This window comes from Halorarius halobius, assembly GCF_024298865.1.
GTDB classification, from domain to species: Archaea; Halobacteriota; Halobacteria; order Halobacteriales; family Haloarculaceae; genus Halorarius; species Halorarius halobius.
This window is the reverse complement of sequence record NZ_CP101161.1, coordinates 1,931,348-2,147,201: the sequence shown is the minus strand read 5'-3', so window position 1 is coordinate 2,147,201 and position 215,854 is coordinate 1,931,348. Positions and strand designations below refer to the sequence as shown.

The following is a 215,854-nucleotide window of genomic DNA, read 5'->3' as shown; positions in this document are numbered from 1 at the left end:
ACAGGCGACCTGCCGGCCGGCAGAGGGCGGTGACACGCTGTATCTCACACAGCTGTACGTCCACCCGGAGCGATGGGGCGAGGGCGTCGGTACTCGCCTGCTCGACCGGGTCGAACGGGAGGCCCGGGACCGTGACCGCGAGTGCGTCGCACTCGTCGTGCTCGACGGCAACGAACGCGCCCGTGGCTTCTACGAGGCGCGGGGGTACGAACAGGTCGGCGTGCGCGAGGAGAGCATCACCGAGGACGTCGAGGAACTGCGCTACGAGAAGCGCCTCGACGGCTGAGGGCGGAATCACTTTGGCCGCGGACGGGCTTGCTACCAACATGGAGGTGCGCGAGGCCGACGCGGACGACATCGAGCCGATTCGTGCGGTTGCGACGGCCGCGTGGCACGCCGCCTACGACGACATCCTCGGCGAGACGACCGTGGCGGAGCGAACCGACGAGTGGTACGCCCCGGAGCTATTACGCGAGTATCTCGGCGACGGCGACGTCTCGGTGTTCGTCGCCGGCGACCCGGTCGTGGGCTACGCCATCTGTCGACGGGGGGACGACAGCCTCCACCTGGCGGCGATATACGTCGACCCCGACCGCTGGGGCGAGGGCGTCGGCTCCCGACTGCTCGACCGCGTCGAGCGGGAGGGACGGGCCTCGGGCACCGACCGGGTCGACCTCGTCGTGCTCGCCGAGAACGACGTCGGTCGCGGCTTCTACGAGGCACGGGGGTACGAACAGGTCGGCGAGCGAGACGACACCGTCGACGACGCGCGGGAACTCGTCTACGAGAAACCGCTGGCGTGACGGCGCGGTGGGCGAACACTCATGCACACGGCGACCCGAAGCCCGCCGTGTCCAGCGACGACGCCACGCTGGGGTTCCGGTCCCAGACGGCGGAGTTCGTCGACGAACCGCTCCCGGTCGAGGGGGAGATACCGTCGTGGCTCGACGGCCGTCTCGTCCGCAACGGCCCGGGCCGATTCGAGGCCGGCGGCGAGCGGTTCACCCACTGGTTCGACGGACTCGCCATGCTCCGGGCGTTCGACTTCGCCGACGGGCGCGTCCGGCTGACGACCGCGTTCCCCCGGACCGAGGCCTACCGGGACGCGCTCGACGGGGACGCCAGCGGCCAGTTCGCCACCGACGAGACGGGGCTGTCGAAGACGCTGGGGTGGCTCCGCCGACTCGGCCCGCCCGAGCCGACCGACAACGCGAACGTCCACGTCGCCCGCATCGACGGGACGCTCACCGCGCTGACGGAGGTGCCCCGGTGGGTGACGCTCGACGACGACCTGACGGCGACGGGCGAACTCGCGTTCGAGGACGACCTCGACACGACGACGGCCCACCTGACCCGCGACGACCACCGCGACGAGCTAGTCGGGTTCGGCACCTCGTTCGGACGGACGCACAGCTACGAGCTCTTCCGCATCCCCGACGGCCAGCACCGCCGCGAACCAATCGCCAGCGTCGCGGTCGACACGCCCCGCTACGTCCACGACTGCGTCACGACCCGCGAGCACGTCGTCGTGGTCGCGCCGCCGCTGGAGATCGACCTCCTGCGGGCGCTGTCGCCGTTCACGGAGGGGTTCTTCGAGATGCTGTCGTGGAACCCGGACGCCGGGACGCGGCTGTTCGTCGTCGACCGCGACTCCGGGGCCCTCATCGCCTCCCCCACGGTCGACCCGTTCTTCACGTTCCACAGCGTGAACGCGCATCTCGACGGCCGGGCGGTCGTGCTCGACCTAGTCGCGTTCGAGGACGCCGCCATCGTCGCGGACCTGTCGCTCGACGCGCTGGAGCGGGGCGGCTACGACGACGCCCCACAGGGTCGGCTGGTCCGGCTCCGGGTTCCCCTCGACGGCGGCGACGTGACCCGGAGCCGGCGCTACGACGGCGGGCTGGAACTGCCGACGGTGCCCCGGCCGGTTCGCGGCCGCCCGTACAGGTACGCCTACGCGCAGGCGACCGACCGCACCGGCGCGAACGGTCTCGTCAAGGTCGACGTCCGGCGCGGGCGGGCCCGCGAGTGGTGGGAGCGCGGACTCTACGTCGAGGAACCGCGGATGGTCCAGCGGCCGGGCGCGACCCGCGAGGACGACGGCGTCGTGCTCGCGCCCGCGCTCGACACCACCCAGTCACGGACCGTCCTGCTCGTGCTCGACGCGAGGACGCTGGAGGAACTGGCGCGCGCGCCGCTTCCCCACCACCTCCCGTTCGGGTTCCACGGCCGGTTCTTCGACCGGTCCTGAACTCAGGCGACGACGAGCCACGCGCCGAACACCGCGAGCGCCCCCAGCGCCGTCGAGACGACCGCGTGAACGCGGAGGCGGTCGAGCAGGGCGTGCGCGTCGCCCGACAGCTCTGCCACCTCGCCCACCTCGCTTCCCGTCTCACACTCCGGCAGGAAGTCCATGGCGACGTGGAGGAACACGCCGGCGGCGAAGCCGAACACGGCGGCCTTCGTCGCACCGGTGAACGCCGGGTCGACGATGGCCGCGGGGATGGCCGTCAGCCCGACGCCCGCCGCCGGGAGCAACAGCACCGACACCGGCTTGCCGCCCTTGCGGAGGCGACGCGCGGCCGCGTAGCCGGCCGGGCCCTTGTGGGAGACGATGGCCAAGCCCAGAAGCAGACCCAACTCGGGAAGCGCGGCGTAGATGACGCCGATGATGATCCCCGCCGACAGCGCGTGTGCCGATATCTGGAGCGCGGTGTCGTCGAACGGCGCGTCGACGTGGCTGAGTCGGTGCCCGACCGTGTGAGCGCCGTACCCAACGAGCAGGCCGGCGGCGACGCCGAACCCGCCGACCTTCCCGTCGAGGCCGAACGCCTGCGGCAACAGGAACACCGCCGCCGAGGTGACCATCGCGCCCGCGGCCAGCCCGTAGCCCCACACGAGACGGCGGGCATCCTGGGTGCCCGCCGCCCGCGCGCCCGGCACCGCGAACAGCGCCATCGCGGCGAACGCCACCCACGATACCACCAGCACCTTCGTCTGTCCGGCCTCCACTGCGAGCGCGGACAGCGCGACGAACAGCACCGTCGCCGCCACGCCAACGAGGGAGAGCCGACCGAGTCCCGACACACCGAGGGTTCGCGTCGACATTACTAACTCAATTTTCGAAGTTAACAATAAGTGCTCCGATTCACAACTCCCGCGAGTCGGTTAACAACTCACCGAGTCGCCCGCTTCCAGTCGCCCAGCGTCACCACGTCGCCGTCGAGTTCGTCGGCGGGCGCGTCGGTGACGGCCCAGTGGAACATCTCGGCCACCTCGTCGGGGTCCCGACCGCCCCCGCCCGTCAGGTCGGTCGCCACCTGGCCGGGGTCGACGACGCCGACCGTCCGGTCCAGTTCTGCGGCGAACTGACGGGCGACGGCCTCGGCAGCGGCCTTCGAGACGGCGTAGGAGCCGAACCCCGGGAGCGCATCGCGGGCGATGCCGCCCGAGGGGACGACCACGCGGGCGTCCTCTGCGAGGTGGGGCACGGCCTCGCGGATGGCGGTGAACGCGCCGCGGGCGTTCGTCCGCAGGTGGTCGTCGAACGCGGTGTACGACTCCTCCGCGAGCGGCGTCTCGCCCGGGTCGCCGTGGTAGACGCCCGCGTTGGCGAACAGCGCGTCGATTGGGCCGCCCTCCCGCGCCGCGGTCTCCATCAGCCGCTCGAGGTCGAACTCGTCGCGCACGTCCGCGCGCTGGGTCGTGACCGACGCGCCGGCGTCGATGAGTTCCGCGGCGAGTTCGTGCAGCGGCTCCTCGTCGCGGGCACACAGCGTCAGATGTGCGTCCTCGCGGGCGAACCGGCGGGCGACGGCGGCGCCGATGCCGCGGCTCGCACCCGTGATGACGACGTTCATACCCCATCGACGCCGCCGCGACCCAAGGACGTTTCCGTCGCGGCCGACGCCGCCGTCACCGACCGGTCGTCACTCCGCGTCGACGACGGTGACGGTGCCAGTCATCCCGACCGACTCGTGGGGCACACAGACGTACTCGTAGCGGCCGGCCACGTCGAACGTGTGCTCGTACACGTGGTCGTCGTCGTACGTGGTCGTGCGGTCGCCGTCGGTCCCCTGCCAGTCGGCACCGTCGGGCTGTGAGTCGACGGCGACGTTGTGGGAATCCGACTCCCAGCGCCAGGTGACGGTCGTGCCCGTCTCGACGGTGACGTGTGCGGGCGAGAACACCAGATCGCCGCCGGGACCGACGGTGACGGTGGGGTCCTCGACCGGCGTCGGCGAGGGGTCGGGCGTCGGCGTCTGCCCGACGACGAGGGTGCCGACCATCCCGGCCGTCTCGTGGGGCGCACAGACGTACTCGTAGCGGCCCGGGACGTCGAACGTGTGGACGTAGCGGTAGCCCGCGTCGTACAGGTCGCCGGCGCCGCCGGGCGTCCCGCCCCAGTCGGCGCCGTCGGGCTTGGAGTCGACCACGATGTTGTGGGCGTCGGAGCCCCACTGGAACGCGACGGTCGCGCCCGTCTCCACGCGTAGGGGCTCGTCGGTACCTGGCGTGAACACGAGGTCGCCGCCCGGCCCCACGGAGACGGTCGCGTCGGGGTCCGGTGGCGAGTCGGTCGGCGAGTCGGTCGGCGAGTCGGTCGGCGGGGTAGTGTCGGAGCGGGTTCCGAGGGCGGTACAGCCGGCGAGGCCGCCGACGAGGGCGACCCCGGTGGCCTGGAGGGCAGTGCGTCGGTTCATTGGCGACGCTCCGAACGTGTTCGCGGCAGGGAAAAAGGGGCGGGGCGGATTCCCAGTGACTGGGAACCCCGCTTTCCGTGGACTTTTCGAGGTGGCGCCCCTGCGTCCGGGTATGTCGCTGTCCGGAACGTCGATAGCCGTGGTGGGCGGCGGGTTCGGCGGCCTGTCGACGGCCTGCTATCTGGCCGACGCCGGTGCCGACGTGACCGTCCTCGAGAAGAACGAGCAGTTGGGGGGCCGGGCCTCCCGCCTCGAAGCCGACGGGTTCGAGTTCGACATGGGCCCGTCGTGGTATCTGATGCCCGACGTGTTCGAGCGGTTCTTCGGCCACTTCGACCGGGAGCCGTCCGACTACTACGAACTCCAGCGGCTCGACCCCCACTACCGCATCTTCTTCAAGGACGGCGACCGCGTCGACATGAAGCCGGACGTCGAGGCGAACGTCGAGACGTTCGAGTCGTACGAGGAGGGGGCGGGCCAGCGCCTGCGGGAGTATCTCGACACCTCCGAGACCCACTACGAGGTGGCGATGAACCAGTTCGTCTACGAGGACCGCCCCCGCCTGCGCGACTGGGTCGACCTCGACGTGATGCGGGCGGCACCCATCGGCCTCCAACTGCTGGGGACGATGGACGACTACGTCGCGGACTACTTCGAGAACCCGAAGCTCCAGCAGATAATGCAGTACACGCTCGTGTTCCTCGGCGGGTCGCCGAAGAACACGCCCGCGCTGTACAACATGATGAGCCACGTCGACTTCAACCTCGGCGTCTACTACCCCGAGGGCGGCATCGGCGCCGTCGTCGACGGCGTCGTCGCGCTGGGCGAGGAACTCGGCGTCGACTACGAGACGGACGCCGCGGTGAGCGAGATAATCAGCCGACGCGAGGGGTTCGAACTAGAACTCCCGGGTGGGCGCCGCGACCGGTTCGACCTCGTCGTCTCGGATGCGGACTACGCCCACACCGAGCAGGACCTCCTCCCCGAGCACGAACGGGGCTACGATGCCGACTACTGGGAGTCGCGCACCTACGCGCCGTCGGCGTTCCTCATGTATCTCGGCGTCGAGGGCGACGTCGACCCGCTGGAACACCACACGCTCGTGCTCCCCGAAGACTGGGACCCCCACTTCGAGCAGATATTCGACGACCCGGCGTGGCCCGACGACCCCGCCTACTACGTCTGTGTCCCGTCGGCAACCGACGACAGCGTCGCGCCCGACGGCCACTCGAACCTGTTCGTGCTCGTGCCTATCGCCCCCGGCCTGGACGACGACGACGCGACCCGCGAGCGCTACCGCGAGCGCGTCCTCGACGACCTCGCTGACAACACCGGCGTCGAGTTGCGCGACCGCATCGTCTTCGAGGAGCAGTTCTCCGTCTCCGAGTTCGCCGACCGCTACAACTCCATGAAGGGGACCGCACTCGGGATGGCCCACACGCTCCGACAGACCGCCATCCTGCGGCCGGACCGCCGCTCGAAGCAGGTCGACGGCCTCTACTTCACGGGGTCGTACACCACGCCCGGCATCGGCGTCCCGATGTGTCTCATCGCCGGCCAGCACACCGCGGACGCGGTCGTCGACGACCACGAATGACCGACGACGCCCCGGCGCTGGACCGCCTGCTTCCCGCCCGCGACACCCGCTCGGGCTACCTGCTCCGGATGTCGCGTCCGCGCTTCTGGCTGTATCTCGCCGGGCCGGTCGTCGTCGGGGTGGCGTACGCCGCCCGCGCGCCCGCCGACCTGTTTTCGCCGCTCGCAGTCGCGCTGTTCGCCTACTTCCTCGTCCCGGCGAACGTGTTTCTCTACGGCGTCAACGACTACTTCGACCGCGACGTGGACGCAGACAACCCGAAGAAAGACGACCGGGAGGTGCGCTACCGCGGCGACCGCACGGTGCCGGCCGCGGTCGTCCTCTCGGCGTTGCTGGGGCTGGCGTTCCTGCCCGTCCTCCCGCCGACCGGGGCCGTCGCGATGGTCGGGTTCCTCCTGCTCGGTGCCGAGTACTCCGCGCCCCCGCTCCGGTTCAAGACGACGCCCCTGCTGGATTCGGCTTCGAACGGGCTGTACGTCCTCCCGGGCGTCGTCGCCTACACCGCGGTCGCGGGGCGACTCCCGCCGACGCTCGCCGTCGCCGGCGCGTGGCTGTGGGCGATGGCGATGCACACGTTCTCCGCCATCCCCGACATCCACCCGGACCGCGAGGCGGGCATCCGGACGACGGCGACCCTGCTGGGCGAGCGCCGGACGTACCTCTACTGCGGGCTCGTATGGCTCCTCGCCGCGGCGGCGTTCGCGCTGGTCCACCCCTTCCTCGGCGCGGTGCTCGCCGTCTACCCCGTCTTCGTCGCCGGGGTCGCGCTCTCCGATGTGACCGTCGACCGGGCGTACTGGTGGTTCCCCGCCCTCAACACGCTCGCCGGGATGGCCCTGACGCTGGGGGCGCTGTGGGTGATGCTGTATGGCTGAGGTCGCACTTCCGGCACGGAGCCGAGTGGAGGCGCGCCTCGACCGGCTGGTCGCGGAGAACCGCTTCACCATCGCGGTCGTGTTCCCGGCGTTCGGCGCGGTGCTTCTCACGGCGAGCGCCGAGTCGCTGCTGCCGGCGCCGCTGAACTTCAACCCGTATCTCGTGCTGTTCGGGACGCTCGTGATGCGCCTGCCGCTGATAGCCGGCCTCGTGCCGCTGGTCGGCCGGAAGGCGGCCGCGGGGCTCGGACTCCTGACGGGGTACGCCTACGCCATCGAGTACGTCGGGACGACGACCGGCCTCCCCTATGGCCCCTTCGAGTACGGGGTCGACCTCGGACCGATGCTACTCGGGCAGGTACCGCTCGGTCTCCCCGTGTTCTTCATCCCGCTGGTGGTGAACGCCTACCTGCTGTGTCTGCTGTTGCTCGGCGACCGCGCGGAGACGGCGGCGGTCCGCCTCCCTGCCGTCGTCGGTACCGTCCTGTTGATGGACCTGGTGCTCGACCCCGGGGCCGTCGCGCTCGGGTTCTGGAACTACGAACTCGGCACCGCGGCCCTCGATGTCTGGCCGTACGACGCCGCCGGAGCGTTCTACGGCGTGCCCTACTCGAACTTCGCGGGGTGGGTGCTGTCCGCGACGGTGGCCGTCGCCTGTCTCGACTGGGCGTTCTCGTGGGCGGGGCTCCGAGGACGGCTCGACGCCTGCGAGTTCATGCTCGACGACATGGTGTCGTTCGTGGTGCTGTGGGGCGCCGTCAACGCCTACTTCGGCCAGTGGGTGCCGGTTGCGCTGGCGGCCCTGCTCGGACTGGGGCTGTGGCAGACCGACCGGTTCGACGTGCCGCCGCCGCCGTGGCTGGAGCGGGCGGCCCGGTGACGCGGTGCCGGACGGGACGGCCGGCGCTCGAGGAAGACGACCCCGCGTGGCCCATCAGCCACGTCGGCCGCGGGCGTACACCGCCGAGACGGCGCTTCCGAGACCGAGATACGCGACACCCAGCCAGGTGAACGCGTCGAGTCCGAACGCCAGCGGCGCGTCGACGCGTGCGCCCGCCGCGACGTGGACGAGCGCGGCGCCCACGAACACCAGCGCCGTCGCCGGCAGGAGCAGTTCGTCGATGGGGTCCATACGCGACCCGACGCCGAACGAGGGGGAAAGTATCCGCTCGCTACCGTGAGAGCGACGGTCAGTACGCGTCCGCTACCCCGAGGCGAGTCACCGTGCGGGTGACGGTGCCCCCGGCTCCGCACCGGACAGCGAGGCGTCGCCGTACGGGATGGCCGACACCTTCGCGAAGACGGCCTCGGGGTCCTTGTTCCAGGCCCAGTGCCACCGGGTCCGAACGACGAGCGACAGTTTGCGCCGGCGCGACAGCTCCGGGGTCGCCGTCACGGTGTCGTAGTCGCGTTCGCGGAACAGCCGGTGGTGGTCGGCGTACAGCACCGCCGCGACAAGCACCGCGAACTGGCAGTCCTCGGGTAGGTACTCGATGCCGGCCACCCCCTCGCGGTAGAGCCGCTCGGTGCGGCGCAGTTCCGACTCGATGGCGCGGCGAACCCCCTCGGTCGGCTCCCGGTTCTCGATGTCGGCGGCGGTGGCACCGAACGACTCGACGGTGTCCAGCGGGAGGTAGATGCGGTCCCGCTCCGCGATGTCCTCCCCCACGTCGCGGATGAAGTTCGTCATCTGGAACGCCTCGCCGAGCCGGCGGGCCCGCGGCAACGCCGCCTCGATGTCGTCCGGCTCCATCACGTACGTCATCATCACGCCCACCGCGGCCGCCGACCCCCGCATGTACGCCTCCAGTTCCTCGTAGCTGTGATAGCGGCTCTTCTCGATGTCGGTCGCCATCGCGTCGAGGAACGTCTCCACCTCCTCGTCGGGAATACCGTACCGTTCGCGCAGTTCGGAGAACGCCGCCAGCACCGGGTCGTCGGTGTCGGTTCGCCCGAGCACCGCCTCCCGTATGCTGTCGAGTTCCTCCCGCTGGACCGCTGGCTCGACCCCCGCGGCGTCGTCGACGACCTCGTCGGCGACCCGGAAGAACGCGTACAGCACGTAGGTCGCCTCGCGCACCCGAGTCGGAAGCACCCGCGTCCCGTAGTAGAACGTCTTCCCGGTCTGTTTGTGGATGGACTTGCTACGAGCAAGCTGGGAATCGTCGACCATTCAGTCGCCTGAACGTACGGTTCGTGAGTTCTTAATTCTTCGCGGGAGAACCGGTAAGAACACCCGTAAAGCGGTCGAGAGCGAACGGCACCGGAGCGGGACACTGGCTCGCCCGAGCGACTCGACGTCGGAGACATCCTTCGGCGAGCAGGCGGTCGCCCGCCGACCGCTCCACCGCGTGCCGTTCTCGTCACGGTAGTGCGTGTCCGGGATAGTGCGTGTCCGGGAGGACGGTGAGGCCGGTGCAGTCGTCCGGTTCCGGGGTCGAGTTTAGCTATCGGCGGGGCCGAGATACCCCCACGCCTGCAGGCGGTCCCCGTCCCCGTCGATCCACCGCTCGCCGATGTCGTCACGGTAGTACATGTTCGGCATCACGATGTCGTCGATGCGGCCGTACGCCTGCTCACGCGCGGCGTGCATGGTGTCGCCCTTGCCGGTCACGACGATGGGCATCCCGTTGTCGCCAGCGGCGCGCCACTGCCCGTCGACCTTCTTCGCGTCTTCGAGGTGGATTCCCTCCCGGCTCTCGGTCTGAAACACCACGGCGGCGTTCCGGGAGTTCTCGTCGTACGTCCTCTCGTCGTCGAACGGGAACGGCGGCAGGACGACGCGGACGCCGACCTGATAGCCGTTGTGGACCTCCAGTTCCGGGTCGTTCCCGTGTGCGAGGTCGTAAAAGAACGCCGCCGTCGAGGACTCGATGGACTCCTCCTGGAGGGCGATGGTCGGGTAGCCGAACCGGGGCGTGAACTCCAGCGGGTAGATGCCGTTCTCGTTGACGATGCAGTTGATGTCGATACTCCCGACGTACCCCTCCTCGGCGAGCCAGTCTTCGAGTTTGCCGAGCGTCTCCTGGAACAGTTTGTTCTGCCCGGCCCAGAACATCGACGTCCCCATCTCGCCGGTCGAGGGGCCGATGTTTCCCGGGAACAACTTCTTGTGCTCGAAGTTGAAATTCACCTGGTCGATGAACGCCTCGCCGTCGAAGAACCCACAGACGGCGACCTCGACGCCCTCGACTTTCCGCTGTAGCTGGAACCCCTTCATCCGGTGGCCCCACGCTTTCTTGTACGCCTTCAGTACGTCCACGACGTCACTGCCGTCGTCTTCGTTCCCCACGTACAGCAGGCGCTTGACGTTCTGGACCTCCCCGAGCGGCTTGACGACGTACGGAGCCGGATGCTCCTTGACGTGCTGGATGCCGGCGTCGAAGTTCTCGAAGATGTGGTGCTCAATGGTGGTGACCCCGTGCTGTTCGAGGATTTCCATCGCGTAGCCACGGTCGTCCTCGAGGCGGTCGGTGTTCGGCGTGCCACCGACGACGGCTTTCCCGTGCTCGCGGAGTTCCCGGGCGAGTTGGCCCGTCCCGACGTCCGAACCGACCCAGATGTCGTCGAAGACGACGACGTCGGCCCACTCGACCTCCGCGCGCCAGTCGTCCGTTTTCGGGACGAAGCCGTCACCGATTTCGCGGTCGCCCTCGGCCTCGATGTAGTACTTCACGTCGTGTCCTTCCTGGTGGACGTGCCACGCGAGGTCCCCGACGAGCGCCGCGTCGAGCGAACAGAACAGGAAGTTTCTGGCGTCCATGCGACCAGTATGACGGTCGACGACAAAAGTGGTCGGCGCGGGCCGGAGGGACTCGCTCCGACGACGGCGGCGCCGGTTCCCAGACACCGGGAGCCGGGGGAGATACTTTTATCTCGCCGGAGCGACAGAACGACCCGTATGACGACGTACATCGTAGGAACCGACGGCGTGGAGACGAGCGAGAAACTGCTCGCGTACCTCGAGGGGCGCATCGAGGACGGCGACACCGTATACGCGGTGAACTCCCTGCGGGGCGGCGACAGTACCAGCGACGAGGACGTCCTGGAGGGGACGGAGGCGCTGGAGGTGCTCGAGGACGGCGTCGGCGCCGAGAGCCACCAGCTCGTCCGCGGGAACAGCCCCCAGGAGGACATGCTCACGTTCGCGGAGGAGCACGAGGCCGACGAACTCGTCATCGGCATCCGCAAGCGGTCGCCGACCGGCAAGATGCTGTTCGGGTCGACGGCCCAGGACCTGCTTTTGGAGACGCCCATCCCGGTCGTCACGGTGCCGCTGGTCGACTGACGGCGACCGAACTGTTTTGACGACGCCCGGTCAACGTGTCACCATGAGTCAGGACTGGTTGCGCGTGGCCGGCGACATGGCGGAGCGGGCCGCCGAGGAGGCGGACGACGGGGCGGCGGCCGAGCGACTCCGCGACCTCGCGGAGCAACTCCGGACGCTCGCGGAGCGGGACCGCGGTCCGGACCACGGCCGCCTGGCGCGCATCGAGAACATCCTCGACGAGGTAAACGAGCAGGTGAACGAGGCCGCCAGCGAGCAGATACAGCGCGCCCACGAGGAGGTCGTCCGCTACCGCGAGACCGTCGAGGGCGTGTAGCGCCACGCCGTGGACGCCCCGCGACGCGCGGCGGGCGGCGAACGCCGAGGCCACGCTTTTTCCGGAGGAGCCACGAGACAGAACATGGTCCGACGTGGCGCGGTCGCCGTCCTCGTGGCCCTCTCGCTCGGGGCAGGGGCCGGCCTGGTCCAGGTGCTCGGTCCCGCTCCGGGCGCGGCAGTCGCGGTGCTCGTGCTCGTCGCCGCCGGCCTCCTCGTGCAGTGGCGCGGCAGTTCCGGCGAGGGCGACGTGTGGGGGTTCACCTCGTCGGGCGAACGCACCGGCCGCTACGCGGAGTCGGGCGGCATCGCCCGCGAGGAGCAGGCGAAGGCGGTCGAGGAGATACAGGAACAGGCCGAACGCACCGACCGGGAGTAGCTACTCGTCGAGCAGGTTCTCCGCCAGCGACGGCACGAACGTCCCGATGTCGGTCACCATCCCGACGGCCTGCGCGCTCCCGCGGTCCAGCAGTTGCGTGACCGTCGCCGGGTTGATGTCGACACAGACCACACGCGTCGTCGACGGGAGGCAGTTGCCGACCGCGACCGAGTGGAGAAGCGTCGACAGCATCAGCACCATGTCGGCCTCGTGGGCCTGCTCGCGGATGGCGTTTTGCGCCTCGATGGCGTCGGTGATGGTGTCCGGCAGGGGGCCGTCGTCGCGGATGGAGCCGGCGAGCACGTACGGCACGTCGTTCGTCACGCACTCGTACATCACGCCCGACTCGACCAGCCCCTCGTCGACGGCGTCGGGGATGCTCCCGGCGCGGATTATCTCGGAGATGGTGTAGATGTGGTGTTTGTGGCCCTTTCGGGCGTGGTCGAGCGTCTCGGTGTCGACGCCCAGCGACGTGCCGTAGAGGTCGCGCTCGATGTCGTGGACGGCGAAGCCGTTGCCGGCCGAGAGCCCGTCGACGTACCCCTCGCGGACGAGGCGGGCGAGCGCCTCGCGTGCCCCGGAGTGGATGAGCGCCGGCCCCGCGACGACCAGCACGTTCCCGTCCTCGCGTTTCACCTCGTCGATGGCCTCCGCGACCTGCTTGATGGTCGTCTCCGAGGGTCGCTCGGCGGAAACGCCACCCTGCATGAACCCGAACGCGCCCTCGTCGTCGCGAGGTCGTTCGGGTGGTTTGACCCGAATGCCCGCCTCGCCCGTCACCACGAGGTCCCCTTCCTCGATGGCGTTGAGGACCTTCGTGTACGCGGTCGGCGACTCGCCGTCCTCGACGACGACCGCACAGTCCATCTCCATGTTCTGGACCTCGACCCACTCGCCGTCGTAGCGTATCTGCGTCGGGTGATTCGTCGTCGAGTAGAACCCGTCCGGGACGACCTGGTCGGCGGGCGCGGGCGTCAGTTCCGCGTCCGTCGGGTCGACCGGATTCGCGCCGTTCTGGTGGAGTTCGTGGACGATGCTCTGGAGCGTCGGTTCGTCCTCCGCGAACACCCGCATCCGCGCGTACGACTGCGCCTCTTTGTGTTTCCCCACGTCGAACTGCTCGACGTCGAAGTCGCCGCCCATGTCCATCACGATGCCGAACGCCGCCTGCATCATCCCCGAGTCGATGATGTGGCCCTCGAGTTCGACCACGCGGGAGACTGTCATACCGGCGAATGGCCGGCGCTCGGTAAGTCGGTTGCGGGACTGTAGGGAGGGAATGCGGTAACATTTGGGACAACGTTTACCACCGGACGACGGGCACCTGCGACCGGACCATGTCAGAGGCCACCGCAACGGCGACGGATTCGGGCGGTATGAGCAACATCCAGGTGACGGTCGCACTGCTGTTCGGCGCCGTGCTCGCGCTCGTGGGCGTGCTCGGGCCGGTGCTCGGCGGACAGAGCGGCGAACTCATCATCTTCGGCCGGAACTACCTGCACGACGCCATCCACCTCCTGTCGGGCGTCGCGGGCCTGGCGGCGGGCTACTACGCCGGCGGCGAGTTCGCCGAGGGGTACAACAAGACGCTGGGCGTCGTCTACCTGCTGGTGACGGTGCTCGGGTTCGTGCTGTTCGACCTGTTCGCCAACCTCATCGCGCTGAACATGGCGGACAACTTCCTCCATCTCGCGCTTGCGGTCGCGTTCCTCGCGGTCGGCTTCGCGCTCGGCGACAGCTAGAGCCGACGCGCCGCTCTTCTTCGGTACGGCGTCCCGACAGTGCCGTCGGCGGCGAAACGTGGTTTCCGGCGTGGGTCAGGCGTTCGTGCCGACGCCCACGACGACCTTCCGTTTGGTGCCGCCGAACGTCGTCTCCTCGCTACCGGTCAGGTCGACGCCCTCGGGCGTCGACGCCTTCGCCGACCCGAACGTGTAGCTCCCCGTCGCCTGCGGGCCCGACGGCGCTTCGACGAAGTAGCTCACGGAGTCGCCGACTGCGACCGAACCGGTGAAGTGGACCTCCTGGCCGGAGTCCGTCTCCTCGACCGTCTCGACGCCGTCGGAGAACTCCTCTTTGACGTCCCAGTCGCTCGGTATCCGGTCGATGACCTGCACCTCGGAGACGCCCTTCGTCGGGACGCTGTCGACGGTGAGTTTCACCTGGTCGGTCTGACCGCCGGTGAAGGTGGTGCCGTCGCTGGTTCGCGTCCCCTGCACCGAGAGGTCGACGACCGGCGGCGGCGTCGACTCGGAGGCGAGCGTCACGTCGTCGAACGACGAGAGCCCCTGCTTTGCCGCCTCGACGGCGGCCTCCGCGTCGACCCAGCCGGCGCCCGCATCGTGGGGCGTGTAGTCGGCGTCGGCGTTCGTCTCCGTCGTCGCCTCCAGCGTGTTGATGACCGACAGCGGCCCGAAGTCGGCCGTGTTCACCGTCGACTCCACCTCGGCCTGCCCGGCGTACTCAAGGCCCACGTCCTCGGCGGCCTGGACGACGAGCACCGCGATGCCGGCGGCGGCCGGGCACGCCATCGACGTGCCGGAGATGCGCCCGTAGAACGGCTCGGTCGACGTCGGTGGCCGGAGCGCGTCCTCGGGGTCGAACGTCGACATCACGCTGTTGCCGTGCGTGACGATGCCCGGCCGGAACAGCGACACCGGCCGACGTTCGTCGAGGTCCGCGTCGCCGTCGTCACGGGTCTCGAACAGCGTGTACGAGAACTCGTACTGTGCGGCGGCGGCGTTCTTCGGCGTGAACTCCACGCGGAGCGGCTCGCCGCCGTCGAGGTCCACGGCGATGTCCTTGTGGATGTAGACGGGCTCTTCGCCCATCCGCGCGACGAGTTCCTGCTCGCCGTCGCCGTCGCGGTCCTGGTAGAACGACACCTGCACCTGCTGGCCGCCCGGCTGAAGCGACAGCGACCCTTCGAGCAGGTCCGCGTTGTCCGGCACCCGTAGCTCGTGGGTGCTCGACCCGCTGGAGGCGCCCGGGCCGCCCACAGCCGAGCCGTCGACCCCCGGCCCCACCGTTCCCGAGAGCGTTCCGTCGCTCGTGATGACGCGCCCGGCGAACACCCGGTCCATGTACGACGAGAGATTGCCGTAGGCGGTCTTGCGGTCGTGATTGCCGTCCGGGCGGCCCCGCGAGGAGAACCCGGTCAGGCTCTTCTCCTTGGTGCCCGCACCGACTGCGAGCACGTGGGGCGCCTTCGCGTACCGCGAGATGGTGCCGTCGCCGGGGCCGTCGTTGCCCGCCGCGAACACCGGCAGGATGCCCGCGTTGAACGCCTCCCAGGTGGCGACGTTCAGCGGGTCCAGCGGGTTGTACGCGTTACCGCGGGCGACGCCGTAGGAGTTCGAACAGACGACGGGGTCGAAGTCGACGCTGTCGTCCTTCTTGCGGGCGATCATGTGGTCCCACGCGCCGACCGCATAGGGGAGGTAGATGGCCTGCGACACCGAGTAGACGGACAGCCGCGCCTTCGGCGCCATCCCCTGGTACTGGCCGCTGGACTGGGCACCGTCGCCCGCGACGATGCCACAGCAGTGCTGGCCGTGGCCGATTTCGTCCGAGTCGCCGGGGCCGATGTCGACCCACATCTCCGGGTCGCGGTCGCCCAGCGGTTCGTCGACGTACTCGTAGTTGGACTCGACCCGGCCCGAGAAGTCCGGATGCGAGCCGTCGATACCCGAGTCGATGACGACGGCGTCGTACCCCTCGCCCTGGTAGCCCAGCTCGTCGGCGTTCCACTCCTCGGTGACGCTCATCGCCTCGCGCGATTCGGCGTCGTTGTAGTAGTCGAGTTCGAACGCGTCGGAGACGTGGAGCACGCGGTCGTCCTCCGCGACCGTCGCTATCTGGTCGCCGTCGAGATGCGTCCACGTCACCGGCAGTTCCTCGTAGTCGTAGCGCCCTTCCAGGAGGTCGAACGCGTCGAGCAGGGAGCGGTCGTCCCGCTCGCGAAACACCACCAGCGTCTCCTGAAGCCCACCGTCGACGTCCAGAGCGTCGCTGATTCCGGGGACCGCACCGGCCGAGCCGGTGAACGCCGTCGCCGCGCCAGCGGCGCCGGCGGCTTTCACGAAACTGCGCCTGTTCAGACTCATTGCTCTACCCCATCGGGAGACACCTACACAAATGAACGTCGTGGCAAAACCGTCAAAACGTCAGGTTCGACGCTCGACGCGCCACTCCCCGTCGGTGGCGTCGACGAGCCGGTCGTAGAACTCCCGCAGACCCGCCGGTTCGGTCTCCGGGCGGACGTGCAGTTCCACCCGCCCGTCGCGGACGGCCACGCGGAACGTGTCGCCCGTCTCGTCGTCGTGGACGAGAAACAGCGGCATCGGCAAGTCGAACCAGTCGCCGTAGCGGTAGTCGCCGCCGTCGAGGACGGCTTCGACGAGCGACGCCAGCGACGCCTCGTCGCGCTCGCCCGCGGGCGACAACAGGAACACGGTCCCGCCCTCGTACTCGACGCCCCCCTCGCGGGGGTAGCGGCGCTCCGGATGCTCCGGGATGGAGAAGTCGGGCGTGGCGGCCCGCGTCTCCTCGCGGAGGTCCGCGGCGGTCCGGAACGCCGGCTCGTCGTCGTCCATCTGACACGCCGGCTACGCCCCCCTGTCGGTTAAACTCTCGCGCGCTACGGCTCCACCGGACAGCCGTTCACCTCGCCGCCGCGCATCCCGTCGGCCAGCCAGAACACCGACAGCAGGAGCACGACCACCGCGCCGAGCGCGAACTCCAGGCCGTCCAGCGGGAGCCACAGCAAGGAGGTGGAGACGCCGAGAAGCGACAGCAGGCCGACCAGTATCGCGGAGCCGCAGGCCGCACAGCCGGCGCCAAGCGTTCCGAGCAGGACGCCCGCCGCGCCGGTCCCGCCCTGCCGGACGGAGACGCCGTGCTCGCGGAAGTGGTAGACCGCCATCGCCACGTCGACGCCCGTCAGGGCGGCGACGCCCACGAGCAACAGCCCTTGAAGGGGGTCGAACGCCGGGCCCACGAACGGGAACTGCACGACGAGCAGTTCGACCCGCTGTATGAGCGCCAGGTCCGCCGAGAGCGCGTAGCCGAAAAGCGGCAGGTTCAGCGAGAACACGAACAGCGAGAGGGCGGCGACGGCCGCGACGGCCGAAAGTGCCGCGTACCGGGGGACCGAGACGACGAGCCGCGCGGTCCGGGCCATCAGCCGCCAGTCCCGGCGGCGGGTCGGGAGCCGCATCACCCCTCCAGCGCGGTGGCGAACACGCTGTACCCCTGTGCGCCCCGCACCGTCGTCTCGTAGCGCCCGTCGCGGAACAGGTAGAACACCGGCGTCTGCCCGACGTCGAGCGCACCGCCCGCATCGAGGTCCGCCTGCACCGCGGCGTCGGCCTCGCCGCCTTCCGCGGCCGAGACGACGGCGTCGGCGTCGACGCTCGTCTCGCCGTCGAGGAACGCCCGCGACCGCTCGTACACGTTCGACTCGTCGAACGCGCCCTGCTCGGCGTAGTAGTGGTCTTTCAGCGCCCAGAACGCGTCGGCGTCCGCGGCGAACGTCGCCTCCAAGACGTGTGCGGCGGGGTCGCCCCACGGGTAGATGATGGGCAGGCCGCGGTAGACGAACGACGCGGTCCCGGGCTCCACGAGGTCGGAGACGATTCGGGGGTACGTCTCCCGCTCGAACCGCCGGCAGAGCGTACACGACGGGTCCTCGAACGCGACGATGACCGTCTCTTCGGCGTCGCCCAGTCGTGGCTGGGCGTCGAGGTCCGCGCCCGCCGGGTGGCCGGCTATCGGCGTACCCGACGCGCCGTCGCCGCCCCCACCGCCCGTACAGCCAGCCAGCGCCGTCGTCCCGAGTGCCCCCGCCCCCGCGAGGAAGCGTCGTCGGTCCATGCCCACCGGTCGCGCCGGGGAGGGAAAACGGTTGTTCGGATTCCCACCAAAATCAGGCTAGAGGGCATCCACGGGATACTGTTTTCTCGCTCCCGCCCGTACGCCGGGTATGTGCGGACGCTACAGCGTCTTTCTGGAGCCGCGTGAGGTCGCCGAGCGGTTCGACGTGGCCGTCCCCGACGACCTCCAGCCCCACTACAACGCCGCCCCGAGCCAGTCGCTTCCCGTCGTGACGAACCACGACCCCGACCGCCTCTCTCACCAGCAGTGGGGGCTCATCCCGGCGTGGGCCGACGACGGCTTCCAGGGACTCATCAACGCGCGGGCGGAGACGGTGACCGAGAAGCCTGCCTTCGCGGACGCCTACGAGCGCCGACGCTGTCTCGTCGTCGCGGACGGTTACTACGAGTGGCAGGCCCGGGACGCGGGCAAACAGCCGTACCGCATCACCCTGCCGGACGAGGAACCGTTCGCTATGGCCGGCCTCTGGGAGCGATGGACGCCCGAGACGACCCAGACCGGCCTCTCGGAGTTCGGTACCGACGGCCCGGACGACGGCGACGACACCGTCGAGACGTTCACCGTCGTCACGACGGAGGCGAACGAGTTCCAGTCGGAGTACCACCACCGGATGCCCGTCGTCCTCGCTCCCGACGAGGAGCGCGAGTGGCTCGCGGACCCCTCGCCCGACCTGCTGGACCCGTACGACGGCGAGATGCGGGCGTACCCCGTCTCGGCGAAGGTGAACAGCCCCGCGAACGACTCCCCCGAGGTGATAGAGGAGGTCGACGCGTGACCGGCGCAACACCCGACGCCGCCTGAACTGTTTTGCCGCTGGCTGTCGAGGCCCCGAGCATGCAACGACGCACGCCCGGTGGGGACCGATGGTGAGGCTCCCGTTCGTGGGCGGCGACGACGAGGAACCGCCGTTCCTCGAACGCGCCGCCGCATGGGCGACCGACCTCGGCTACCGGGACGTGCCGCCGGCGGTCAGGCGGGCCGCCCGCGCGCAGGTGCACTCGACGGTCGGGGCGGCCGTCTGGTCGCTCGATTTGCCCGTGGCCGACGAGATAGCCGCCGCGGTCGAGCGCGACCACGGCGACGGCCCCGTCTCGTTTCTCGGGGGACCCGACTCCACCCTGAGAGGGGCGTGCTGGGGCCACGCCGCACTGTCGATGGCGCTCGACTTCGACGACACCGTCCTCGGGGGCCACACCGGCCACTCGTCTGTGTTCGTGCCGCTGGCGGCCGCGGAGGCGACGGGCGCGAGCGGCCGCCGGGCACTCACCGCCGTCGTCGCCGCCAACGAGGTGGCCGCCCGCGTCGCCTCGGCCGCGGCGGTCGGTCCGTTCCGCGGCCAGCAAACCGCCTACGTCCACGCCGTCGCCGCCGCCGTCGCCCGCGCCGTAATCGAAGGCGACGACGCCGACACGCTGGCGGACGCGCTCGGAGTGGCGCTCGGGCAACCGCCGTGGCCGCTCGACGCCGCGTTCCTCGGGAGCGACGCGAAACTGACCAGCGCCGCCGACCCCCTGCTCGTGGGGCTGACGGCCGTGACCCGCGCCCGCGAGGGGGCCCGCGGGGCGACCGACCTGCTGGAAGCCGAGGGCGGGTTCCTCGAGGCGTTCGCCAGCAAGCCACTCCCCGAGTTCCTGACCGGACTCGGGGAGCGCTGGCACACCCGCGCGCTGACGGTCAAGCCCGTCCCCGGCTGTGCGTACGTCACCGCGCCCGTCGAGGCGGCACTGGAACTGCGCCGCGAACTACCGGACCGCGAGGTGACCATCGGCCGCGTCACCGTCGAGGGGTCGCTGTTCTGCACGGAGGTGAACGACCGCGCGACCCCCCACGTCCGCGGCCCCGACTCGACGCTCGCCGCACTCTCCTTTTCGGTGCCGTACAACGTCGCCAGCGCGCTCCTGCGCGGCGAACACACCGCTCGGCAGTTCACGCCGGCCGCACTCGGGGAGTCGCGGGTGTGGAAACTCGCCGACAACGTCGCCGTCGAGCACGACCCCCAGTTCACGATGGCGGCGCTCGACTCGGAGGTGCCGCTGGGAGCGATGCTCCGGCGCGTCGGCCCCGGTGTGATACCGTACTCGATGTCGGCCGTCGGCCCCGCGACGACGCTTCGACATCTGCCGACGCTCGCGCGGTTCGTCCGCAAGCGACCGCTCCCGGACGACCTCTCGACGGCCGACAAGCGGATGGGCGCGCGGGTGACGGTCGAACTCGACGGCGGCGAGACGCTGTCGGCGACGGTCGACCACCCGACCGGGTTCGCGGGTCACACCCTGCCGGAGGTGCGGGCCGTCGCGCGCAACAAGCTCCGGGCGGCCCTGGAGGCCCGCGGCGCGAGCGACCCCGAGGCCCGGCGGGCCGCCGACGAACTGGACGCTATGTACGAGGCCGAGACGGTCGCGCTCGGTGAGTGGCTGTGACGCTCGACCGCGTCGCCTGCGTCGTCAACCCCGCCGCCGGCGACGGGGAAGGCCGCGAGATGCTGGCCGACCTCCGCGAGACCTTCGCATGTGAGGTGACCGCGACGGTCACCGACGGCCCCGGGGAGGTGCCCGCGGCGGCCCACGCGAGCGCGGACGCCGACCTGCTGGTCGTGGTCGGCGGCGACGGCACGCTGGGCGAGGTGGCCGGCGCGCTCGTCGACCGGTCGGCGCCGCCGCTGTTCGTCGTTCCCGCGGGCCGGGGCAACAGCGTCTACCGGCATCTGTACGGCGACGCCGACTGGCGGGCGCTCGCTCGGCGACTGGCCGGCGGCGTCGCCGCCCACCCGCTCGACGTGGGCGAGATACGCGCCGAACCGCCCGTCGACCGGCGCTACTTCGTGTTAGGGTTCACCGCAGGGCTGTTCCGGCGGGCGCTCGACGCCGCCGACTCCCTGCGGGCGCTTCCGGGGCCGCTGGCGTACCTGCTCGGCACCGCACGGGCCGCCGTCTCGGAGCCGCCGCTCACGGTGTCGGCGTCCGTCGACGACAGCGAGCGGTTCGCGGGCGAGGCGCGCCTCGTCGCCGTCGGCGGCGGCCGCTACCGCGGGAGCGCGTTCGAACTCCTGCCCGACGCACGGCCGGGCGACGGCCGCCTCCACCTGCTCGTCGTCGAGTCCACGTCGGCCCGCGAGTGGCTCCGACTCGCGCGCCTCGCCCGTCGCGGCGACCACGTCGACCACCCGGCGGTCCACTACCACACCGGGAAGTCGGTCGACCTCCGTGGCGAGGGGCTCCCCGTCGAGGCCGACGGGACGCCGCTCGGAGGGCTCCGGGACGTCCGTCTCGACGTGCGGCCCGGCGCGGTCAGGGTCGCCCGCCCGGTCGAGTGGCGCTGAGGGGGTGTTTTCAGCACGTGAGAACGCCCGGGTGGGTCTTTTTATACCCCACCCATGTTAGACGGTACCATGTCGGACGCAGCGCAGGACGGGGAGAGCCGCGAGGCGGTTCGTAGCGCCTACGAGGCGGCCGTCTCGAAACAGCGCGCGCGGTTCCAGGCGCTCGTCGAGCATCTCCCCTCGGCCATCGCGCTGCTGGACGCAAGCGGGGAGTTCCAGTTCCTCAGCCCCAGCGTCGAGGACGTGACCGGCCACCGACCGGAACAGCTCCTCGGGGAGAACGCCTTCGACTACATCCACCCCGACGACCGTGCACGGGTCGAGGAGGTGTTCGCCCGCGGGCTGGCGGAGCCGAACAGACTGCTCACCGCCGAGTACCGCTATCTGCACGCCGACGACCACTGGATACACGTCGAGTCGCGCGGCCACAACCGGCTCGACGACCCGGCCGTCGAGGGGTTCGTGGTCAACACCCGCGACGTGACGCGCGAGCGGAAGGCGCGCCAGCAGTTCCAGCAGGAGCGGGACCTCAACCGGGGGTTACTGGAGGTCGCGCCCCAGCCGATGGTGGTGGTCGACGGCGACGGCGTCGTGCGCCGCGCGAACGACGCCGCGCAGGACGCGTTCGACGTGGGCGCCGACGAGGTGGTGGGGTTGCACCCCGAGAACGACGCCCGGACGGCCGCGGGCCAGAACCTGATTCCACCGGGGCAGACGGTCAGTGCCCGCGTCCGCGAGACGGGCGAACCCGTCGAGGGCGCCGTCCACGAGTGGCTCGGCCCGGACGGCGACCGGTTCCGCGTCACCGTCGACGCCGCGCCGCTCGTGACCGACGGCGAGGTCCGTCGCGTCGTTCTCGCCTTCCAAGACGTCCAGCGGCTCTGACTCACTCGAACAGCGCTTCGTGGCGCGCCGCGAGGTCGCCGTACCGGCCCGAGTGGTACGTCTCGAACAGCTCCTCGACGTCGACGGTCGTCTCCGACAGCGGCGTGTAACTGCCGGGAACGCCACGCACGAACGACTCGTCGGGGACGCTCATCCCCTCCGGGACGACGGTGCCGGTGGCGACGACACACCGGGCGCCCACCTCGCTCTCGTCGACGGTGGCGTTGAACCCCACCAGCGAGTCGGCACCCACGACGCTGTCGTTGACGACGCTCCCGTGGCCGACCATCGCCCGGTCGCCGAGTCGGGAGGCGTGGACGGAGGCGTTGTCCCCGACGTGGGCCGACTCGCCCACGACGACCGCATCCACGTCGCCCCGGAGGACTGCGCCCGGCCAGACGGAGGCGTCGGGTCCGACGCTCACGTCCCCGACCAGCGTCGACTCGCGGCTGACGCGGGCCGTCTCGTGGACGGCCGGCTCGGTGCCTTCGAACGGGTACGCTCGTCTGTCCATGCGACCGACCACCACGCCCGGGCGCAAAGAGCTACCCCCGCTTGCGCGAACGGCAACCGTTTAGGCCGGCCGGCGACCCTCCTCGACCATGACGAAGTACGCACGCGCACGCACCGACGCCGGTGTCATCGAGGGCACGTACGCCGACGGCGTCGTCACCGCCGACGGCGAGGAGTACGTCGTCGGCGAGGACTGCGAGCTACTCGCCCCCTGCGAGCCGTCGGCGTTCTACTGCGTCGGCCGCAACTTCGGCGAGAAGGTCGACCAGATGGACTACGAGATACCCGACGAGCCGGACTTCTTCATCAAGGGACCCACCTCGCTCCACCACCCCGACGAGAAGGTCGACCAGATGGACTACGAGATACCCGACGAGCCGGACTTCTTCATCAAGGGACCCACCTCGCTCCACCACCCCGACGAGCCCATCCCGTACCCCTCGTTCACCGAGGAGCTGACGTACGCCGGGGAGCTGGCGGCCGTCGTCGGGAGGGAGTGTCACGACATCGCCGAGAGCGAGGTCGACGAGTACGTCCGCGGGTACACCATCCTGAACGACCTGGATTGTCTCGACCAGGAGCGCCGCACGGCGCGGAAGGCGTTCGACCACAGCGCGCCGCTGGGACCGGTCGTCGCGGACGTCGACCCCGTGGGATTGGACATGACGACCCACATCAACGGCGAGAAACGACAGGAGGACAACACCGAGAACATGTTCATCAAACCCCGCGAGGTCGTCTCGTTCCTCTCGGAGCGGTTCACGTTCCGGCCCGGCGACGTCATCTCGTTCGGCAGTCCGGCGAATCCGGGGCTGGTGGAGCCGGGCGACGAAATCGTCATCGAGTACGAGGACATCGGCCGCCTCCGCAACACGGTCGCCTGAACGGACCGCCGTCCGGACGGGCCACCGCGGAGCGTCGCGGTGTCCAGCGAGTCCGCCGTCGCCGGGCGAACGCGCCGTCGTGGGGAAACACATTTGGGCGAGACGGGCGACGTGAGAGCATCCGATGGACGACGAGTCCGACGAGGCGTCCGGGAACGGCGAGACCCCGGGCGGCGGCCGCGCGACCGACGCGCCCGAGGCCACCCAACCCGACCTCGGCGAACTGCTGTCCGACGTCGAGTCGGCCGACGGGACCGACACGCCGGGCGTCGCCGCCGCGGGCGATTCGGACGACGACGACCCCGGCGTCGACAGCTCTCGGGCGGTCCGGGTGCTCGGCGGCGACGACCCGGACGTCGACCTGGAGTCGCTCCCCGACCAGTCGACGATTCGCGAGGCCATCCTCTCTGACGTGCAGGCCCACTTCGCCGACCACGACGGGCGATTCGACGCGCCCGACGACTCGTTCCTCGAGGAGTCGTTCTTCGACTTCTCGTATCTCGACCGCTACGAGGAGGTCGAGCGGACGTGGGTCAACGAGCCGTTCGCGTACGTGAGCGTGCTGTACGACCCCGTCGAGCGGGAGTACCGCTACCGCGTCGGCGAACCCGAACTCGACGAGTTCGAGCAGTACGTGCGCCGCGACCTCGTCGAGTACCTGCGCAACTCGCTGATGTACCAGGACATCGGCGGCGAGCGGACGAAGGAGGAGGTGTTCGAGGAGGACGTGCTCGAACTCGTGGCGCGACACGCCCGCTCGGTCGAACCGGGGTCGATTCACAAACTCGCCTACTACCTCCGACGCGACTTCGTGGAGTTCGGCCCCATCGACCCCATCATGCGCGACCCCGCGGTCGAGGACGTCTCCTGTGACGGCGCGGACGTGCCCGTCTACGTCTACCACCGCGGCTATCGGGACCTGCGGACGAACGTCTCGTTCGACGCCGAACGGCTCTCGTCGTTCACCGTGCGACTGGCCCAGCGGGCCGGCAAGCAGATATCCGTCTCGGACCCGCTTCTGGACGCGACTCTGCCCGACGGCTCCCGACTGCAGTTGACGATGGGCGGGGAGGTCGCCACCCGCGGCTCTAACTTCACCATCCGGAAGTTCTCGGACGTGCCGTTCTCGCCGGTCGACCTTGTGAACTGGAACACGTTCTCCGTCGAGCAGATGGCGTACTTCTGGCTCGCCATCGAGTCGAACAAGTCGCTCGTGTTCGCCGGGGGAACGGGGTCGGGGAAGACGAGTTCGATGAACGCCGTCTCCTTTTTCATCCCGCCGTCCTCGAAGGTGGTCTCCATCGAAGACACCCGCGAAATCGACCTCCCGCACGACAACTGGATACAGTCGGTCACCCGGGACTCAGCGTCGGGCGAGGGTCGCGGCGAGGTGTCGATGTACGCCCTCCTCCAGTCGGCGCTCCGCCAGCGCCCCGAGTACATCCTCGTCGGGGAGATACGCACCGAGGAGCGGGTCGCCTTGACTTTCTTCCAGGCGATGGGGACGGGCCACACCGCCTACACGACGATGCACGCCGACTCCATCGACACCGTCCTGAACCGCCTGCAGAACCCGCCGCTGTCGGTGCCGCGTGCGATGATACAGGACCTCGACATCGTCTCCATCCAGCGGCAGACGTTCGTCGAGGACGGTCGGGTCCGCCGGAACCAGCAGGTGACGGAGATGCGCGACCCGCCCGAGGACGACCCGATGGCGCTCCGCACGCGGAACGTGTTCGAGCGGAACGCCCGCGAGGACGTCCACCAGCAGGTGAACGAGTCGACGGTGCTCGCGGACATCGCCGAGGAGCGGGGCTGGACCGGCGCGGAACTCGACGCCGAGATGGCGCGTCGTGAGGGCGTCCTCCGGTTCATGCTGGAGGAGGAGGTGCTCGACTACCGCGACGTGGCGGCCGTCCTCCAGTTGTACGCGAAGGACCCCGAGTACGTCGTCGAGCGGGTCCGGGCCCGCGGCTACGACCTCCCACAGCCATGAGCCCGGGCGACGGCGGGGGTGGCGAGACCGACGGCGGAGACGGCGACGACGGGCTCGGGCTCGGGGAGGTGGTCGACGACCACGGGGGCGACCCGCTGGCCGACGACCCGGCGTTCGACCGCTCGGAGGCCGACCTCGACGCGAACCCGCCCCCGGAGTACGCCATCGAGGGGCTGTCGGGCCAGCGCGACCCGACCAGCGACGAGCGGGCGGCGTACCGCGAGCGGTTCGGCTATCTCCGGACGTTCTTCCGGTCGCGCCCCGGCGAGTACGCGGGCTACCAGCAGACGCTCAACCAGGCGCGGGTCGGCGCCGCCTACGACGAGTATCTCGCTCGCGGCGTCCGGCTGGCGGCCGCCGTGGGGGTCGTCGGCCTGCTCGCCGGGGTGGCGGTGGCGACCCTGCTCGCGGAGGTGGGCGCGTTCGGCGCCGTCCGCAACGAAGTCGGCCTCGCGGCGGGCGTCGCGGCGTTTCTCCGCGCGAACCGCGTGCTCGTCGGCTCGGCAGTGGTGACGCTCGCGACGGGCACGCTGTTCGCGGCGGCGACGTGGCTGGGCTACCGCTACTACCCGCGGGCGCGGGTGGTCACCCGCACCCAGCAGGTGAACGTGACGCTCCCCCACGCTATCGTCTACATGTACGCACTCAGCCACGGCGGCGCCGACCTGACGACCGCGGTGCGGTCGGTCGCGGACGCCGAGGAAACGTACGGCGAGGTGGCCCGGGAGTTCGACCAGGTCGTCCGCGACGTCGACGTGTTCGGCAACGACCTCATCACCGCCCTGGAGAACGTTCGGAACCTGACGCCGTCGGACAGTCTGGAGTCGTTCCTCGACGACCTGCTGTCGGTGCTGGAGTCCGGCGGGCAGGTGACGCCGTTTCTCGAGACGCAGGCCCGCGAGAGCCTCGAGGAGGCGATGGACGAGCAGACGGAGTTCCTCGAGACGCTCGCACTGCTCAGCGAGGTGTTCATCGTCGGCTTCGTCGCCGCCCCCCTCTTTCTGGTGGTCATCCTCGTCGTCATCTCGCTGGTCGGCGGGCAGACGCTCACCCAGCTATCGGTGCTCGTCTACGGCGTCATGCCCATCGGGATGGCGATGTTCCTCGTGCTGGTGGACACGCTCTCGGAGCCGTTCAGGGAGTCGAGTCGCGTCGCGGCCCCCGACCGGACCGACCACCTGACGGCTTCGCCGCCCGAGGACGACGAGCGACTCGCCGCCTACCGGCGGGTCCAGCGCCGCGACCGTCTCCGCGACCGCCTCCGGGACCCGCTGGCCCCGTTCCGGCGCGACCCCCCGTACGTGCTCGCGCTGTCAGTGCCCGCCGCGGTGCTGGTCGCCGTCGGTGCAGTCGTCTCGGGCGCCGCCACCCCGAGCGTCGACGCGATGGTCGCGGCGCCGGTGGTGACGACGCTGTGGCTCGTCGTCGCGCCGCTCGTGGTGGCGACGCTCCCGCTGTCGTACTACCACGAGCGCCGGGCGCGCCGCGAGCGGCGCCTCGCCCGCCGGTTCCCCGACACGCTCAACATCCTCTCGAGCGCCAACAAGATGGGCATCGGCCTCACGTCGGGGCTCGCGCTCGTCGTGCGGTCGACCAGCGGCGTCGTCGCGGGCGAACTCCGGAAGGTGCGCAACGACATCCTCTGGAACCACTCGACGAGCGACGCGCTCCGGGCGTTCGGTGCCCGCAGTCGAGTGCCACAGCTCGCGCGGACGACCAACCTGCTCGCGGAGGGCGTCGAGTCGACGAGCGACCTCTCGCGGGTGCTGACCGTCGCCGCCGAGGACGCACGCGCCCGCTACAAACTGGAGCGGGCCCGGACCCGCGAGATGTCGTCGTACATCGCCATCGTCGTCATCGGCTACCTCGTCTACCTGCTGGTGGTCCTGCTTCTGGAAGCGAACTACCTCACGCCCATCGCGGATGCGGCCCGCCAGCAGGCCGAGTACGGCGGCGGCGTCGAGTCGCCGCTGACGTTCACGAACGTCCCCGTGGCGACCTACCGGGCCGTGTTCCTCCACTCCGCAGTGATACAGGGGTTCGGGAGCGGTCTGCTGGCCGGAAAGCTGTCCGACGACTCCGTCCGCTCGGGACTGAAATACGGGCTCGCGCTCGTCATCCTCGCGGCAATCGCTTTCACCGTCGTATGACTCTCACCACCGACGACCGCGCCGTCTCGGAACTGCTCGGGGCCATCCTCCTGTTCGGCCTGCTGACGGCCCTGCTCGTGCTGGTGCAGGCCAACGCCGTCCCGACGGCGAACCGCGAGGTGGAGTTCCAGCACAACCAGCGGCTCCAGACCGACTTCCAGGCGTTCGACGCCGACGTGGGGAGCGTCGCCGCGACCGGCCGCGACCGCACGACCCTGTTCGAACTCGGGACGACGTACCCCAACCGGTTCGTGCTGGTCAACCCCGGGCCGGTTGCGGGGTCGCTCACCACACGCGGGGGCGGGTTCGTCGTCGAGAACGCCGTCGCCGGCGGCGAGACCGGCGACTTCTGGAACGGCTCCGCCCGCGCGTACGACGGCGTCCGCCTCGCGTACGGCCCCTCGTACAACTACTACGACGCGCCCCGCACCGTCTACGAGCACGGCGTCGTCGTCAACGAGTTCGGCGACCGGACGCGGCAGGTCGACGCCGGGTCGTTCGTCGCCGGCCGGACGATAGACCTCGTGGCGCTGTCGGGCCGCCGCTCCGTCGCGCAGGCGTCGACGGCCTCCGTCCGGACGGTCGGCCTGTCGACCGCGACCCGGACCGTCCGGGTGACCGACGACGGCGACCCGGTCGTCGTTCGCCTCCGGACGGGGCTGTCCGCCGCGAACTGGAGTCGCATCCTCGACGAGCAGTTCGTCGACGCGGGGGGCCACGTCCAGGCGGTCCGTCCCGGCCCGGACGGCACCGTCGAAGTCGTGTTCGAACCCGGCGTCGACTACGACCTGCGGCTGGCCGCGGTCACTGTCGGCGGTAACGTCTCGCGACCTGACGCCCGCTACCTGACGACGACCGACGACGCACCCACGACGGAGGAGGGGACGGCGACGGCGGTGTCCGTCGAACTCCGGGACGCCTACAACGGCCCGGTCGCGGGCGTCGACGTGTCGTTCACCGCCTCGTCCGGGACGCTCTCGGCGTCGACGGTCCGGACCGACGCCGACGGCCGAGCGACCGTGACGGTCACGCCGACGGCCGCCGGACGGACGACGGTGACGGCGACCGTCGAACTGAACGGCGCGGCCGGTACACAGCCCGCGGAGCGGGTGACGGTACCGGTGACGGTCCGCGGGGGCGGGGGCGGCGGCGAGATAAACCCGGCCGACGGCGATGTGGTCCGCTACGTCGCCGCCAACGCCGTCGACTGTGTGGAGCCGTCCGCGGGGTCGTCCGACCGGGTCGCGTTGACCGAACCGGACTGCCGGGTCGACGCCGTCTTCGAGAACCGGGGCGGCGAAACGCGGACAGTGACGGCCGCACGGGTGAGCTTCTACGACCAGGAGGCGTTCCGCCTCGCCGGCGACGGGAGTCCTCGACCCCGCCCCGACACGGTCACCGTCGGCGGCGCGACGATGCGGGTCGGCGCGGGGTTCCAGCCGGTGTCGCTGTCGAGCGTCGGAGCGGGCGACAGCGCGACCTACGCGTTTGCGTTCGGCGTCGACGGCGACCCGGCCAACTACAACGTCGTCACCGGCGACTACTTCGTGACGACGCTCCGGTTCGCCGACGGCACCACCGCCACCTACTTCGTGGGTCCGGGCGCGACCGGCGACGGTGACGACGGAGCACCGGCCACCGGCACGATGGCCGACCGGACGACGGTCCGGAGCCCCCAGCGTGACGGCGACGGCGTGACGTTCACGCTGTCGCGGACGGGGAGCGCGGTGGGCGTCGACGCCCTCTCGTTCGTGAGCGCACCGGTCGGCATCGCGGCCGTCGACGCGCCCGGCAACAGCCCGACGGTCCGAACCGACGACGCCGGCACCGTCACGCGGGACGCCATCGCCGTCGGGGAGACGGGGACGTTCGACCCGGTCGCCGTCGACGACGCGACCCGGTTCCGGGTGACGGGGGTCGTCGACGACGACGGCGACGCGGTCGACCTCTCCGACTGGGAGGCCGGCGGGGAGTTGCGGTTCCGCGTCGTCTACACCGACGGGAGCGAGGACGTCGTCACCGTCCCGTTGCCGTCCGGCTGAGGTGGCGTCGAGCCGTCAAACGACAACAATCATAGAAATACTTAGTATCTAAGAGAACGTACATCTGTCCATATTCATCCGCCCGCAAGCAGTCACGCGTAGTCGCACCTGCGGCGGACGGCCGAATCTGGAGTATAAGATGAGCGATAATAACGAGACGACGGAGGCGGAACAGCAGGTCCGTGGTGCCGTCCGCCGCATCGACGCGGCGGAACGGGACGTCGACGCGACCCCGGGAGCGGGGAGCGACCGGTCGGTTCGACCGGCCATCCGCCGTATCGCCGGGGGCCGTTCGGCCCACGGGGACGACGAGACGGCGACCGACCCGTTCGCGGGCGAGGACACGCCGGCACGGGTGCGTCGGGAGGTCCGGGCGGCGTTCGAGGAGGACCACGTCCCGGGGCCGGTCGAGAGGCCCACCGACGAGTTCATCGCCGAGTCGTTCTTCGATTTCTCGTATCTCGACGACGGCACGGAGGTGACGCGCTACTGGGTGAACGAGCCGTTCGCGTACGTCAGCATCCTCTACGACGAGCAGGCCCGCGAGTACCGCTACCACATCTCGGAACCGACGCTCGACACGTTCGAGGAGTACGTCCGGCAGGACCTGCTGACCCTGCTTCGCAACTCGCTGATGTACTTCGAGTTCGACGAGGACGGCCCGGCCGAGCGGGAGCGCGCGTTCATCGAGAGCGCGACGGGACTCATCGAGGAGCACGCCGCCACCGTCGAGGCGGGCACGCTCCAGAAACTGCTGTACTACCTCCGGCGCGACTTCGTCCACTACGGCCCCATCGACCCCATCATGCGCGACCGGGACATCGAGGACGTCTCCTGTGACGGCATCGACGTGCCGGTGTACGTCTACCACCGCGAGTACCGCGACCTGCGGACGAACGTCTCGTTCGGGAAGCGACGGCTCAACTCCTTCACCGTCCGGCTGGCCCAGCAGGCCGGCAAACAGCTGTCGGTGTCGAACCCGCTGGTCGACGCCTCCCTGCCCGACGGCTCCCGCATCCAGTTGACCCAGGGCGGCGAGGTGTCGACCCGCGGGTCGAACTTCACCATCCGGAAGTTCGCCGACATCCCGTACACGCCGGTCGATTTGGTGAACTGGAACACGTTCTCCGTCGAGCAGATGGCGTACTTCTGGCTCGCCATCGAGAACAACAAGTCGCTGGTGTTCGCTGGCGGCACCGGCTCCGGTAAGACCACGTCGATGAACGCGGTGTCCTTCTTCATCCCGCCGGCCTCGAAGGTAGTCACCATCGAGGACACGCGCGAAATCGACCTCCCGCACGACAACTGGGTGCAGTCGGTGACGCGGTCGTCGGCCTCCGGCGAGGGCCGGGGCGAGGTGTCGATGTACAACCTCCTGCAGGCCGCGCTCCGCCAGCGCCCCGAGTATCTGCTGGTCGGGGAGATACGCACCGAACAGAACGTCGCCCTGACGTTCTTCCAGGCGATGGGGACGGGCCACACCGCCTACACGACCATCCACGCCGACTCCATCGAGACGGTGTTGAGCCGCCTGCAGAACCCGCCGCTGTCGGTGCCGACCCAGATGCTCCAGGACCTCGACATCGTCTCCATCCAGCGACAGACGTTCATCGGCGACCGTCGGGTCCGCCGGAACGCCGGCGTGTACGAACTGTCCGCGGACCCGACCGACCCGACCGACATCGGCGTGGCGCCGATATTCGAGTGGAACCCCGCGGCCGACCACCACGAGCGCGTCGGCGACTCGGCGGTGCTCGCGGAGATAGCCCACGACCGCGGCTGGTCCGAGGAGCGACTGCTGGTCGAACTCGCGCGCCGCGAGCGCGTGCTGGCGCATCTGGTCGAGGGCGACATAACCCGCTATGCGGACGTGGCGGGCACCGTCCACATGTACGCGAAGGACCCCGAGTACGTGCTGGGGGCCATCGAGAGTGGGAGCCTCGACGTGGACGACCTGCTCGCGGGAGACCACGCGAGCGACACCGAGGACGCGGACGTCGACACGCCCGCCGGCCGGCGAACCTGGGAACAGGTCGTCCGGGCGGCGGAGGCGGCGGCCGCGGACGACGGCCCGCCACAGCACGGGGTGAGCGACGCCTCCGGGGATGCCACCGCGGAGGGCGTCGATGACTGAGTTCGACGACGTCGTCGAGGGGCCGCCGACGGAGTACGGCATCGAGCACGTCGCCACCGAGCGCCCCATCGACGACGACGAGCGCCGGCGGCTCCACGAGGAGTACGGCCGGATACGCACGTACTTCAAACTGCGCCCGCGGAACTACCGGCGGGTCCAGCGGAGCCTCAACCAGGCCCGCATGGGGGCGACGTACGACGAGTATCTCGCTGACACCCTGCGGTACGCGCTGGTGGCCGCCCTCGTCGGCGGACTGGTGGGCCTGCTGGTCGCCTCACAGCTTGCGGCGCTGGGCGCCTTCGAAGCGCTCACCGCCCCCGTCTCGGGGCTCGGCGGTGGCGTCGTCACCGTCCTCGCGGCGAACAAGACGCTGGTGGGCGGCGGGGTGCTGACACTCCTGCTCGGTGGGTTGGCGGGGGCCGGCGCCTGGGTCGGCCGTTACTACTACCCGACGACGGTCGTCTCCGCCCGACGACAGAACATCGACATCGTCCTGCCGCACGCCATCGTCTACATGTACGCACTCAGTCACGGCGGGATGGGACTGGTGGAGATCATGCGCTCGCTCGCCGACGCCGACGACGTGTACGGCGAGGTGGCACACGAGTTCGAGATGATAGTCACCGACGTCGACCTGTTCGGGAGCGACATCTACACCGCCCTCCAGAACGCCCGGAACCTCACGCCCAGCGAGAACTTCGAGCAGTTCCTCGACGACCTCATCGGCGTGCTCGACTCGGGCGCGGACGTGACGGCGTTCTTCGAGACCGAGGCGGAGACGTATCTCAGGGAGGCCGAGGAGGAGCAGGAGGAGTTCCTCGAGACGCTGTCGCTTCTGGCCGAGGTGTTCATCGTCGGCTTCGTCGCCGCGCCGCTGTTTCTCATCGTGACGCTGGTCGTCATCAGCCTCATCGGTGGGGGCGTCGTCCCGCAGATAACCACGCTCGTCTACCTCGTCATCCCGCTGGCGATGGTCGCGTTCCTCGTGCTCGTCGACGTGCTCAGCCAGCCGTTCGAGCAGGTGCGGTCGGTGCCCGACGTCGTCGAGTACGACCGCCCGACGCCGCCCGAGCAGGACGACGACGACCCGGACGAGCGGCTGACCGCGTACGCGGGCCGTCAGCGCCGGCTCCGCGTACGGGACCTGCTGTCGGACCCCCTTCCGTCCATCGAGGCGAACCCCCTGCTGTCGCTAGTGGTGACGATGCCGCTGGCGCTCGTCACCGCGGCCGTGTTCGTGGCGACGGGCGCTGTCGTCCCTTCGCTGGCCGCGATGCTCGCGGACCCGGTGCGGACGACGGTCGGGCTCGCGGTGGTGCCGTTCCTCGTCGTCGCGGTGCCGTTGACCCTGTTCCACGAGATGAAGCGCCGCCGCGAGACCGAGATAGCCCGCCGGTTCCCCGACACGCTCAACGTTCTCTCGAGCGCCAACAAGATGGGCATCCCGCTGACCGACGCGCTCGGGCTCGTCGCTCGGTGGTCGGAGGGAGTCGTCGCCAGCGAAATCGAGACGGTTCGCAACGACATCACGTGGAATCACGATGTCACGGCCGCGTTGCTGGCCTTCGCCAACCGGCTCCACGTTCCGCAGTTGGCCCGGACGATGAAACTGCTCGCGGACGGCATCCGGTCGTCGGGCGACCTCTCGCGGGTGCTCGCTATCGCCGCCGAGGACACCCGCAACCGCGCGAAGATGGAGCGGGCGCGCCGCCGCGAACTGTCGTCGTACGTCGCGGTCGTGGTCATCGGCTTCCTCGTCTACCTGCTGGTGGTCGTGATGCTGGACGCGAGCTTTCTCGCGCCCGTCGGCGCGGTGAGCGGCGACCCCGCCGCGCCGGGCGACCCCGAACTACCGGTGTCGTTCGTCAGCGTCCCCGTCCCGGTGTACACGGCGGTGTTCTTCCACTCCGCGCTCATCATGGGCGTCGGCGCGGGCCTGCTCGCGGGAAAACTCGCGGACAACGACACCCTCTCGGGGCTGAAGTACGCGATTCTGATGGTGGTCGTCACGCTCGCGGCGTTTCTGGTGATATAGATGCCCCGCGACGACCCCGGTACGTCCACCTTACTCTCAGACGGGGTGAGAGAAACGCTTGATACCTCAGAGCACCTTTCAGACGGTATGAGTTTCATACCAGACACGAGAGGCCTCTCGGAGGTACTCGGGGCTATCCTCGTGTTCGGGCTGGTGATTTCGGTGGTGTCAGCCGTCCAGGTCGCGGGCGTGCCGGCCGCCAACCAGCAGGTCGAGTTCGAGCACAACGCCCGCGTCCAGGCCGACTTCCAGGCGTTCGACGGGAGCGTCGACCGCGCGGCGACGACCGGGGCGAGCGAGTCCGTCGCGTTCGAGACCGGCGTCCGCTACCCGCCGCGGCTGTTCCTGCTCAACCCCGGGCCGGCGGCCGGGACCGTTTCGACCGGCGCGACCGCCCCGGTCGAACTCCGAAACCTCGCGGCAGTGAACCCCGAGACGGGTGAGTTCCTCGACGGCACCTGGAGCGAGGAAACGACGACGCTGACGTACACCCCCAACTACAACGAGTACCGGGCCGCGCCGACGACCCACTACGAGCACGGCGTGCTGTACAACGCCGACGAGGACGCTACCGCGGTGTTCGACCGGGGCAACGTCGTCGCCGGCGACCGCATCTCGCTGACGCTACTCGCGGGGAGCGTCTCCGAGAGTTCGACGCGGAGCGTGACGATGACCGCGACGCCGCTCAGCTACCCGGCCCAGCGGGTCGCCGTCACGGGCGACGGGAGTGACATCGTCGTCAGCCTCCACACGAACCTCTCACAGGAGACGTGGGAACGGCACGTCCTCGCGGACGAACTCCAGTCGGCCGGCGGCAACGTCGTGAGCGTCGTCTGTACGACCGGCGGGCCGGCCGACGAGCCCTGCGACGGCCCGGTCGAAATCACGCTCGACGGCACCCGGACGTACGAGTTGTGGCTCTCGCAGGTGAGCGTGGACGGCGGCGACGCCACCGACGGGCCCGCCTATCTGACGAGGGTTGGTCCGGCCGCGCCCGCGATTCAGCCGGGCGGTACCGACGTCACCGTGGAACTGCGCGACGCGTTCAACGCCCCAGTAGCGGGCCGACCCGTCTCCTTCGAGATAACGAGCGGGGACGCGGTGTTCGTCGGGGACACCCCCGCCACAACCGACGAGGACGGCCGTGCGACTATCACCGTCGACCCCGTCGACAACGCCTCCATCAGCGTCCGGGCGTTCTACGACCCCGACGCCGACAACGTCCTCGACCCCGGGGAGGACAGCCCCGAGTTCGTGGTGACGTACGCGGCGCTCCCGGTGGCCGACAACGCCCGCCAGCCGACGGGCGACCTGAAGGACATCAACCCCAGGAACGGCAACCTCCGGTACGTCGGTGCCGAGGCCGAGACGAAGACGACGCTGACCGCAACCTTCCAGAACGAGGACGACACCGCGTGGACGATAGAGAAGATGCGGGTGTCGTTCGTGATGAACCCCGACAAGAACAGCGACCCCGAGTACGTGACAGTCAGCCGGACCGACGGCGGCGTGCTCGTGACCGACCTGCCGCTGGGCGACCCGCTGACGCCGGTCGCCAACGGTGAACTCGGGCCGGCCGGGTCCACCACGGATGAGGTCAGTCTGCGGTTCGCGTTCGACGACGACCTCTACAGTCAGGGGAACGCGTTCGAGGGGATGCTCGTCCTCACGTTCGAGGTGCGGAACACGGCCGGTGAGGTGACGTACCTCACCTACTTCGTGTCGGAGTGACGCCCGACCTGCTCCGGTGGCCGTCCGTCGGAGCAGAAAACGCTTTGAGCGACCACTCACATACCCCGGTGTGGACGACGAGCGCCCCATCGAGGAGGTACTGAACACCATCGGCGACGAGAGCGCCAGAACCGTGCTGGCCGCCATCTCGCGGGAGCCGCGCTCGGCGAAGGAGCTGGCCGAGGAGTGCGACATGTCGCTACCGACCATCTACCGGCGGCTGGAACTGCTCCAGGAACACGACCTCGTCAGCGAGCAGACCGCCGTCGCCGAGGACGGCAACCACTACAACGTGTACAAGTGCAACTTCGACTCGACGGTCATCACGCTGGAGGACGACGAGTACAAGGTCCGCATCTACCGGAAGGAGAACGTCCCCGACCGGTTCACCACGCTGTGGGACGAACTCGCGGGCGAGTGACGCCGCCGGTCGCTGGCGAATGAACTAAGCCCCTCGGACGGGGGCCATCCCGTATGGTATCCGTCTCCATCGCCGGGCTGTTTCTGGGTCTGATGCGGCTGGTCCTCTTCGGTCTCTCGCTCGGGCTGACGGTCATCAGTTTCCAGGCGTACCGGAAGAACGGGAGCGAACGCCTCCAGTACGCGTTCGTCGGGTTCGCGTTCATCAGCATGGGCGTCGCCGTGACGAACCTCAACACCCAACTGCTCGTCGCGGGCGGCGTCGAGCCCGGCGGCTCCTTCCTCTGGTTCCAGATCGCCGAGACCGTCCCCTTCTCCGTCGGCTTCGCGATGATATATCTCTCGCTGTACCGATAGGTTCTCCTGGAACGGGACCGACTCTCCGCCGATGACGTACGACGCTCTCCTGTTCGACCACGACGGCGTCCTGCTCAGGGTCGACCCCGGGGACCGCGAGCGGTTCCACGACGCCGTCCGCGAAGCCTTTGCCGCCGTCGGCGCCGACCCCGACGCCGAGGACGTGCGCGAGTTGGTGTACGGCGTGAGTCCCGAACAGGTGCAGGCGGTCGCGGACCGCTACGGCGTCGACCCGGAGGCGTTCTGGCGGGCCCGCGACGAACACTGCTCGCGGGTTCAGCGGCGGGCCATCGACGCCGGCGAGAAGCGCCTGTACGACGACGTCGACGCGCTCGCGGCGCTCGACCGGCCGCTGGGCGTCGTCTCGACGAACCAGCAGGCGACCCTCGAGCACGTCGTCGAGACGTTCGGCGACCGGCTCCCCGCCTTCGAGAGCGTCCACGGGCGACCGCCGACGATACGGAGTCTCCGCCGCAAGAAGCCGAACCCCCACTATCTCGAACGGGCGCTGGACGCTCTGGACGCGACGCGGGCGCTGTACGTCGGCGACAGCCCCCACGACGTCGAGGCGGCCCACGCCGCCGGGCTGGACGCGGCGTTCCTCCGGCGGGAGCACAACGCCGACGTGGAGCCGGACCGGAGCCCGGAGTACGAACTCCAGGGGTTAGAGGAGATACGGACGATAGCGGGCGAGAACTGAAGCCGGGTCAGCGACGGGACGAGACGACCAGAAGCGGGCCGACGAACAGCAGGGCGAGGCCGAGGAACTTGAAATGTATCGGCTGGACCTGCGACGGCGTCATCAGGAACAGCAGGCCGAAGGCGACGAGGTTCAGGCCCATCACCTTCATCGATTTCAGCGGCAACACTCCCAGCACCGAGACGATGAAGAGTGCGAAGATGACCTGCCCCGCGTTGAACTGGAGCAGGAAGTTGTCGATGACCTGGAGCGGTACGGCGAACATCCTTGTTCGAGATGGCGGCGTTCGGCTCTTAATGGTTCCGTTACCCGCCCGGCTCGAACTCCATGTCGCGGAGCCAGACGGCCCAGACGACGACCACCGCGCCGCCGTAGCCCGCCGCCCACGCCAGCGCCGCCAGCGCCTCGTAGCCCGCTCGCGTGAGCGCGAAGTCAGCGACGCCGGCGAGCGCGACCGTCGCCGCCAGCAGTCCGGCGGCCTTCGCCCAGTCGGGTACGTCTACGCCGCTCGCCAGTGACATACCGGTCGTTGGGAGCGAGCGACGGTGAATCCACCGGTCGCGGGATGCGAGCGAGTGAACGACTGGCACACCCTCGACGGGTCTTTTACCGCCGGGGCTGACCCGGGCGTATGGAGTACCGCCCCATCCCAGACGACGAGGCGGGCGAGGAACTGTTCGCCCGCTACGTCCAGTACGCCTTCCAGCCGACCGCCGGCCCGGGCGTCGAGGACACGCTGGCGGACGACGACCGCCCGGAGCCGCCGCGGGTCCAGCGTGGCCTCTACCCACCCGACGGCGACGACCCCGTCTCGCTGCTGTCTTCCTACGAGTTCACGACGCAGTTGCGCGGCGCCAGCCTGCCGATGGGCGGCGTGTCGACGGTCGCGACACTGCCGGAACACCGCCGGCAGGGGTACGTCGAGCAGTTGCTCCGCGAACTGTGCGGGGAGTACCGCGAGGAGGGGACGCCGCTGTCGGCGCTGTGGCCGTTCGCCGCCCCGTTCTACCGGCAGTTCGGCTGGGCGACCTGCAACCGATATCTGGAGTGGTCCGCGGCGCCGGCGGACCTCCGCGGTGCCGCGAGCGACCCAGCCGGTACGTGGCGACAACTGGACCGCGGCGACTGGGAGCCGCTGGATGCCGTCCACGAGGCCGCGGTCGCGGGCCACGAACTCGCGGTCGACCGCACCGAAGACTGGTGGACAGAGCGGGTGGTCCGCTCGTGGGACACCGACCCGTTCGTCTACGCCTGGTTCGACGACGACCGGCCCCGCGCGTACCTCGTCTACCGCGTCACCGGCGAGTGGGGCGACCGCACGCTCCGCGTCGAGGAGCTGGGCGCGGTCGACTTCGAGGCGTTCGGCCACGTCGTCCGCTTCCTCGCGGACCACGACTCGCAGGTCCACACCGTGGAGTTCACCACCGCGCCCGACCCCGGACTGCTGGACCGCGTCGACGACCCCGCCGAGGTCGACTGCGAACTGAAGGCCGGCCCGATGCTCCGTCTCGTGGACGTGCCCGCAACGCTGTCGGCGCTGTCGTACCCCGCCGACGGCCGCGTCGTCCTCGACGTGTCGGACCCGCTACTCGATTCGGTTGCGGGCCGCTACGTGCTGGCGGTGACCGACGGCACGGCGACCTGCGAGACGGCCGACGGCGCCGCCGACGCCGCGCTGGAGGTGGGCGCACTCTCGCAGTTGGTCTGTGGCTACCGGACGGCGTCGACGCTGGCACGGGCGGGCGAACTCGACGCCGACGCCGCCACCGTCGAGACGCTCGACGCGCTGTTCCCCGAGGCGTCGCCGTATCTCAAGGAGGGGTTCTGAGCGCTCGGGAGGCGTCAATAGAGTTCATAGCGAGGGTTTTCTGCACCGGGCCACCAGCCTCCGACGGCGTCCAGCCACCAGCGGACGGGCGGGGGCCTGTCCCTTCTGAACCGCTGTGTGTCGCCCCCGTCCGTCGCGCCGACGGGGGGGAACCCTGACAGTTCATCCACCACCGTTATGTGAGACGCCCCTGTCGCCCGTAACGTGTCAGCGAATCTGGAAGATTGCGACGGCTGTGGGAGCTCCGCCGTGCGGCGACTCGACGGCGGGACGCGGGTGTGTGACGGCTGTGGCGACCTGGAGTTCGGGACCTGCGTGAGATGTGGCGACCACGGCGCGGAGGTGTCCCGGGTCATCGACGGCGACCTGCGGCCGGTCTGTTATCTCTGCAAGTCGGTGTGACTACCCCCGCGTGAGCGCCCACGCCTGCCACAGGCCGACGGCGACCGTCACCACGAGCAGGGCGACGAGCGGCAGGGGGTGGAGCCCCGCGAGCGCGGACGGCACCAACAGGAAGTAGACGGCGAGTGCCGCCGCCGCCAGCGCGGCCGCCAGGAACGCACCGGCACGAAGGCGGGCGACCAGCGAAGTGGCCATACCGGCCGGTTCAACGAACGCGCCGAAAACTGTTCGGGCGTCGTCACTCCGGAGGTAGCGTCCGAGATGAAGTGGCTGGGGAGGTCGGTTGACCCCGGACGGCTACGAACCGTCCGAAGTTGGGATGGGCCAACTCGGATTTGAACCGAGGACCTCCCGGTTATCAGCCGAGCGCTCATACCTGGCTGAGCTATTGGCCCAGGTCAGCGCGTTTCATCGTACCGCGGTGGGTCGTTTAACGGTTTCGTTTCGGCAGACGCGAGGCTGGCGCGCCAGCGCCAGCCTCGGAAAACGCGAGCGGCGAAGCCGCGAGCACCGCGTCCATGCGAACGGTGGGCAGTTCCGCGAGCAGGGAGGCGGGTAGTCCCGGGTGGCCGCCAGTCAGGAGTCGCCCGGATTCGAGCGGTCGTCGGCGTCGTCGACGGTGCGGTACTCGTCGTCGTCGATGTCGACCGTGGTGCCGTCGTCCGGGTCCGAGGGGCCGGAACCGGGACCGGCCGCACCGCCGGGGGCGCCCGGGCCGGCGTCGTCGCCGGGGAAGCCGCCGACGTAGACGTTGCCCGTCGCGAACCCGCCCGTCTTCGAGTCGACGTACGGCGTGACGACGTACCGCTTGACGAGCACGCGCACCGGGTAGCGGGTCGGCGGCAACGTCAACAGCAACGCCGTGGCGTCGGTCACGATACCGGGCGTGAGGAACATCGCGCCCGCGGCGATGAGCAGGCCGCCGTCGACGAGTTCGTCCGTCGGGGCCTCGCCCGTGGCGAGTTTCTCCTGAATCTGTCGGAGCGTGTGGCGGCCCTCGGCGCGCACTAGCAGCATCCCGACCAGCGCCGTCAGGACGACGACGGCGACGACGGCCACCAGCGGGAACTGGGTCGCCAGCACGACCAGCAGCATGGCGTCGAGCAGCGGAATCAACAGCAGGACGCCGATGACCCGGAGGTCCATACCCGGAGTAGCGGCCCGGGCCGCATAACCCTTTTCGACCCGGTCAGGCGTCGTCGGAGGCGAACGGCGCGTGCCGCTCGGGCCGCGTGACGAGCCGCCGCAGGTACCGGTAGACGGGGAACAGGCGGTCCTCGAACCACTCGTGGACGCCCGAGGAACTGGCGTACACGACGACCGGGACGCCCTCGCCGGCCGCCAGCGAGACGACACGGTCGGGCGTCGACCCGAACACCCACTGGCGGAGCCGCCGGGTGCGCGAGGCGCCGACCACGAGGACGCCGCCGTGGTCGCTCGCGGCCGACACCAGCCCCTCGGCGACGGAGGCGGCCTGGACGCCGTGCGTGTGGACGTCCACGTCGCCCAGCGCGTCGACCGTCTCGCCGACCTGCTCGGGCGTGCCGCCCTCGCCGGCGGGGTTGACGCGGACGACGTGGACCTCGCTTCCGGCCTCGCCCAGCGACCGGACGAGAGGGAGCACCGCGTTGTGGTGCGGGCCGCCGCCCGCGCCGACGGTCACCGTCGAGAGGTCGACCGCCTCGACGCCGCTTGTGAACACCACGTCACAGGGGGCGTCGTACTCCACCTGTTCGGCGATGCCCTCGTTCGACTCGGGGTAGCCCATCACCACGAGGTCCGCGCCGTCGCGCCGGGCCGTCGCCACGATGTCGAACGCCACGTCCCGACAGGTGTGCGCCTCGACGGTGTAGTCGCCGTCGACGTCGGCCGCGTCGAGTCGGCCGCGTATCTCCTCGGCCCGCTCGTTTGCGCGGCCTTCGAGCATCTCGTGGGGCGTCTGCTCGGGGACGGGGACGACGTTGAGCACCTGCACTACCGGGTCCTCGCCGTGGGCGCGGCCGAACTCGCGGGCGAGTCGGACGTACGCCGGGGCGCGGTCGGGGCGAGCGATGGGCACCAGCACGCGCGGGCGTTCCTCGCTCGCCTCGGTCTCGGAGCCGTCGCCGGGTGCGGCGGCCGTCCCGCCGCCGTTGGGCGTCGCTTCGACCACCTCCCGGACCAGTTCGTCCGTCTCCGGCGCGCCGCCCCACCCGACGTAGGCGACCACGAGCAGGGCCGCGGTGAGCAGGCCAAGCAGGACGCCCACGGTCGGGAGGTTGTAGACGAGCGCGACGTTGGCGACGATGCCGAGCGCGGGGACGACCGGCACGCCGGGCACGCTGAACCCCCGCTCGATGTCGGGGAACCGGTCGCGCGACTTGATGAGCGCGTAGTTGACGACCGCCAGCGGCAACAGGAGGTTGAGGGTGGCGAAGCCGGTCAGCGGGTTCAACCCGAGGACGAACTCCTCAACCGCGACCGTGAACCCCGCGACCGTCGCCTCGAACCCGACGGGGAGGGGCGTGACGAGCCCGTGGTGGCCGAACAGCGTCATGAACACGACGACGAGCGTGACGATGACGCCCGTCGCCGAGGCGATGCTCCAGAACGGCGTCCCGTGTTCGGGGTGGATGCGGGAGAACCGTCGGGGCGCCTGCCCGTTCGACCCCATCAGCGAGCCGATACCCGACGCCGCGAGGATGGAGGCGTTCGACGCCGATATCATCGAGAAGATGGCGCCCGCGACGATGAGGTACTTGCCGACGGGGACGCCAGCGACCGTCACCGGGATGAACGCCTGCGCGACCGCGCCCATCGCCGTCTCCCCCAACTGGAGTATCTCCTCGGGCGAGCGGGCCAGCCGCCCGGCGACGTTCGTGATGTTGACCATCGCGACGATGACGAGCGCGTACAGCACGGTGACGGTGCCGATGGAGGCGGCGATGGCCCGCGGCACCGTCTTCCGCGGCTCGATTATCTCGCCGGCGCTCGCGGCGATGGCCGAGAAGCCGAAGAACGTGATGAACGCCAGCGCCGCCACCGACACCGTTCCGACCGGCTTCGTCTGGAAGCTTCCGGTGAACTCGCCGAGCGCGGGGCCGACCCCGACGCTGGCGAACATGCCGCCGACGAAGGCGAACAGGACGGCGACCTTCGCGCCGGTGACGATGACCTGGAACGACCCCGACTCCTCGGTGCCGCGGGCGTTCAGGAACCCCAGCAGGAGCGCCGCGGACACGCCGAACGTCCCGCGCGGCAGGACGTGGAACGACTCGGGGACGAGAAACCGGAAGAACCACTCGTCCATCGTCGCCAGGTAGAACGCCGTGGTGCCGGTGTAGCCGAGGAACAGCGACATGCCGACGGCGTACGTCAGCAGTTCGCGGTCCTCGAACGTGCGGGAGGTGAACAGGTAGCCGCCGCCGTTCTCGGAGTAGATGGACGCGAACTCCGAGTAGGAGGCGGCGGTGATGCCGGCGACGACCGCCGCCAGCACGAACGCGACGACGGCCGTCGACCCGATGCGCAGGACGGCGATGCCGGACAGCGAGAAGATACCCGCCGCTATCATCGTCCCCAGTCCGATGGCGAACGCGACGGTAAAGCCGAGCGTCCGCGTGTGCTCTGTCATCGGTCACGCTGACTCGCTCCGGTCGGAAAAAAGCCCCCGGCCCGACGGGCCGAACGCGCTATCGCTCGACCGTGACGGCCTCTATCTCCGCGTCCTCCCGAGGCTGGTCCTGCCGGTCGGTCTGTAGCGAGCCGATGGTCTCGACGACGTCCATCCCGCCGACGACCTGCCCGAAGACGGCGTGTTTCCCGTCGAGGTGGGGCTGGGCGTCCAGCGTGATGAAGAACTGCGAGCCGTTGGTGTTCGGCCCGGAGTTGGCCATCGACAGCACGCCCGGCCCGTCGTGGGTCAACTCGTCGTGGAACTCGTCGTCGAACTGGTAGCCGGGGCCGCCGCGGCCGGTTCCGGTCGGGTCGCCGCCCTGAATCATGAACCCCTCGATGATGCGGTGGAAGACGGCGCCCTCGTACAGCGAGTCGCCGCGCGTCTCGCCCGACTCGGGGTCCTCCCACGTCACCGTCTCGACGCCGGGGTCGGCGCTGGCGGCCGGGTCGTGTTCCGCGAGGTTGAGGAAGTTCTCGACGGTCCGGGGCGCCCGGTCCGCGAACAGTTCGATTTCGACGTCGCCGTGGGTCGTGTGGAGCGTCACGCGGGGGTTGTCCCGCCCAGTGGGTTCGCGGTCGTCTGCCATACCCGGCCATCGGGCAGGCCCGCCGAAAAGGGTGCCGGTCAGCCGACGACCCGGAGACCGACCAGCATCCCGACGGCCGCGGCCGGCGGGATGGTGAGGTTGTCGTCGATGACGTACCCCCGGACGACGGGTTTGACGCCGTCCGCGACCGTGGCGGCGGCGGCCCCGAGCGCCGCCGCGACCGGTGAGACGAACGGCACCGCCAGCAGGAAGCAGACGCCGAACATCCCGACGAGCACGCGCGGCCGCTTCATGGACCGGAGTTCGCCTGACGACAGCAGGCCGCTCACCGGGTCGCCGAGCGTCAGCATCAACACCGCGGGAACGCCCACCGCGGGGTCGGTCAGTAGCATGACCACGGTGCCGGAGATGGCGTACAGTGCGTAGCCCGCGAGGTTGTCCTGTTCGTACTCGCGGGTGAGACGGTCGTAGATGGCGTGGTCGAACCCCGCGAGCAGGCGGAGCGCCTCCAGCGCGAGCGCCAACAGCGTGCCCGCGATGGCGAGCAGTCGCACCTCCTCCCACGTCGCCACACCCGCGACGTACGCCAGGGGAACGGCAGAGCCACAGGCATGGACGAGGCGGCGAGCGAGTTCACTCATCGGGAAGTCGGATGCGTGTTCACCGCCCGGTGCCTTGGACGTGCCGGCCCGCGCCGGCCACAAGCCACTACACCGACCCCTCCGAATGGGCGGTCCATGAGCGACGAGTCGGGGCCGTCGCGGCGGACGCTGTTGAAGGCCGGGGGCGCAGTCGCCGGCGTCGGCGCGGTCGGACTCCTCGGCGCGGAGGTGTACGAGGAGGCGACCGCACCCCCGCCCGACACCGCCGCGGGCGAGTACGACCCCGCGGCACTGGCCGAGCAGTTCGCCCCCGACCTCCAGTTCGGCGCCTACGAGAAGTGGTTCCCGACCGACCCCCGTCCCTACGCCGAACAGCGCGACGGCGAGCGGGTCGTCGACGGGTTCGCCGCGCTGAACGGCTACTCGGGAGCGTATCTGGAGACGGGCGAGCCGCCGGCGCCGACGGTGTTCTACAACGTCGTCGAGGTGACGCCCGCGCTGGTGGCAGTCCAGTACTGGTTCTACTACGCGTTCGACCAGTTCACCGTCAACTTCCACTGGCACGACTGGGAGGTGTTGCAGGTGTTCGTCGACACCGACGACCGGACGCCCGTCCTGCTGTCGGCGAGTTCCCACTCGCGGAAGGTGCCGAACAACGAGTTCCTCGACCCCGGCGACGGCGACACCGTCGCGGTGCTGTCGGAGACGGGGTCGCACTCGTCGGCCACGAACGTCAACGAGGAGGAGCGGACGTTCCAGCGGCTGAGCGTCGACGGCGTGGATGCGGACGTGACGAACGACCTCGTCGAGGCCGCCTCGACCGTCGGGGAGTTCCCGCTCGCGTACGGCCTGCCGCGCGACGAGGGAGGACGGCTCCCGTTCGTGATGCCCGAACTCGACGGGATGCCGCTGTACGACCACCCCGACGTCGAGGTGGGCCGGGAGGCGTTCGTCGCGCCGGAGGCCACCGTCCGCTCGCTGACCGACCTCGCGCGACCGCCGGGCGACATCCCCGAGCGCGAACCGGGCGCGACGTGGGTGTTCGAGGGGAGCGACCGCACCGGCGACGTGGCGTACGCGCTCGAACCGACGACCGAGGTGGAGGACATCGACGCGTTCGCGGGGCCGCAGTTGAGCTTCGAGTTCGCCGTCCCCGGCTTCGTCGAGGACCGGGTCGCCAGCCACATCACCACCACGGAGACGCCGTGGACCCAGCCACGCTACGAGAACCCCCTCGCGGACGTGACCGACGCGAGCCACCGCGAGGCGCTCGCGGACCGGTACGGACTCGACATCTCCGGTGGGTTCGCCGACGCGGTCGTCGGCCGCGTCGAGGAACTCGTCGGCGGCACCGACGGCCGCCTCCGGGGTGCCGACGGCTCGGACGATACCGTCGCCGGGGCCGCGAGCGTCTCGCTGTCGGCCACCGAGACGGAGGCGCTCTGTCTGCTGGAGAGCCCCGACCCGACGGCCGTGCCGACGGCGCGTGGCGTGTTCGGGCTCGTCGACGTGGCCGAGCAGGACCACCGGCTGACGGTGAACGGCCCCGGCTACGCGCCGCGCTCCGAGCGGTTCCCGGTCGGCGGCGACGACCCCGTGCAGGCGGGCGTCGAGGGGAACGTCACGCTCGTCCGCAACGACGCGGCGGTGAAAGTGCGGGCTGACCCCGGCGACACCGAGGTGGCGCGGACGCGACTGACCGACGACTTCGCCGGCCGCATCTACGACGCGACACCGCCGACCGACGGCGAGTTCGCCGTCTACGTTCACCGAGAGGGGAGCTACAGCCTCGAACTCGAGGACGAGGCGGGCGACACGGGCGCGTACCGAGTCGATCCCGACGAGAGCGACGAGCAGGTGACCGTCGAGGTGGAGACGGGACAGGCGTCGCTGGCGTCGTATCTGGTCGACTATCTCGCGGAGTCGGCGCGGCTGGCACGCGAGTTCGAGTCCGAGGAGAGCGACGACGAAGACGAGGACGGGGACCGCGGGGGGCGGAGCCGCGAGAGCGTCGCGGCGAAGTTCGACTCCGCGAAGGGAGCCGCGGAACGGGCCGCCGAGTTCGCCAGCGAGGGGGACCGGAAGCAGGCGAACGAGCAGTTATCGACGGTCGTGGAGCGGTTGAACACGGTCGTCGAGTTCCTGCAGGACGACGCGACCTTCTCGGCGGCCGTCGTCGACCTCCTGACGGAGCGGGCCGAACACGCCCGCGAGAAGGCGCGGGCGGCGATGCGCTAGAACGCCCGCAGCGCCTCAAGCGCGTCGGCCGCGGCACCGCTCTCGATGGCCTCGCGGGCGCGTTCGAGGCCGGCGTCGAGCGTCTCGCAGTCCTCTCGGGCGTAGATGCGGAACGCGGCGTTGAGCGCGACGGCGTCGGCGAACTGGTCGTCGCGCTCGCCGGTCACCACCGCCTCGGTGATGTCGGCGGAGTCGGCGGCCACGTCCTCGACGGCGAGGTCGTCTTCCTCGAAGTCCATCCCGTAATCGGGCGTCTCGATGGTGAAGTCCTCGACCTCTCCACCCTGGTCCCACTCGGCGACGGTCGTGGAGCCGGGGCGGATGTCGTCGTACCCCTCCATCCCCTGGAACATGATGACGCGGTCGACCGCCGCGGTCTCGGCGTTCTGGAACGTCTCGATGACCCGCACCGCGTACGGCAGGTGGTAGAAGGAGCCGAGATGCGTCGACGCGTTCGCCGGGTTGGCGAGCGTCTCGATGGTGTTGACGAACGTGCGGACGCCCATCATGTCGCGGCGCTCGGCGAGCGCGTCGACCGCGGGCGCGAAGTTCGGCTGGTAGTAGAAGCCGAACCCGACCTCGTCGGTCATCGCCGCCGACTCCTCGGGGTGGAGGTCGGTCTCGACGCCGAGGTCGTCGAGGACGTGCTTGTAGGCGTCCTGTTTCTGGGTGGGGACCCGGTCACCCGAGTGGGCGACGACGGGCGTGCCCGCGGCGGCCGCGACGAGCCCCGCACCGACCCCGAGGATGGCCGTCCGGCCCTTGCCGTCGTAGTTGGCGCCGCAGTCGACCGGGTCACAGTCGGGGGCGTACGCCTCGACGCCCTCGGCGATGACGTCGACGTACGCGCCGAGTTCCTCGGGCGCGTTGCGCTTCCAGCGGTTCGCCAGCCAGAACGCGCCAAGCGTCGTGTGGTCGGGTTCGCCGTCGAGGATGCGACGCATGGCGTCGGTCGCCTGCTCGCGGGTCATGTCGTCCGCGGACTTGTGGCCGGAGCCGACCACCTCGGTCATCAGCCGCTTCAGCGGCCAGTCGCCGTGTTCGCTCATGTCCGAACGTGAGGCCGCGGGCGACTAAAACCGTCTCATTCCGGCCGACCACACCCGCCCTTCATCCGGCTGGCGGCCGACCCGCCGGGTATGGACCTTCTCCCGCTGGCGCCGGAGACGCCTCACTTCAGGGCGGCGACCGACCTCTACGGCGAGGTGCAGGGCGGCGACCCCGGAGCGTCCCGGGACCGGTTCGAGCGGGACGCCGGCCGGCGGGACTACCGCGGGTTCGTCGGCGTCGAGGACGGCCGTGTCGTCGGCTACGTCTACGGCCACGCCTCACAGGTGGGCCAACCGTACCACGACCAGCTCCGGGAGACGCTACCCGCGGACGTGTACGAGCAGTGGCTCCCCGGCGGGTTCGAACTCGCGGAGCTCGGGGTCGCGGACGACCGCCGCCGGGAGGGGCTGGGGAGCGAACTGCTCGGCGAACTGCTCGGCGGCGTCGACCGGGGGCGGGCCGTGCTCACGACCGCGGCGGACGCGACCGCCGCCCGCGCGTTCTACGAGCACCACGACTGGACGCAGGTCCACGGCCCGTTCGACGTCGACGACGCCGAGGTGACGCTGTACGGCCGCCGGCTTTAGGGCCAGTCCTCGTCCACGTCGACGAGGTCCGCCGACACCGACCACAGGCGTTCGGCGTTCGCGTCCGACCGAGCCTCCCGCGAAGGAGTGCGCCGCCGCTGTTTGTCGAAGTACGCGCCCGTCACCCCCTCGACGTCGTCGGAGGCCGCGAGGTACGCCAGCGCCGCGCCGCCGTCCTCGACGGTGTCGCTGACGCCGGGCACGAGGTCGAGACTCTCCCACGCCAGCGACGCGGGGAACGGCAACTCGCGGCCGACGCCGCTCCCGGGGACGATGCCCGGGTGGAAGCAGGTCGCCGTCGGGCCGTCGAGCCGGTCCGCGAGTTCCCGCGTGAACAGCACGTTCGCCAGTTTCGAGTCGGAGTAGGCCGCGAAGCCGGCCATCCCGGTCATCCCCGTGACGCCCGTCGCGGTCCCGAGTTTGTTGAGCGGCGCGAACTCGGTTCGGCCGACGATGCCGAACTCGCCGGTGCGTCCCGCCTCGGCCAGCAACTCGAAGTCGATGTCGCCGTTCCGGTGGGCGATGGAGGCGGTGGTGACGACGCGGCCGTCGTCGGCGAGCACGTCGACGAGTTCGTGGGTCAGCAGGTAGCCCGCGAGATGGTTGACCGCGATAGTGAGTTCGTACCCCTGCTCGCTCTCGCGGCGCTCCGAGACGGTCAGCCCCGCGTTGTTACAGAGCGCGTCGAGTCCGTCGGCCGTCTCCCGAACCTCGGCGGCCAGCGCCCGCACCGACTCGAGGTCCGCGAAGTCGGCGGCGTGAAACGACGCCTCGCCGCCCGCCCGTTCGACCTGTTCGACCGTCTCCGCGCCCGCCTCGGCGTCGCGGCCGTGGACGAGCACGCGCCAGCCACGCTCCCCGAGCCGGCGGGCCGCGTCCCGCCCGATGCCGCTCGTCGCGCCCGTGATGAGTGCCGTCTTCATGCCCGGTGACAGGTCGGGCGCGGGCTTGACCGTTGGGCCGTCAATGCGCGGGTCGAGGGGAGTCAGGGCCAGTCCGGGTCCACGCCGACGAGGTCGGCCGACACGTCCCACAGGCGCTCGCGGAGCGCCCTGTCCTCGGCCCGCGAGTCCGGAGTCGTCCGCTCGCGGCCCGCGAAGTACGCGCCCGTGACGCCGGCCACCTCGTCGCTGTCGGTGAGATACACCAGCCCGTCGGCCCCCTCGCTCGTCGAGGTGCCGACGAACGGGACGCGGGCGGCCAGCCACGTCCCCGCCCGCACGGGGAGCGACGCGTCGCGATAGAGCCCGGTGTCGGGGACGAACCCCGGGTGGTAGGCGGTGGCCGTCACCGCCTCGGGGTCGAGCCTGTCGGCGAGTTCGACCGCGAACAGCACGTTCGCCAGTTTCGACCGGGCGTACGCGTCGAGCGCGTCGTACTCATCGACCGAGAGGTCGTCGGGGTCGACGTCGCCCCGGTAGTGGACGCCGCTGGCGGTGACGACCACGCGGGCCGGCGCCGACTCGCGCAACAGGGGGAGCAACTCGTGGGTCAGCAGGTACGGCGCGAGGTGGTTGACCGCGAGCGTCGACTCGACGCCTTCGACCTCCCGGTACTCGCCCGCCGACAGCGCCGCGTTGTTGACGAGCGCGTCCAGCCGCGGCTCCTCGCGGACGCGGGCCGCGAGCCCACGCACCGCGTCGAAGTCGGCGAAGTCGGCGCGGTGGAACGCGGCCTCGCCGCCCGCCGACTCGATGGCGTCGACCACCTGCGCGCCGCGGTCGCGGTTCCGGCCGTGGACGAGCACGCGCCAGCCACGCGCGCCGAGGCGTTCGGCGGCGACGCGGCCGATGCCGCTGGTCGCGCCCGTGACGAGGACGGTTCGGGTCACGGGCCGACTGGGAGCGCCGACGGCAAGAAGCTACGCCAGCGTCGGCGGTTCGTACGGCGCGAGGCCGAAGTACGTCACGACCGTCGCACCGAGCCCCGCGACCGTGACCAGAAGCGCGAGCGTCCCCCCGACGACGGGGACGGCGTTCAGCGCCGCCAGGCCGCCGAGATACAGCAGGGTGCCCAGCGCCGCCGCGAGCGCGGGTCGGTCGCCCGGGAGCCACGGGCGGAGGCCCGCGCCGACGAGGTGACCGTACGCGACGGCGGTGTAGCCGACGACTGCCATCCCCGCCAGCAGACCGAGGAGGGCGACCGGCAGGAGGACGACGGTGAACGCCATCGCCACGAACACCGCCAGCAGGAGGCTGGTGGCGAGGCTCCCGACGGTCGCACAGACCACCGGGTGCGAGCGGGCGGCGTCACCGACCGTCGCCGGAAGCCGTGGTGCACGCCGGGCGAACAGCGCGGCGACGGCCGCCAACGCGAGCGCCACGAGACCGCCGCCGACCGGGTTCGAGGTACGCTGGACCTCCGGGACGCCCGTCGTCCGCCGACCGCGGACGGTCGCACCCTGCTCGACGACCGCCCCGTTCCCGAAGTCGTCGAGGTTCCCACCCACGACGGCCGTGGATTCGAGGACGGCGCGGCCGTCGAGCACCGACACGTCGCCGGTCACCGTGCCCGCGACCCGGACGGTGCCGCCGGCGACGAACACCGACGAGACGGTGCCGTCCGCGGGGACGGTCGCGGTGCCGCCGACCACGACGAGCGCGTCCGCCACCTCGTAGGAGTGGTCGCCGTCGAGGACCACGGACATCGTCGACACGTCAGCGCCCGACCCCGCCGCCAGCAGGAGCGCGGCGACGACCAGAAACAGGACGACGGGCGTCACCTCCATGCGACCACCTCCCCGCCGACGGCGCGGACCGCGTGACGGACGTACAGCATGACGAGCGCCGCGAGAAACAGCAACAGCGCCAGCGCGTTCACGTAATCGAAGTGCTCGGGGACGGAGACGCCCTGCCCCTTCAGATACAGCGCCGTGGCCGTCGAGAGGAAGGTGGCGAGCCACGCGGCGCCGACGCCGACGGCCGCGCGGGTGCCGACGCCGTCGGGCGTCGCGGTGTCGGGCCACAGCGCGAAGTTCAGCGTCGTGTAGACGGAGACGGCGACGGCGTAGAACAGCGGCCCCGCGAGGCCGTCGCCCGCCAGCGGCCCCTGGAGGAAACCGACGACGTACAGCAGATGCGTGACCGCGAACACGGCGAACGTCCAGACGAACAGCCACTCCTCGGTGAAGTTGCGGTACAGCACGCCGGCCATCCCCGCGCCGACGAGGTGGACGGCGGCGATGGTCGCGTGGACCGAGAGGTCCGGCGACTGCCAGGACGCCTCGACGAGCGCCGGCTCCTCGACGATGCGCAGGAAGCCGAAACTGTCGACGAAGAACACGCCGAACAGCAGGACGAGAAACGAGAGAAAGCGGACGCTCGTCAGGGGAAGCGATTCGCCGTCGCGGGTGAACCGCCCTTCGGCGTAGGGTTGGCCGCGGGCCGCGAGGTCGTTGACGAAGCCGAGTTTCCCGAACGCCGCGGCCCCGAGCAGGGGGAGCGCCGGGAGCATGGCGACGACCATCACCGTACTGAACGCCGCGATGCGCCACTCCAGCGGATAGAGCGCGGCGGCGAAAAACGCCGCGCCGGCGGCCGCCGCGGCCGCGTACCCCCGGTCGGGCACGGGGACGAAATCGACCATCAGGCTGAACGCCACCGGCACCGCGAGGCCGATGGTGACGCCACAGACCGCCAGCCACGCGAGGAAGGCGGGGACGGTGCGGATGTGTGGCGCGACCAGCGCGATGACGAACTGGACGGCCACGACCCCGAACGTGAGCCGAAGGCGGGCGAACAGGTCGCGGCTGGCGCCCGAGCGGTCCATCCAGACGCCGGCCGCGAGCGCGACGCCCGCGGTGGCGAGCGCGAGGCCGGCCATCGCCACCGACACCGCTGGCCGCGAGAGGCCGACCAGCCGCGTGCCCACGTCGAGGACGCCCAGCTGGACGAACGTGACGTTGTAGTAGTAGCCGCCGGCCATGAGACCGACGTAGAGGAGGTAGCCCGCGACGGCGGCCCAGTCGCCCTCGCGGCAGAACGCGACGAACTGCATCGGTCGACGTGTCGACGCACGGGCACAAAAAGCCACGCCGGGCGCCGTCGACCGCGAGCGAAAGCGATACCCCCCGGCGGTCCGTACTCCGGGTGATGACTGCCACGGGCGACTGGCGGACGGGGCTGGACGACGCCGACGCCGCGCTCATCGACGACTACCAGAGCGGCTTTCCGGTCGAGCGGCGGCCGTTCCGCGCCGTGGGGGAGGCGCTCGGCACCGACGAGCGGGAGGCGCTGGAGCGGGTCGAGCGGCTCCGCGACCGGGGCGTGTTCCGGCGGTTCGGGGCCGTCCTCAACCCGCCGGTCATCGGCTCCTCGACGCTGGCGGCCGTGCAGGCGCCCGACGACCGGTTCGACGAGATAGCCGACGTGATAAACGGCTACCGGCAGGTGAACCACAACTACCGGCGCGACCACCCGTGGAACATGTGGTTCGTCGTCACCGCCGCCAGCCGCGAGACGCGCGACCGCATCCTCGCGGACATCGAGGAGCGGACGGGCCGTGAGGTGCTGAACCTCCCGATGCTGACGGACTACTACATCGACCTGGAGTTCCCCGTCGTGAACGACGACCGGTTCGCGCGGGAGACGCGAGCGGAGCGAGCGTCTCCGAACGAGCGAGCGGGGAGTGAAACGACCCGCGAGCCGCGCGAGTCGGTCGCCGAGACGGCGGTGTCCGCGACCCGCATCTCGGAGACGGCGACGGCGGACCTCTCGGAGCTCGACCGCCGGCTGTTGCTCGAGATACAGGAAGGATTCCCGCTCACGCTCACGCCGTACGCGGACGTGGCCGACGCGGTAGATGCCCCCGTCGAGGAGGTGCTGGCGGCCGTCGAACGCCTGCTCGAGTCCGGCTGTATCAAGCGCGTCGGCTGTGTCGTCAACCACGTCGTCACCGGGTTCGACGCCAACTGCATGGTGGTGTGGGACGTGCCCGACGACGAACTCGACGCCCGCGGCGAACGGGTGGGAAGCCTCCCGTACGTCACGCTCTGTTACCACCGGCCCCGCCGCCCGGAGCAGGGCTGGGAGTACAACCTGTTCACGATGGTCCACGGCCGCGACCCCGACGCGGTCGATTCGGTGATAGACGAACTCGCCACCGACCACCTCCCCGTCGAGCACGAACGGCTCTACTCGACGGAGACGCTGAAGCAGACCGGCGCGCAGTACGAGGACCTGCTGTAACCCGGCCCCGGAACCCTTACGCCCGCGCCACCGCTTTCTCCGCACATGAAGTGGAAGCTGTTCGCCAACCTCGCCGAGACGGCGGGGACCAAGGAAGTCGAGGTGGAAGCCGGGCCGGGCGACACGTTCCGTGAGGCGTTCGACCAACTGCTCGATACCCACCCCGAACTCCAGTCCGAGGTGCTCGACGAGGAGGGCGAACTCCGGGACCACATCCGCGTGCTCCGCAACGACCACAACCCCTTCGTGACGGACGACGGCTACGACACTCGACTGGAGGACGGCGACGAACTCGCGCTGTTCCCGCCGGTCTCCGGCGGGTGAGAAAGCACTTGTAGGGCCGCCCGCAACGCCCGCCCGATGCCCTCCAGACGTAGACTCCTCGCCGCGACCGGCACGGTCGGTCTCGCGGGACTCGCAGGCTGTTCGGCGCTGGCCGGGATGCCCGACGGCATCCGGTTCGCCGTCGGGACGCCGGAACCGACGCCCGCGGCGACCGAGACCGCGACCGACACCCCCGCGACGGTCGGCGACGACTCGCCCGAGCGCGACCAGCAGGTCATCGCGTACACGGACCTCGCCGACCACGAGAAGCAACTGGTCGAGAAGGGACTCGACGGCGGCCACATTACCTGCGAGGATGTGCCCGAGTCGGCCAACGACTTCTCCGACCGGTTGGAGACGCAGTACGTCTACCTCGAGTACGAGGGCGACCGCTACGGCGTCTACCTCGCCATCACCGACGTGGTGTACGCGAGCACGACCGACCCGCCCGAAGGCGACTGCGGGTGGCTGTCGTAGTCAGTCCCCGGTGAGGTCACGCGCCAGCACGAAGTCCGGGTCGTCAGAGAAGCCGACGCGGGCGCGTGCCACGTCGGAGACGTGACGGACGGACTCCGGAATCAGCACGCGCGTCCCGACGGCATCAAGCGCCGCGGCGTCGCGTGCGATGGCCGCGAACAGCGAGCGTACGCTCTCCACGTCGGCCCACGCCCCGACGCCGTACTCGGCGTACGTCTCGTCGTCGTACGTCGCTGTCCGCGTCCGGTACGACATCGCCCGCGTCCCCTCGTCGGTGGTGACGGCGAAGACGCGTTCGTCGTCGGCCGCGCGCGCGAGCCGTTCGCGGGTCAACTCGGCGACGGCGTACGTCTCGTCGAGGTCGAGCGTCAGCCCGCGGAGCAGGCGGTTCGCCCGACTCGACTGGAAACAGGACCACGCGGCCGTCGGGTCGTCGGTGACCGACAGGTCGGGCTCGGCGTCGGGGTCCGGCTCCGGTTCGGCCCACCGGAACTCCGTGGCCGGCTGGAAGCCGACGGCTCGCGACTGACCGAGCCCAGCCTGATTCCACGAGAACACCATGTTCCGGCAGACGGTGGCGCCCTGCTCGCGGGCCCACTCGAAGACGGCCTTCGAGAGCCGCGGCGAGACGCGCTGACCCCGGTAGTCGGGGTTGACGCGCATCCCCTGGGCCCACGCCTCGTGGGGCGTCAGGTGGACGCCCTGGCAGATACCCGCGACGTCCTCGGCCACGTCGAGCACGAACGTCTCCGAATCGGGCGCATCTATCCAGTCGTGGTACACCCGGGGGATGTAGTCGGTGCCCTCGCGGTCGGGCCAGGTCCCCTCGGTGAACGCGGCGACCGCCTCGTAGTCGTCGTGGGTCGCGGGGCGGACGGTGAGGTCGCTCATCACTGCCAGGGGGTCGACCGCTCCTGTATCTCGCCCGCGAGGTCGGTCCGCATCGTCTCGGCGACCGACTCGCTGTTGGCAAGCGCCCACATCAGTTTGACGTAGGCCGTGCCCGGGAGGACGTCCTCGCCCTCGACGACGCCCGCGTCCAGCAGGTCTCGGCCCGTGTCGTACACGCGGTCACAGACCCGCCCCTCGAGACACTGCGAGGTCATCACGACCCGCGTGCCGTCGTCGACCATCGACTCGATGGTCGGAATCAGGTCGGTGTGGACGTGCCCGAGGCCGGTCCCCTCGAGGACGACGCCCGACTTCCCCGACAGGGCGTCGAGCATCGCGGGGTCCATGCCGGGCGTAAACTTCAGCAGCTCCACCTCGCTGTCGAGGTCGGGGTCAATGTCCAGTTCCGTTGCGTCCCGCTCGCGGTAGTCGCGGCGGAACTCGACGGTTTCGGCGTCGTAGTCGACGGTACCGAGCGGCTTCGCGCCGACCGTCTCGAAGGCGTCACGGCGGGAGGTGTGGTTCTTGCGGACGCGAGTGCCGCGGTGGAGCACACACCGGTCGTCGCTCTCGGAGGCGTGCATGCAGACCATGACCTCCGCACAGTCGCTCTTCGCGGCCTCGACGGCACACACCGCGTTCATGACGTTGTCCGAGGATGGGCGGTCCGCCGAGCGCTGGCTCCCCGTGAACACCACCGGCACCGGCAGGTCAAGCATGAACGCGAGCGCGCTCGCGGTGTACTGCATCGTGTCGGTGCCGTGCATCACGACGACGCCGTCGGCCCCGGCCTGAATCTCCTCGTGGACGGCCTCGGCTAGCTCTTGCCAGATGGAGGTGTCCATGTTCTCCGAGAGGATGTTGGCGACGACGCGGCCCCGGTAGTTCGCCCGGCCCGCGAGGTCCGGCACCGCCCGCAGGACGTCCTCGGCGGTGAACTGGGCGGTGACCGCACCCGTCCGGTAGTCGACGGTGGAGGCGATGGTGCCGCCGGTCGAGATGAGCGACACCGTCGGCAACTCATCGTCGAACTCGATTTCGGACGTCTCCTCCGTGTCGCTCGCGCTCTCGACGTCGTACACGTCCGACTCCAGTACGTCCACGTCGGCGTTCGCGCGGTCCACGCCGACGTTGTAGCCGCCGTCGAGTTTGACGACGAGGTGGTCGGCGCTCGTCGAGGGCATCAACACGCCCTCGTAGGTCACGTCGCCGCGCGCGACGCGCACCCGGTCTCCGGCATTCATGGCTAGCGATTCCGCGCGGCCGGACTTGAATCCACTCGTTCGTCCGGAATCGGCGCCCGGACGGCACGTTGCGCCCACCGTAGAGAGCCCATAACGATACCCATCCGGGCTGTCGGGTCAGCTACTGCTGTGGGCGGACGGCCCCGGAACTCCGGTCGGCCGGCCCGACCGCGGCAGGGACTGCCATCGTTCATCTGGTCGACCGGGGCGTCGCGCGCTCCTCGACGCGCGGCGGCCCGCGGCGACCTGTAGCGACGAAAGGCCGATAGTCCCGGCCACCGAAAGAGGCGTATGTCCTCCACCGACGAACTGCTCGCCGACCTCGACGGCGACGCCGACGCCGACGAGTCGGCCGCCCGCGAGTCGAGCGACGACTCCGGCGGCCGCATCCAGCGCGCCAAGGCACGCGTCGCGTCGCCGTTCGAGGGGCTGTTCTCCCTGCGTGGGTTCCTGCTGGCGCTCGCGCTGTCGGTGGTCGGGATGCTCGCGGCGGGCGTCGTCCCCCTGCTCCCGAGCGGCGTCGCGGCGCTCGTCGGCGTGTTCGCCGCCGGCTTCCTGCTGGGGCTGGTCCGGTCGCGCCGCTCGTATCTGGAGGTCGCACTCGCGGGCGCCGGAACCGCGGCGGTGGCGACGCTGGTCGACTACCTGTTGCTCGCCGCGCTCGGCGGGTTCGGCGTCCCGCTGGCGGCTATCACGGGCGGGGCCGGCCTGCTCGCAGGCGTCGGCGGCCACTACTTCGGCCGGGACCTCCGTGACGGGCTGACCCGCGACCTCTAGGCCTCGAGCGTCCAGTCGCCGTCCCGGTGGGTCACGACGCCGACCGCCTCCAGGCTACGGAGCGCCTCCGCGACCATCTCGGGGCTGGCGTCGACACGGCGGGCGATACGGCGCTCGTCGCTGGCGCCGTTGGCCAGCGCCGACAGCACCTCCGCGTAAAACCGGCCGTCGGCGTCGCCGAACTGCTCGGAGAGGCGGTCCATCACCTCGGTCAAGCGCCCTTGCACCCAGCGTTGCGCCATCGACAGTTCGTTCTCCAGCCCCTCCAGCCGTTCGAGTTCGGCCGTCAACTCGCCCAGCTCCTCGCCGTCGCCATCGCCGTCGGACTCGGTGCTCCGGTCGACGTCGATGGAGAGGTACCGACAGCCGGTGATGTCCAGCGACGGCGACGCCGAGTACGCCGACTTGGTGCCGAACTCGTACGGGGAGACGTTCACCTCCAGCCGGAGGTTGCGCGCGATGGAGAAGTACTTGCGCCGCTGGTCGTCGACCCGCGACTCCACGAGACCGGCGTCCTCCAGTTTCCGCAGATGGTCGATGACGGCTTTCGGGCTGACGCCGAGATACTCGGATATCTCCGTCACGTAGCAGGGCCGCCGGGCGAGCAACCGGAGGATGCGCCGCCGGTTCTCGTTTCCCAGCAGGTCCAGCAACGCGGCGGAGTCCATGTTCACCTTACGTTACCGGCCGAGACGTAAAAGCACACCCCCCACCGGAACGGTCGCCTCAGCCGTCGGTCGCGTCGCCGTCCTCGCTCGGGTCGTCGTCGCTCGGAGCGTCACCGTCGTCGGACCGTCCGGGGTCGTCCGGTCCACCGTCCCCCTGGTCCGCGTCGCCGCCGGAGCCGGCTCCACGGGCGCCGTCGTCAGCACCCTCGGAGCTGTCGGCACCGGGGCCACCGGTCGCGTTGCTCGCCGCTCCGCCGCTTGATCCCGGTGCGTCGGTGCCGTCCTCGCCGGCGTCGGTCTCGTTCCCGGCGCCGTCACCGTCCTCGGAGCCGGGCCGACCGCGGTCCTCGGGTGGGCCGCGGGCCGCGGCGCCGACGAGGCCGCCGGCGAGTTCGGCCACCTCCCGGCCGCCCAACTCAGAGGCGTTGCGCCGGAGCTCACCGAGGACACGGGCATCGACGCCGGCCTCGGCGGCGGCCTCGTCGGTCGTGTTGATGGACTCCCGGAGCGACTCGATGCGGGCGGTGAGCCGCGCGGCCTTCGCCTGCCGGGCCACGGGCGGGAGGTCGGAGTCGTTCAGCAGTTCCGCGCGCTGTTCGCGGAGGCTGTCGAGCCGCGTCTCCAGGGTGCCGGCCCGGCGCTGGACCAGCCTGTCGCGGCGCTCGGCGGAACTGTTCTCGAACGCCGCGGCGAACATCCCGTCGTCGACTTCGCCCTCGGCGTCGGCCGCGCTGGCCTGCATGAACGAGGAGATGGAGCCGCCGAGGCTACTGTTCGAGGCGTTCGTGCCGTTGGGAGGGGCGGCACTCGTGCCCGCCGTCGCCGGCACGGCCGCGGCCGGCACCGACGCGAGCACGACGGCCGCCGCCACGAGAAGCACGGCGGGTCCGAGTCGGTGGGTCATCAGCCGTCAGTAGCGCCCACCACCTCATAAACCGTCCTCGTCGTTCGGTCCGTTCACCACCTTTCAGACCGTTCAAACCGGTCTAAGCGGTGGTTAAACGCCGCCTACGCTCACAGCGACAGCGGCGTCCAACTGCCGCCGGCCGGGAGGCCGTTCGTCCGGAACTCCGGCCCCTCCACCGACTCCCGGAGTTGCACGCGGGCGTCGAACGCGTCCGCGAGCATCCCGACCGTCTGCTCGTTGCAGGCGGCCGTATCGAGCGTGCAGACGCCGAGGTAGCCGGCGTGCTCGATGCGGTCCATCAGCGTCCGGAGGAACTTGTAGACGCTCCCGCGGTCGAGGTGGTCGAGCAGTTCCGTCACCGACAGCAGACCGACGCGCAGGCCGGCGGTGTCCATCGTGACGTACTGCTCGACGCTCCGGCTGAACGCCGACCCGATGCCCGAGAGGTCGGTCGGCGAGTCGACCGCACGGACGCGCTCGCCGTCGCTCCCGAACCCGGTGGCGTCGACGACGCGGAGCCGCTCGTCGTCGGTGCCGCCGACGCCCTCGTAGGCGGCGGTCAGCGGCATCGCTCCCGTGTCGGTGCCGACGATGACCACCCCGTCGGTTCGGCGCTGGCCGGCCGCGAGGAACTCCAGCGCCACCTCCCGTTTGTTCGCGTCGGGCGGACCCGTCACCAGCAGACGCGTCCCCGCGTCGAGATACCGGACGTCGTCGAGTGGCACCGCTGGGCCGAGGTCGTACGTGTCAGCCATCCTCCTCGGGTGAGTCGGCTCCGGTCTCTATCTCGCGGAGCGTGGCGACGAAGCCGGCGTCCTCCTCGGCCGAGGCGTCGTCCAGCCTGTCGTCCAGTTCGTCGAGACGCTCCTGGAGACGCTGGAACTCCGCGCTGTCGGCCAGTTCCTCGTCGGATTTGTGGGCCTCCAGCGTCTCCTTCTTCTCCAAGAGCGTCGTGTACTCGTCGAGGACGTCCTCGTAGGTGGACTGCGACCGCAGGTCGGCCAGCGTCTCCCGGAGTTCTGCCTCCGCGACCGGCTTCGTCACGTACGCGTCGAACCCCATCTCGATGATGTCGAAGTCCGGTTCGACGGCCGTCACCATCGCGTACTGGCAGTCGAGGTCGCGGTCGCGCAGTTCCGCGAGCGTCTCCCTGCCCGACAGCCCCGGCATCATCCGGTCGAGCAGGGCGATGTCCGGCGACCCGTCCATCCCGTCGACCAGCGACAGCGCCTCCTCGCCGTCGGTCGCCGTCGACACCTCGTAGTCGCCGTAGAGCCACAGTTCGTACGTTTCGCGGATTTTCTCCTCGTCTTCCACCACCAGGACGTGCGGTTTCGCGCCCCCGTCTGCGGCCATACGCGCGTGTGCTCACCCGGCACGTAAATATCGGACGGCCCAGCGGTTCACGCCGGCGGACCGGCGTCGGGCCGACGGAACCGGAGCACGAACACCGCCCCCTCGGGGTGGTTGTCCTCGACCCAGACGCTCCCGCCGAACGCGTCGAGCATCGCGTCGACGAAGAACAGCCCGAACCCGGAGCCGGTGCCGTCCTCGTGGAGGCCGGTCTCGTCGCGCCGGAAGATGGTCTCCTTCAGGTCGTCGTCGACGCCGGGGCCGTTGTCCGCGATTCGGAGGTCGACGTACCGGTCGTGGCGCTCGGTCGTCACGTCGATTTCGGCCGTCTCCTCGTCGTTGTGCTCGACGGCGTTCGACAGCACGTTGCCGACCACGTCTCGGAGCGTGTCGTCGGCCAGTACCTCCATTTCGGGCACCGCGACCGAGAGGTCGACGCCCTCGTACGTCGTCCGGAGCGTCTCGGCGTTGACGGCGACGGCCTCGTCGAGACGCACGGGTTCGACGTCGCGTTCGCGGCCGCTGAGCGCGTCCAGCAGGGCGCGGGTCCGCTCGACCTGCTCGGAGATGTCGTCGCTCTGGGCGACGATGGTGTCGGCGAACTCCGCGGGACGGCCGTCGACGTTGTCGCCGATGAACTTTGCGCGCGAGCGGACGATCATCGTTCGGTTGAGGATGTCGTGCCGGAGGATGCTGTTCAGCAACTCGAACTGGTCGCGCGTGGAGGCGGCGGCCTCCGCGTCGCGTTGCGACCGGGCGTACAGCACGCCCATCAGCAGGCCCGCCAGCGCCCCCGCGCCGGCGATGGCGAACACCGCGTAGCGGGCCTCCCCGACGGTGCGCCCCTCCGCCCACCGGACGAACAGCGTGAGGACGGTGACGCTCCCGAACAGCGTCGTGCCGCCGACGGCCGCAAGCGAGACGCGCCAGCGTCCGGCGGCGTCGAACTCGCTGTCCAGGAGCCACGCCGCGGCCCACGCGACGATGAACGCCGGCACGTACCCCTGCGAGGCCGCGATTATCGGCGGGAGAGCGACCCGAAGGTTCGACAACTCGACGAGGAAGTTGTAGGTAGTGAACCCCGCCAGCGCGACGGCCACCCCCGCCAGCACGACCGACGGGAGCAGGTCGCTGGCCGCGACCCGTTCGGCGACGCCCCGGCCCGGCCACTCCTCGTCGGCGACCGCACCCTCCGTCTGGGTTCCCATCACCGCGAACGACTCGGGCCGAAGCCTTACCTCCTGTGGCCCCGGCCCCGCACGGCGGCCGGAGCCGGCACCTCCGGCGGTGGAACTGCCCGACGACATAAGGGTTGGCGGGAAAGCTTATGTGTGTTAACGTGTGACATCCGACTGTAGATGTTCGCACCGTTCTCGAAGGCGTACTACCTGGGTCGGCTGTACGTCGAACCGCACGATGGCGAGCAGGCCGCCATCCACAGCAGTCACCACGAAGAGGTCAACGAGCAGCTGTACGCCACCGGCGAGGGCGTAGAGCGGCTCGACCTCCCGCTCGTGATGAAGGTCGGCGCGACACACCTGTCGGTGACGGGCGACGAGGCGGTGCCCGAGCGGACGCTCGCAGTGCCCGAGGACCGGCTGGACGCGGCGGGCGTCGACAACCCGCCGACCCTGCGTGAGGTGCTCCTGGCCAAGCGGGACGTGGCCGCGGAGTTCCTGTCGGCCGAGGGGCCGCTCGCCTGACCTTTTTACCGTGGGCCGCCGTCGTTCGCGCCGATGCTCGACGACCTGCTGGGCCGCACCGAACTGAAGGAGCGCATCGAGGAACTCGAGGAGGAGAAGCGCCACCTCGAGCGCGAGCGCGACGCCGAGAGCGAGCGCCGCCGCGAAGCCGTCGCGGCCAGGCAGGAGGCCGAACAGCGGGTCAACCGGCTGGAGGACCGCATCGCGGACCTCGAAGGACAACTCGACGACGGCGACGACGGCGCTGACCTCCAGTTCCGCCGCCGGGAGCGGGTTCGTGGCGACCGACTCGACGAGGTGCTGGCGCGTCTCGACAGCGTCGCCACCGACGCCGAGGGCGCGCTCACCGCCGTCGTCACCGACGAGCGCGACCTGCCCGACGCCGTCGAGCGGGCGTTCGGCGACCGGGCGGCGCTCGTGCGCCGGGCCGCACCCTGTGTCGCGTACGCCGACGACGCGGGGCTGGTGAGCGTCGCGTGCCGGCCGCCGGTCGTCCCCGAGGCGTTCAGCGACTGGAGCGACGGGTTCCGCGTCGAGGCGTCGTGGTTCCGGCCCACCGGCCGGTTCGGGTTCGCGCTGGTGCGGTCGGACACGTTCGCGCTCGGCGTCTACGAGGGGCGCGAGCGCGAGTCCCTGCGGGGGTTTACGACCGACGTGAAGAGCAACCACTCGAAGGGCGGGTTCTCGCAGGGCCGATTCGAGCGCATCCGCGAGGGGCAGATACGCGACCACATGAAGCGGTGTCACGAAGCCATCGACGAGGCGGGCGTCGACCGCCTGTACGTGGCGGGGGAGTCCACGCTACTCGACGAGTTCGACGCGGACGCGACGGCCAGCGTCGACGCGACGGGCGACCCAGACGAGGCCATCGACGACGCGTTCCACGACTTCTGGACGACGCGGCTGTACGGCGTCTGAGTTTATGGGCCTCGGCGCCAACCACCGACCATGACCCGCCGCGTGGCCCTGCTCGCACACGAGGGGTTCCCGGACCGCGCGAAGACCGCCGTCGGCGTCCTCCGGTACGCCGACTACGAGACGGTGGCCGTCCTCGACCGCGAGATAGCCGAGGCCGACCCCGACGCCCGCGTGCGCGACTACCTCGACGACGTGCCCGACGCGCCCATCGTCGGGCGGGCCGCCGACGCGCCCGAGTTCGACGCGCTGGTCGTCGGCGTCGCTCCCATCGGGGGCGGCCTCGACGCCTCGTGGCGGCCGGACCTCCGGTACGCGCTGGAGTCGGGCGCGGACCTCGTCTCCGGGCTCCACTACTTCCTCTCCGAGGACGAGCAACTGGCCGCGCTCGCGGCCGAGCACGACTGCGACATCTGGGACGTGCGCCGGCCGCCCGACGACCTGACCGTCGCTGAGGGGGTGGCGCGTGACCTCGACAGTGAGGTCGTCCTCACGGTCGGCACCGACTGCTCGACTGGGAAGATGACGACGACGCGCGAACTGTACGAGGAAGCCGTCGACCGCGGGGTGGACGCCGCGTTCGTCCCGACGGGACAGACCGGCATCGTCATCGAGAACTGGGGCATCCCCGTCGACCGCACCGTCTCGGACTTCACGGCGGGCGCCGTCGAGCGGATGCTCCGCGAGCGGGCCGACCACGACTACCTGTTCGTCGAGGGGCAAGGCTCCATCACCCACCCCGCGTACTCGGCGGTGACGTGTGGCATCCTCCACGGCGCCGCGCCCGACGCGCTGGTGCTGTGTCACGCCGCGGGCCGCGAGTCCATCCACAGCTACGAGTCGTACGCGATTCCGCCGGCCTCGCGGGTCGCCAACCTCTACGAGGACCTCGCCGAGGCCGTGTCGCCGACGGAGGTGGTCGCGGGCGCGCTCAACACCCACGGGCTGGACGAGAGCGCCGCACGAGAGGCGCTCGACGACTACGAGGCGCAACTCCGCGTGCCGGTGGCCGACCCGATTCGGCAGGGGCCCGGGGACCTGCTGGAGGCGGTGCTGGAATGAACGCCAGCGTCGAGCGCGTCGAGATGCCGCTCGCGGAGCCGTTCGAGATAGCTCGCGGCGTCCAGACCGACGCGGAAAACGTCGTCGTCGAACTCGAGTACGACGGGACGACCGGCGTGGGCGCGGCGGCGCCATCGAGCCACTACGGCGAGACCGCCGCGACCGTCGAGGCGGTCCTCCCCGACCTGCTCGACGTGCTCCCGGAGGACCCCCACGCGCTCGATGCCGCCCACGCCGAGATGGACCGCGCAGTCGGGCGGAATCCGGCGGCGAAAGCCGCCGTCGACGTCGCGCTCCACGACCTCCTCGGGAAACTGCACGACCTCCCGCTGTACCGGTATCTCGGATTCGACGCGAGCGCGACGCCCGTCTCGTCGTTCACGGTCGGACTCGCGGAGACCGACGAGATGCGCCGGAAGGCCCGCGAGGCCGTCGCCGCCGGCCACGAGGTGCTGAAGGTGAAACTCGGCACCGACCGGGACCGCGAGATAGTCGGGGCGGTACGCGAGGCCGCGCCGGACGCGCGGCTCCGAGTCGATGCCAACGAGGCGTGGACGCCCAAACAGGCGGTCTCGATGTGTGAGTTCCTCGACGGCCGCGTCGAGTTCGTCGAGCAACCGGTGTCGGCCGAGAGCCCCGAAACGCTCCGGTACGTGTACGAGCGGTCGCCGGTCCCCATCGCGGTCGACGAGTCGCTGGTCGACCCGACGGACGTGCCGCAGGTCGCCGACCGGGCCGACATCGCCACGGTGAAACTGATGAAATGTGGGGGCGTCCGCCCGGCAATCGAGACGTTCCACGCCGCCCGCGCGCACGGCCTGGAGACGATGCTCGGCTGTATGATAGAGACGAACGCCGCCATCGCGGCGGCCGTCCACCTCGCGCCGCTGGTCGACTACGCGGACCTCGACGGCTCGCTGTTGCTGGCCGACGGTGCGGACCCGTTCGAGGGGCCGCCCGTCCCCTCGCTTGACCTCTCGGGCGTCGCTCGGGGCACCGGTGCGACCCGGCGCTGAGTCGGCGTACCCTCGACGGAACGGGTTATCCCCCTCGGATGCGAACTGTCCACATGGACGACACCGCGACCACGAGCCACGTGACCCCCGAGGCGGTGCTAGCGGCGTTCGACGACGCCGCGGTCGGCGAGCCGTTGACGTCACGCGAGGTGGCCGAGGCGGTCGGCTGTAGCCGGCGCACGGCGTACAACAAACTCCGGAGGCTGGCCTCGCGTGGCGACCTCGGGACGAAGAAGGTCGGGGCCCGGGCGCGCGTCTGGTGGCACGACCCCTCGATGTCGGGGGGTTCGCCCCGCTCGCGGGCCGACGACGTGGTGCCGGCGTCGGTGGACGCGCCGACGCACCGCGTCGAGGTGGACTTCAGTTCAGAGCGTCTCGGCGTGGTGTTCGGTCTCGGAACGCCGCCCCCGGCACGGATTCGCTTCGACGTGGCACAGGACGTTCCGCTCCCCGGCAGACGACGGCTCCAGTACTACACCGTGACCGGAATCGGTCCCCGAGAGCTGACTGCGGCGTTCGAGGCGTTCCCGTCCATCGAGAGCGTCCGCCTGCTGAGTACGGTGGGTGGGGTCAGCCGGGTGGAGATACTGGTCACGGCGGACTCGGTGACGGAAGCCATCAGGGGCTACGACGGCCGGATCACCGGCGGCGTCGTCGACGCCGACGAGTACCGCATCACCGCACGGTTCCCGGCGGGGACCGACACGGCCGCCGTAGCCGCGGCGTCCGGGGGGTGTACCCCGACATGGAACTGCTGTCGGCCCGGTCCGTTCCGGCGGCACACGACTTCTGGGCGGTCGTCGCCGAGAGCCTCACGGAGCGACAGCGGACCGTGGTCCAGCTTGCGTACCACGCCGGCTACTTCGAGTCCCCGCGAGAGAGCACCGGACCGGAACTCGCCGACCGGCTCGGCATCACGCGACAGACCCTCCACCACCACCTCCGACGGGCCCAGCGCGCCGTGTTCGAGTGGCTGTTCGAGGCGGCCTCGCCCCTGGAATCTGACCAGTAAGCCTCCATCTACATTCGTGGCGGTCCGTTAGGTGGTGACGATGATTCGGCCCGACGGGCCATCCGACGGCCCATCCCCGGACGAGACGCCCCCGCACGACGCCGCTGGACCCCACACCAGCCACCACGAGTGGGAGGGTCCCGCTCCCCTGTCGCATACGGTCGCCACCGGCGTCGCCGCCGCGACGGACACCGACGTGACCGCACTGCCGGCGCTGTACGACGCCGTCGACCCCGAGAGCCTCGACCGACTGTTCCGGTCGGTGCCGGCCGAGAAGCGCGAGCGGGTCGAAATCGCGTTCCTGTTCGCCGGCTGTGCGGTCCGCGTCAGCGGGACCGGCGAGGTGACCGTCGACCCGACGGGGGCGCCCGCCGGCGACGGCTGACGGGCAGTCGACGCGCCCCGGCCGTGTGGCCGCCCTAGCCAGCGCGGCGCAGAACTTATACGAAGATGCGTAGTGTCACCAGTACCCATGAAGTATTTTCAGGGCGAGCCCCTGCGACACGTCGGCGACCTGCCGGCGATGGGGGCCGAGCGCTACCGCGGGAAACTCGCCGTCGAGTACCGCGGCGAACAGCGCAGTTACGCGGACCTGGAGACGCGCGCGAACAAGGTGGCCAACGCGCTCGTCGCGCAGGGCGTCGACCCGGGCGACCGGGTGGCGCTGTATCTGGAGAACAGCCTCCAGTTTCCCGAGGCGCTGTTCGGGACCATCAAGGCGGGCGCCGTCGCCGTCCCGCTCAACCACCGGATGGACCTCGACAGCCTGCGATATATCATCGACGACGCCGGCGCGGACGTGCTCGTCGGGAGCGACGTGTTCCCCTCCGTCGTCGCTGACCTCGCCGAGCAGGTCCCGACGACGCTGTTCCCCGGCGGCGGTGACGGCTACGAGGACTACGACGCCGTAGTCGAGGCCGCCGACCCCGAGTTCGAGACGCGCGACCGGGCGTTCGACGACGTGGCGCTCCAGCCGTACACCTCGGGGACCACCGGCGACCCGAAAGGCGTCCTGACGACCCACGAGAACCTGCTGGCGACGGCCCAGTCGTACCAGTCGCGGTCGGGGACCGACCCCGAGACGGACGTGGCGTTGCTCGTGCTCCCCCTGTTTCACATGTACGGGCTCTCGACGGTGCTGTTGACGCAGTTGTACGGCGGCGGCACCGTCGTGCTCAAGACGCTCCCGGTGCCGTCCGCGCTGTTGCAGGCCATCACCGACCACGAGGTGACGCAGTTCGCCGGCATCCCCGCCATCTTCATCGAGATGCTCTCCGAGTACGAGTCGAACCCTGAGGCGTACGACCTCTCGTCGGTGGAGACGCTCGGCTCCGGGGCGGCGCCGCTGGCCGACGACACGCGCCGGCGCATCGAGCGGGCCTTCGGCTGTCAGTTGACCGAGGGCTGGGGGATGACCGAGACGTCGCCGGCGGGCACCACCGACTCGGTGTACGGCCCCGCGAAGGCGGCCGGCTGTATCGGCCAGCCACTCCCGGACGTGGAGATGCGGCTGGTCGACCCGGGGACGAGGGAGGTGCGCGTGAGCGAGGCGACGCTCGACCCGACGACTCCGCCGGACGTCGACCACCTCGATTTCGACGACGAGGAGCAGGTGACGGGCGAAATCGCCATCCGCGGCCCCAACGTGTTCGCCGGCTACCACGACTTGCCGGAGAAGACCGAGGAGGTGTTCGATTCGGAGGGGTGGTTCTACACCGGCGACATCGCCCGCGTCGACGCGGACCGCTATCTCTGGATGGTGGACCGCGCCGACGACATGCTCATCGTCGGCGGCGAGAACGTCTACCCCGCGGAGGTCGAGGACGCGCTGTTCGAGCATCCCGACGTGCAGGCGGCGGCCGTGGTCGCCGCGCCCCACGAAGTGAAGGGAGAAGCGCCGGTCGCGTTCGTCGTAACGGAGCCGGACGCCGAGGTGAGCGAGCGCGCCCTCCGGGAGTTCGCACTCCAGCACGTCCCCTCGTACGCCCACCCGCGACGGGTGTTCTTCGTCGACGAACTGCCGCGGTCGGGCACCCGGAAGGTCCAGCGGTACAAGCTTGAACAGCGGGCGGAGGAACGGCTCGACGGACCCCTTGCGTCGAGCGAGGAGCTGTAAGCCCGCCGGGAGCGGCCTCGACCGCCGAGGATACCGGCCCGTGCCGTCGGCTTACCCTCCGGGCTCCCGTGGCTCCTGCGAGCATACCGGCCGTACCGCGCTCATAACGAAGTCCGTGCGGCGCGGGGCTCCCGTGTCCGTCACCGACGGGCGTGAGAGCTATGGCACAGATGGAGTACCACGCGAAGGACAGTTATCAGGAGACGCGCGCGGACGTCGAGGCCACCCTCGGGTTCGTGCCGGGGTTCCTCGACGCGCTCCCGGAGGAGGACCTCGTCAACGAGTGGCCGACGTTCAAGAAGTACAACGTCGGCGAGACGCAGATTCCCGCGAAGTACCGCGAACTGATGGGGCTGGCGGTGGCCGCGAACATCAAATGTCCGTACTGCCAGTACTTCCACCGCGAGGCGGCGAAGATGCACGGCGCGAGCGAGGCGGAACTGGCCGAGGTCGACTTCCTCGCCAGCATCACCGCACGCTACAGCGCGATGCTACACGCACAGCATTACGACGAGGCGACGTTCACCGAGGAGTTCGACCGGATGGCGGCGCACCTCTCGAAGTGAGCGACGGACGGTCGCCTCGCGGCGACCACTGGACGGTGCATGCGACGCGTGGGCACCGTCTCTAAACACTTATCCCCGGGCCTCGACTGTTCTCCCCCATGAGCGACGTCACGGTCACGCTTCCCGACGGCTCCGAGCTATCGGTGCCGGAGGGCTCCTCCGTCGAGGACGTAGCCTACGAAATCGGGCCCGGTCTCGGCCGGGACACGGTCGCGGGAGTCGTCAACGGCGACCTCGTGGACAGGGTCCACCCCGTCGCGGACGGCGACCGAATCGTCATCGTCACCGACCAGAGCGACGAGTACCTGCAGGTGCTTCGCCACTCCGCCGCGCACGTGTTCGCGCAGGCGCTCCAGCGGCTCCACCCGGAGGCGGAACTCGCCATCGGCCCGCCGACTGACGAGGGGTTCTACTACGACGTGACGGGCGTCGACCTCGACGAGGACGACCTCGCGGACGTCGAAGACGAGATGCGCGACATCATCGCGGCCGACTACGACATCGAGCGCGTCGAGCGGTCCCGCGAGGAGGCGTTCGAGATATACGGGGACAACGAGTACAAACGCGACATCCTCGAGACGGAGGCCGCCGGCGAGGACCCCGTCTCCTTCTACGTGCAGGACGACTGGCAGGACCTCTGTCAGGGGCCACACGTCGAGTCGACGGGCGAAGTCGGGGCCGTCAAACTGCTGAACGTCTCGTCGTCGTACTGGCGTGGCGACGAGGAGAACGACACGCTGACCCGCGTCCACGGGACGGCCTTCGAGAGCGAGGCCGACCTCGAACAGTTCATCGAGATGCGCGAGGAGGCCAAGGAGCGTGACCACCGGAAGATAGGCCGCGAGATGGACCTGTTCACGGTGCCGGACCACTCGCCCGGCTGTGTCCACTTCCACCCCAACGGGATGGCGATTCGCCGCGAACTGGAGGAGTACATCCGCGACAAGAACGACGAACTCGGCTACGACGAGGTGTGGACGCCCGAATTGAACAAAGCGGAGCTGTGGAAGCCGACGGGCCACTACGACACGTTCACGGCCAACGGCGAGATGTTCAATTGGGAGCAGGACGACACCGAGTACGGCCTGAAGCCGATGAACTGCGCGAACCACGCGCACATCTACGACACCGGCAGTCACTCCTATCGGGACCTGCCCATCCGGCTCTCGGAGTTCGGCACCTGCTACCGCAACGAGCAGTCGGGCGAACTGTCGGGGATGCTCCGGGTCCGCGGGTTCACGCAGGACGACGGCCACGCGTTCATCCGCCCCGACCAGATAGAAGAGGAGATAAAGGGCACCCTCGGCGTCATCGAGGACATCTACGGCGACTTCGGGCTGGAGGTCATCTACAAGCTGGAGACGAAAGGCGACGACGCCGTCGGGAGCGACGAAATCTGGGCGGAGGCGACCGACGCGCTGAAGGGCGCACTCGAATCCGAGGGACTGGAGTACGAAATCGAGGACGGCGAAGCGGCGTTCTACGGCCCGAAGATAGCCATCGACGCCCGCGACGCCATCAACCGCGAGTGGACCGTCGGCACCGTCCAGCTGGACTTCAACATCCCCCAGCGGCTCGACCTGACGTACGTCGGCGAGGACAACGCCGAACACCACCCGGTGATGGTCCACCGCGCCCTCCTCGGAACGTTCGAGCGGTTCATGGGCGTCATCATCGAGCACTTCAAGGGGAACTTCCCGACGTGGCTCGCGCCCGAACAGGTGCGCGTGCTCCCCATCTCGGACGACAACCTCGGCTACGCCCACCGCGTGAAGAACGAACTCGGGGGGTTCCGCGTCGAGGTGGACGGCCGCGACGCCACCATCGGGCGGAAGATACGCGCGGCCCACGACGACCGCGTCCCGTACATGCTCATCGTCGGTGACAACGAGGAGGAAGCGGGGACCGTCTCGGTGCGCGACCGCTTCGAGAACGAGGGCGACGACGTAGCCGTCGACGCGTTCCGTTCCCACCTCGAATCGGAGGTCGACGAGCGGACGCTGGAGCCCGACTTCCTGGCTTAGTTCCACTCCACCTCCTCCACCTGGTCGGTGTCCCGCAGGATGAACGGCCCGATGGAGAGGGTGTGTTTCGTCACCGTGGCGATGCGCAACACGTACGCGAGCAGGATGATGAAGGGCATCATCGCCAGCGTCGACCCGGCCGAGAACGCGAGGATGATGTTCTTCATGCCGAGCGTCGTGCCGCCGAAGGTGGCGTCGTTGAAGAACGACACCATGAACACCGACACGAGCAGGGCGGGAATCGACGCGGTGAGGATGGCCCGCGAGAGGTTGATGAGTTCCCACTGGAAGTACAGCGTCTTGAAATGCTCGCGGGCAGGGCCGAACAGTTTCAGCACCTCGGACAGCCTGTCGAGCGCGTCGCTCCCGGCCTCGTCGAGTTCGTCGCCGTACTCGGCGTCGATGCGCTGGGCCGCGAACACCTTCCACGAGTAGTTGAAGTTGAGCGCGGCAGACACCACCTCGAACTCGCCGAACTGCGCGCCGTCGAGGTTGTCGGAGACGCGGTCGGCGTTCTCCGTGAGGCTGGCGACCAGGTCGTCGACGGCCGACGCGAGGTCGCCGTCGTCGGGGACGGCCTCACGGAGGTCACGGGCCCGCTCGCCGGCCACCTGCACGAGTGCCCGCAGGAACTGCGACGGGCGGGCCGGTGCGACCGGTGCCTCGACCATCGCGGCGGCGTCGTCGCGGAACGACAGCGCCTTCTCCATCCGCTCGCGCTGGTCGCCCGCGGCGCCCAGCTCCTGTGAGAGGACGAGTTGGTTCAGCGTCAACACGAGGGTGACGCCGGTGATGGTGGCCGTGAGAAAGCCCTGGAACACCGTGTCGACCGAGTCCGACGACCGTATCGCCCCCTCCGTGGTCGGGTACACCATCCCCGAGACCTGCAACACGACGAAGATGGTGCCGAGCAGAACGAGCGCGACGACGCGCCGGTCGGCCTCCAGCAGGAACCAGAGCTTCCAGCGGCTCTCCTCGGCTCGCTCACGGAGCCGGTCGCTCGGCTGGTCGCTGTCCTCGTCTGCCATACACCTCGTCACGCCGCGACGCGATGAAAAGCTCGGGGGTCAGTTCTCGGGCTCCGACTCCTCCTCCTGGAGCTCCTCGAGTTCGGCCTCGACGGCCTCGTCGTCCACGTCGGCGTCGACCGCGTCGGGCTCGGCGTCGGCATCGACCGGCTCGGGCTCGCTCTCGGGCGCTTTCCCCTCCTGCTGGCGGAGCGTCTCCAGTTCCGCCTCTATCTCGGTGTCCATCCGCCCCGACTGAAGCTCCCGGTCTATCTCGTCGCGGTCGTCCATCACGTTCTCCAGCTGGCCGCTCCCCTCGAGTTCGTCGAGCGCGGCGGCACGAGCCTCCATCTTCTCGGTGTTCTCGCGCGCCCGCTCGATGGCTCGCGAGGTGGATTCCATCTCGTCGCTGGCGCCCGTCATCGCCTCCGACACCCGCGCGGAGGCCTCGGCGGCCTCGTAGCGGGCCTTCATCGTCTCCTTCTCGGTGCGGAACCGCTCTATCTGGGACTGGAGTTCGTCCTTCTTCTCGACGAGGCTGTCCTGGGTGCTCTGGAGGTCGGCTATCTGCGTCTCCAGTTCCTCTATCTGGTTCATCTTCTGCTTCTTCCGTTCGAGCGCCTGCCGCGCGAGGTCCTCGCGGTCCTGCCGGACCGCCTCGCGCGCCTGCTCGTTGTGCTTCTCGACGTTCTCCTCGAGGCGGCGCTTCTGTATCTCCAGGCGCTTCTTCTGGGTCGTCAGGTCCGCGATGCCCTGCTTGACGTCCTGCAGTTCGTCGCGCATCTGCTCGTAGGAGTAGTCGAGCGTCTCCGAGGGGTCCTCCGCGCGGTTGAGGACGGCGTTTATCTTCGACCGGATGACGTACGAGGCCCGAGAGAGGATACCCATGCGCGTCCCTTGGGACGCGAACAGGTAAAAACCCTAACCGGATTCCGCGGGCGAACGCCCGGAATCAGGAGCGCCAGAACGCCCGCGTCAACAGCACGAACACCGGGAAAATCTCCAGCCGGCCGATCCACATCAGGAACACCATCAGCAGTTTCGACGACGCGGGGAACTCGAGATACGAGTTCATCGGACCGACCGCACCGAACCCCGGCCCGACGTTGCCGAGCGTAGCCGCCACCGCCGACATCCCCTCGAACGCCGAGATGGCGTAGCCGACGCGGGCCGCATCCAGCATCACGAACGCGACCCCCAGAACGAAACACAGCAGGTACAGCAGGGTGAACCCGTAGATGCCCCGAATCGCCCGCTCGTCGAGCGGGCGGCCGGCGAGCCGGACCGGGCTGACGGCCTCCGGGTGGACGCTGGTGAAAAGCTCCCGGCGCACCGACTTCAGGATGACCACCCAGCGGACGATTTTGATGGCACCACCCGTCGACCCGGCCGAGCCGCCGATGAACATCCCGAACAGCAGCACGTACTTCAGCGCCGGCGACCAGGCGTTGAAGTCCATCGACGCGTACCCCGTCGTCGTGATTATCGAGACGACCTGAAACGTAGCGTGGCGAAGCGCCGGCTCGAGGCTCCCCTCGATGCCAACGTACGCCGCGAGATACTCCGCGCCGACGCCCGCCTCGCGGACGATGCCGGGGCCGAGGAACAGCACGCCCGCGACGACCGCCGAGAGCGCGCCGAGCGCGCCGGCGTACGCGCGAAACTCCGTGTCACGGACGACGACCCGGCGCTCGCCGTTGAGCAGTCGCCAGAACAGCGCGAAGTTGGTGCCGGCCGCGACCATGAAGGGGATGATGACCCACTGGACCGCCGCCGAGAACGCCTCGATGGACCGGGCTTCGGGGGAGAACCCGCCGGTCGGCATCGTCGTGAACGGGTGGACGACGGCGTTGTACAGCCCCATGTTCGGCGCCAGCCCCGCGAGATGGAGCCCGTACAGCAGGAGCATCTGGAGGACGGTGAAGCCGGCGTAGATGAGCCACAGCGTCCGTGCGGTCTCCGCGATGCGGGGGGTGAGCTTCTCGATGCCCGGCCCCGGCGCCTCGGCGTCCATCAACTGGGCGCCACCGACCGAGAGCTCCGGCAGGATGGCCACCGCGAGCACGACGATACCCATCCCGCCGAGCCACTGGGTGAGCTGTCGCCACAACAACAGCGCGTGGGAGTGGCGTTCGAGCGATATCTGCCCCATCACCGTCGCGCCCGTGGTGGTGAACCCCGACATCGACTCGAACAGCGCGTTCACCGGGTGGGCGAGCGTGCTCTCGGTGCCCATCCCCGCGAGCAGGTAAGGGATGGTGCCGACGACGGCCACCGAGAGCCACGTCAGCGCGACCATCAGGAACGCCTCCCGCGAACCGAGGTCGGGGTCGGGGTCGAGCCGCTCCGCGAGCAGGCCGACCACGACCGTCAGCAGGATGGCGACGCCGAACGTGACGACGCCGTCGTCGTAGATGACCGCGACGAGAAGCGGCAACACGAGCGCGAGCGCGAGGTACTTGATGACGCGCCCGGTCAGCGAAACGCTCGCACGCCAGTCGACCCGGAGGTCCAGCCCCCGGCCGTTCGCGGAGAGCAGCGACACGTCCGCCCGGACTCGCGTCCCGAGCATCAATCCACCGCTCTCCGCGCGTCAGCCGGTCCAGAACCGTCGGGTGAAAAGCACCAACACGGGGATGAACTCGATGCGGCCGACCCACATCAGCGCCGTCATCGCCAGCAAACTCGACCGCGGGAAGACGGCGTAGCTCCCGTACGGCCCGGCGGGGCCGAACGCCGGCCCGATGTTGAGCACCGTCGAGGCCGCCGCGCCCATCGCCTCGAACTCGCCTATCGCCACCGACGCCCGCGCGGTGTCGACGACGATGAACACCGTCAACAGCGTGAACGCGACGATGCCCAGCAAGACGTACGCGTGGACGTCGCGCACGGCATCCTCGTCGACGACGCTGTCCCCGAGACGGACCGGACGGATGGCCTCGGGCGACAGCTCCACGAACAGCTCCCGGCGGAACGACTTCAGCACGATGAGCCACCGCACCGTCTTGATGGAGCAGGTGGTCGAGCCGGCCATCCCGCCGACGAACATCCCGAGAAACAGCGCGTGCTTGGCGGCGGGCGACCACAGGTCGAAGTTCGTCGACGCGTACCCCGTCGTGGTGACGATGGAGACGACCTGAAAGACGGCGTGGCGCACCGTCGGCTCGACGCCGGGAAAGGTGCCGTCGACGGCCAGTACGCCGGCGACGAGCGCCGACCCGGCCGCGAGTATCCAGAGGTAGAAGCGGAACTCCTCGCTGTCGCGGAGCCGGTCGGCGTCGCCCTGGACGAGCGCGTACAGCAACACGAAGTTCGTCGCGCCGACGACCATGAACGCCGCGACGACGTACTGGACGACGGGGGTGAACGCGCCGAGGCTCTCGGCTTCGGGCGAGAAGCCGGCCGTCGCCACCGTCGTCAGCGCGTGGGCGACGGCGTTGAACGGCCCCATGTTCGGCGCGAATCCGAGGCCGTTGAGCACGAGAAGTATCACGGTCAGCAGGGCCGTCAGCCCCGCGTACAGCCGGCCGAGGATGCGCGCCGTCGACTCGATGCGGGGCGCGAGCTTCGTCACGTCCTGGGTCTGGGTCTCCGTCTCCATCAGGCGAGCGCCCCCGACGGAGAGTTGCGACAGCAGGCCGACCGCGAGCACGAGGATGCCGAGCCCGCCGAGCCACTGGAGCAGTTGCCGCCAGAACAGCAACCCCTGCGGGTGGACCGAGAAGTCGCGGATGACCGTCGCGCCCGTCGTCGTGATGCCGGACATCGACTCGAACAGCGCGTTCGTCGGCGAGGTGAACACGCCCGTCCCAACGAGCAGGAAGGGGACGGCGCCGACGGCGGCCACGGAGAGCCACGTCGCCGCCACCATCAGGAACGCCTCGCGGGGGTACAGGTCGTCGCGAGGGAGCCGTTCGAGCGCGAACCCGACCAGCAGACTGCCGGCGGCGGGCACGAGGAAGGGGACGGGCGATTCGGCGTACAGGACCGCGACGCCCGCGGAGGCGGCGAGCGCGAGGGCGAGCCCCCGGAGGACGGTACCGGTCAGGCTGGCGCTGGTGCGCCAGTCGACCCTCATAACGTCTCGGTGACGGCCTCGACGGCCTCCGCGTCCGCGAACACGACGACGTGGTCGCCGTCGCGGACGACGGTGTCGCCACGCGGCGGGACGAGCGTCCCGTTGCGGGTGATGGCGCCGAACACGACGCCCTCCGGGAGGTCGGCGGCGAGGTCGGCGATGGTGCGGCCGACGGCTTCCCCGCCGGAGCCGACCTCCAGTTCCAGCACCTCCGCGCGGTCCCCCTCGATGACGGCGACGTTCTCGGCGCGGCGGCCGCGCGTGAACCGGGTTATCTCCTCGGCGGTCCCCTCGCGGGGGGAGACGGCCACGTCGATGCCGACCGCCTCGAACAGGTCGGCGAACTCGACGGTGTCGACGACGGCGACGACCCGGTCGGTGCCGAGCCGCTGGGCGAGCAACCCCGCAAGCAGGTTCTGCTGGTCGTTCTCGAGGGCGGCGATGAGCACGTCCGCCTCGCCGACGTTCTCGCGTTCGAGGAACTCCTGGTCGGTGGCGTCGCTCTGCATCACCGTCGTCGCGGGCAGGCGTTCGGCCAGCCAGCGGGCCCGCTCGGGGTCGCGCTCGATGAGTCGCGGCGAGAACTCCCGGGTCTCGAGCAGGCGGGCGACCTGGTAGCCGACCTCGCTCCCGCCGACGATGACGATGTCCCGGGGGCCGGTCTGCTGGGGGGCGATTTCGGCGCTGAACTGCCGGGTGCTGTCGGGGCTCCCGATGACCACGACGTCGTCGCCCGCTTCCAGCACCGTGTCCCCACGCGGGATGACGATGCCGTCCTCGCGGACGATGGCCGCGAACGTCAGCGAGTCGAACCGGTCGGCCTCCTGGACCGTCTGGCCGACGACGGGGCTCTCGGCGGGCAACTCGAACTCGGCCATCTGGACGACGCCGTCCGCGAACGTGTCGACGTCGCGGGCCGTCGGCAGGCCGATGACGCCGACGATGTTCTGGGCGGTCAGCAGGTCCGTACACACCATGAAGTCGACGCCGAACGTGCGGTCGCCCCGCTCCCACGTCCGGAGGAACTGGGGCCGTTTCACCCGAGCGATGGTGAACACGTCCGGGAACACGGTGGCGGTGCCGCAGGTGACGATGTTCGTCTCGTCGTCGTCGGTGCTGGCGATGAGCATGTCGGCCTCGTCGATGCCGGCCTCCTCCAGCGTCTCTATCTCGCTTCCGTCCCCCTCGATGGCGAGCACGTCGTGCGAGTAGGTGAGCGACTCGACGCGGTCGGGGTCGATGTCGACGACGACCACCTCGTGGTCGCCCGAGAGGCTCTCGGCGATGCTGGAACCGACTTCGCCCGCGCCGACGACTATCACGCGCACGGCGACCACCCGGTCATGCCCCGTCCATCGGTCGGGGGGCGTAAGTCGGTTACTATCAACAGCCCGCGGTGCCGGCGGTGGCGAACCCCTCGCGCTCGATGGCGCGCTCCGCCGACGCGGAGAGATACTGATTCTCGCGGAACGGGCCGTGCGAGAGCCAGCCGCCGTCCGTATGCCCGGCCCCGTCGATGCCGCGTGCGGAGCCGACGACGACGTTGTGGAGCAGTTCGTGGACGACCGTCCGGACCCGGACGGTGTACGGCGTGGCGTAGTCGCGGGTGAGTGTGCCGTCAGCGAACACCTGGTAGCCGGGGGTCGACCCGACGCCGACGAAGCTCTCGTTGTCGACGTGCACAAGCACCACCTGGTGGGCGAGACAGCCGTACGCGCCGACGTACTCGGGACGGTAGAACCGCTCGCGGAGCCGGTCGACCGTCGCCGGGCGCCGGTCGTCGAGCGTCACGCGCCGGTCGAGACGTTTCGCGTGAGGCGAGACGTAGTGGAGCGCGACGCCGGTGGTGCCGTCGGGGTTCGAGACGGGCATCGACGACCACGCACGTCGGAGGCCGGTCCGTTCGCGGGCCGACAGCGACTGGATGTCCTCGGCGACGAGCACCTGGACGTACAGGTCCGCCCGCAACGGGTCGCTGTCGGGTAGCGCCGCGCCGCCGGGCGCCTCGCCGGCCACCTCCCAGCCGTCGCGCAGGCCGTCGCCGTCGGTGTCGGGGTCGTTCGGGTCGGTGCCGAGGCGGCGCTCCTGGCGGTCACCCAGGCCGTCGCCGTCGCTGTCGACCAGCGAGGCGTTGCCGACGGCCGGCGCGAGCTCCTCGCCGGTCATCTGGGCGGTGACCGCCTTGGCCGTCCGGTCGACGGGCGCGATGCCCGTTCCGACCGTCGCGCCGACGAGGAACACCGCGAGGACGAGCGGCCCACCGAGGCGGATGCCGACCGCGAACGCGAACGCGGTCCACACCTTCAGCCGACGCGCGACCCCCCCGACCAGCTCGTCGAGCGGTCGCGCGCCCGGGGGACCGGCCGCTGTCATGGCCTTCGATAGGTATCTGACACGTAAATAGCTCAGTGTGGCAAGAATAGCCGGTGATAGCCGGTGGTAGCCCGCCTTCTATTCAGATAACGTCGGACAGGAGCAAAAGGCTATAAAGGCTCTCGCTCACACGTACAAGAGCAATCGACAGTCAGGGTCGACGCACGCTCCGTGCCCTCGGCGTGTGTCAACAGCGTTAGCCGTGTGTACGTCCGGATTCCCGGCCACGCGCCGCTGTTACCCCGGAAGATACACGCAGTCCCTCGACCGGAACACATGACACGCCTCTCACGCCGTCAGGACGACGGTACGGTAGACGAAACAGCCGACGACATCGACCCCGAGAACCTCGTTCGCACCGACAACGGCGAACTCATCGACGAGGAGACGGGCGTCATCGTCGAGGAGGAGAACATCGACCGCGGGCCGGAGTGGCGCGCGTTCAACCACACGGAGAAACAGGAGAAGTCCCGCGTCGGCGCGCCCACGACGCAGGCGATGCACGACAAGGGCCTCACCACCGACATCGACTGGAAGGACCAGGACGCGTCGGGCCGGTCGCTGTCGACGGACAAGCGCAACCGGATGCGCCGCCTCCGGACGTGGCAGGAGCGCATCCGCACCCAGGAGAGCGGCGAGCGCAACCTCCAGTTCGCGCTCTCGGAGGTCGACCGCATGGCCTCCGCGATGGGCGTGCCGCGCTCGGTGCGGGAGGTCGCATCGGTCATCTACCGGCGCGCCCTCGATGCGGACCTGATTCGCGGCCGCTCCATCGAGGGCGTCGCCTCCGCGTCGCTACACGCCGCCTGCCGCCAGGAGGGTATCCCCCGCTCGCTGGACGACCTCACGCAGGTCTCGCGCGTCGACCGCCGCGAAATCGGGCGGACGTACCGCTACATCTCACAGGAACTCGACCTGGCGCTGGAGCCCGTCGACCCCCGCCAGTACATCCCACAGCTCGCCTCCGAGTTGAGCGTGAGCGACGAGATACAGCAGAAGGCGGTCGAGGTCGTCGCGGAGACGACCGAACAGGGGCTCCACTCGGGCAAGTCGCCGTCCGGCTACGCCGCGGCGGCCATCTACTCGGCGTCGCGTATCGTCGGCCCGAAGCTCACCCAGAGCGAGGTGAGCGAGGTGGCCGACGTGACGGTCGTCACCATCCGCAACCGCTACCAGGAGCAGATGGACGCGCTCGACGACGAGATAATCTACTGAGCCGGCCGGGCGCCGAACAGCTCGGCGCGCTCGTAGCCCGCCATCTCCTCGACCGTCCGGGCGCAGACGTCGAGATACGTCTCCGCCCGCTCCACGTCGGGCGGCCGCTGGCGCATCGCGGCCACGGCCCCACGTGCGTAGCCGTTCGCCTCCCGGGCCAGTCCGCGGGGCGGGGCTCCCCGAACCGCCGCGGCGGCGGCCGCGACCGACTCGACGGCCGCCGTCGTGTCGCCAGCGGCCAGCCGGCCGCCCGCCCGGTCGAGGTAGTAGGCGGCGTCGTCGTAGGAGTGAGTCATGTTATCTGTACGCACGGCGAGTATTTCAACTGCGCGCCCGGGGGCCGCCCGGACCACCACCGGGAACCGGCGGTGCGTCGCCGTCCGACCCGACCGCCACTCGAACGCGTCGGGCGACGGTCACGAGCCGGCGTCGTCCGGGCGACGGGCCACGACGACGGGCCACCCGCGAGGCGTTTCAGCTCGCGGAGACCATCTGGAGCCCCGCGATGCCCACCACGATGACGCCGATGAACGCCAGCCGCAGCAGCGTCGCCGGCTCGTCGAACAGGTAGATGCCGAGGAGGGCGGTCAGCGACGCGCCGATACCCGTCCAGACGGCGTAGGCGGTCCCGACCGGGAGCTCCTGGACCGCCTTCGCCAGCAGGACCATGCTGACCGCGAGCGCCAGTACCGTCGCCACCGTGGGTCGGAGCCGGGTCAACCCCGCCGAGTACTCCAGCCCGATGGCCCACGCGGCCTCGAACAGTCCGGCGACGAAGAGCAACAGCCACGCCAGTTGCGTCGACATGCGCCGGCGTATTCGGGGCGGGGCATAGAAGCCAGCGGTCGCCGTCCCAGCCATCGGGTCGACTGCCGCGGCTCGTCGGTGGCGTCGGGAAGAAACACGGGGGAGCAGTGACCGGAGCTACGAGCCGCCGCCGAACATCTGGCGCATCATCGGATGCATCTCCATCAACTGCTCCTCGGCGATCTCCTCGTACAGTTTGTACGTGATGGAGACCGTCAGCAGCAGCCCCGTGCCGGAGACCTGTCCGATGGTCCCGAACATGTTCGCCATGACCGCAAGCAGTCCCACGAGGGCACCGCCGATGACGGTGACCTGGGGGATGTAGCGTTCGAGCACCTTCTCGATGACGCCGGGCGACTGCCGGAAGCCGGGAATCTGCATCCCCGAGTTCTGAATCTGCTCGGCGGTCGCCTCCGGCCCCATGCCGGTCGTCTCAACCCAGAAGATGGCGAACACCGCGCCGCCGAGCACCATGAACGTCAGGTCGACGGCGATGCGGAGCATGATTTGCCAGGGCTCGTTGGTGGCGAACCCGGCGAACCACATCCAGTCACGGAACGAGTAGATGGGCGCGAGGTAGTAGAACAGCCCGTCGACGGGCGACGCGGTGCCGCCGGAGGTCGTGTACACCCCGAGCCACGGCATCCGCATGCCGAACAGTTCGATGACGCCCGAGGGCGTCCCGGCCTGCGCGTAGAGGATGCGCCCGAGGAACTGGATGTTCGCCTGGAGCGCACGCACGAGGATCATCGGCAGGACGCTCGCGTAGATGAGCTTCACCGGGAACCGACCGCGGGCACCCTTCACGCGAGCGTGCGAGAGGGGAATCTCGACGCGGACCGACTCCGCGTACACGACCACCACGAAGATGGTGATGGTCGTCAGCAGGAACAGCAACTGGCCGGGGCCGATGAGCAGTTGCTGGAGCCCCGACGGCTGGAGCACCGGCCCGAGCGACGCCTCGCCGACGAGGATCTGGTACCAGCCGTAGAAGAACCCGGTCTGGTTCCCGATACCCGGCGTGGCGAAGAACCCGCCGATGAGGCTCTGGCTGATGCCGGCGATGATGAACAGGCCGATACCGGAGCCGACGCCCCACTTCGAGATGACCTCGTCCATGAACAGGATGAGGAGACCGCCGACGAAGATCTGCGCGAACATCAGCCACTTGACGCCCACGAGCCCGATGCCGAGCTGTTGGGCGACGGCGTCGCTGGCGGGCAGGAAGCTCCCCGCAAACACCATCGGCAGGCCCGTCAGGCAGATCATCACGACCACCAGTAGCTTCTGGAGGCCCTGATACAGCACCTGGTCGCGCGGGTCGTTCGTGTCGAGACCGAGCAGGTCGGCACCGCCGAGCAACTGCAGCACGATGGAGGCCGTGACGATGGGGCCGATACCCAGCTGCAGGATGGTGCCCTGTCCACCCGCGAGGATGGACCGGAACTGACCGAACGCGTCGCTCCCCCGTTCGGCCAACCCGAACAGGAGGATGTTGGTCAGGAAGAAGTACAGCACGAGGACGCCCGCCGTCCACGCCAGTTTGCGGCGGAACGGAACGTGACCCTCGGGCCGGGACACGTTGGGCATCCGCGAGAGTACCGGTTCGGCGGTCTCCTTCCAACTCATTACTCGTCCTCGTCGTCCTCGTCGGTTGTAGCTTCTTCGGCCGCGAGCTGTTCGCCGTGCTCCGTGAGCACGGCCTCACCGCCCGCGTCCGCCAGTTTCGCCTCGGCGTCCTCGGAGAACGCGTCGGCGGTGACTTCGAGACTCTCGTGGAGTTGGCCGCCGGCGAGCACCTTCACCACGTCCACGTCGGAGCCGGCGTCGACCACGTCGCGAGCGTCGATGGCGTAGCCGTCGCCGGACTCCTCGGCGATACCCTCCTCGACGTACAGCGGGACGTCTTCGTCGAGTTCGCGCAGGTTGACTGTCTCGACGGTCCGCTGCTGCTTCTGGGGCGTCGAGAACCCCTTCTTGCCCTGCGGCGGGTAGTTCGCCTTCTCGTGTTTCGTGCGGCCCGCACGTCCACGCCCGCCCCGGTTGCCCGCGCCGCGGCGCTTCTTGTGGGAGCCACCGCCGTGCGTTCGCGAACCGCGCTGGCGTCGTTTCTTCGATGTCATTATCGCATCTCTCGCAGGAGGTCGTCGATCTCCTCGGTCGACTGCTTCCCGAGGGCCCCACCCTCCTTCGTGGGGTGTTTGATGCCGTCGTGGCCGCCACGTGGCGGATGCAGGCGAAGCGTCGGCGAGAGCCCCTGCTCCTGCAGGGTCGTCTCCTCGTCGACCAGCGCCGCCGCCAGCGCGGCCACGTCGTCGTAGTCGGTGTTGTTGGCGACCCACTCGTCGTCGATGTCGGCGTCGCCCTCGGCGGGTTCGGCCCGTGTCTCGACGAGCAGTTCGACCGTCTCGACGGACGGCTCGCCGTGGGCGACCCAGTCGTTCACCTTCGTGATCATCCCGCGGTAGGTGTCCGTCTCCGGGACGAGCACGCAGTGGTTGACGCGGTGGAGGTTCAGCATGCCGAGCGTGTCGCGCACGCCCTGGCTCTGGTTCACCTCGCCGCGCAGTTGGACGATGGCCTCCATCACTCGATCACCTCGCGCTGTTCGAGCGTGCGCTGGGGCACCCGCGCCTCGGCCGTCGCGCGCAGGGCGTTGAACGTCGCCTTCGCGAAGTTGACCGTCGTCCGGGTGTTGCCCGACGAGCGCGTCCAGATGTCGTCGATACCCGCGAGTTCCAGCACGTGCCGGACGGTCTCACCGCCGGCCAGCCCCAGACCACGCGGAGCGGGCTGGAGTTCGACCTCGACGGAGCCGGCCTTGCCGGTCGTCCGCAGCGCGACCGTGTGCGGGCGGCCACAGCCACACTCCCACGACCCACAGCCGCGGGAGACGTCGATGATGTTCAGCTTGGCGATGTCGATGGCCTTCTGGATGGCGCCGCCGACCTGGTCGTCGCGGCCCTCCGCGTAGCCGACGAAGCCGTCGCGGTTGCCGACGACGACGACACACCGGAACTTCACCCGGCGGCCGGAGTCGGTCATCCGCTGGACCATGTTGATGTCCAGCACCTCGTCTTCGAGGCCCGGCAGGAGCTGGTCGACGAGCTCCGGCTCCTTCAGCGGGAGCCCGGATTCGAGCGCCTGCCGCATGTCGGTGATATCGCCCTCAGCGACCTGTCGTCCGAGCCGCGTCTGCGGCTCCCAGCCGTTGTTACTCATTGTCCTCCATCAGCGTCTCCCGCACCTCGTCGAAGTGGGCGGGCAGTTCGGTGGCGTCGAAGTCGCCGGCGTACAGCTCGTCGTCCAGCGACTCGGCGTACTCGGCGATGTGGCCACCGCGCGTGCGGTCCCACTCGGCGAACACGTCGTCGTTGTGCGGCACGTCGAGGCCGGCGTCGATGGCGCCTTCCTGTACAGCGAACACCTTGCTTCCGGGCGTCGCGGTGTTGAGCCCGATGTCGAGCACGGCCTCCTCGACGTCGGCCTCCAGCGCGCGAATGCCCGCCAGCAGGCCGGTGAGATACGCGGCCGGCAGGTTGCCCGTCGGGGCGTCCCAGCCGTACTCCGCGAGGTCGTTCGAGGTCGCACTCGCCACCGTCTCGTCGCCGTTCGGTCCGGTCACGATCAGCTGCGCCCTGGTGTGCTGGTTGCTCTTGCGGGCGACCAGCCGGGGCTTGCCCGATTTCAGCAGGCGCAACCTCTGGTGGTAGTTCGTCCGTGCCTCGCGGCGACGCCGCATCGGCACTTTGTAGCGTGGTCCGGTTGCCATGGTCAGTAGTTGTTCTCGATGTAACGTTCGAGGTCCGCGACGGAGTCGAACTCGCCGCCCGAAGCCATGTCGTACAGCTCACGGTACGCCGACGAGTCGATGTCGCCCTCGTCGCGGTGTTGTTTCAACGTGCGCCGCTGCGCACGGATGCGAGACTGCCAGTCCTCCTTCTCGTCGGAGCGACCGCCCTGTTTCCCCTTCCGGGACCCCTGTCCCTTCCGGTGGCCGTACGAGCGCTTCTCGGCGCGCTCGCGGGCACGTCCCCGCGAGTTCCCGCTCGCGTCTTCGGAGGCGATAGCCCCCTCGTCGACGAGTTCGCGGATGTCCTCGCGGGTGATGGCGTCGGCGATGTCGCCCTGTCGCTCGGGGTCGAACCAGACGCGGTTCTTCCCGACGTCGAGGACGTCAGCGGCGAGTCGCTTCTGTGCACTCAGGTCAGTCATTCTTCGACCTCCACTTCGACGTACGTCGGGTTCAGGACGCGGATGCCCTGCTCCTCGGCTTCCTCCTCGATGGCCTCGCGCTTGCGCGCGCCGACCGTCGAGCCGATGCGGACCGCTTCGGTGTCACCGTCGACACCCTCGAGGTCGTCCACGTTGTGGACGTGAACCTCCTCGAAGCCGGACGGATGCAGGCCCCGAACGGCCTCGGGGGTGCGGTAACCCGCCTCCACCTTCGGGCCCTTCCCCTTGACGCCCTTCCGCTGCTTGGAGAGGCCGCCGCGGGGACGCCGCCACGAGGTGGGCGTCCGCTTCTTCTTGTGGTAGTCCTGTCGGTTGAACTGCGGGGTGGAGACCCGCTTGCGCTGGGCCAGGAGCCGCTTCTCGTTCTCCGAGAGGTCGGGGGTCTTGTCGACCAGCCCGCGGGGCTGGAGTTCGGTCTCGACTTCCTCCTCGGCCTCCTCGTCGGGCTCCTCGGTCTCGTCTTCGACCTCGGCCTCGGTCTCCTCGGCGACCTCGAGGCCGCCGACGTCGGCCTTGATGCGGGCCGCGAGGGCGTTGCCGATGCCCTCGACCTCGGCCAGCTCCGACTGGGAGGCCGCTTTCACGTCCTCGACGGTCTCGTAACCGGCACCCTCGAGGGCGGCCGCCTTCGCGTTGCCGACGCCGCTGATGTCGGTCAACTGTTCGGGACCTTCCTCCTGGGCGTCGACCTCCTGTTCGTCTTCGGCGTCGGCCGCCTGCTGCTCGTCGGCGGCGTCCTGTTCCTCCTCGGCGTCGACTTCCTCGGTGTCGTCGTCTGCCATCAGGCCTCACCTCGCTTCGGTTTCTCGGTGATGTACACGCCGTCCTGGAAGACGCGGGTGTCCTTCCCCTGGACGCGGGTCTGCTGTTCGATGTCCGCGGCGGTCTGGCCCACGTCCTCGATGCTCGGTCCCGAGAGGGTGAGCTCCTCGCCGTCGACCTCCACGTCGGTGTCCCCGTGGATGGGGACGCGACGCGGCGCCTTCTCGCCGAGGAAGTTCTCGATGACGACCTCGTCGCCGTCGACGTCGACCTGCATCGGGAAGTGCGAGTAGAACACTTCCATGCGGTAGGTCCACCCCTCGGTGACGCCGTGGAACATGTTGGTGACGTGGCTCTCGAAGGTCCCGACCGTCGCCGTCGTCTTCGCGTCGTCGGCGTCGGACTCGATGACGACCGCGCCGTCCGCGACGGAGACGCTGACGTCCGGATACCAGAGCCGCCGGGTGACGCTGCCTTCGGACCCCTCGACGGTCAGGTCGAGATGGTCCTGCGTCACGGTGACGTCGTCCGGAATCTGTAGTTCTCGCTTCATCGTCAGTATACGTATGCGATCACCTGGCCACCGATGCCCTCCTCGCGGGCCTCGTAGTGGCTCATGATCCCGTGGCTGGTCGAGACGACGAGCGTCCCGTAGTCGCGGGCGGGGAGGAACCGCTTCTCCCACTTCTCGAACTCGCCGGCGCCCGCCGAGTAGCGGGGCTTGACCGTACCACAGGCGTTGATCGCTCCTTTCAGTTCGACCTCGAACTTCCCGGCCTTCCCGTCGTCGACGAACTGGAACGTGTCGACGTAGCCGCGGTCCGCGAGGACCTCGAGCACGGAGCCGATTTCGTTCGAGGCGGGCTCTACCGTGTGTCGGAGATGGCCGACGCCCTCCGCGTTGTCGATACCCGACAGGGCGCTGGCCAGTGGGTCGTTGTCCGCCATCGTTAGCTGTACTTCTTGAATCCCATGTCACGGGCGATCTCACGGAAGCACTGCCGACACAGCCAGATGTCGTACTTGCTCACGAGCCCCTGCTTGCGGCCGCACCGCTGGCACTCGTGAAGCTGGCCGGTCCGCTTCGTGGCCTGCTCGCCCGTCTCTGTCTGATCTGCTTCGCTCATTCCGTAACCTCCACGCCGAACTCGCTTTCGAGGTACGCGACCGCGTCCTCGGGGTTCAGGCGGTGTCGCTGGGGTATCTGCCGGCTCGCCTTGTCGCGCTTGTGGACCCGGTAGCCGGGCCGCACGAGGTTGACCGTGACGTCCATCCCGTAGATGCCTATTTCGGGGTCGTACTCCTGGCTCGGGAACTCGGTGTGTTCCTCGACGCCGAAGCTGAAGTTGCCCGTCTCGTCGAACTGGCGCGCGTCGATGTCCGCGAGCGACAGGGCCGTCTCGAGGAACTCGCGGGCGTCCTCGTCGCGCAGGGTGACCTTCGCGCCGATGGGGTCGCCCTCCCGGATGTTGAAGTCCTGGAGCGTCCGCTCGGCCTGCGTGCGGACCGGCTGCTGGCCGGCGACCTCGGCGAGGATGTCCTCGGCGTCCGCGAGTTCGCGGCCACCGCGGCCGACGCCCATGTGGACGACGACCTTCTCGACGCGCGGCTTGCGCATCTCGTGGAACTCCGCGTCGGCGCTCTCGCTACTCATCGTCATCACCCGTGAAGTTCTCGTCGATGACGACGACGTACTCCTCGATGGTCTCGAAGCGACCCTCGTCGCGCTCGACGAGCACGTTGTTCGACGACGACGAGGCGGTGACCTGAATCTCGTCGATGGTGCCGATGTCGCCCGCGTGCGTGCCGGCGACGGCGGTCACCAGCGCACCCTCCTCGTACGGGAAGTGCGCGACGACGTCCTTGTCGTCGTTCGAGACGACGATGGAGTCGTTCGGGTCGATGTCCTCGCGGTCGGTGAGCAGGGTCGCCCCGTCGTGGAGCGTCAACTGCGTCTCCCCGCCGGGGACCTGCCGCTTCCCCGTGACCTTGCCGAGTCGCGAGCCGGCGGCGTCCTCGTCGATGGGGGTCAGGGAGAGCCGACCGCCCTCGTCGGGGAACACCCGGTAGAACTCCTCGCGCTCGGTGAACGCCAGGATGTCGAACATCCCGATAGGCCGCTCCTCGTCGCTGATGGGCTGGCCGTTCACGAGGACGGAGTCCTGTTCGAGCGCGTACCGTGCCTCCTTCTTCGAGTCCACGTACTCGAGGACGTCGCGTAGGAGAATCAGCAGGGGGACCCCTGCCTCGCCGTGCGGGCCGGCGTCGGCCTTCACGGTGAACGTGTTCTCCTTGCGCTCGACCGGCCACGAGTCCGGGACGGAGAGTCGTTTCTGGTGGTGCGTCATTCGTTGTCCTCCAGGCGTGCCTCGCGCTTCTCGTCCGAGAGGTCGAGGTCCGTCACCACGAGGTTCGAGGCGTCGAGCGGACGAGGCACCTCCTCGCCGTCGGCCGTCTCCTGGGTCACGTCCTCGACGTGGACGACCGCGTCCTTGAGGTCGACCGCAATGACGTCGCCGTCCTCGCCGGCGTAGTCGCCGCGCTGGACCTCGACGGTGTCGCCCTCGTTGACGCGGACGCTCCGGGTGCCGTACTCCTCTCGGAGGTCCTCCGAGAGGTGGGCACGGACCTGCCGCTGCTTCTCGTGAAGCGGGGCGCGCCGTTGTCGGGTTCGCTGTTTGTCTGGCTGTTTCGTCATCGTTACAGTATCATCGTCGCCGTGCTGGCGATGCTGCCGAACCGCTCGGCCACTTCTCGCGCGATGGGACCCTTCAGTTCGGTCCCGCGCGGGTCCTCGTTCTCGTCGACGATGACCGCCGCGTTGTCCTCGAACTTGACCCGGGTGCCGTCCGGCCGGCGGATGGGTTTCCGCTGGCGGACGACGACGGCCTCGAGCACCTGTCGACGCATCTCGGGGGTGCCCTTCGTGACGGAGACGGTGATCTTGTCACCGAGCCCCGCCTTCGGGTGGCGGTTCTTCGTCCCGGAGTAGCCGGAGACGGAGATGACCTTCAGCTCGCGGGCCCCGGTGTTGTCCGCACACCGGATGAGCGAGCCCTTTTCGAGGCCCTGGGTGACGTCGGCGTTGAGCGCCTGCATCACTCCTCACCTCCGAGTCGTTCGATGACGACGTGGCTCTTCGTCTTCGAGAGCGGTCGTGTCTCTGCGATACGAACCGTGTCGCCGACCGCGAGGTCGAGACAGTCAGGGTGGTGCGCGGAAACGCGCGACCGCCGCTTCATGAGGCGGTCGTATTTGGGTACCTTGACGTCGTACTCGCGTTCGACGACGACGGTTTTCTCCATGTCGGTAGAGGCGACCGTGCCCTCGAGCGTCTGTCCGCGAACGGCGAGTTCGCCGTGGAACGGACAGTTCTCGTCGGAGCAGGCCTCCTCGGGTTCCGATACGTTCAGTCCTAGCGCCATTTGCTGGTAGCAGTGGTTTCGGTGCGTCGGGCCGGACGCGCGACGAGTCGCTCGCCGTCGACGATGACGCGCTCGCCATCGACGTGGAAGCGGAACGTCGCGGCCGCCTTCGGCACCTGTTTCGGCCCGTCGCCCGTCCCGACGACGAGGGTGTTGGTCGTCTCGTCGACGACCGTGCCACTCACGCCGACCAGGTCGGCGTTGGGCGAGTCGACGACCTCCACGCGGAGGCCGGCGAGTTCGTGTCGGGGCAGGGTTCGGGGGTCCATACTTACTCTTGCTCGCGGCTATCGCCGCTCGCGCTGTCCGAGGCCGAAGCCTCGCTGTCGAGATCGCCTTCCTCGCGCTGGACCGTCTTGATCCGCGCGATGGTGCGGCGAAGCTCCTTGATTCGCCCGGGGTTCTCCGGGGCGCCACCCGCGGCCTGCACGGCACGCGAGTTCAGCAGTTCCGTCTCGAGGTCCTCCAGTTCGGCCTCCCTCTCGGCAGGCGTCATGTCCCGAATTTCCTCGACGTGAACGATGGCCATTACTCGTCGACCTCCTCGGTGTCGTCGTCAGCGTCGGCCTCGTCGGCCTCGTCGGTCTCGTCCGCCTCGTCGCTCTCGGCGGCGTCGTCCATCTCGTCCATCAGTTCCTCGGCGTCCGCCTCGGTCTCCTCGTCGAGGTCGTCGATCTCCTCCTCGAGTTCCTCCAGTTCGGACTCGACGTCCTCCTCGGAGTCCGGCGGCGAGGTGGGCGCTTCCCCTTCCTCGGGGTCGAGCTCCTCTTCGAGGATTTCCTCCTCGGCGACGTCGTCGGCCGGCTCGGCCGGCTCCTCGGGCTCGAGGTCGTCGCGGTCCTTGGTGACCTCGTCGTCGAGCGCCTCGTCGGCCTCGGCGAGCAGGTCGTCGACGCCCTCCTCGGCCTCCTCGATGTACTCCTCGATGTCGGCGTCCTCGGCGATCTCGAAGTCGTCGGGGAGTTCGGCGTTCGGCGGGATGATACGCACCTGCACGCCGATGGTACCGAGCTTCATCACGGCGGTACCGTCGCCGCGGTCGACGATCTCCTCGGCGGGCTCGCCGTTGTGCTTGATGTAGCCACGGTTGAACTTCTCCACGCGGGAGCGTGCGCCCGTGACCTTGCCCGAGAGGACGATTTCGGCGCCGAGCGCGCCGGAGTCCATGATGCGGTCGATGGTGGTGTGGCCCGCCTTCCGGAAGTACCAGCCACGCTCGAGGGCGTTGGCCAGCCGGTCGGCGACGATCTGGGCGTTCAGGTCCGGCTCCTCGACCTCCTGGACGTCGATCTGCGGGTCCTCGAGGTCGAACTGCTCCTCGATCTGGGTCGTGAGCTTCCGGATGTTCTTCCCGCCCTTGCCGATGACCATCCCGGGCTTCTCGGCCTTGAGGACGATCTGGGTCCCCATCGGCGTCTGGGCGAGGTCCATCCCGCCGTAGCCGGCCCGTGACAGCTCTTGGGCGAAGAACTCGTCTATCTGGGTGCGCTGGAGGCCCTGGTCGATGAACTGCTGTTCGTCGGCCATTATTCCTCCACCTCCGCGAGGACGAGTTCGACGTCGACCTGCGGCGTGTTCCACTCCGAGGCGCGACCGAACGCGCGGGGCTTGCGGCCCTGCGACTCGCCGACCTTGTGGGCGGCGACGTGCTCGATGACCATCGTCTCGCCGTCGAACCCCTGGTGGTCAGCGTTGTTGACGCCGTTCTCCAGCAGGTCGAGGAACGCCTTCGAGGCCTTCTCGGGGTAGCGGCCCGCGTCCCAGCCGTCGATGTCGCTCCGGTGACCGACACCGGAGTTGTGCGACTTGAACGGGACGGACCGCTCCTCGGCGACGACCGCTTCCAGGTACTCGACGGCGTCGGCGACCGTCTTCCCTTTGATCTCGCGGGCGATGGCCTTGCTGTGCTTGTGGCTCATGTGACGCTCCCGGAGCATCGCTTTCGCCGTCGTGTCCGGGTCCGCGTCGACTGAGTAGCTGATTCCCATGTTATTTGAGGGGCACGAACTTCGAGGAGCGCGTGGCCCCGATGCCGGCCTGTCCGTGTTCGACCGACGTTCGGGTGAGGACGAACTCGCCGAGGTAGTGCCCGAGCATCTCGGGTTCGACCTCGACGCGCTCGAACTCGTGGCCGTCGTAGACGGCGAACGTGAGCCCGACGAACTCCGGCAGGACGGGCATGTCCCGCAGGTGCGTCCGGATCGGGTCGTTGGCCGTCTCCTCCTCGCCACGCGAGCGGGCCGTCTCGACGAGCTTCTCCTGCTCGGTCGTGAGACCACGCGTGATACTTCGCCGCTGTCGAGCGGGGAGCAGTTCCGCTACCTCGTCGAGCGCCATCTCCTGCAACTCGTCGAGCGTGTGACCGCGGTAGCTGAACTCGCCCTCGCGGCCGGTCTGGTACTCGGAACTCATTTGTTGTCGTTCCCTCCTTTGCCGCCCCGACCGGTGCGCCGGGACGAGATGTCACCGACCTTCCGGCCCGGCGGCGCGTCGCGGGAGACGCTCTTCGGCTTGCCGGGGTGCTGGCGGCCGCCGCCACCGAACGGGTGGTCGACGGCGTTCATCGCCACACCGCGCACGTTCGGCCACTTCGTGCCGCGTGCGCGCATCTTGTGGTGTTTGTTGCCGGCCTTGACGAACGGCTTCTCCGTCCGACCGCCGCCGGCGACCGTGCCGATGGTGGCACGACACTCCGGCGAGAGGCGGCGGACCTCGCCCGACGGCAACTGAACCACGGCCGCGTTGCGGTCGTGGGTCAGAAGCTGGGCGTTGACGCCCGACGCGCGGGCGAACTTCCCGCCGTCGCCGGGCTGGCGCTCGACGTTACAGACCGGGACGCCCTCCGGGATCTCCGCGAGCGGGAGCGTGTTCCCGACCGCTATCTCCGCGGAGACGCCGACCTGAATCGAGTCGCCGACGCCCACGCCCTCGGGCGCGAGCACGAGTCGGCGGTCGCCGTCGTCGAACTCGACGGCCGCGACCGGCGCCGACCGGGCGGGGTCGTGTTCGATGTCCACGACCGTGCCGGCGACGACGTCGCCGTCCTCGACGTTGCGATGCGACAGGTTCGCCTTGTAGCGGTGCGACGGCGCCCGGAACGTGGGCGTGCCGCGACCGCGACGTTGTCCCTGGATTCGTCGTCCCATCTTCAGAACACCCCGATGCGAGAGGCGACTTCCTGTGCGTCGTCGTCCTCGGAGAGACGGACGACGGCCTTCTTCTCGCCGTCCATCGTCATCTGCGTGTTCACGCCGGTGACGACGACGTCGAACTGCTCCTCGACGGCCTCGCGGATGGTCGGCTTGTTCGCCGACTCGTCGACGATGAACTGGAGCTTGTTGTCGAAGTCCATGTCGTTCATCGCCTTCTCGGTGACCAGCGGATACCGAATCGTCATCGGTCGGCCACCTCCTCGAGGGCGCTCTCGGTCCAGACGGTCAGTCGACCGCCCTCCGCGCCGGGCGCGAGGTCCTCGGCGGAGACGTTCGCCGCGGTGGCGACGTCGACGCCCGCGAGGTTGCGGGCCGCAGTCGACGGCTCCTCGCTCGTCACGAACAGGACCGAAGACGGTTCGGTGTACTTCCGGCCGCGGTTGCTCCCCTTGCCGGCACGCACCGTCTTGCCGTCCTCGGCGCGCTCGATGTCGGCGTGGGCGCCGACCGATTCGAGGAACGCGACGACCTCCTTCGTCTTGACGAGCTCCTCGAACTCGTCTGTCACGACGAGCGGGAGTTCGAGATCGCCGTCGAACGCGTGGCCGCGCTCGGCGACGCGCTCGGCGTCGGCGGTGGCCGCGATGGCCGACCGGACGGCGAGCTTGCGTTCCTTCGTGTTCACGTCGAGTCCGCGGTCCTTCTCCGCTTTCGGCGGGTGAGCCTTGCGGCCGCCCACCGTCTGCGGGACGCGGCGACCCTGCCCGTTCTCGCGGGGCACGTGGGCCATGCCGCGGCCGGAGCCGAACGACTCGGCCGGCGTGCGCAGGCCCGCGAACTCGTCGGTGCCGTAGTCCTGACGTCGGTTGGCCTGGGCGGCACGGACCGCACGCTGGATGAGGTCCGGCCGGAAGCCCGTCTCGAAGACGGCCGGCAGGTCGACCTCGCCCGCGTCCGCGCCATCCAGGTCTCGTACTGTTGCCTTCATGGATTAGCCCTGGTTGGATGCGGTGGAGACGAACCGGACCTCGGGGTCGAGGCGCGGCTGGTCGTTCGGGCGGATGGCAGGGCGGAACCGGAGGAGCCGCTTGTCCGGCCCCGGGAGCGAGCCCTTCACGAGGGCGTACTCGCCGTCGACCTCGCCGTAGTTGACGAAGCCGCCGTCCGGCGTGACCTCCTCGTCACCGAGCGCGACGAGCCGCTTGTTCAGCTCCGTGCGCTGGTGGTAGCCGGTCTGGCCCTGCTGGGGAACCGTCGAGCGGACCCGCGAGGGGTTCCACGGACCGAGGTTCCCGATGCGGCGCCGCCAGCCCTGACGGGCGTGTTTGCCCTTCCGCTTCTGGACGCCCCAGCGCTTGACCGGGCCCTGGGTGCCCTGACCCTTCGTGACGCCCGCGACGTCGGCGTACTCGCCGGCGCGGAACACGTCCGTCATGGCGTGTTCGCCGCCGTCGTCGAGCAGGTCGAGCGCGAACTCGACGCGGTCCTCGACGGAGCCGCCGCCGACGCGCGTCTCCATCACGTCGGGTTTCTTCTTCGGGACGCCGCCCAACTCGCCGGGGACGGTGTGGGTGACGACGCGAACGTCGTCGACCTCGCCGTTCTCGACGGCGTCGTGGATGGCGTCGGCGTCCGAACTGTTCTCCTCGGGCCGGTCCAGCGCGCGACCGAGGTCGCCGTGGAGCGAATCGCTCCACGTCTCGGTCAGCGGCCGGAGGCCGTACGCTGTGTCCTCGTAGACTCGAAGGGCGGCCGCCCGCATCGCGGGCGTCTCGACGACCGTGACAGGGACGGTCTCCTCCATCCCCTCGCGGGGGGAGTTGGGCTCGTCGTTGATCATCACGACGTGGGACATGCCGGCCTTGTAGCCGGCGAACCCCTGAAGCCCGGGCTGGCCGTCGTCGTCGGGCCAGCTGTTGAACCGCGGCACCTCGCTGGCGGCGCGGTCGCGGGGGCTGTACCCCATCGAGCCTTTTCGTGGTCTGCTTGGTTGTGGCATTCTGGTCTCACTCCAGTGTGAGGGCCGCGAGGGTGGCGAACATCGCCTCCTCCGTTCGCACGACCTCGCTCCCTTGGTTCGGAACCGTGTTGAGCCAGAGGTCGAACCGCGCGTGCGGTTCCGAATCGTCGTCTTCGCTCCCCTCGGACGCGGCGTCCGACGGGATGGTCTCTGCGCCCGGGTCCACGCCGAGTAGCTCCGGCAACCCCCGCTCGGGGGCGCCGAAGACGACCGTCATCCCGCGTCCCGTCGACTCGACGATGTCGTCGAGCCGTGACACGGTGAGCGGTTCCCCGTGACGGGACGCGGCGATACGGACGCCTGCGTCCTCACGGGCGAGTGACGTGGCAAGGTCCTCGCGGTACACCTGAAAGCCCGCAGGGGGCTCGTCGACGATGCGTGCGCGGACCGGTCGACGCGAAGAGACCCTGACTGTGACGCGCTCCCCCTCCCGGACCGTCATACCGGACGGGACCGGGAGCGAGACCGGGTGTTGCATGCCGCAATTGACCCGAACGCGGTCGTCAGATCCGACCTCGGTCACGATTCCCTGTCTTAACGACCCCGAATCGTCCGATCCGGAGCCGGTCCGTGAGCGGACGCGGAGCGGCGGCAGCACGCCCGCGTACTCCAGTTCGTCCCGCCTGTCCCACGCCTCCTTTCGGAGGTATGGGGGTGTGGCGGCGTACCGCAACACGGTGTCGACGAACCCGTCACCGAACCTGCCGCGTTCGCCCGACGGATCGGGGAACACGACGAGGCGGTCGACCCGGAACACCGTCGCCGCGCGGGCGACGTAGCCGAGTTTGCGAGTCGCCTCGCGTTTGTCCTCGGCTTCCCGGGTCAGCGATGACGGCACGAGTACGCTGCGTGTCATGCCGTGACGCTTCCCTGTCTGCTCACTAGACTGTGCCGGTACATCCCTATCCGAGCATAAAAGTGACGCGGTTCTACGGCGGGTCTGCGGCCCGTTCACAGGGGTTTCGCGTGAGGCGAGGTCACACGGACCGGGGGCCGTGATTCCCCCCGATTCGGAAGCCTTTTAATCATCACCGTGCTTCGAATCAACTGCAGGCACGCGCTGGTAGTGTAGTGGTATCACGTGACCTTGCCATGGTCACAACCCGAGTTCAAATCTCGGCCAGCGCATTTCTGTCGAGGGCTACTCGCCAGCGACCGCGAAGCGTATCGCCACACACCCGGATTACAAACGACGGCCGCCCGAACGACGTGTATGGTCGACGTGAGCGGCCATCTGGCGATGGCACTCCTGTTCGCGGCGCCAGCGTGGCTCCTCTGGCACCGGCGCGAGGCGCTGGCGTTCGTCGGCCTCGCGCTGGCGACCGCGATGTTGCCGGACGCCGATCTCTACCTGCGGCGCGTGCTACCGGTCCACCACCACGGCGTCACCCACACCGTCGTCTTCGTCGTCGCCGCCAGCGTCGTCGGTGGGGTCGTCGCCGCGAGACTGCTGACCGACCGACTGAACGACAGCCGCGTCATCGAACCCGGAACCGTCGCCACGCCGGTCGTGTTCGCGTTCGCGGCCGGCGGGCTGTTCACCGGCGGCCTCAGCCACGTCGTCGCGGACGTGCTGTCGGCACCCGACAAGGCGTCGGCGCTGGAACCGCTGTGGCCGCTGTACCCCCAGCCCCTCGGTATCGACGTCATCTACTACGACGCGCCGCTGTGGAACTTCGGGCTGTTCGCGGTCGCGGTCGCCGTCCACGTCGGTCTGTCGCGGCTGGAGCGATACCCGCTGGACACCCGCTACCGCGTCGATTCGGCGGACCAACAGTAATGGGCCACGCCCCCCAACAGGGGGACGATGCCCCGGTTCCCGACGCCGAAGCGCCGCGACTACGCCGCCGGCGCCGGCGCGACGCTCGCCCTCGCAGTCGGCTACGGCGTCGTCGGGACCCCCCTCGCGCAGTACACCGCGTGGCTCGTCGTGTTCTGCGTGTGGATGGTGTGGTTCGTCCTCGTCGCCGTCGAAGTCGTCCGCGTCATCGACCGGTGAACGGTGCCGGCGACAGGTGGGTTTTTGAGCGTCGCCTCACAGCCCCCACGGGATGACAACCACCGTTCGGGGGACGGTCCAGGGGATGGCGGCGCGCGCGAACCCGGCGTTCGCGTCCGCGGCCGTGGTCGTTCCCGTCGGCGTCCTCGCGCTCGCGGTCGTGTTCGGCACCGTCCAGCAACACACCTACGCGCACGTGATGGCGGGCGTGCTGTGGACCGGCATCGACCTGTTCATGGCGCTCGTGCTGGGACCGGTGCTCGGGGGGCTGGCCGTCGACGAGCGGGCCAGCGTGTTCCAGCGGTTCACCCCGAAGATGACGTTCCTGATGCCGGCGCTGGCGCTGGTGACCATCGTCGGCGGCATCACCCTCGCCCTGCGACTCGGCTACTTCCCGCATGCCGACCCGTGGCTGGCGCTGTTCACGGCCGCGAGCCTCCTGCCGGCGCTCGCCTCTATCGGCTGGCAGTTCGATGCGTTCGACGACCGGCGCTGGCAGGCCGCCTTCGGCGTCGCGCTGGTCGGCAGTCTCGCGTATCTCGCGGTCACGCTCCCCGAGTTCGCCATGACCGACCCGCTCATCGCGGTCACGCTCGGCGTGATGGTGGTGCTCACCGTCGTCGGCTTCGGCGTCCTGATGCCCGGCGAGGTGAAGATGTACCTGGAGATGCGCTCGGCGAACCCCGACACCGACGTCATCAGCCGCATCGGCCTCCGGAACGCCAAGCTCAGCGGCGTGCAGGGCTTTTTCCAGCTGGTCATCATCGCGGTGATGGTGTATCTGCGGTGGGGGCTGTGACTACTCGCGGGAGTCCCAACGGAGCCGGAGTTCGCCCGACTCTCGGTCGCCACCCAGCAGGGCGGGCCGCTCGACCGTCGTGACCCGCACCGCCGTCTCGTCGGGCGGGGGGAGAAGTACCACCGTGTCGCCGCTCTCGACGCGCACCTCGGTGGCGTCGTCGAACGCGCCGTCGAGGTCACCGAGCGGCGCGACGAAGGGGGCGTCGTCGGCGGTAGGGTCGGTGCCGACGGGGTCGCCCCACGCGATGTCGTCGACGTCCTCCGAGCGGCCCGCGAGGACGGCGTTGAGCGCCGCGCCCGCCAGCAACACCAGGCCACCGAAGTAGAGGAACGTGATGAGAAGCAGGACGACCCCGACGATGCCGTACTCGGCCTTGTCGGAGACGAGCGCGTACAGCCGGAACCCGTAGCTCAGCGCGGTCCAGCCGGTGCCGGCCAGAAGCGCGCCGGGCAGTATCTCGCGGACGCTCACGTCCTCGTCGGGGAACACGTAGTACATCGGTAGCAGGGCGACGGCGATGCTCACCACCGACAGCATCGGCCGGACGACGGCGTCGCCGGCGCCGAACGAGGGGACCGAAACGACCGTGTCCGCGAGCGTCAGCGCGAACAGCGCGACCCCGATGGCCCCGAACACGGCGACGCCGTCGACTATCTGGTCGACGAACCCGTTTTGCGCCTGCGACTCGTAGATGTCGGAGAACGCCTGGTCGAGCCCCCGGAAGATGCGGAGCGTCCCCCACGTCAGCGCCGCGGCCGACAGCAGCGAGAGGCCGGTGCTGTCGGTGCCGTTGCGCGCGGCCTGCACCAGAACGGCCGCGATTGAGCCGGCCGCCTCACCGGTCCCCGACCCTCCGGCGGCCGGCGTGATGTTGGCGACCAGCGCCTCGACGACCGACGCCGCCAACTGCTCGCCGCCGACGCGCGTGAGCAGAAACAGCGTGAGAAGCAGGAACGGCAACAGCGAGACGAACGCGTGGTAGGCGATGCTCCCGGCCATGAACGTCACGTTCTCCGCACGGAGTTCGGTCACCATCGCCGAGGCCACCTCCTTCCCCCGCTCTCGCACGCGGCGCGTCCGGGACGTTCCGGTCATGGGCCGGCGTACACGCCCCCTCGGGAAAAGGCCCGCCGGTCCGGCTCAACCGAGCCACCGCTCCAGTTCCCCGGCGACGACGCCCGGCCGCTCGCAGTGCATGAAGTGGCCGGCGTCGCTCACCTCCACCACGCGCGCCCGCTCGAAGCAGTCGCCGGCCCGCTCGAACAGGTCGGGGCCGATACAGCCGTCCCGCTCGCCCGCGAGAACGAGCGTCGGCGTCTCGAACGGCTCGTCCGGTTCGACATCGGGCAGGCCACGGCGCGCCAGCCCCGTCATCGACCCGTTGACCATGTCGCGGTAGTACGAAAGCGCGTGGTCGGCGGTGTCGCCCGCTTCGAACGTCTCCTTCACCGCGGCCAGCCGTTCGTCGGGCCAGTCCCACCCCGGCGACCACAGCCCCCACAGCAGTTCGACCAGCAGGAACTCGCGGCCGGTGAGCGCCCGCTCGGCGACGCCCGGGAACTGGAACAGCCAGACGTACCACGACCGCAGGACCTGTTTCGGGTGCCGGAACAGGAGCGCGTCGAACCGCGGCGGGACGGCCATCGTCGCGGCGCGCTCGAACGAGTGGTCGCCCGCGAGCGCCGCGTAAACGGCCACTGCGCCCCAGTCGTGACCGACGACGTACCGGGCGTCCAGTTGCTCGGCCAGCGCCGCGGCGTCGGCCCCCAGCGCCGCGGCGTCGTAGCGGCCGTCCGGCGCGGCGTCGGTCGGCCCGTACCCCCGCATGTAGGGCGCGACGAGTTCGTAGCCGTCGAGTTCGGCCGCGAGGGCCTCGAACGTGGTCGGGTCGTCGGGGAAGCCGTGGAGACACAACAGCGGTTCGCCCTCGCCCCAGGTTCGGCACTCGAAGGTGAGTCCGTTGGCGTCGACCTCCATACCGGGCCATCGGCGACCACGGGTAAAGCCGTGGGGCCTCGCTGACGGGACAGGTCGACGGGTCCGGGCCGTCTTTATCGGCCTGGCTCCCGTAGGCCGAGCCATGACAGTCGTCGCACTGCTCAGCGTCGCCCCCGTCACCGAAGGGAGCATGGCAGGCGAGGTTGCCAAGGCCGTCGCCGCGCTCGACGAGTTCGACGTGGCCTACGAGACGAACCCGATGGGAACCGTCATCGAGGCCGACACCGTCGAGGAGCTGATGGCCGCCGCGACGGCGGCCCACACCGCCGTCGACGGCGACCGCGTCTCGACGTTCCTGAAAATCGACGACAAACGGGCCCGCGAGTCGTCGGCCGACGAGAAGGTTACGGCCGTCGAGCGGGAGCTGGGCCGGCCGGCGAGGAAGGAACGGTAACACACCGCACGTCGGCCAGCAGCCCCTTAAGCGACGCCGCCACAGCCCCGGACATGAGCCAGCAGACGGACACGAGCGACGACCGCGACGACGGACTGGGCGTGGTCGACGACGCGGACGGTCCGACGCGGCTGGAGTCGGTCGTGAAACTGTTCCTCGGGACGCTCGCCGTCGTGGCGTTCGGCTACCTGCTCAGCCTCGTCCCGCCGTTCGAGCGGCCGCTCCCGGGGACGCCCATCACCGTCGAGGCGGCCCTGCTCGGCGTGCTCGCGCTCGTCGTGTTCGGCCTGTTCGTGGTCATCGCCGACGAGTTGGAGACGGTCGCGGCCGAGCGCCTCGACGGGCCCGGTGACGTGGACGAGGCCGCCGGCGGCATCCTGAAGTATCTCGTCGTGTTCCTCGCCTTCCTCGCGGTGTACGACCCGCTGGCGCGGGCGGTCGTGCCGTTTCTCGCGGAGACGGGCAACGCGTGGCTGTTCGACGCCGCATACACCGTCGTCGCGCTCCTGTTGCTGGCGCTTGCGGCGGCGCTCGTGTACACGAGCCTCGACCCGCTGGCCGAGATGCTGACCGGCTACGTCGAGAGCGAGGAGTAACCTGCGAACGCTTTTCAGCGGCCGCGGGCAAGCCGACGTATGCAGAGTCTCAACCGGATGGCGCTGGAACTCGTCGACGAGGCCATCGAGTTCGCCGACGAACTCGCCATCGAGACGCGGGAACTCGCGGGCGGCGCGACGGTGCTCGACTTCGGCGTCGAGACGTTCGGCGGCTACGAGGCCGGCCTACTGCTCGCCGAGATACAGACCGGCGGGCTGGCCACGGTCCAGACCGAATCCGGCACCGTCGACGGCGCACCGATGCCCCACGTCAAGCTCCACACCGACCACCCGGCGCTGGCCCTGCTCTGCTCGCAGAAGGCCGGCTGGGAACTGTCCGTCGACGGGTTCGAGGGGCTCGGCTCCGGCCCCGCCCGCGCGCTCGTCGCCGAGGAGGACGTGTTCCGGCGCACCGGCTACGCCGACGCCTGCGAGTTCGCCACCCTCGCCGTCGAGAGCGACGAGTTGCCCGAGCAGGCGGTCGCCGACCACGTCGCCGACATGACCGACTCCGAGCCGGGGTCGGTGTTCCTGCCGACGTTCCGCACAGACTCCATCGTCGGCTCGACGGTGCTCGCCGCGCGGGCCGCCGAGATGGCCGCTTTCCGGCTGACGGAACTCGGCTACGACCCCGCGGCCCTGCTGACGGCTCACGCCACCGCGCCCGTCGCGCCCGTCGCCGACGACTACGAGACCGCCGTCGGGCGGACGAACGACGCGCTGGCGTACGGGGCGCAGGTCCACCTCACCGTCGAGGACGAGTTCGACCGGTTCGACGAACTGCCGTCCACCGCGCGCGACGAGTACGGCGTCCCGTTCGAGCAGATATTCGACGACGCCGACTGGGAGTTCTACGACGTGCCGACCGAGGTGTTCGCGCCCGCGCAGGTGACCGTCGACGTGGTCGGCGGCCCGACCCACGCGCTGGGTGCCACCGACGAGACGCTCCTGGCGCAGTCGTTCGGCCTGTGAAGTTCAAGGTCGTCCCCCCCGCGCCTGACTCGCTGGACCGCCTCGACGCGGTCCACCGGGCGCTCCCCCGGGTGCCGGACGCCGAGGAGTCCTGCTGTGTGCGGCTGATGCGCGAGGCCGACGTGCCCGCACAGGACGACGCGAAGGCGTGGCTCACGTTCTGTCGCGCGCTCGGGGTGGCCGAGGAGAGCGAGCGGGGCTACCGGCGGGTCGGGTCGCTCGACCCCGACGCGCTCCGCGAGCGGTTCCGCGAGCGGGTGTACGCCGCCGACGAGGCGCTCGCGGTGTTGGCCGACGCCGAGGGGCCGCTGACGGCCGGCGAGGTGTTCGACCGCCTGCGCGACCGCGTACCCGCGTGGGAGCGCCAGCGCAGTACCGACTGGGCGGAGACGTGGCGCGAGCGGGTCGCCCGAATTCTCGCGTGGGCCGTCCTGCTGGGGCTGGCCGCCCCCGAGGACGGCGGCTACGTCAGCGTTTAGTCGACCCCGCGACAACGCTCGCACATGTACGACGCCGTGCTGTTCGACGTTGACGACACGCTCTGTCGCTACCGGCGGTCGGGGGGTGAACTTCTCGAGGCCGCGTTCGACGACGCGGGCGTCGACCCGTTCTTCGACGTGGAGGCGTACCACCGCCGCTACGGCGAGTTCATGGCCGACACCGACGGAGTGGCTGAACTCCGGCGGGCGTGTTTCGCCACGCTCGCGGAGGAGCGGGGCCGCGACCCCGAGGTGGGCCGGGCGGTCGCGGACGCGTTCGCCGCCGAGCGCGACCACCGCGCGGTCGACCCCCTGCCCGGCGCCCGCGAGGCGGTCGACCGCCTCGCGGAGGACCACGCCGTCGGCGTCGTCACCAACGGCGACCCGGGGATGCAGTCGCAGAAACTGGAGGGACTGGGCCTCGCGGACGCGTTCGAGGTGGTGGTCCACGCGGGCTACGACGCGCCAGCCAAGCCGGACCCCGAACCGTTCCGGCGGGCGCTCTCGACGCTGGACGTGACCCCCGAGCGTGCGGTCCACGTCGGCAACTCCCTCACGTCGGACGTGGCAGGCGCGCACAACGCCGGCCTCGGTGCCGCGTGGCTCGACCAGGGCGTCGACCCCGACCCCCAGCCCCACTACGTCCTCGACTCGATGCGCGACCTGCACGCGCCGCCGTGGCGCGGGTGAGCGACGGCTTCGAAGTCGGGTCCGCCGTTTCTGTCGGTTTTCCAACTGAACAACGATGCTGGAAACCGTTTACTACCCACACCCCATGCCTCGACACGTCGGCCCGCAGTCCCCGCCGACGCTCACCCTCCCTCTCACCGCACCGGGACCGTGACGGCCCGGTCGTCCGCTTTCGCGTCGAGGCGTGCCAGTCGCTCGTCCATCGGCGGGTGGGTCGCCAGCAACCGGGTGAGGGTCCCCTCCTCGTCGCCGTGGATGTACAGCGACGCGAGCGGTCCCGTCGGCGTCGAGGCGCGCTCTATCTTCCGGAGCGCCTCGGCGAGCGCGCGCGGTCGTCCCGTCACCGCGACGGCGCGGTCGTCGGCGGCGTACTCCCGGCGCCGCGAGTACGCCCGGAGCGCGAGCGTGAACGCGAACAACAGCAGGACCGCAAGGCTCGTCACCGCGAGACGGGCCCGCGTCGTCGCGGCCTGGATGCGCCGGTAGGAGTCGCCACGCGCGTAGCCGACGGCACGAGCGGTGCCCGCGACCAGAAGCGTCACCGGGAGCAGGAGGAGCAACAGGAACCCCGAGACGGTGCGGACGAGACTGTAGCCGAGCGTCTGAACGAGGCCGTCGCGGTTCTCCAGGTGGGTGAGTTCGTGTGCGAGTATCGTCTCCAGTTCCGGCGCGGTGAGCAGTCGAAACAGGCGAGCGTCGACGACGACGCGGCCGTCCGACGGACCCCCGAGCGCCAGCACGTTCGGCGCCTCCATCCGCGCGACCAGCAGGGTGGGCGACTCGACGTCGAACGAGTCGGCGAGCGCGTCGAGTCGCCGGTACAGTTCGGGCGCCTCGGACTCGGCGATCTCGCGAGCATCGAGCGCACGGAGGATGCGCGCGGTGCCGAACTCGTAGGAGGCGTAGCCGAACGCGAGGGCCACGGCGACGACGAGCACGGCCGTCGTCACCGGATCCGGGCGCTGGTTCCACACGAACAGCAACCCCAGATACGAGAGGTACGCCGCGACCGCGTAGAACACGAACAGCCCGACGGCCGCCGCGAGCATCAGCAGGCGCATCCCCGCACCGCGGTTCATACGACCGGTAGGCGCTCTCCGCGGGAAAGCGTTCGGGCCACCGGGACGCTCGCCGGCGGCTACGAGGCGGGCGGACCGCTCCCCTCGCCCGGCGACTCGTCGGGGGGGTCCACCTCGGCGGACGATTCGCCGCCAACTCCGTCGGGCGCGTCGGACTCCACCGGCGCCTCCGGCGGCTCGTCGGCGGTCACCTCGACCGGTAGCTCGCCCGCCTCGACCGGGCCGAGCACCGCCGGCCAGCGGTCCGGCCGGACGAGCCACGGCACGACGATACGCGCGAACTCGAACACGAGTACGAGCACGAGCGGCCCGAGGAAGATGCCGTACCAGCCGAACAACAGCGGGCCGAGGATGTACGCGAGCATGACGGCGCCGACGTGCAGGCTCCGGCCCGAGACGTACGGTCTGAGCAACTGGTCGGGGATGTAGTCGACGACGACGACCGAGACGAGCGCGAACACCGCCGGGAACCAGAGCGTCTCGGGGTCGCTCACCAGCGAATCCACCGCCATGAGTAGCGCCATCGGCACCCAGACGAGTTTCATCCCGACGACGGGCACGAGGCTCGCAACGCCGGTCAACAGCCCCAGAAGCACCGGGTTCGGGATCGGTACGACCGGCGGCGCCCCGAGGTTCAACAGCGTGTAGACGGCGGCACCGAGCAGTCCCGTCACGAGCGCGTTCAGGATGTTGCCGAAGTAGACGGTCTTCAGGTCCCGGTCGACCGCGACGAAGTACGCGAGAAGGACCGTTCCCTCGTCGGACTCGGCGAAGAACGTCCGACGGACCCAGGCGGCGATGCGGTCACCGTCCCGGAGGAGGTAGAACGTGATGACGAGGACGATGAACAGCTGGACGGCGGCGTTGCCGACCGTCGCCAGCGACGCGACGAGCCCGTCGAGCAGGCCGTTCAGCGTCCGGGGGTCCAGCGTCGAGAGCCGCTCCGGTTCCGCGAGGAGGAGTTCGACCCCGTCCTCGACCTGCTGTCTGAGCTGTGCGAGGTCCAGATACGGCTCGAGCGCGACGGCGACCTGTTCGAACGCCGCCGACTCGGCCAGCGCGGCGAGCTCCTGGACCGCCACCGCGACCGTCCATCCGACGAGAAGCAGTACCGGGAGCGTCACCGCGAGGATGGCGATGGCGGTGCTGAGCGTCCGGTTGGGGACCCGGCGGTCGATGCGGACGAACACCGGCCGCGTGACGTAGTAGACGAACAGCCCGAGGACGAGCGTGCCGACGTACCGCCAGCCGACGAACGCCAGCGCAGCGGCCAGAAGCGCCGCGAACAGCCACAGGACGGCCCGGGTGCGGTCGAACTCGGGGATCGTCGTCACGGCGACCACCCCGGCCGGGCGAGACCGGCGGCCTCACGCGGCCCCTCGACGCGCCGAGTCGACGGCACGGCTACGGCAAGCGCCGGGCGGCCGAGCGTGCCCGGAGCCGGCGGCGGGCGCGACTCATACGCCCTGCTCCCGTTCGCCCGTCACGACCTGCTCCCGGGCGGGTCCCCGCGTCGACAGCCCGACCAGTATCAGGACGACGCCGGTGGCGATGAGGTTCACGCCGAAGAGGACACCGATGGCCCACACCGCCGTCGACGGGAACCCGACCCAGAGAAGACCGGCCAGAGCCAACGAGAGGGCGCCGCTCACGAGGAGCGCGAGCCAACTGGACCGGCCGCGGCCGACGACTGCCCACCCGAGTTTCACGACGCCGTCGACCACGAGGTACGCGATGACGAGCAGCGTCAGCGTCGTCACGCCCAACACCGGATTCGACAGCAACGAGATGCCCGCGAACCCGTAGACGATGGCGAGGAGCACCTGCCATATCGCCCCCCAGATGCTCGCCGGCGAGAACGCGTGCGCGACGTGGACGATAGCACCCACGACGAGCACCGCGCCGAGGAGAATCGACAGCGAGAGGCTTGTGACGAACGGGAACAGCACCGCGAGCAGACCGAGCACGGCGATGATGCCGCCGGCTATCATAGCCGCCCGCGATTCGGCCTGTACGTTCGGGGATCCGGCGTTCGGAGTCGTGTTCTGGCTCATGGAGCTTCGGGTGAGCTTCGACGGAACGGAGCAAAAGACGGGCCAATCGTTCACGTCGCTACATGGCAGGCTACTGCCGCTATCTTCCGGCACGCGCCCGTCTTCCGCGGGAGTAACGCCGTCTTGTGTGGCGCCACGCATCTCGCAGGGACCGTTCCTGCAGGGCTCCGCGCCAGCCAGGATGCGGTGGCCCGACGGACGTCGAAAGTCGCCCGGAGCGTATCGACCGGTTCACCACGGAACGTCGTCATCGGACTGCCGGCTCCGTCCGACTGCGCCTCAGTTCACTGCGGGGTAGTCACGTGGACACGCAGGGCTATGCGGCTCTGCGTCGTATTCGGTGGTATGTCGGGTGAGTTCAACCGACCGAGGGCGCTCGCCGTCGCCAGGGCGGCGGTGTACGTGGCCGCGGCCGTCGCCTGCGTCGTCCTGTTCGGCCTGACGCTGGCGTTCCTGGCCGTGATGGGCGCCCTCGGCGTGCTCTCGGTGCTGGCGTTCGGCGACGCGAACACGCTCGTCGTCACCGCGTTCGGTGCGTTCGGCCTGCTCGTGAGCGGGGCAATCGGGTTCGTCGTCGTCGAGGGGGCCCGTCGCGCCGACCGGTGGCTCGTCGAGGCGGCCCGCCGGCCGGAGCCGTTCGAGGACGTCACCACCCGCTACGTCGCGGGCGACATCGACGAACGCGGCCTCGAGCGGGGGCTCGAACGCGTGTTCGCCGGGTCGAGAGACGAGCGGACGGTCGCCGACGAAGAGCTATCGGTCACGGTCCACCGCGGCGACGACGCGCGCGACACACGGGAGTCAGAGGAGCGGTAGCCCGCCGTTGCCAAGCCGGAGCCCGTCGCACGCCGGGCGTAACGGTCCCGACGATTCGGGTAGGCCGACGTTACCGGGGTCGGGTCAGCCGCCCTCGCCCGGGTCGTACGTGTGGGCGTCGTCGACCGAGGGTGCGCCGATAGCGAGAACGCGCACCGGCGCGTCGGCGTCGTCGGGGTTGTACGCCCGCTGTGGGCTCCCGGGGTCGACGAACAGCGCGTGGTCCGTCTCGACGACGTACTCCTCCTCGGGGGTCTCGACGTGGAGCCGGCCGTCGAGGATGTAGAACACCTCGACCTGCTCGTCGTGGTAGTGGTAGCGGAGCCCCGACTGCTCGCCAGGCGCGAGTTCGTACACCCGGAGGCCGAGCGGCGAGTCCTGGTAGTCGTAGCCGGCGGCGACGCTGAGCGAGCGTACGTCGGTCGGCCGGTCGTCCCACTGACCGAGGTCGTCGGGGTCGACGAGGTGGTAGCCCATGGTGGCGCTACCCGCCCGGCCGCCAAGAAGGTTCGCGAGCGCCGGAGCGGCCGGACGCCCGGCACGAACTTTGATTACGCATCAACAGTTTGCCACAATCATGTCAGAGTCGGGGGGAACCTGTAGCTACTTTCTCGACCCGGACGAGCCGGAGACGTGGAGTAGTGAGACTGCCGGAGAGTGCCGTCTCGACGACGATATACTGGACGACAACGGCGTGTGGCGGTGTCCCCACGACCCGGGAGACGGGGAGCTCTGCCCGTTCCACCGACCCGTCGACGAGACGGACGACGACGAGGTACTGGACGCGTTCCTGGAGGCACTCGACGCGGACTCCGGGGTGGGCGGCGACGCCGTGCGGTTCCTCGGTGCGACGTTCGGGGCGTTCAGCCCGTACGACGACCGGATAGGGACCGGAGGCGACGACGTCAGTATAGACCTGTCGTACGCCGAGTTCGAGGGGTGCGTGAGCCTGTCGAACACCGTCGTCGACGCCGGCGGACTCCGGTTCGTCGGCGTCGACTTCGGGGAGAAGGTCGACGTGTGGAACGCCGAGGTCCGGGCGGCGACATCGTTCAGGAACGCGACGTTCCGCGGGGACGTCGAGTGGGAACGGTGTCAGTTCGGGGATACGGCGACCTTCAGGAACTGCACGTTCGGTGGTGCTGTCACGTTCAGCGAGACGGGCTTCGACGACGGAGCGACGTTCGACGGCGCCGAGTTCCACGGGCCCGCCGACTTCGAACGGGCGACGTTCGGCGGCGACGCCACGTTCGACTATGCCCGATTCGAGTGCCCGGCCGCGTTCGACGATGCCGCGTTCGGGGGCGACGCGAGGTTCAAGGCGGCGAGCTACGGGGCCGACGTCGGGTTCGTCGCCGCGAGCGTCGACGGCACCGCCAAGTTCCGGAAGGCGACTGTCGAGGGCGACCTCGACCTCGAACGCGCAGAGATCGGGGGCGAGACCGACTTCTTCATGGCGACGTTCGGCGGCGACGTCGACGCCTTGTTCGCGACGTTCGGTGGCTCGGCGGGGTTTCTGAGCGCGGCGTTCGGTGGCTCAGCCGAGTTCAAGAAGGCAGACTTCGGCGGCCACGTCGACTTCGGGAAGGCGACGTTCGACGGCCCGGCGGCGTTCGGCGAAACGACGTTCGACGCGCGAGCGTCGTTCGCCAAAGCGACGTTCGAGGACGGCGCCCACCTCGGGTCGGCGGCGTTCCGGGGTGAAGCCGATTTCGCCAAAGCCACGTTCGCGGGCAGGACCGACTTCCGAGGCGCACGGTTCGAGGACACCGCCGAGTTCGACTTCGCGACGTTCGAAGGCAGGAGCCGGTTCGTCGACGTGGTGTTCGCGTCCGAGACGAAGTTCAGCGACACGGTGTTCGACGCCGAAGCCGAGTTCTGGGACGCGACGTTCGAGGAACGAGCCACGTTCTTCAAAGCCGAGTTCCAGGAGGATGCCGACTTCGAGCGGGCGAAGTTTGAGGGGAAGCTCAACGCCAAGCGCGTGACGTTCGGTGGGGAGGCGACGTTCGACGCCGCCGAACTGACCGGCGACGCGACGTTCGCCGGAGCCACCTTCGACGGGGCGGCCTCGTTTTCGGCGGCGAGGTTCCTCGGGGCGGTCAGCTTCACCGAAGCGGAGCTCGTCGACTCGGATTTCGCCGACGCGACGCTCACCGGCGGGAACTTCGACGGCGCGAACGCACGGGGGGCCGTCTTCCGCGAGGCACAGCTCGAGCGGGCGAGCTTCGGGGACGCGGTCCTCGAGCGGGCCGATTTCGAGCGCGCGAAGCTCTCGAACGCGGACCTGTTCGGGACGGACCTCAGCGGGGCCCGACTGTACGGGACGCGCATCGGGGACGCCGCCATCGACACGGAGACGACCTTCGACCGGCACGGCGACGGCCGGTGCCGGTACGACCCCCGCTCGGCGTACGAGTACGCCCCCGACGCCCCGGAGTCTGACCCGCTCAGGAAAGCGATGGCCGCCTACCAGACGCTGGAGAAGCTCTGCCGGGAGAACGCGCTTCCGGATGCGGAGGCACGGTTCTTCGTCCGCCGGCAGGACATGTTGCGTCGACAGCGCCGCGAGAACGGGGAGTGGGGACGATGGCTCCGGAGTTGGGCGTCGAACCTCGTCGTCCGATACGGGGAGAGCCCGTGGCGGGTCGTCGGGTCGACGGCCGTCGCGGTGGTTGTCTGTGCGCTCCTGTATCCGCTGTTCGGGCTCCGAGCCGGCGGGGAGATACTCACCTACGCCAGCCCGGTCGGGGTAGTCGACACCCTCGCCGAGAGCCTCTACTTCAGCGTCGTTACGTTCACCACACTCGGCTACGGCGACGTCCAGCCCGTCGGCTACGCGCGCATCCTCGCCACGCTCGAGACCATCGCCGGCTCCGCGTTGCTCGCGTTGCTCGTGTTCGTGTTCGGCCGCCGCGCGACCCGGTGACCGACGACCCCATCACGCCGGGAGCGACGGGACGGGGATCGCGGAAGGCGGCGGCTCCGGGGACTCGGCCCGGGGGCGGTCACATCTACACCAGGTCCAGGTCCTCGGCGACCATGTCGGCGATGGCGTCGGCCACCTCGGGGTCGACCGACGCCACCTCGTCGCCGTCGTGGAGTCGGTCGTTGTGTCTGTCGACGGCGTCGCCCGCCTCGGAAAGTGGCACCCGGGAGGTGGTCTCACAGTCGGGACAGACGATGGGCACCTCCGGCGTGTCGTCGGACTCGGTCATCGTCCGGGCGTTCTCGAAGCGGCGGAATGAGTGTTGTGACCCGCGGTCACTCCGGGCGCACGTCGGTCACCGTCCCCACGCCCTTCGAGGAGCCTTCACGGAACACGAACCGCTGGCCCTCCTCGACGAGGTAGGGGCGGAACTTGAACCGGACGCGCGCCGTCCCGGTGTCACCCGGCAGGAGCCGCCCCTCGTCGGGGTAGAAGGCGGCCGCCTCGCTGACGGTTTCGAGGTGGACGACCGGTTCGTACCCCTCGCCGATGCGGGTGGGGTGGTTGAGCACCATCACCTCGGCGTCGAACTCGCGAACTGGCTCGGGGTCGGCGTCGCGCGGGAGCAGGGCCATCCCGCGCTCGATGGCCGACTCCTTGACGCCCTTCAGCGCGATGCCGACGATGCGGCCGGCGCTGGCCTCGTCGACCCGATGGTAATGCATCTCGATGCTCCGCACCTCGACCTCGCGGAACGAGCCGTCCGCCATCGGGCCGAGCAGGAGTTCGTCGCCGGCCTCGACGCTCCCCGAGCGGACGGTGCCCGAGGCGACGGCGCCGACGCCGGTGACGCTGTACGTCCGGTCGACGTACATCGAGAACTCGCCCTCGTCGTGGGCCGTCTTCGGGAGTCGCTCGAACAGTTCGTCCAGCGTCGCCAGCCCGTCCATCGTGACGGCGCTGGTGCCGACGATGGGGACGACCTGCTCGCTGATTTCGTCGAGGGCGGCCTCGACGCCGTGGCGGCCGACGAGAAGCGGCGTCCGCTCGGCGTTCCGAAGCAGGCGCTCGACCTCGCGTTCCACCTCGCGGACCCGTTCGTCGGCGACGAGGTCCGTCTTCGTGATGGCGACCATCGTCGGCAGTTCCGTCGCGAGCAGGATGCCGAGATGCTCGCGGGTGGTTTTGGTGGGACCGTCGTCGGCCGCCACGACCAGCAGGCCGTAGTCGAGTTTCTGCCCGACGAGCCCCCGGATGGTGGTTCGGAGCCACGGCTCGTGGCCCACCGTGTCGACGAACGAGACCAGACGGTCGGCCTCGCGGACGACCTCCGCGCGGTCGCTCTTGCGGTCGGGGTTGTCCATGCGGATGGCCCCGTCGTCGTCGAAGCCGTAGACGCCGTACGAGAGGTCCGCCGACAGCCCCCGCTCCACCTCGTGTGGCTGGACGTCGAGATACGCGCGGGTGCCGCCCTGGCCGTCGTCCGGCGAGCCGGTGACGAGCGAGCCGACGAGCGTCGACTTCCCGTGGTCGACGTGGCCGGCGGTCCCGACGACGATGTGGTCGTCGTCGGTGTCGAGCATCGCGCCCTCCCGGAGGGTGGCGACGCCAACGAGGCCGTCCTCGCCGGCCGACCACGTCTCCACGTCGTCGATGTGTGCGCCGGCCTCCTCCGCGAGCAACGAGAGCACGTCCATCGTCTCGGAGAACGCCTCGGGGTCGATGCCGGCGATTCCGCCGTCGTCGGTGACGCCGACGACGTAGGTGGCCTCGCCATCGCCCGAGAGGACCCGGTGGCGAAGTTGAGCGGCGAGCGACTCCTTGCGGCCGTCCGCGAGGTGGACGGCCCGGGTCAACCGCTCCTTGAACTCCACGTGGCCGCCCTCCTCCTCCCCGCGCTCGATGGCACGGTCGAGAGCGGCGCGGTCCGCGCTCATGTACGGGAACGCCTAGCAACCACGACGCTAAAAGCCTTCCCCGAGAATCGGCCGATTGCGCCGGTATTTCCCGTGTATAGCCGTCGGGAGCCGACCGGATGGCTCCCTACCCGTCGCCGGCCGTCGCCACCAGCGCCACCCCGACGGCCATCACGCTCCCGCCGACCAGAAACAGGGGGCCGACCCGCTCGCCCAGCAGGAGCGCGCCCAGCGCCACTCCCACGGCGGGCTGGGCGACGAACGTGACGCCGACGGTGCCGGCGTCGGCCCGCTCCAGTCCCTTGTACCAGAGATACCACGCCAGCGCGGTCGACCCCACACCGAGGTACAGCACTGCCCCGACCAGCGCGGGCGTCACCGTCACCGACGCGGCGCCCGCGTCCCAGAAGCGGAACTCCGCGAGCGCCAGCAGGCCGAACGCCGGCACGGATAAAAGCGTCGCGTACGTCGCCGCCTCCAGCGCCGAGTAGCGCCGCACGAGCGGCTTCCCGAACGCGGTGTAGGCGGCGTACGTCGCCGCCGCCACCACCAGCAGACCCGGTCCGACCCACTCGCCGGCGGCGAGCGTCGCCGGGTCGTACCGGCCGGCGAGCAGGACGACGGTGCCGGCCAGCGCCACCGCCGCGCCGCCGAGTTTTCGCGGACCGAGCGACTCCCCCAGCGCGACCCCGAACGCGAGCGTGAACACCGGCGTCAACACGGTGACGAGCGAGCCCTGTGCCGCAGTCGTGCGGTCGGTGCCGACGAACTGGGCGGACAGCGACGCCGTCAACACGAGCGCCAGCGCCGCGAACCCGGCCCAGTCGCGCCGCGTGAACGACCGGTCCGGTTTGGTCGCGCGGACGACACCCCACAGGACGGCCCCGCCGAGCGCGACCCGGACGAACACGAGCGCGAGCGGCGGCACCGCGGCGAAGGACCACTTCGAGACGACGTACATCCCGCCCCAGATGGCCGAGGCGGCGAGCGGAGCCAGCACCGGCGAGCGCACACGACCGCTCACGAGCGACACCCTATCAGTCCCCACCCGACCACCCGCTCACTCCGTGGCCCGCTCCAGCGCCTCCAGAAAGCCGTCGGCGTACGCGGCGTCGGTGACGAAGTCCGCAGCCGACAGCGCCGCGTCGTCGGCGTTGGCGACGGCCCACGACTCGCCGGCGACGCCGAACATCTCGGCGTCGTTCTCGCTGTCGCCGACCGCGAGAAAGTCGCCGGGGCCGTAGCCGAGCCGGTCGGCCGCCGTTTCGAGGCCGATGTCCTTGTCCACGTCGGGCGACTTGACGTGGTAGGCGTATCCCGTGTCGACGACCTCCTGACCGTGGGCGGCGGCGACCCGTTCGAGCGGCGCGAGCGGCTGGTCGCGCGCGACCGCTATCTCGGTCTCGCGCCAGCGGTTCACGAGGTCGACCGCGCCCCACCCGAGGGCGTGCCCCTCGGCCTCGTACGCGCGGGCGACGGCGTCGGCGGCCTCGCGGTCGCCGTTGTAGACGACGCCGTCGCCGAACCGGCCGCCACCGTACGGGTCGTCGCCGTCTCCCTGCTCGATGCAGACGACGCCGCCGTTCTCCGCGACGACCCGAATCGGGAGGCCGACGAACTCGCAGAGCGCGACCGGGTACGGGAACGCCTTCCCGGTGGCGACGACGACGGGGGCCTCCTCGCTGTACGCGCGAAGCGCCTCGAACACGCGGGGGTCGACGCCACGGTCGGGCTTCGGACGGGTGAGCGTGCCGTCGACGTCGACGGCCAGCGGGCGAACCATACGCCGACTGCCGGCGGGACAACTATCAAAGCCGCCGGTTCCCATCGGGGAGCATGGAGCGGGTCGCCCCCGACACCTACTGCGTCGACACGCATCTGATGGGCACGCCCGGCGCGTGCTCGCTGTACGTGCTCGACGCCGCCGAACCGACCGTCGTCGACGCCGGGGAGGCGGACACGCCCGACCGGGTCCTCGCGGCGCTCGACGAGTTGGGTATCGCCCCCGACGACGTGCGCCACCTCCTGGTCTCGCACGTCCACCTCGACCACGCGGGCGGCGCGGGACGGCTGGCCCGCGAGTGTCCGAACGCGACCGTCCACGTCCACGAGCGGGGCCTCCCGTATCTCACCGACGCCGCGAAGCTCGACGCGCTGAAGGCGAGCGTCGACCGCGCGATGGGCACCGAGAACGCCTACGGCGAGCCGGAACTGGTGCCCGCCGACCGGGCGAACGCGCTCGCGGACGGCGACCGCATCGACCTCGGGGACCGCGTCCTCGACTGCGTCGACGCGCCGGGTCACGCCCCCCACCACGTCGCGGCGTTCGACACCGAGACGGAGGCACTCTTTTCAATCGACAGCGCCGGGATGCATTTCGAGGGGCGGCTCTACCCGACGACGCCCCCGCCGGCGTTCGACCTCGCGGCCAACGTCGAGACGTGCGAACGGCTCGCGGAACTGGAGCCGTCGGTGAACCTCTACGGTCACTTCGGCGCGGGCGGCGACGACGCCGTCGCGGAACTCGACGCGTACCCCGGCCTCCTGCGCGAGTGGGTCGACGTGGTCGAACGGAAACGCGAGGCCCACGGCGCGAGCGTCGGCCCCATCGTCGCCGACCTCGACGCCCGCTGGCAGTCACCGACCGTCCAGCGCGACGTGGCGGGCGTCCTCCGGTGGCTCGATTAGTCGGTCAGGCGTTCGTACGCGCGGGTGACCTCCTTGAACGTCTCCTCGTCGCCGCCGCGGTCGGGGTGGACGTCCTTCACTTTCTCGCGGTAGGCCCGCTTCACGTCGGCCTCGTCGGCGCCCTGGTCGAGACCGAGCGTCCGATAGGCTTCCCGGCGCGTGGGGCCGGCGTTCGCGTTCGGGTCGACCCGCTGGCCCTGCCGGGTTCGCTCGCCGGCCCGCGCGCGCTGGCCGGCCTGGGTGCCGCCGCCGCGGGCCTGTCGCTCCGCCCGCGTTCGCGCCTCGCGGCCGAACCGCGGGCCCGCGCCGAACCCGCCGCGCTCGCGCGCTTCGTCGTTCACCCGACGGGCGCGCTGGCGGCGCGCCTGCTCGCGGACGCCCTCGCGGATGCGGCCGGTGGCGTGGTACCAGAAGAAGTACGTCGCCGCGCCGAACGGGAGCGTCATCAGCGCGACCACGGGGTCGCCGAACACCGCCGCGAGCACGACAAGTAGCACTGTCATCCCCGCGAACACGGCGGCGAGTCCGATGACGAGCGGCGAGCGGTCCACGCCGGCCGTTGGGTCGCCGGCACCGTAAGCCTCGCGGCGACGGCGACCCGCAGGCATTTGTCCGAGGGTGTGCTACCGGCTAGCATGAGCGTCTCCGGGAGCTGTGAACTCTGCATGGAGGCCGAAGCGAAGTGGGGCTGTGACAGATGTGGCAAACTCGTCTGTGACGACCACTACGACGAGGACACCGGCTACTGCACGGAGTGTGCCGCCGAACTCAAGCGGCCCGGCGAGCGCACGTCGGACAACGACGAGTGGCGCGACGGCGTCGACACGTATCGGATGGACTAGCGATACTCGTTCAGCCGTCGCTTCAGCCGCTTCGCGGCGTCGCCGGCCGCGGCGAAGTAGTCGCTCTCGTTCGTCGCATCCTCCCCCGCGAAGATGATGCCCCGCGAGGAGTTGACGAGACCGACGCCGTCCGCGAGGCCGTACTCGACGGCCGCCTCCGCGTCGCCACCCTGCGCGCCGACGCCGGGCACGAGGAACGGGAGGTCGGGGACGAGTTCGCGCACCTCTTCCAGTTCCTCGGGCGCGGTCGCCCCGACCACGAGCCCCACGTTGTCGTTCTCGTTCCAGTCGGCCGCACGCTGGGCGACGTACTCGTACAGGTGCTTCCCGTTGCCGACGTCGAGGTTCTGGAAGTCCGTCGCGCCGGGGTTCGAGGTGCGCGCGAGCACGATGATACCCTTCTCCTCGCGGGCGAGGAACGGTTCCAGCGCGTCGCGGCCCAGGTAGGGATTGACGGTGATGGCGTCCACGTCGTCGAGTATCTTCGCGTACTGGCGGGCGGTGTTGCCGATGTCGCCCCGCTTGGCGTCCAGCAGGACGGGGACGCCCTTCCCGTGGGCGTACGCCACCGTCTCCCGGAGCGCGCGCCAGCCGTCGGGGTCCTCGTAGAACGCGGCGTTCGGCTTGTAACAGGCGGCGTGTTCGTGGGTGGCGTCGATGACGCGGCGGTTGAACGCCCACCGTGGGAGGTCCGAATCGAGAAACTCGGGGAGGCGGTCCGGGTCGGGGTCAAGGCCGACGGAGACGACGCTGTCGGTCGCCTCGATGCGGGCCGCGAGGTCGTCGAAGAAGCCCATTACGCGGGAGTCCGCGCCGGCCCACTACAAGCTTCCGAGAGCGCGTCAGCCTCAAGAGGGGTGCGCCCCTCTCCCTCGGCGTGCACGCGGTCGGATTCGACCTCGACGAGACGCTCGCGGCGACGAGCCGTGACCGCACCCGCATCCTCGCGGACGCGACCGACCGCGCCGACGCCCCCGACCTCTCGCGGGACGCGTATCTCGACGCCCACGCCGAACACAGCGGCCGCGACAGCCGCCAGCCGGTGTTCGAGGCCCTGCTGGAGGGCCGCGACACCGACGCGACCGCAGAGCAGGTGACCGCGGCCTACCGACGGGAGATAGAGGCCGCGATGGAGCCAGTTCCGGGCGCCGCGGACCTCGTCGACGCGCTCCGACGCGACCACCGGGTCGGCCTGCTGACCGACGGCCCGGTCGAGACACAGCGGAGCAAACTGCAGGCGCTCGGCTGGTCGGACCTGTTCGACGCGACGGTCGTCACGGGGTCGCTTCCCGCCCCCAAACCCGACCGTGGCGCGTTCCTCGCGCTGGCGGACGCGCTCGGCGTCCCGCCCGACCGCGTGGTCTACGTCGGCGACCACCCCGACAACGACGTGGCGGGCGCGGCCGACGCCGGACTGACGCCGGTGCAGGTCGTCTACGAGGGCGGCCCCGAGCCTCACCCCGAGGCCGCCGCGACCGTCCGTCGGGCGGCGCTGGCCGAGGACCTGCCGGGCGTCGTCGCTCGACTGTCCTAGCTGGCGGACTGGACTGCCGAGGGCTCTTACGCCTCGCTCTCGTCGCCAGCGACACCGAGCGACTCGACCACCCGTCCCAACACGTCCGTCGCACGCTTCACGTCGGCACCGCTCTCGACGAACACGAGCGTCCGTGGTGGGTCGACCGCCTTCGGGCGGACGCGCAGGCCAGCCGCCTCGCCCGCCCGGGCGGCGGTGTCGACGCCGACCCGGAACTCGATGTGGGCGCGGTCCGGGTGGACGTGGGCGTCCGCGACGCGCTCGCCGTCGCGGTCGATGCCGTACGCGAACGCGCCGAACTCCGTCGGTTCGACGTCCCGGTCGGCGTCGACCACGGACAGTCGTCCCAGCGGGCCCGAGTCGCGGCCGTGTATCTCCGAGGAGAGCAGTTCGGCGATGCGGGTGCCGTCCGTCTCGCGGTCCCGGACCATCAGAGGTCGGCGAGCGCCTCCCCCCGCGCGTCGCTCACGTCGATGCCGCGCCGATGTGCAAAGAGGACCGCCGCGGCCTCGATGGTGACCGCGAGGTCGGCCTGCAGGCGGTTGATGCCCGCGACCGCCTCCTGTTTGTCGAGGCCGTCGTCGAGGCAGGCGTCGAGCACCTTCTCGAAGACGGACCGCTGTTGAAGGATGGACTCGTCGGGGTGGTAGTCGTCGGGCACCGACACCGAATCCGGGTCGAACGTCGCGCGCAGGCCCTCGTCGGTGCGTTCCAGTAGCCCCTCGCCGACCGCCACGTCGACGAGACGTTTCGACTGGTCGGGCGAGAACCAGTCGCGGTCCAGCGAGAGCGCGACGACGAACGACGACTCCTCGAGGACGCGGGTGCCCTCGCTCCGGAAGGGAGCGGCGACGGCGACGCGGAGGCTCATATCCGGGCGTCGGCGGGCCCGGGCAAATACCCATCGGAGCGCGACCCCAGAGCGACAGGTTCAACTACGCGCTCGGCACATTCGGGGACATGAAGAGTCACGAGCGCTCCACGAAGAAGCGCACCGGCGGCCGACGCCGCCCCATCCGCAAGAAGCGCAAGCACCAGCTCGGCTCCAGCCCGACCGAGACCCGCGTCGGCGACGAGAAGCTGAAGGTCGTCGACACCCGCGGCGGCAACGCGAAGGTCCGCGCCATCGAGGCGGCGACGGCCACCGTCGCCGACGACGGCGAGACGACCGCCGCCGACATCGAGAACGTCGCGGAGAACCCCTCGAACCCCAACTACGTCCGCCGGAACATCATCACCAAGGGCGCCATCATCGAGACCTCCGCGGGTCGTGCCCGCGTCACCTCCCGCCCCGGGCAGGACGGGCAGGTCAACGCCGTCGCGGTCGACGAGTAGCGTCGTCGGGTCTTTTCGACGCGAGTCTCCCGGCGTCAGTAGATGAGCGAGTCGTCGCTCTCGACCATGTACAGCGTCCGCGCGGCGATGTTGACCGCGTGGTCGCCGACGCGCTCGAGGTCGCGGATGGTGAGCAGGAACCGAGAGACGTCCTGCATCAGGTCCTCGATCTCCGAGTCGGTGGTCTCCTCGTCGACCTCCGTCTCGATGAGTTCCCGGACCACGACGCTGGACGCGCTCTCGCAGTGGGCGTCGATGTCGTCGTCGCGTTCGGAAATCTCGAAGCAGGCGTCGGCGTCTTCGCGCTCGTAGGCGTCCATCGCGTCCTCGACCATCTCGACCACCTCGTCGCCGATGCCCTGGATGTCGACGTCCGGGTACAGTTCCCGCTCGGCCTCCAGGGTGTAGTCGCCGAGGTTCGTCGCCAGGTCCGCGATGCGTTCGAGGTCGGTGATTATCTTGAACGAGGCAGCGATGAACCGCAGGTCGCCCGCGACCGGTTGCTGGAGGCTCAACAGGTCGATGCAGTCCTGTTCGAGTTCGAGGTACATCCGGTTTATCTCGTCGTCGCCCTCGATGACATCCCAGGCGAGTTCCTCGTCTTTCTGTTCGAGCGCGTCCAGCCCCATTCGGAGTCGCTCGAGGACGAGTTCGCTCATGTAGAGGACGTTCTCCTCGAGGTCGTCCAGTTTGGCCTGGTAGCCTTCGCGTGCCATTACTGGAACGCTCACCACCGTCCCGCATGAAGGTTGTGGGGGAAGTCAATACCCCTCTATAGATAGATATAGACATCACTATATACGGCACGGGGCCGGTCGGTAGCCACACGGAGAACAGGGGAGCGCTCCCGAGGGCCGGTGTCGGCAGCGAGTGGGACGGCGGAGCGGGAGCGTCAGCCGAACTTCCCGGTGATGTAGTCCTCGACGCGGTCCGACTCGGGGTTCTGGAACACCTTCTCGGTGTCGTCGAACTCCACGAGTTCGCCGCCGGTGAGGAACACGGCGGTCTTGTCGGAGATGCGGGCGGCCTGCTGCATGTTGTGGGTGACGATGATGACCGTGTACTCCTCGGCGAGGTCGTCGATGAGGTCCTCTATCTTCGAGGTGGCGACGGGGTCGAGCGCCGACGCCGGCTCGTCCATCAGGATGACCTCCGGGTCCGGAGCGATGGCCCGCGCGATACAGAGCCGCTGCTGTTGGCCACCCGAGAGGTTCAGCCCGGACTCGTCGAGCTGGTCCTTCACCTCGTCCCACAGCGCCGCTCGCTTCAGCGACTCCTCGACGATGGCGTCGTGGTCCCCCTCGACGTCCTGAATCTCCAGGCCGTAGGCGACGTTGTCGTAGATGGACTTCGGGAACGGGTTCGGCTTCTGGAACACCATCCCGACGCGCCGCCGCAGGGCGACCGGGTCGACGTCGTCGTCGTAGACGTTCTTCCCGCGGAGGCTGAGTTTGCCCTCGACGCGGGCGGCGTCGATGAGGTCGTTCATCCGGTTGATACACCGCAGGAACGTCGACTTCCCACAGCCCGAGGGGCCGATCATCGCGGTGACGCGCTGTTCGGGCACCGCAAGCGAGATGTCCTGAAGCGCCTGGTCGTCGTTGTACCAGACGTTGATGTTCTTCGCCTCGACGATGGTGTCGGCGACGGGCGTCTCGTCGGGGTCGTCGTCCAACCCCGCCGAGGGACTGGTCTCGATGAGCGACTCCGAAGTCGGGTCCGTGGTGGTGCTGTCCGAGTCGGTGGTGGATTCTCGTGTCATGGTTACGTCTGGTAGCGGTTGCGGAGGACGATGGCCGTCGCGTTCATCGTCAACAGGACGACGATGATGACGACGACGCCGGCCGCGAGCGCGCCGTGTTTCCACGCGTCGGCGGGCAGGAACGCCCACGCGTATATCTGCATCGGGAGCGCGCTCACGGTGTCGGAGAGCGCGGTCGGCACCGAGAACGTCGACTGTGCGGCCCCGACCATGATGAGCGGCGCCGTCTCGCCGACCGCCCGACCGAGCGCGAGGATGGTGCCCGTCAGGATGCCGGCGATGGACCGGGGCAACACGACGTTGCGGACAGTCTGCCACTTCGTCGCACCCATCCCGTAGGAGGCCTGCCGGAGCGAGTCCGGCACCGACCGGATGGCCTCCTGGGCGGAGATGATGACGATGGGGAGGATGAGCAGCGACAGCGCCAGCCCCGCCACCAGCAACGACCCGATGGACATGCCGAAGAAGCGGATGAAGATGCCCAGTCCGAGCAGGCCGTAGACGACCGACGGGACGCCCGCGAGGTTCGAGATGTTCACCTGGATGAGCCGCGTCCAGCGGGTGTCGTCGGCGTACTCCTCCAGATAGACAGCCGCGCCCACACCCAGCGGGAACGAGACGGTGACGACGACCAGCATCAACAGGACGGAGCCGACCAGCGCCGGGTAGACGCCCGCCTCGGAGGGCGTCGACGACGGGAGACTCGTCAGGAACTGCCAGTCGACCCACGACGGGGGGCTCCTGACGGCGAGCGCGTCGACGACGGCCGCGCCCACGAGCGACCCACCCACCACGACGACGGGGAACAGCAGCGCCCGGGAATCGCGTTCGGCGTCGGTCAGCGTCCGGTAGACGACGAAGCCAACGGGCGTGAGCGAGAACAGCAGGACGATGGCCAGCGCGTCGCGGCCGACGCCGGTGGCGAGCGACAGCGCGAAACTGCCCGCGGTCACGACGCCGAAGACGAGGCCGGCGGCGAGCAGTCCGGGACGGCGCGCCTCCTCGCGCCGCCGGACGACGTGGCCGACGGCCGCCGCCAGCGGCAGGACGACGCTCACGACGTAGATGCTCCACGTCGTCGGGACAACGGGGAAGTTCTGGACGAGTCGCGCGAGGCTCGGCACCGGGAGGCCGACGATGCCGTTGAAGTTCGTCGGGAGACCGGCCAGCCCGTAGACGGCCTGCACGACCTGCACGACCGGCTTCTCGGGGATTCCGACGAGCGAGACGAAGCCGACGAGCGCCGTGAGGCCGATTCGCTCGTCGAACGAGCGGGCCGGCGCGTACCGGCGGTGGAGCAGGTACGTGCCGAGCGTGAGCGCGATGCCGACGACGAACGAGAAGTAGACGAGCGGGTCGATGACGATGAAGAACACGACCATCCCGCCGCTGGCCATCAGGCCGGCGACCAGCACGGCCAGCGTCGCCAGCCCGGCCACGCCCGCCGACCGGTTCTCGCGGTAGTAGTACAGCGACAGCGCCGTCGTCGGCAACACCAGCGAGAGGAAGTAGACGAGATACCACGCCGGGTCGGGCCCGACGTAGACGCCGTCCTCCATCGCCACCAGTCCGAACGCGTCGAGCGCGACGTACACGAGCAGGACGCCGAGCGCGACGAGACCGAACAGCGTCGCCGCCAGCAGGAGATACTTGAACACGATGCCGCGGGTCCGGCTGACGTGGCCGAACGTCGTGGTGGTGTCTTCGGTACTCATTCGTACTCCTCTCGGTAGCGTTCCGCGATGAGGTCAGACACGATGTTCATCGCGAGCGTGATGACGAACAGCGTGAGGCCGATGGCGAACAGGCTCCGGTAGCCCGGCCCCTGCGCGGAGATGTCACCCGTCGCTAGCTGGACCATCGCGGCGGTCATCGGCTGGGCCGCCTCCAGGTACGCGCCGGGGAGCAGCGGATTGACGAGCCGCGCGCTCGACCCGGCCGCGACGACGACTATCATCGTCTCGCCGATGGCCCGCGAGATGGCGAGGATGAACGCCGACGCGATGCCCGAGATGGCCGCGGGGATGACGACGCCGACGCTCACGTCGAACTTCGTCGCGCCCATCCCGTAGCCGGCCTGCCGGAGGTCGTCCGGCACCGCCGACATCGCGTCCTCCGAGATGGACGACACCATCGGGATTATCATGATGCCGACCATGATGCACGCCGACAGCAGGTTGAACGTCGAGAGGTCCACGGGAAGGACGGCGTCGAGAGCGGGCGTGAGATACAGCAGTGCGAACACGCCGTACACGACCGTCGGGATGCCCGCCAGCACCTCCAGTGCGGGCTTGAGTATCGACCGGGCGCGTGGGCTGGCGTACTCCGAGAGGTAGACGGCGGTGCCGAGCCCGAACGGGAGCGCGATGAACGACGACCCGATGACGACGGCGAACGTCGCCGACACGAGCGGGATGACGCCGTACTCGTGGGGCCTGATGCTCGGTGCCCAGTTCGTCCCGAACAGGAAGTCGGTCACGCTCACGGTCTGTTCGGTGGCGATGCCGAACAGGAGGTCCAGAATCGACGCCGTGACGCTGAAGAAGCGCAGCGACGGCACCACGAGTGCGACGACGATGCCGAACGTGGTCAGCACGGACGCGGCCGCGCACACGAAGAAGAACCCGCGGACCAACCGCTCGCGGGACGTGTCGGCCACGTGCTCGGTCAGGTCGCTCTCTATCCCGTCACTCATTGGTGGTGCATCCTGTGGTATCCGAAAAAGGGTATCGCTATATATCCGTCAGTTACCCTGGGCTTCCTCGATAGCCGTATTGAGTTTGTCGAGTTCCGCCTGCATGTCCTCCTCGGTGTTGGGGACGTATCCCACCTTCTCGGCGACGAGTTTGTCGTTGGCGGACTGCTCGACGTAGAAGCGGGCGAACGCCGCGACCTCCTCGCGGGCGAGCGCCTCCTTCGACGGGTAGGTGAACAGCGGCCGCGCGAGCGGCTTGTACTCGCCGGACTTCGCGGTCTCCAGCGACGGCTCGACCGGTTCGCCGTCGCCGTCGTCGATGGCGAGCGCCTTCACCTTCTCCGTGTTCTCGGAGTAGTAGGCGTAGCCGAGATACCCCATCGCGTACTCCGAGCCGGCGACGCCGGTGACGATGGAGTTGTCGTCCTCGGTCGCCTGGTAGTCCTGTCGGGAACGTCCCTCCTCGCCGACGATGACCTCGGTGAAATAGTCGAACGTGCCCGAAGTGGAGGCCGCACCGTACAGTTCGAACTCCTCGTCGGGCCACTCGGAGCGCACGTCGCTCCACTTGTCGGCCCCGTTCGGCTGCCAGATCTGCTTCAGTTCCTCGACGGTGATGTCGTCGACCCAGTCGGCCTCGGGATTGACGATGACCGTCACGGCGTCGGTGGCGACGTTGAGTTCGATGGGAGTGACGCCGTTGTCCTGACACCGCTGTCGCTCCCCGTCGGTGATGGGCCGGGAGGCGTTGTTGAACGCGGTGTCGCCCGGGCAGAAGTAGTTCGCGAAGCCACCACCCGAGCCCGTCGAGCGCACGTTGATGTCCACCTCGGAGTGCTGCTTGCGGAACTGTTCGGAGACGGCGACACACAGCGGGTACACCGTCGACGACCCGGAGATGTCGATGGTCCCGGAGAGTTCGCCGTCGCCGCCGTTCCCGCCGCTCCCGTTGCCGTCGTCAGTGGGGTTCTGCTCCGTACAGCCGGCGACCGACAGCGCCGCCGCGGTCGCGCCCGCCGTTCCGAGGAACGTCCGCCGCGAGTAACCCGTATCGTCCGTCATCACCTGAACCGGACCGGGGAGCGTGTAAGTACCCTTCTATGATAGCTATGTTTTGGACTTTTTTCTATATAGACAAACCTTCACAAACGCTCTGCTCCGATTGCTACGTACTCTCATAAATACCCCCGCAAACAGCCTATATACCCCGTATGTGCCCCGAAAGTGGCGATTTTGGCCGTGGTCTCGCGCCGTCGGCTCGGAGTCGACCAGCGTGGCTCGCGCTGTCATGCGCGGCCGGCATCCGCCCCGAGATGGGATATGACGCCGGTATCTATCGGAATACGTGTTTTCCCCAGTTTGTATATAGATATGCGATAGTTTATGGTAGATGCGTCGGTGAGGGTCGGGTATGGAGACGCGCAAGGTGCAGGTGACGGGCGGGTCGACGTACACGGTGAGTCTCCCGAAGGACTGGGCGACGGACAACGGCGTCAGCGGCGGAAGCGTCGTCGAGTTCCATCCGGAAGACGAGGCGCTTCTGTTGACGCCGCGCACCGACGAGGAGAAGGTGGAGGGGACCCTCGACATCACGGGACTGGAGGGCGACCAACTCACGCGCGCGGTGATGACGATGTACGTCAGCGGCTTCGACATCATCACGCTCGAAACCGCACGCGTCACGGCCGAACAGCGCCGCACCATCCGCGAGGCCTCCCAGGGGCTCGTTGGACTGGAGGTCATCGGGGAGACCAGCGAGCGCGTCCAGCTACAGGACCTGCTCGACTCCTCGGAACTGTCTATCGACAACGCCGTCACGCGGATGCGGCTGGTCGCCACGACGATGCTCGCGGACGCCGTCACCGCACTCGTCGAGGACGACGACGACCTCGCACAGGACGTCGTCCAGCGCGACGACGACGTGAACCGCCTCTACTACATGGTCTCGCGCGTGTTCCGCTCCATCCTGCGGGACCCCTCGACTGCGGCGGACGTGGGGCTCGACCGCGAGACCGCCTTCGACTACCACTCCAGCGCGCGCCAACTGGAGCGGGTCGCCGACCACGCCTCGAAGATAGCCGAGAACGCGCTGGAACTCGACGCTCCTCCCGAGCGGGTCTGTGACCTCGTCTCGGAACTGCACGAGGCGGCCGTCGCGGTCATCGAGCGGGCGATGGACGCGCTCCTCGACGACGACTCCGACGAGGCGACCCGCCTCGCCAACGAGGCCCGGCAGTCGGTCGACGTGGTCGACGAACGGGTCCGCGAGGTCGACGCCGAACTGCTCGACCTCGAACCCCAACAGGCGCAACTTCTCGGTCTCGTCGTCGACTCGCTGTCCCGGGCCGGCGACTACGGCGGCAACGTCGCGGAGACGGCGCTCCAGAAGGCCGCACCGAAGCCCTGACGGTTCACTCCTCGTCGGCGAGGTCCGACTCGCTCTCTGCCCTCGAGATGCGGTCCGCGACCGACTCCATCTCGCGGTTCCCCATCGCGCTCTCGACGAGCAGGTGGCCGCCGATGACCGCCGGCGAGATGACCGTGTCGGCGCCCGCCCGGCGCAGTTTCTTCTCGTTCTCGCGTTCGGTGGCGGCCGCGACGATGGTGAGGCCGCTGTTGAGTTCGCGTGCGGTGAGGATGGCGAGCGCGTCCTGTGCGTCGTCGTTCGTGGCGGCGACGAGCGCGCGGGCCCGCTCGATGCCGACGCGACGGAGCGGCTCCTCGTCGGAGGGGTCCGCGGTTAGCACCTCCACGTCGCGCTCGCGGAGCCGCTGTGCCTTCTCCGGGTCGCGCGTGACGACGACGAACGGCGTGTCCGCGTCCGTGAGTTCCTCGATGATGGGGACGGTGAGGTCGCCCATCCCGACGACGATGACGTGGTCCTCCAAGAGGTCGAGCTGTGAGTCTGTCATGGTTCCGAGAGCGGTTGCGAGGCGGGCTTCGATGGCGGGGCCGATGAGCGTCCCGAGCGCGGCCGCGAACGAGGCGGTGCCGATGACGATGACGCTCATCCCGAACAGCCGGGCGGTCTGTGTGGTGGGTGCGGCGTCGCCGTAGCCGACCGTCGAGGCGGTGACGAGCGTGTAGTAGAACGCGTCCAGCACCGTCCGCACGTTGGCGAACTCGTCGCGGAGCACGTACGTCCCGATGGTGCCGTACGCCTGTGCCCCGACGATGGCCGCGAGCGCCGCGAACTGCGTCGACGAGAACGCGAGGTCGCGGTCGAACACCCGGTAGTTGAGCAGGACGGTCGGCAGCGACAACAGCGACACCGCCACCAGCGGGTACGAGTAGGGGCTCGACTGTGCGATTCCCTGCACGGCTGTCACGGGGAGCAACAGTACCGTCAGATACCACGCCGCCCGGAGCCGTCGCCGAAGGCCGAACACTGCCGCGAGCATCAGGAAGCCGGTGAACGCGCCCGTGAAGCCCGCGGTCCGCTCGATGGCGGCGGGAACGTACGGCGCGAGCGGCCCGGAAACCGCCGTCTGCTGGATGTTGACGATACCAGTCACGACGGACAGTAGCGCGACGGCGGTCGGAAGCCACACGGCTGCACGGACGCCGAACACCCGGAGTCGAGGCGCGACGCCGGCACGCCTGCTCATGTCAGATTCCGTGGCCGGGGGAGCTATAAGCCGTCCGGTAGTCGTATATCCCTGCCGTCGGTTGTCCGCCCATGGCTCCACTCCCCGTCGAGGTGCTCCGGGGTATCTATCTCGGCATCCTCACCGGCATCATCCCCGGGCTGGTCGCCTGGGCGATGGGATTCACGTTCAAGTACTTCACCGGGGTGAGCATCCCCGGGTTCGGTGTCGTAGTGATGGCGCTGGCGCTGGCAGGCGTCAACGGGGGCCTGCTGGCGCTGACCGACCAGAACATCCAGCAGAGCACCAGCGGCCCGGTCATCATCACCGCCATCGTCGTCGTCCTGATGATTTCGCTGTACGCCCACGCGAAGGGTGACGCGATGGGCGCGGCGTTCCCACGGCGGCTCTCGCTGAAGAGCATCCGCGAGCGGACGCTGTCGGCCGACGTGGTCGAACTCGTCGGAGGCCGCGGCCACGTCCGCGTGACCGTCACCGGTGAGGTAGCCGACATGGAGGGGTACCCGCCGCTGACCTCGGAGATTCGGGAGGGGATTCACGAGGGCGAGTGGACGTTCCCCGCGGAGCTCACGCTGGGTGAACTCGAGACGCGGTTCGCCGAGCGGCTCCGTACGGAGTTCGACCTCTCGGACGTGTCGGTTCGCGTCGACGAGCGCGGCGACGCCACCGTGGTCGCCGCCCCGCCGCTGTCCGGCCTCTCGAAACGCGTCCCGGCGGGCACCCGGGCGGTTTCGGTGGACACGTTCGTCCCGACCGGGCTGGCACGCGGCGACACCGTGCGGCTCCTCACCCCCGAAGCGACCGTCGAAGGAACGATACTCAGCGCGCGCTCGGACGTGCCCAAGACGCTCTCGGCGGCTACCGACGGCGGGGAGACGGAGGCCGAACAGGAGCCGAAGCCAGCCGCCGCGGCGACGACGACCGGCGGCGACGGCCGCGTGACCGTCGCGGTCCCCCGAGCGAGGGCGGAGGTGCTCCTGGAAGCCGACCGCCCCCGGCTGGTCGTCACGGCCAGAGGCACCCGCCGGGAGTTCGAACTCATCTCCTTGCTTCGGCGGGCAGGCAAGCGGTTCCGGAAGGTGACGCTCGGCGCCGACGCGTCGCTCGTCGGGTCGACGCTCGCGGACGCCACGCTCCGCGAGACCCACGGCGTCGCGGTGCTCGCAGTGCGGCGTCCCGACGGCTGGGTGATGGCCCCGCGCGGGAGTACCGAACTGGCCGCCGGCGACCAGCTGTTCGTCGCCGGGACCCGCACCGCGCTCGAGGAGTTCGCGGAGGTGGTCGGGTGATGCAGCTGCAAGTCGAGATGGACCTCCTCTCGCGCCTCCTGGAGAACCTCCTGCTCATCGCCTGGCTCGCGCTCGCCGCGGGCCTGCTCGGCGCCGTCGTCGCGGCCGTCCACCGCTGGTACGCACGTAGCCGGGTCCCCGAGGGGCTGACCGTCCTCATCGGTCTGTCGGGGGTCGCGGCGTATCTCAGCACAACGTCCGCGCTCGGGACGGTCATCTCGCCACCACCCGGCGGTGCCGAGGTGCTCGAACCGGGTGCCATCGTCATCAACACGCTCACGCTCGGGGTGAGCGCACTCGCCGCGGCCGCAGGCGGCCGCTCGGCCGACCGGCTTACCGAGGTGGTGGTCGACCGGTATCCGAGTCGCGGGGTCGACGTGTCCGGACTGGTGCGGGCGGGCGGGCGCGTCATCACCGTCGAACTCCCCGAAGACATCGAAGATATCGAGGGGTACGACCCCGTCCGTCCCGAGCAGAAGGAGTCGCTGGCTGGCGAGACACTGGTGTTCCCGCGGGGGCTGACGGTCGAGGAGCTTCGCGAGCGGCTCGTCGCTCGGCTCCGGAGCGACTACGGCGTCGGCCACGTCGACGTGGACGTGAACCTCGACGGCGAGGTCCAGTATCTCGCGGTCGGCTCGCGCGAAGCCGGCCTCGGCCCGACGCTCCCGCCCGAGACCTGTGCGGTCGCGATACAGGCCGACCCCGCGTTCGCGGCCAGCGCCGGCGACATCGTGCAGGTGTACCGCCCGGCCGAGGAGGGGTACGAGCGGGTGTGTTCGGGGGAACTTCGGGGGGCCGCCGAGAACCTCGTCACGCTCGCTGTCGACGCCGCGGACGTGTCGGCACTCGACCAGACGACGCGATACCGACTCGTCACTCTCCCCGTCGAACCGCGGTCGGACCGCGAGTTCGCGTCGCTGCTGCGCGCCGCCGAAGAGACGATGGCCGTCGTGACGCTGGCTGACGGGAGTTCCTTGCTGGCGTCGACAGTCGGCGCTGTCGACGCCTCCGTCGTCGCGGTGCGTGGCGTCGACGGGACCGTCGACCCGATTCCCGCGCGCTCGCGGGCGCTTTCGGCCGGAGAGTCCCTCTACGTCATCGCACGCCCGGACCGCCTTCGGAAGCTCGATGCCGCCGCACGCGCCGGAGGCGACAACGACTAATCCCGTCGGGCCCCACGCTCCGGCAATGGCCGACGAGCCTATCGACCCCAGCGACATCGGGGAGACCGACGCTCCACCCGTCGAGGAGGCGCCGTACAAGATCATCTTCGAGGCCAACAAGTGCATCGCCGCAGGGAAATGTGCCGAAGTCTCGGCCAACTGGGAGATGGACCTCTCGGCGGGGCTCGCCCAGCCCCGGACCTACTTCTTCGGCGAGGAGGACCTCGACCACAACGTCCGCGCGGCCGAGGTCTGTCCTGCCAAGAAAGACCGGGGTGTCATCCACGTCGTCGACCGCCGGACGAACGAGGAGATAGCGCCCGACCCGGAAGGGGACGGCACGCTGTCCGTCGATTGGTGAACAGGCGACGCGGCGTCGGCCGGCCCGTGTGTCGCGCTCCCGCCTCGTCCGGGCCGGGACTGCTCGTCAGTGCACGCGGCGTGTGGCCGCGGTTTCCCACTTGAACCTTCGTCCGACCGTAACGGCTTTTCCGCAGACGGTGCGAGGGGAGACTGCGCGGGGGTGGCCGAGTCTGGACAAAGGCGGCGGACTTAAGATCCGCTCGCGCAGGCGTTCGAGGGTTCGAATCCCTTCCCCCGCATTCCTGCCGCGAGCGACAGCGAGCGGCTGTAATCGGTCGTGGGATTCGAAGCAGGGAGCGAACGGAGTGAGCGACCGTGGTGAGAATCCCTTCCCCCGCACCTTTTTGCGCTTCGGGTTTCCTCGGCCGCCTTCGGCGGCCTGCGGGAACCACTCGGCGCAAAAATCTGCACCAAAAAGAGCCGCAGGCTCGGCCTTCGGCCTCGCCTGCGGTGAACCGCTCGGTCGCTTCGCTCCCTCGCGGATGCTGATGGCCGACGCCAGACATTCGGATTCCGTTACGAGCCGTTTTTCCGCTCCCACGCCCTACCGTACGCCAATGAACCTCCCCGAATCCGCCGAACGCGCCTTCGATTCACACGACGCGTTCGAGCGGGCCGGCGACGAGTTTGCGCTGACGACCACCGCGTTCGACGGCACGGTCACCGCAAGCGAGACCGACGACTGGGCGCACCGCTACGTCCTTACCGTCCGCGCCCCGATGCTCTCGGCCGCGGTCGAGGGCGATGTCGGTCCGGCCGTCGAGGACGGCTGGTTCGACACCTTCTCGCTCCGACTGGAGGACGCGCCCGGAGCGGTGCGGGATGACGTGGAACTGGCCGAACTCGACGTGCACGAACTGGACGGCGACGCCGTCGCAGTGTTCGAGTTCGAGTGGGGCAACGCTGACCGTGCGCCCGCCATCGCCAAGGCGCTCGCGGAGTACGTCGAAGGGACCTACATGGAGGGCATCGTTCCCGGCTACGACTACACCGAACCCGTCGCCTCGATGCTCTCGCAGGCGAGTCAGGGCGAGGCGGGAAGCGGGACCCCGCTGTAGAAGAGGAATCAGCCGAGTGGACCGGGGGCGGACGGAGCGAAGGTGCCGTTGGAACAGTTAGACGCCGCGACCCTGCAACTGCTCCTCCTCGCTCATCTCCTCGTTGGCCTGGCCTTTCATGCCGCGGCCGATGCCTTTGGCGATGTCGCGCAGACGCTCGGGGTCGTCGTAGTTGTTGACCGCCTCGACGATGGCCTCGCCCATCGCCGTCGGGTCCTCGGCGCCGAAGATACCAGAGCCGACGAAGATGCCGTCACAGCCGAGTTGCATCATCAGCGCGGCGTCCGCGGGAGTGGCGATGCCGCCGGCCGCGAAGTTGACGACCGGCAAGCGGCCCATCTCGGCGGTCTCGTGGACGAGTTCGCGTGGCGCCTCGTTGTTCCGGGCCCACTCGTCGCGCTCCTCGTAGTTCATGCCCGACAGTTTCCGGATGGAGCGTTTGATGGTGCGCTGGTGGGTCACCGCCTGGTTCACGTCGCCGGTGCCGGCCTCGCCTTTCGTGCGAATCATCGCCGCACCCTCGTCGATGCGCCGGAGCGCCTCGCCCAGATTGCGGGCCCCGCAGACGAACGGTGCGGTGAACTCCCGCTTGTCGATGTGGTAGCGCTCGTCGGCGGTCGTCAGCACCTCCGACTCGTCTATCATGTCGGCGCCCGTCGCCTCCAGTATCTGTGCCTCGGCGGTGTGACCGATGCGGCACTTCCCCATCACGGGAATCGAGACCTCGTCGAGTATCTCCTCGAGCGCCCCGGGGTCGGCCATCCGAGCGACGCCGCCGCGCTTGCGGATGTCCGCGGGAACGGCCTCCAGCGACATGACCGCGACCGCGCCCGCGTCCTCGGCGATGCGGGCCTGCTCGCGGGTGACCACGTCCATGATGACGCCACCCTTCTGCATCTTGGCGAACCCGCGCTTCACCAGGTCCGTCCCCCGGCGAAGCGTTTCGAGGTCGGTCTCTGACATGGGCCGACGTTGGGAGCGGCCACACTTAACCCGTGTCGTTCCGGCGCGGGAGGCCGGTCCGGCGCGTTTTTGTCGGGGGGTGCCCTGTCACCCCACATGTCGACTCGCGTCGGGGACCGACTGAACGCGCTCGCGAGCAGGTACGCGCCCGGCGGCGACGAGGACGTGCCCGACGCCGCCGACCTGCCGTGGTACGTCGCACCCCTCCCCGACTGGCTGGAGGAGTTCGGCCTCCGACTGGCGTGGGTGGTCGTGCTCGTCAACCTCGCGGGGACGGCGTTCGGCTTCTACTACTACGGGTTCCAGTTCTCCATCACCGACCCCGTGATGTGGCCGTTCGTCCCGGACTCGCCGCTGGCCACCCTGTTCATCGCGGGGTCGCTCGCGCTGTGGAAACTCGACCGGCACTCGGAGGTGGTGGCCGCGCTCGCGTTCTTCGGGTGCATCAAACTCGGCGCGTGGACGCCGTTCGTCCTCCTCGTGGTCGAGGGACAGGGCGACACGGGCTGGGCGATGTACCAGTTCCTCGTGTGGAGCCACCTCGCGATGGTCGTGCAGGCGTTTCTCCTCCAGCGGTACGCCGACTTCCGCGTCGGCGCCGTCGCCGTCGCGCTCGCGTGGTACGCCGCCAACGACGTGGTCGACTACTTCGTCCCCGTCGTCGGCGAGCCACACCACACGGTGCTGGAGGCAGAACTCGTGAACGGGGCGTTCGACCACACGCTCGCGGCCCACGACACCGCCGCCGCAGGGGCCGTCGTGCTCACGATGGCCTGCACGTTCCTCGCGCTGGCGACGCGGGCGTGGAAACTGAAGCGGGCGGCGTGAGAAACAGAGCGGCCGCGGGCGTTACCGGACGATGACGACCGCGTTGTCCGTCTCGACGAACTCGCCGTCGCCCGAGTAGGTCCGCTGTTCCTCGAGGTCGAACATCTCGGCGTCGAGCGCCTCCCCCGCGACGTGGAGTTGGCCGTCACGGACCTCGTAGTCGCCCTGCGCGATGGCGCCCTCGATGTCGCCGACCTTGTTCCCGTACTCGGGACCGACCAGCGAGTAGTCGAGGTCGACGCCCGTCACCTGCGTCGAAATGTCGGGCGCCTCGTCGAGCCGTTCGAGCCGGCCGACGTGCATCGCGCCCGCGATGGCGTCCTCGAACCCCGCGACGGGGCCGTAGACGGCCACCTCCTCGAGGTCGGCGTTGAGCGCCAGCCCCGCGTCGGTCTTGTAACCCCGGAGCGCGCCGATGACCTCGAGTGCGGTCTCGCCGGCCTCGCGGTCCGCCTCGTAGCCCGACGGCTCCGGCCAGTCGGCGCGGTGGACGCTCCCGCCGTCGTACATCGCGTCCCACAGTTCCTCGGTGACGTGCGGGAGGAACGGCGCGAACAGCTTCAGGAACCGCCCGTGGGCCGTCCGGAGCGCGTACGCCGTCGACTGGCTGTCCTGCTGTTTGGCGATCTCGAGGTAGTCGTCGCAGAACGTGTGCCAGAAGAACGACCGCAACTGGTCGCGGGCCTTGGCGAACTCGTAGGCCTCGAAGTGGTCGGTGACCTCTCGCGTGAGGTCGTCGAGCGCGGCCAGTAGCCACTCGTCTATCTCGTCCAGCTCGGCGGGCTCGTCGGGCCGCTCGGGCGCGAGCGAGCGGACGAGCTTCGAGGCGTTCCAGAGCTTCTGGAGCAGTTTCTCGCCGGTGACGAGGTCGTTCTCCTTGAACGGGAAGTCGTCGCCGACCGCGGTGCCCGCGGCCCAGTACCGGGTCGCGTCGACGGGGTACTCCTCGAGAACCGCCTGCGGCTCGACGACGTTCCCCTTCGATTTCGACATCTTCTCGCGGTTCTCGTCGAGGACGTGCCCGTTTATCATCACCGAGTCGAACGGGACCTCTCCGGTGTGCTCGTAGCACTTGACGACGGTGTGGAACAGCCAGAAACTGATGATATCGTGGCCCTGCGGCCGCAGGTCGAACGGGTACAGCTCCGGCATCTCCATCTCGAAGGCGTCGCCCTCCCAGTCCCAGCCGGCGTTGACGAGCGGCGTCAGACTGGAGGTGGCCCACGTGTCGAACACGTCCTCCTCGGGGACGAACTCGTCGTGGCCGCAGTCGGGGCAGGCGTCGACCGGCGGGTCGTCCGAGAGGGGGTCGACCGGTAGCTCTTCCTTCGGGGCGATGATCGGCTCGTCACACTCCGCGCAGTACCACACCGGGAACGGGATGCCGGAGTCGCGCTGGCGGGAGATGCACCAGTCCCACTCCAGCCCCTCGACCCAGTGTTTGTACCGGGTGAACATCTTCTCGGGGTACCAGTCCATCTGCCGGCCCGCCTCCAGATACTCCTCCTTGCGGTCGAGCAGTTCGACGTACCACTGGTCGGTGACGCGGAACTCGATGTCCGTCTCACAGCGCTCGTGGACCTGCACCGTGTGGGTGATGGGGTCGCGGCCCTCGAGGTGGCCCGCCGACTCGAGGTCCTCGACGATGGCCTCGCGGGCCTCGTGGGTGGACAGGCCGGCGTACTCGCCCGCGAGCTCCGTCATCGTCGCGGACTCGTCGATGGCGACGCGCAGGTCGAGGTCGTGGGCCTGGTACCACTCGATGTCCGTCTGGTCGCCGAAGGTACAGCACATGACGACGCCGGTGCCCTTCTCCATGTCGACGCGCTCGTCCTCGTAGATGGGCACCTCTTGCCCGAACAGTGGGACCCGTGCGGTGTGTCCGGGGAGGTCGTCCGTGCGGTCGTCGTCCGGGTGGACGAACATGGCGACGCAGGCCGGCAGGAGTTCCGGTCGCGTCGTCGAGATGGTGACGCCCTCGCGGCTCGGGTGGTCCACGAGTTCGAAGGTGATGTCGTTGTACGCGGCGTCGCGCTCGGCGTCCTCGGTTTCGACCTGCGAAATCGCGGTCTCGCAGTCCGGACACCAGATGGCCGGCGCGCGCTCGCGGTACTCCCGGCCCTGCTCGTAGAGGTCGACGAAGGAGAGCTGTGAGACCCGCTGGACCCGCGGCTCGATGGTCTTGTAGGTGTTGTCCCAGTCGATGGACACCGCGAGCGACTGCATCTCGTCGGTGAACTTCGCCTCGTACTCCCGGCAGACCTCTCGGCACTTCTCCTGGAATTCCCGGCGCTCGAACTCCTGGTGGCGGATGCCGAGTTCCCGCTCCGTCAGGCGTTCGGAGGCGATGCCGTTGTCGTCGTAGCCGAACGGGAAGAACACGTCCTCCCGTGCCATCCGGTGGTAGCGGGCGGCGAAATCCTGCAGGGTGTGGCCGTACAGGTGGCCCATGTGGAGGCTCCCGGAGACGGTCGGCGGTGGGGTGTCGATGCTGTATACCGTGTTGGGGTCCTCGGCCTCGCCGCGGTAGGCGTACGTCTCCTCGTCGAGCCATCGCTGCTGCCACTTCGGCTCGACCTCGGTCGGGTCGTACGCCCCCTCGAGGTCCGATGCCCCTTCGGGGTGGTCCTGACTGCTCATACGTGTGCGTGTCGCGTCCGTCGCTTAGGCTGTTCGGAAACGGTGCGTCGTCGTCGGAGAAGAGTGTGTGGCCCCTACAGGGGGCCTACTACGACGCGGACGGACGCCTCACCGGCGAACAAGGCGATGGTGGGCGTCTGCATACACGGGAGAAGCCACGTCGAAGCCTTAGGCGTTTCGTCGGCGTGTGGGCGAGTCCCGCGAGCGGTTCCGCGGTGCTCTCTCAGTCCTCGAACTCGTCGCTGGTGTGCGAGCGCACCCACAGTTCGCCGATGCGCGAGAGCCGCGTCCGGTAGGATTTCCCGTGTTCCTCCTGCTCGATGTACCCCTTCCCGCCCGGTCCCAGTCTGTCGACGTTGTAGATGACCTTCGAGCGGAACGAGTCGGTGTACTCCTCGCCCAACTCGCGGGCGAGCGTCTGGGCCAACTCCGAGACGGATTCGAACTCGCCGTGGTCGCCCAGCGTGAACAGGATGAGTTCCTCGAACGGCTTCACGTTCGAGAACGAGGCGACCGGGAGTTCGACGATGTGGGAGTCCCCCAACTGCTTTGCGCCGATGGTCGTCCCGCGCTCGCCGAACTCCGCGAGCAACTGATTGGCGGAGTCGAGGCGGTCGCGCACCCGCTCGTCGTCGACTCCCTCCGCGAGCAGGTCCTCGAGTAGCTCGGTCTGTGCCCGGAGTTCCTCGGCGAGTTCGGTCTCGAGATACTTCTCGGGGGCGGTGTAGTAGGTGTGGATGCGGTCGCGGTCCTCCTCGCGCTCGACGGCGATGGAGTGGGCGGCGGTGGCGAACGCGAACGAGACGGTCCGGGGCATCGAGGAGATGTTCACCCACACCTCGTTCCCCTCGTCGAGTTCGGCGTTGATGAGGTCGAACGCCTGCTCGAAGGCGGCGTCGTAGTCGTACACGTCGCCGACCGAGAGGCGGTCGGTCGCCGCGCCCAGCAGGTTCTGGAAGTCCTGTTCGAGTTTCGCGCCGAGGTTGCGCGAGTACTCGACGTTCGCCTCGCTACCCACCGCACCCTCCAGCAGGACGACCCGGTCGACCGACAGCCGGTCCCGGACCAGCGGCGCGATGAGCCGGTCGTAGTCGAACCCGACCGGCACGATGTGCGTCTGCATACGTGGGACGGTGGGCCGACGGTTATAAAAACCATCAGCCTCGCCGACCGGTCACCCGAGGTCCGCGCGCTCGAACCGCCAGTAGCCGGCCGCGAGCGGGACGGCCGCCCACGCGACCAGCGCCGCGAGGCCGAACACCTGGACCTCGACGGCGCCGAAGTAGCCGATAGTGGGGTCCCCGAGGCTGGCGGCGAACTCGCGGGTCATCTCGAAGTTCCGCATCGGGTTGAGCCGCTGGGCGTACAGATACCAGTCGGGCCACGTCGCCGGGTCTATCGGGTCGATGGCGGCGGTCGATGGACGCCCGGTGGCCACCAGCGCGGCGGCCCCCAGGCCGAACGTCTGCCAGAGCGTGAACGGGCCGAAGAAGAGGAACAGGCCGAGCATCACGGCGATGGCCTGTAACCGCGAGGAGACGGCCGCCGAGACGCCGACGGTGATGGCGGTCCAGACGGCGCCGTAGGCGACGACGTAGGCGGTGACCGCGACGAACAGCGCGACCGGGAGCGTCCCGTAGGTGGCGACGACGACGCCACCGAGCGCCAGCATCCCCACCGCGAGGACGACACCGACGAGGGCGACCCGGCCGAGCAGTTTGCCGGCGATGAACTCACCGCGCGTGACCGGGTGACCGAACAGGGTGCGGATGCTCCCCGACTCGCGCTCGCCGACGACCGACCGGTAGGCGGCGATCATCGCCACCGGCGCGACGAAGTTCTGGAACACGCCCGGGAGCCACTCGACGGCGTCGGCCGGCCCGGAGATGAACGACGACCCGACCGTACCGGCGAAACTCGGCACCGTCACGACGAGCAGGACCGCCGTCAGTCCCCACATCAGTTTCGAACGGGCGGCGTCCGCGAGGTCCTTGCGCGCCAGCGCGACGACGGGCGAGGTCACGCGTCCACCCCCGGAGCGTCGCCGTCGGTGTACGCCACGAACAGGTCCTCGAGGTCCGTCTCCTCGACGTCGATGTCGGTGACCGAAGCGCCCCTCTGCTCGACGGTGGAGATGACCTGCGCCTTCATCTCCGGGGCCGAACAGCCGACCCGGAGCGTATCGTCCGTCGCCGTCACCCGTTCGACGCCGCCGAGCGCACGGAGTTCGTCGGTGTCGGGCGCCGAGTCGACGTCGAGGACGAGTGTCGTCGATGCACCCGTCGCCTCTCGCAGGCCCTCGACGGTGTCGACGGCGACGAGACCCCCCCGGTTCAGGATGCCGACGCGGTCACAGACCGCCTCCACCTGGTCGAGGACGTGACTGGAGAAGAACACGGTCGTACCGCGTCGCGTCTCCTCGTTGATGATGCGGCGGAGCAACTGGACGCCGTTGGGGTCGAGGCCGCTCGACGGTTCGTCGAGGACGAGCAACTCCGGGTCCCCGGCGAGCGCCATCGCCAGCGCGAGGCGCTGGCGCATCCCCGTCGAGAACCCGCCGACCGAACGGTCGGCGTCGTCGGCCAGACCCACCCGCTCCAGCAGGGCGTCGGGGTCGTCGTCGCTCCCTTCGATGTCGGCGACGAACGCGACGTGCCGGCGGGCCGAGAGGCGGTCGTAGAGGTCGTACCCCTCCGGGAGGATGCCGACCTTGCGGCGAACGGCCCGGGTGTCAGCCCGTGGGTCGTGGCCCAGCACCTCGACGTCGCCCGCCGTCGGCCGCGTAAAGTCCAGCAGGAGGTCGATGGTGGTCGACTTCCCCGCGCCGTTGGGGCCCAGGAAGCCGAACGCCTCCCCCGACTCGACGACGAGGTCGAGGTCCCGGACGGCGGTCACGTCGCCGAACGTCTTGGTCAGTTGGTCAGTTCGTATCGCTTTCACGAATCGAACAACAGGAGACCGGCGCTAATAGATAGCGGAGGCACAAACCGTCGCTTGAGTGATTCGGTGTCACGTCCCCCGGAACGGAGGGCGTCAGTCGGCCTCGATGCCCTCGAAGTAGACCGAACTGTCCTCGCCGAACGACGGCGAGGTGACGGCGCTGACCCCGACCGTGAGCAGGAGACCCAGCACCATCCCAACGACGGCGGCGGGCCACCCGTAGAACGTGCCCGGGACCTGCCCGAGGAACACGGTGGCGAGGTAGAACAACTGCGTCACCCCGATGCCCGCGTACATCCCCCACTTCGTCGTCCGAGGCCAGTAGAGCGCGACCATCACCGGGAGCGCCAGTTGCGCGAACCCGCCGAACGCGGTGTTGCCTATCTGGACCAGCGTCCGCTCGGCGAACAGCGACGCGACGAACGAGAGGGTGGCGAACGCCGCGACCCCGACACGGGCGACGATGTCCTCGCGGCTGGCATCGGAGACGAGCGGCCGGTAGAGGTCACGGGTGAGGTACGACGACCCGGAGAGTAGCATCGAGTCCGACGAGGACATCATCGCCGCGAGCGCGCCCGCGATGACCAGCGCCGCGAACCACGTCGGCGTGAACTGCCGCAGGAGCACCGGGAGGACGCTCGACCCCTCCGGGACAGCGACGCCGAGCCCCTGTGCCCACGCCCCGAGCAGGAAGGCAGGAACGAACAGGAGGAGCACGAGCACGGGCCACAGCGAGAACGTGCGCTTGAGCACCTGCTTCGACTCGGCGGCGAAGAACCGCTGATTTATCTGCGGGAACATCGTGACGCCGAACGCGATGTAGACGGCGGTGCCGAGAACGAACTGCATCGAGTAGGCGCCACCGCCCAGCGCGAGATACTCGGGGTTGGATTCAGCGAGCGCCGCCGTCGCCGCGTCGACGCCGCCGACCGCGGAGACTATCCACGCGAACGCCGCCCAGACGAGCGCGAGCATGAACACGCCCTGGAGGGTGTCGGTCCACGCGACGCCGCGCATCCCGCTGACGACGACGTAGGCTATCATGAACAGCGTGATGCCGCCGGCGCCGACCCACAGCGGTACCGCGCCGTCCGTGAGTCCCACGAGTGCCAGCCCCGCGCCCTTCTGCTGGAGCATCACGTACGGGAACAGCCAGAACAGCGAGACGACGGCGACGAGCACGCGCAGGCCGATGGAGCCGAACCGGTCGCCCAGCATCTCGCCGAGCGTGACGTACCCCCGGGCCTTCCCGACGAGCCACTGCTTGTAGCCGATGACGTACCACAGCAACGCGAACAGCACGCCGTCCATCAGCCCCATCACCAGTATCCACTCGGGGCCCAGTCGGTAGGCGGTGTCGGGGCCGCCGAAGAACGTGTACGCCGAAAGGAGGGTCGCGAAGGTCGTGAACAGGAGGACGACAGTGCCGAGCGTCCGGCCGGCCAGATAGTAGTCCTCGGCGGTTCGCTCGGCGACCCGGTAGGCCACGAGGCCCACCGCGAGCGCGGCCACGAGGTACGCGCCGACGATGCCCAACTGGAGCGCGACGCTCACGGCTCCACCCCGGCGCCGTTCGCTCGATTCGAGGCCTCCCTGCGGTCGGCCTCGCGGCTCGCGGGTCGTCGCTCCGCGCCTCCCCGCTCGCTCGTTCCGAGGCGCTCGGCTACGCCTCGCGGCTCGCGGCTCACGGCTCCACCTCGTCGCCGCTCGCCCGGTTCGAAGCATCACTCGGCTCGATGCCCAGCCCCCACGCGCGCTTGCCGAACGCGTAGAACGTCACCGCGGCGACGCCCATCCACCCGATGTGCCACCAGAGCCACACCGGGAGACCGAACGCCACCGCCGACGAGCGCCAGAGGAACCACGGGACCGACAGCGCGGCGACCGTCAGCAACACCGCCGCCCACAGGAACGTCTCGACCCGGGAGGCCCGGGCGCCTTCAGTCGGTACAGCGTCTGCGTCTGCCATGTCTGTAGCCGTGTTGCCACCGAATGAACGTAAACATTGCTTTCGTACCAACAGTAGCATCTATCGAAGAAGAAAGTTCTTCAGACGCGGCAGGTCAGTACACCCGGGTGCCGTCGGGCACCTCCCGTTCGGTCGTGAGATGGACGACGCCCTCGCCGTCCGCGGGACTCCGCCCGGAGCTGTCGACGCCGGTGACGAGACACTGGGATTCGAAGCCGGCGATGTTCACGGTGCCGAGGTTGACGACGGCGACCACCTGCACACCGAGCAGGTCGTCGTGGTCGTAGTGGTCGGTCAGTCCGGCGGCCGACTGGAGCCGGCGGTCGCCGAAGTCGACTTCGAGTTTGTACACGTCCTTGCGTGCTTCGGGGAAGTCGTCGACGGAGACGACGGTTCCGACGCGCATCTCCACGTCCTCCAGGAACTCCGCGGGGTCGATGTCGGGTTCGTCGAAGCCCATGCCTGGTGGGGGACCGGGGACGCCGAAAAGCTACCGTCGGCTTGCGTCAGTCGGTAGGCTTTACCGCTCGTAACGATTAGCCTGGAGCGGTCCATGGGGCCGCTCATGGCATCACTATCACCATTCACCGCCCCTCGCGGGGCAGTTCACCAATGCAAGACACGGCCAAATACCTCATCCACGCCGACATCACCGCCGACGGGGTGGTCGAACGGTCCGACGTGGTCGGGGCCGTCTTCGGGCAGACCGAGGGGTTGCTCGGGGACGACCTCGACCTGCGGGACCTGCAGGACTCCTCGAAGGTGGGCCGCATCGACGTGGATATCGACTCGCGACACGGACAGTCGTTCGGCGAAATCACCATCGCCACCTCGCTGGACAAGGTGGAGACGGCCATCCTCGCGGCCGCCCTCGAGACCATCGACCGGGTCGGCCCCTGCGGGGCGACCATCGACGTCGACGCCATCGAGGACGTCCGCGCGGCCAAGCGCCGCGAGGTGGTCGACCGCGCGAAGGAACTGCTGACGCAGGCGTACGACGAGTCGGTCATGTCCAGCGAGGAGCTCGTCGAGGAGGTGCGCCAGTCGGTCCGCGTCGAGGACGTCACCGAGTACGAGGGCTACCCGGCCGGCCCCCGCGTGACCGACTCCGACGCCATCATCGTCGTCGAGGGCCGGGCCGACGTGCTCCAACTGTTGAAGTACGGCATCAAGACGGCAGTCGCCGTCGAGGGGACCAACGTGCCGGACGCAGTCGCCGAGTTGACCCGCGACCGGACGGCGACGGCGTTCCTGGACGGCGACCGCGGCGGCGACCTCATTCTCGAAGAACTGTCGCAGGTCGGCGAGGTCGACTACGTCGCGTTCGCGCCGCCGGACCGCTCGGTCGAGGACCTCGACCGCCACGAGGTGATGGCCGCGCTCCGCGACAAGGTGCCGTACGAGGCAGTCGTCAACGCCGAGACCCCCCGAGAGGCGCTGGCCGCGACCGACGGGAGCGCGACCCCCGCACCGGCGGAGTCGACCCCGCGACGCTCGACCGCACCGGAGCCGACGACACCGGACGCACCCGAGAGCCCGACCGGGGACGGCCCAGTCGAGAGCGGACAGCCCGATGCCGACGCGGGCGACGCCGAGGGGAGCGGCGACGAGCAGGGGGACGCGGCCGAGGTGGCCGACCCCGAACCCGAGACTCTGCGGGGCCACGTCGCCGCCGTCATCGAGGAGCCGACCGGGCGGGTCCGCCTGCTCTCCGAGTCGTTCGAGACCATCGAGGAGGGCGACGCCGACGCGGCGTTCGAGCTACTTCGGGACGCGGACCCGGTGCCGAGCGCCGTCGTGCTCGACGGGTCGGTGAGTCAGCGCCTCCTCGACGTGGCCGCCCAGCGCGGCGTGGACCAGGTCGTCGCCGCCGACACCGAGGAGTTCGTGAAACAGCCCACCAGCGTCCGCGTCCGGACGGCCGACGCGCTACGCGAGGTCGTCGACTAACAGGACGCCGTCGTCGGCACCCGCGTCCCGCTCGAACTCCCCCGGGAGCGTCGCGGCCTCGCGGAACCCCCGTGCCCGGTAGAACGCCAGTGCGGCGTCGGCGTCCGCGCGTGCGGTGACCCGGAGTTCGTCGTAGCCGTCCGCCCGCTCGCGGACCGCCTCGACGAGCGCCGACCCCCACCCCTGTCGGCGGGCCTCGGGCGAGACCACCAGTTCCGCGAGGTAGACGACGCTCGGGTCGGCCTCCGGGTCGCCGGGCACCGCCAGCGCGTAGCCGACGACGCCGTCGTCGACGGCGACGAGCAGGTCGCCGACGCCGGCGAACGCGGCGTCGAGCAGGTCGGGAGCAGGCGCATCGAGATGAGACTGCAACGCCTCGACTGCGGCTTGGTCGGCGGGCCTGGCCGCCCGAATCATACGAGCAGGGCGAACAGCGTACAGCCGACGGCCCCGCCGAGCGTCGCCAGCAGGTTCACGGCCTGGTTGCCGAGCATCCCGCCCTCGACGGTGGCGCCGAGCACGCTGTCGACGGTCATGCCGACGAACCCGCCGCCGACGATGGCCAGCGTCGGGAGCGGGCCGAGGTCGAAGAACACCGCGGCGATGCCCGCGATGACGCCCGCGCCGACGAGCCCAGCGAGTTCGCCCTGCCAGGTCACCGCGCCGTCGGTGCCGGGCTCGACCCGCTCGAAGGTGGTGACGAGCCGCGGGTCGTCGAACAGGCCGCCGAACTCCGATGAGAGGGTGTCCGCGAGGGCAGTGGCGACCGCGCCCGCGAACGCGAACCGCGCGAGTTCGGGCGCGACGCCGACGGTGTCGCTGGCGGCGAACGCGAGGACGGCCGCGAGCGCCGCCGCGGAGTTGGCGAGCACGTTGCCCGACCCGCGGGCGCCCTCGTTGTCCTCGGCGATGCCACGTTCGCGCTTCTCCTCGTAGCGGAACTTCGAGGAGAGGCCGCCGACGCCGAAGAACGTCAACAGGAGCGCGAACCAGCCGTACCCCCCGAGCACGACCGCCAGGAGCGCCAGCAGGACGCCGGTCAGCATCCCGGGGACGGAGGCGGTGCCGAGCGAGTAGGCGAGATAGCCGAGCAGGACGGTGACCAGCAGGCCGACCAGCAGTCGCTGTGGCGGCACCGCCACGTCGAGGCCGACGAACAGCCACAGCAAAAGCGCCACCGACACCATCACCAGCGGGTCGTCGCGCTGGAGCAGCATCGACCGCAACAGTGCGGCCGCGATGGCGCCCGCGGCCGCGAGGAACGCCAGCGCCGCGAGCACGGTCGGCCACGCGACGTTCGCCCCGAGGCCGGTCGCCGACACGACGTGGTCGTAGAGGCGGAGGCCCCCGCCGGTCGCGCCGGCGAGGAGGGCCAGCCCCTCCCCGAACAGACCTGCGAGGAACCCGCCGACTGCGAACGCACTCGTCGTGACGAACGTGTCGGCGGAGACACGCTTCGACAGTTCGGCGGCGAGGTTGCCGCCGGTCAGCACGAACACCGTACCGACGTAGACGTACGACGGCAACCCGAACCGGGACGCGAGGATGGCGAGGCCGGCGGCCGCCAGCGCGAACCCGGCGAGGCTGAACAGCCGCCCCTCCTCGTAATCGCCGGGGCTGGCGAACAGCTCGAACGCGCGGCTGTCGCGGTCGACGACGAACAGACCGAGCCCGGCGACGACCGCGAACGGGACGGCCGACAGCACCGCCGCCGTCCGGGGTGTGGGGCGCCCGCCGAGCGCAGGGACCACCAGCGCGAGCGCCCCCACGACGGCGAACAGCCCCGCCCGCCCGAGGTTGCCGTTCACGCTCCGTCGTTCCCCCGTCGAACACTTAAGTACCAACCTTTCAGGCGACCCGCCGGCGGCGACCGGGAGGCTTACGCCCCGGGGCCGGTACGTCCGCCCGTGGGACTGTACGACCGGTATCTCGCCGCCCGCATCCGCCTGTCGGACGCCGAGCGGCCCGAACGGGTCGCGCTCGTCATCACCGAGCGGGACCTGCTGGAACCCGGCGCGTACGACACGCTCGCCGCCTTCCTCCGGTGGGCGTTCGACTACGGCGCCGAGCACGTGCTCGTCTCGGTGTCGGTGCTGGACGCCGACGCCGTGCCGACGCTGACGGGTGCGTTCGCCGAACTCGACTTCCCCCGCGAGGTCGCCGTCCGCGGCCCCGACGACGACGAACCGGCGGACGCGCCGGTGCAGGTGTCCATCGGTCTCGGGGGGAAAGCGGAGTTCGCCACCGCCGTCCGCGGCATCGCGGAGGCCGTCGACCGCGGCGAGTTGGACCCCGACGACATCGACGAGTCACACATCGAGGACCGGCTCGTGTTCCAGACGCCGCCGGACCTCGTCATCAAGACGGGGGCCGAGCGCCTCTCGGACTTCATGATATGGCAGTCCGTCTACTCGGAACTGTACTTCACGGACGTGAACTGGCGGGACTTCCGCAAGCGGGACTACCTGCGCGCGCTCCGGGAGTACCAGGAGCGCCAGCGTCGGTTCGGGCGGTGAGCGTAACGGCTCACCAACGGCTCACCCGTCGATTCCACCCTCGCCGAGCAGGACGCCGCCGAAGCCGGCGGTCCAGACGAGCAGGGGGTAGACGACCCACCGCTCGATGCCGCCGAGCCCGATGGCGATGAGCGGGTGGGCGTCGCCGAGGAGGATGACGGAGACGAGCATCGTCAGCGAGACGGCGCCGAACGCCGCGGCGACGTAGCGGAACGGCGTCTCGACGGCGCGGGCCGACGCCAGCGCGGCGAGCCCGCCGGTGGTGAACGTCAGGAGCGCGAAGATGCCGTGCATCGGCGCCTCGCTCCCGTCGAACACGCCGACGCCGAAGACGCCGAGCCCGAACAGGCCGAGCGTCACCGTGAGCGAACGGTCGCCGAGCGCGCGGTGGACGAACGCCGTCGCCGCGAGCAGACCCGCGCCGGACAGCAGCATCGTCGTGTTGAACACCGTCGCGGCGGGCTCGACGATGACGCTGTTGGGGGGCCGCGACGCCCCGAGATCGCTTATCTCCCGGACGACGTTGTAGCCGGGATACAACGCCTCCGCGGTGATGATGCCGAGGATGGCGACGGCGCTCACGAAAAGCAGGAGGACGCCCGCGGCGTGGCGAGCGGGAACGCCGAACAGGAGGTCGGTGGGCGTGGCCGTCGAGGCGACCACGTCGTCGGAGTGAGACTGTGGCTCCATACTCGTACGGACGCACCGCAGTAGTATCGTCCCGGGCGGTGAGTCTCAGCCGGTGGGACCCGGACCCCCGCGTCAGTCCGCCGTCTCCAGTTCCTCGTCGAGTTCCCCGTCGGGGAGCGACCCGCGGAACTGTCCGAGCACGCGCTTCGCCTCGGTCAACTCGCGGTCGGTGACCGACCGGACCAGCGCCAGCGCCCGCTCCGCGCGGGTGCGGCGCCACGACTCCTGGCGCGACTCGTAGGTGCGGATGGCCCGCAGGAAGTCGACGCGCCGGAACTCCGGCCAGTAGGGCGTACAGAAGAACGCGGCGGCCTCGTTGCCGTTGGCGTGCCACGGCAGGAAGTTGGAGGTGCGCTCCTCGCCGCCCGGCCGGATGATGAGGTCCACGTCCCGGGCCGGCTTGTCGTACAGCCGGCTCTCCAGTTCGGCGGCGTCGATGTCGGCGGGGTCGAGGTCACCGGCGGCCACGTCGCGGGCCACGTCGCGGGCGACGCCCAGCAGTTCGGCGCGGCCGCCGTACGCGAGCGCGACGTTCAGATGCAGGTCGTCGTAGCCGCGGGTGCGCTCGTCGGCGTAGTCGACGGCGTCGCGCACGCGCTCGGGCAGGCGGTCGAGTTCGCCGATGGCGCGGATGCGGACGCGGTTCTCGTGGACCTCCTCGCGGTCGGCGAACGCCCGGAGCTTCTCCTCGATGAGGTCGAACAGCTCCTCGCGTTCGTGCTCGGGGCGCTCGAAGTTCTCCGTCGAGAACGTGTACAGCGTGAGTTCCTCCACGCCGAGGTCGCGGCACCACCGGAGCATCGACTCGGTGGTCTCGGCGCCGGCGTGGTGGCCCTGCGTCCGCTCTTTCCCTTGCGACTCGGCGTACCGCCGGTTGCCGTCCTGGATGACGGCGACGTGTGTCGGTGCGCCGTCGAGTTCCCGCTCGAGGAGCCGCTCGTACGCCCGGACGGCGACGCGCCGGAGCCGACTGCTCATCACCGGCAACGTCGGCACCGCTACCTATCAGTCTTGTGACCCCGATGGGCGACGGGCTTTTAACCGAGAACATCGTCACTCGCTATCGCAATGGCAACCGGTACGGTCGACTTCTTCAACGACGACGGCGGCTACGGCTTCATCGAGACCGACGAATCCGACGAGGACGTGTTCTTCCATATGGAGGACATCGGCGGCCCGGACCTCGAAGAGGGCCAGGAGGTCGAGTTCGAAATCGTGCAGGCCGACAAGGGCCCGCGCGCGAAGAACGTCACGCGCCTGTAGGAGCGCCCACGGCACCGGCGAGCGAACGCGGCGGCGCGACTACTGCGGCGCCGGCACCACCCGGTCAGCGACGGCTATCGCCACCGATTTGTGCGCCGACCGGGTAGCGACGGCGATGACCGACGCCGTCGACGACGACCTCTACGCGCGGACCCGGGCGCTGCTGGAACCCGGCGACATCGCACTCAACGGCTGTATCGTGCGTACCGACCTCAGCGGCGACGAGGAGCCGACGCTCCATCAAGCGACGCTGGACGTGGGCGACGTCATCGCGGAGGCGGCGGGGGTCGACCCCGCGGACACGTACGTCTACTCCGGCAACGACGACCCCGACTTCGGCGTGAACCAGCACCAGGGCCGCACCCTCGACGACGACGCGTTCGTCTGGGAGTGCCAGCAACTGCTCCGTGAGGGCACCTACGACGTGGTGTTCTACTACGAGGCCGACGCCGACCAGGCCGCCGTCGTCGAGGGCGTCGAGACGCTGGGGTTCGACGCTGTCGGCGTCGAGGGCGACCACTGAGTCGGGACGCCGCGTCCGAGGCGCTTATCCCGGGGTAGCCCCGAACCCCGGTATGGCACGCGGGGACGTCGACTACGAGTTCGACCGGGTCGACCGCGCTATCGTCAACGCCTTCCAGGGGGGGTTCCCGGTCGTCGAGCGACCGTTCGAGCCGGCGGCCGCCGCGCTCCGCGAGCGGGGCGTCGACGTGACGGCCGACGACCTGCTGGCGCGCGTCCGGGAGATGGACGAGACGGGCGCGATTTCGCGGTTCGGCGCCTTAGTCAACGCCGAGGAGATCGGCGGGGCGGCGACGCTGGTGGCGATGCACGCCCCGCCCGACCGGTTCGAGGAGGTGACCGAGCAGGTCAACGAGTTCCGCGAGGTGGCACACAACTACGAGCGCGAGCACCCCCACCTCAACATGTGGTTCGTCGTCTCGGTGGCCGACGCGGACGACGTCGAGCGCGTCCTGTCCGACATCGAGGCCGAAACCGGCCAGGAGACGTACAACCTCCCGAAACAGCGGGAGTTCCACGTCGGCGCGAAGTTCCTGCTCGACGGCCCCGTCCCGGAGGGCGACGTGGACCTGTCGGGGCTCGGCCCGGCGGTGACGCCGACCGACCGCGACCACCTCACGCCCGACGAGCGCGACCTCGTCCTCGAGATCCAGGGCGGTCTGCCCGTCACCGAGACGCCGTACGCGGACGTGGCCGACGCCGTCGGCAAGCCCGTCGAGTGGGTACTGGAGACGATACGCCGGTTCGACGCCGAAGGGAAGGTCCGGCGCGTGGGGCTGATTCCGAACCACTACGCGCTCGGCTACACGGAGAACGGGATGACCGTCTGGGACGTCCCCGACCAGGTCATCGAGGAGGTGGGGCCGGCGGTGGCGTCCCTGGAGTTCGTCACGCACTGCTACCAGCGGCCCCGTCACGACGGCGTGTGGCCGTACAACTTCTTCGCGATGACCCACGGCCGCTCGGAGGCGGAGAGCGACGCGCGGGTCCGGGAGGTGCGCGAGGTGATGGCCGACCACTGGGACGTGGGCGACGCCGACTGGGACACGCTGTTCTCGACGCGCATCCTGAAGAAGACGGGCATCCGACTGGACGAGCGCGCCGAGGCGAACACGGACGAGGTGTGAGATGGTGCTGATAGAGAGAGCGGCACGCCGTCGACGACCGTCGACGACGCCCCGGAAGCCCTCGCACGCTCGGTTGTCCGACTCCCTGCGCGCCTCGCCCTTCCAGTCCGCCAGGGACCGCCCACGGGCCTCCCCAGCCGACTCGCTCCCGCCGGTCGCTCGTCCCTCGCACGCCCGCTGGCTCGCGCCGGGACGCTCGCCAGTGCGCGCCTACCCCCGTTCTGGAGGTGTCGCGGCGTGATACCCCTGTTCCACGACCTCTCGAGCGAGACCGTCCTCGTGTTCGGCGGGGGGCGGGTCGGCGCACGGAAGGCCCGGCGGTTCGCCCGCGAGGCCGAGGTGGTGGTCGTCTCGCCCGCCTTCGTCGACGCCGACTTCGGCGGCGCCGAGCGGGTTCGGGCGGCTCCAGACCCCGGCGACGTGGCCGGGTGGCTCGACCGGACTGCCCCGGCGCTGGTGGTGGCCGCGACCGACGACGCGGCGCTGAACGCCCGCGTCGAGAGCGAGGCCCGGGAACGGGGTCTGCTCGTCAACCGGACCGACACCCACGGCGACCGCGACCCCGGAAGCGTCGTCGTCCCCGCGACGGTGCGCGACGGCGACGTGGTGGTCGCGGTCTCGACTGGCGGCGCCTCGCCCGCGCTGGCGAAACACCTCCGCGAGCGCATCGAGGCCGACATCGAGCACGCGGGCGCGATGGCCGAACTGACGGCCGACGTGCGCGAACGGCTCCAGGCTCGGGACGTACCGCCCGACGACAGGCGGGCCGCGGTGCGTGCCGTCGTCGAAAGTCGCCGTGTTTGGAAGCTTTTAGGTACGGCAAGGTCTAAGGCACGACGAATAGCAGACGACGCCGTGATGGACGTCGTCGGTGACGACTCGTGACAGGTGCCACCATCGTTTCGGGGGTCAGCGTCTCGCACACCGGGGGGTCCGTCGAGGACATCGAGCGTGCGAGCACGACCGACGAGGCGACGGCCGTCGAACGGTTGCTCGCCGAACCCGGCGTCGACGAGGCGTTCGTCCTCCAGACGTGCAACCGCGCGGAGGCGTACGTCGTCACCGCCGAGGAGGCAGGCGCCGACGCCGCGCTCGACGGCTACGTCGCGGACGTGCGCCCCGAGGCCGTCACCGACCTCGACCACGAAGGGTCGCTCCGGCATCTGATGCGTGTCGCCGCCGGCCTCGAATCGCTCGTCGTCGGCGAGGACCAGATTCTCGGGCAGGTCCGGACCGCCTACGAGACGGCCCGCGAGGCCGGCGCGGTCGGCCCGACGCTCGACGACGCGCTCCTGAAGGCGCTCCACGTCGGCGAGCGCGCCCGCTCGGAGACGGCCATCAACGAGGGGGTCGTCTCGCTGGGGTCGGCCGCAGTCCGGCTTGCGGCCGCCGAACGCCCGCTGGGCGACGCGACGGGGCTCGTCGTCGGCGCCGGCGAGATGGGGACGCTCGCGGCGAAAGCCCTGGCGGGCGCCGTCGACCGTCTCCTCGTCGCCAACCGGACGCTAGAGCGTGCCGAGCACGTCGCGGCCAGCCTCGACGCCGACGCGACCGCCCTCGCGCTCGACGCGCTCCCGGAGGCGCTCGACGCCGCCGAGGTGGTCGTCGCCGCGACGGACGCGCCCGGCCACGTCATCGACGCCGGGACCCTCGAACGGTCGGGTGAGACGTTCGTCGTCGACCTCGCACAGCCGCGGGACGTCGCCCCGGTCGACGCCGGGAACGTCGACGTGCGCGACCTCGACGACCTCCAGTCGATGACCGACGAGACGCTCTCTCAGCGGCGCGAGGCCGCTACCGAGGTCGAAGCGATGATAGACGAGGAGTTCGACCATCTGATGAGCCAGTACAAGCGCAAGCGCGCCGACCAGGTCATCGCCGCGATGTACGAGGGCGCCGAGCGCGTGAAGGCGAAGGAGCTCCGGACCGCCATCTCGAAACTGGAGTCGGAGGGCGAGTTGACCGACGAACAGCGCGCCGTCGTCGAGTCGATGGCCGACGCGCTGGTCTCGCAGTTGCTCGCGGCGCCGACCCGGAGTCTGCGTGACGCCGCCGAGGAGGACGACTGGTCGACCATCCACACCGCCCTCCGGCTGTTCGACCCCTCGACGGGCGGGCCGCCGGGCGACCTGTTCGCCGACACGTTCCCCGACGACCTGCCCGAGGAGATGAAAGGCGAGATGCCCGCGGCGATGCTGGAGCAGATGGCCGGCGACGACGACTGACCCCGGCGGGCCGGCGGTACGTTCTTCTCGCGTCGTGGCGAGGGACCCCCCATGTCCGAGGACGACGCCCGGTACTTCGAGGACCTGACCGTCGGCTCCGAGCACGACTGCGGGAGCGTCACCGTCGAGAAAGAGGAGATGCTGGAGTTCGCCGAACGGTACGACCCCCAGCCGTTCCACGTCGACGAGGACGCCGCGAAGGAGACGATGTTCGGCGACCTCATCGCCAGCGGCTGGCTGACGTGTGCGCTGTCGGCGCGACTGCTCGTGACCGGCTACATGAACGACAACGCCACGCTCGGCGGCAACGGGATGGACGAGGTGCGCTGGCACCAGCCGGTGTACGCGGGCGACGAACTCTCCGTACACGTCGAGTTGGTCGACAAGCACCCCGGCGACAACCCCGCGTTCGGCCACACGACCGTCGAGGTGACGACGACGAACCAGCACGGCGAGACGGTGCTGTCGATGTACGGCCTCGGACTGGTGAAGAAGCGCGGCGACTGACCGACGGCTTTTCGACCCGCCGGGGCGGAGTCGCCGGCGATGGACTGGCCGCCCGCGACGGACGACAGGCTCCGCGAGTGGGCCCGCCGATACGCCCGGACCGTCGACGTGGACGCCGCGCTCGACGCCGTCTCCTGGGAGGTGTCGGCCCGCGCGAAACGGCGGGCCGGCGCCTGCATCCACGACCCGGAGACGGGCGCGGTGACGATACGGCTGGCCGCGCGGGCCGCGGAGCGGTTCTCCCGCGAGGCGTTCGAGGCCGTCGTCCGCCACGAGTTGATACACGCCTGGGAGTACCAGCAGTTCGGCGAGGCGGGCCACGGTCGCCGCTTCCGGAAACAGGCCGACCGGCTGAACGTCGAGACAACCTGCCCGACGTTCTCGGTGCCGCGGCTCCGGCTCTACTGTACGGCCGCCGGATGCGACTGGTCGGCGGAGCGCCACCGCGCCTCCGCGGTCGTCACCGACCCCGAGGACCGACGCTGTGGCGCCTGCGGCGCTCGCTACGAGGTGGAACACGTCGCATCCGGGGAGACGTGGCGCACGAGTGCCGGCTACCGGGGGGCGAGAGACAGAATCGAGGACTGGTAATCAGTCGGCCGAGTGGCGGTCCGCCCGCGAGGGCGGCGGAATCTGTTCCTCGCCCGCCGAGTCGGGCGATGCAGGCAGGACACAGCGCTGTGGCTCGTGGTTGACGTGCGCGTAGCTCCCGGGGTCGTTCGCCAGCGGGTGGGCGGGGTTCTCCCGGGAGTCGAGGCGTGCGGCCCGCAGTTCCTCGAAGCCGTGGAGCCGCGCGCGGATACCGCGCCAGTGGTAGTGAGTGCCTGGCGGCACCGTCGTCGGGTGGGGCGGCCGGGCGTCCGGGGCCTCGCTGGCGAGCCACGCGCGGTTGACGTTCGCCGCGAGGTCGTCGTGGTCGACGACGACGCCCACGCGGGCCGTCGGCGGCGCCCGCGCCGCGAGCACGTCGAGGCCGAGATGGAGCGCCCGGTACTCCGCGACGTTGTTGTCGGGCGCGGCGTCGGGCACCGACAGTCGGGTGACCGTCTCGCCGTCGCGCGTCTCGATGACGACCCCCAGTCCACCGGCTCCCGACTCGCGGAAGGAGCCGTCGGTGGCCACGTAGAAATCCCTGTGGTGGGTGCGTGGTGGATGCGCGATATGGGGGGTGGCGGCGTCGTCGAACAGGGCTCGCAGTTCCGGCCGGCCGTAGGCGGCCATACGAACGCTCGGACGCGCGGTAACTTAAACGTCCGGTCGTTCCGGGGGGCGCCCGCGCCAACCGCGCAAGGCATACGTGGCTCCCCCGCGAGCATCCGGACATGAAGGCGCGCGACATCATGACGCCCGACGTGGAGACGGTTTCACCCGACGACGACGTGAGCGAGGTGCTGACGCGGCTCGCGCGTGCCAAGTTCAACGGGTTCCCGGTCGTCGAGGACGGTCGGCTCGTCGGCATCGTCACGCAGGGCGACCTCGTCGACCTGTTCCAGCCGTCCGACCGCACGCTGTGGATTCCGGTCGGCTTCCCGCCGTTCCTGGAGTCGCTGACGTACGCCATCGACCTCTCGTGGGACGAATTCGACGTGGGGCTGGACCTGTTCCGCAACGCCGGCAAGCCCATCCGCGAGGTGATGACCGAGGACGTCGTCACCGTCGAGGCGGACGCCGACCTCGATGCGGTGCTCGACCTGCTGGCCGACGACGAGCGCGACATCAACCGCCTGCCCGTCCTCGACGGCGACGAGGTGGTCGGCATCATCGCCCGACAGGACCTGCTCGCCGCACTCGCCGCCGAGCGCGGTGCCTGATACGCGGGTCGAAACGTTCTACTTCGCGCCCGTCTCAGGTCCGCCGTGAGACACCGCAACCTTCTGCTGTTCCTGCTACTTGCGGCCGTCTGGGGGTCGGCGTTCGTCGCCATCAAGGCGGGGCTGGGGACGCCCGCCGACCCTGCGGGGTTCTTCGAGACGCCGGTCCTCTTTGCGGCGTTGCGCTACGACATCGCCGGGGTGGTGATGCTTGGGTACGCCGCCTACGCCACCGACCGCTGGCGACCCCGCGGCCGAACCGAGTGGGCGAGCGTGCTCGTCGCGGGCGCGCTGATGATAGCGGCCTACCACGCCTTCCTGTTCGTCGGCGAGACCGACCCGGCCGTGACGAGCGCCGTCGCCGCCATCGTCGTGTCGCTCTCCCCGGTCCTGACGGCGGGGTTCTCCCGGCTCTGGCTCCCCAGCGAGCGGCTGACGCCGCTGGGCGTCGCCGGCCTCCTGCTGGGTCTCGTGGGGGTCGGGCTCCTGACGAAACCCACGCCCGAGGACCTCGGCGTCAACCTCGGCGTCGTGCTCGTCTTTCTGGCGGCCACGGCGTTCGCGCTCGGCTCCGTGCTGAACCGCCGCATCGACGCCGACCTTCCCATCGAGACGCTTGAGGCGTGGGCGATGCTGACCGGCGCGGGGATGATGCACGCCGGGAGCGCCGCGGTCGGCGAGTCGGTCGCGGCGGCGTCGTTCACGCCCACCGCCCTCGCGGCGCTGGCGTATCTCGCGCTGGCGGCCAGCGCCGGCGGCTTCCTCGTCTACTTCGACCTGCTCGAACGGCTCGGCCCCATCGAGATAAACCTCGTCTCCTACGTCGCGCCCGTGTTCGCCGCGGTCACGGGCTTTCTCCTGCTCGGGGAGGTCGTCGACCTGTACGCGGTCGCGGGCTTCCTCGTCATTCTGGTCGGATTCGGTCTGCTGAAGCGCGACGCCATCCGCGCGGAACTGGCCGGCACCCACGCCCCCGCGGAGGGGGACTGACTTTACCCGCCCGCTCGCAGACCTGGGCATGCGCCGCCGCGTGGCCGTCGTCGTCGCGCTCCTGTTGCTCGTGGGATTCCTGCTGGCGGTCGGGCCCCGCGCCGTCGCGGCGGAACTGGCGGCCGCCGACCCCCGGCCGCTTGCCGTCGGCGCGGCCGGGAGCCTCGCCGCGCTACTCTCCTGGAGCGAGGCCCAGCGCCGCCTCCACCGGGCGGCTGGCGCCGCCGTGCACGCTCCCGTCTTCGCCCGCGGCTACCTCGTCGGCGTGTTCGGCAAGCAGGTGGTGCCCGGCGGCCAACTCGCGGGGCCGGCGGTTCTCGCGTACGCCCTCGGCCGGGAGACGCCGCTGGCCTACGAGGAGGACCTCGCCGCGGCGACGGTCGGTAAACTGCTCGGCACGCTCGCGGCCGTCGTGCCCGCCGTCGCCGGCCTCGCGGCCGTCGCCGTCCCGCCGCGGGTCGCCCGCCCAGCCGTCGCCGCACTCGTCGTCGCGGCCGCAGGCGTCGTCGGAGGAGCGACGGTCGTCGGTCTCCGGGCCGACGACGCCGCGGCCTTCCTCCGGCGGGCCGGCCATGCCCTCCACCGGACGGTCGGGCAGGTCTCGGCGCGCGTCGGGGCGTGCACCACACCGGAAACGGTCGCCGGCGTGGTCGAACGCGGCCGCCGAACGTTCGCCGTCGTGGGCGGCGACCGTCGCGCGCTCGCGTCGGCGTACCTCCTGACGGCCGCCGGCTGGACGCTGTACGCGGTGCCGCTGTGGGGAGCCGCCGCCGCTGTCGGCGTTCCCCTGTCGCTCGCGCTCGCGCTCGTGGCCGCGCCCGTCGCGTCGCTGGGCACCGCCGTCCCGCTCCCCTCGGGGGTGGGCGGCGTCGAACTGGTGCTTGGCTCGTTGCTCGTCGCGGTGACCGGTGCGGGGGTGGCGGCGGCCGCGGCGGTCGTGCTGTTGTTCCGCGTTCTCGTCGACGTCCTTCCGGCGGTGACCGGCGCACTGGCGGGGCTGACCCGGATAGACGGCCCCTAACGCATTTCAGTCGCCGCTGAGTCGACCCGGGCATGGGCAACGGGGACAGCGACACTGACCCTGTCGCGGCACACACGGATAGAGAGACGTACGAGGTAACGGGCTGGGAGCCGCGGACGGCGACGGACCGGGTCGCCGTCAGCCTCCACGGACTGTTGCGCCGCACCGCGGGCGCGGTGCTGGTGCTGGTCGCGGCGCTACTGCTCGTCGGGCAACTCAGCATCATCGGGTTCGCCATGTACCGGAACCCGACGGTCGGTCTGCTGACGGCGGTGTCGGTCCTGCCGGCCGTCGTGCTCGTCGGGGCCATCTGGTACGGCGATGCGACGATGCGAGAGCCGTGGACGACGCTGGCGGCGACGTTCGTGCTCGCGGTGCTGTTCGCCGCGTTCGCGGCGCTTGCCAACTCCGTGCTCGGCCCCGTCATCAAGGGGCTTGTCCCGGTCGTCGGGACGGCGCTGTACTTCTATCTCGTCGTCGCACCCATCGAGGAGACGGTGAAGTGGCTCTCCCCGCGGGTGTACGCGTTCAACACCGACTCGTTCGACGCCGTCGTCGACGGCGCGGTGTACGGGGCCGTCGCCGGCCTCGGGTTCGCAACCATCGAGAACGCGCTGTACATCACGCAGTCGGCCATCCAGCAGGGGAGCATCTCCGGGCCGGCGGCCATCGAGCGAGCGATACGGACGGCCGGCACCCGCGCGTTCGTCGGCCCCGGCCACGTCATCTGGTCGGCTATCTCGGGCTACTACCTCGGGCTGGCGAAGTTCGACAGCGAGAACGCCGGCCCCATCGTCGTGAAGGGGCTTCTGGTCGCGGCGCTGGCACACGCGACGTACAACACGGCCGTCTCCTACCTGCCGCGGGTCGGCATCGAGTTGACGGGACTGATGCTGCTCGTGTTCGTCGTCGTCTACGACGGCATCTTCGCCTACTATCTCTACCGGAAGATATCGAAGTACCGGGACGCCTACGAGGCGTCGGTGCCCGACGACGCGGCCACCTCAGACTAAGGAGGGCGACGCCTTCGCGTCTGCCAGCCGGTCGAACTGCGCGTCGGTGAGCGTCACCTCGGCGGCCCCGAGGTTCTCCTCGAGCTGGTCGACGGTCCGGGCACCGACGATAGGTGCGGTCACCTGTTCGTGGTGCATGAGCCACGCGAGGCTCACCTGTGCCGGCGTCGCCCCGACCTCGTCGGCCACCTCGCGGACGACCTCGAGCGCGTCGAAGTTCGCCCCCGTCAGATAGCGGTCGGCGAACGTCTCGTTCTCGGCGCCGCGGCTCCCCTCGGGCATCTCCTCGCGGTCGTACTTCCCGGTGAGGAACCCGCCTGCGAGCGGCGACCACGGACACATCCCGACGTCGTACTCGGCGCAGGCGTCGACGTAGTCGTACTCCACCTCGCGGGTGACCAGACTGTAGCGCGGCTGGGCGACCGTGAACGGCTCGTACCCCTCCTGGCGGGCGATTTCGTTCGCCTGCGCGATTCGCCAAGCGTTCGGCTCGAACGTCGACGCACCGAGGTGGTTCACCTTCCCGTCGCGGACCAGACCGTCGAGAGTGCGCATCAGTTCGCGGGCCGGCGTGTCGTCGTCCCAGCGGTGGACGTACAGCAGGTCGAGATACTCCGTGCCGAGGCGGTCGAGCATCAGGTCTATCTGGCGGCGGATATGCTTCCGGGAGAGCCCCTGCCCGTTGGGGTCGTCGTCCCGGGTGGGCCAGTACACCTTCGAGGCGAGCACGAACGACTCGCGGTCGCGGTCGGCCAGCCAGTCGCCGATCCACTGCTCGCTGAGGCCGTCGCCGTACACGTCGGCGGTGTCGATGAAGTTGCCGCCGGCGTCGGCGTACGCCGTCAGCAGGTCCTGTGCGCGTCGCTTGTCGACTTCGACGACGCCGTCGTCGGTCTCGCGGCCGAACCGCCACGTACCGAAACAGAGGTCGGTGACGAACGTGCCGGTGTTGCCGAGCGGGACGTGGTCCATACCACGCCTGCGGGCGGGGACCTACTCAAACTCAGCGGTCGCCGGGCGTGCGGTTGTGGTCGTGACCGACCAGGAGGGCGACGACGTTGGCGACCAGGAGGGCACCGAACAGGGCGACGCTGGAACTGGGGTCGAACCCAAACCCACCGACCAGCAGGGGGACGTACGCGAACGGGAGCAGGACGGCGGCCCAGAACGCCAGTGCTTCGACGGGACGACGCAACACCTGGGTCAGTTGTAGTCCCCGAGCGTCACGGAGGGTCTCTCGGACCTGGGTGGAGGGGCTTGAGGTCGACATGACTCATCTTTCCCTCTAACTGCCAGGGGCTTATACCTGCCAGAGCCTTCGGTTCGTTTCAGCACGTTTCAGCGGGGAATAGGACGCGTACCAACATTTTACAACTCCATCAGAAACGTTTAGACCTTTTATCGAGCCCTCAGAGGGCCTCGTCGTCGAATCGGTAAGCCAGGGTTACGCGTCCTCGAGCGCCGCGCGGAGCCGCTCGCGCTCGTCCGCGGGGAGGTCGTCGGCCGCGTCGCCGGTGAACGGGCTCTCGAGCAGTGTAGCGAACGCGCGGTCGGTCTTCTCGCGCACCCGGTCGACGGCCTTCCGCGTCGCCTCGACCGACTCGTCGCGTTCGGTGGCGATGGACTCGACGTCGTGGCCCGCGGCGAGCAACTCGGCCACCTCGCGTTCGCCGGTCGACAGTATGGAGCGCATACGGGGGGTTCGGTCGCCGGCGGCAAAACGGCGGCGCTACCCCAGCCACCGGAGTTCGACCTCGTGGTCGCCGGCTGGCGTCTCGACGGTCGCCCGCTCGCGCCGGCCGTCGCGGGCGGCCTCGCGCCACCTCTCGACGGCCGCGGCGTGCCGCTCCCGGTGGCGCCCCGGGCTGTACGACGCCTCGGGGTCCGCACGGAGGTCGTCCTCGGTGTCGTCGGGGTCGGGGAACGGCGGCGCGTCCACCAGCCGCTCCGGCGGCAGGTGGAGGGGCGCGGGATTGCCGTAGGTCCCCTCGCCGCCCTCGCGGTGGACGCGGGCGCGCATCCGGGCCGCGAACGGCGGCGTCACCCGGAGCACCGCGCCCGCGTCGCGGCGCGCGTTCGCCTCGAGGGCGGTCACGGCGTCGTCGACGTGGACCGCCAGCGACCGGATGACCGTCGGGTCGTCGGACACGGGCGAACGAGGGAGCCGAAACGGCTTCAGCGTTCGGCCCCGACGCGACGGTGTGTCCTGGAGCCGAACCGCCGACACCGAGCGCCGTATCGAGTGGGAGCGGTCGGACGGTTACGCCCGCGTGACGGCCCGCGAGACGGCCACGGGCGACTGGGCGGTCGCTCTCGACCGGCTGAAGCAGGCCCCCGACGGCGCCGCCTACGACCACCGGACGGTCGACGACCGCGACCGCGCGCTGGCCGTCGCCGAGGAGTGGCTCGCGGCCCACGACATCGAGTGACACACCGGGGCAACCGTTAGGGAGGCGCGCCCGCACCTCCGTCCATGGCGTTCACCACCCCGCCGCCGCTGGAGCCCGGCAGTCAGGTCGCCGTCTGCCGGCCCGCCGCGGCGCCGGCCGACGGAGCGTACCCCGACCATCTCGTCGAACTGGGGCTCGACCGCCTCCGCGAGGAGTTCGGCCTCGACCCGGTGGCGTACGACAGCCTCACCGCCGACACGCGCGAGTTGTTCGAGAACCCGGAAGCGCGGGCCGCCGAACTGGAGCGGGCGTTCCGCGACCCCGACGTCGACGGCGTCGTCGCGGCCATCGGCGGCAACGACCAGGTGCGCATCCTCCCGCATCTGGACGCCGACGTGCTGGGCGAGCACCCCACGCGGTTCTACGGGACGAGCGACAACACCACCGTCGCGGCGGTGCTCCGCGAGCAGGGCGTCGTCTCCTACTACGGCGGGACGCTGTTCACCGACGTCTGCGAGCCGGGTGGTATCGGCGCGTACACCCGTGAGTATCTCGAGCGCGCGTTCTTCGACGAGGCGCTCGGGGAGGTGCGCGACCCGGGACGGTTCTCCGACGAGGACCTCGACTGGCACGACGCCGCGAACCTCGAACGCGACCCCGAGTACGAGGCGAGCGAGGGCAACCGGTTCCACGGCGAGGGGCGCGTCGAGGGACGCACGTGGGGCGGCTGTCTGGAGGTACTGAACTCGCATCTCGCGCTCGACCGCGGCCTGCCCGACGACACCGCGGGGAGCGTCCTCCTGCTGGAGACGTCCGAGGAACTGCCCGGGCCGGGCGAGGTGTGGCGGACGCTGATGGCGCTGGGCGAGCGCGGGATGCTCGACGTGGGCGCGGTGCTCGTCGGGCGCGCGAAGGCCCGCGCTTTCGGCACCGACCGCGACGCCGACGAGCGGGCCGCGTACCGGGAGCGCCAGCGCGAGGCCGTCCTCGAGGGCGTCCGGGCGTACAACGAGGAGGCCGTCGTCGTCACCGACGTCCCCTTCGGCCACGCGCGGCCGGTCGCACCGCTCCCGGTCGGCGGCGAGGTGGTCGTCGACGCGGACGCGGGCACTATCCGCTGTCCGTGACCGGCTCGACGGCGTCGATGACGGCGTCGACGTCGGCACCCGGCGCGAGCGCGATGTAGAGTCCCTCGCCGCCCGCGAGCATCCGGAGGAGGACGAGCTCGTCCATCCGGGTGACGATGGCCCGCACCGACCCCGCGTTGGGCAGCAGCGTCCCCTCGTAGGTGTCGCGTTCGAGGAAGTCCATGTTGAGGTGCGCGAGCACCCTGTCGTAGTGGTCGAGGAGGTGCTCCTCGTCGCGGTACATCTCGACGATTTCGTCGGCGACGTACAGCGGGCGGTGGTCGTCGCTCGTGAACTCGACGAACGACAGCAGGTCGTCGCCCGCCGCCTCACGAGCGGCCTCCAGCGCCGCGTCGCCGTCGAAACTGGCGAGTTCCGATGTTCCCGTCAGACCCATCGCCACGCGGTACCGTGCCCCGGGGCAAAAATCGTCTGGTACACCGAAGGGGAGAGTTATATGACCCTCGCCCGAACGCCCCGTAACCATGGGTGACAGCGTGGGGACGCTCGAGGAGTTCGAGGCCGGGTCGAACGTGCTGTTGCTCGGACCGTCGGTGTCCAGCGAGATCGACGCCGGATGCCGACAACTGCTCCACGGCGACGACGAACCCCGGGCGACGCTCGTCGTGACGTTCACGCTCCCACCGGAGCAGTGGGTAGAACGGTGGGACGACCGGGTCGGCGACCGCCCCGAGGAACTCGTGCTCGTGACCACGAGCGACACGTTCGCCGGACCGACGGCGGACGACGAACTCGACGACATCGGCATCGAGTATCTCTCGACGCCGGGCGACCTGACAGGGCTGGGGATGATAATCAGCAAGTACCTCGAGCGCTGGCACGAAGCCGACCGGCGGATGGCGCTGTGTTTCGACTCGCTGACCACCCTGCTCCAGTACGAGGAACTGCACAACGTCTACCGGTTCCTCCACCTGATGACGACCCGGCTGGCCGGGGCGGGCGCCCACGCTCACTTCCATCTCGACCCGGCGACCCAGGACGAGCAGGCCGTCTCGACGCTGGCCTCGACGTTCGACGCCATCGCCCGCCTCGAGGACGGCGAGTGGGACGTCAGGAGTCGGTGAACCCCTCGAAGGCGGCTATCTCCGCGCGCCACTCGTCGGGGATGGGCCGCGACCCCCCGGCCTCGCTGTCGTAGCAGACGAGCGTCGTTTTTCCGGTGGCCTTGGTCTCGCCGGCGGCCACCACCGCGTACTCGATGGGGAAACTCGACGAACCGAGCGACGGCACCCGCGTGTACACCCGCACCTCGTCGTCGGACAGGGTGATGGGGCGCTCGAACGACACCTCGATGTCCGCGATGACGACGTCCTCGGCGTCGAGGCGGGTGTCGAGCACCGACTGGAAGTAGGCGTTGCGCCCCTGTTCGAGGAACGAGGCGTACACCGCGTTGTTCACGTGGTTCTGCGCGTCGAGGTCGCGGTAGCGAAGCGAGATGTCGACGTGGTGGTCGAACTCGTCCATACAGGGAGCGCGGACAGCCGACGTATCGACGTTACGGTTACAGTCCGTTCTCGAGGTAGGTGACAGCACACTCCGGCGAGCAGAACGCGCTGTCGAACCGCATGTGTGCGTGGTTGTGCGTCACCTCGATCCATTCCCCGGTCGGCGAGAACTCCGCTTCACAGCGCGCACAACGTGGCATCGCCTGCACGTACGGGAGCGACACCGAATAAGCTTCCGTGCCGAGCGCGGCCGCTGGTCGTTTCGGGAAGTGGCCGGGGTGGGCTCCGAACCCACGATCTCCGCATGTCCCAGGTTTCCAGGCTCGGCAAAGCCCGGAGAGACATGCCGTTGCCGAACTCGAAACCCTATGAGTGCGGCGCTATGTCCAGCTAAGCCACCCGGCCTACCCCGGCGTAATCCGGAGACGGACTTGAACCTGTCTATCTCCGCCCGCGGTGGCGGCCCTGGCCTGCGGTTTTAAGCCCGGCCGCGGCAACCCCCGAGCATGGACGTTCCATCGGTCGTTCGGGAGCGCCTCGACGGCGAGTCGGTCCACACTCGCGTCCCGCTGGGCGGCGACGACGCCGTGTTCGTCACGCCGACGCGGACGCTGGTGTACCGCGCCGAGGGCCTGCTGTCCGACGAGTCCGTCGCCGCCTACCCCCACGGCGTCGAACGCCTCGACCTCTCGACGGGCCGCCGGAAGGCCACCTTCGAGTTGACGTACGTCGACACCAGCGGGCAGTTCAAGGTGCCCGCCGACCGCGTCGACGACGTCCTCGAACCGGTTCTGGAGGGGGTGCTCGCGGCCGCCGGCGTCTGCGAGGACGGCGAGCGGGTCCGCGAGCTGTACCGCTTCTCCGAACTGACGCTCGCAATCACCGACGGCCGCCTCGTCAAACACATCGGGGGGCCGGTGTGGGACCCCGACCACGAGACGTTCCCGTTCGCCGACGTGACGGGCCTCGACGCCGAGGAGGGGAGCGTCGCCACGCAACTGGTCGTGGAACTCGACGGCCGGCCCAACCGCGTGAAGGTCCCCTCCGAGAAGGCCGAACTCGTCCGCCGGGCGCTCGAGGAGGCGGTGCTCGACTACCACGGCGTCGACTCGCTCGCGGAACTCGGCGAGAAGCAGGGCGTCACCGACGACGGCGAGGAGGCGGACACGGAGACGTTCGAGGGCTCCGGCATCGCGCCGCTCGTCGGTGACGACGCGGACGACCCGGACGACGACGCGGTCGACCGCCTGGAGAGCACTGACGCGCAGGGCGACCAGCCGACGACCGAGCCGAGCACCCCCGACTCCGGCGCCGACGACGACGACGACGACGAGGTGCTCGCCCGCCTCGACGCGCTGGAGGCGGCCGTCGACCGACAGAACGACCTCATCCAGAAACAGCAGGAGACCATCGAGACGCTGGTCGAGGAGCTACGGCGCGGGCGCTGACCGACGCATCACTCCCGGCCGGTCACCTTCCGGATACACGAGGAGCCGAACGGGCCGTGCTCGCCGGCTTCGAGGTTCATGAAGTAGCCCGTCGAGATGCTGGCACCGCAACGCTGGCAAGTGAACTCCCCCTCCTTGGTGACGACCTCGGCCTCGAAGGAGAGGAAGCGGCCCTGCGTCGGCCGCACGGTCGACCCGTCCCGCTCGATGACGCCGCGCCGCTCCGCCTCCTCGAGGATGGCCCGCGTCGTCGCCGGGTCCGTCGTGATGGTCTCGATGCGGTCGATGACCGCGGGGAGGTCGAGTTCCGACTGTTCGAGGCGTTCGAGCAGTTGGACGCCCATCTCCACCGGGTCCTCGGGGTTCGACACGTCGACACATCGCGTACCACGCCGAATAAGCGTTTACCACAAGACGTTTGCCGGCCCGGCGGAACCTCCGGACATGGAGCGCGCGACGGCCCGGCAACTCGTCGGACTGGCCCTGCTCGGGGTCGTCGCGCTCACCGCCGCCGTCGCCCTCTCGCCGGCGGCCGTCGCGCGCCGCGTCTCCGCGCTCGCGTCGGAACCATGGCTGTTCGGCGCGGTGCTTCTCGCCGCCTACCTCCTCCGGCCCGTCGTCGCGTGGCCCATCAGCGTGCTCTCGGTCGTCGTCGGCTACGCAGTCGGGCCCGCGGGCGTGCCGGTGGCGCTTGCCGGTGCGGTCGTCACCTGCGTCCCGCCGTATCTCGTGGCCCGCCACGTCGGCCACGACGCCGGTCTGCTGGGGACGCTCGGCGACCACGGCCGCGGCTACTTCGCGGCCGCCGGCGACGTCCGCGGCATCGTCGCCGCCCGCCTCGCCCCCCTGCCCGCGGACCCCGTCTCCTACACCGCCGGCCTCGCGGGCGTGCGTCCCGGCCACTACGCGCTCGGCACCGCCGCCGGCGAACTGCCGTGGGTCACCGCCGCGGTGCTGGTCGGCGCCTCCGCCGACACGGTGACGACGGAGGGGCTCCACGGTGGCCCCGCGGTAATCGTCGGGGCGACCGCGCTTGCGGTCCTGCTACTGTCGGGGCCGGCGTACCAACTCGCCCGCGAGCGGGGCGTCGTCCGCGGGTTCAGAACGTGAACGGGTCCGAGCAGTCGACGACGGGGCCGTGCTGTGGGCAGACGTACTTGCAGTGCCGCTTGAACAGCTCCGCGTCGCACATCGGACACGTCGGCACCTCCATGCGTCGCCGTTCGGGGAGTCGGCCCATCAACCCTCGTATCCGGGGGAGAATCTAGACGGAGTTCGGTCAATCGTTTTCCGTGGGTCCACCCACCCACGGGTATGGAACGGCTCCGCTCGTGGCTCCCGGAGGCGCTCGCGGCCGGCGTCGCCGGCGTCGCCGGCTCGTACGCCCTCGCCGGGTTCACGCAGGCGTTCGTCGCCGGGTCGCTCGCGTCGACCGTCGCGCGTGTCACGCCGGGTATCGTCGTCACCGCCGCCATCACGACGCTGGGCGACGCCGGCAAACTGCTCACCGTCGCCGGTGGGTTCGCCGTCGCAGTCGCGCTGTTCGCGACCATCGCGCTCGCGGCGCGGGCGGCCGGCGACGCTGTCGAGTCGACGGCGCTCCCGCCGATGCTCGCCGGCACGGCGGCATTCGGTGCCAGCACCCTCCTGACGGGCGCACTCGCCCCGGCGCTGGCCGCCGGCGCCGCCGTCGGGGCGACGCTCGTAGTCGTGCCGCTCGCGGCGCGGGTCGGCGGCGACGCGCCCGACCCCGGGCGACGGCGCGTCCTCGGGGCCGTCGGAACCGCGCTGGCGGCCGCGGGCGTCGCGTACCCGCTCGGACGACGCCGCACTCCCGGGGCCGTCGCGGACGACCCGCCGAGCGACCCCGAGGTCCGGAGCCTGCTCGCGGAGGCGAGCGCGAAGTCGCTGGACGTCGACGGCCTCGAACCGCTCGTCAGCGACGAGTTCTACGAGGTGGACATCAACGCCGCCGACCCGACGCTCGACGCCGACGAGTGGACGCTGTCGGTCACGGGCGCCGTCGACGAGGACCTCGAACTCGACTACGACGAGGTGACGGCGATGGAGTCGCGGGAAGTGTTCACCACCTTGCGTTGCGTCGGCGAGAGCCTCAACGGCCGGAAGATGGACACCGCGCTGTGGACCGCCGTCCCGCTGAGGGACGTGCTGGAACGGGCCGGCGTGGGCGAGAACTGCTGTGTGATGCTGCGGGCGGCCGACGGCTACTACGAGGAGTTCCCCGTCGCGGCCCTCCGGGAGGGGATGCTCGCCTACCGGATGAACGGCGACCCGCTCCCGCGGGGCCACGGCTACCCGGTGCGGGCGCTGATTCCCGGCCACTGGGGGGAGATAAACGTGAAGTGGCTCACCGAAATCGAGATACTCGCCGAACCGGCCGACGGCTACTGGGAGAAGCGCGGCTGGCACGGCACCGGCCCCGTCAACACGGTGGCGAAACTCCACGCCACCGCCCGCGATGGCGACCGCATCGAGGTGGCGGGCCACGCCTACGCCGGCACCCGCGGCATCTCCGCCGTGGAGGTGTCGACGGACGGCGGCGACACCTGGCAGGAGGCGACGCTGTCTGAGGAGCTTCCGGGCAAGGACGTCTGGCGACAGTGGGCGTACGCGTACGACTCGCCGGGCGAGCGCCACGAGGTGGTCGTCCGCGCTATCGAGGCCGACGGCACCGTCCAGCCGAAGGAGCGGGCCGACGCCTACCCGAGCGGGCCGACGGGGTGGGTGTCGAAGGAACTGAGGGGCTAGCTCAACACTCCGACCAGCCGCACGACTGGCAGGTCTTGCAGCCCTCGTTCATCGCCAGCGACATCGCGCCACACTCCGGACACTCCGGCGACTCGCCGGCGGCCAGAAGCGAGTCGGTAGCGTCGTCCGTGGCGGCGCCGCCGCCGTCGGTCTCCCGCTCGACGGGTTCGGGGTCGGCCGCCTCGCGGTTGGGGTCGCGGTCGGTCTCGGTGCCGGCGGAGTCGGCCGCCTCCGAGAGGCTCTGCTGTTGGGGGTACGGCTTGTCTATCTCGTCGTCGAGATAGCGCTGGAGCGCGCGCCCGATGGCGTCCGGGATGGAGTTTATCTGCTCGCCTTTGTCCCACGCGACCTTCGGCGAGCGGATGCCCTGGAGTTCGCCGGCTATCTCCTCGGGGTCGACGCCCGACCGCAGGGCGGTGGAGATGGTCTTCGCCAGCGCCTCCGTGAAGCTCGCGGTGAAGCCGCCGGAGTTGCCGATGGTGGCGAACAGCTCGAACGGCCGCTCGCGTTCGGCGTCCTCGTTGATGGTGACGTACAGCTTCCCGTAGCCGGTGTCGATGCGCTGGGTGACGCCGTGCAACAGGTCGGGCCTGGACTGCTTCTCGGCGTACACGTGAGTCGGCTCGGGGTCGACGTCGAACAGCTCCGCGAGGTCCGCCTCGACGGCCCGGCGGACCTCCTCGCGGTCGAGGAACTCGTCCATGCCGCCGAACACGGCCTCGACCCGCTCGAGGAGCAGTTCCGCGGCCTCCTCTTCGTCCATGTCCTCGGAGAACTCGGCGTTGTCCGCACGGGTCGTCAGCACCTGCTTCGAGCGGGTGCCGTCGCGGTAGACGGTGACGCCCTTCCCGCCGTGCTCGTAGATGTACCGGTACACCTCGTCCATGTCCTCCGCGGTCGCGGAGTTGGGGAAGTTGCAGGTCTTCGAGATGGCGGAGTCGACCCCTTCCTGGCAGGCACACTGGACGGCGGCGTGCTGTTTGCCCGACAGGTCGGAGGTGACGACGAACAGTTCGCCGATGGCGTCCGGTACCGTCGAGAGCCCCTCGACGCCGTCGAACGCGTTGGTCGCCATCTGCTCTTCGGCCTCCGCCTTGACGGCCGCGACGTCGATGTCGTTGGCCTCCAGCGTCCGCAGGAAGTAGTCGTCGAACTCGACGAGCATCTCGTCGCCCTGCACGTCGTCGGAGACGTTCTTGTAGTAGGCGACGTTGTAGATGGGCTCACAGCCGCCGGTGGTGTTGCCGACCATCGACGTCGTCCCCGTCGGCGCGATGGTCGTCGTGTTGTGGTTGCGGACCGGGAAGCCGTCGGCCCAGTCGTCCGCGTCGAGACCGGTCTGCTTCTCGAACCACTCGGCGTACTCGGTGGGGCTCGCGTACTTCGAGTTGTCCCACTCGTCGAAGGAGCCGCGCTCGGTGGCGAGTTCGTGGGAGGCCCACTTCGAGCCGTGGTTGATGTGGCGCATCAGCAGGCGGGCCACCTCGTTGCCCTCCTCGCTACCGTACTTGATGCCGAGCTGGATGTACAGCTGGGCGAGCCCCATCACGCCGAGCCCGATTTTCCGCATCTCGCGGACCTTCTGCTCTATCTCGGGGACCGGGAAGTCCGACATCGTGACGACGTTCTCGAGGAACCGCGTGCCGAGTTCGATGCGGCGGTCGAACTCCTCGAAGTCGATGGCCTCCTCGAGGAACGCCATCACGGCGTCCTCCTTCGAGTCGAACTCGCCGGCGTGCTCCTCGGACCAGACGCGCCAGTCAGGCGCGTCGCGGGCCGCGAGCGTCGAGAGGTTGATGTGGCCGAGGTTGCAGGCCTCGTACTCCTCGAGCGGCTGTTCGCCACAGGGGTTCGTCGCGAGGATGCGGTGGTCAGGATGCTCCTCCACGTCGAAGGAGTGCTCCTTGTTGACCCGCTCGAGGTAGATGACGCCCGGTTCGCCGTTCTCGTGGGCGCCCTCGACGATGCGGTCCCAGATGAGTTCGGCGTCGATTTCGAGGGGTTCACCGACCTCGACGTGCTCGCCCAGGCCGTACCGGGAGTACATCTCCTTGGTCTCTTCGGTAGCGACGTGGGGCTCGCCGGTGCGGGGGTTGGTGAACGTGTACTCCTCGCCCGCCTCGAGCGCCTCCATGAACCCGTCGGTGACGCCGACGGAGATGTTGAAGTTCGAGAGGTGGCCCTCGACGGCGTTGCGGAGATGCTTGGGCACCTTCCCGTCCTCGTCGATGAGGCCGCGCGCCTCCTCGAGCGCCTCCGAGAACGTCGTGTACGTGTAGTCGTCCGGGTCGTTGAGGCGGAGACAGTGCGCCAGCGAGACATCCTTGTTCTTCGCGTGGATGAACTCGATGACGTCCGGGTGCGAGATGCGCATGACGCCCATCTGTGCGCCGCGCCGGGTCCCCCCCTGCGCGATGGTCTCGCACATCTGGTCGAACGTCCGCATGAAGGTGATGGGGCCGGAGGCGATGCCGCCGGTCGAGCCGACGGCGTCGCCGTACGGCCGGAGTTGCCAGAAGGCGTACCCCATCCCACCGCCGGACTGGAACACCTCGGCGGCCTCCTTGGCCGTCTGGTGGATGTCCGTGAGGTCGTCGTCCGGCGAGTCGACGAAACACGCCGAGAGCTGCTGGAGTTCGTCGCCCGCGTTCATCAGCGTCGGCGAGTTCGGGATGAACGAGAGCTGTTCCATCAGCTCCTGGAACTCGCCGGCCTTCGTCTCGACGTGCTCTCGAATCTCGTCGGGCAGGTCAGGAACGACCGTCTCGTAGGCGAACTTGTTGACGTTGTAGACGGTGAGTTCGGTCTCGGCGTCGTCGTCGGCCGTCGTTCCGGCGCCGAACACCTCGCTGGCGAGTTCGTCGCGGCGCGGGTGGTCAGGCTTCAGTTGGTCGGGCGACACCGTGACCGTGGTGTCGCGCCGCTCGCTCTCGAAGACGGCCTCCGCGAGCGCGATGTTCTGGGCGACCCGCTCGAACAGGTCCTCCTGCTGTTCGGCGAGGTCGCCGTCGGCGTCCTTCCGGAGATACCGCGCCGGGAGGATGTTGTGGTAGGCATTGTCGGTGAGTCGCTGTTCGAGGCTGTCCCCCTCGGTGCGCTTGATGGGGAGGGTGAGCTCGTCGGCGGAGAGGTCCGCGCCGGACATCACTCGGCCCTCCGACCGTGTCGCGCCCAGTACACGGCGTTCCTGCTGTTCACGTGGAGATGTGTCGCGTTCATTCGTAACGGCGATTTCGTTCTGCGTCGACCCCTATAACCCTGGGGATACGGGCGGTCCGTGTGACGGTCGTCGGTCCGCTGTCGGCACTGGCTGTCGTGCGAAGGGTGCGCCGTCCCCGCGCGTGGCGCGCGTGACGATACACTACTGTCCCGTGGACACACATAAGCCCATCCAGACCGGAGTGAAAGTGGAAACCTCGACCCGAAATCCCGGGGCAGTCGGCCGGGTTCCCACGGGAACCGGAGGGGGGTTGGTTCGAGGCGGCGGCCGCTGAAACCATGCCCATCCGCCCGCGCCGACGGCCGCCGTCTTTAAAAGCGAGGCGCGAGAGACGCCGGACATGGAGCCCGTAGTCGCCCCGATACAGTTGATTCCGGAGTTCGGCGTCCCCGGCATCCTCAGCACGCTCGTCATCATCGTCGTCGCGCTGCTGGTGGCGCGGGTGCTGTTGAACGTCGCGGTGAAAGTCGCCATCGCGGCGGCCATCGTCGTCGGCCTGCTGTGGTTCTTCGGCCTGCTCCGGTTCGTCCCGTTCATCTGACGGGCGCGACGACCGACCGGTTGCGCCGGTCTCTGCGACGGTCCGTTCCATCCGGGAGAGTTGGTGGTGTGGCCGTTACAGCGTTTCGCCGCGGACCGTCGCCAGGAAGTTGTCGACGACGTCGTGGCCGACGCCGGTCAGCACCGACTCCGGGTGGAACTGCACGCACTCGATGGGAAACTCGCGGTGGCGCACGCCCATCACGAGTTCCTCGCTCCCGTCTTCGGTGGTGGCGGTCACCTCGAAGCAGTCGGGCACCTCGGTCGCCATCAGCGAGTGGTAGCGGCCGGCCTGAAACCCTTGGTCGAGGCCGCGGTAGACGCCCCGGCCGTCGTGGTCGACGGGGAACGCCTTCCCGTGGACCGGGCGGGGGGCACGGCCGACGGTGCCGCCGTACTCGTAGACCGCCGCTTCGAGGCCGAGACAGACCCCGAGCGTCGGCACGTCGACGAGGTGGCGGAACACGTCGAGCGAGACGCCCACGTCGCGGTCGTTTTTCGGGTGGCCCGGTCCCGGCGAGACGACCACCCCGTCCGCCTCCTCGCTCCGCACCTCGTCGAGCGACGCGGTGTTCTTCAGGACCGCGGTGTCGATGCCGTGCTGGCTGACGTACTCGACGAGGTTGTACGTGAACGAATCGTAGTTGTCGACGAACACCACCTTCATCGCGGCGCCTCCGGGGGTTCCCGCTCGATGCGCTCCAGCGCGGTCACCACCCCGTCCATCTTCTTCTCGGTCTCGCGGTACTCGCTTGCCGGGTCCGAGTCCGCGACGATGCCCGCGCCCGCCTGCACGGTGACGCGCTGGTCGTCGGCGCCCTCCTCGACCGTGGCGGTGCGGATGACGATAGCGAAGTCGGCGTCGCCGGTCCACGAGTAGTAGCCGACGCCGCCGCCGTACAGCCCCCGCGGGGTGCGCTCGAGGTCGTCGATTATCTCCATCGCGCGTATCTTCGGCGCGCCCGACAGCGTCCCCGCGGGGAAGGCGGCCCGCGTCGCGTCGAACGCGTCACAGTCCTCGGCGAGCGTGCCGCTGACCGTCGACTCGATATGCTGGACGTGGCTGTACTTCAGCACGTTCATGAACTCGTCGACGCGGACGCTCCCCGCCGCCGAGACCCGGCGCACGTCGTTGCGCGCCAGGTCGACGAGCATCGTGTGTTCGGCCCGCTCCTTCCCGTCCGCGAGCATCTCGCCGGCCAGCCGCCGGTCCTCGACCGGCGAGGACCCGCGGTCACAGGTGCCCGCAATCGGGTTCGCCAGCACCTCCTCGCCCCGCACCGAGACGAGCGTTTCCGGCGAGGCACCCACGACGGTCAGGTCGTCGTGGTCGAGCAGGTACATGTACGGCGAGGGGTTCACGTCGCGGAGCGCGCGGTAGAGCCCCAGCGGGTCCACCTCGCCGCGGTACTCGCGGGTTCGCGAGACGACGCCCTGGTAGATGTCGCCGTCGAGGACGTGCTCTTTCGCGTCGCGGACGGCGTCCTCGTAGGCGTCCCGCGGCCCGGCCGTCTCCGAAGTCCGGACGAACCCGCCCGTCTCGACCGGACCCGCCGCCGCGAGCAGCGACTCGACGCGCTCGGCCTCCGCACGCAGGCCGTCGTACACCGCGCCGGCGTCGTCGCCCTCGCGGAGCAGGGGCGTGAACACCAGTTCGAGGCTCCCGGCCTCGTCGTCGAACACGAGCGTCGTCGTCGTGAGCACGAACTGCGCGTCGGGGAACCGGGAGTCCGGGCGCTCGACGCCCACCTCCTCCAGCCAGAGGTCGTAGACGGCGTCGTACGCCAGGAAGCCGACGAGCCCGCCGTCGAGATGCTGGCGCTCGGAGTCGGGGAACCCCCGCAGTTCGGCGTCGGGCAGGGCCGCCCGCAGACTGTCGACGCAGTCGCCGCCGTTCGGCTCGACGAGCCCCTCGTAGCGGGGGTCGAGCGTCTCCACCGTCGTCTCGTCGGCGTCGACGGTCACCACGGCGGCGGGGTCGTAGCCGACGAACGAGTAGCGGGCGTGGCGGTCGCCTCCCTCCGCCGCGAACGCGCCGTCGGGGTCCGAGGAGGCCACCTTCTCGGCGGACTCCAGCAGGAACGCGTACTCGCTCGCGTCGGCACCCGTCGTGCGGCCAGTGAGGGCGGCGTACGCCGCCAGCGGCTCGACGTCGGCGTCGAGTTCCGCGGCGACCCGGACGACGCAGTCGCCCCCGCCGGCGAGTTCGCGGAACGCCTCGCGGGAGCGGTCGAGCGCGGTCACGACGCACCTCCCGCACGGGCGACGAACCGCTCGACAGCGCCGTGGTCTTTCACGCCGCCCGACGCCTCGACGCCCGAGGCCACGTCGACGGCGTACGGCTCGACCGCATCGACGGCCGCCTGCACGTTCTCGGGAGTGAGCCCGCCCGCCAGAATTACGGGTCGGTCCACGTCGGCGGTCGCCGTGCGGGTGGCGTCCCAGTCGTGGGTGCGACCGGTGCCGCCCCCGCCCGCCTCGCTCGGCGTGTCCACGAGCAGGGCGTGGCCGACGTTCGCGTAGTCGGCCACCTCGTCGGACGAGACCGCGGGAATCACCGGGCCGTGAAAGCTCGTGGCGACGACGCCGACGTCCGCCGGAGACAGGCCGTGGGTCTGGACGGCGTCGGCGCCGACGAGTTCGGCCAGCGTCACCGCCTCGGCGGCGGTGTCGGGCATCGTCACCAGCACCGTCGTCACGAAGGGCGGAACGGTCGCGGCGAGTTCCTCCGCGCGGGCCGGCGGAATCTCGCGGGGCGTCTCCACGTCGACGTTCACGACGAAGCCGACGGCGTCGGCGCCCGCGTCGACGGCCGCCCGCACGTCGGCCTCGCGGGTCAGACCGCACACCTTCGCGCGGGCCATCCTACGCTTCGACCTCGTCCTCGGTCCGGAGCTCCGCGAGCTTGTGCGCGGCCGCCCCGCCGTCGATGGCCTCCCGCGCCCGGTCGACGCCTTCGGCGAGCGTGTCGGCCGCACCCGCGACGTAGATGGCCGCCCCGGCGTTCGCGAGGATGACGTCGCGTTTCGCGCCCCCCACCTCGCCGCCGACGATGCCCCGGAGGTCCGCGGCGTTCTCCGCGGGCGTGCCGCCCGCGATGGCCTCGATGGGCGACCGCTCCAGCCCGAGTTCTTCGGGCGTCAGCGTGTACTCGGTCACGTCGTCGCCCTCGACTTCGGCGACGACGGTCTCGTCGTGGACGGCTATCTCGTCAAGCCCCGCCCCGTGAACGACGAGCGCGTGCTCGACGTCGAGTCGGGCCAACGACCGCGCGAGCACGGGGACCAACTCGGGGTCGTAGACGCCGACGACCTGTGCGTCCGCGCCCGCGGGGTTCGTCAGCGGCCCCAGCACGTTGAACACGGTCCGCATCCCGAGTTCGCGCCGCGGCCCGATGACCGCCTTCATCGCGGGATGGAACGCGGGCGCGTGCATGTAGCCGATGCCCGCCCGCTCGACGAGTTCCTCGACCGCCTCGGGCGAGGAGTCGAGGTCGACGCCCACCTCCTCCAGCACGTCGGAACTTCCCGACGACGAGGAGACGGAGTAGTTGCCGTGTTTGGCGACCGGCACGCCGGCGCCCGCGACGACCAGCGCGCTCGTCGTCGAGACGTTGATGGTGTCGTAGTCGTCGCCGCCCGTCCCGCAGGTGTCGACCAGCGTCCCCCGCTCGGGGTCGATGGTTCGGGCCGCGCCGCGCATCCCCTCGGCGAAGCCGGCTATCTCGGTCTCGGTCTCGCCTTTCGCCCGGAGCGCGGTCAGAAGCGCGCCTATCTGTGTCTCCGTCGCCTCCTCGAACACCAGCCGTGCGGCCTCGCGCGCCTCGTGCTGGCTCAGGTCCTCGCCCTCCGTCACTCGCTCGATATACTCCTGCATACTGGTCACCAATGTACGCTATTGCGTTGTGATGTACGAATGTGTGCATCGCAATAAGCGTGTCGGGCCCGCGGCGTCGCCGCTGGACGACGCGGAGAGAAGGAAAAACACGTCCGGAGACGGGCGGCGTCAGCCCACACCCGGTGGCGTCACCGGGAGCGACCGTTCACTGGTCGTCAGCGGTGTCGCGTGCCCACTCGCTCATCGTGTCGGCGGCGCCGTCGCTTTCGTCGGCGTCCTCCGTGGCGATGCGGACTTTCCGGTCGTCGGCCGGCACGGCCGACTGGCTCAGATAACAGAACTCGCCGTCACACATCGCGGCGACGCCGGTCTGCTTGCCGAACGCGTCGACGGAGACGACCGTGCCGCCCTCGAGCTGGTAGCCCGTCAGCCCGACCCGGGTGAGGGAGTTCGGGTCGACGCCCACGTTGACCAGCGTCATGAACGGCTTCTGGCCGTCGCTCCCGGCCGCGTACGTGCCGACACCAGCCCGGTCGTCCTCGTTGCTCGCGCCGACCAGAGCGGCACCACCGGGTCCGCCGGACTCGTTGTACGTCCCCGTGGCTCCGAGGAGGGTCCCGTTCGGACCGAGTTCGTAGACGGTGTAGCCGTAACCCGGGTTCGGGTTCAGGCTCGGCGGGTCGTTCGGATCGTAGACGTCACACGGTCCCGCGGGGGGACTCGGCGGGTTCGTCGGGTCGACCGGGACGTCCGGCGGCGACGGGAGCGGCTCCGGCGGGTCCGTCGGGTCCGCCGGCGGTTCGGGCGCGTCGCCCGGACCGACCGGCGGCGAACACGGAATCTCGGCCGGCGGCTCCGGCGACAGCGGCGAGCCGCCACCGCTGTCGTTGCCACCGCCCGTCGGGACGGTCCGGCCGTCGGCCGGCACGGCCGACTGGCTGAACCGACAGGCCTGCCCGTCACAGACGAGACTCGCGCCGGCCGCCTTGCCGACGGCGAGCGTCCCGACCCGAACGGAGCCGTTCTTCGTCCCCGGCTGGTAGTTCACGGCCGTGAACACGATGTACCCCTTCCGACCGTCGGTACCGACGGTCTGCTGGCCGACGGTGACGCTGTCCGGTGACGCCCCGACGACGATGACGCTACCACCGCTCGGGTAGTGGCTGTCCGGGCTGGCCTCGCCGCCGAGGACGACGTCGACGCCGTCGGACGCGACCTCCCGTTCGTACACCTCGTAGTCGGCCGAGGGGTCGTCCGGCAGGTCCGTCGGGTCGAACGGCGGGTCGTACGGGTCGAACGCGTCACACTGCGACAGCGGCGGACTCGGCGGGTTCGTCGGGTCCACCGGAACGCCCGGCGACGGGACCGGCTCCGGTGGGTCCGTCGGGTCGGCCGGCGGCTCCGGTGCCTCCGGCGGACCTCGACAGAGGTCCACCGGAATGAGGGATAGCGGGATGTCCGAGTAGTTGTACGGGAGTTCCTCGTCGTCGCTCCGGGTGGTGGCGACCCCGTCCGTGGCGTCGTCGGTAGAACCGGACTCGACGTCGTCCGTCGACCCACCGACCGACGCGTCGCTGGTGTCGCCGGACTCCAGGGACCCGGCTGTCTCCGTCTCGACGCCGTCGTCGCTCACGGAGACGTCGTCACCTCCCGCGGAGGCGCCCACGGAGTCGTTGTCGGCGCTGACGCCCACGGAGTCGTCGTCCCCGACGGAGATGCCGTCGTCGCCGTCGGCCGCCGCGACTGGTGCGGCGATCACGCTCACGACCATGGTGACCGCCACCAGAAGCGTCAGGATGGCTCTCGCTGTGTTCCTCGTTGCCGTATAATCGGTTCCTCGTTGCCCGTGCCTGTCCATGCTCGTTCGGCGGATGCCGTCCACCCCTTAAATAGAAACTGACGAAACCGTCCAAACGTCGGCGTCGACGCCTGACGGAGTCGGAACTGCCGGGGGTGGAAAAACGGTCGCAGAAACGGCGTCGGTCGACGGCCGGCCGGTCAGCCGGTCAGAGGTTGGCCAGCGAGTCCGAGTTCAGGGGCAGGCCGCCGATGCCCGGGAGTTCCGGCGGCTCCGGCGGCTCCTCGAGGGCGTCGAACACGGTCTGCGGGCCGACCGGTAGCGACGGGAGCCCGATCAGTTCGTACGAGCAGGGGCCGCCCTTCGACGGCTGTTCGAAGTTCACGGAGGCGTTCGCCAGGTCGCTCTGACAGGAGAGCGCGAGCCCGACCTCCTTGCTCAGGACGGCGACGCTCGTCTGGCCCTCGGTGGACCGGTCGCTGAAGTTGGTGCTCCGGAAGTTGTAGACGTAGACGTACTTGGAGCGCTCGTTCGCGCCGTTGTCGATGCCGAACTGCTGGAAGGTTCCAACAGAGTCGGGGCTCGCACCGACGGTCCAGGCACCGTACTGAGACGCGTTGTACAGCTCACCTCTGGAGTTGCCCCCGTACACGAACCCATCCGCCCCGGCATCGAGAGTGTCGGAACCCAGACTCGCCGAGGGGTCCTCCGGAATCTCGGTCGGGTCGACGAACGGGTCGTGGGGGTCGTACACGGTACACGGCTTCGGCGCCGTGCCGAACGCCAGCCCGGCGACTGCACTCGGCGTCAGCAGGTCCGTCGGAACGCCCGGCGGCGAGACCGGGAGGTCACCCGGACCGGGCACCGAATCGAGCGGCAGGTCCTCGTCGTTGACCGGGAGCGCACAGGCGTCGAAGTTGCCCACGCCGTCGGAGCCGTACGGCGAGTCCTCCGGCTCGATGGGCGCGTTGTCGCCGGTCACCGGCGTGGACTCGAACGGCAGGTCCTCGATGCCGACGGGGAGCTGGCCGGTTTTCGCGGTCTGCTCCAGCGTCGACAGGGAAGCGGACCCCTCGCCGGGCGAGGGAACCGGATTCGATTCGGGGTCGACGAGGTTGTCGGCCGACGGAAGTTCGCTGAACGCGATCTCGTCGGGGTTGCTCACGTCACCGAGGCGCTCGGTACCGGGGAGGCGGTCGGTGGTCCCCTCGACCGTATCGGTCGTCTTCGTGACGGTGTCGGAGACCCCGTCCGTCACCGTGTCCGCGCCCGGTGCCTCCGTGACCGGGTCGGTGGCCGGGTCCGTCGTCGAATCGACCGTCTCGGCCGTCGAGTCGACCGTGTCCGTCACCGAGTCGGACGTGTTGGACACGAGGTCGGTCGTCGAATCGACCGTGTCCGTCACCGATTCGGTCGTGTTGGTGAGGAGACCGTCGTCGTCCTCACCGTCGTCGCCGTCGGCCGCGGCCACCGGCGCCGTGACCATCGACAGCACGACGACGAGCGTCATGATCGTGGTTGCGATACGGGTCAGTTGCTTGTGCGTCATCTACCACCTACTACCCTCCTACTCTCCCCTGACTCTTACCCCGGGAATCCGGGGGCTTTTATCCCTATGTAATAAGTAACCCTTCTATGAGTGGGAACCGATTCACCCGTCGGAACGCCCCATGACACCCACTAACAGGCGGACATATAACTTGTGGCCGAACATCTCAACATAAAGCCCGGGGTGGGACCGACACTCACGGTGGACCGACTTCCGAAACCTTCAATTGTACCACCGGGCTACGTCGTGATGCGAGCAGACCAGCACGGGTTCGTGGTCTAGGCTGGTTATGACACCTCCTTGACATGGAGGAGGCCGGCGGTTCAAATCCGCCCGAACCCACTTCCTTCGGCACCCACCCACCAGCGGCGGCCCCGCCGCGACGGCGTGTCCGCGAGCGGCCGGTTGGGCCGTGCCGCTCCGTCCCATAGAGCCGTGATATCACGCTCGCGGCGGGCATCAAGTTTCAATAACGCTCGTGGCGAAGCGCCGAGAAGAGGGATATAGATGGATATCGAAGACATCGCGACCCGCGAGTTCAGCGAGGTCGACGTGGACGAGCGACTCGGGAAGGTCCGGTCGCTGCTGGAGCGAGAGAACCAGAAGGGCGTCATCGTCACCGACGACGGGAGCTACGAGGGAGTCATCACCGAGAAACAGCTGCTGCAGTCGCACGTCGAGGACAACACCAAGGCGAGCGCGATGATGCGCTCCGCGCCGAAGGTGAACAAACAGGACGGCGTCCGCGACGTCGCGCGCATGCTGGTCGAGGGTGGCGTGAAGGTCGCACCCGTGTTCGAGGGCGACTCGCTGTGGGGTATCGTCACGGCTGACTCGCTTCTGGAAGCGGTACTCGACAACCTCGACGTGCTCGCGGTCGAGGATATCTACTCCGAGGACGTCGTCAGCCTCACCGAGGACGCGACGGTCGGCCAGGTCATCAACAAGATGCGGGAGAACGGCATCTCCCGGGTGCCGGTCCTCAACGAGAACGGCTACCTGACGGGGCTGGTGACCACCCACGACGTCGTCGACGTGGTCGTCCGCGACATGGACAAGGCGACCCGCGGGGACCGCGCGGGCGACATCGAACGCATCCTCGATCTGCCGGTGTACGACGTGATGAACAGCCCCGTCGAGACGGCGACCATCGGCGACAGCGTCCGCGACGCCGTCGAGGGGATGCTCGACAGTGGCTACGGCGGCCTCGTCGTCACCCCCGAGGACGACGACCGCCTCGTCGCCGGCATCGTCACCAAGACCGACGTACTGCGCGCGCTCACCTACACCGAGGAGGACCACATGGACGTCCAGATAACGAACGTCGAGGTCCTCGACACGCTCTCCCGGGAGGAGGTCCGCGCCTCCATCGAGGAGGTCTCCGACAAGTACCAGGAGATGCAGGTCCAGCACGCCCACGTCCGGTTCAACCAACACAAGGAGAAGCTCCGGGGCACGCCGCTCATCTACTGTCAGATCCGTCTGCGGACGAACGTCGGGCAGGTCGCCGGCACCGGCGAGGGGTACGGCGCCGAGTCCGCGTTCAACGTCGCGCTCGACAAACTCGAACGCAACGTCATCGAACTGAAAGGCGTGCAGGCCGACGAGGAGTACGAGGGACAGCTCCTCCGGAAACTGGGCGAACTCTAAGCTTCTCCGACCAGTTCGTCCGTCGTGTCGAGCACCGACACCAGCGAGCCGAACGTCGGCCCGCGGTCGTAGCCCGCCTCGGTTTCGGTGACGACGCAGGCCCGTTCGAGCCGCGGCAGATGTTCGACGGCGAGTTCCGTCTCCAGTTCCCGCCGACTCCCCGCGAGCGACCGGGCCGACGGCTCCTCGTGGTCGCGGGCGGCGACCAGTTCCGATAGCTCCGTCACCGACAGCGGGGCCGACTCTGCCAGCGCGGCCACCGTCGCGCGCCGCGTCGGGTCCGCGAGCAACTCGTGGGCCGTCACCGCGTCGAACTCGCAGTCGGCCCGTGGCACCGAGCGCATGCCTGTGGCTTCGAACGAGGAGACAAAAGCGTGCCGCCGACTACCGGACGACGGTGACCGGGACGTGGGCACGCCGGACCACCGTCTCGGCGACGCTCCCCAGCAGGATACGCGAGACGCCCTTGCGGCCGTGGCTCCCCATCACGATGCCGTCGACGTCGTGCTCGTCGGCGTACTCGACGATGACGTTCGAGGGCTGGCCCACCTCGGTAGCCGTCTCGACGGTGACGCCCGCGGGCGCGTCGGCCCCCGCGTCCTCGAACAGTTCCGCCGCGGCCGCCTCGGCCTCCTCGTACCACTCCTCGGAGAAGGAGGGGATGCCGGCCTGCGCGCCGTAGCCCGCCCGAGAGGGGTTGATGACGTGCAACAGCGTCACTGTCGCGTCGGGGAACTCCTCGTAGACGTACGCAACCGCGTCGTCGGCGCCGTCCGAGCCGTCGATGGGCACCAGCACGTGCTTGCTCATAGCTAGCAGTTCGCAACCGGATGACAAAAGCGATACGGCTCTACTCGCGGCCGTGCCGGGTCACACAGTGGGGGAGCCCCACCACCTCGACGGGTTCGGAGTTGTCCGGCGAGTAGACGGCCATCTGCCCCTTCTCGAAGTACGGCACCTTCCCCTCCAGCGAGGCGGGGATGTTCACCGACTTGATGGCGTCCTCGTCGCCGAGGTTGAGCACGACTGTCGTGTTCACCTGTTTGAACACGGGGTCCGCGATGTCCTGTGGGTCCTGCGTGATGAGAAACAGCCCCAGACGCTCCTTGCGGCCCTGTTTCGCGGCCTCGGAGAACTTCCCGATGACCTTCCGGGCCTGCACGCTGTCGGCGTCGGTGAGGAAGTTGTGCGCCTCGTCCATGCCGAGCACGAGCGGCGTCTCCGTGATGCGGTCGAACTCGGGGTCGTTCGACAGTTTCTCGTCGACCAGAAGCGAGGCGAGCGCCAGCACTACCGTGGTCGTCTTCCGCGAGTCGTTGACGTGGTACGTCGGCACCGTCGTCAGCCCGCCCGGCCGGACGAACTCGTGGACCAACTCGGTGATGGGCGGGGCGTCCTGGTCGAACACGTCGCCGAACCCGTACGTCTTCCGCTTGACGGCGTCGTACGTCGCCTCGTGGATACGGCCGGAGTCGTGGAGCTCCTCCCGGAGCGAGGGGTCGTCGAGGAACGACCGGAACTGGTCGTAGGTGCCCTCGTCGCCGTGCTGGGAGAAGAACCGGTCGAGCAACTGCTGGAGCGCCGGATACTGGTTGTCGTTGAGGCCGCCGCCCGCGACCAGCCACGGCCGGTCGCGGACCATCGAGAACGGGACGGTGAAGGCCACCTGCTCGGCGCGGTGGTGGTCGGCGGCGTACGTCGCCGACCCCACCACGGGGTAGAACGCCTTCGTGTCGTCGTGGCCGCCGTGTTTCACCCCTTCGCGCTCGATGCGGCGTGCGAACTCGTCGGGGTAGTCGCCGTCGTCGTGCATCTGGGCGTACTCGTCCTGCGGGTCGAACTGGACGACGGCGACGCCGGGCGTCCGGCCGTCGGCCATCTCGTAGGTGCGCCCGAGATACTGCCGGAGGATGTTCTTCGAGGCGTGGGTCTTCCCGGACCCGGTGCCGCCGGCGACCAGCGCGTGCCGAAACACGAGCGGGTCGCCCGCGTCGTAGTCGTCTTTCAGGCGGTAGTCGACGGTCGGTGGGTCGGCGGCGGTCCGCACCTTCTCGCCGCCGACCGCGAGGTGGCCGACGAACACGCCCGAGTCGGGCACCTTCAGCCCGGTCTTCACCTCGGCCTTGTCCTCGGCCTGCCGCACGACGGTCTCGGGTTTCGGCACCCGGTCAGGCATCCGCCGCTTCAGGTCGCTCCCCTCCGCGTAGATGACCGCCACGGGGTCGAGCGTCGCCATGAACTTGTAGTCGGCCTCGTCGATGCCGTCGCTCCGCATCGCGCGCCGGGCGTGAATCTCGGTGGCGTCGTCGGAGCGGAACTCCTGGGCGTACTCCAGGGTCGTTATCTTGCAGAACAGCCGTTCGCCGTCGGGGTAGTCCGCGACGAGATACGACCCCACGCGCACCGACGAGCGGTTGTCCGTGGTGACGTACGCACGCAGGCGGGTCTCGTCAGCCTCCTCGCCGATGGCGAGCCCTTCTGCCGCCGAGAGCGTGCCGACGCCGCTGTCGCGGCCGACGGGCGAGGCGTCGACGGACTCGAACTGCCGCTCGTCGTCGCCCGCGTCGGCGCTCGACGGGTCGGCCCCCCCGTCGGCGCCCCCCTCGCTATCGTCGGGTTCGAAGTCGGAGAAGTCCCCGAGGTCAGACATGCCCGGGCGTGCGACCCGCTCCGGTAAAAAGCCTCTCGCCCGACGGCGTCGCCGGCGCCGACCCCCCGCGAGCATATACGGCTGGCTCGCGTACGTCGGCGTATGCTACTCATCCGGGGGCACGCCGGGGGAACGACCCTCACCGGCACGCTGTACGAGCGGGGCGAGGACCCGCCTGCGTTCAAGGGGGCGCCCGACGAGGGCGCGCCGTACGTCTGGGTCTGCGACGCGTTCTACGAGGTGGAGAGCGGCGGCCAGCTACAGAGAATCGGTGACCGGGAACTCCGGGTCGCATTCGAGTCGCCGATGCCGCGCGGCTTCGAGACGCGCGACCGCGCCGTCGAGGCCGCCAAGGAGCACGTCCGCACGCAGTTCGCACGGCTGGGCGTCGTCGGCGACAGCGTCGAGGTCGAGGTCGTGAAGGAGGACCCCGGCTGCGAAGTCGAGTCGTAGGCGCCTCGTCCAGGGGAGTCGACACGGAGTTTTTTGTCCCGGACCGACCCACGGAGAGCCGATGGCCCGCCAGCCCCGCCGCGTGTTCGCCGTCGTCGCCGTCCTCCTCGTCGCCGTGCTCGCCAGCTACCTCCTCCCGGTCGACCTGCTCACGAGCGGCCTGCTCGTCGTCGCCGCGCTTCTCGTCGGCGGAGTCGGGCTGGTTCCGGGGGCGTGGCCGACGCTGTACCGGACGACCGGCATCGGGCCGGGCGCGTGGCTCCTGGCGCTGGCCGTCGCCGCCGGCGGCGTCGGCCTGACGTATCTCGTCGGCGACCCCCAGCCGTTCTGTGACGGCATCGGCTACCGCGGCTGTCTCACCCTCTACGGCTGGGCGTCCGCGCTGTATCTCGCCGGGTCGCTGGCCGTCGCCATCTGTTTCGGGCATCTCGGCCGCTACCGCCGCGTCCGCGCCGCCGAGGTGGGACCGGCCGACGACGCGAGCGACGGCCCGGTTGCCGTCACCGGCCGCGTCGTCCCCGCCGACGGCACGGTCACCGGCCCCGTCTCCGGTGCGGAGACGGTCTGGTACCGACACGCCGCCGAACGGTCGTTTCTCGGTGGGCGTCTCGAAGCCGAATCGGAGACCGCGGGCGGTCCGTTCTACGTCGCCGACGGGTCGGGGCGCCTGCTCGTCGACCCGGCCGGAATCGACGCCCACGACGCCGCGGAACTCGCCCGCTCGCACACCGACGCCGACGGCGACGCTCACCACCGGGAGTGGTCGTTCGAACCCGACGACGCCGTCACCGTCGTCGGCGAGGCGAGCGAGGTGTCCCGGGCCGACTACCCCGAACCGGTCGTCGCGGGCGTCGACGGCCCGGTCACGGTCGGCCGGGGCGACCACGCGGCGCTCCGCAGATGGACCGCCCAGCGCGTGCTCGTCGGCGGGGCGCTGGCGCTTCTGGTCGGCGGCGGGTCGCTGATGGTCATGCTGGTAGCGGTGCTGTGAGCCGTCAGTAGTCGAACGCGCCCCAGCGGTCGTCGTCGTAGTCGGTGTCGAGTTCGGAGTCGAACGACCCCTCCAGCGACTCGCGGAGCGCGGCCGTCTCCTCGCTCCCGATTTTCGCCAGCGAGTCGGCTTTGGCGACGGCCTCCGGGGGGCCGCGCTCGGCGGCGATACCCTTCAGCACCTGCCGGAGTAGCGCCTCCCGGCGGTCGGCGTCCTCGGTGAACGCACGGGGCGCTTCCACCCGGTAGATGGTGTCCGTCCGCGGGTCGTACACCATCGAGAACGTCACCTCGTACTCGCGGGGGTCACGGACCCTGTCGACGCCGTACGGCAGGTCCGTCGCCGACAGCGTGCCGTCGGTGCCGCCGCGGGAGACGAACCAGTTCGTGAACGTCAGGGCGTCCGTCTCCCGCTCCCAGACGCCCTCCTCGAAGCCGCCGCGTTCGAGCACCTGCGAGAAGAAGGCGGCGTCGTTGAGCCACGGCGCGTTCCCTTCCCGCTGGCGGACGGTCCGGGTGAGCAGGCGGCTGGCGGGGTTCTTCACGAACCCCACGAGCGGCACGTCCCGCTCGATGAACCGCTCGACCATCCGGACGTAGCTCTGGATGATGCGCTGGGGCTGTTCCTCCTCGCGCAGGAGTTCGGAGAGTTCGGGGTCGCGGTTCGCCCACGTCAGGAGTCCTTTCGGGTAGATGGGGCCGTCCATCACCAGCAGGTCCTCGACCACGTCGGCGTTGTCGCGGGCGTGGGTGATTTCGGCGAGATACAGCCCCAGTTCGTGGACGACGGCGGTCATCGAGCGGTCCACCTGCGGGACGTGGAGCAGTCGCTGGCGGACGTACCCCTCGTCGTCCATGCTCCAGTCGTCGGGAAACGCCACAGTCGCGTCGTTCGAGTGGACGGCAATCACCATCGTCCGCGCGCGATGTAAGTCCAACTCGGAGGGCACCCGGCTCATCGCGGCCTGGGCCACGTCCACCACGAGGCTGTTCTTGAACGTCGTCGGGTTGATGGTGCCCGAATCGAGGCCGTGACGGGTGGGGAACCGGTCGGCCTCCAGCGCCACGTCCTCGATGTCCACTTTCCGGCGTCGCTGGTCACCCAGCGGCTCGACGACGCGCGTCCCGTCGTCCACGAGCGGGTCGAGCCACTCCGACCAGACGGTCTCCGCGAACTCCCGGTGTTCCTGCTCGTCGACGCTCCGCTGGACGCGGCCCGCCAGCCGCGAGATGGCCTTGAAATGCACCGGGTCGAGCGTCACGTCCGGCGACTGGTCGGGTCGTCGTAAAAAGCTCCCGGCGGGCGTCGATCGACGGGTGGGTCGAGCGACCGAAGGGAGCAAGATTCACGGAACGGCAAGCGGGGAGTGACCGGAGGGAACGACCCGCGAACCGCGCGTGAGCCAGCGAAGCGAGCCGACTCACGCCCGGTCGTGGAACCCCGCCACCGCGTCGTACAGCGCGCCTCGGCGCGCCTCCAGCGGGAGGAAGTGGGTGCCGCCGCCGAGTTCGGCGTACTCCCGTGGCGCGTCGAGCGCGTCGTACAGCCGATAAGCGTCCGCGCGGGTCGCGGTCGGGTCCTCGCTCCCGCGAACCACGAGCGTCGGCACCCCGACGGCGGCGGGGTCGTACGGGTCGGCATCGACCGTCTCGCGCAGGTCGAGCAGGGTGAGCCTCCGGTAGGCGGGCGCGGGGTCGCCGGGGTCGAAGTCGGCGACGACGGCCTCGTCCATCCGGAACACGGGCGCGAACTGCGTCAGCGAGGCGACGACCGGCGCGTCCGACGACGCGAGCAGGCGCCCGCAGATTATCGTCCCCCACGAGTAGCCGACGAGGTGGACGCGGTCGACCCGCTCGCGGACGGCCGCAAGCGCCGCACGCACGTCCGCGACGACGGCGTCGGCCCGCGCTGGCGGCGGGTTCGCGTCCGCGGGCGCGTCCATCGCGGGCGGGCGCTCGCTGTCGCCGTACCCCCGGAGGTCGACGGCGAACGCCGCGCGGCCGGCGCGGGCCGTCGCGTCGAGCCACGAGTAGCCGCCGGAGGCGTCGAGGTCGAACACCACGCGGCCGGGGTAGGTTGCGCCGTGGACGAACAGGACGGCCTCGTCGGGGTCGGACGGTGACCGCTCCCACAGGCGGATGCGGGTGCCGTCGGCGTCGACGTCGTGGGCCAGTCGTTGCATGCGCGGGCGTCGACCCGCCGCGGGTTAGGTGTTGTGCGGGTTCCGAACGCTACTTACGGAGCGGCGGCCACCACTCCAGTAATGAAAGCGGCGCTCGTCGTCCTCGACGGCTGGGGGCTCGGCGACCACGACAGGCGCGACGCGGTTCGGGCGGCCGACACGCCGAACTTCGACCGCCTGCGCGAGCGTGGCGCGTTCACTACCCTCGAAACGCACGGCCGGCGCGTCGGCCTCCCCGACGGACAGATGGGCAACAGCGAGGTGGGCCACCTCAACATCGGCGCGGGCCGAGTCGTCGTGCAGGACTCAACGCGCGTCTCGGAGGCGGCCGACGCGGGCACGCTCGGCGAGAACGACGCCATCGCGGGCGCGTTCGACTACGCCGACGAGCACGGCGGCCGCGTCCACCTCATGGGTCTCGTCTCGGACGGCGGCGTCCACTCCTACCAACAGCATCTCCACGCGCTGATTGCGGCCGCGGGCGAGCGCGGCGTCGAGGCGGTCAGCCACGCGTTCACCGACGGCCGCGACACGGCCCCGAAATCAGGCGCCGGCTACCTCCGTGACCTCCAGCGCGTCGTCGACGACTGCGGCACGGGCGGGGTGGCGACGGTGACGGGGCGCTACTACGCGATGGACCGCGATGAGAACTGGACGCGGACGAAACGGGCGTTCGACGCCATCGTGAACCGGGAGGCGGACCACGCGGCCCCGGACGCCGTCGCCGCGGTCGAGTCCAGTTACGAGCGGGGCGACACCGACGAGTTCGTCGAACCGACGCTGGTCGACGGCGGTCCCGCCCTCGCGGACGGCGACAGCGTCGTCTTCGTCAACTTCCGGGCGGACCGGGCGCGCCAACTCACGCGGATGCTCGCGGGCATCCGCCCCGGCGACTGGGAGGCCGAGGGCGTCCACGCTGAGCCCCCGGACGCCCACGTCGTGACGATGACCGAGTACGATGCGACGTTCGACCTGCCGGTGGCGTTCCCGCCGAATCAGCCCGAAGAGACGCTCGGAGAGGTGCTGTCGGCGGCCGGCCTCACGCAGTTGCGCATCGCCGAGTCCGAGAAGTACCCGCACGTCACCTACTTCCTGAACGGCGGCCGCGAAGTCGAGTTCGACGGCGAACTGCGCCGCATCGTCGACTCGCCGGACGTGGCAACCTACGACCAGCAACCGGAGATGAGCGCGCCCGAGGTGACCGACGCGGCCATCGAGACGATAGCGAGCGACGACCCCGACGTGCTGGTGTTGAACTACGCGAACCCGGACATGGTGGGCCACACCGGCGACGTCGAGGCGGCCGTCGCCGCGGTGGAGGCCGTCGACGCGGAACTCGGCCGGCTGGCCGAGGCGGTTCGGGAGGCGGGCGGCCACCTGCTCGTCACCGCCGACCACGGCAACGCCGACGACATGGGGACGCCCGAGGACCCCCACACCGCCCACACGACGAACCCGGTGCCGTTCGTCTACGTCGCGCCCGACGGCACCGACGGCGGCCGTCACGCCCGCGAGGGCGGCACCCTCGCGGACATCGCGCCGACCCTGCTCGAACTGGTCGGCGTCCGCAAACCGGCGGCGATGACTGGCGAGAGCCTGCTGGAGTAGCGTTAATTCCGTCGTCTATCCCCCAACATATAACCCCGATGCCCGGGAACCGACGGACGCATGAGCGACGACGACACGCTGGTGTACCTCGGTATCGCCCTCCTCATCGTCGGCGGCATCGCCCTCGTCTGGGGGCAGATGAGCCTGATGGAGGTCAACGACTCCATGTTCGGCGGCTTCCAGTTCTCCGACCAGCAGGTGCGCAACTACCAGCTGGCGCGGCTGGGCGGCCTCGTCGTGGGCGCCATCGGCGGCGTCCTCACGGTGACGGGCGGCCTGCAGAGCTAGTCCGGAACGACACGTCCAACTGCGGCGCGGAGTGGGTGAGACGCCCCAGCGACACCACGTCGACGCCCGCCGCGGCGTAGTCGGCCACCGTCTCGACGGTGATGCCGCCCGACGCCTCTGCGAGCGCCGCCCCGTCGAGCAGGTCGACGGCTCGCGCCGTCTCCTCGGGACACATGTTGTCCAGCAGTACCACGTCCGCGCCGGCGGCGGCCGCCCGCGGCGCCTGCTCCGGCCGCGTCACCTCGCACTCGACCTTCGTGGCGAACGACGCCCGCTCGCGGAACCGCTCGACGGCCGCCTCCAGCCCCAGTTCCGCGACGTGGTTGTCCTTCACCATCACCATGTGCGAGAGGTCGAGCCGGTGGGTGTCGCCGCCGCCGGCGACGATGGCCCGCTTCTCGATGCCGCGCAGGCCGGGCGTCGTCTTGCGGGTGCCGGCGACGCGCACGTCCTCGTCGACCTCGTGGGCCGCCTCGACCGCGCGCCGGGTCTCCGTCGCGACTCCGGAGGCGTGACCGACGAGGTTAGCGGCGACCCGCTCGCCGCGCAACACGTCGGCGGTCGCGCCCTCGACCCGGAGGAGGGGGTCGCCCGCCTCGATTCGGGTGCCAGCGTCGGCGCGGTCGAGCACCTCGACGCCGAGGTAGTCGAAGGTGTCGACGGCGGCGTCGAGGCCGGCGACGACGCCCGCCTGCCTGGCGACGAGCCGACCCGCCGTCTCGCCCGGCACGTCGTTGGTCACGTCGTGGTGGCCGAGGTCCTCGCGGAGCCACCGCTCCACCTGCGAGCGCTCAATCGGCATGGCTCTCGGCGGCGAGGTGGTGACAGCCCCGCGAGGTGTCGTTCTCGGCGGCCGCGCGGGCGACGAGCAGGCCACAGACGGTCGCGTTCCGGAGTTCGTACAGTTCGCGGGCGGTCCGCGTCCGGGTGTACGCGTCCACCTCGCCCTTCAGCCGGCGGAGCCCCGCGCCCGCTTTCCGGAGGCCGTCGGGCGTGCGCTCGATGCCGACGTGCTCGCTCATGGTCGACCGGAGACGGTGGAACTTCTCGGCGGCGAACCGCTCGGGGAGGGCCGGGTCGCTGTCCCGAAGGTCGGGCGTCTCCACGGGCTCGGGGTCGAACCCCGCCGCCGCACGGCCCGCCCGCCGGCCGAACACCAGCCCTTCGAGCAGGGAGGTGGATGCGAGGCGGTTCGCGCCGTGGACCCCCGTGCGGGCGCACTCGCCGGCCGCGAACAGGCGGTCGAGGCTCGCCCGGCCGTCGCGGTCCACGTCGATGCCGCCACAGAGGAAATGCTGGGCGGGCGCGACCGGAATCCCCTCGTCGGGGTCGACGCCGTGCTCGCGGCACCGCTCGGCGAGACCGGGGAACTCGGCGGCGAACGCGACGCCCGAGACGTCGAGACGCACCTCGCCGGTCGCCTCGCGGCGCTCGCGGACGGCGCGGGCGACGACGTCCCGGGGCGCGAGGTCCGCGTCCGGGTGGCGGTCGGGCATGAACCGCTCGCCGTCGCCGTCCCGGAGGACGGCACCCTCGCCGCGGACGGCCTCGCTGACGAGGAACGGCACCTCGCCGTCGCCGGTTCCCGGCCGGTCGCCAGCGGGATTCGCACCCTCGCTGTCGACGACGCAGGCCGTTGGGTGGAACTGGACGTACTCCATGTCCGCGACGTCGGCGCCGGCGAGCGCGGCCATGGCGACGCCGTCGCCCGTCGCGCCCGGCGGGTTCGTCGTCCGGCCGTAGGCCGCGCCGATGCCGCCCGTCGCCAGCAGGGTCGCCCCCGCGACGCAGGGCTCCACGTCGCCGCCCGATTCGAGGAGCGCGCCGTGGACCCGCCCCTCGTGGGTCACCAGATCGAGCGCGGCGGTGTCCTCGACGACGTCGACGCTCGTCTCCGTCCGCAGATGCGAGAGAAACCGCGGGAGGACGGCCGCGCCGGTCGCGGCGTCGACGTGCAGGATGCGGTTCTCCGAGTGGGCCGCCTCGCGGCCGAAGTCGAACTCGTCGTCGCCGTCGAACGGCACGCCGAGACGGTCTATCAGGACCTCGCGGACCGCGTCGTCGGCCGCCGCGACGAGCGTGTCGACCGCCGCGGGGTCGCAGGCCCCGTCGCCCGCCGCGAGGACGTCCTCGCGGAAGGCGTCGGGGTCGCCACGCGAGACGGCGATGCCGCCCTGCGCCCAGTAGGAGGTGGCGTCGTCCGGCGCCGTGGCCTTCGTGACGAGCGTCACGTCCGCGCCGGCGTCGTCGGCCGCGAGCGCCGCCGAACAGCCGGCGACGCCCGACCCGACGACCAGCAGGTCGGCGTTCATAGTTCGAGCATCCGCTCGACGGCCAGGTCGGCCAGGTCGGCCTCGCGGGGCGGCACCTCGACGACGTTCGTCGGCGTCCCGGCGACCAGTTCCTCCAGCACCCACGTCAGGTAGTTGGGGTCTATCTGCCGCATCGCGTTGCAGTCCATGCAGGCGTCGCCACAGAGGGGGAGGACCTCCACCTCGGGGTGCCACCGCTGGAGGTGGTTGGCGAGGTGTATCTCCGTGCCGATGGCCCACGTCTCCCCGGGGTCGGCCGCCGCGACGGTCTCACAGATGGTTGAGGTGGAGCCGACCACGTCGGCGGCCTCGACCACCTCGCGGCGGCACTCGGGGTGGACGACGACGTTCGCGTCCGGGCGCTCCTCGCGCAGGTCCGCGACGTGGTGCTCGCGGAAGCGTTCGTGGACCTGACAGTAGCCGTCCCACAGCACGACGTCGGCGGCCGCGGCGGCCTCGGCGTCCGCGCCGTCGGGGTCCCACGGGTCCCACTCGACTATCGAGTCTTCCAGCCCGAGGCGGTGGGCGGTGTTCTCGCCGAGATGCTTGTCCGGCAGGAACAGGACGGTGTCGCCCCGCTCGAACGCCCACTCGAACGCGCGGTGGGCGTTCGAGGAGGTGCAGACCAGCCCGCCCTGCTCGGCGCAGAACGCCTTCAGGTCGGCGTAACTGTTCATGTAGGTGACCGGGACCACGTCGTCGTCGCCCGCGGCGTCGGTGAGTTCGGCCCACGCGGCGTCCACCTGGAGCGCCTCGGCCATCCCCGCCATCGGACACGACGCCTCCATCGACGGCAGTATCACCTGCTGGTCGTCGTCGGTGATGACGTCGGCGGACTCGGCCATGAACGTCACCCCGCAGAACACGACGTGGTCGGCGTCGGCCTCGGCGGCGCGCGTGCTCAACTCGTAGGAGTCGCCCACGAAGTCGGCGTGCTCGACGACCTCGCGGCGCTGGTAGTTGTGGCCCAGCACGACCACGTCGTCGCCCAGCGTCGCCAGCGCGCGCTCGATGCGCTCCGTTCGCTCCTGCTCGTCCAGCCCCCGGTACTCGTCGGGGAGCTGTTCGAGGTCGTCGTACTTGAAGAGACTCAGGTCCGTTTCGAGGTCGACTGATTCCATTTCCGGCACGGTTTGCTACCTCGGAGTGCGCTAGCCGACGGACTGCCCCTATGAAAATATTTTGCCTTCAATACTCGATGATGGAGGCGATAGTTCCCTGTAGTCGACGAGTGAGCAACTATCGGTCGGGTGTACCGGCCGGTGGCCGGTGGAGTACCAGCGAAGGAGGAGCTATCAGTCCCGGAACACCACGTCGCCGCCGACGACCGTCGCGGCCACGTCCACGTCCGCGATGGCGTCGGCGTCGACGGCCCACGGCGAGTCGTCGAGCACGACCAGGTCCGCGCGCTTCCCGGGTTCGACGGTGCCGAGGTCGGCCTCCTCGCCGGCGGCGTACGCCGCGCCGCGGGTGTACGCCCGGAGCGCCTCGGTGACGGTGAGCCGCTGGCTCCGTTCGGGCGCGGTGACGGCCTGCTGGACGCCGAACAGCGGGTCCATCGGCATGCAGTCGGACCCGAACGCGAGCGGGACGCCCGCTTCCAGCAGGTCACGGAACGGCATCACCTCGCGGCGGCGCTCGCCTAGCCGGTCGGCGTACAGGCCGCCCTCGCGGGCCCACTTCAGGAAGTTCGGCTGGACCGAGGCGACGGCCCCGACCTCGCGGAACCGCTCGACGAGGTCGCCGGTCAGGAGTTCGGCGTGTTCGACGCGGTGGCGGTGGTCGGCGGCGTCGTGCGCCGCGTAGGCGTCCAGCACCGCCTCGACTGCGGCGTCGCCGATGGCGTGGGCGGTGAACTGGAGTCCGGCGTCGCTCGCGCGCTCGACGTACGCGCGGAGTTCGTCGGGGTCGACGACCCACTGGCCGGCGGTCTCGCCGTCCGCGTACGGCTCGCGGAGCTTGGCCGTGCGACCGCCCAAGGAGCCGTCGGTGTACGTCTTGATGGCCCCCGTCCGAACCATCTCGCTCCCGTGGCCCGACCGGAGGCCGCTGTCGACGACGCTGTCGAGGTGGTCGGTCCAGTAGTTGATGCGGACGCGGAGCGTCAACGCGCCGTCGGCGTCGAGGTCACGGTAGACCCGCGGCTTGTGCGAGTTCCGGCACATGTCGTGGACGCCGGTGACGCCGAGTTCGTTCGCGCGCTGTTGGGCGGCGACGAGGAGGTCCCGGGTCTCCGCGCGGTCGGGTTCGGTGGCCTCGAACAGCGGGTCGACGGCCGCCTCGACGACGACGCCGGTGGGGTCGCCGCCCTCCCGCTGGACGTCCTCGGCGGGCATCGCCCCGCGGAAGCGGTCGAGCGCCGCCGAGTTGAGCGAGGCGGTGTGCATGTCCTCACGGAACGCGACGACCGGCCGCTCGGTCGAGACGGCATCGAGGTCCTCGCGGGTGAGATAGCGGGCCGTCCCCCAGGTGGACTCGTCGTAGCCGTAGCCGACCACGAGGTCGTCGTCGGTCTCCTCGGCGTGGGCCGCGAGGCGCTCGACGGCCTCCGCTGGCCCCGACACCTCCCGGAGGTCGGCGTTGACCAGGTGTTGACCGACCATCTCCAGGTGGGTGTGGGCGTCGACAAACCCCGGGATGACCGTCCGGCCCTCGCAGTCGACGACCTCCGTCTCGACGCCCTCGAGGAACTCGATTTCGTAGGCGTCGGCGACCCGGACGATTCGGCCGTTGCGCACGGCGACGGCCTCGCGTGTCTCGTCGGGGTCGGCGAGCGTGTGGACCTCGGCGTTCGTCAGGATGAGGTCCGCGGGTGCGGTCATACCGGGGGGAGTCGCGGCGAGGCGTTAACCGTTCTGGACGCTCCCGCGATGGACAACGCTTAGTGCGCGACACACGCAGTCGCGGCCATGACCGACCCGGACGCCCTCGCCGAGCGGGTACAGGATGGCGAGTTGCGGCTCCACGAACTCGAACAGCACGCCGACGCCGACACCGCGGCCGAGGCGCGCCGCCGCCTGCTCGAAGCCGAGACGGGCGCCGACCTCGACACCGTCGGTGAGTACGCGTTTCCCGCGGAGACGGCCGACGCGAACGTCGAGAACATGGTCGGCGCGGCGCAGGTGCCGATGGGCGTCGCCGGTCCCGTCCCGGTCGACGGGAGCGCCGCCGACGGCACCCACTACCTGCCGCTTGCCACCACCGAGGGGGCGCTGGTCGCCTCGATAAACCGGGGGCTGTCGGCCATCCGGGCCGCGGGCGGCGCGACGGCCCGCGTCCTGAAAAACGAGATGACGCGTGCGCCGGTGTTCCGCGTCCACGACGTCGGGGAGGCGAGCGAGGTGGCGTCGTGGGTGAAAGCGAACGTCGACGCCCTGCGGGAGGCCGCGGAGTCGACGACGAGCCACGGCGAACTCCGCGAGGCGACGCCGTACGTCGTCGGCGACAACGTGTTCGTGCGGTTCGGCTACGACACCAAGGACGCGATGGGGATGAACATGGCCACCATCGCCACCCAGGAGGCCGCCGAACTCGTCGAGGCGGAGACGCCCGCGGAACTCGTGGCGCTGTCGGGCAACCTCTGTTCGGACAAGAAACCCGCCGCCATCAACGCCGTCGAAGGGCGGGGCCGCACCGTCGCCGCCGACGTGCTGTTGGACCGCGAGCAGGTCGAGGACCGGTTCAAGACGACGCCGGAGGCCATCGCGGAAGCGAACACGCGCAAGAACCACGTCGGCTCGGCGAAGGCCGCCTCCATCGGCTTCAACGCGCAGGCGGCCAACGTCGTCGCCGCGGCGTTTCTCGCGTGCGGGCAGGACATCGCGCAGGTCGTCGAGGGGAGCAACGCCATCGTCACCGCGGACGTGCGCGGCGACCAGCTGTACGCCAGCGTCACCCTCGCGTCGCTGGAGGTGGGCACCGTCGGCGGCGGGACGAAGCTCCCGACGCAGTCGGAAGCGCTGGACGTGCTGGGCGTCCGGGGTGGGGGTGACCCCGCCGGCTCGAACGCCGACGCGCTCGCGGAAATCATCGCCGTCGGCGCGCTTGCCGGGGAACTGTCGCTTCTTGGCGCGCTGTCGGCGTCGCATCTCGCAAGCGCCCACGAGGAACTCGGGCGATAGTTCCGGAGTCGAGGCTACAGGCGCCGCGTCTCCGCCGCGAGGAAGAGGACGCCCCCGATGACGACGAACAGCCCCAGCCACAGCAGCAGGAGACTGCGGAACCCGGCGGCGAAAAACAGCGCGCCGAAGCCGACGGCGCCGACGGCGTGGGCGAGGCCGCGCAGGCGATACCCTCGCCGGAGGTAGACGGGGGCGCCGACGGCGAAGCCGAGCGACAGCACGCCCGCCGACAGCACGAACGTCGGCACCTGCGTGCCGAACAGCGACACGGCCCGCACCGACGGCTGGAGCACCAGAAGCAGGCCGGCGATGCCGACGAGCGTGCCGACGACCGCCGAGGCGGGGTCCACCTCGGACAGCGAGGGCACGCGCGGCGACCCCTCGGCGCCGGGGTCGTCCCACTCGGGGTCGGGGTCCCAGTCGTCGCTCACAGCAGGCGATAGCGGCCGCCGGACTCGCTCACCTCCCCCCGGCGGCGCAGTTTCGCCAGCGCGTCGTCGACGTAGTCGGCGTCGACCCCCCGGTCGGTCGCGTACGCGCGGACCTCCGCGGCCGTCGGCCGGTCCAACTCGCGGAGCGCGTCGACGACCACCTCCCGCCGCGAGCGGGAGCCGCCGCCGTCGACCTCGCCCGCCTCCGCGACCGCGTCGGCGTCGACGCCCGACGCGGTCAGGAACTCGTCGTCGTCCATGCCGGCGTCCATCGCGTCCCGCTCGAGGCTGGCGAAGTCGTCGAGTTCGGCGTCGCTCTCGCCCCGGGCCTGGAGCAGGCGGGACCGGGCCTCCTTGGCGGCCTCGGCCGCCTCGGTCTCGGCGAACTTCTTGAGTTTCTCGTAGCGGTGCCGCGTCCCACAGCGCGGACACGACGTGGAGTCGGGCCGCTCCTCGACGACCCACAGCGCCCCGCAGTCGCTACAGCCGACCACCGCGAACATACCGACGGTTGCGGCGCCGCGCCCTTGAGCACCCCGGTCGCGGTCGTGTGCGGCCCGCGGCCACCCATCGGAGTTTAGCCCGTGGGGGCCGTTGGCACGCGCATGGAGCGGGTTCAACTGGGGGCGGAGACGGAGGCCATCTCGGGCATTCACCTCGCGCAACTGGCGGCGGGCGAGCGGGTGAGCGTCCAGCATTTCCGGGTCGACCCGGGCGCGACCGTACCCGAACACGACCACCACCACGAACAGGCGGGGTTCGTCTACGAGGGCGCGCTCACCTTCCGGACCGACGGCGAGGAGACGGTCGTCCGGGCGGGCGACTCCTACGTGCTGGCGGGCGGGGAGCCACACGCCGCCGAGAACCGCGGCGACGTGCCGGCGCGGGGTATCGACGTGTTCGGCCCCCCGCGACCGGACCCCGACTGGGCCGAATGAACCGCGCGGTCGCCGTCGTCACGGTCGTCGTGCTCGCCGGCTGTAGTAGCGTCGTCGGACCCGCAGGGACGCCCACCTCAACGCTGACGCCCGCCGAAGTGCCCGACGACGACGGTGCCGGACCCGGGGGTGCGCTCGCGCCCGGGGTCACCGTCGACGGGGTGCGCGACGCGGCCACCCTGGCCGACGCCCACCGCGAGGCGCTGGCGGCGACGAGCCACCGGTTCGTCCGCGTGCGGACCATCAGCGGGCCGAACGCCACGCTCAACCGGGTCGAGCGGAACGCGACGGTCGCCGCGAACCGGTCGGCGTACCTGTTCACGAAGGTCGAAACGTCGTCGCAGGCGTGGCCCGCGGCCGACAGCTACGCCCGCATCGACATCTGGTACGACGGCGCGCTGGTCCGCAACCGGTTCGTCGACGCCGCCGGTCTGGCACGCCACTGGGGTACGAACCGGAGCCGCGACGGGGGCCCCGTCGCCAGTCCGGCGGGCGGCGACCGGGCCGCGACGGTGCTGTCGGCCGTCGACGTTCGGGTGGGGAACGCCGGCAACGGGACCTACCGACTCGTCGCCACGGACCTGCGCGACGTCGAGGCGCTCCGAGCGCCGCCGCTCGTGGACGACCCCCGGAACGTCTCGCTGACCGCGACGGTCAGCGCCCGCGGCGTCGTCCGCGCGTACGACCTCGGCTACGAGGCGTCGTATCTCGGCCGGACGGTCACCGTCCGCGAGCGCCACCGCGTGACGCCGCTCGACGGCGCGGCGGTGCCGGCCCCTGACTGGCTGGCCGAGGCGAACGCGTCGATGTCGCGGGGTGGCGTGTGACCCGCGCGCTCCTCGTCGCCGGCCTGCTGGTGCTCGCCGGGTGTAGCGGCCTCAGCGTGCCGGCCGGCGATTCCGGCACCGACACCGCGACGCTGACACCGGTGCCGGTCCCCGAGCGGGGGACCGCCGCCGAGAACGGGTCGGCGCCGCCGGAAAGCGAACTGGCGCCGGGGCTGACCGCCGACGGCGTCGCCGACCCGTTCGCGCTGGCGAACGCCCACCGGCGCGTGCTGGCGAACCAGTCGTACACCGTCCACTCGGAGACGCGGCTGGTCGGGCCGAACGGCACCCTCCGGACGGTCGACCGCGTGCTACGCGTGTCGGCCGGCGGCGGCCGCTACCTGCTCGTCGAGCGGTCCGACTCAGCGCCGGCCTACCCCGTGCAGTCAGTCGCCGCCCGCCTCGAACTCTGGTATGCGGGCGGGCCGGCGCTGTTCCGGGTCGGCGAGCAGAACGTCTCCTACCGCCGGGGGACGACGGTCACGCTCGGCGGCCCGGTCGGTGACATCACCGGACACGACCGGCTCGCTGGCCTGTACGGCGGGGTCGACCGCTGGGCGGTCGAGACACGCATCGGCTGGCGCAACGCCTTCTTCACGCTGGAGTCGCAGACGCCGCCCGACCGGGGCGTCCTCGACGTACCCGTCCTCGTCGAGGAGCCGCGGAACGCCAGCATCAGGCTCGTGTTGCGCAACGACGGCCGCGTCGACCACTACCGCGTCCGCTACCGGGCGACGTTCGACGGCCAGCCCGTCGAGGTGGTCCGGCGCGTCCACTACGCCGGCGTCGGGAACACGACGGTGACGGAACCCGACTGGGTCGGGGAGGCGCGGGACGCTACCGCCGGCCCGACCGTCGAATCGAGCGGGACGCGAGACACCGACGACCTGACCGGTGGCTGACGAGCGGATGCGAACGGAGAAACGGGCCGGAGGGGTTACGCCAGGTCCTCGATGTTGGCGACGACTTCCGCGGCGTACTCGGAGGTGGCGAGCTTCTCGCCGCCCTCGATCTGGCGTTCGATGTCGTAGGTGACCTTCTTCGCGGAGATGGTCTCCTCGATGGCGTCGTACACGAGTTGGCTGGCGTCCTCCCAGCCAAGATACTCCAGCATGATGCGGCCCGAGAGAATCATCGCCGTCGGGTTCACCTTGTCCTGGCCGGCGTACTTCGGCGCGGAGCCGTGGACCGGCTCGGCGAGGAAGCGACCGTCGCCGATGTTGGCGCCGGGCGCGATTCCGAGCCCGCCGATCTGGGCGCCACAGGCGTCCGAGAGGTAGTCGCCGTTGAGGTTCGGCATCGCCATCACGTCGTACTGGTCCGTCCGGGTCAGAATCTGCTGGAGCATGTTGTCGGCGATGCGGTCGTTGACGACCACCGCGTCCTCGGGCGCGTCGCCGTCGCGCTCCTCCCAGAGCGTGTCCTCGGTGATGACCTCCTCGCCGTACTCCTCCTCGGCGACCTCGTAGCCCCAGTCGCGGAACGCGCCCTCGGTGAACTTCATGATGTTCCCCTTGTGGACCAGCGTCACCGAGTCGCGGTCGTTGTTCAGCGCGTAGTCGATGGCCTTCCGGACGAGCCGTTTGGTGCCGAACTCGGTGATGGGCTTGACCCCGATGCCGACCGGACCGTCGTGGATGGTGTCCGGGTAGTCCATCTCCTCCTCGACGAACTCGCGGACCGTCTCCACCTCGTCGGTGCCGGCCTCCCACTCGATGCCGGCGTACACGTCCTCGGTGTTCTCGCGGAACGTGACCATGTCCATCTGGTCGGGCCGCTTGACCGGCGAGGGGACGCCGTCGATGTGGTACGTCGGCCGCATGTTCGTGTAGAGATCGAGCTTCTTGCGGAGCGCGACGTTCAGCGAGCGGAAGCCCGCCCCCACGGGCGTCGTCAGCGGCCCCTTGATGGAGACGCGAAACTCCGAGAGCGCCTCGACGGTGTCGTCGGGCAGGTTCTCGTCGTACTTCTCGCGGGCCGACTCGCCCGCGTACACGCGCATCCAGTTGAGTTCCCGGCCGGTGGCGTTCGCCGCCGCCTCCAGCACGTCCTGAGCCGCCGGCCCGACGTCGACCCCGATGCCGTCCCCGTGGATGATGGGGATGATGGGGTCCTCGGGTACGTCGAGTTCGTCGTCGCCGACCGCCTCGATCTTCGTCCCGGACGCGGGCACCTCCACTTTCTCGTACTCGTGGCTCATGCCCCGGAGTTCTCAAGGCGCCCTGAAAGGCGTACCGTTCTCGCGGCGAATCTTGCGTGAACGACCGTGAAGGACCCGGCCATGAACGGTCCGCTTATGTCGTTCCCCTTATACCGCTCCGGTCGTCACGCCGGGTATGCGAGTCATCGTCCACGGCGGCGCGGGCGGTCCGCCCGACGAGCCACCGGAGCGACAGGCGGTCGTCGACGAGGCGGCCGCGGCGGGCGCCGCGGAGTCGAGCGTGACCGACGCCGCCTGTGCGGCCGTGCGCGTCCTCGAATCGGACCCCCGGTTCAACGCCGGCGTCGGCTCCGTCGTCCAGTCGGACGGCGTGATACGGACGGACGCGGGGCTGATGACCGACGACCGCGAGGCGGGCGCGGCGTGTGCGATGCCCGGCGTCGAACACGCCGTCGACGCCGCTCGCGTCGTGAAAGCGGAGACGCCACACGTCATGCTGGCGGGCGTCCACGCGGTCGATTTGGTCGACGAGTTCGACGTCGAGACGGACGCCGACCTCTGGACCGACGACAGGCGCGAGGCGTGGGACGACCTGGAGGGGGTGCCGCCGCTGACCGAGACGCGCGAACAGCTCGACTGGATACGCGAGCGGTTCGGGGGGCACGATACGGTCGGTGCGGTGGCCCGCGACGGCGACCGGCTCTGTGCGGCCACCTCCACCGGCGGCCGGTGGCTGGCGCTCGCGGGCCGCGTGGGCGACGTGCCACAGATAGGGTCGGGGTTTTACTGCTCGCGAGCGGGCGGGGCCTCCGCGACGGGTGCCGGCGAGGACATCGCCCGCGTGACGCTGGCCCGGCGTGCCGTCGACCATCTCGAACACGGGCGCGCGGCGGAGGACGCGGCCGAGCTAGCCATCGAGGAGTTCGAGGACATCACGGACAGCGACGCGGGCGTCATCGTCATGAGAAACGACGGGGACGCGGGGTCGGCGTACAACACCGAGGCGATGCAGACGGCCGTCTCGGGGGAGTGACGACTGGACGGCAAACCCTTTGCCCGCGCCCCGGGTAGCGGGGGTATGAGCGACGTCGACCTCTCTGCGGAGAAGTACGAGAAACACCGCGAGGCGGGGGAGATACTCGCGCAGGTGCGCGACGAGGCCGCCGAGCGACTCGAAGTCGGCACCGGCTACCTCGAAATCAGCGAGTGGGCCGAGGACCGCATCCGCGAACTCGGCGGGACGCCCGCGTTCCCGGTGAACGTCAGCGTCGACAACGAGGCGGCCCACGGCGCGGCCGCGCCCGACGACGACCGGACGATAGGCGAGGAGATGGTGAAACTCGACATCGGGGTCCACATCGACGGCTGGCTCGCGGACACCGCGGTCACCGTCGACTTCACCGGCCAGCAGGAACTCGTCGAGGCCGCAGAGGAGGCGCTGGACGCCGCCCTCGAGGTGGTCGAACCCGGCGCCCACACCGGCGAAATCGGCGCCGAGATCGAGGACGTCATCGACGGCTACGGCTACAACCCCGTCGTCAACCTCACCGGCCACGGGCTGGGCCACTGGGAACAGCACACCGACCCGAACATCCCCAACCGTGCCGTGGAGTCGGGCGTCGAACTCCAGGTGGGGGACGTGGTCGCCATCGAGCCGTTCGCCACCGACGGCGGCGGGAAGGTGACCGAGGGCTCCCAGGAGGAGATTTACGCGCTCGAACGGGAGGCCTCCGTCAGGAACCGGCAGGCCCGCGAGGCGCTCGAACAGATCGTCGAGGAGTTCAAGACGCTCCCCTTCGCGCGCCGCTGGCTGGACACCCGCCGGGCGGAGATGGCGCTTCGCCGCCTCGAACAACAGGGCGTCGTCCACGGCTACCCCGTCTTGCAGGAACAGGACGGGTTCTACGTCTCACAGCGCGAGCACACGATAGTGGTCACGGAGAACGGCTGTGAGATAACGACGGAGCAGTAGCTACGCGGGACGAACCGGGCGAAAGGAATCCCCTCAGGCGTTGTTCATCCGGGTCTTCTCCTCGGCCCCACAGGCGTCACACACTGCGACGCGGTACGGCTCGCGGGAGAACTCCGCGTTCTCCCCCTTGTCGCTCTCCGTCAGTATCCGGACGGAGACTTCGTGGGGCGTCTCGCGCTCGCACGACGGACACTCCTCGAGCATCGCATCGTCGTCCGGGTGAGTCTTGGTGGCCATCGCATCCTGTCGTATCGGTGGCCGGACGATAAAGGGGTGATTCGGTTCGGTTGGTTCAGCGGGTAAAATCGCCCGACAGCGAGCCGTCAGACATCAACGGCCGTCACAGAACCGTCGAGAGCGTTTACGGAGCCGTCACGAACAGTCTGGCAGGGTTTTCGGCGCTGAACGGCCGACGGATTTTTCCGTGTCGAGGAAATCCCCACCGTTTCACACGCTACAGAGACCCACACCGGTCGGCGGGGAATTATGCCGTCGGGGGGCGACCACCGGGCATGGACCAGGTGTTCGCGCCGTGGCGCATCGACTGGGTGGAACGGGCCGAGAAGAACCCGGACGTCGACGGCTGTGTGTTCTGTGCGCTCCCGGACCGCGAGGACGCCCGCGAGTCGCGGGTCGTCGCGCGCAACGACGACGCGTTCGTTCTGCTGAACAACTACCCGTACAACCCCGGCCACGCGATGGTCATCCCGTACGACCACACCGGCGACTACCGCGACCTGGAGGAGTCGACGCTGTTGGGCCACGCGCAGTTGAAACAGCGGACGTTCGACGCGCTGGAGGCCGCACTGGCGCCGGACGGGTTCAACGCCGGCCTGAACCTCGGGGACGCCGCCGGCGGCTCCATCGGCGACCACCTCCACACGCACGTCGTTCCCCGCTGGAGCGGCGACACCAACTTCATGCCCGTCGTCGCGGACACGAAGGTCATCGTCGAGGCCGTCGACGACAGCTACGACCGTCTCCACGACGCCTTCGCCGAGCAGGACGGCGCGACCGTCCCCGGCGCGGACGCCGCCGTCGAGTTCTGACCCGGTACGGTTGCGCTTCCTCCCGTGTCAATCTTGGGGCGCGTTCCCACCGGCCGACACTCGTGTCAGTCTTTTGTCTCCAGTCGGCACGGACTCCCGAGCGGTCCCCATGGACGACGACAAGTATCCGCCCGAGACCGGCCGGCGTCGCTTCGTGAAAGGCGTCGTCGGCTCCGCGTCGCTCGCGGGCGTCGGTACCGCCGCATCGACCGCCCTGACCGCCGCCACCTCGAAGCCCGGAACCACCGGCGGCCCGACCACGTACGTCGGCATCCGGAATACGGACGGCCCCGCCCCCCGAGGGATGCCCCTCGTCCCGCTCACCGTCGACGACGACGGCTACCTGAAGGGTATCTGGCCCGAACCACAGGACGTGGAACTCCAGAGCGGCGAGACGGTGACCGTCGCCCGCGAGGAGATGGGCGAACTCACCTACAGCGGCCGGTGGTTCCAGTACTGCGGCGTCCAGCAGGCCAAGGGCGTCCAGCCGACCGTCGAGCAGGACAACTACCTCCGTGCCGCTCCAGGAACGTTCGACTGGCAAGACGAGATGGAACTGGGCCAGAAACTCCACGTCGACGACTTCGACGACTACGAGACGTGGGGCAACGGCGTCGGCGAGGCCGGCCTCGGGAAGCCCGCGCAGGCGACGTGGCGCTCGCAGTCCGGCGAGGACGAGGACGTGACGCCACTCCCGGTGCAGGTGGTCCGCTCGACCCGAGTCCCCGAGTTGCCCGCCGAGAGCCAGTACACCGAGTTCCTGAACGCCGCGACCGAACGGGGGTTCATCGCGTGGCTCGACAAATGCACCCACTTCTGCTGTGTGCCGGAGTTCAAAGCCGAAGGGAGTGCGAAGTTCGGCGCACAGAACCAGGTGTACTGTCAGTGCCACCAGTCGGTGTACGACCCGTTCTCGCCGACCAAGCGGTCGTTCACCGCCCTGCCGCGCGACTAACGACACGCCTTTGCGGCGACCGCTCCAACCCCCGGCGATGGCACGCTCGCGGGCGCTCCGCCGGGTCGGGCTCGTCGTGCTGGCGGCGAACCTGGTTCTGGCCGTCGCGAAGGGGCTCGTCTGGCACTGGACGGGGAGCCTCGCGCTCGCCTCCGAGGCGGTCAACAGCCTCTCGGACGCCGCCTACTCGACGGTAGTGCTCGCCGGCCTCTACCTGACGACCCAGCCCCCGGACTTCGAGCACCCCCACGGCCACGAGCGCATCGAGCCGTTCGTCTCGCTGTTCGTCGCCCTCGGCGTGTTCGCCGCCGGGGGGGCCATCCTCTACAGCGCCGGCACCGCCCTGCTGTCGGGCGACGTGACCGTCGCCCGTGGCCCCGTCGCGGCCGCCGTCCTCGCAGGTGCGGCCGCCGCGAAGTTCGGCCTCTACCGCTACGTGCTCGACGTGGCCGAGGACCACAACTCCCCCGCGCTGACGGCGACCGCGCTCGACAACCGCAACGATATCCTCACCGCGTGCGCGGCGCTTGTCGGCGTCATCGGCGCGCAACTGGGCGTCCCCCTGCTCGACCCGCTGGCGGCGTCCGTCGTCGCCGTCGCCGTCCTCTACACGGGCGTCGAAATCGTCCGCGACAACGTCTCGTATCTGGTTGGCGCGGCCCCGCCCGAGGACCTGCGGAAGGAGATCGTCCGCCGCGCGCTCGAACACCCAGACGTGGAGGGGGCCCACGACGTCGTCGCCCACTACGTCGGCCCCGAAATCGACGTGTCGCTCCACATCGAGGTCGAGGGCGAACGGACGCTCAACGAGGCCCACGACATCGAGACGTGGGTGATGGAGCACATCCGCGAACTCCCGGAGGTGGACGACGTGTTCGTCCACGTCGACCCGAAGGAACTCGGCGAGTGGAAGGACGACAGCGAGGTCGAACGGCTGGCCGGTCGACGGGATTAGACGAGCGACCGCGAGAGATACGCCGAAACGACGACGTTCCCGTTGACCACCTCGTTGACCTTCAGGTCAGCCGCGACCGAACAGAGCATGTAGGCGTCGAGTCGGTCGAGGCCGTGTTCCTCGTGAAGCCGCGAAACGAGCCCGCTGACGGCCTCGCGGGCCGCCGTCTCGTGGTCCGGGTCGACGCCCGAGGTGGCGATGACCGGGCAGCCACCCACCGGCTCGAACGGCCCGTCGGTCTCGAAGACGGGGCCGTCGACGTCCCGGTCGACAAGCCGAACCCGGACGGTCGCCCGGCCGGGCATCTCGATGGCCGTGATGCAGACCTCGCCGTCGCCCTGTGCGGCGTGGAGGTCACCGACCGAGAGCAGGCCACCCGCCACTTCCACCGGCAGGAACAGCGTGCTCCCCGGCGTCAGATGTTTCACGTCGAGGTTGCCGCCGACCCGGCGTGGCGGCGTCGTCGAGTGGGACCCCGGCTCAGCGGGTGCGAGCCCGACGATTCCGGGGAACGGGTCGAGCGGCACCTCGATGCCGTCGACGAACTGGCCCACGTCGCCGTCGAGGTCCCACGTGTACACCCGACCCTCGGGGAACTGTTCTGGGAGGAAGCCGGCGCCCGCTTCGCCCGGGTAGACGTACGTCCAGCCGACGCCCTCGTGGCTCACGTCGAGCACGTCGACCGCGAGCGTGTCGCCCGGCGTCGCCCCCTCGATGGCGACGGGACCGGTCAGCGCGTGGCCCGGCGCCTCGACGGCATCCAGGTCCGCGACCGTCGCGCCCCGCGGGAGTTCGCCGTTCGCGGAGTCGCGACACTCGAACGCGACGGTCGCGCCGGACTCGACCGTCAGGACGGGGTCACGGTCGCGGTCCCAGTCGTAGTGGAGGTGAGCGTCGTCGCGTGAGAGGGTGTGGTCGGGCACACCACCGCTCTCGGTGGCCGGGCTGAAAACTGGGTCGGTCGTCCTCCCCGACGGAGCCGAGCCGGCCGGCACGACGGCGGCCGGAACTACTCGCGTCGGGCTGTCGGACGCCCGTTCACCCAAAATTTGAAGCGGGCGCGGCGTGCGTCGGACGGCATGGTGGAGGGGACCGAGTACCACGACCGGTACATCGAGGGGTGGAACGACCACGACCCGGAGGCCGTGATGGCCCAGTTCGCCGACGGTGGCACGTACGTCGACCCGCTGTTCGACGACCCGATATACGGCGAGGAGATCGGCGAGTTCGTCGAGCTGACGGCCGGCCGCTTCCCGGACTTCCGGTTCGAACAGCGGCGCGTGCTCGACGTCGAATCCGAGGGCGTCCGCATCGAGGAGTGGACGATGCACGGCACCCACGAGGGGATGCGCGAGGGACTGCCGCCGACGGGCAACACCATCGCGCTGGACGGCACGAGCGTCGTCGACCTCTCGGCCGACGGCATCGTCGCCATCCGGGGCTACTTCGACCAACAGCAGCTGACCGAACAGCTCGGGCTCACGTTCCCGGCGGTCGTCGGGCAGCTCCCGACGCTCGTCGCCGGGGCCGTCCGGGCGAAGCTCTGAGCGGTCAGTCGGCCGCGGCCGGCTCCTCCGAACGGGTCGCCCCGACCGGCTCCCCGAACGCGTACACCGTCTGCCCGGCGGTGACCTCCACCTCGACGAACTCCCCCGGTTCGACGCCGTACTCGGAGGCGTTCCGAATCACTATCTGCCGGTAGGCGCTGTCGCGGCACTTCACGGAGTCGTCGCGGCCCTCCTCGACGACGAGCACCTCGCGGCGCGTGCCGACGAGTTCCTCGTGGGCCTCCGCGACCACGTCCATCTTCAACTCGCTCATCGCTTTCGAGCGGTCCTTCTTCGTCTGGCCGCCCAGCCCCTTCATCTCGGCGGCGTCCGTTCCGGGCCGCTTCGAGAAGCGGGTGACGTTGATTTTCTCGGGCCGGACCTCCCGGAGCAGGTCCATCGACTGCTCGTGGTCGGCGTCCGTCTCCGTCGGGAACCCGACGATGAAGTCGGTCGAGAGCGTCCAGTGCGACAGTTTCGAGTCGAACGTCTCCACGATGTCGCGGAACTTCTCGACCCGGTGCTGGCGGCGCATGTCCTCGAGAACCTCGTCGCTCCCCGACTGGACGGGCAGGTGGATGAAGTCGTACAGTTTCTCGTTGTCGGCGAACACCTCGGCGAGTTCCTCGCGGATGCCGTGAACTCCCCCGGGGTTCGCCATCCCGACGCGCACCCGGAACTCGCCGTCGATGTCACAGATGCGGTCGAGCAGTTCCGGCAACTTCCGTTCCCCCTCGTCCCAGCCGTAGACGCCGGTGTCCTGGCCGGTCACGCGGAGTTCCCTCGCGCCGGCGTGGACCAGCGCCTCCGCCTTGCGGACGTTCTCCACGACGGGCGGCGAGTCGATGCGACCCGTCGCCTGCTTGGTGATGCAGTACGAGCAGTTGCTCATACAGCCACGGGCGATGGGGAGGATGCCGACACAGCCGTCGAGCACGGGTTCGGCGTCGGGCGTCGTCGTCGGGCACTCGCCGTTCGTCACCGCCGCGGGCACGTCCTCCCAGTGGAGCACCTGCGCGTCGACGTCGGCGTCGGCGAACGCCTCGCCCTGCGCGAGCGCCATACAGCCCGTGACGACGAGGTCCGCGACCTGCTCGTCCAACTCTTCGGCCCGGCGGAGCATGTTCCGCTCCGTCTTCTCGACCACCGTGCAGGTGTTGAGGATGGCGACGTCGGCCTCCTCCAGCGAGACGGGGTGGTGGCCCGCGTCCCGCAGGCGGCGCTCGATTTCGCGGCTCTCGCCGCGGTTCGAGGTACAGCCGTACGTCTCGATGTGGTACCGGGCCATTCGTCCCGAACTACGTCCGGGACGGCAAGAGCGTGACGCTTCCTACTCCGCGTCGGGGAAGCCACGGACGAGGTCGACCCCCGAGGAGGCGCCGATGCGCTCGGCGCCCGCATCGAGCATCGCCTGCGCCTGCTCGTAGGAGCCGATACCACCCGAGGCCTTCACCGGGAGATAGCGGGCCATCCGCTCGACGTCCTCGATGGCCGCCCCGCCGACGGAGAAGCCGGTGGCCGTCTTCACCATGTCAGCGTCCGCCTCCTGCGCGAGTTCGCAGGCGCGGTCGAGTTCCGACTCGGTGAGCAGGGGCGCCTCAACGATGACCTTCACCGGGAGCGGGACGGCCGCAACGACGGCGGCGATGTCCTCGCGGACGGCCTCGTCCTCGCCCGCTTTCAGGCGACCGACGTTCACTACCATGTCGAGTTCGTCGGCGCCGTCCTCCCACGCGAGTTCCGCCTCGGCCTCCTTCGCGGCCGTCGCGTGCTGGCCGTGGGGGAACCCGACGACGGTGGCGATGGTCAACTCAGGCGCGAACTCGCGCGCCTCCGCGACGTAGCAGGGCGGGATGCAGACGTTCATCCCCCACTCCTCGGCCTCCTCGCAGACTCGGCGGACGTCCGCCGGCGTCGTCTCCGGCCCGAGAACGGTGTGGTCGATGCGTGCGGCGAACTCCGCGCGGTCCATACCACTCACGCGGCGGCGCGCCGTGGAAAACCCTCCGGTCCCAGCTTTTAAACGGGCGGCCACCGCGGCGAGCAGGATGAACGCGGACGCGAGACGCCTGTAACGGGACGCACGCCACGGCGAATGGCCACCAGTAGACTCATTTAGATATCGTGAGTGGAGCGTCCATGCCCGACTGCACTGACAGTGGCCCGCCCGGGCGGTGTGTAACCACCGATATCGAGGAGGTGCTGGACGCTCTTCCGGCGACGGCACGGGTCCTCGACGCTGGCTGTGGGCAGGGGGTTCCGATGCTCACCCGGGCGAACCGGTCGACCACCGGTATCGGCCTCGATATCGCACGGGCGAAACTCCACCGAGCACGGACGAACGTCCCTATCGCACCGCTGGTCCACGGTGATATGCGACGCCTCCCGTTTCGGGCGAACACCTTCGACGTGGTCGTAGCGAAACACTCGATAGCGCACGTGCCCGACCGACACCGCCACTCGGTGTTTGCGGAGTTCGCGCGCGTTCTCCGACCGGGCGGGCATCTCCTGCTTCTCGTGAACGACTACGACTGGGGTGATGCGTCACTTCTGGAGGAGCGTAGCAACGGGGGGCTCGAAGCGACGCGGGACCGACTGGCGACCGCCGGCTTCTCGCTCCGAGACGACCGACCGCTTCACCCCCAGTCCGACAGCGACGAGACCGCGCCGGTCCAATTCCTGCGTGCGGACGCCGTCGAATAGCCGACGCTACCTCACGCCGAGGGGGGGACCTCTCGCCCACGCGCTTTTACCCTCTCCTCGCCAACGTCTCGCATGGTTCACCCCGAGGTGGACGCGACCGCCGACGACATCGCCGAGATGGAGATACGGGGCGCCGCGACCATCGCGGACGCCGCGGCGGCGGCGCTGGCGACGCAGGCCCGCGAGTCCGACGCGGACACGCCCGCGGCGTTCCGCACCGAGATGCAGGAAGCCGCCCGCCGCCTCCACGACACCCGGCCGACGGCGGTGTCGCTCCCGAACGCCCTCCGATACGTCCTGCAGGGGATGGAGGGGGCGACGGTCGAGCGCCTCCGCGAGACGACGGTCGCCCGTGCCGAGCAGTTCCGTGCCGACCTCGAACAGGCGCAGTCGAAACTGGGGCGGGTCGGCGCCGGCCGCATCCGCGACGGCGACGTGGTGATGACCCACTGCCACTCGACGGACGCGATGGCCTGCATCGAGGCCGCCGTCGACCAGGGCAAACACGTCGAGGCGCTCGTCAAGGAGACCCGTCCCCGGAATCAGGGCCACATCACCGCGAGACAGTTGCGCGAACTCGACGTGCCGGTGACGCTCGTCGTCGACAACGCCGCTCACCGCTATCTGAACGAGGTCGACCACGTCCTCGTGGGCGCCGACTCCATCGCCGCCGACGGCTCCGTGGTGAACAAGATAGGTACCGCCGGCCTCGCGGTGTCGGCCCGCGACCGCGGCACGCCTATCATGGTCGCGGCCCAGACGCTGAAGCTCCACCCCGCGACGCTGACCGGGCAGGCCGTCGAGATAGAACAGCGCGACGAAAGCGAAGTCATCGACCCCGAGACGCGCGCCGACGTCGGCGACATCGAGGTGCGCAACCCCGCGTTCGACGTGACGCCGCCGCGCCACGTCGACGCCATCGTCACCGAACGGGGGCAGTTCCCGCCCGAGAGCATCGTCACGCTGATGCGCGAACTGTACGGCGAGAGCGTCGAACACCCCTGGGAGTCGGGACCGGCGTGAGGCGACCGCCCAGATGACGGCGACGGAACATGTCACTCGAGGTGGACCGGAACGTTTTCGCCGCTCGCGGCGCCTGTCGGAGACATGCAACTGCTCCCGACCGGGTTCGGACTCCCACCGGTGCCGTACCTGCTTGCCGTTCTCGTCGGGAGCCTCCTCGTCGGCGGCCTGCTGTACCGGCGCGGCCCGCACGTCACCTCCCGGGTCGTCGCGTCGTTCACGCCGTGGATGGTCGCGGGCGCGACCGGCTACGCGCTGTTTCAGGTTCAGGCGGTCCCCGCGCCGGTGCGCCCGTTCTTCGGCAACCCGGTCGTCTACCTGACGACGTTCGTCCTCGCGGGGACGGTGTGGCTGGCGACCGCGGACTACCCGGCCGACCGCTGGGGACTCCCGTCGGTGCCGGGCGCCGTCCTCGCAACCGGAACCACGGTGGCGGGGACGCTACTGGCGTACGCCGTCACGGTCGGTCTCGCCCGCGGGACCCTGTCGCTGTTCTGGCCCGCGGTGGGGCTGGGGGTGGCGCTGGTGCTCGCGGGCGTCGCGTGGTTCGGCCTCCGCGACCGACTCGACGTGGCCGTCACGGGGTCGCCCGGCGCGCTGGTGCTGGTCGGCCACGCGCTCGACGGCGTCTCGACGGCCGTCGGCACTCACCTCGGCTACGGCGAGCAGACGCCGCTGTCGAAGGCCGTCATCGACGCCGGCGCGGCGCTTCCCGTCGCGGGGTACCTCGGCGAGGCGTGGCTGTTCGTCGTCGTGAAACTGGTGTTGGCGGTCGGGGTGCTGTATCTGCTCGCCGACTACGTCCGCGACCGGCCACAGGAGGGGGCCCTCCTGTTGGGGTTCGTCGCGGCGGTCGGTCTCGGCCCCGGCGTCCACAACGTCGTCCTGTTCGCCATCGCCTGACGCCCCGGGGGACCGTGGCTTTTTGACCCGCGGCGTCGCAGTCGAAGGTCATGCCCCGCGTGCTGTGTGCCGGCCACGTCAACTGGGACGTGACGCTCCGCGTGGACCGCCTCCCCCAACCCGACGGGGAGTCTGCGGTCCGGAACACGCGGCAGGGGGGCGGCGGAAGCGCCGCCAACGTCGCGGTCGGGCTCGTGGGGCTCGACTGTGCGGCGACGCTCGTCGGGAGCATCGGCGACGACGAGCACGGCCTGCTGGCGCGCCGCGACCTCGAACGCGCCGACGTCGACCTCGCGGGCGTCGTCACCGCCGACGGCGTCACGACGACGAAATACCTGCTCGTCGACGACAAGGGGCAGGTGGCCGTCCTCGGTTCGGCGGGCGTCAACGAGGCGCTCGGCCCCGACGACGTCGACCCCGCGCTGGTGGAGACGGCCGACCACGTCCACCTGACCGCCCAGCGGCCGGAGACGGCCGCCCGCATCGCCGAACTCGCCGTCGAGGCGGGCGTCCCGGTGTCCGCGGACCCCGGCCGCCGCATCACCGACCGGGACTTCAGCCGCGTCATCGAACTCGCGGACGTGCTGTTGTGCAACCGCATCGAAGCCGAGGCCGTGGGCGACCCCGCACCGGACCAGACGCTCGTGACGAAACTCGGCCCCGACGGCTCGCGGCTGGAGTCGGCGGACGGCACCTACAGCCACCCGGGATTCGACGTGGAGGCCGTCGACACCACCGGCGCGGGCGACGCGTTCGCCGCCGGGTTCATCGCCGCCCGCCTGCAGGGCGACGGCCCCGAGCGGGCGCTGGCCGTCGGCAACGCCTGCGGCGCGCTCGCGGTGGCGACCGAGGGGTCGAAGACCGACTGCTCGTGGGAGTTGGTGGCGTCGCTCGTCGACGAACGCGGCGGGTTTTAGTCGTGCCGGCCGTACGGGCGGTCGATGGACCCGTTCGTCCTGCACGTCTCGGACGTCCCGACCCTCACCGGTCGGGCCGCCGTCGGCGCCGTCGCCGGCCTGCTGGCGGCCGTCGTGATGAACATCCCGATGCAACGGTTGCCGGAGGGCACTGCTCCGCCGTTCGTCGCCGCGGGCGCGCTCACCGGCGAGGGACTGGCGGAGGTCGACCCGAAACTGGCCTCCGGCGTCCACTACGCCGCGGGCGTGCTCGCCGGCGTGGTGTTCACGCTCGTCGCGGTCGGCCTCGAACGGGTGCTCCCGCCGCGGGCGGCGCTCGCCGGCGTCGGCCTCCGCATCGCCCCCCACGCGCTGGCGGCGCTCGTCACGTTCGCCTTCCTCGTCGTCTTCTTCGCGTACCTCGTCCTCCCGGTGTTCGGCGGCGAGGCCCGCGAGCGGGCCGGACAGGTGCGCCGCGACTGGGTCGTCTCCGCGAGCGTCTACACCGTCGCGCTGGTCGCGTTCGTCGTGCTACTGGTCGCGGCGCTGTGAGGCCACAGCACTCATTACCGACGCGGGCGACGCTCGGCGGACATGGACCCACGCTGGCGCCGTCCCTCGCCGGTCGTCGGCGTGCTCGGTGGCCTGCTCGTCGCCGTCTTCCTCCATCTCGGCCTCCAGCCGGACCCCTCGACGGACGGCTGGCTGTGGGCGGTCGTGGTCCCGTACGTCGACCCGGTGGCGCTCGTCCGCGAGCACACCCTGCCCGCGTACCTCGGGTTCGCGGCGTTCGGCGGCACGCTGGGCTGGGTCGGCAGGCGGCTGTGGCCGTCGGACCTCGAATGACTCTTTAGGGCGGCGGCGGCAGTCCGGATATGGCGAAACAGCCGCATCTGCTCGTCGAGGCGGGCGACGTCCACGACATCGCGCTCATCCCCGGCGACCCGGGCCGGGTCGACCGCATCGCCGGGCTCTGTGACACGAGCGAGGTCGTGGCCGAGAACCGCGAGTACAAGGTCGTCAACGCGACGTTCGAGGGGCGCGAGTTGACCATCTGCTCGACCGGCATCGGCTGTCCGTCGGCGGCCATCGCCGTCGAGGAACTCGCCGCGGTGGGCGTCGAGACGTTCATCCGCGTCGGCACCACGGGCGCGACGCAGGCCGGCATCGAGATCGGCGACATGGTGGTCGCAACCGGCGCCGCCAAGGAGGAGGGGACGAGCAAGCGCTACGAGGCCGTCGAGTACCCCGCCGTTCCCGACTACGACGTGCTCTCGGGGCTGGTGGAGGCGGCCGAAGCGAACGAGGCCGCGGACGGGGAGACCGGCGAAGCCGGGAGCCGAGTCCACGTCGGTCCAATCGCCTCGGACGACGCCTTCTACGCCGAGACCGACGAGTACGTCGACGACTGGGAGCGGGCGGGCCTGCTGTCAGTCGAGATGGAGGCGGCCGCCGTCTTCTCCATTGCGCGCCGGAAGGGACTGGCCGCGGGCGCCATCTGCACCGTCGACGGCAACCTCGTCGAGGGGACCCAGAAGGGCGAGACGGACGACGAGGAACTGCCCGAGAAGGCGAAGAACAACGTCGAACGGGCCATCCACATCGCGCTGACGGCGACGACCGACCTGTAGTCGGGAGAAAACCACTTTTCGGGGGGTCGTGTACGCGGAGTCATGGACGGGCTCCGCGAGCGCTGGGGGGCGCTCCTGCGACGGCTTCGCCGCCTCGAACGACGGGAGATACGCGAGTTCCGCGCGTGGCTGGAGACGACCCGGAACCTCGTCCACCTGACGGTGCTGTTGCTGGTGCCGTTGCTCATCGCCGCGGTGACCGCCATCGCCAACGCGGAGAGCCTCCTGCCGTTCGTCCTCTTTCCCCCGCTGGCGTCGGGGACGTTCACGCTGTTTGCGGACCCGGAGGGCCGGTACGCCTCGCCGACGCAGTTCGTCGGCGGCCTGACCGCCGGCGCCGTCTGCGGGTCGCTGGCGATGGCCGCCGCGATGTTCACCGGCATCCCCGGCGGCGGCGGGACGCTCGACAGCATCTCCCCGCTGGCGGCGGGGACGGCCATCTTCCTCACCGGCGGGGTGACGTGGGCGTTCGACGTCGAGGAGCCGTCGGCGTTCTCGACGGCACTGCTGGCACTGCTCGCGCCCGCGTTCGTCGCCGAGGGGCGCTCCCTCGAGGTGCTGGGGCTGTTCGTCGTCAGCGTGTTCGTCGCCTCGTCGCTCGTCGCGGGGGCGTTCTACGTCTGGCGCGAGCGGTTCTACGACCGCCGCGCGGAGTTCCTCTACCAGTCGACGAAAGGCGACGACCACGTGCTCGTGCCGATGCGCGACTGTGCGGACGCGACGGTGATGCTGGCGGCCCGAATCGCCGCCGCCCACGACGCCGGCAAGGTCGTCCTGCTCGACGTGGTCGAAGACGAGGACGTCGCGGTCGCCGAACGCGACCTGCTGGCGGAGGGCGACGGGGACGACGACGCTCACGGCACGGACCCCACAGACCCCGCTCGCCCCGGGGAAGCGGTGGACGCCGACGCGATGGCGGACGTCGAATCGGAGGCGACAGAGCGGGCCACCGCCGAGGCCGCGACGGAACTGGAGTCGCTCGCCGGCCGCGTCGAGACGAAGGTAGGCGTCCCCTGCGAGGTGGTCGTCGCGGTCGACGGAGGTTCGCGGTCCGGCACCGTCCAGACCGCCGCCGACGAGACGAACTGCGACCTCATCGTCACCCCGTACGAGGAGCAGTACGGCGGTCTCTCGCGGTTCGTGCGCGAACTGTTTCGGGGCGACATCGATGTGCTCGTCCACCGTCCGGGCGCGGAGTCGCGGACCCGCTGGCGGGAGGTGCTGGTGCCGGTGCGTCGCGCAAGCGACGCCGCCCACGCGATGCTGGAGTTCGCCCAGCGGCTGGCGGGGTCGACCGGTCGGGTCGCGGTCTGTCACTGCATCGGTGCCCGCGACGACCGCCGGCGCGCGGAGTCGATGCTGTCGAACCTCGTCGAACCGTTCCACGCCACCTTCGAGACGCGCGTCGCCAGACAGGAGATAGAGAAGTTCCTCGAGCGCACGGCGCCGCAGTTCGACCTCGTCATCATCGGCGCCTCAACCGAGCGGTCGAAGGCCTCGCGGTTCGTCTCGCCGCCCACCTTCGAGCGCATCCAGGACCTCGACTGCGACGTGGCGATACTGGACCGGAACTATCGCTACTAATCCGCTTTTTGCCGGGGGTCGAGCGGAGCGAGACCCCCGGCAAAACCTGGTGGGTGATATGCCGCGCGTGCTCCTTCGACGCGGCTTCGCCGCGTCTCAGTCAGCGCGCTACGGCTCGCTCACTCCGCTCACGAGCCGCGAACCGCGTCGGCGCGCTTCGCGCGCCTCGCGGATGCTCGGGCCTCAGAGCCGCTTGCGGAGACACGTCGCGGACGCCGGGCAGAGTTCCGAGAACTCGGTGGTCCGCCGAATCGCGGCAGGTGCCGCCGACCGCTCGATTTCCTCGTAGCCGCGCCCGGCGAAGAACGCGGCCGCGGTCGTCGTCAGCAGGTACAGCGCCTCGACGCCGCGGTCGCTGGCCTCGCGTTCGAGGGCCGCACACAGGGCGGTTCCGACGCCCTCGTCGCGGGCCGTCTCCTCGACGACCACCGAGCGGAGCAGGCCCTCCGAACCGTACGCTTCGATGCCGCCGACGCCGACGCGTTCGTCACCGTCGTACGCGACGTAGAAGCAGTCGGGCTTCGAGCGCACGTCGGTCGCGGGCAGGTCGTTCCGCGCGAGCAGGCGCTCGACGTAGGCGAGCGCGTCCTCGTCGGTCCGCTGGAGGGTCACGGAGGGGGTCACACTCGACGTATCGGTCCGCACGGCTAATTGCTTTTGCAGACGAAATCCGGGGACTCCACTCGGCTCCCGCGAACCGCGTCGGCGCAGGTCACGGATGCCCGCTACGGTTGCCTGTCTCGTCGAGTGAACGGTTCGGATTCTGTCGAATACGCCTGGCATAGCTATTAATGCGGTCACAAGGAATGTTGTAGTCGAGGTGATGAGTTTGCTGGGTTGGGATATGGGGGATATGAATTTCGACCGACTGGGGGACTATCTCGCGGTGGCGGTTGGAACCGGTCTGCTCGTCGTGTTTTACTCTGACGCCTCGGTTATGGCCGGCGTGTCGTGTCACTTCGAGGGGACGTGGGGTCGCGTGTATGAGCTTCTTGGAATCTACGTGCCCAGAGTCGGATTCGGGGTGACCTTGGGGCCGCGTATCGAATACTGGATGGTGTGGTGGAACGATGGCTGTAATCGACACGATATACCATTACTGCTATTCGTCCTCGCGGTCGGGGCACTAACTCTCGGAGGACTTCGCATCTATCGTCGCCACCACCCAGATTCACCCACCTGACTTGGTAGCTACACCCTCTACATCGGTCAGTGTGATATCACTCTCCAGTAATCGACTGACAGTCTGCTTCGAGTCGAATGTCCGGTGTCCCGTCCTGAGCACTCTCTACGTATATCTCGATACCGGCCTCATTCGGGCCATCGCAGGGAAGTTCCGATTGCTCGAAGCCCGGCCAGTCGCGTTCAAATCGGGTTCCGTCAACGGTCACAACGATTGTCTCGGGGTTGGTCGATGCTGGAAACGTCGCATCCTCATCAGCCTCGTTACTATCTGAGAGCTGGTATTCCTTCTCGAAAAGGGCCTCACCACCCTCGTTCGTAACCGTGACCGTAACGTGGTGGGTCTCGTCACGGTTACCAAGATACATCTTCACCCAATGTGGATAGGACTCTCCCTCGCTCTGATTCGGGGACCAACCTAGAGCTGCACAACCGCTGAGGGAAGTGAGTACGGCACCCGTACCCGCTAGTAGCGTGCGTCGGCTAATGGAGGGCATTGTATCCTGCTATTCAATCCCGTTTCTCGAAAATCGTTACTATTAGTGCTATATAGGTGGTCAAGTTCAATGGCTCTATCACCCACGTACCAACTGAGCGCGTCAGGGGGGACAGTTGTCGAGGCAAGCGGATTTCAACAAGGCCGACAGCACGTATCTCGCAGTCGGTTCTGATCTACTTCCCCTGAGCGTCACAACACCGGGTTGGGACGAGATCGCCCTGCGTTAGAGATGTGGTGATTATCAGCAGTTTTACCTTTGAACCGACTAGCTAGTCGCCTGTGCGTGCGTCTCCGCTCCCAGCGATCGCTGTCGTCGCCCTCCTGGTCTTAGCGGGATGTGCTGGACTTCCGGGCACGGGTGGGAACCAGCCGTCGCCCGACGCGTCCCCCGACGATTTCCCGACGGCGTCGGCGATCAATCAGTCGGTGTTCGACACCCACACGAGCGCGCTGGCCGACACGAGTTTTACTCTCTCGGTCGAGAGAGCCGAGAATGAATCCACTCCCGTAGCGGAGAAGAACTTCACGTACAGGAACGAAACGAGCCGGTTTCTCGTCGAGCCCGGGGCCTCACAGTACCTCGTACACTCCAACGCCACCGGCGAGAACTCCTTACTACGGAACAGCTCCGTATACTCGAACGGGACTACGGCGTACCGGCTGTCGAGGGAGAACGACACGGATGTGTCCACCGTCGCCTCACCGCTGCCGGTGTTCAACGAATCGAGCGACGAATATCTCTGGCATGGATGGTTCGGCTACGACATCGACTCGTTCGAACGCGTTGCGATTAACGCCACCTTCCAGCGCGAAGGCATCGAGACGTTCCAGGACGTTCCAGTGATGCGTTACGAGGCCACCGGCGTCGACGCTCTGTCCGACACGCGGCTGTGGGACGAGAACGCGAGTAAGCAGTTCGAGGCGTTCTCAGCGACACTCCTGGTCGACGAAGACGGCGTCGTTCGCCACTACGAGTACGAGATCGTCTTTCCCGTCATCGAGAACCGCCCCCGGCGGATTGCGGTGTCGTACACCCTGACCGACGTGGGAAGCACTGACATCGAGAAACCGGATTGGGTGGCAAACGCGACGGCGGGGTCGTAACTACTCGGCTCGATACCGCCGACCTCCCGGGTGAACAATCCAACCTCTGTGTCTCGCACGCCGCTTCTGACAGATGCTCGGTAGAACACGTCTCGGTGCGGTAACTCTCTGCTCTGTATCTACCACCACGTCTTCTGTGTTTGTCAAGGCCATCTCGGGTCATCGGTTTCCGGTTGCGACCACATCCTCATCAGACACGGCATACCCCGAGCGAGTGAAACGAGCGAGGGGGTTCACCGCTGACGACCGAAGGGAGTCAGCGGGACCAAGGGCCGACTAACGCGGTGCGACCGGAGGGAGCACTGCGGCTGGAGACCCGCCGTGTCTTTTTCCACCAGTTTTTGCCCGACCGAGGCGCGGCGAAGCCGCGCCGAGGGAGATGCAAAAAGTGGGGTTACTGGAACCCGATGCGGCCGCCCTGCGAGTGGCGCTCGATGCCCGAGGAGCCGCCCTTGAACTGCTCTTCCATCTGCTCGAAGTAGTCGCGGATGTCCTCGTTGATAGTGGGCCGGACCTGTTCGAGCGCGCGCCGGAAGTGACGCATCTCCGTCTCGTCGGCCGCGTCGTCCTCGCGGAGCGCCTCGATGGCCGCCTCCCGCGCGATGGATTCGAGGTCGGAGCCGACGTACCCTTCCGTGATTTCGGCGAGTTCGCGCAGGCTCACGTCCGGGGCGAGCGGCATGTTCTGCGTGTGGATGTTGAGTATCTGCTCGCGGCCCTCGACGCTCGGCTCGCCTATCATGACGAGGCGGTCGAACCGGCCGCTACGAATCAACGCCGGGTCTATCATGTCCGGGCGGTTGGTCGCGCCGATGACCATCACGTCACCCATGTCCTCGAGGCCGTCGAGTTCGGTCAACAGTTGGTTGACGACCCGCTCGGAGACGTTCGAGCCGACGTCGCCGCCCCGGCCCGGCGCCAGCGAGTCGAGTTCGTCGAAGAAGATGACCGTCGGCGACACCTGCCGCGCCTTGCGGAACGTCTGCCGGATGGCCTTCTCCGACTCGCCGACCCACTTCGAGAGCAGTTGCGGCCCGCGCACCGAGATGAAGTTCGCGTTCGTCTCGTTCGCCACCGCTTTCGCCATCAGCGTCTTCCCCGTGCCGGGCGGGCCGTAGAGAAGGACGCCGCTGGGCGGGTCGATGCCGAACCGCTCGAACTTCTCGGGGCTGGAGAGCGGCCACTCGACGGACTCCTGGACCTTCCCTTTCGCCTCTTCGAGGCCGCCCACGTCGTCCCACGAAATCTTCGGGAGTTCGACCAGCACCTCCCGCATCGCCGACGGGTCGACCTCGTTGAGCGCGCCGCGGAAGTCGTCCCGCTTGATTATCATGCGGTCGATGAGGCTCGGCGGGATGTCCTCCTCGTCGAGGTCGATTTCGGGGAGGTAGCGCCGCAGGGCCTTCATCGCGGCCTCCTTCGTCAGGCTCTCGATGTCGGCGCCGACGAACCCGTGGGTCTCGTCCGCGAGGTGGTCGAGGCTCACGTCGTCCGACAGCGGCATCCCCCGGGTGTGAATCTGGAGTATCTCCTTGCGGCCGGTCTCGTCGGGGACGCCGATTTCGATTTCGCGGTCGAACCGACCCGGCCGACGCAGGGCGGGGTCGACGCTGTCGACGCGGTTGGTCGCGGCGATGACGATGACCTGGCCCCGAGATTCGAGGCCGTCCATCATCGTCAGCAGTTGCGCGACGACGCGGCGCTCCACCTCGCCGGTGACGTCCTCGCGTTTGGGCGCGATGGAGTCGAGTTCGTCGATGAAGATGATGGAGGGCGCTTCCTCGCTCGCGTCCTCGAATATCTCCCGGAGTTGCTGTTCGCTTTCCCCGTAGTACTTCGAGATGATTTCGGGGCCGGCGATGGAGAAGAACGACGCCGACGTCTCGTTGGCGACGGCTTTCGCCAGCAGCGTCTTCCCGGTGCCGGGCGGCCCGTGGAGTAACACCCCCTGTGGCGGTTCGATACCGAGTTTCTTGAATATCTGCGGGTGCTTCATCGGGAGTTCGACCATCTCCCTGACCCGCTGTATCTCGTTTTGCAGGCCGCCGATGTCCTCGTAGGTGATGCCGCCGCCCGTCTTCTCGAACCCCGAGATGGGCTCCTCGCGGAGTTCCACCTCGGTGTCTTCGGTGATGAGGACGACGCCCTCGGGGTCGGTGTCGACGGCGATGAGCGGGATGGCCTGTCCCGGCGAACGCATGAACGGGTGGTTCGTCGACGACATCACGGGGACGATGTCGCGCTGGACGACCGGCCGCTTCAGTATCTGGCGTTTCACCATCCCGGCGGCGTCGGAGCCGAACTGGACGGACGCCTCCTCGGGCGGCGCGAGCACGAGTTCGTCGGCCTTCGTCGCCTCCGCCTTGCGGATAGTGACCCGCTCGCCGATGCCGACGTCGGCGTTCTGTCGGGTGAATCCGTCGATGCGTACGGTGTCGGTGTTCCAGTCCTGCCGGTCGGCGCGCCACACCTTCGCGGCGGTGGTGTCGGCACCCTCTATCTCGATGATGTCTCCCGGGGAGAGCTTCAGGTGAAGCAACGTGTCGGGGTCGAGGCGGGCGATGCCGCGACCCGAGTCGTTCGGGTACGCTTTCGCCACCTCCAGTTGAACCTCGTTCATGGGCGTGGTATACCCTGACACTCAGGTCGGCGCGGAGATATGCCTTTTGCTCCGACACTCGTCTCCCTCACGTCAGTCGAAAATCACCTCGTCGGTGAACGGCCCGCGCCACGCGGTCTGGCACACGTCGCCCCCGCCGGGGAAGCGCCGCTCGGCCCACGTCGTGGCCGGCCGGCCCGGGCGAGAGGAACGCTTTTTCGCCCCGACACCGGGATACCGGTATGCGAACGCTCGCCTTCGACGGCCGTACAGGCGCGGCCGGCGACATGATACTCGGGGCCTTGCTGGCGGCCGGAGCCGACCGGGAGGCGCTCGGCCCCGTCGAAGACGCGCTTCCCGTCGAGTACCGCGTCGAGCGCGTGGACCGCAACGGCATCACAGCGACGAACGTGGACGTCCTGCTCGCGGAGGCCGACGGTGGGGACGACCACCACCACGACCACTCGCACGGTGACCACCACCACGACCACTCGCACGGTGAGGACGACCACACGCACGCGGAAGGGCACGGTACCTCCCGGATGTACCCGGAGGTGCTCGACGTGGTCGACGGGATGGAGGTCCCGACCGACGTGGCCGAGAACGCCCGGGAGGCGTTCCGGGTTCTCGGGGAGGCCGAGGCCGCTGTCCACGGCACCGACCTCGATTCCACCCACTTCCACGAGGTGGGCGCGGACGACGCCATCGCGGACGTGGTCGGCGCGTGTCTGCTCGTCGAGGACCTCGGCGTCGAGCGCGTGGTGACGACGCCGGTGTTCGCGGGAGGCGGCGAGGTGGAGATGAGCCACGGGACGTACCCGGTCCCCGCCCCGGCCGTCGTCAACGTCGCCGCCGCCGCCGACTGGGAGCTCCGGGGTGGGCCGGTCGACACCGAACTGCTCACGCCGACCGGCGCGGCGGTCCTCGCGGTCCTCGCGGAGGGCGTCGACTCCCTGCCCCCGATTCGGGTCGAACGGGCGGGCTACGGCGCGGGAACGAAGGATTTGGACGACC

At 69.8% G+C, this 215,854-nt stretch carries 239 protein-coding genes, 5 tRNA genes and 1 pseudogene (2 of these 245 cut by a window edge); 111 read left to right on the top strand and 134 right to left on the bottom strand.

Translation table 11 applies throughout. The annotated features are described in order from the left end of the window. The 3 genes in view from NL112_RS11275 to NL112_RS11265 are tightly spaced (at most 47 nt apart) and all read left to right on the top strand, a layout consistent with a single transcriptional unit that may run on beyond the window. A protein-coding gene (locus NL112_RS11275) for a GNAT family N-acetyltransferase (RefSeq protein ID WP_255148936.1) crosses the window boundary here: on the top strand, positions 1 to 286 show its 3' portion. The gene continues 203 nt to the left of window position 1, outside the view; 286 of the gene's 489 nt are visible here — the last part of the coding sequence; the start codon falls outside the window, past its left edge; the stop codon is at positions 284 to 286. Positions 287 to 326: 40 nt separating this feature from the next. After that, the gene (locus tag NL112_RS11270) at positions 327 to 803 is read left to right on the top strand and encodes a GNAT family N-acetyltransferase (protein WP_255148935.1); all 477 of its coding nucleotides are present in this window, start codon (positions 327 to 329) and stop codon (positions 801 to 803) included. Between the two features lie 47 nt (positions 804 to 850). Further along, the gene (locus NL112_RS11265) at positions 851 to 2,251 is read left to right on the top strand and encodes a carotenoid oxygenase family protein (RefSeq protein ID WP_255148934.1); all 1,401 of its coding nucleotides are present in this window, start codon (positions 851 to 853) and stop codon (positions 2,249 to 2,251) included. 2 nt (positions 2,252 to 2,253) lie between these two features. Here NL112_RS11265 and NL112_RS11260 read toward each other — a convergent pair whose 3' ends face one another. The 3 genes from NL112_RS11260 to NL112_RS11250 form a co-directional block, all read right to left on the bottom strand. Further along, positions 2,254 to 3,108 carry a ZIP family metal transporter gene (locus tag NL112_RS11260; protein ID WP_255148933.1) on the bottom strand — a complete coding sequence of 285 codons (855 nt, stop codon included), beginning with the start codon at positions 3,106 to 3,108 and terminating at the stop codon, positions 2,254 to 2,256. Between the two features lie 68 nt (positions 3,109 to 3,176). Continuing rightward, positions 3,177 to 3,860 carry an SDR family NAD(P)-dependent oxidoreductase gene (locus NL112_RS11255; protein ID WP_255148932.1) on the bottom strand — a complete coding sequence of 228 codons (684 nt, stop codon included), beginning with the start codon at positions 3,858 to 3,860 and terminating at the stop codon, positions 3,177 to 3,179. Positions 3,861 to 3,929: 69 nt separating this feature from the next. Then, positions 3,930 to 4,703 carry a plastocyanin/azurin family copper-binding protein gene (locus tag NL112_RS11250; RefSeq protein WP_255148931.1) on the bottom strand — a complete coding sequence of 258 codons (774 nt, stop codon included), beginning with the start codon at positions 4,701 to 4,703 and terminating at the stop codon, positions 3,930 to 3,932. A gap of 112 nt (positions 4,704 to 4,815) precedes the next feature. On the opposite strand from NL112_RS11250, the gene crtID reads away from it, so the two are divergent. The 3 genes from crtID to cruF are packed head-to-tail and all read left to right on the top strand — an operon-like array spanning position 4,816 to position 8,055. Further along, positions 4,816 to 6,300 (top strand): bifunctional phytoene desaturase/3,4-desaturase, encoded by a 1,485-nt coding sequence (gene crtID / locus NL112_RS11245; RefSeq protein WP_255148930.1) that lies wholly within the window; start codon positions 4,816 to 4,818, stop codon positions 6,298 to 6,300. Then, the gene (locus NL112_RS11240) at positions 6,297 to 7,175 is read left to right on the top strand and encodes a prenyltransferase (protein ID WP_255148929.1); all 879 of its coding nucleotides are present in this window, start codon (positions 6,297 to 6,299) and stop codon (positions 7,173 to 7,175) included. Before crtID ends, NL112_RS11240 begins: the two co-directional genes overlap by 4 nt. Continuing rightward, positions 7,168 to 8,055, top strand: a complete 888-nt coding sequence (cruF, locus tag NL112_RS11235; RefSeq protein WP_255148928.1) for a bisanhydrobacterioruberin hydratase — start codon at positions 7,168 to 7,170, stop codon at positions 8,053 to 8,055. Before NL112_RS11240 ends, cruF begins: the two co-directional genes overlap by 8 nt. A 54-nt stretch (positions 8,056 to 8,109) precedes the next feature. Here the strand turns inward: cruF and NL112_RS11230 are convergent, their stop codons facing one another. The 3 genes from NL112_RS11230 to NL112_RS11220 form a co-directional block, all read right to left on the bottom strand. After that, positions 8,110 to 8,307 carry a hypothetical protein gene (locus NL112_RS11230; RefSeq protein WP_255148927.1) on the bottom strand — a complete coding sequence of 66 codons (198 nt, stop codon included), beginning with the start codon at positions 8,305 to 8,307 and terminating at the stop codon, positions 8,110 to 8,112. 87 nt (positions 8,308 to 8,394) lie between these two features. Beyond that, positions 8,395 to 9,348, bottom strand: coding sequence for a phytoene/squalene synthase family protein (locus tag NL112_RS11225; protein ID WP_255148926.1), 954 nt, complete (start codon positions 9,346 to 9,348; stop codon positions 8,395 to 8,397). Between the two features lie 270 nt (positions 9,349 to 9,618). After that, a complete protein-coding gene (locus NL112_RS11220) occupies positions 9,619 to 10,938 on the bottom strand; it encodes a phosphoribosylamine--glycine ligase (protein ID WP_255148925.1) in 1,320 nt (439 codons plus the stop codon). A 138-nt stretch (positions 10,939 to 11,076) separates the two neighbouring features. Here NL112_RS11220 and NL112_RS11215 point away from each other — a divergent pair, with 138 nt between their 5' ends. The 3 genes from NL112_RS11215 to NL112_RS11205 all read left to right on the top strand — a co-directional run bounded on the left by NL112_RS11215 (position 11,077) and on the right by NL112_RS11205 (position 12,157). Continuing rightward, positions 11,077 to 11,463, top strand: a complete 387-nt coding sequence (locus tag NL112_RS11215) for a universal stress protein (protein WP_255148924.1) — start codon at positions 11,077 to 11,079, stop codon at positions 11,461 to 11,463. Positions 11,464 to 11,506: 43 nt separating this feature from the next. Continuing rightward, positions 11,507 to 11,779 carry a DUF7553 family protein gene (locus tag NL112_RS11210; RefSeq protein ID WP_255148923.1) on the top strand — a complete coding sequence of 91 codons (273 nt, stop codon included), beginning with the start codon at positions 11,507 to 11,509 and terminating at the stop codon, positions 11,777 to 11,779. Between the two features lie 84 nt (positions 11,780 to 11,863). Beyond that, positions 11,864 to 12,157, top strand: a complete 294-nt coding sequence (locus NL112_RS11205; RefSeq protein WP_255148922.1) for a hypothetical protein — start codon at positions 11,864 to 11,866, stop codon at positions 12,155 to 12,157. Here NL112_RS11205 and NL112_RS11200 read toward each other — a convergent pair whose 3' ends face one another. Beyond that, positions 12,158 to 13,384 (bottom strand): ornithine cyclodeaminase, nickel-pincer nucleotide-dependent, encoded by a 1,227-nt coding sequence (locus NL112_RS11200; RefSeq protein ID WP_255148921.1) that lies wholly within the window; start codon positions 13,382 to 13,384, stop codon positions 12,158 to 12,160. It lies immediately after the preceding gene. A gap of 110 nt (positions 13,385 to 13,494) precedes the next feature. Here NL112_RS11200 and NL112_RS11195 point away from each other — a divergent pair, with 110 nt between their 5' ends. Next, positions 13,495 to 13,899 carry a DUF4383 domain-containing protein gene (locus NL112_RS11195; RefSeq protein WP_255148920.1) on the top strand — a complete coding sequence of 135 codons (405 nt, stop codon included), beginning with the start codon at positions 13,495 to 13,497 and terminating at the stop codon, positions 13,897 to 13,899. A gap of 75 nt (positions 13,900 to 13,974) precedes the next feature. On the opposite strand, the gene NL112_RS11190 is transcribed toward NL112_RS11195, so the two are convergent. Genes NL112_RS11190 through NL112_RS11175 form a run of 4 tightly spaced genes read right to left on the bottom strand, consistent with a single transcriptional unit; the run spans position 13,975 to position 18,031 of the window. Beyond that, on the bottom strand, positions 13,975 to 16,263 hold the full coding sequence (locus NL112_RS11190) for a S8 family serine peptidase (protein ID WP_255148919.1): 2,289 nt from the start codon (positions 16,261 to 16,263) through the stop codon (positions 13,975 to 13,977). 60 nt (positions 16,264 to 16,323) lie between these two features. Then, a complete protein-coding gene (locus tag NL112_RS11185; RefSeq protein WP_255148918.1) occupies positions 16,324 to 16,752 on the bottom strand; it encodes a LamG domain-containing protein in 429 nt (142 codons plus the stop codon). Between the two features lie 44 nt (positions 16,753 to 16,796). Beyond that, a complete protein-coding gene (locus NL112_RS11180) occupies positions 16,797 to 17,375 on the bottom strand; it encodes a hypothetical protein (RefSeq protein ID WP_255148917.1) in 579 nt (192 codons plus the stop codon). Beyond that, the gene (locus NL112_RS11175) at positions 17,375 to 18,031 is read right to left on the bottom strand and encodes a DsbA family protein (protein ID WP_255148916.1); all 657 of its coding nucleotides are present in this window, start codon (positions 18,029 to 18,031) and stop codon (positions 17,375 to 17,377) included. The genes NL112_RS11180 and NL112_RS11175 overlap by 1 nt, the downstream gene beginning before the upstream one ends. A gap of 109 nt (positions 18,032 to 18,140) precedes the next feature. Here NL112_RS11175 and NL112_RS11170 point away from each other — a divergent pair, with 109 nt between their 5' ends. The 4 genes from NL112_RS11170 (at position 18,141) to NL112_RS11155 (ending at position 22,256) form a co-directional block, all read left to right on the top strand. Further along, complete coding sequence (locus NL112_RS11170; RefSeq protein WP_255148915.1) at positions 18,141 to 18,827, top strand: SOS response-associated peptidase; 687 nt, start codon at positions 18,141 to 18,143, stop codon at positions 18,825 to 18,827. 88 nt (positions 18,828 to 18,915) lie between these two features. Then, positions 18,916 to 20,472, top strand: coding sequence for an MmgE/PrpD family protein (locus NL112_RS11165; protein ID WP_255148914.1), 1,557 nt, complete (start codon positions 18,916 to 18,918; stop codon positions 20,470 to 20,472). Next, a complete protein-coding gene (locus tag NL112_RS11160) occupies positions 20,463 to 21,371 on the top strand; it encodes a diacylglycerol/lipid kinase family protein (protein ID WP_255148913.1) in 909 nt (302 codons plus the stop codon). The genes NL112_RS11165 and NL112_RS11160 overlap by 10 nt, the downstream gene beginning before the upstream one ends. 69 nt (positions 21,372 to 21,440) lie before the next feature. Then, the gene (locus tag NL112_RS11155) at positions 21,441 to 22,256 is read left to right on the top strand and encodes a PAS domain-containing protein (protein WP_255148912.1); all 816 of its coding nucleotides are present in this window, start codon (positions 21,441 to 21,443) and stop codon (positions 22,254 to 22,256) included. Between the two features lies 1 nt (position 22,257). Here NL112_RS11155 and NL112_RS11150 read toward each other — a convergent pair whose 3' ends face one another. Then, positions 22,258 to 22,770 carry a gamma carbonic anhydrase family protein gene (locus NL112_RS11150; protein WP_255148911.1) on the bottom strand — a complete coding sequence of 171 codons (513 nt, stop codon included), beginning with the start codon at positions 22,768 to 22,770 and terminating at the stop codon, positions 22,258 to 22,260. Positions 22,771 to 22,858: 88 nt separating this feature from the next. Between NL112_RS11150 and NL112_RS11145 the strand changes: the two genes are divergently transcribed. The 10 genes from NL112_RS11145 to NL112_RS11100 all read left to right on the top strand — a co-directional run bounded on the left by NL112_RS11145 (position 22,859) and on the right by NL112_RS11100 (position 37,218). Further along, positions 22,859 to 23,653: a fumarylacetoacetate hydrolase family protein gene (locus NL112_RS11145; RefSeq protein ID WP_255148910.1), complete on the top strand. Its 795-nt coding sequence runs from the start codon at positions 22,859 to 22,861 to the stop codon at positions 23,651 to 23,653. Between the two features lie 124 nt (positions 23,654 to 23,777). Beyond that, on the top strand, positions 23,778 to 25,649 hold the full coding sequence (locus NL112_RS11140) for a type II/IV secretion system ATPase subunit (protein WP_255148909.1): 1,872 nt from the start codon (positions 23,778 to 23,780) through the stop codon (positions 25,647 to 25,649). Continuing rightward, positions 25,646 to 27,799, top strand: coding sequence for a type II secretion system F family protein (locus NL112_RS11135; protein WP_255148908.1), 2,154 nt, complete (start codon positions 25,646 to 25,648; stop codon positions 27,797 to 27,799). Before NL112_RS11140 ends, NL112_RS11135 begins: the two co-directional genes overlap by 4 nt. Further along, positions 27,796 to 29,841, top strand: coding sequence for an Ig-like domain-containing protein (locus NL112_RS11130; RefSeq protein ID WP_255148907.1), 2,046 nt, complete (start codon positions 27,796 to 27,798; stop codon positions 29,839 to 29,841). Before NL112_RS11135 ends, NL112_RS11130 begins: the two co-directional genes overlap by 4 nt. Before the next feature lie 139 nt (positions 29,842 to 29,980). Then, positions 29,981 to 31,975, top strand: a complete 1,995-nt coding sequence (locus NL112_RS11125) for a type II/IV secretion system ATPase subunit (protein WP_255148906.1) — start codon at positions 29,981 to 29,983, stop codon at positions 31,973 to 31,975. Then, positions 31,968 to 34,010: a type II secretion system F family protein gene (locus NL112_RS11120; RefSeq protein WP_255148905.1), complete on the top strand. Its 2,043-nt coding sequence runs from the start codon at positions 31,968 to 31,970 to the stop codon at positions 34,008 to 34,010. The genes NL112_RS11125 and NL112_RS11120 overlap by 8 nt, the downstream gene beginning before the upstream one ends. A gap of 87 nt (positions 34,011 to 34,097) precedes the next feature. After that, positions 34,098 to 35,741: a DUF7289 family protein gene (locus NL112_RS11115; RefSeq protein WP_255148904.1), complete on the top strand. Its 1,644-nt coding sequence runs from the start codon at positions 34,098 to 34,100 to the stop codon at positions 35,739 to 35,741. Between the two features lie 70 nt (positions 35,742 to 35,811). Further along, the gene (locus NL112_RS11110; RefSeq protein ID WP_255148903.1) at positions 35,812 to 36,162 is read left to right on the top strand and encodes an ArsR/SmtB family transcription factor; all 351 of its coding nucleotides are present in this window, start codon (positions 35,812 to 35,814) and stop codon (positions 36,160 to 36,162) included. A gap of 53 nt (positions 36,163 to 36,215) precedes the next feature. Beyond that, positions 36,216 to 36,518, top strand: coding sequence for a DUF7521 family protein (locus NL112_RS11105; protein WP_255148902.1), 303 nt, complete (start codon positions 36,216 to 36,218; stop codon positions 36,516 to 36,518). A 31-nt stretch (positions 36,519 to 36,549) separates the two neighbouring features. Continuing rightward, the gene (locus tag NL112_RS11100; RefSeq protein ID WP_255148901.1) at positions 36,550 to 37,218 is read left to right on the top strand and encodes an HAD family hydrolase; all 669 of its coding nucleotides are present in this window, start codon (positions 36,550 to 36,552) and stop codon (positions 37,216 to 37,218) included. A gap of 7 nt (positions 37,219 to 37,225) precedes the next feature. On the opposite strand, the gene NL112_RS11095 is transcribed toward NL112_RS11100, so the two are convergent. Continuing rightward, entirely contained in the window at positions 37,226 to 37,483 is a 258-nt protein-coding gene (locus NL112_RS11095) for a DUF8006 family protein (RefSeq protein WP_255148900.1), read from the bottom strand. Between the two features lie 40 nt (positions 37,484 to 37,523). Continuing rightward, a complete protein-coding gene (locus NL112_RS11090) occupies positions 37,524 to 37,739 on the bottom strand; it encodes a DUF7996 family protein (RefSeq protein ID WP_255148899.1) in 216 nt (71 codons plus the stop codon). Between the two features lie 110 nt (positions 37,740 to 37,849). Between NL112_RS11090 and NL112_RS11085 the strand changes: the two genes are divergently transcribed. Both NL112_RS11085 and NL112_RS11080 read left to right on the top strand, forming a co-directional pair. Beyond that, positions 37,850 to 39,046, top strand: coding sequence for a GNAT family N-acetyltransferase (locus NL112_RS11085; protein WP_255148898.1), 1,197 nt, complete (start codon positions 37,850 to 37,852; stop codon positions 39,044 to 39,046). Between the two features lie 204 nt (positions 39,047 to 39,250). Next, positions 39,251 to 39,448, top strand: coding sequence for a hypothetical protein (locus tag NL112_RS11080; protein WP_255148897.1), 198 nt, complete (start codon positions 39,251 to 39,253; stop codon positions 39,446 to 39,448). Here the strand turns inward: NL112_RS11080 and NL112_RS11075 are convergent, their stop codons facing one another. The 6 genes from NL112_RS11075 to NL112_RS11050 all read right to left on the bottom strand — a co-directional run bounded on the left by NL112_RS11075 (position 39,449) and on the right by NL112_RS11050 (position 44,294). Next, positions 39,449 to 39,643 carry a hypothetical protein gene (locus NL112_RS11075; protein ID WP_255148896.1) on the bottom strand — a complete coding sequence of 65 codons (195 nt, stop codon included), beginning with the start codon at positions 39,641 to 39,643 and terminating at the stop codon, positions 39,449 to 39,451. It abuts the gene before it with no gap. 125 nt (positions 39,644 to 39,768) lie between these two features. Next, a tRNA-Ile gene (locus tag NL112_RS11070) sits at positions 39,769 to 39,843 on the bottom strand. Between the two features lie 181 nt (positions 39,844 to 40,024). After that, positions 40,025 to 40,594 (bottom strand): FxsA family protein, encoded by a 570-nt coding sequence (locus tag NL112_RS11065; RefSeq protein WP_255148895.1) that lies wholly within the window; start codon positions 40,592 to 40,594, stop codon positions 40,025 to 40,027. A 43-nt stretch (positions 40,595 to 40,637) separates the two neighbouring features. Beyond that, positions 40,638 to 43,061 (bottom strand): amino acid permease, encoded by a 2,424-nt coding sequence (locus NL112_RS11060; RefSeq protein ID WP_255148894.1) that lies wholly within the window; start codon positions 43,059 to 43,061, stop codon positions 40,638 to 40,640. Between the two features lie 58 nt (positions 43,062 to 43,119). Continuing rightward, the gene (locus tag NL112_RS11055; protein WP_255148893.1) at positions 43,120 to 43,692 is read right to left on the bottom strand and encodes a peptidylprolyl isomerase; all 573 of its coding nucleotides are present in this window, start codon (positions 43,690 to 43,692) and stop codon (positions 43,120 to 43,122) included. Positions 43,693 to 43,730: 38 nt separating this feature from the next. Then, on the bottom strand, positions 43,731 to 44,294 hold the full coding sequence (locus NL112_RS11050) for a dolichol kinase (RefSeq protein ID WP_255148892.1): 564 nt from the start codon (positions 44,292 to 44,294) through the stop codon (positions 43,731 to 43,733). Positions 44,295 to 44,390: 96 nt separating this feature from the next. Here NL112_RS11050 and NL112_RS11045 point away from each other — a divergent pair, with 96 nt between their 5' ends. After that, positions 44,391 to 46,493, top strand: a complete 2,103-nt coding sequence (locus NL112_RS11045; protein WP_255148891.1) for a hypothetical protein — start codon at positions 44,391 to 44,393, stop codon at positions 46,491 to 46,493. Here the strand turns inward: NL112_RS11045 and NL112_RS11040 are convergent. After that, positions 46,490 to 47,542 (bottom strand): anthranilate phosphoribosyltransferase, encoded by a 1,053-nt coding sequence (locus NL112_RS11040; protein WP_255148890.1) that lies wholly within the window; start codon positions 47,540 to 47,542, stop codon positions 46,490 to 46,492. The genes NL112_RS11045 and NL112_RS11040 overlap by 4 nt on opposite strands. A 90-nt stretch (positions 47,543 to 47,632) precedes the next feature. Between NL112_RS11040 and NL112_RS11035 the strand changes: the two genes are divergently transcribed. Then, on the top strand, positions 47,633 to 48,130 hold the full coding sequence (locus NL112_RS11035; protein WP_255148889.1) for a GNAT family N-acetyltransferase: 498 nt from the start codon (positions 47,633 to 47,635) through the stop codon (positions 48,128 to 48,130). Here NL112_RS11035 and NL112_RS11030 read toward each other — a convergent pair. From NL112_RS11030 to NL112_RS11015, 4 genes are all read right to left on the bottom strand, one after another. Next, positions 48,127 to 49,053, bottom strand: a complete 927-nt coding sequence (locus NL112_RS11030; RefSeq protein WP_255148888.1) for an SDR family NAD(P)-dependent oxidoreductase — start codon at positions 49,051 to 49,053, stop codon at positions 48,127 to 48,129. The two genes, NL112_RS11035 and NL112_RS11030, sit on opposite strands and share 4 nt — an antisense overlap. A gap of 62 nt (positions 49,054 to 49,115) precedes the next feature. Further along, entirely contained in the window at positions 49,116 to 49,961 is an 846-nt protein-coding gene (locus NL112_RS11025) for an SDR family NAD(P)-dependent oxidoreductase (RefSeq protein ID WP_255148887.1), read from the bottom strand. A gap of 30 nt (positions 49,962 to 49,991) precedes the next feature. Then, positions 49,992 to 50,858: a bactofilin family protein gene (locus NL112_RS11020; protein WP_255148886.1), complete on the bottom strand. Its 867-nt coding sequence runs from the start codon at positions 50,856 to 50,858 to the stop codon at positions 49,992 to 49,994. Then, positions 50,849 to 52,126, bottom strand: a complete 1,278-nt coding sequence (locus NL112_RS11015; protein ID WP_255148885.1) for an MFS transporter — start codon at positions 52,124 to 52,126, stop codon at positions 50,849 to 50,851. Before NL112_RS11015 ends, NL112_RS11020 begins: the two co-directional genes overlap by 10 nt. A 95-nt stretch (positions 52,127 to 52,221) precedes the next feature. Here NL112_RS11015 and ahbB (NL112_RS11010) point away from each other — a divergent pair, with 95 nt between their 5' ends. Genes ahbB (NL112_RS11010) through NL112_RS11000 form a run of 3 tightly spaced genes read left to right on the top strand, consistent with a single transcriptional unit; the run spans position 52,222 to position 54,117 of the window. Beyond that, on the top strand, positions 52,222 to 53,316 hold the full coding sequence (ahbB, locus tag NL112_RS11010) for a siroheme decarboxylase subunit beta (protein ID WP_434084184.1): 1,095 nt from the start codon (positions 52,222 to 52,224) through the stop codon (positions 53,314 to 53,316). 45 nt (positions 53,317 to 53,361) lie between these two features. Then, positions 53,362 to 53,640 carry a ubiquitin-like small modifier protein 1 gene (locus NL112_RS11005; protein ID WP_255148883.1) on the top strand — a complete coding sequence of 93 codons (279 nt, stop codon included), beginning with the start codon at positions 53,362 to 53,364 and terminating at the stop codon, positions 53,638 to 53,640. A gap of 36 nt (positions 53,641 to 53,676) precedes the next feature. After that, positions 53,677 to 54,117 carry a hypothetical protein gene (locus tag NL112_RS11000; protein WP_255148882.1) on the top strand — a complete coding sequence of 147 codons (441 nt, stop codon included), beginning with the start codon at positions 53,677 to 53,679 and terminating at the stop codon, positions 54,115 to 54,117. On the opposite strand, the gene NL112_RS10995 is transcribed toward NL112_RS11000, so the two are convergent. Then, positions 54,118 to 55,008, bottom strand: coding sequence for a GNAT family N-acetyltransferase (locus NL112_RS10995; RefSeq protein ID WP_255148881.1), 891 nt, complete (start codon positions 55,006 to 55,008; stop codon positions 54,118 to 54,120). Beyond that, positions 55,008 to 56,252, bottom strand: coding sequence for a Glu-tRNA(Gln) amidotransferase subunit GatD (gene gatD, locus NL112_RS10990; protein ID WP_255148880.1), 1,245 nt, complete (start codon positions 56,250 to 56,252; stop codon positions 55,008 to 55,010). Before gatD ends, NL112_RS10995 begins: the two co-directional genes overlap by 1 nt. A 291-nt stretch (positions 56,253 to 56,543) precedes the next feature. Here gatD and NL112_RS10985 point away from each other — a divergent pair, with 291 nt between their 5' ends. After that, complete coding sequence (locus tag NL112_RS10985; protein WP_255148879.1) at positions 56,544 to 57,029, top strand: DUF8526 domain-containing protein; 486 nt, start codon at positions 56,544 to 56,546, stop codon at positions 57,027 to 57,029. Here NL112_RS10985 and NL112_RS10980 read toward each other — a convergent pair. The 5 genes from NL112_RS10980 to NL112_RS10960 form a co-directional block, all read right to left on the bottom strand. Continuing rightward, on the bottom strand, positions 57,026 to 57,697 hold the full coding sequence (locus tag NL112_RS10980) for an ArsR/SmtB family transcription factor (RefSeq protein ID WP_255148878.1): 672 nt from the start codon (positions 57,695 to 57,697) through the stop codon (positions 57,026 to 57,028). The two genes, NL112_RS10985 and NL112_RS10980, sit on opposite strands and share 4 nt — an antisense overlap. A gap of 58 nt (positions 57,698 to 57,755) precedes the next feature. Then, positions 57,756 to 58,601, bottom strand: coding sequence for a hypothetical protein (locus NL112_RS10975; RefSeq protein WP_255148877.1), 846 nt, complete (start codon positions 58,599 to 58,601; stop codon positions 57,756 to 57,758). A gap of 110 nt (positions 58,602 to 58,711) precedes the next feature. Then, positions 58,712 to 59,359 carry a DUF7504 family protein gene (locus tag NL112_RS10970; RefSeq protein ID WP_255148876.1) on the bottom strand — a complete coding sequence of 216 codons (648 nt, stop codon included), beginning with the start codon at positions 59,357 to 59,359 and terminating at the stop codon, positions 58,712 to 58,714. Continuing rightward, on the bottom strand, positions 59,352 to 59,960 hold the full coding sequence (locus tag NL112_RS10965) for a response regulator transcription factor (RefSeq protein WP_255148875.1): 609 nt from the start codon (positions 59,958 to 59,960) through the stop codon (positions 59,352 to 59,354). The genes NL112_RS10970 and NL112_RS10965 overlap by 8 nt, the downstream gene beginning before the upstream one ends. A gap of 47 nt (positions 59,961 to 60,007) precedes the next feature. Next, complete coding sequence (locus tag NL112_RS10960; RefSeq protein WP_286672163.1) at positions 60,008 to 61,165, bottom strand: sensor histidine kinase; 1,158 nt, start codon at positions 61,163 to 61,165, stop codon at positions 60,008 to 60,010. A 150-nt stretch (positions 61,166 to 61,315) separates the two neighbouring features. Between NL112_RS10960 and NL112_RS10955 the strand changes: the two genes are divergently transcribed. The 10 genes and pseudogenes from NL112_RS10955 to thrS all read left to right on the top strand — a co-directional run bounded on the left by NL112_RS10955 (position 61,316) and on the right by thrS (position 70,371). Then, positions 61,316 to 61,660 carry a DUF5802 family protein gene (locus tag NL112_RS10955; protein WP_255148874.1) on the top strand — a complete coding sequence of 115 codons (345 nt, stop codon included), beginning with the start codon at positions 61,316 to 61,318 and terminating at the stop codon, positions 61,658 to 61,660. A 33-nt stretch (positions 61,661 to 61,693) separates the two neighbouring features. Continuing rightward, entirely contained in the window at positions 61,694 to 62,578 is an 885-nt protein-coding gene (locus NL112_RS10950) for a Vms1/Ankzf1 family peptidyl-tRNA hydrolase (RefSeq protein WP_255148873.1), read from the top strand. A 30-nt stretch (positions 62,579 to 62,608) separates the two neighbouring features. Beyond that, positions 62,609 to 63,637 (top strand): N-acetyltransferase DgcN family protein, encoded by a 1,029-nt coding sequence (locus tag NL112_RS10945; RefSeq protein WP_255148872.1) that lies wholly within the window; start codon positions 62,609 to 62,611, stop codon positions 63,635 to 63,637. Continuing rightward, positions 63,634 to 64,653, top strand: a complete 1,020-nt coding sequence (locus tag NL112_RS10940; RefSeq protein WP_255148871.1) for a dipeptide epimerase — start codon at positions 63,634 to 63,636, stop codon at positions 64,651 to 64,653. The genes NL112_RS10945 and NL112_RS10940 overlap by 4 nt, the downstream gene beginning before the upstream one ends. 38 nt (positions 64,654 to 64,691) lie before the next feature. After that, a pseudogene (locus NL112_RS10935) lies at positions 64,692 to 65,360 on the top strand (bacterio-opsin activator domain-containing protein); the annotation flags it as partial. A 38-nt stretch (positions 65,361 to 65,398) separates the two neighbouring features. After that, entirely contained in the window at positions 65,399 to 65,665 is a 267-nt protein-coding gene (locus NL112_RS22900; protein WP_350356168.1) for a helix-turn-helix domain-containing protein, read from the top strand. A 40-nt stretch (positions 65,666 to 65,705) separates the two neighbouring features. Then, on the top strand, positions 65,706 to 66,050 hold the full coding sequence (locus NL112_RS10930; RefSeq protein WP_255148869.1) for a HalOD1 output domain-containing protein: 345 nt from the start codon (positions 65,706 to 65,708) through the stop codon (positions 66,048 to 66,050). An 87-nt stretch (positions 66,051 to 66,137) separates the two neighbouring features. Beyond that, positions 66,138 to 67,781 carry a class I adenylate-forming enzyme family protein gene (locus NL112_RS10925; protein ID WP_255148868.1) on the top strand — a complete coding sequence of 548 codons (1,644 nt, stop codon included), beginning with the start codon at positions 66,138 to 66,140 and terminating at the stop codon, positions 67,779 to 67,781. Between the two features lie 161 nt (positions 67,782 to 67,942). Next, positions 67,943 to 68,347, top strand: coding sequence for a carboxymuconolactone decarboxylase family protein (locus NL112_RS10920; protein ID WP_255148867.1), 405 nt, complete (start codon positions 67,943 to 67,945; stop codon positions 68,345 to 68,347). A gap of 98 nt (positions 68,348 to 68,445) precedes the next feature. Then, positions 68,446 to 70,371 carry a threonine--tRNA ligase gene (gene thrS, locus NL112_RS10915; protein ID WP_255148866.1) on the top strand — a complete coding sequence of 642 codons (1,926 nt, stop codon included), beginning with the start codon at positions 68,446 to 68,448 and terminating at the stop codon, positions 70,369 to 70,371. Here thrS and NL112_RS10910 read toward each other — a convergent pair. The 6 genes from NL112_RS10910 to NL112_RS10885 all read right to left on the bottom strand — a co-directional run bounded on the left by NL112_RS10910 (position 70,368) and on the right by NL112_RS10885 (position 77,829). Next, positions 70,368 to 71,399: a DUF7972 family membrane protein gene (locus NL112_RS10910; RefSeq protein WP_255148865.1), complete on the bottom strand. Its 1,032-nt coding sequence runs from the start codon at positions 71,397 to 71,399 to the stop codon at positions 70,368 to 70,370. The two genes, thrS and NL112_RS10910, sit on opposite strands and share 4 nt — an antisense overlap. Positions 71,400 to 71,438: 39 nt before the next feature. Next, positions 71,439 to 72,266: a PspA/IM30 family protein gene (locus NL112_RS10905; protein ID WP_255148864.1), complete on the bottom strand. Its 828-nt coding sequence runs from the start codon at positions 72,264 to 72,266 to the stop codon at positions 71,439 to 71,441. 64 nt (positions 72,267 to 72,330) lie between these two features. Continuing rightward, the gene (locus NL112_RS10900; RefSeq protein WP_350356167.1) at positions 72,331 to 73,893 is read right to left on the bottom strand and encodes a TrkH family potassium uptake protein; all 1,563 of its coding nucleotides are present in this window, start codon (positions 73,891 to 73,893) and stop codon (positions 72,331 to 72,333) included. 78 nt (positions 73,894 to 73,971) lie between these two features. Further along, the gene (locus tag NL112_RS10895; RefSeq protein WP_255148862.1) at positions 73,972 to 75,456 is read right to left on the bottom strand and encodes a TrkH family potassium uptake protein; all 1,485 of its coding nucleotides are present in this window, start codon (positions 75,454 to 75,456) and stop codon (positions 73,972 to 73,974) included. Next, positions 75,453 to 76,784, bottom strand: coding sequence for a Trk system potassium transporter TrkA (trkA, locus tag NL112_RS10890; protein WP_255148861.1), 1,332 nt, complete (start codon positions 76,782 to 76,784; stop codon positions 75,453 to 75,455). Before trkA ends, NL112_RS10895 begins: the two co-directional genes overlap by 4 nt. A 55-nt stretch (positions 76,785 to 76,839) precedes the next feature. Then, positions 76,840 to 77,829, bottom strand: coding sequence for a thrombospondin type 3 repeat-containing protein (locus tag NL112_RS10885; RefSeq protein WP_255148860.1), 990 nt, complete (start codon positions 77,827 to 77,829; stop codon positions 76,840 to 76,842). A gap of 276 nt (positions 77,830 to 78,105) precedes the next feature. Here NL112_RS10885 and NL112_RS10880 point away from each other — a divergent pair, with 276 nt between their 5' ends. Further along, positions 78,106 to 79,044, top strand: coding sequence for a transcription initiation factor IIB (locus tag NL112_RS10880; RefSeq protein ID WP_255148859.1), 939 nt, complete (start codon positions 78,106 to 78,108; stop codon positions 79,042 to 79,044). Here the strand turns inward: NL112_RS10880 and NL112_RS10875 are convergent. The 27 genes from NL112_RS10875 to NL112_RS10745 form a co-directional block, all read right to left on the bottom strand. Further along, positions 79,038 to 79,340: a hypothetical protein gene (locus NL112_RS10875; RefSeq protein ID WP_255148858.1), complete on the bottom strand. Its 303-nt coding sequence runs from the start codon at positions 79,338 to 79,340 to the stop codon at positions 79,038 to 79,040. The two genes, NL112_RS10880 and NL112_RS10875, sit on opposite strands and share 7 nt — an antisense overlap. Positions 79,341 to 79,518: 178 nt before the next feature. Beyond that, a complete protein-coding gene (locus tag NL112_RS10870; RefSeq protein ID WP_286672162.1) occupies positions 79,519 to 79,851 on the bottom strand; it encodes a DMT family transporter in 333 nt (110 codons plus the stop codon). Positions 79,852 to 79,968: 117 nt separating this feature from the next. Further along, positions 79,969 to 81,480: a preprotein translocase subunit SecY gene (gene secY / locus NL112_RS10865; RefSeq protein WP_255148857.1), complete on the bottom strand. Its 1,512-nt coding sequence runs from the start codon at positions 81,478 to 81,480 to the stop codon at positions 79,969 to 79,971. After that, positions 81,480 to 81,974 carry an uL15m family ribosomal protein gene (locus NL112_RS10860; protein WP_255148856.1) on the bottom strand — a complete coding sequence of 165 codons (495 nt, stop codon included), beginning with the start codon at positions 81,972 to 81,974 and terminating at the stop codon, positions 81,480 to 81,482. Before NL112_RS10860 ends, secY begins: the two co-directional genes overlap by 1 nt. Next, positions 81,974 to 82,438 carry a 50S ribosomal protein L30 gene (locus NL112_RS10855; protein ID WP_255148855.1) on the bottom strand — a complete coding sequence of 155 codons (465 nt, stop codon included), beginning with the start codon at positions 82,436 to 82,438 and terminating at the stop codon, positions 81,974 to 81,976. The genes NL112_RS10860 and NL112_RS10855 overlap by 1 nt, the downstream gene beginning before the upstream one ends. After that, positions 82,438 to 83,073, bottom strand: coding sequence for a 30S ribosomal protein S5 (locus NL112_RS10850; protein WP_255148854.1), 636 nt, complete (start codon positions 83,071 to 83,073; stop codon positions 82,438 to 82,440). Before NL112_RS10850 ends, NL112_RS10855 begins: the two co-directional genes overlap by 1 nt. After that, positions 83,066 to 83,623: a 50S ribosomal protein L18 gene (locus NL112_RS10845; RefSeq protein ID WP_255148853.1), complete on the bottom strand. Its 558-nt coding sequence runs from the start codon at positions 83,621 to 83,623 to the stop codon at positions 83,066 to 83,068. Before NL112_RS10845 ends, NL112_RS10850 begins: the two co-directional genes overlap by 8 nt. 2 nt (positions 83,624 to 83,625) lie before the next feature. After that, positions 83,626 to 84,066, bottom strand: coding sequence for a 50S ribosomal protein L19e (locus NL112_RS10840; RefSeq protein ID WP_255148852.1), 441 nt, complete (start codon positions 84,064 to 84,066; stop codon positions 83,626 to 83,628). Continuing rightward, a complete protein-coding gene (locus NL112_RS10835) occupies positions 84,063 to 84,869 on the bottom strand; it encodes a 50S ribosomal protein L32e (protein ID WP_255148851.1) in 807 nt (268 codons plus the stop codon). The genes NL112_RS10840 and NL112_RS10835 overlap by 4 nt, the downstream gene beginning before the upstream one ends. Next, on the bottom strand, positions 84,869 to 85,402 hold the full coding sequence (locus NL112_RS10830; protein ID WP_255148850.1) for a 50S ribosomal protein L6: 534 nt from the start codon (positions 85,400 to 85,402) through the stop codon (positions 84,869 to 84,871). Before NL112_RS10830 ends, NL112_RS10835 begins: the two co-directional genes overlap by 1 nt. Positions 85,403 to 85,404: 2 nt before the next feature. Next, complete coding sequence (locus NL112_RS10825) at positions 85,405 to 85,797, bottom strand: 30S ribosomal protein S8 (RefSeq protein WP_255148849.1); 393 nt, start codon at positions 85,795 to 85,797, stop codon at positions 85,405 to 85,407. A 2-nt stretch (positions 85,798 to 85,799) separates the two neighbouring features. Further along, the gene (locus NL112_RS10820) at positions 85,800 to 85,976 is read right to left on the bottom strand and encodes a 30S ribosomal protein S14 (RefSeq protein WP_255148848.1); all 177 of its coding nucleotides are present in this window, start codon (positions 85,974 to 85,976) and stop codon (positions 85,800 to 85,802) included. Beyond that, on the bottom strand, positions 85,973 to 86,503 hold the full coding sequence (locus NL112_RS10815; protein ID WP_255148847.1) for a 50S ribosomal protein L5: 531 nt from the start codon (positions 86,501 to 86,503) through the stop codon (positions 85,973 to 85,975). Before NL112_RS10815 ends, NL112_RS10820 begins: the two co-directional genes overlap by 4 nt. Next, the gene (locus NL112_RS10810; RefSeq protein WP_255148846.1) at positions 86,496 to 87,197 is read right to left on the bottom strand and encodes a 30S ribosomal protein S4e; all 702 of its coding nucleotides are present in this window, start codon (positions 87,195 to 87,197) and stop codon (positions 86,496 to 86,498) included. Before NL112_RS10810 ends, NL112_RS10815 begins: the two co-directional genes overlap by 8 nt. Continuing rightward, the gene (gene rplX, locus NL112_RS10805) at positions 87,194 to 87,547 is read right to left on the bottom strand and encodes a 50S ribosomal protein L24 (RefSeq protein ID WP_255148845.1); all 354 of its coding nucleotides are present in this window, start codon (positions 87,545 to 87,547) and stop codon (positions 87,194 to 87,196) included. Before rplX ends, NL112_RS10810 begins: the two co-directional genes overlap by 4 nt. Positions 87,548 to 87,549: 2 nt before the next feature. Beyond that, entirely contained in the window at positions 87,550 to 87,948 is a 399-nt protein-coding gene (locus tag NL112_RS10800) for a 50S ribosomal protein L14 (RefSeq protein WP_255148844.1), read from the bottom strand. Further along, on the bottom strand, positions 87,948 to 88,274 hold the full coding sequence (locus NL112_RS10795; RefSeq protein WP_255148843.1) for a 30S ribosomal protein S17: 327 nt from the start codon (positions 88,272 to 88,274) through the stop codon (positions 87,948 to 87,950). Before NL112_RS10795 ends, NL112_RS10800 begins: the two co-directional genes overlap by 1 nt. Beyond that, complete coding sequence (locus NL112_RS10790; RefSeq protein ID WP_255148842.1) at positions 88,265 to 88,543, bottom strand: ribonuclease P protein component 1; 279 nt, start codon at positions 88,541 to 88,543, stop codon at positions 88,265 to 88,267. Before NL112_RS10790 ends, NL112_RS10795 begins: the two co-directional genes overlap by 10 nt. A 2-nt stretch (positions 88,544 to 88,545) precedes the next feature. Next, positions 88,546 to 88,803: a 50S ribosomal protein L29 gene (gene rpmC, locus NL112_RS10785; protein ID WP_255148841.1), complete on the bottom strand. Its 258-nt coding sequence runs from the start codon at positions 88,801 to 88,803 to the stop codon at positions 88,546 to 88,548. Beyond that, positions 88,803 to 89,801, bottom strand: a complete 999-nt coding sequence (locus NL112_RS10780) for a 30S ribosomal protein S3 (protein ID WP_255148840.1) — start codon at positions 89,799 to 89,801, stop codon at positions 88,803 to 88,805. The genes rpmC and NL112_RS10780 overlap by 1 nt, the downstream gene beginning before the upstream one ends. Further along, positions 89,801 to 90,262, bottom strand: a complete 462-nt coding sequence (locus tag NL112_RS10775) for a 50S ribosomal protein L22 (protein WP_255148839.1) — start codon at positions 90,260 to 90,262, stop codon at positions 89,801 to 89,803. The genes NL112_RS10780 and NL112_RS10775 overlap by 1 nt, the downstream gene beginning before the upstream one ends. A gap of 1 nt (position 90,263) precedes the next feature. Continuing rightward, positions 90,264 to 90,686: a 30S ribosomal protein S19 gene (locus tag NL112_RS10770; protein ID WP_255148838.1), complete on the bottom strand. Its 423-nt coding sequence runs from the start codon at positions 90,684 to 90,686 to the stop codon at positions 90,264 to 90,266. Beyond that, on the bottom strand, positions 90,683 to 91,420 hold the full coding sequence (locus tag NL112_RS10765) for a 50S ribosomal protein L2 (protein WP_255148837.1): 738 nt from the start codon (positions 91,418 to 91,420) through the stop codon (positions 90,683 to 90,685). Before NL112_RS10765 ends, NL112_RS10770 begins: the two co-directional genes overlap by 4 nt. 2 nt (positions 91,421 to 91,422) lie before the next feature. Then, positions 91,423 to 91,671 carry a 50S ribosomal protein L23 gene (locus tag NL112_RS10760; RefSeq protein ID WP_255148836.1) on the bottom strand — a complete coding sequence of 83 codons (249 nt, stop codon included), beginning with the start codon at positions 91,669 to 91,671 and terminating at the stop codon, positions 91,423 to 91,425. Continuing rightward, positions 91,668 to 92,414 carry a 50S ribosomal protein L4 gene (gene rpl4p, locus NL112_RS10755; protein ID WP_255148835.1) on the bottom strand — a complete coding sequence of 249 codons (747 nt, stop codon included), beginning with the start codon at positions 92,412 to 92,414 and terminating at the stop codon, positions 91,668 to 91,670. The genes NL112_RS10760 and rpl4p overlap by 4 nt, the downstream gene beginning before the upstream one ends. Before the next feature lie 3 nt (positions 92,415 to 92,417). Further along, positions 92,418 to 93,425, bottom strand: a complete 1,008-nt coding sequence (locus tag NL112_RS10750) for a 50S ribosomal protein L3 (RefSeq protein ID WP_255148834.1) — start codon at positions 93,423 to 93,425, stop codon at positions 92,418 to 92,420. A gap of 7 nt (positions 93,426 to 93,432) precedes the next feature. Then, positions 93,433 to 94,302, bottom strand: a complete 870-nt coding sequence (locus NL112_RS10745; RefSeq protein ID WP_255148833.1) for an RNA methyltransferase — start codon at positions 94,300 to 94,302, stop codon at positions 93,433 to 93,435. Positions 94,303 to 94,503: 201 nt separating this feature from the next. On the opposite strand from NL112_RS10745, the gene NL112_RS10740 reads away from it, so the two are divergent. The 4 genes from NL112_RS10740 (at position 94,504) to NL112_RS10725 (ending at position 96,244) form a co-directional block, all read left to right on the top strand. Then, a tRNA-Gly gene (locus NL112_RS10740) sits at positions 94,504 to 94,574 on the top strand. Between the two features lie 85 nt (positions 94,575 to 94,659). Next, positions 94,660 to 95,226 (top strand): metal-dependent hydrolase, encoded by a 567-nt coding sequence (locus tag NL112_RS10735; RefSeq protein WP_255148832.1) that lies wholly within the window; start codon positions 94,660 to 94,662, stop codon positions 95,224 to 95,226. 27 nt (positions 95,227 to 95,253) lie between these two features. Further along, positions 95,254 to 95,445, top strand: coding sequence for a hypothetical protein (locus NL112_RS10730; protein WP_255148831.1), 192 nt, complete (start codon positions 95,254 to 95,256; stop codon positions 95,443 to 95,445). Positions 95,446 to 95,530: 85 nt separating this feature from the next. After that, positions 95,531 to 96,244: a hypothetical protein gene (locus NL112_RS10725; protein WP_350356166.1), complete on the top strand. Its 714-nt coding sequence runs from the start codon at positions 95,531 to 95,533 to the stop codon at positions 96,242 to 96,244. Here the strand turns inward: NL112_RS10725 and NL112_RS10720 are convergent, their stop codons facing one another. Together NL112_RS10720 and NL112_RS10715 are read right to left on the bottom strand one after the other, a co-directional pair. Continuing rightward, positions 96,245 to 97,342, bottom strand: coding sequence for a YihY/virulence factor BrkB family protein (locus NL112_RS10720; RefSeq protein ID WP_255148829.1), 1,098 nt, complete (start codon positions 97,340 to 97,342; stop codon positions 96,245 to 96,247). A gap of 45 nt (positions 97,343 to 97,387) precedes the next feature. Further along, positions 97,388 to 98,224, bottom strand: a complete 837-nt coding sequence (locus NL112_RS10715; RefSeq protein WP_255148828.1) for an alpha/beta fold hydrolase — start codon at positions 98,222 to 98,224, stop codon at positions 97,388 to 97,390. Positions 98,225 to 98,327: 103 nt separating this feature from the next. On the opposite strand from NL112_RS10715, the gene NL112_RS10710 reads away from it, so the two are divergent. Genes NL112_RS10710 through NL112_RS10690 form a run of 5 tightly spaced genes read left to right on the top strand, consistent with a single transcriptional unit; the run spans position 98,328 to position 101,376 of the window. After that, positions 98,328 to 98,639, top strand: coding sequence for a thiamine-binding protein (locus NL112_RS10710; RefSeq protein ID WP_255148827.1), 312 nt, complete (start codon positions 98,328 to 98,330; stop codon positions 98,637 to 98,639). A 53-nt stretch (positions 98,640 to 98,692) separates the two neighbouring features. Then, the gene (locus NL112_RS10705; protein WP_255148826.1) at positions 98,693 to 99,235 is read left to right on the top strand and encodes a hypothetical protein; all 543 of its coding nucleotides are present in this window, start codon (positions 98,693 to 98,695) and stop codon (positions 99,233 to 99,235) included. A gap of 39 nt (positions 99,236 to 99,274) precedes the next feature. Next, positions 99,275 to 100,207, top strand: a complete 933-nt coding sequence (mch, locus tag NL112_RS10700; RefSeq protein WP_255148825.1) for a methenyltetrahydromethanopterin cyclohydrolase — start codon at positions 99,275 to 99,277, stop codon at positions 100,205 to 100,207. After that, positions 100,204 to 100,686: a double winged helix-containing putative transcriptional regulator gene (locus NL112_RS10695; RefSeq protein ID WP_255148824.1), complete on the top strand. Its 483-nt coding sequence runs from the start codon at positions 100,204 to 100,206 to the stop codon at positions 100,684 to 100,686. The genes mch and NL112_RS10695 overlap by 4 nt, the downstream gene beginning before the upstream one ends. Before the next feature lie 24 nt (positions 100,687 to 100,710). Continuing rightward, on the top strand, positions 100,711 to 101,376 hold the full coding sequence (locus NL112_RS10690; protein ID WP_255148823.1) for an HAD family hydrolase: 666 nt from the start codon (positions 100,711 to 100,713) through the stop codon (positions 101,374 to 101,376). 134 nt (positions 101,377 to 101,510) lie between these two features. Here the strand turns inward: NL112_RS10690 and NL112_RS10685 are convergent, their stop codons facing one another. The 3 genes from NL112_RS10685 to NL112_RS10675 form a co-directional block, all read right to left on the bottom strand. After that, positions 101,511 to 102,455: a M48 family metallopeptidase gene (locus NL112_RS10685; protein ID WP_255148822.1), complete on the bottom strand. Its 945-nt coding sequence runs from the start codon at positions 102,453 to 102,455 to the stop codon at positions 101,511 to 101,513. A 59-nt stretch (positions 102,456 to 102,514) separates the two neighbouring features. Beyond that, positions 102,515 to 103,789: an AI-2E family transporter gene (locus NL112_RS10680; RefSeq protein ID WP_255148821.1), complete on the bottom strand. Its 1,275-nt coding sequence runs from the start codon at positions 103,787 to 103,789 to the stop codon at positions 102,515 to 102,517. Positions 103,790 to 103,912: 123 nt separating this feature from the next. Then, on the bottom strand, positions 103,913 to 104,509 hold the full coding sequence (locus tag NL112_RS10675; RefSeq protein ID WP_255148820.1) for an HdeD family acid-resistance protein: 597 nt from the start codon (positions 104,507 to 104,509) through the stop codon (positions 103,913 to 103,915). A gap of 345 nt (positions 104,510 to 104,854) precedes the next feature. On the opposite strand from NL112_RS10675, the gene NL112_RS10670 reads away from it, so the two are divergent. Then, a complete protein-coding gene (locus NL112_RS10670) occupies positions 104,855 to 105,325 on the top strand; it encodes a hypothetical protein (protein WP_255148819.1) in 471 nt (156 codons plus the stop codon). An 84-nt stretch (positions 105,326 to 105,409) separates the two neighbouring features. On the opposite strand, the gene NL112_RS10665 is transcribed toward NL112_RS10670, so the two are convergent. Beyond that, the gene (locus tag NL112_RS10665) at positions 105,410 to 105,802 is read right to left on the bottom strand and encodes a cupin domain-containing protein (protein ID WP_255148818.1); all 393 of its coding nucleotides are present in this window, start codon (positions 105,800 to 105,802) and stop codon (positions 105,410 to 105,412) included. Here NL112_RS10665 and NL112_RS10660 point away from each other — a divergent pair. Next, positions 105,801 to 108,254, top strand: a complete 2,454-nt coding sequence (locus NL112_RS10660) for a pentapeptide repeat-containing protein (protein WP_255148817.1) — start codon at positions 105,801 to 105,803, stop codon at positions 108,252 to 108,254. The two genes, NL112_RS10665 and NL112_RS10660, sit on opposite strands and share 2 nt — an antisense overlap. Before the next feature lie 85 nt (positions 108,255 to 108,339). Here NL112_RS10660 and NL112_RS10655 read toward each other — a convergent pair whose 3' ends face one another. The 4 genes from NL112_RS10655 to NL112_RS10640 all read right to left on the bottom strand — a co-directional run bounded on the left by NL112_RS10655 (position 108,340) and on the right by NL112_RS10640 (position 111,953). Beyond that, on the bottom strand, positions 108,340 to 108,543 hold the full coding sequence (locus tag NL112_RS10655; protein WP_255148816.1) for a DUF8149 family protein: 204 nt from the start codon (positions 108,541 to 108,543) through the stop codon (positions 108,340 to 108,342). Positions 108,544 to 108,589: 46 nt separating this feature from the next. Next, a complete protein-coding gene (locus NL112_RS10650; protein ID WP_255148815.1) occupies positions 108,590 to 110,191 on the bottom strand; it encodes a GTPBP1 family GTP-binding protein in 1,602 nt (533 codons plus the stop codon). Between the two features lie 106 nt (positions 110,192 to 110,297). Beyond that, positions 110,298 to 111,170 carry a DMT family transporter gene (locus NL112_RS10645; RefSeq protein WP_255148814.1) on the bottom strand — a complete coding sequence of 291 codons (873 nt, stop codon included), beginning with the start codon at positions 111,168 to 111,170 and terminating at the stop codon, positions 110,298 to 110,300. Between the two features lie 60 nt (positions 111,171 to 111,230). Next, entirely contained in the window at positions 111,231 to 111,953 is a 723-nt protein-coding gene (locus tag NL112_RS10640) for an HAD hydrolase family protein (protein WP_255148813.1), read from the bottom strand. 53 nt (positions 111,954 to 112,006) lie between these two features. Here NL112_RS10640 and NL112_RS10635 point away from each other — a divergent pair, with 53 nt between their 5' ends. Continuing rightward, positions 112,007 to 112,858 carry an MBL fold metallo-hydrolase gene (locus NL112_RS10635; RefSeq protein WP_255148812.1) on the top strand — a complete coding sequence of 284 codons (852 nt, stop codon included), beginning with the start codon at positions 112,007 to 112,009 and terminating at the stop codon, positions 112,856 to 112,858. Here the strand turns inward: NL112_RS10635 and NL112_RS10630 are convergent. Beyond that, complete coding sequence (locus NL112_RS10630; RefSeq protein WP_255148811.1) at positions 112,855 to 113,466, bottom strand: J domain-containing protein; 612 nt, start codon at positions 113,464 to 113,466, stop codon at positions 112,855 to 112,857. The genes NL112_RS10635 and NL112_RS10630 overlap by 4 nt on opposite strands. Positions 113,467 to 113,493: 27 nt before the next feature. Between NL112_RS10630 and NL112_RS10625 the strand changes: the two genes are divergently transcribed. Next, a complete protein-coding gene (locus NL112_RS10625; RefSeq protein WP_255148810.1) occupies positions 113,494 to 113,700 on the top strand; it encodes a hypothetical protein in 207 nt (68 codons plus the stop codon). Here the strand turns inward: NL112_RS10625 and pyrF are convergent. Next, entirely contained in the window at positions 113,697 to 114,497 is an 801-nt protein-coding gene (gene pyrF, locus NL112_RS10620) for an orotidine-5'-phosphate decarboxylase (RefSeq protein ID WP_255148809.1), read from the bottom strand. The two genes, NL112_RS10625 and pyrF, sit on opposite strands and share 4 nt — an antisense overlap. Before the next feature lie 80 nt (positions 114,498 to 114,577). Between pyrF and NL112_RS10615 the strand changes: the two genes are divergently transcribed. Beyond that, positions 114,578 to 115,234 (top strand): HAD family hydrolase, encoded by a 657-nt coding sequence (locus NL112_RS10615; RefSeq protein WP_255148808.1) that lies wholly within the window; start codon positions 114,578 to 114,580, stop codon positions 115,232 to 115,234. 26 nt (positions 115,235 to 115,260) lie between these two features. On the opposite strand, the gene NL112_RS10610 is transcribed toward NL112_RS10615, so the two are convergent. Together NL112_RS10610 and NL112_RS10605 are read right to left on the bottom strand one after the other, a co-directional pair. Continuing rightward, on the bottom strand, positions 115,261 to 115,665 hold the full coding sequence (locus NL112_RS10610) for a DUF7993 family protein (protein ID WP_255148807.1): 405 nt from the start codon (positions 115,663 to 115,665) through the stop codon (positions 115,261 to 115,263). Next, positions 115,665 to 116,105 (bottom strand): DUF2240 family protein, encoded by a 441-nt coding sequence (locus NL112_RS10605; RefSeq protein ID WP_255148806.1) that lies wholly within the window; start codon positions 116,103 to 116,105, stop codon positions 115,665 to 115,667. Before NL112_RS10605 ends, NL112_RS10610 begins: the two co-directional genes overlap by 1 nt. Before the next feature lie 89 nt (positions 116,106 to 116,194). Between NL112_RS10605 and NL112_RS10600 the strand changes: the two genes are divergently transcribed. Continuing rightward, positions 116,195 to 116,569, top strand: coding sequence for a 30S ribosomal protein S8e (locus tag NL112_RS10600; protein ID WP_255148805.1), 375 nt, complete (start codon positions 116,195 to 116,197; stop codon positions 116,567 to 116,569). Between the two features lie 35 nt (positions 116,570 to 116,604). On the opposite strand, the gene phoU is transcribed toward NL112_RS10600, so the two are convergent. From phoU to NL112_RS10575, 5 genes are all read right to left on the bottom strand, one after another. Continuing rightward, positions 116,605 to 117,285: a phosphate signaling complex protein PhoU gene (phoU, locus tag NL112_RS10595; protein ID WP_255148804.1), complete on the bottom strand. Its 681-nt coding sequence runs from the start codon at positions 117,283 to 117,285 to the stop codon at positions 116,605 to 116,607. 176 nt (positions 117,286 to 117,461) lie between these two features. Continuing rightward, positions 117,462 to 118,331: a phosphate ABC transporter ATP-binding protein PstB gene (gene pstB / locus NL112_RS10590; RefSeq protein ID WP_255148803.1), complete on the bottom strand. Its 870-nt coding sequence runs from the start codon at positions 118,329 to 118,331 to the stop codon at positions 117,462 to 117,464. 2 nt (positions 118,332 to 118,333) lie between these two features. Then, the gene (gene pstA, locus NL112_RS10585) at positions 118,334 to 120,046 is read right to left on the bottom strand and encodes a phosphate ABC transporter permease PstA (protein ID WP_255148802.1); all 1,713 of its coding nucleotides are present in this window, start codon (positions 120,044 to 120,046) and stop codon (positions 118,334 to 118,336) included. Continuing rightward, positions 120,043 to 121,026, bottom strand: a complete 984-nt coding sequence (gene pstC, locus NL112_RS10580; protein WP_255148801.1) for a phosphate ABC transporter permease subunit PstC — start codon at positions 121,024 to 121,026, stop codon at positions 120,043 to 120,045. Before pstC ends, pstA begins: the two co-directional genes overlap by 4 nt. Positions 121,027 to 121,074: 48 nt before the next feature. Next, positions 121,075 to 122,088 carry a PstS family phosphate ABC transporter substrate-binding protein gene (locus NL112_RS10575; protein ID WP_255148800.1) on the bottom strand — a complete coding sequence of 338 codons (1,014 nt, stop codon included), beginning with the start codon at positions 122,086 to 122,088 and terminating at the stop codon, positions 121,075 to 121,077. Between the two features lie 349 nt (positions 122,089 to 122,437). On the opposite strand from NL112_RS10575, the gene NL112_RS10570 reads away from it, so the two are divergent. Next, the gene (locus NL112_RS10570; RefSeq protein ID WP_255148799.1) at positions 122,438 to 123,433 is read left to right on the top strand and encodes a phosphate uptake regulator PhoU; all 996 of its coding nucleotides are present in this window, start codon (positions 122,438 to 122,440) and stop codon (positions 123,431 to 123,433) included. Positions 123,434 to 123,437: 4 nt separating this feature from the next. Here the strand turns inward: NL112_RS10570 and NL112_RS10565 are convergent, their stop codons facing one another. After that, on the bottom strand, positions 123,438 to 124,634 hold the full coding sequence (locus NL112_RS10565) for an NAD-binding protein (RefSeq protein WP_255148798.1): 1,197 nt from the start codon (positions 124,632 to 124,634) through the stop codon (positions 123,438 to 123,440). 71 nt (positions 124,635 to 124,705) lie between these two features. Between NL112_RS10565 and NL112_RS10560 the strand changes: the two genes are divergently transcribed. The 5 genes from NL112_RS10560 (at position 124,706) to NL112_RS10540 (ending at position 128,507) form a co-directional block, all read left to right on the top strand. After that, positions 124,706 to 125,923, top strand: a complete 1,218-nt coding sequence (locus tag NL112_RS10560) for a potassium channel family protein (RefSeq protein WP_255148797.1) — start codon at positions 124,706 to 124,708, stop codon at positions 125,921 to 125,923. Continuing rightward, positions 125,923 to 127,086 carry a DUF8167 domain-containing protein gene (locus NL112_RS10555; RefSeq protein ID WP_255148796.1) on the top strand — a complete coding sequence of 388 codons (1,164 nt, stop codon included), beginning with the start codon at positions 125,923 to 125,925 and terminating at the stop codon, positions 127,084 to 127,086. Before NL112_RS10560 ends, NL112_RS10555 begins: the two co-directional genes overlap by 1 nt. A 25-nt stretch (positions 127,087 to 127,111) precedes the next feature. Then, positions 127,112 to 127,447: a ferredoxin gene (locus NL112_RS10550; RefSeq protein WP_255148795.1), complete on the top strand. Its 336-nt coding sequence runs from the start codon at positions 127,112 to 127,114 to the stop codon at positions 127,445 to 127,447. 156 nt (positions 127,448 to 127,603) lie between these two features. After that, positions 127,604 to 127,688, top strand: a tRNA-Leu gene (locus tag NL112_RS10545). 318 nt (positions 127,689 to 128,006) lie between these two features. After that, entirely contained in the window at positions 128,007 to 128,507 is a 501-nt protein-coding gene (locus NL112_RS10540; protein ID WP_255148794.1) for a DUF5813 family protein, read from the top strand. A 57-nt stretch (positions 128,508 to 128,564) separates the two neighbouring features. Here the strand turns inward: NL112_RS10540 and pdxS are convergent, their stop codons facing one another. Next, the gene (pdxS, locus tag NL112_RS10535) at positions 128,565 to 129,470 is read right to left on the bottom strand and encodes a pyridoxal 5'-phosphate synthase lyase subunit PdxS (RefSeq protein WP_255148793.1); all 906 of its coding nucleotides are present in this window, start codon (positions 129,468 to 129,470) and stop codon (positions 128,565 to 128,567) included. 96 nt (positions 129,471 to 129,566) lie between these two features. Here pdxS and NL112_RS10530 point away from each other — a divergent pair, with 96 nt between their 5' ends. Continuing rightward, positions 129,567 to 130,298: a DUF1405 domain-containing protein gene (locus NL112_RS10530; RefSeq protein WP_255148792.1), complete on the top strand. Its 732-nt coding sequence runs from the start codon at positions 129,567 to 129,569 to the stop codon at positions 130,296 to 130,298. Between the two features lie 21 nt (positions 130,299 to 130,319). Here NL112_RS10530 and NL112_RS10525 read toward each other — a convergent pair whose 3' ends face one another. The 7 genes from NL112_RS10525 to NL112_RS10495 all read right to left on the bottom strand — a co-directional run bounded on the left by NL112_RS10525 (position 130,320) and on the right by NL112_RS10495 (position 138,307). Continuing rightward, positions 130,320 to 132,938, bottom strand: a complete 2,619-nt coding sequence (locus NL112_RS10525; RefSeq protein ID WP_255148791.1) for a valine--tRNA ligase — start codon at positions 132,936 to 132,938, stop codon at positions 130,320 to 130,322. Between the two features lie 223 nt (positions 132,939 to 133,161). Next, complete coding sequence (locus tag NL112_RS10520) at positions 133,162 to 134,061, bottom strand: HFX_2341 family transcriptional regulator (RefSeq protein WP_255148790.1); 900 nt, start codon at positions 134,059 to 134,061, stop codon at positions 133,162 to 133,164. A gap of 51 nt (positions 134,062 to 134,112) precedes the next feature. After that, a complete protein-coding gene (locus NL112_RS10515) occupies positions 134,113 to 134,961 on the bottom strand; it encodes an ABC transporter permease (protein WP_255148789.1) in 849 nt (282 codons plus the stop codon). Next, positions 134,958 to 135,878: an ABC transporter ATP-binding protein gene (locus tag NL112_RS10510; protein WP_255148788.1), complete on the bottom strand. Its 921-nt coding sequence runs from the start codon at positions 135,876 to 135,878 to the stop codon at positions 134,958 to 134,960. Before NL112_RS10510 ends, NL112_RS10515 begins: the two co-directional genes overlap by 4 nt. 93 nt (positions 135,879 to 135,971) lie before the next feature. Continuing rightward, the gene (locus NL112_RS10505) at positions 135,972 to 137,432 is read right to left on the bottom strand and encodes a sodium:solute symporter family protein (RefSeq protein WP_255148787.1); all 1,461 of its coding nucleotides are present in this window, start codon (positions 137,430 to 137,432) and stop codon (positions 135,972 to 135,974) included. 130 nt (positions 137,433 to 137,562) lie between these two features. Beyond that, complete coding sequence (locus NL112_RS10500) at positions 137,563 to 137,847, bottom strand: DUF3311 domain-containing protein (RefSeq protein ID WP_255148786.1); 285 nt, start codon at positions 137,845 to 137,847, stop codon at positions 137,563 to 137,565. A gap of 94 nt (positions 137,848 to 137,941) precedes the next feature. Then, positions 137,942 to 138,307 carry a tRNA-binding protein gene (locus NL112_RS10495; RefSeq protein WP_255148785.1) on the bottom strand — a complete coding sequence of 122 codons (366 nt, stop codon included), beginning with the start codon at positions 138,305 to 138,307 and terminating at the stop codon, positions 137,942 to 137,944. A 152-nt stretch (positions 138,308 to 138,459) separates the two neighbouring features. Here NL112_RS10495 and dnaG point away from each other — a divergent pair, with 152 nt between their 5' ends. Then, the gene (gene dnaG, locus NL112_RS10490) at positions 138,460 to 139,797 is read left to right on the top strand and encodes a DNA primase DnaG (RefSeq protein ID WP_255148784.1); all 1,338 of its coding nucleotides are present in this window, start codon (positions 138,460 to 138,462) and stop codon (positions 139,795 to 139,797) included. On the opposite strand, the gene NL112_RS10485 is transcribed toward dnaG, so the two are convergent. Both NL112_RS10485 and NL112_RS10480 read right to left on the bottom strand, forming a co-directional pair. Next, on the bottom strand, positions 139,777 to 140,214 hold the full coding sequence (locus tag NL112_RS10485) for a GNAT family N-acetyltransferase (protein ID WP_255148783.1): 438 nt from the start codon (positions 140,212 to 140,214) through the stop codon (positions 139,777 to 139,779). The two genes, dnaG and NL112_RS10485, sit on opposite strands and share 21 nt — an antisense overlap. Beyond that, entirely contained in the window at positions 140,211 to 141,605 is a 1,395-nt protein-coding gene (locus NL112_RS10480; RefSeq protein ID WP_255148782.1) for a DUF92 domain-containing protein, read from the bottom strand. The genes NL112_RS10485 and NL112_RS10480 overlap by 4 nt, the downstream gene beginning before the upstream one ends. A 99-nt stretch (positions 141,606 to 141,704) precedes the next feature. Between NL112_RS10480 and NL112_RS10475 the strand changes: the two genes are divergently transcribed. Further along, complete coding sequence (locus tag NL112_RS10475) at positions 141,705 to 142,313, top strand: undecaprenyl diphosphate synthase family protein (RefSeq protein WP_255148781.1); 609 nt, start codon at positions 141,705 to 141,707, stop codon at positions 142,311 to 142,313. 21 nt (positions 142,314 to 142,334) lie between these two features. Here NL112_RS10475 and NL112_RS10470 read toward each other — a convergent pair whose 3' ends face one another. Together NL112_RS10470 and uppS are read right to left on the bottom strand one after the other, a co-directional pair. Continuing rightward, positions 142,335 to 143,003 (bottom strand): DUF998 domain-containing protein, encoded by a 669-nt coding sequence (locus NL112_RS10470; RefSeq protein ID WP_255148780.1) that lies wholly within the window; start codon positions 143,001 to 143,003, stop codon positions 142,335 to 142,337. A 72-nt stretch (positions 143,004 to 143,075) separates the two neighbouring features. Next, positions 143,076 to 143,981, bottom strand: coding sequence for a polyprenyl diphosphate synthase (gene uppS / locus NL112_RS10465; protein WP_255148779.1), 906 nt, complete (start codon positions 143,979 to 143,981; stop codon positions 143,076 to 143,078). Positions 143,982 to 144,071: 90 nt separating this feature from the next. Between uppS and NL112_RS10460 the strand changes: the two genes are divergently transcribed. The 7 genes from NL112_RS10460 (at position 144,072) to NL112_RS10430 (ending at position 149,238) form a co-directional block, all read left to right on the top strand. Next, on the top strand, positions 144,072 to 144,266 hold the full coding sequence (locus NL112_RS10460) for a cold-shock protein (protein ID WP_255148778.1): 195 nt from the start codon (positions 144,072 to 144,074) through the stop codon (positions 144,264 to 144,266). 115 nt (positions 144,267 to 144,381) lie between these two features. After that, positions 144,382 to 144,789 (top strand): DUF5778 family protein, encoded by a 408-nt coding sequence (locus tag NL112_RS10455; protein ID WP_255148777.1) that lies wholly within the window; start codon positions 144,382 to 144,384, stop codon positions 144,787 to 144,789. A 52-nt stretch (positions 144,790 to 144,841) separates the two neighbouring features. Beyond that, on the top strand, positions 144,842 to 145,915 hold the full coding sequence (ahbB, locus tag NL112_RS10450; protein ID WP_255148776.1) for a siroheme decarboxylase subunit beta: 1,074 nt from the start codon (positions 144,842 to 144,844) through the stop codon (positions 145,913 to 145,915). 237 nt (positions 145,916 to 146,152) lie between these two features. Then, on the top strand, positions 146,153 to 146,800 hold the full coding sequence (locus tag NL112_RS10445; RefSeq protein ID WP_255148775.1) for a precorrin-2 dehydrogenase/sirohydrochlorin ferrochelatase family protein: 648 nt from the start codon (positions 146,153 to 146,155) through the stop codon (positions 146,798 to 146,800). Beyond that, a complete protein-coding gene (gene hemA / locus NL112_RS10440; RefSeq protein WP_255148774.1) occupies positions 146,797 to 148,140 on the top strand; it encodes a glutamyl-tRNA reductase in 1,344 nt (447 codons plus the stop codon). The genes NL112_RS10445 and hemA overlap by 4 nt, the downstream gene beginning before the upstream one ends. A 51-nt stretch (positions 148,141 to 148,191) precedes the next feature. After that, positions 148,192 to 148,647 carry a MaoC family dehydratase gene (locus NL112_RS10435; RefSeq protein WP_255148773.1) on the top strand — a complete coding sequence of 152 codons (456 nt, stop codon included), beginning with the start codon at positions 148,192 to 148,194 and terminating at the stop codon, positions 148,645 to 148,647. Positions 148,648 to 148,686: 39 nt separating this feature from the next. Beyond that, positions 148,687 to 149,238, top strand: coding sequence for a SprT-like domain-containing protein (locus tag NL112_RS10430; RefSeq protein ID WP_255148772.1), 552 nt, complete (start codon positions 148,687 to 148,689; stop codon positions 149,236 to 149,238). Here NL112_RS10430 and NL112_RS10425 read toward each other — a convergent pair whose 3' ends face one another. Beyond that, positions 149,239 to 149,868, bottom strand: coding sequence for a ribonuclease HI (locus tag NL112_RS10425; protein WP_255148771.1), 630 nt, complete (start codon positions 149,866 to 149,868; stop codon positions 149,239 to 149,241). A 101-nt stretch (positions 149,869 to 149,969) separates the two neighbouring features. Here NL112_RS10425 and NL112_RS10420 point away from each other — a divergent pair, with 101 nt between their 5' ends. From NL112_RS10420 to NL112_RS10405, 4 genes are read left to right on the top strand one after another with little or no spacing between them, the layout of a single operon-like run. Next, positions 149,970 to 150,458: a CBS domain-containing protein gene (locus tag NL112_RS10420; protein ID WP_255148770.1), complete on the top strand. Its 489-nt coding sequence runs from the start codon at positions 149,970 to 149,972 to the stop codon at positions 150,456 to 150,458. Positions 150,459 to 150,503: 45 nt separating this feature from the next. Beyond that, the gene (locus tag NL112_RS10415; RefSeq protein WP_255148769.1) at positions 150,504 to 151,448 is read left to right on the top strand and encodes a DMT family transporter; all 945 of its coding nucleotides are present in this window, start codon (positions 150,504 to 150,506) and stop codon (positions 151,446 to 151,448) included. Between the two features lie 28 nt (positions 151,449 to 151,476). Continuing rightward, complete coding sequence (locus tag NL112_RS10410) at positions 151,477 to 152,469, top strand: lysylphosphatidylglycerol synthase domain-containing protein (RefSeq protein WP_255148768.1); 993 nt, start codon at positions 151,477 to 151,479, stop codon at positions 152,467 to 152,469. A gap of 32 nt (positions 152,470 to 152,501) precedes the next feature. After that, entirely contained in the window at positions 152,502 to 153,482 is a 981-nt protein-coding gene (locus tag NL112_RS10405) for a PrsW family intramembrane metalloprotease (protein ID WP_255148767.1), read from the top strand. Here NL112_RS10405 and NL112_RS10400 read toward each other — a convergent pair. The 4 genes from NL112_RS10400 to NL112_RS10385 form a co-directional block, all read right to left on the bottom strand. After that, on the bottom strand, positions 153,474 to 154,454 hold the full coding sequence (locus NL112_RS10400) for an aldo/keto reductase (RefSeq protein WP_255148766.1): 981 nt from the start codon (positions 154,452 to 154,454) through the stop codon (positions 153,474 to 153,476). The two genes, NL112_RS10405 and NL112_RS10400, sit on opposite strands and share 9 nt — an antisense overlap. Before the next feature lie 31 nt (positions 154,455 to 154,485). Continuing rightward, positions 154,486 to 154,752 (bottom strand): DUF8028 family protein, encoded by a 267-nt coding sequence (locus NL112_RS10395; protein WP_255148765.1) that lies wholly within the window; start codon positions 154,750 to 154,752, stop codon positions 154,486 to 154,488. Positions 154,753 to 154,926: 174 nt separating this feature from the next. Then, positions 154,927 to 155,175 carry a hypothetical protein gene (locus NL112_RS10390; protein ID WP_255148764.1) on the bottom strand — a complete coding sequence of 83 codons (249 nt, stop codon included), beginning with the start codon at positions 155,173 to 155,175 and terminating at the stop codon, positions 154,927 to 154,929. Positions 155,176 to 155,211: 36 nt separating this feature from the next. Next, a complete protein-coding gene (locus tag NL112_RS10385) occupies positions 155,212 to 155,631 on the bottom strand; it encodes a DUF8009 family protein (protein ID WP_255148763.1) in 420 nt (139 codons plus the stop codon). Between the two features lie 52 nt (positions 155,632 to 155,683). Between NL112_RS10385 and NL112_RS10380 the strand changes: the two genes are divergently transcribed. Continuing rightward, a complete protein-coding gene (locus tag NL112_RS10380; protein WP_255148762.1) occupies positions 155,684 to 155,911 on the top strand; it encodes a DUF7543 family protein in 228 nt (75 codons plus the stop codon). 44 nt (positions 155,912 to 155,955) lie between these two features. Beyond that, positions 155,956 to 156,999: a S66 peptidase family protein gene (locus NL112_RS10375; RefSeq protein ID WP_255148761.1), complete on the top strand. Its 1,044-nt coding sequence runs from the start codon at positions 155,956 to 155,958 to the stop codon at positions 156,997 to 156,999. Here NL112_RS10375 and NL112_RS10370 read toward each other — a convergent pair. Next, entirely contained in the window at positions 156,983 to 157,396 is a 414-nt protein-coding gene (locus NL112_RS10370; protein ID WP_255148760.1) for a DUF7522 family protein, read from the bottom strand. The two genes, NL112_RS10375 and NL112_RS10370, sit on opposite strands and share 17 nt — an antisense overlap. Positions 157,397 to 157,484: 88 nt before the next feature. Between NL112_RS10370 and NL112_RS10365 the strand changes: the two genes are divergently transcribed. Continuing rightward, a complete protein-coding gene (locus NL112_RS10365; RefSeq protein ID WP_255148759.1) occupies positions 157,485 to 158,084 on the top strand; it encodes a DUF7504 family protein in 600 nt (199 codons plus the stop codon). Here the strand turns inward: NL112_RS10365 and NL112_RS10360 are convergent. The 3 genes from NL112_RS10360 to NL112_RS10350 all read right to left on the bottom strand — a co-directional run bounded on the left by NL112_RS10360 (position 158,071) and on the right by NL112_RS10350 (position 158,870). Then, positions 158,071 to 158,484, bottom strand: coding sequence for an acyl-CoA thioesterase (locus tag NL112_RS10360; protein WP_255148758.1), 414 nt, complete (start codon positions 158,482 to 158,484; stop codon positions 158,071 to 158,073). The two genes, NL112_RS10365 and NL112_RS10360, sit on opposite strands and share 14 nt — an antisense overlap. A 37-nt stretch (positions 158,485 to 158,521) precedes the next feature. Continuing rightward, on the bottom strand, positions 158,522 to 158,665 hold the full coding sequence (locus NL112_RS10355) for a hypothetical protein (RefSeq protein ID WP_255148757.1): 144 nt from the start codon (positions 158,663 to 158,665) through the stop codon (positions 158,522 to 158,524). Between the two features lie 70 nt (positions 158,666 to 158,735). Continuing rightward, positions 158,736 to 158,870, bottom strand: a tRNA-Met gene (locus NL112_RS10350). Between the two features lie 101 nt (positions 158,871 to 158,971). On the opposite strand from NL112_RS10350, the gene NL112_RS10345 reads away from it, so the two are divergent. Next, positions 158,972 to 159,913 (top strand): DUF7115 domain-containing protein, encoded by a 942-nt coding sequence (locus tag NL112_RS10345; RefSeq protein ID WP_255148756.1) that lies wholly within the window; start codon positions 158,972 to 158,974, stop codon positions 159,911 to 159,913. An 8-nt stretch (positions 159,914 to 159,921) separates the two neighbouring features. On the opposite strand, the gene NL112_RS10340 is transcribed toward NL112_RS10345, so the two are convergent. Then, on the bottom strand, positions 159,922 to 160,257 hold the full coding sequence (locus NL112_RS10340; protein WP_255152596.1) for a DUF5830 family protein: 336 nt from the start codon (positions 160,255 to 160,257) through the stop codon (positions 159,922 to 159,924). Positions 160,258 to 160,357: 100 nt separating this feature from the next. Here NL112_RS10340 and NL112_RS10335 point away from each other — a divergent pair, with 100 nt between their 5' ends. Beyond that, the gene (locus NL112_RS10335; protein WP_255148755.1) at positions 160,358 to 161,023 is read left to right on the top strand and encodes a TVP38/TMEM64 family protein; all 666 of its coding nucleotides are present in this window, start codon (positions 160,358 to 160,360) and stop codon (positions 161,021 to 161,023) included. On the opposite strand, the gene NL112_RS22895 is transcribed toward NL112_RS10335, so the two are convergent. Continuing rightward, positions 161,013 to 161,153 (bottom strand): HVO_2523 family zinc finger protein, encoded by a 141-nt coding sequence (locus NL112_RS22895; RefSeq protein WP_350356127.1) that lies wholly within the window; start codon positions 161,151 to 161,153, stop codon positions 161,013 to 161,015. The two genes, NL112_RS10335 and NL112_RS22895, sit on opposite strands and share 11 nt — an antisense overlap. Before the next feature lie 74 nt (positions 161,154 to 161,227). Here NL112_RS22895 and NL112_RS10330 point away from each other — a divergent pair, with 74 nt between their 5' ends. Next, on the top strand, positions 161,228 to 162,682 hold the full coding sequence (locus tag NL112_RS10330; protein WP_255148754.1) for a molybdopterin-dependent oxidoreductase: 1,455 nt from the start codon (positions 161,228 to 161,230) through the stop codon (positions 162,680 to 162,682). Between the two features lies 1 nt (position 162,683). Here the strand turns inward: NL112_RS10330 and NL112_RS10325 are convergent, their stop codons facing one another. Then, a complete protein-coding gene (locus NL112_RS10325; protein ID WP_255148753.1) occupies positions 162,684 to 165,827 on the bottom strand; it encodes an adenosylcobalamin-dependent ribonucleoside-diphosphate reductase in 3,144 nt (1,047 codons plus the stop codon). A gap of 415 nt (positions 165,828 to 166,242) precedes the next feature. Between NL112_RS10325 and NL112_RS10320 the strand changes: the two genes are divergently transcribed. Then, entirely contained in the window at positions 166,243 to 166,443 is a 201-nt protein-coding gene (locus NL112_RS10320) for a DUF8029 family protein (RefSeq protein ID WP_255148752.1), read from the top strand. Between the two features lie 75 nt (positions 166,444 to 166,518). On the opposite strand, the gene trpG is transcribed toward NL112_RS10320, so the two are convergent. From trpG to NL112_RS10290, 6 genes are all read right to left on the bottom strand, one after another. Then, a complete protein-coding gene (gene trpG, locus NL112_RS10315; protein ID WP_255148751.1) occupies positions 166,519 to 167,109 on the bottom strand; it encodes an anthranilate synthase component II in 591 nt (196 codons plus the stop codon). After that, positions 167,106 to 168,686, bottom strand: a complete 1,581-nt coding sequence (gene trpE / locus NL112_RS10310) for an anthranilate synthase component I (protein WP_255148750.1) — start codon at positions 168,684 to 168,686, stop codon at positions 167,106 to 167,108. The genes trpG and trpE overlap by 4 nt, the downstream gene beginning before the upstream one ends. Further along, positions 168,683 to 169,306 (bottom strand): phosphoribosylanthranilate isomerase, encoded by a 624-nt coding sequence (locus tag NL112_RS10305; protein ID WP_255148749.1) that lies wholly within the window; start codon positions 169,304 to 169,306, stop codon positions 168,683 to 168,685. The genes trpE and NL112_RS10305 overlap by 4 nt, the downstream gene beginning before the upstream one ends. Before the next feature lies 1 nt (position 169,307). Then, entirely contained in the window at positions 169,308 to 170,318 is a 1,011-nt protein-coding gene (trpD, locus tag NL112_RS10300; protein WP_255148748.1) for an anthranilate phosphoribosyltransferase, read from the bottom strand. A 166-nt stretch (positions 170,319 to 170,484) separates the two neighbouring features. After that, positions 170,485 to 172,050, bottom strand: coding sequence for a hypothetical protein (locus NL112_RS10295; protein WP_255148747.1), 1,566 nt, complete (start codon positions 172,048 to 172,050; stop codon positions 170,485 to 170,487). A gap of 235 nt (positions 172,051 to 172,285) precedes the next feature. Continuing rightward, complete coding sequence (locus NL112_RS10290; protein WP_255148746.1) at positions 172,286 to 173,626, bottom strand: hypothetical protein; 1,341 nt, start codon at positions 173,624 to 173,626, stop codon at positions 172,286 to 172,288. 267 nt (positions 173,627 to 173,893) lie between these two features. Between NL112_RS10290 and NL112_RS10285 the strand changes: the two genes are divergently transcribed. Both NL112_RS10285 and NL112_RS10280 read left to right on the top strand, forming a co-directional pair. Continuing rightward, positions 173,894 to 173,968: transfer RNA gene (locus NL112_RS10285), tRNA-Val, on the top strand. Positions 173,969 to 174,133: 165 nt separating this feature from the next. Next, a complete protein-coding gene (locus NL112_RS10280) occupies positions 174,134 to 175,276 on the top strand; it encodes a CBS domain-containing protein (RefSeq protein WP_255148745.1) in 1,143 nt (380 codons plus the stop codon). Here the strand turns inward: NL112_RS10280 and NL112_RS10275 are convergent. Genes NL112_RS10275 through NL112_RS10265 form a run of 3 tightly spaced genes read right to left on the bottom strand, consistent with a single transcriptional unit; the run spans position 175,273 to position 177,926 of the window. Then, the gene (locus NL112_RS10275; RefSeq protein WP_255148744.1) at positions 175,273 to 175,620 is read right to left on the bottom strand and encodes a DUF7344 domain-containing protein; all 348 of its coding nucleotides are present in this window, start codon (positions 175,618 to 175,620) and stop codon (positions 175,273 to 175,275) included. The two genes, NL112_RS10280 and NL112_RS10275, sit on opposite strands and share 4 nt — an antisense overlap. A gap of 40 nt (positions 175,621 to 175,660) precedes the next feature. Further along, positions 175,661 to 176,086 (bottom strand): universal stress protein, encoded by a 426-nt coding sequence (locus NL112_RS10270; RefSeq protein WP_255148743.1) that lies wholly within the window; start codon positions 176,084 to 176,086, stop codon positions 175,661 to 175,663. A gap of 40 nt (positions 176,087 to 176,126) precedes the next feature. After that, positions 176,127 to 177,926, bottom strand: a complete 1,800-nt coding sequence (locus NL112_RS10265; protein WP_255148742.1) for an ATP-binding protein — start codon at positions 177,924 to 177,926, stop codon at positions 176,127 to 176,129. 102 nt (positions 177,927 to 178,028) lie between these two features. On the opposite strand from NL112_RS10265, the gene NL112_RS10260 reads away from it, so the two are divergent. Then, positions 178,029 to 178,379, top strand: a complete 351-nt coding sequence (locus tag NL112_RS10260) for a DUF7113 family protein (RefSeq protein WP_255148741.1) — start codon at positions 178,029 to 178,031, stop codon at positions 178,377 to 178,379. Positions 178,380 to 178,440: 61 nt separating this feature from the next. Next, entirely contained in the window at positions 178,441 to 179,370 is a 930-nt protein-coding gene (locus NL112_RS10255) for a hypothetical protein (protein WP_255148740.1), read from the top strand. A 4-nt stretch (positions 179,371 to 179,374) separates the two neighbouring features. Here the strand turns inward: NL112_RS10255 and NL112_RS10250 are convergent, their stop codons facing one another. Beyond that, complete coding sequence (locus NL112_RS10250; protein ID WP_255148739.1) at positions 179,375 to 180,631, bottom strand: DNA double-strand break repair nuclease NurA; 1,257 nt, start codon at positions 180,629 to 180,631, stop codon at positions 179,375 to 179,377. Positions 180,632 to 180,790: 159 nt separating this feature from the next. Then, positions 180,791 to 181,552 carry an alpha/beta hydrolase gene (locus NL112_RS10245; RefSeq protein WP_255148738.1) on the bottom strand — a complete coding sequence of 254 codons (762 nt, stop codon included), beginning with the start codon at positions 181,550 to 181,552 and terminating at the stop codon, positions 180,791 to 180,793. Between the two features lie 81 nt (positions 181,553 to 181,633). On the opposite strand from NL112_RS10245, the gene gpmI reads away from it, so the two are divergent. Together gpmI and NL112_RS10235 are read left to right on the top strand one after the other, a co-directional pair. Continuing rightward, complete coding sequence (gene gpmI / locus NL112_RS10240) at positions 181,634 to 183,160, top strand: 2,3-bisphosphoglycerate-independent phosphoglycerate mutase (protein ID WP_255148737.1); 1,527 nt, start codon at positions 181,634 to 181,636, stop codon at positions 183,158 to 183,160. A 60-nt stretch (positions 183,161 to 183,220) separates the two neighbouring features. Next, the gene (locus tag NL112_RS10235; RefSeq protein WP_255148736.1) at positions 183,221 to 183,448 is read left to right on the top strand and encodes a hypothetical protein; all 228 of its coding nucleotides are present in this window, start codon (positions 183,221 to 183,223) and stop codon (positions 183,446 to 183,448) included. On the opposite strand, the gene nadC is transcribed toward NL112_RS10235, so the two are convergent. The 4 genes from nadC to NL112_RS10215 form a co-directional block, all read right to left on the bottom strand. Beyond that, a complete protein-coding gene (nadC, locus tag NL112_RS10230; protein WP_255148735.1) occupies positions 183,420 to 184,250 on the bottom strand; it encodes a carboxylating nicotinate-nucleotide diphosphorylase in 831 nt (276 codons plus the stop codon). The genes NL112_RS10235 and nadC overlap by 29 nt on opposite strands. After that, the gene (locus tag NL112_RS10225; RefSeq protein ID WP_255148734.1) at positions 184,240 to 185,760 is read right to left on the bottom strand and encodes an L-aspartate oxidase; all 1,521 of its coding nucleotides are present in this window, start codon (positions 185,758 to 185,760) and stop codon (positions 184,240 to 184,242) included. The genes nadC and NL112_RS10225 overlap by 11 nt, the downstream gene beginning before the upstream one ends. Next, a complete protein-coding gene (nadA, locus tag NL112_RS10220) occupies positions 185,757 to 186,890 on the bottom strand; it encodes a quinolinate synthase NadA (RefSeq protein WP_350356126.1) in 1,134 nt (377 codons plus the stop codon). Before nadA ends, NL112_RS10225 begins: the two co-directional genes overlap by 4 nt. A 165-nt stretch (positions 186,891 to 187,055) precedes the next feature. Beyond that, positions 187,056 to 188,582 carry an amidohydrolase gene (locus tag NL112_RS10215; RefSeq protein WP_255148733.1) on the bottom strand — a complete coding sequence of 509 codons (1,527 nt, stop codon included), beginning with the start codon at positions 188,580 to 188,582 and terminating at the stop codon, positions 187,056 to 187,058. Between the two features lie 87 nt (positions 188,583 to 188,669). Here NL112_RS10215 and hmgA point away from each other — a divergent pair, with 87 nt between their 5' ends. Further along, on the top strand, positions 188,670 to 189,881 hold the full coding sequence (gene hmgA / locus NL112_RS10210; protein ID WP_255148732.1) for a hydroxymethylglutaryl-CoA reductase (NADPH): 1,212 nt from the start codon (positions 188,670 to 188,672) through the stop codon (positions 189,879 to 189,881). 14 nt (positions 189,882 to 189,895) lie between these two features. Here the strand turns inward: hmgA and NL112_RS10205 are convergent, their stop codons facing one another. Together NL112_RS10205 and NL112_RS10200 are read right to left on the bottom strand one after the other, a co-directional pair. Further along, entirely contained in the window at positions 189,896 to 190,312 is a 417-nt protein-coding gene (locus NL112_RS10205) for a hypothetical protein (protein WP_255148731.1), read from the bottom strand. Then, positions 190,309 to 190,815 (bottom strand): TFIIB-type zinc ribbon-containing protein, encoded by a 507-nt coding sequence (locus NL112_RS10200; protein WP_255148730.1) that lies wholly within the window; start codon positions 190,813 to 190,815, stop codon positions 190,309 to 190,311. Before NL112_RS10200 ends, NL112_RS10205 begins: the two co-directional genes overlap by 4 nt. A gap of 102 nt (positions 190,816 to 190,917) precedes the next feature. On the opposite strand from NL112_RS10200, the gene NL112_RS10195 reads away from it, so the two are divergent. Genes NL112_RS10195 through NL112_RS10185 form a run of 3 tightly spaced genes read left to right on the top strand, consistent with a single transcriptional unit; the run spans position 190,918 to position 192,979 of the window. Next, the gene (locus NL112_RS10195) at positions 190,918 to 191,250 is read left to right on the top strand and encodes a cupin domain-containing protein (protein WP_255148729.1); all 333 of its coding nucleotides are present in this window, start codon (positions 190,918 to 190,920) and stop codon (positions 191,248 to 191,250) included. Next, positions 191,247 to 192,077 (top strand): hypothetical protein, encoded by an 831-nt coding sequence (locus NL112_RS10190; protein ID WP_255148728.1) that lies wholly within the window; start codon positions 191,247 to 191,249, stop codon positions 192,075 to 192,077. The genes NL112_RS10195 and NL112_RS10190 overlap by 4 nt, the downstream gene beginning before the upstream one ends. Beyond that, on the top strand, positions 192,074 to 192,979 hold the full coding sequence (locus NL112_RS10185; protein WP_255148727.1) for a hypothetical protein: 906 nt from the start codon (positions 192,074 to 192,076) through the stop codon (positions 192,977 to 192,979). Before NL112_RS10190 ends, NL112_RS10185 begins: the two co-directional genes overlap by 4 nt. A 35-nt stretch (positions 192,980 to 193,014) precedes the next feature. Here the strand turns inward: NL112_RS10185 and icd are convergent, their stop codons facing one another. Then, positions 193,015 to 194,277 carry an isocitrate dehydrogenase (NADP(+)) gene (gene icd, locus NL112_RS10180; RefSeq protein WP_255148726.1) on the bottom strand — a complete coding sequence of 421 codons (1,263 nt, stop codon included), beginning with the start codon at positions 194,275 to 194,277 and terminating at the stop codon, positions 193,015 to 193,017. Positions 194,278 to 194,413: 136 nt separating this feature from the next. On the opposite strand from icd, the gene NL112_RS10175 reads away from it, so the two are divergent. Both NL112_RS10175 and map read left to right on the top strand, forming a co-directional pair. Further along, complete coding sequence (locus NL112_RS10175; RefSeq protein ID WP_255148725.1) at positions 194,414 to 195,271, top strand: isoaspartyl peptidase/L-asparaginase; 858 nt, start codon at positions 194,414 to 194,416, stop codon at positions 195,269 to 195,271. A 45-nt stretch (positions 195,272 to 195,316) separates the two neighbouring features. Further along, positions 195,317 to 196,210 (top strand): type II methionyl aminopeptidase, encoded by an 894-nt coding sequence (gene map / locus NL112_RS10170; RefSeq protein ID WP_255148724.1) that lies wholly within the window; start codon positions 195,317 to 195,319, stop codon positions 196,208 to 196,210. Positions 196,211 to 196,243: 33 nt separating this feature from the next. Here the strand turns inward: map and NL112_RS10165 are convergent, their stop codons facing one another. Then, a complete protein-coding gene (locus NL112_RS10165) occupies positions 196,244 to 196,447 on the bottom strand; it encodes a DUF7835 family putative zinc beta-ribbon protein (RefSeq protein ID WP_255148723.1) in 204 nt (67 codons plus the stop codon). A 275-nt stretch (positions 196,448 to 196,722) separates the two neighbouring features. Here NL112_RS10165 and NL112_RS10160 point away from each other — a divergent pair, with 275 nt between their 5' ends. From NL112_RS10160 to NL112_RS10150, 3 genes are all read left to right on the top strand, one after another. Further along, a complete protein-coding gene (locus NL112_RS10160; RefSeq protein ID WP_255148722.1) occupies positions 196,723 to 197,259 on the top strand; it encodes an HIT family protein in 537 nt (178 codons plus the stop codon). Positions 197,260 to 197,368: 109 nt separating this feature from the next. Next, positions 197,369 to 198,214: a ubiquinol-cytochrome c reductase iron-sulfur subunit gene (locus tag NL112_RS10155; RefSeq protein WP_255148721.1), complete on the top strand. Its 846-nt coding sequence runs from the start codon at positions 197,369 to 197,371 to the stop codon at positions 198,212 to 198,214. Between the two features lie 37 nt (positions 198,215 to 198,251). After that, positions 198,252 to 199,169, top strand: coding sequence for a cation diffusion facilitator family transporter (locus NL112_RS10150; protein ID WP_255148720.1), 918 nt, complete (start codon positions 198,252 to 198,254; stop codon positions 199,167 to 199,169). On the opposite strand, the gene NL112_RS10145 is transcribed toward NL112_RS10150, so the two are convergent. Continuing rightward, complete coding sequence (locus tag NL112_RS10145) at positions 199,166 to 200,092, bottom strand: acetamidase/formamidase family protein (RefSeq protein ID WP_255148719.1); 927 nt, start codon at positions 200,090 to 200,092, stop codon at positions 199,166 to 199,168. The genes NL112_RS10150 and NL112_RS10145 overlap by 4 nt on opposite strands. A gap of 156 nt (positions 200,093 to 200,248) precedes the next feature. Here NL112_RS10145 and NL112_RS10140 point away from each other — a divergent pair, with 156 nt between their 5' ends. Beyond that, positions 200,249 to 200,716 (top strand): ester cyclase, encoded by a 468-nt coding sequence (locus tag NL112_RS10140; RefSeq protein WP_255148718.1) that lies wholly within the window; start codon positions 200,249 to 200,251, stop codon positions 200,714 to 200,716. A gap of 4 nt (positions 200,717 to 200,720) precedes the next feature. Here the strand turns inward: NL112_RS10140 and NL112_RS10135 are convergent, their stop codons facing one another. After that, complete coding sequence (locus NL112_RS10135; protein ID WP_255148717.1) at positions 200,721 to 202,004, bottom strand: tRNA (N(6)-L-threonylcarbamoyladenosine(37)-C(2))-methylthiotransferase; 1,284 nt, start codon at positions 202,002 to 202,004, stop codon at positions 200,721 to 200,723. Between the two features lie 42 nt (positions 202,005 to 202,046). Next, on the bottom strand, positions 202,047 to 202,688 hold the full coding sequence (gene deoC, locus NL112_RS10130) for a deoxyribose-phosphate aldolase (protein WP_255148716.1): 642 nt from the start codon (positions 202,686 to 202,688) through the stop codon (positions 202,047 to 202,049). A gap of 167 nt (positions 202,689 to 202,855) precedes the next feature. Here deoC and NL112_RS10125 point away from each other — a divergent pair, with 167 nt between their 5' ends. The 8 genes from NL112_RS10125 to NL112_RS10090 all read left to right on the top strand — a co-directional run bounded on the left by NL112_RS10125 (position 202,856) and on the right by NL112_RS10090 (position 209,456). Beyond that, positions 202,856 to 203,419, top strand: a complete 564-nt coding sequence (locus tag NL112_RS10125) for a class I SAM-dependent methyltransferase (RefSeq protein ID WP_255148715.1) — start codon at positions 202,856 to 202,858, stop codon at positions 203,417 to 203,419. Positions 203,420 to 203,491: 72 nt separating this feature from the next. Continuing rightward, on the top strand, positions 203,492 to 204,442 hold the full coding sequence (locus NL112_RS10120) for a ribose 1,5-bisphosphate isomerase (protein WP_255148714.1): 951 nt from the start codon (positions 203,492 to 203,494) through the stop codon (positions 204,440 to 204,442). An 84-nt stretch (positions 204,443 to 204,526) separates the two neighbouring features. After that, entirely contained in the window at positions 204,527 to 205,345 is an 819-nt protein-coding gene (locus tag NL112_RS10115) for a DUF63 family protein (protein ID WP_255148713.1), read from the top strand. A 50-nt stretch (positions 205,346 to 205,395) separates the two neighbouring features. Next, on the top strand, positions 205,396 to 206,262 hold the full coding sequence (locus NL112_RS10110) for an ATP-dependent ribose-1-phosphate kinase (protein WP_255148712.1): 867 nt from the start codon (positions 205,396 to 205,398) through the stop codon (positions 206,260 to 206,262). 24 nt (positions 206,263 to 206,286) lie between these two features. Beyond that, a complete protein-coding gene (locus tag NL112_RS10105) occupies positions 206,287 to 206,793 on the top strand; it encodes a hypothetical protein (RefSeq protein ID WP_255148711.1) in 507 nt (168 codons plus the stop codon). 42 nt (positions 206,794 to 206,835) lie between these two features. After that, positions 206,836 to 207,087 carry a hypothetical protein gene (locus tag NL112_RS10100; protein ID WP_255148710.1) on the top strand — a complete coding sequence of 84 codons (252 nt, stop codon included), beginning with the start codon at positions 206,836 to 206,838 and terminating at the stop codon, positions 207,085 to 207,087. Positions 207,088 to 207,116: 29 nt separating this feature from the next. Further along, positions 207,117 to 207,872, top strand: coding sequence for a guanosine phosphorylase (locus tag NL112_RS10095; protein WP_255148709.1), 756 nt, complete (start codon positions 207,117 to 207,119; stop codon positions 207,870 to 207,872). Positions 207,873 to 207,914: 42 nt separating this feature from the next. Then, positions 207,915 to 209,456, top strand: coding sequence for an HPP family protein (locus NL112_RS10090; protein WP_255148708.1), 1,542 nt, complete (start codon positions 207,915 to 207,917; stop codon positions 209,454 to 209,456). Positions 209,457 to 209,639: 183 nt separating this feature from the next. Here NL112_RS10090 and arsN2 read toward each other — a convergent pair whose 3' ends face one another. After that, on the bottom strand, positions 209,640 to 210,080 hold the full coding sequence (arsN2, locus tag NL112_RS10085; protein ID WP_255148707.1) for an arsenic resistance N-acetyltransferase ArsN2: 441 nt from the start codon (positions 210,078 to 210,080) through the stop codon (positions 209,640 to 209,642). 596 nt (positions 210,081 to 210,676) lie between these two features. Next, complete coding sequence (locus NL112_RS10080) at positions 210,677 to 211,006, bottom strand: hypothetical protein (RefSeq protein WP_255148706.1); 330 nt, start codon at positions 211,004 to 211,006, stop codon at positions 210,677 to 210,679. Positions 211,007 to 211,416: 410 nt separating this feature from the next. Here NL112_RS10080 and NL112_RS10075 point away from each other — a divergent pair, with 410 nt between their 5' ends. Continuing rightward, the gene (locus tag NL112_RS10075) at positions 211,417 to 212,241 is read left to right on the top strand and encodes a DUF7537 family lipoprotein (protein WP_255148705.1); all 825 of its coding nucleotides are present in this window, start codon (positions 211,417 to 211,419) and stop codon (positions 212,239 to 212,241) included. Between the two features lie 394 nt (positions 212,242 to 212,635). Here NL112_RS10075 and NL112_RS10070 read toward each other — a convergent pair whose 3' ends face one another. Beyond that, entirely contained in the window at positions 212,636 to 214,861 is a 2,226-nt protein-coding gene (locus tag NL112_RS10070; RefSeq protein WP_255148704.1) for a CDC48 family AAA ATPase, read from the bottom strand. 221 nt (positions 214,862 to 215,082) lie between these two features. Between NL112_RS10070 and larC the strand changes: the two genes are divergently transcribed. Further along, positions 215,083 to 215,854, top strand: partial view of a nickel pincer cofactor biosynthesis protein LarC gene (larC, locus tag NL112_RS10065; RefSeq protein WP_255148703.1) — the 5' portion only. Its footprint extends 503 nt past the window's final position; only the first 772 of its 1,275 coding nucleotides appear in the window; the start codon lies at positions 215,083 to 215,085; its stop codon lies off the right edge, out of view.

What these genes read in the sequence shown, in the direction of transcription:
- NL112_RS11270 (WP_255148935.1), top strand. Translation starts at nt 327, where the DNA reads ATGGAGGTGCGCGAGGCCGACGCGGACGACATCGAGCCGATTCGTGCG.
- NL112_RS11260 (WP_255148933.1), bottom strand. Translation starts at nt 3,108, where the DNA reads ATGTCGACGCGAACCCTCGGTGTGTCGGGACTCGGTCGGCTCTCCCTC.
- NL112_RS11255 (WP_255148932.1), bottom strand. Translation starts at nt 3,860, where the DNA reads ATGAACGTCGTCATCACGGGTGCGAGCCGCGGCATCGGCGCCGCCGTC.
- NL112_RS11250 (WP_255148931.1), bottom strand. Translation starts at nt 4,703, where the DNA reads ATGAACCGACGCACTGCCCTCCAGGCCACCGGGGTCGCCCTCGTCGGC.
- crtID (WP_255148930.1), top strand. Translation starts at nt 4,816, where the DNA reads ATGTCGCTGTCCGGAACGTCGATAGCCGTGGTGGGCGGCGGGTTCGGC.
- NL112_RS11240 (WP_255148929.1), top strand. Translation starts at nt 6,297, where the DNA reads ATGACCGACGACGCCCCGGCGCTGGACCGCCTGCTTCCCGCCCGCGAC.
- cruF (WP_255148928.1), top strand. Translation starts at nt 7,168, where the DNA reads ATGGCTGAGGTCGCACTTCCGGCACGGAGCCGAGTGGAGGCGCGCCTC.
- NL112_RS11230 (WP_255148927.1), bottom strand. Translation starts at nt 8,307, where the DNA reads ATGGACCCCATCGACGAACTGCTCCTGCCGGCGACGGCGCTGGTGTTC.
- NL112_RS11225 (WP_255148926.1), bottom strand. Translation starts at nt 9,348, where the DNA reads ATGGTCGACGATTCCCAGCTTGCTCGTAGCAAGTCCATCCACAAACAG.
- NL112_RS11220 (WP_255148925.1), bottom strand. Translation starts at nt 10,938, where the DNA reads ATGGACGCCAGAAACTTCCTGTTCTGTTCGCTCGACGCGGCGCTCGTC.
- NL112_RS11215 (WP_255148924.1), top strand. Translation starts at nt 11,077, where the DNA reads ATGACGACGTACATCGTAGGAACCGACGGCGTGGAGACGAGCGAGAAA.
- NL112_RS11210 (WP_255148923.1), top strand. Translation starts at nt 11,507, where the DNA reads ATGAGTCAGGACTGGTTGCGCGTGGCCGGCGACATGGCGGAGCGGGCC.
- NL112_RS11205 (WP_255148922.1), top strand. Translation starts at nt 11,864, where the DNA reads ATGGTCCGACGTGGCGCGGTCGCCGTCCTCGTGGCCCTCTCGCTCGGG.
- NL112_RS11200 (WP_255148921.1), bottom strand. Translation starts at nt 13,384, where the DNA reads ATGACAGTCTCCCGCGTGGTCGAACTCGAGGGCCACATCATCGACTCG.
- NL112_RS11195 (WP_255148920.1), top strand. Translation starts at nt 13,495, where the DNA reads ATGTCAGAGGCCACCGCAACGGCGACGGATTCGGGCGGTATGAGCAAC.
- NL112_RS11190 (WP_255148919.1), bottom strand. Translation starts at nt 16,263, where the DNA reads ATGAGTCTGAACAGGCGCAGTTTCGTGAAAGCCGCCGGCGCCGCTGGC.
- NL112_RS11185 (WP_255148918.1), bottom strand. Translation starts at nt 16,752, where the DNA reads ATGGACGACGACGAGCCGGCGTTCCGGACCGCCGCGGACCTCCGCGAG.
- NL112_RS11180 (WP_255148917.1), bottom strand. Translation starts at nt 17,375, where the DNA reads ATGCGGCTCCCGACCCGCCGCCGGGACTGGCGGCTGATGGCCCGGACC.
- NL112_RS11175 (WP_255148916.1), bottom strand. Translation starts at nt 18,031, where the DNA reads ATGGACCGACGACGCTTCCTCGCGGGGGCGGGGGCACTCGGGACGACG.
- NL112_RS11170 (WP_255148915.1), top strand. Translation starts at nt 18,141, where the DNA reads ATGTGCGGACGCTACAGCGTCTTTCTGGAGCCGCGTGAGGTCGCCGAG.
- NL112_RS11165 (WP_255148914.1), top strand. Translation starts at nt 18,916, where the DNA reads ATGGTGAGGCTCCCGTTCGTGGGCGGCGACGACGAGGAACCGCCGTTC.
- NL112_RS11155 (WP_255148912.1), top strand. Translation starts at nt 21,441, where the DNA reads ATGTCGGACGCAGCGCAGGACGGGGAGAGCCGCGAGGCGGTTCGTAGC.
- NL112_RS11150 (WP_255148911.1), bottom strand. Translation starts at nt 22,770, where the DNA reads ATGGACAGACGAGCGTACCCGTTCGAAGGCACCGAGCCGGCCGTCCAC.
- NL112_RS11145 (WP_255148910.1), top strand. Translation starts at nt 22,859, where the DNA reads ATGACGAAGTACGCACGCGCACGCACCGACGCCGGTGTCATCGAGGGC.
- NL112_RS11140 (WP_255148909.1), top strand. Translation starts at nt 23,778, where the DNA reads ATGGACGACGAGTCCGACGAGGCGTCCGGGAACGGCGAGACCCCGGGC.
- NL112_RS11135 (WP_255148908.1), top strand. Translation starts at nt 25,646, where the DNA reads ATGAGCCCGGGCGACGGCGGGGGTGGCGAGACCGACGGCGGAGACGGC.
- NL112_RS11130 (WP_255148907.1), top strand. Translation starts at nt 27,796, where the DNA reads ATGACTCTCACCACCGACGACCGCGCCGTCTCGGAACTGCTCGGGGCC.
- NL112_RS11125 (WP_255148906.1), top strand. Translation starts at nt 29,981, where the DNA reads ATGAGCGATAATAACGAGACGACGGAGGCGGAACAGCAGGTCCGTGGT.
- NL112_RS11120 (WP_255148905.1), top strand. Translation starts at nt 31,968, where the DNA reads ATGACTGAGTTCGACGACGTCGTCGAGGGGCCGCCGACGGAGTACGGC.
- NL112_RS11115 (WP_255148904.1), top strand. Translation starts at nt 34,098, where the DNA reads ATGAGTTTCATACCAGACACGAGAGGCCTCTCGGAGGTACTCGGGGCT.
- NL112_RS11105 (WP_255148902.1), top strand. Translation starts at nt 36,216, where the DNA reads ATGGTATCCGTCTCCATCGCCGGGCTGTTTCTGGGTCTGATGCGGCTG.
- NL112_RS11100 (WP_255148901.1), top strand. Translation starts at nt 36,550, where the DNA reads ATGACGTACGACGCTCTCCTGTTCGACCACGACGGCGTCCTGCTCAGG.
- NL112_RS11095 (WP_255148900.1), bottom strand. Translation starts at nt 37,483, where the DNA reads ATGTTCGCCGTACCGCTCCAGGTCATCGACAACTTCCTGCTCCAGTTC.
- NL112_RS11090 (WP_255148899.1), bottom strand. Translation starts at nt 37,739, where the DNA reads ATGTCACTGGCGAGCGGCGTAGACGTACCCGACTGGGCGAAGGCCGCC.
- NL112_RS11085 (WP_255148898.1), top strand. Translation starts at nt 37,850, where the DNA reads ATGGAGTACCGCCCCATCCCAGACGACGAGGCGGGCGAGGAACTGTTC.
- NL112_RS11075 (WP_255148896.1), bottom strand. Translation starts at nt 39,643, where the DNA reads ATGGCCACTTCGCTGGTCGCCCGCCTTCGTGCCGGTGCGTTCCTGGCG.
- NL112_RS11065 (WP_255148895.1), bottom strand. Translation starts at nt 40,594, where the DNA reads ATGGACCTCCGGGTCATCGGCGTCCTGCTGTTGATTCCGCTGCTCGAC.
- NL112_RS11060 (WP_255148894.1), bottom strand. Translation starts at nt 43,061, where the DNA reads ATGACAGAGCACACGCGGACGCTCGGCTTTACCGTCGCGTTCGCCATC.
- NL112_RS11055 (WP_255148893.1), bottom strand. Translation starts at nt 43,692, where the DNA reads ATGGCAGACGACCGCGAACCCACTGGGCGGGACAACCCCCGCGTGACG.
- NL112_RS11050 (WP_255148892.1), bottom strand. Translation starts at nt 44,294, where the DNA reads ATGAGTGAACTCGCTCGCCGCCTCGTCCATGCCTGTGGCTCTGCCGTT.
- NL112_RS11045 (WP_255148891.1), top strand. Translation starts at nt 44,391, where the DNA reads ATGAGCGACGAGTCGGGGCCGTCGCGGCGGACGCTGTTGAAGGCCGGG.
- NL112_RS11040 (WP_255148890.1), bottom strand. Translation starts at nt 47,542, where the DNA reads ATGAGCGAACACGGCGACTGGCCGCTGAAGCGGCTGATGACCGAGGTG.
- NL112_RS11035 (WP_255148889.1), top strand. Translation starts at nt 47,633, where the DNA reads ATGGACCTTCTCCCGCTGGCGCCGGAGACGCCTCACTTCAGGGCGGCG.
- NL112_RS11030 (WP_255148888.1), bottom strand. Translation starts at nt 49,053, where the DNA reads ATGAAGACGGCACTCATCACGGGCGCGACGAGCGGCATCGGGCGGGAC.
- NL112_RS11020 (WP_255148886.1), bottom strand. Translation starts at nt 50,858, where the DNA reads ATGGAGGTGACGCCCGTCGTCCTGTTTCTGGTCGTCGCCGCGCTCCTG.
- NL112_RS11015 (WP_255148885.1), bottom strand. Translation starts at nt 52,126, where the DNA reads ATGCAGTTCGTCGCGTTCTGCCGCGAGGGCGACTGGGCCGCCGTCGCG.
- ahbB (WP_434084184.1), top strand. Translation starts at nt 52,222, where the DNA reads ATGACTGCCACGGGCGACTGGCGGACGGGGCTGGACGACGCCGACGCC.
- NL112_RS11005 (WP_255148883.1), top strand. Translation starts at nt 53,362, where the DNA reads ATGAAGTGGAAGCTGTTCGCCAACCTCGCCGAGACGGCGGGGACCAAG.
- NL112_RS11000 (WP_255148882.1), top strand. Translation starts at nt 53,677, where the DNA reads ATGCCCTCCAGACGTAGACTCCTCGCCGCGACCGGCACGGTCGGTCTC.
- NL112_RS10995 (WP_255148881.1), bottom strand. Translation starts at nt 55,008, where the DNA reads ATGAGCGACCTCACCGTCCGCCCCGCGACCCACGACGACTACGAGGCG.
- gatD (WP_255148880.1), bottom strand. Translation starts at nt 56,252, where the DNA reads ATGAATGCCGGAGACCGGGTGCGCGTCGCGCGCGGCGACGTGACCTAC.
- NL112_RS10985 (WP_255148879.1), top strand. Translation starts at nt 56,544, where the DNA reads ATGTCCTCCACCGACGAACTGCTCGCCGACCTCGACGGCGACGCCGAC.
- NL112_RS10980 (WP_255148878.1), bottom strand. Translation starts at nt 57,697, where the DNA reads ATGGACTCCGCCGCGTTGCTGGACCTGCTGGGAAACGAGAACCGGCGG.
- NL112_RS10975 (WP_255148877.1), bottom strand. Translation starts at nt 58,601, where the DNA reads ATGACCCACCGACTCGGACCCGCCGTGCTTCTCGTGGCGGCGGCCGTC.
- NL112_RS10970 (WP_255148876.1), bottom strand. Translation starts at nt 59,359, where the DNA reads ATGGCTGACACGTACGACCTCGGCCCAGCGGTGCCACTCGACGACGTC.
- NL112_RS10965 (WP_255148875.1), bottom strand. Translation starts at nt 59,960, where the DNA reads ATGGCCGCAGACGGGGGCGCGAAACCGCACGTCCTGGTGGTGGAAGAC.
- NL112_RS10960 (WP_286672163.1), bottom strand. Translation starts at nt 61,165, where the DNA reads ATGGGAACCCAGACGGAGGGTGCGGTCGCCGACGAGGAGTGGCCGGGC.
- NL112_RS10955 (WP_255148874.1), top strand. Translation starts at nt 61,316, where the DNA reads ATGTTCGCACCGTTCTCGAAGGCGTACTACCTGGGTCGGCTGTACGTC.
- NL112_RS10950 (WP_255148873.1), top strand. Translation starts at nt 61,694, where the DNA reads ATGCTCGACGACCTGCTGGGCCGCACCGAACTGAAGGAGCGCATCGAG.
- NL112_RS10945 (WP_255148872.1), top strand. Translation starts at nt 62,609, where the DNA reads ATGACCCGCCGCGTGGCCCTGCTCGCACACGAGGGGTTCCCGGACCGC.
- NL112_RS10940 (WP_255148871.1), top strand. Translation starts at nt 63,634, where the DNA reads ATGAACGCCAGCGTCGAGCGCGTCGAGATGCCGCTCGCGGAGCCGTTC.
- NL112_RS22900 (WP_350356168.1), top strand. Translation starts at nt 65,399, where the DNA reads ATGGAACTGCTGTCGGCCCGGTCCGTTCCGGCGGCACACGACTTCTGG.
- NL112_RS10930 (WP_255148869.1), top strand. Translation starts at nt 65,706, where the DNA reads ATGATTCGGCCCGACGGGCCATCCGACGGCCCATCCCCGGACGAGACG.
- NL112_RS10925 (WP_255148868.1), top strand. Translation starts at nt 66,138, where the DNA reads ATGAAGTATTTTCAGGGCGAGCCCCTGCGACACGTCGGCGACCTGCCG.
- NL112_RS10920 (WP_255148867.1), top strand. Translation starts at nt 67,943, where the DNA reads ATGGCACAGATGGAGTACCACGCGAAGGACAGTTATCAGGAGACGCGC.
- thrS (WP_255148866.1), top strand. Translation starts at nt 68,446, where the DNA reads ATGAGCGACGTCACGGTCACGCTTCCCGACGGCTCCGAGCTATCGGTG.
- NL112_RS10910 (WP_255148865.1), bottom strand. Translation starts at nt 71,399, where the DNA reads ATGGCAGACGAGGACAGCGACCAGCCGAGCGACCGGCTCCGTGAGCGA.
- NL112_RS10905 (WP_255148864.1), bottom strand. Translation starts at nt 72,266, where the DNA reads ATGGGTATCCTCTCTCGGGCCTCGTACGTCATCCGGTCGAAGATAAAC.
- NL112_RS10895 (WP_255148862.1), bottom strand. Translation starts at nt 75,456, where the DNA reads ATGAGGGTCGACTGGCGCACCAGCGCCAGCCTGACCGGTACCGTCCTC.
- NL112_RS10885 (WP_255148860.1), bottom strand. Translation starts at nt 77,829, where the DNA reads ATGACAGCGGCCGGTCCCCCGGGCGCGCGACCGCTCGACGAGCTGGTC.
- NL112_RS10880 (WP_255148859.1), top strand. Translation starts at nt 78,106, where the DNA reads ATGACACGCCTCTCACGCCGTCAGGACGACGGTACGGTAGACGAAACA.
- NL112_RS10875 (WP_255148858.1), bottom strand. Translation starts at nt 79,340, where the DNA reads ATGACTCACTCCTACGACGACGCCGCCTACTACCTCGACCGGGCGGGC.
- NL112_RS10870 (WP_286672162.1), bottom strand. Translation starts at nt 79,851, where the DNA reads ATGTCGACGCAACTGGCGTGGCTGTTGCTCTTCGTCGCCGGACTGTTC.
- secY (WP_255148857.1), bottom strand. Translation starts at nt 81,480, where the DNA reads ATGAGTTGGAAGGAGACCGCCGAACCGGTACTCTCGCGGATGCCCAAC.
- NL112_RS10860 (WP_255148856.1), bottom strand. Translation starts at nt 81,974, where the DNA reads ATGACATCGAAGAAACGACGCCAGCGCGGTTCGCGAACGCACGGCGGT.
- NL112_RS10855 (WP_255148855.1), bottom strand. Translation starts at nt 82,438, where the DNA reads ATGGAGGCCATCGTCCAACTGCGCGGCGAGGTGAACCAGAGCCAGGGC.
- NL112_RS10850 (WP_255148854.1), bottom strand. Translation starts at nt 83,073, where the DNA reads ATGAGTAACAACGGCTGGGAGCCGCAGACGCGGCTCGGACGACAGGTC.
- NL112_RS10845 (WP_255148853.1), bottom strand. Translation starts at nt 83,623, where the DNA reads ATGGCAACCGGACCACGCTACAAAGTGCCGATGCGGCGTCGCCGCGAG.
- NL112_RS10840 (WP_255148852.1), bottom strand. Translation starts at nt 84,066, where the DNA reads ATGACTGACCTGAGTGCACAGAAGCGACTCGCCGCTGACGTCCTCGAC.
- NL112_RS10835 (WP_255148851.1), bottom strand. Translation starts at nt 84,869, where the DNA reads ATGGCAGACGACGACACCGAGGAAGTCGACGCCGAGGAGGAACAGGAC.
- NL112_RS10830 (WP_255148850.1), bottom strand. Translation starts at nt 85,402, where the DNA reads ATGAAGCGAGAACTACAGATTCCGGACGACGTCACCGTGACGCAGGAC.
- NL112_RS10825 (WP_255148849.1), bottom strand. Translation starts at nt 85,797, where the DNA reads ATGGCGGACAACGACCCACTGGCCAGCGCCCTGTCGGGTATCGACAAC.
- NL112_RS10820 (WP_255148848.1), bottom strand. Translation starts at nt 85,976, where the DNA reads ATGAGCGAAGCAGATCAGACAGAGACGGGCGAGCAGGCCACGAAGCGG.
- NL112_RS10815 (WP_255148847.1), bottom strand. Translation starts at nt 86,503, where the DNA reads ATGAGTAGCGAGAGCGCCGACGCGGAGTTCCACGAGATGCGCAAGCCG.
- NL112_RS10810 (WP_255148846.1), bottom strand. Translation starts at nt 87,197, where the DNA reads ATGACGCACCACCAGAAACGACTCTCCGTCCCGGACTCGTGGCCGGTC.
- rplX (WP_255148845.1), bottom strand. Translation starts at nt 87,547, where the DNA reads ATGACGAAACAGCCAGACAAACAGCGAACCCGACAACGGCGCGCCCCG.
- NL112_RS10800 (WP_255148844.1), bottom strand. Translation starts at nt 87,948, where the DNA reads ATGCAGGCGCTCAACGCCGACGTCACCCAGGGCCTCGAAAAGGGCTCG.
- NL112_RS10795 (WP_255148843.1), bottom strand. Translation starts at nt 88,274, where the DNA reads ATGGCGCTAGGACTGAACGTATCGGAACCCGAGGAGGCCTGCTCCGAC.
- NL112_RS10790 (WP_255148842.1), bottom strand. Translation starts at nt 88,543, where the DNA reads ATGGACCCCCGAACCCTGCCCCGACACGAACTCGCCGGCCTCCGCGTG.
- rpmC (WP_255148841.1), bottom strand. Translation starts at nt 88,803, where the DNA reads ATGGCCATCGTTCACGTCGAGGAAATTCGGGACATGACGCCTGCCGAG.
- NL112_RS10780 (WP_255148840.1), bottom strand. Translation starts at nt 89,801, where the DNA reads ATGGCCGACGAACAGCAGTTCATCGACCAGGGCCTCCAGCGCACCCAG.
- NL112_RS10775 (WP_255148839.1), bottom strand. Translation starts at nt 90,262, where the DNA reads ATGGGAATCAGCTACTCAGTCGACGCGGACCCGGACACGACGGCGAAA.
- NL112_RS10770 (WP_255148838.1), bottom strand. Translation starts at nt 90,686, where the DNA reads ATGAGTTCCGAGTACCAGACCGGCCGCGAGGGCGAGTTCAGCTACCGC.
- NL112_RS10765 (WP_255148837.1), bottom strand. Translation starts at nt 91,420, where the DNA reads ATGGGACGACGAATCCAGGGACAACGTCGCGGTCGCGGCACGCCCACG.
- NL112_RS10760 (WP_255148836.1), bottom strand. Translation starts at nt 91,671, where the DNA reads ATGACGATTCGGTATCCGCTGGTCACCGAGAAGGCGATGAACGACATG.
- rpl4p (WP_255148835.1), bottom strand. Translation starts at nt 92,414, where the DNA reads ATGAAGGCAACAGTACGAGACCTGGATGGCGCGGACGCGGGCGAGGTC.
- NL112_RS10750 (WP_255148834.1), bottom strand. Translation starts at nt 93,425, where the DNA reads ATGCCACAACCAAGCAGACCACGAAAAGGCTCGATGGGGTACAGCCCC.
- NL112_RS10745 (WP_255148833.1), bottom strand. Translation starts at nt 94,302, where the DNA reads ATGACACGCAGCGTACTCGTGCCGTCATCGCTGACCCGGGAAGCCGAG.
- NL112_RS10735 (WP_255148832.1), top strand. Translation starts at nt 94,660, where the DNA reads ATGGTCGACGTGAGCGGCCATCTGGCGATGGCACTCCTGTTCGCGGCG.
- NL112_RS10730 (WP_255148831.1), top strand. Translation starts at nt 95,254, where the DNA reads ATGCCCCGGTTCCCGACGCCGAAGCGCCGCGACTACGCCGCCGGCGCC.
- NL112_RS10725 (WP_350356166.1), top strand. Translation starts at nt 95,531, where the DNA reads ATGGCGGCGCGCGCGAACCCGGCGTTCGCGTCCGCGGCCGTGGTCGTT.
- NL112_RS10720 (WP_255148829.1), bottom strand. Translation starts at nt 97,342, where the DNA reads ATGACCGGAACGTCCCGGACGCGCCGCGTGCGAGAGCGGGGGAAGGAG.
- NL112_RS10715 (WP_255148828.1), bottom strand. Translation starts at nt 98,224, where the DNA reads ATGGAGGTCGACGCCAACGGACTCACCTTCGAGTGCCGAACCTGGGGC.
- NL112_RS10710 (WP_255148827.1), top strand. Translation starts at nt 98,328, where the DNA reads ATGACAGTCGTCGCACTGCTCAGCGTCGCCCCCGTCACCGAAGGGAGC.
- NL112_RS10705 (WP_255148826.1), top strand. Translation starts at nt 98,693, where the DNA reads ATGAGCCAGCAGACGGACACGAGCGACGACCGCGACGACGGACTGGGC.
- mch (WP_255148825.1), top strand. Translation starts at nt 99,275, where the DNA reads ATGCAGAGTCTCAACCGGATGGCGCTGGAACTCGTCGACGAGGCCATC.
- NL112_RS10690 (WP_255148823.1), top strand. Translation starts at nt 100,711, where the DNA reads ATGTACGACGCCGTGCTGTTCGACGTTGACGACACGCTCTGTCGCTAC.
- NL112_RS10685 (WP_255148822.1), bottom strand. Translation starts at nt 102,455, where the DNA reads ATGAACCGCGGTGCGGGGATGCGCCTGCTGATGCTCGCGGCGGCCGTC.
- NL112_RS10675 (WP_255148820.1), bottom strand. Translation starts at nt 104,509, where the DNA reads ATGAGCCAGAACACGACTCCGAACGCCGGATCCCCGAACGTACAGGCC.
- NL112_RS10670 (WP_255148819.1), top strand. Translation starts at nt 104,855, where the DNA reads ATGTCGGGTGAGTTCAACCGACCGAGGGCGCTCGCCGTCGCCAGGGCG.
- NL112_RS10660 (WP_255148817.1), top strand. Translation starts at nt 105,801, where the DNA reads ATGGTGGCGCTACCCGCCCGGCCGCCAAGAAGGTTCGCGAGCGCCGGA.
- NL112_RS10665 (WP_255148818.1), bottom strand. Translation starts at nt 105,802, where the DNA reads ATGGGCTACCACCTCGTCGACCCCGACGACCTCGGTCAGTGGGACGAC.
- NL112_RS10655 (WP_255148816.1), bottom strand. Translation starts at nt 108,543, where the DNA reads ATGACCGAGTCCGACGACACGCCGGAGGTGCCCATCGTCTGTCCCGAC.
- NL112_RS10650 (WP_255148815.1), bottom strand. Translation starts at nt 110,191, where the DNA reads ATGAGCGCGGACCGCGCCGCTCTCGACCGTGCCATCGAGCGCGGGGAG.
- NL112_RS10640 (WP_255148813.1), bottom strand. Translation starts at nt 111,953, where the DNA reads ATGGTTCGCCCGCTGGCCGTCGACGTCGACGGCACGCTCACCCGTCCG.
- NL112_RS10635 (WP_255148812.1), top strand. Translation starts at nt 112,007, where the DNA reads ATGGAGCGGGTCGCCCCCGACACCTACTGCGTCGACACGCATCTGATG.
- NL112_RS10630 (WP_255148811.1), bottom strand. Translation starts at nt 113,466, where the DNA reads ATGCCTGCGGGTCGCCGTCGCCGCGAGGCTTACGGTGCCGGCGACCCA.
- NL112_RS10625 (WP_255148810.1), top strand. Translation starts at nt 113,494, where the DNA reads ATGAGCGTCTCCGGGAGCTGTGAACTCTGCATGGAGGCCGAAGCGAAG.
- pyrF (WP_255148809.1), bottom strand. Translation starts at nt 114,497, where the DNA reads ATGGGCTTCTTCGACGACCTCGCGGCCCGCATCGAGGCGACCGACAGC.
- NL112_RS10610 (WP_255148807.1), bottom strand. Translation starts at nt 115,665, where the DNA reads ATGGTCCGGGACCGCGAGACGGACGGCACCCGCATCGCCGAACTGCTC.
- NL112_RS10605 (WP_255148806.1), bottom strand. Translation starts at nt 116,105, where the DNA reads ATGAGCCTCCGCGTCGCCGTCGCCGCTCCCTTCCGGAGCGAGGGCACC.
- NL112_RS10600 (WP_255148805.1), top strand. Translation starts at nt 116,195, where the DNA reads ATGAAGAGTCACGAGCGCTCCACGAAGAAGCGCACCGGCGGCCGACGC.
- phoU (WP_255148804.1), bottom strand. Translation starts at nt 117,285, where the DNA reads ATGGCACGCGAAGGCTACCAGGCCAAACTGGACGACCTCGAGGAGAAC.
- pstB (WP_255148803.1), bottom strand. Translation starts at nt 118,331, where the DNA reads ATGACACGAGAATCCACCACCGACTCGGACAGCACCACCACGGACCCG.
- pstA (WP_255148802.1), bottom strand. Translation starts at nt 120,046, where the DNA reads ATGAGTACCGAAGACACCACCACGACGTTCGGCCACGTCAGCCGGACC.
- pstC (WP_255148801.1), bottom strand. Translation starts at nt 121,026, where the DNA reads ATGAGTGACGGGATAGAGAGCGACCTGACCGAGCACGTGGCCGACACG.
- NL112_RS10575 (WP_255148800.1), bottom strand. Translation starts at nt 122,088, where the DNA reads ATGACGGACGATACGGGTTACTCGCGGCGGACGTTCCTCGGAACGGCG.
- NL112_RS10570 (WP_255148799.1), top strand. Translation starts at nt 122,438, where the DNA reads ATGGAGACGCGCAAGGTGCAGGTGACGGGCGGGTCGACGTACACGGTG.
- NL112_RS10565 (WP_255148798.1), bottom strand. Translation starts at nt 124,634, where the DNA reads ATGAGCAGGCGTGCCGGCGTCGCGCCTCGACTCCGGGTGTTCGGCGTC.
- NL112_RS10560 (WP_255148797.1), top strand. Translation starts at nt 124,706, where the DNA reads ATGGCTCCACTCCCCGTCGAGGTGCTCCGGGGTATCTATCTCGGCATC.
- NL112_RS10555 (WP_255148796.1), top strand. Translation starts at nt 125,923, where the DNA reads ATGCAGCTGCAAGTCGAGATGGACCTCCTCTCGCGCCTCCTGGAGAAC.
- NL112_RS10550 (WP_255148795.1), top strand. Translation starts at nt 127,112, where the DNA reads ATGGCCGACGAGCCTATCGACCCCAGCGACATCGGGGAGACCGACGCT.
- NL112_RS10540 (WP_255148794.1), top strand. Translation starts at nt 128,007, where the DNA reads ATGAACCTCCCCGAATCCGCCGAACGCGCCTTCGATTCACACGACGCG.
- pdxS (WP_255148793.1), bottom strand. Translation starts at nt 129,470, where the DNA reads ATGTCAGAGACCGACCTCGAAACGCTTCGCCGGGGGACGGACCTGGTG.
- NL112_RS10530 (WP_255148792.1), top strand. Translation starts at nt 129,567, where the DNA reads ATGTCGACTCGCGTCGGGGACCGACTGAACGCGCTCGCGAGCAGGTAC.
- NL112_RS10525 (WP_255148791.1), bottom strand. Translation starts at nt 132,938, where the DNA reads ATGAGCAGTCAGGACCACCCCGAAGGGGCATCGGACCTCGAGGGGGCG.
- NL112_RS10520 (WP_255148790.1), bottom strand. Translation starts at nt 134,061, where the DNA reads ATGCAGACGCACATCGTGCCGGTCGGGTTCGACTACGACCGGCTCATC.
- NL112_RS10500 (WP_255148786.1), bottom strand. Translation starts at nt 137,847, where the DNA reads ATGGCAGACGCAGACGCTGTACCGACTGAAGGCGCCCGGGCCTCCCGG.
- NL112_RS10495 (WP_255148785.1), bottom strand. Translation starts at nt 138,307, where the DNA reads ATGGGCTTCGACGAACCCGACATCGACCCCGCGGAGTTCCTGGAGGAC.
- dnaG (WP_255148784.1), top strand. Translation starts at nt 138,460, where the DNA reads ATGCAAGACACGGCCAAATACCTCATCCACGCCGACATCACCGCCGAC.
- NL112_RS10485 (WP_255148783.1), bottom strand. Translation starts at nt 140,214, where the DNA reads ATGATTCGGGCGGCCAGGCCCGCCGACCAAGCCGCAGTCGAGGCGTTG.
- NL112_RS10470 (WP_255148780.1), bottom strand. Translation starts at nt 143,003, where the DNA reads ATGGAGCCACAGTCTCACTCCGACGACGTGGTCGCCTCGACGGCCACG.
- uppS (WP_255148779.1), bottom strand. Translation starts at nt 143,981, where the DNA reads ATGAGCAGTCGGCTCCGGCGCGTCGCCGTCCGGGCGTACGAGCGGCTC.
- NL112_RS10460 (WP_255148778.1), top strand. Translation starts at nt 144,072, where the DNA reads ATGGCAACCGGTACGGTCGACTTCTTCAACGACGACGGCGGCTACGGC.
- NL112_RS10455 (WP_255148777.1), top strand. Translation starts at nt 144,382, where the DNA reads ATGACCGACGCCGTCGACGACGACCTCTACGCGCGGACCCGGGCGCTG.
- ahbB (WP_255148776.1), top strand. Translation starts at nt 144,842, where the DNA reads ATGGCACGCGGGGACGTCGACTACGAGTTCGACCGGGTCGACCGCGCT.
- NL112_RS10435 (WP_255148773.1), top strand. Translation starts at nt 148,192, where the DNA reads ATGTCCGAGGACGACGCCCGGTACTTCGAGGACCTGACCGTCGGCTCC.
- NL112_RS10430 (WP_255148772.1), top strand. Translation starts at nt 148,687, where the DNA reads ATGGACTGGCCGCCCGCGACGGACGACAGGCTCCGCGAGTGGGCCCGC.
- NL112_RS10425 (WP_255148771.1), bottom strand. Translation starts at nt 149,868, where the DNA reads ATGGCCGCCTACGGCCGGCCGGAACTGCGAGCCCTGTTCGACGACGCC.
- NL112_RS10420 (WP_255148770.1), top strand. Translation starts at nt 149,970, where the DNA reads ATGAAGGCGCGCGACATCATGACGCCCGACGTGGAGACGGTTTCACCC.
- NL112_RS10410 (WP_255148768.1), top strand. Translation starts at nt 151,477, where the DNA reads ATGCGCCGCCGCGTGGCCGTCGTCGTCGCGCTCCTGTTGCTCGTGGGA.
- NL112_RS10405 (WP_255148767.1), top strand. Translation starts at nt 152,502, where the DNA reads ATGGGCAACGGGGACAGCGACACTGACCCTGTCGCGGCACACACGGAT.
- NL112_RS10400 (WP_255148766.1), bottom strand. Translation starts at nt 154,454, where the DNA reads ATGGACCACGTCCCGCTCGGCAACACCGGCACGTTCGTCACCGACCTC.
- NL112_RS10395 (WP_255148765.1), bottom strand. Translation starts at nt 154,752, where the DNA reads ATGTCGACCTCAAGCCCCTCCACCCAGGTCCGAGAGACCCTCCGTGAC.
- NL112_RS10390 (WP_255148764.1), bottom strand. Translation starts at nt 155,175, where the DNA reads ATGCGCTCCATACTGTCGACCGGCGAACGCGAGGTGGCCGAGTTGCTC.
- NL112_RS10375 (WP_255148761.1), top strand. Translation starts at nt 155,956, where the DNA reads ATGGCGTTCACCACCCCGCCGCCGCTGGAGCCCGGCAGTCAGGTCGCC.
- NL112_RS10370 (WP_255148760.1), bottom strand. Translation starts at nt 157,396, where the DNA reads ATGGGTCTGACGGGAACATCGGAACTCGCCAGTTTCGACGGCGACGCG.
- NL112_RS10365 (WP_255148759.1), top strand. Translation starts at nt 157,485, where the DNA reads ATGGGTGACAGCGTGGGGACGCTCGAGGAGTTCGAGGCCGGGTCGAAC.
- NL112_RS10360 (WP_255148758.1), bottom strand. Translation starts at nt 158,484, where the DNA reads ATGGACGAGTTCGACCACCACGTCGACATCTCGCTTCGCTACCGCGAC.
- NL112_RS10355 (WP_255148757.1), bottom strand. Translation starts at nt 158,665, where the DNA reads ATGCCACGTTGTGCGCGCTGTGAAGCGGAGTTCTCGCCGACCGGGGAA.
- NL112_RS10345 (WP_255148756.1), top strand. Translation starts at nt 158,972, where the DNA reads ATGGACGTTCCATCGGTCGTTCGGGAGCGCCTCGACGGCGAGTCGGTC.
- NL112_RS10340 (WP_255152596.1), bottom strand. Translation starts at nt 160,257, where the DNA reads ATGGGCGTCCAACTGCTCGAACGCCTCGAACAGTCGGAACTCGACCTC.
- NL112_RS10335 (WP_255148755.1), top strand. Translation starts at nt 160,358, where the DNA reads ATGGAGCGCGCGACGGCCCGGCAACTCGTCGGACTGGCCCTGCTCGGG.
- NL112_RS22895 (WP_350356127.1), bottom strand. Translation starts at nt 161,153, where the DNA reads ATGGGCCGACTCCCCGAACGGCGACGCATGGAGGTGCCGACGTGTCCG.
- NL112_RS10330 (WP_255148754.1), top strand. Translation starts at nt 161,228, where the DNA reads ATGGAACGGCTCCGCTCGTGGCTCCCGGAGGCGCTCGCGGCCGGCGTC.
- NL112_RS10325 (WP_255148753.1), bottom strand. Translation starts at nt 165,827, where the DNA reads ATGTCCGGCGCGGACCTCTCCGCCGACGAGCTCACCCTCCCCATCAAG.
- NL112_RS10320 (WP_255148752.1), top strand. Translation starts at nt 166,243, where the DNA reads ATGGAGCCCGTAGTCGCCCCGATACAGTTGATTCCGGAGTTCGGCGTC.
- trpG (WP_255148751.1), bottom strand. Translation starts at nt 167,109, where the DNA reads ATGAAGGTGGTGTTCGTCGACAACTACGATTCGTTCACGTACAACCTC.
- NL112_RS10305 (WP_255148749.1), bottom strand. Translation starts at nt 169,306, where the DNA reads ATGGCCCGCGCGAAGGTGTGCGGTCTGACCCGCGAGGCCGACGTGCGG.
- trpD (WP_255148748.1), bottom strand. Translation starts at nt 170,318, where the DNA reads ATGCAGGAGTATATCGAGCGAGTGACGGAGGGCGAGGACCTGAGCCAG.
- NL112_RS10295 (WP_255148747.1), bottom strand. Translation starts at nt 172,050, where the DNA reads ATGGTCGTGAGCGTGATCGCCGCACCAGTCGCGGCGGCCGACGGCGAC.
- NL112_RS10290 (WP_255148746.1), bottom strand. Translation starts at nt 173,626, where the DNA reads ATGACGCACAAGCAACTGACCCGTATCGCAACCACGATCATGACGCTC.
- NL112_RS10280 (WP_255148745.1), top strand. Translation starts at nt 174,134, where the DNA reads ATGGATATCGAAGACATCGCGACCCGCGAGTTCAGCGAGGTCGACGTG.
- NL112_RS10275 (WP_255148744.1), bottom strand. Translation starts at nt 175,620, where the DNA reads ATGCGCTCGGTGCCACGGGCCGACTGCGAGTTCGACGCGGTGACGGCC.
- NL112_RS10270 (WP_255148743.1), bottom strand. Translation starts at nt 176,086, where the DNA reads ATGAGCAAGCACGTGCTGGTGCCCATCGACGGCTCGGACGGCGCCGAC.
- NL112_RS10265 (WP_255148742.1), bottom strand. Translation starts at nt 177,926, where the DNA reads ATGTCTGACCTCGGGGACTTCTCCGACTTCGAACCCGACGATAGCGAG.
- NL112_RS10260 (WP_255148741.1), top strand. Translation starts at nt 178,029, where the DNA reads ATGCTACTCATCCGGGGGCACGCCGGGGGAACGACCCTCACCGGCACG.
- NL112_RS10255 (WP_255148740.1), top strand. Translation starts at nt 178,441, where the DNA reads ATGGCCCGCCAGCCCCGCCGCGTGTTCGCCGTCGTCGCCGTCCTCCTC.
- NL112_RS10245 (WP_255148738.1), bottom strand. Translation starts at nt 181,552, where the DNA reads ATGCAACGACTGGCCCACGACGTCGACGCCGACGGCACCCGCATCCGC.
- gpmI (WP_255148737.1), top strand. Translation starts at nt 181,634, where the DNA reads ATGAAAGCGGCGCTCGTCGTCCTCGACGGCTGGGGGCTCGGCGACCAC.
- NL112_RS10235 (WP_255148736.1), top strand. Translation starts at nt 183,221, where the DNA reads ATGAGCGACGACGACACGCTGGTGTACCTCGGTATCGCCCTCCTCATC.
- nadC (WP_255148735.1), bottom strand. Translation starts at nt 184,250, where the DNA reads ATGCCGATTGAGCGCTCGCAGGTGGAGCGGTGGCTCCGCGAGGACCTC.
- NL112_RS10225 (WP_255148734.1), bottom strand. Translation starts at nt 185,760, where the DNA reads ATGAACGCCGACCTGCTGGTCGTCGGGTCGGGCGTCGCCGGCTGTTCG.
- NL112_RS10215 (WP_255148733.1), bottom strand. Translation starts at nt 188,582, where the DNA reads ATGACCGCACCCGCGGACCTCATCCTGACGAACGCCGAGGTCCACACG.
- hmgA (WP_255148732.1), top strand. Translation starts at nt 188,670, where the DNA reads ATGACCGACCCGGACGCCCTCGCCGAGCGGGTACAGGATGGCGAGTTG.
- NL112_RS10200 (WP_255148730.1), bottom strand. Translation starts at nt 190,815, where the DNA reads ATGTTCGCGGTGGTCGGCTGTAGCGACTGCGGGGCGCTGTGGGTCGTC.
- NL112_RS10195 (WP_255148729.1), top strand. Translation starts at nt 190,918, where the DNA reads ATGGAGCGGGTTCAACTGGGGGCGGAGACGGAGGCCATCTCGGGCATT.
- NL112_RS10190 (WP_255148728.1), top strand. Translation starts at nt 191,247, where the DNA reads ATGAACCGCGCGGTCGCCGTCGTCACGGTCGTCGTGCTCGCCGGCTGT.
- icd (WP_255148726.1), bottom strand. Translation starts at nt 194,277, where the DNA reads ATGAGCCACGAGTACGAGAAAGTGGAGGTGCCCGCGTCCGGGACGAAG.
- NL112_RS10175 (WP_255148725.1), top strand. Translation starts at nt 194,414, where the DNA reads ATGCGAGTCATCGTCCACGGCGGCGCGGGCGGTCCGCCCGACGAGCCA.
- map (WP_255148724.1), top strand. Translation starts at nt 195,317, where the DNA reads ATGAGCGACGTCGACCTCTCTGCGGAGAAGTACGAGAAACACCGCGAG.
- NL112_RS10165 (WP_255148723.1), bottom strand. Translation starts at nt 196,447, where the DNA reads ATGGCCACCAAGACTCACCCGGACGACGATGCGATGCTCGAGGAGTGT.
- NL112_RS10160 (WP_255148722.1), top strand. Translation starts at nt 196,723, where the DNA reads ATGGACCAGGTGTTCGCGCCGTGGCGCATCGACTGGGTGGAACGGGCC.
- NL112_RS10155 (WP_255148721.1), top strand. Translation starts at nt 197,369, where the DNA reads ATGGACGACGACAAGTATCCGCCCGAGACCGGCCGGCGTCGCTTCGTG.
- NL112_RS10150 (WP_255148720.1), top strand. Translation starts at nt 198,252, where the DNA reads ATGGCACGCTCGCGGGCGCTCCGCCGGGTCGGGCTCGTCGTGCTGGCG.
- NL112_RS10140 (WP_255148718.1), top strand. Translation starts at nt 200,249, where the DNA reads ATGGTGGAGGGGACCGAGTACCACGACCGGTACATCGAGGGGTGGAAC.
- NL112_RS10135 (WP_255148717.1), bottom strand. Translation starts at nt 202,004, where the DNA reads ATGGCCCGGTACCACATCGAGACGTACGGCTGTACCTCGAACCGCGGC.
- deoC (WP_255148716.1), bottom strand. Translation starts at nt 202,688, where the DNA reads ATGGACCGCGCGGAGTTCGCCGCACGCATCGACCACACCGTTCTCGGG.
- NL112_RS10125 (WP_255148715.1), top strand. Translation starts at nt 202,856, where the DNA reads ATGCCCGACTGCACTGACAGTGGCCCGCCCGGGCGGTGTGTAACCACC.
- NL112_RS10120 (WP_255148714.1), top strand. Translation starts at nt 203,492, where the DNA reads ATGGTTCACCCCGAGGTGGACGCGACCGCCGACGACATCGCCGAGATG.
- NL112_RS10115 (WP_255148713.1), top strand. Translation starts at nt 204,527, where the DNA reads ATGCAACTGCTCCCGACCGGGTTCGGACTCCCACCGGTGCCGTACCTG.
- NL112_RS10110 (WP_255148712.1), top strand. Translation starts at nt 205,396, where the DNA reads ATGCCCCGCGTGCTGTGTGCCGGCCACGTCAACTGGGACGTGACGCTC.
- NL112_RS10105 (WP_255148711.1), top strand. Translation starts at nt 206,287, where the DNA reads ATGGACCCGTTCGTCCTGCACGTCTCGGACGTCCCGACCCTCACCGGT.
- NL112_RS10100 (WP_255148710.1), top strand. Translation starts at nt 206,836, where the DNA reads ATGGACCCACGCTGGCGCCGTCCCTCGCCGGTCGTCGGCGTGCTCGGT.
- NL112_RS10095 (WP_255148709.1), top strand. Translation starts at nt 207,117, where the DNA reads ATGGCGAAACAGCCGCATCTGCTCGTCGAGGCGGGCGACGTCCACGAC.
- NL112_RS10090 (WP_255148708.1), top strand. Translation starts at nt 207,915, where the DNA reads ATGGACGGGCTCCGCGAGCGCTGGGGGGCGCTCCTGCGACGGCTTCGC.
- NL112_RS10080 (WP_255148706.1), bottom strand. Translation starts at nt 211,006, where the DNA reads ATGTATCTTGGTAACCGTGACGAGACCCACCACGTTACGGTCACGGTT.
- NL112_RS10070 (WP_255148704.1), bottom strand. Translation starts at nt 214,861, where the DNA reads ATGAACGAGGTTCAACTGGAGGTGGCGAAAGCGTACCCGAACGACTCG.